Consider the following 203230-nt stretch of genomic DNA (forward strand, 5'->3'; position numbering starts at 1 on the left):
ACGACGGGCTGCCCCGCGCCGACGCGGTCCCCCTCGGCGGCGAGCAGGCGGAAGCCCTCACCCTTGAGTTGCACGGTGTCGATGCCGAGATGCACCAGCACGCCCCTGCCGTCGTCCCCCACCACGACGTACGCGTGCGGGTGGAGCTTGACGATCGTGCCGCTGATCGGGGCCACGGCCTCGGCGGGCTCCCGTACGGGGTCGATCGCGGTCCCCGGACCGACCATCGCCTGGGAGAACACCGGATCAGGCACGGCGGCCAGGCCGATGGCCGCCCCCGCGACCGGAGCGAGAACAGTCGTCAATGAAGCGCCCTTCCCTGGGACCCGGCAGGCGTCACGCAACGGTCCGCCGGAGCCCGGCGGACCCGCGGTGACCTCCGGGTCAACCGATGATGTCCTCGATGTCGCTGGCGATGGTGTCGGCCTCCGGGCCCACCACGACCTGGACGACGTTGCCCGCCGCCATCACTCCGTGGGCGCCCGCCGCCTTGAGCGCGGCCTGGTCCACCTTGGAGGCGTCGTGCACCTCGGTGCGCAGCCGGGTGATGCACGGCTCCACCTCGATGATGTTGTCGGCGCCACCGAGCCCGGCGATGATCGCCTCGGCGTCTGCAGCCATGGGGGATCCTCCTGTTGTTCAGTCGGTCTGCGTGACCTTCTTCAGACCGCGGGGGGAATCGGGGTCGATTCCGAGCCTGCGCGCGAGCGCTTCGGTGAGCAACTGCCCCGGGACGATGAGTCCCAACGGCGCCACCCACTCGGGCAGGTCCGGACCGTTCAGTGCGGCGGTCGAGGCGGCGGCGAGCCCTTCGCCGCCGCCGACGCCGAAGGCGGCGGCGCCCGCGCCGGTGACCCGCTCGGCCAGCGCGACCGTGCCCGCCAATGTCGGGCCCTGCCCCGCCGCCACCAGGATCGCCGGGGTCTCGGCGTCCACGACCGCGATCGGGCCGTGCAGCAGGTCGGCGTACGACAGGCCCATGGCGTGCAGGTAGCAGGCCTCCTTGAGCTTGAGCGCCAGTTCCAGCGCGGTCGAGAACGCCAGCCCGCGGCCGGAGACGACGACGCCGGGCTTGTCGGCCAGGCCCTCGACCACGGCGTCCAGGTCACCGGGGTCGGAGATCAGCTTCTCCACCGCGTCCGGCACCCTGCGCAGGTCGTCGGGGTCCACGTCGGCGCCGAGGCCGATCGCGAGCACGGCCAGCGCGGCGAGCTGGGTCGTGTAGGTCTTCGTGGCCGGCACGGCCTTCTCCTCGCCGGCGAGCGTGCACAGCGCGAGGTCGGCGGCCCTGGCCAGCGGCGACTCCTCGCCGCCGTTGGTGATCGCGACGGTCTTCGCGCCGCAGTCCTTCGCCCACTGGAGGGTCTCGACGATCTCCTCCGTACGGCCGGACTGGGACAGGCCCACGGCCAGCACCCCGTCGAGGTCGAGCTTGCGGCGGTAGGTGGTGGCCACCGAGGGCGCGCCCATCGCGGCCATCCGGCCCGCGCGCGACTCGATCAGGTAGCGGCCGTAGACCGCCGCGTTGTCCGAGGTGCCCCGGGCGACGAACAACAGGTGGCGAGTGTCGCGCGCGACCGCCTCCACGTCGCCCGTCCGCGGGAGGAGGGCGTCCAGTGTCGCCCTGATCGCCGCGGGCTGCTCGGCGATCTCGCCACGCATCCTGGTCGTCATCGATGATCACCCCTTGCTTGGCGAGATTTGTCCGTTATCGATCCGTCGTCGGCCCATACATTGACACACATTTCCCGGCTGTGGTCTAGTCCGGACTAGACCAGTAAGGACCTTAACTTACCCAAACCATCCAGAGTGAGAGAGGAGGGATCAGTGGCCCAGATCGATCCGGACAGCCCGGTGCCCAAGTATTTCCAGCTACGGGAGATCCTGCTCGACCTCATCGAGAGCAACGAGCTGCCGATCGGCGCCGCCATCCCCTCCGAACGTGACCTGAGCCAGCGTTACGACCTGTCCCGTATGACGGTACGGCAGGCCGTCGACCACCTCGTCTCCGAGGGCCGGTTGCACCGGGTGCCGGGCAAGGGCACCTTCGTCGCCCGGCCGAAGATCGAGCTGGCGCTTCAACTCACCTCCTTCACCGACGACATGCGGGCGCGCGGCGTGGAGCCCGGCTCCCGCGACCTGGACCGGCGGGTGGTCCGGGCCAGTGCCCACCTCGCACGGCAGCTCGGCATCCAGCCGGGAGACGCCGTTCACTTCATCGAGCGGCTGCGCACGGCGGACGGGGAACCGCTGAGCATCGAACGCGCCCACATCCCGGTCGCGCTCGCGCCCGATCTCGACACCTACGACCTGACCGGACGATCCCTGTACTCCCTGCTCGAGTCGCGCTACGGGCTCGTCATGGACGCAGGGGAGCTGACCATCGACGGCGGCCTCGCCGATCCGAGCGACGCCGACCTGCTCAAACTGCCCCGGGGCGGAGCCGTGCTGCTGCTGCAGCGCCGGTCCTTCGCCGGCGGGGTGTGCGCCGAACTCGGCGTCTCCACCTACCGCGCCGACCGCTACCAGCTCCGGACACTCCTCGGAGCCCCGGCCAGACGCCTCTAGTCCCCCCATCCTGGAGGAACACCCGATGAGTTCCACCTCCGCCGACGCGGGCCTGCCGGCCGCGCCATCGAACCAGAACGCGGTGATGACCGCGCTGTCCCGCATCGGCCGCTCCCTGATGCTCCCGATCGCGGCACTGCCCGCCGCGGCCCTCCTTCTTCGCATCGGCCAGGACGACCTCCTCGGCCGTACGGACAACGCGACGCTCGACAAGATCGCGCATGTCGTCGGCGGCGCGGGCGGCGCCCTGTTCGACGCGCTGCCGCTGCTGTTCGCGGTGGGTGTCGCGATCGGCTTCGCCCGGCGGGCCGACGGCTCGACCGCATTGGCGGCCGTGGTCGGCTACCTCGTCTGGGACCGGGTCACCCACCTGATGTTCTTCGACGCCGCCGCTGACGCGGCGGTGCACCAGAAGGTGGCGCAATCCGTCCTGGGGGCGGACGGCAAGCCGGCCGAGGTGCTCAACCTGGCGTCGGCCAACCCGACGGGGGTGCTCGGCGGCATCCTCATGGGCCTCGTCGCGGCCGTCCTCTGGCAGCGGTACTACCGGACGAAGCTGCCCGCCTACCTGGCCTTCTTCGGCGGCCGCCGCTTCGTGCCGATCCTCACCGCGCTGGCCGGACTGGTCCTCGGTGTGATCTTCGGCCTGATCTGGCCGCCCATCGGGCAGGGCCTGAGCAGCTTCGGCGACTGGCTCGCCACTCACTCGACGCTCGGTGCGGGCATCTACGGGATCGTGAACCGGGGCCTCATCCCGTTCGGCCTGCACCACTTCGTCAACTCGATCGTCTGGTTCACCGTGCCGGAGTGCACCGTCGGCGCGACCCAGGCCGCGGGCGACCTGAACTGCTACTTCGCCGGGCAGGACGGCGCCGGCGCCTTCATGGCGGGCTTCTTCCCGGTCATGATGTTCGGCCTGCCGGCCGCCGCGATCGCCATGTGGCGGGCCGCGCCGCCGCACCGCCGCGCCGCCGTCGGCAGCATCATGATCTCCACGGCTCTGATCTCGTTCGTCACCGGCATCACCGAGCCGATCGAGTTCGCGTTCATCTTCGTGGCCCCGATCCTGTTCGCCGTGCACGCGCTGCTCACCGGCGTCTCGATGGCCGTGGTCGCGGCCCTCGACGGACGGCTCGGCTTCGGGTTCTCCGCGGGCGCGATCGACGCGGCCCTGAACGCGACGAAGGACAACACGCACAACTTCTGGCTGATCATGCTGATCGGCGTGATCTACTTCGTCCTCTACTACGTGATCTTCAGCTTCCTCATCAAGAAGCTGAACATCATGACGCCCGGCCGGGAACCGGAGCCCGACGTGGACTCCGGGGAGAGCGCCGAGACGGCGCGCTCCCGCGCCTGACGCGTCACGTCCCCTCTCAGGGAGCAGGGGCGCCCGGTGATCCCGGGCGCCCCTTGTCGTGTTTCCCCGCGTTGCGGATGCCGTTAATAGCCGATCGGCCCAGGCGTGAATTGCAGGAGGTTCACGCCAACCCGAGGAAATTTTCCGGACGAAGGACGGCACAAAGGCCCGGCAATCGGCAAAGTTGGCGTCCCTCGTATCAGAAGGGATGACCGAAACCTCTATTAGACGTCAGCGGTTCACGGCGTACGAGAGCGGAGTCCCGATGCCCAAGCCCGTCCCCCTGCCACGGCTCGCGTCCGTCCCACCTGCAGATCCTCCGTACGACGAGGGCGACGGCGGCGGCCACATCACGCGTCCCGGCACGTACGGCGCGCTCGCCCTGGCCCCCGTCCCCCGCCGTACGGGCCCGCCCACGGACGAACGCCGCCTGCGAGGGCTCGGCCAGGCGCTCGCGGAAGTCCTGGCCGGCCGCAGGCCGCCGGAGACCGTCGCCGGACGGCTCACCGAGCGGGCCTACCGCGAGCTGGTCAGGGCCGGGAAGATGATCGACGCGGAGCGGCCGCCGCTGACCGGCCTTCCCCACACGCAGCGCCCCCGCGACGGCGTGATCGAGATGTGCCTGCTGGTCCACTGCGGGCCGCGCAGCCACGTGCTCGCCGTACGGCTGGAGCGGCAGGGCGTGCAGTGGCTCGTCACCGAGTTCGAGACCGCGTGACCCGGGTCCCATCACGGCCCCCAGACGCGAAGGACCCCGCCGGGCAGGCCCGGCGGGGTCCGTTCTCAGGTCAGGTCACGCCTGATTGTTGCGCGGGTCTCCGTGGCAGCGCTTGTACTTCTTGCCCGAGCCGCAGGGGCAGGGCGCGTTGCGCTCGGTGTCGCCGTAGGCAGCGCGCTGCTCGGGGGTCGACCGCACCCGGTTGACCTCCACGTCGCCGCTCTCGCCCGGCGCGCTGTAGACCATCTCGGTCGGCCGCGACGGCTGCCGCAGCGCCCGGGCGATGATCGAGCCGGTCTCGGAGAGCGCCGTGTCGTCCTCGGCGTTCTCCTCGACGATCGGGTTGGCCTGCACCTCGACCTCGAGGTTGAACAGGTAGCCGACCGACTCCTCCTTGATGCCGTCGAGCATCGCGGTGAACATCTCGTAGCCCTCGCGCTGATACTCGATCAGCGGGTCCTTCTGGGCATAGGCGCGCATGCCGATGCCCTCCTGGAGGTAGTCCATCTCGTAGAGGTGCTCGCGCCACTTGCGGTCGAGCACGGAGAGGATGACCCGGCGCTCCAGCTCACGCATCGCCTCGGCGCCGAGCTGCTCCTCGCGGCGGGCGTAGGCCGCGAGCGCGTCCTCCTTGACCTTCTCGGCGATGATCTCCGCCGTCAGCTCCTCCTTGTCGCCGCCGAGCTGCTCGATCAGCTCGTCGACGGTGAAGGAGATCGGGTAGAGCTGGCCGAACGCCTTCCACAGCTTCTCGAGGTCCCACTCCTCGGCGAAGCCCTCGGCCGTGGCGCCCTTGACGTAGTCGTCGATGACGTCGGTGACGAAGCCGCGGACCTGCTCGTGCAGGTCGGCGCCCTCCAGCACCCGCCGCCGCTCGGCGTAGATGACCGTACGCTGACGGTTCATCACCTCGTCGTACTTGAGGACGTTCTTGCGGATCTCGAAGTTCTGCTGCTCGACCTGGTGCTGCGCGGAGGCGATGGCCTTGGACACCATGCCCGACTCGATCGGCACGTCGTCCGGGATGTTGAGCCGCGTCATGATCATCTCGACCCTGGCGGAGTTGAAGAGCCGCATGAGGTCGTCTTCGAGCGAGAGGTAGAAGCGCGACTCGCCGGGGTCGCCCTGACGGCCGGACCGGCCGCGGAGCTGGTTGTCGATGCGCCGCGACTCGTGCCGCTCGGTGCCCAGCACGTAGAGGCCGCCGAGCTCGGTGACCTCCTCGTGCTCGGCCTTGACGGCCTCCTTCGCCTTCTCCAGCGCCTCGGGCCAGGCCTTCTCGTACTCCTCCGGAGTCTCGGACGGCGACAGGCCGCGCTGCTGAAGCTCCAGGTCGGCGCGGAACTCGGGGTTGCCGCCGAGCATGATGTCGGTGCCTCGACCGGCCATGTTGGTCGCCACGGTGACGGCGCCCTTGCGGCCCGCCTCGGCGATGATCGCCGCCTCACGGGCGTGGTTCTTCGCGTTCAGCACCTCATGGGCGACGCCCTGGCGCTTGAGCATCCGCGACAGCTTCTCGGACTTCTCGACGCTGGTGGTGCCGACGAGGACCGGCTGGCCCTTCTCGTAGCACGCCTTGATGTCCTCGACGCACGCCTGGAACTTGGCGTCCTCGCTCTTGTAGACGACGTCGGGCTGGTCCTTGCGGACCATCGGCCGGTTCGTCGGGATCGGGACGACGCCCAGCTTGTACGTCTGGTGGAACTCGTTGGCCTCGGTGGCGGCCGTACCGGTCATGCCGGCCAGCTTGTCGTAGAGGCGGAAGTAGTTCTGGAGGGTGATCGTGGCGAGAGTCTGGTTCTCGTCCTTGATCTTCACGCCTTCCTTGGCCTCGATGGCCTGGTGCATGCCCTCGTTGTAGCGACGGCCGTGCAGGACGCGCCCGGTGAACTCGTCGACGATCAGGACCTCGCCGTCGACGACGATGTAGTCCTTGTCCTTCTTGAACAGTTCCTTGGCCTTGAGCGCGTTGTTGAGGAACTGCACGAGGTGCGTGTGCTCGGGCTTGTAGAGGTTGTCGATGCCGAGCCAGTCCTCGACCTTCTCCACACCGGCCTCGAGGATGCCGACGGTGCGCTTCTTCTCGTCGACGACGTAGTCGCCGGTGCTCTCCTCGCCGTCCTTGCCCTCGGTGCCGCGCCGCAGCCGCGGCACGATCCTGGCGAACTCCTGGTACCACTTGCCCGACTGCTCGCCCGGGCCGGAGATGATGAGCGGGGTCCTGGCCTCGTCGATCAGGATCGAGTCGACCTCGTCCACGATCGCGAAGTTGTGGCCGCGCTGGACGCACTCCTCCTTCGACCACGCCATGTTGTCGCGGAGGTAGTCGAAGCCGAACTCGTTGTTCGTGCCGTACGTGATGTCGGCCTCGTACTGCTTGCGGCGCTCCTCCGGCGTCATGTTCGCCAGGATGACGCCGACCTCCAGGCCCAGGAAGCGGTGGACGCGGCCCATGGTCTCGGCGTCGCGCTTGGCCAGGTAGTCGTTGACCGTGACGACGTGGACGCCCTTGCCGGAGATGGCGTTGAGGTACGCGGGAAGCGTACAGGTGAGCGTCTTGCCCTCACCGGTGCGCATCTCGGAGATGTTGCCCATGTGCAGGTTGGCGCCGCCCATGAGCTGCACGTCGAAGTGGCGCTGCCCGAGGACCCGGCGGGCGGCCTCGCGTACGGTCGCGAACGCCTCCGGCAGCAGGTCGTCGAGGGACTCGCCTTCGGCGTGCCGCTGCTTGTACTCGGCGGTCAGCGCGCGGAGCTCGGCGTCGGACAGGCTCGTGAAGTCCTCTTCGATGGAGTTGACCTGCTCGGCGATGCGCTTGAGCTTCCGCAGCGTCTTGCCTTCGCCGGCGCGAAGGATCTTGTCGAGAATGACTGGCACTTTTAGTAAAGCTCCTCGCAGGTCAACCCCGGCCGATCACCGGAGTGTGAGGACGATACATACTTCCCCGCTAGCCATCGTAGGCGGTTCCAGTACCAGACACACCCACCCGCTATCGACGGAGTGCCGCGGCACAATCGCATAACTCATGGGTCAAATCCGCGCCCAGGGTTCCCCCGATGTACCGACCGCCTCCGCCATCAGGTAGAAAACGGGGTATGGCACAGAGCGGACACCAGGGCAGCCACGCGGGTAGCGCCAAATCTTGGCTCGCCGTCTCCATCATCCTCATCGGCTTCACCGTCGGGGGCGTGGCGCTGACCCTCGGCCCGAGTTGGCTCTTCGTCTGGATCGGCGTGGGCATCTGCGCGGTCGGCGGGCTCCTCGCGCTCGCGTTCGACATCTTCTCGGACGTGATCGTGGACGCCCCCCGGGAGGTCTCGGTCCAGGAGCACCACTCCCCGTTCGAGCACCGGTCCATCACCTCCTGAGGCCGGGCCTCGATCACGACCCAACCACCGTAGAGGTTTTGTCGGTCACGGCGTCTAGCATCTGTGGCTGTGACCGACCTGACCGCCGATCCGACCGCCGATACAGCCGCCGATCTGACCGCTGACGAGGCCCGCAGGATCATCCTCCGGGCCCAGGGCTTCCTCGGCGCCGCGCCCCGCGGCGGCGGCGTCTCCGGCATGCTGCGGCGCGTCGGCGCCGTCCAGCTCGACACCATCTCCGTCCTCGCCCGCTCCCACGAGCTCGTCGCGTACGCGCGCCTCGGCGCGGTCGGCCGCGCCGCGGTCGAGCGGGCCTACTGGGACGATCCCGCCCGGGCCTTCGAGTACTGGTGCCACGCCGCCTGCGTCCTGCCCATCGAGCAGTGGCCGCTGTACGCCTTCCGCCGCCGTGCCTACCGCGAGCGGCGCTTCCGCTGGCACGAGGTGCCGCCCGTGGTCGACAAGGTGCTCGAGCAGGTGCGCATGGACGGCCCGCTGACCAGCGCCGACATCGGCGGGTCCAAGAACGGTGGCCCATGGTGGGACTGGTCGGACACCAAGATCGCCATTGAGTGGCTGCTCGACATCGGCGAGGTCGTCTGCACCCGCCGCGTCGGCTGGCGGCGCGTCTACGAACTGGCCGAGCGGGCGGTGCCGGCGGACCTGCTCGCCCAGGACCTGTCCGACGCCGAGTGCGTTGCCCGCCTGACCGGAATCGCCGGGCGCGCGCTCGGCGTGGCCACCCGGGCCGACCTCGCCGACTTCATCCGCGTCAGGGCCGGGCACGGCGCCATGCTCGACGAGGCGCTGCTGAGCGGCGCGGCCGGCCTCGTGCCCGTGCGCGTGGCGGGCTGGCCCGCACGGCGCGGCGCGGACGCGGGCGGGCCGAACGCCTGGGCCGACCCCGCGGCGCTGGAGAGCGAGCCGCGCGGGCGGCACCGCACCACGCTGCTGTCGCCGTTCGACTCGCTCGTCTGGGAGCGAGCGCGGGCGGAGCGCGTGTTCGGCCTCAACCACCGCCTGGAGGCCTACGTCCCGAAGGCCAAGCGGGTGCACGGCTACTTCGCGATGCCGGTGCTGGCGGGCGGGCGGATCATCGGCCGGGTCGACCCGGCCCGCGAGGGCGCCACGCTGGTCGCGCGGCAGGTCGGCGTCGAGCCGGGCGCCGGCCGTACGAGGGCCGTGGAGGGGATCAGCGACGCGCTGTGGGAGGCGGCGAGCTGGGTCGGCTGCACCGACGTGCGGGTGGAGCGGGTCACCGCGCCGGACCTGGAGGCCACGTTGCGCGCCGCGCTGGCCCGTGGCCCTCGCCGTCCGATCAAATGATCACGTGATCAGGTGATCTCCAGCAGCCGCTCGCGCACTGCGTAGACCACGGCCTCCATGCGCGAGTGGAGCTGGAGCTTCTCCAGGATGTTGCGCACGTGGTTCTTGACCGTGTTCTCGGAGATGAACAGCTCCTTGGCGATCTCGCGGTTGTTCATGCCCTTCGCGACGAGGCGCAGGACCTCCATCTCGCGCTCGGTCAGCCGGGGGACGGGGAGCTGCGGGGGCCGCTCGGCCTCCTTGCGGCTCATGTTCGCGAACTCGCTGATCAACTTGGCCGCCATGGCGGGGTTGATGAGCGACTGGCCCTCGTGGACGCCGCGCACGGCGTCGGGCACCTCGTCGATCTGGACGTCCTTGAGCAGGTATCCGGTGGCACCCGCCTTGATCGCCTCGAAGAGGTCCTCCTCCTCGTCGCTGACCGTCAGCATCACGATCCGGGTGCTCGGCACCGATTCCTTGATCTTCCGGGTCGCCCCGATGCCGTCCAGCCGCGGCATCCGGACGTCCATCAGGACCACGTCCGGCATCAGCCGGTCCGCGAGTTCGACCGCCTCCTGGCCGTCGTTCGCCTCACCTATCACCTCGATGTCCGCCTCCGCGGCCAGCGCGAGCTCCAGGCTGCGGCGGATCAGCGCGTGATCGTCGACGATCAGCACACGGATCGGCTCGCTTCGACCGGCCGCTCGTGGGGCCTCGTCGGGTCGGGTCACGGAACCTCCTTGCGGGGGCCAAGGACGCTGGACCGCCATCATTACACGGCTGTCAGGGTAGTTAGGGATCTTGCCGCGCCTGTCCGTCCGTCTCCGCCCGGTTTCTGCCCGGATGTGCGGAGCCCCGGCCCAGGTGTCCGGGCCGGGGCGCCTCGCGGAGGCTAGCTCTCGACGAGCCTGAGGACTCCGTAGTCGTAACCGCGCCGGCGGTAGACGACGCTCGGCTGGCCGCCCTCCTTGTCGCGGAAGAGGTAGAAGTCGTGCCCCACCAGCTCCATCTCCAGGAGCGCCTGGTCGATCGTCATGGGATCGGCCTTGTGGAACTTCTCGCGTACGATCAGCGGTCCTTCGCCGTCCATCTCGATGGGCACGATGGGTTCGGAGGTCGCGCCGCGCTCCGCGGCGATCTCCTCCGAAATCTCCGCGACCGGCCCCGGCTCCGGTTCTGTCCGGAGAGTCTGGATCTCCCCCCCGACCTCCGCCACCGCGGTGTACGAGGCGACCGAGCGGGGCTGGTTCTTCCCATGATGGATCTTGCGGCGGTCGGCGAGGCGCCTCAGCCGCTCCTCCAGCTTGCCGATGGCGATGTCCAGCGCGGAGAACCGGTCGTCCGCGCAGGCCTCCGCGCGGATTGCGGGGCCCCGTGAGTGGATCGTCAGCTCCACCCGTTCACGTTGCCCGCTCTGCCGGTGGTTCGGCTCCTTTGAGACCTCTACGTCGATTTGGATCAGCTTGTTGTTGAGCTTCTGGATCCTGGCCAGCTTGGACGTCACTTGATCGCGGAAGCGGTCACCCACAGTGGTGTGCCGTCCCTTGACGATGATTTCCACGCAAAGCCCCCCTTCGCACATCGACGGTGGTGCACGCGATCCTTGGACACCCGTCCGGCCGACCTGGTCTTCGTCCCCACATCCGCCTGCTGAGAGATTCGCAGCTCAATCGCCACTACTACCCTTCTCCTCTGGTCGGGGGACATCTGGACCCCCGGGAGGGCAGGACTTACCCCTAAGCCGCACCGTGATCGGTCGACCAAGAGTCGCCTTACGTGGGCCGTTTCGCCTGCGGCTGGCATCGGCTAACCAGGCCTGATCCCACGAGGGAGTCGGCCCGGCGCAACCACGGACCCGGACGGGTGCCATGTCTGAACGCTAGTCGCTGCCGCTGCGAATGTCAGCCAGGAGATCAGCTAAACGATCACTTTGCGTGATACGGGTTGCCGTCTCGCTGATGGAAAATTCGCGGTCATGTTCTGGGAATCCCCGCCGACGCGGCGTCCACACCTGGTTTCAGCAGGAAAGTCGTCGTGAAGCGGCCGGAAGCCGATCCACCGCTATGCACCCCGAGCTTGCGGGAGTCTTTACTTTCCGTGACTTTCTCCGGTCCGGCGTCTCCGGCGTGTCGCGGCGACCGTCACCGCCACCGCGGGCTCCGTTCCCGCCGCGCGCAGCGCCCTGGCCGCCTCCGCCAACGTCGTCCCGGTCGTCACGACGTCGTCCACCAGGACCACGGCGACGGCCCCTGTACGGCGTCCGGAGCGCCGCAGCCGCGCCGCCGCGCCCGGCAGGACCTCGAAGGCCCCGGACAGGTTGACGGCCCGCTCCGCCGATCCCAGCCCCGCCTGGTCGGCCACGCGCCTGCCCTGGCGGAGCAGGGGCACCGACTCGGCGGGGCGGCCCCTCCCGCACAGGTCGCGGGCGGCCGCCGCGGCGAGGGCCCGCACGGGGTCGTGCCCACGGCGGCGGGAGGCGGCCCTGGCGCTCGGCACGGGCACCAGCCACAACTCGCGGTCCGCTCCCGCGCCCGCCGCCCAGGTGGCCACGCAGGCGCTCAGCGACGCGGCCAGGGCCGGCACCAGGGCCGTACGGCCGCGTTCCTTGTGGGCGAGGATCATCCGGCGGGCCGCTCCGTCGTAGGCGGTGGCCGACCAGCAGTCGGGCAGGCCGGCGGGCGGCGGGTCCGGCGGCCTGGGACCCGGTTCCCGCAGCAACCCGGCCGTGCAGGACGGGCAGGCCATCGCGCCCGGCGCGCCGCATCCGGCGCATCGGGGCGGGAGGATCAGGTCGAGCAGGGCCGCCGGCACGTCGCCAGCATGCCGCCCGCCACCGACAATCCCGCCACCGACAATCCCGCTCGGGCGAGCACGCCCGGGGCGGCTCAGCCGAGCGGGTAGACGGGGTTGGTGGCACCGTCATGGGCGCGCGGCGTCCAGACGTGCTTGTCCATGCTGTAGGTGAGCACCTGGCCGTCGTCGGCCGCGGCGAGGATATGGTCGGGGGCCGCGGCGACCGACTTGACCTTCGAGTCGAGCTTGATGGGCCCGTCGGCAGGGACGACGCCCTCCATCACCGACCACTTGACCAGTTCCTGGCCGCTCCTGCCCTCGGACAGCACGAGCAGGTCGGCGGCGTCCAGCCACGCGATGTCCTTGATCTTCTGCGCGTCCCTCGGCTCGATGAGCGTGCGCACGGACTCGATCCGGGTCTGCTCGCCGTTGCGGACGATCGTGCCGATCTTCACGGAGGTGCCGAGGCCGTCGTCGACGATCACCGCGACGCGGGCGCCGTCCCGGGAGACCCGCAACCTGACGATCCGCCCGTACGACAGGTCGTCGTTGGTCTCCACAGGGCGGGCCCTGCCGTTGTCCGCCACCCAGATCCGGCTCTCGTGGGTGCTGACCCGCTCCGCCGCCCAGAGGGTCCCGTAACGATCCCAGGAGGGCGGGCTCATGTCCCCGCCCGCGATCCACCGCTGCCACTGGCTGCCCGGGGTCATCGTGGCGGCGTAGACGCCGTCGCCGTTGACCAGGGCCGCCACGAGGGGCGGGAACTCGCCCGGGTTGGAGACGGCCGGCTGGGAGAACTTCCCCGCCTGCTCCCCGGCCGCGCCGGCCACCGGCGTGCCGTCGCCCTTCTCCCTGAACTGCAGCAGCCTGCCGCCCTGCATGTAGTACGCCTGTACGGAGCCGGTGAGCACGTTCGGGTCGTAGCGTGCGTAGTCGGCCGGCCGGAAGCGCATCCCGGAACCGCCGTTCACGCGGATCTCGACGGTCCGGCCGGTGACCAGTTCGCCGAGCGTCCAGACGAGCTGGGCCTTCAGCGCGTCGAGGCGCTCGGCGGGCACGGAATCAAGCTCCGCGGAGAAGTCGAGCACGACCGTGTCGCCCTCGACCGTGATGCGGTTCAGCCGGGTTCCCGGCGGGAACGCGCTGCTGACCGCGTTCCTGACCGACGAGGTCGGCCCGGCGAGCAGGCGGCGGACCAGCGTCTCCGGCACGCCCCTGCCTGGTTCGACGGGCGCCCACACACGGTCGGCCACGAGGCCGGCCGCCCCGCCGGCCGGCGGGTAGTACAGGTCCACCTTCCGGTACGCGCGCCACAGATCGTCGTACGACAGCAGGCGCGCGTCGGGCGGCACGTCGATCCGCCACTCGCCGTCCTGCTTGGTCAGCGAGAACGGCTCGACGAAGTTGCCCGCGGCCGGGGTGGACCTGCCCTCCTCGTCGATCGTGGCGACCGCCGTGCCCTTCATCGTCACGGTCGTCCGCGTGATCTCCCTGAGGTCCTGCGTGTTGTCCGACTCGATCTTGCCCTCGAAGATCCGGGTCTGCCGCCACGGGTTCCAGACCTTGGCCGCGCCGGGGGTGAGGTACTGCCTGGCGATGCTCAGCTGCCGGTCGTCGAAGGCCGCCATGGCCGCCTGGAAACCCCTGACGATGTCCTCGGGCGGAGCGCCCTTCTTCGGCCCGGTCGCGATGAGCCGCACGTACGGCTGGCTCAGCGTGTCCTTGCCGTGGTCCTCCTGGGCCGCCCTCGGGCTGCCGCTCGTGGGCACGGTGGCGCACCCCGCCCCACCGGTGACCAGGACGATCGCCGCGCCCGCGACGACGGTGAGACGGCGGGCGCCGATGCGCTCACTCAGCATCGAAGGCCCCCGCCTCCGCGTTCTCCCGCACCCTCGGCGCAGCCTCGGGCGCGGGGCCGATGGCCGGGGTCAGGACCGGCGTGGCGTGACCGCGCCACGTGCGCCGCATCTCGACCTCCGGCGGCACGAGCGGGAGCGGCGACCCGCGCAGCGGTGCGCCCGCGACGCGCGGCAGCGACAGGCGGAACTGGCTGCCCTCCCCGGGAACGCCCCACGCCTGGAGCCACCCTCCGTGCAGCATGGCGTCCTCCCGCGAGATCGCGAGGCCGAGGCCGGTGCCGCCGATGGTCCTGGCGCGGGAGGGGTCGCCCCGCCAGAAGCGGTCGAACACCATCGTCTCCTCGCCCTGCTTCAGGCCGACCCCGTGGTCGCGTACGGCCACGGCCACGGCGTCGCGGTCGGCGCCGAGCGTCACGACGATGTCCTTGCCCTCGCCGTGCTCGATAGCGTTGAAGAGCAGGTTGCGCAGGATGCGCTCGACCCTGCGGCTGTCCACCTCGGCCATGCACGGCTCGTTGGGCAGGCGCAGCTCGAACCGGGTGGCCTGCCGCTCGGCGAGCGTCTCGGAGTCGCCGACCGCGCGCATGACCACGTCACGCATGTCGACGGGCTCCAGGTCGAGGGTGGCCGCCCCCGCGTCGTACCGGCTGATCTCCAGCAGGTCGGCGAGCATCGACTCGAAGCGTTCGAGCTGGTTCTGCATCAGCTCGGCGGCCCGTGCGGAGGCTGGGTCGAAGTCGTCGCGGCCCTCGTACAGCAGGTCGGCGGCCATGCGGACGGTCGTCAGCGGCGTGCGCAGCTCGTGGGAGACGTCGGAGACGAACTGCCGCTGCACCTGCGAGAGCTCCTCCAACTGGTGGATCTTCAGCGCGAGGTTGGACGCCATCTCGTTGAACGAGGTCGCCAGCCGGGCGAGGTCGTCCTCGCCGCGCACCTTGAGCCGCTCCTCCAGGCGGCCCGCGGCGAGCCGCTCCGCGGCCTGGCGGGCGAGCCGTACGGGCGTCACCACCTGCCGGGTGACCAGCGAGGCGACGCCGGCGAGCAGCAGCACGAGCGCGGCTCCCGCGCCGAAGACCATCTGCTGCACCGCGAGGAGCGTCTTCTCCTCGTCGCCGAGCGGGAAGACGTGGTAGATCTCGTACGCGCCGTTCACGCGGGCGCCGACCACCATGCCGCTCTCGGGCTGCTTGGCGCCGATGTAGCGGATGGTCGCGAACGCCTTCCAGAGCGACTGCTCCTCGCTGCTCTGGACCTTCGCGCGCAGGGAGGCCGGGATGCTCGACCAGTCGACCTGGCCGGACGCCCGGCCCTCGCCGACCGAGACCTCGTTGAAGATGACGACGTCGTAGCGCCCGCCGGAGCGGTCGGTCAGGGCCTTGGCCGCCGCGTCGACGGGGTTGACCGTCTGCCCCTGGGCCGTGGCGTCCTGGGCGATGTCGGTCACGTCCGCGGGCTGCGTGAGGTAGCCGCTGGCGGTCGCGACGTTCGCCCGGGACTCCTCGACCGCGGCCACCTCGCTGGAGGTCAGCACCGAGGCGCTGATCGACTGGTAGAGGAAGACGCCGAGCACGGCCACGACCGCCATCGACAGCACGAGCGTGCTGGTGACGACTCGCAGTTGGAGCGAGCGCCGCCAGACACGCCGCAACCGGCCTCCGTAGCGGCGCGCGCGTCTGCGGACCCCGCGGGCGATCTGGCCCGGGGTCCTGCGACGGCTCTTCCGCGCGGAGACCGGCATGGCGACGACGGCCGGGGCCTAGGCCGGGCCGGCCTTGTAGCCCACGCCACGGACCGTGACGACGATCTCCGGGTGCTCCGGGTCCTTCTCGATCTTCGCGCGCAGGCGCTGGACGTGCACGTTCACCAGCCGGGTGTCCGCGGCGTGCCGGTAGCCCCAGACCTGCTCAAGCAGCACCTCGCGGGTGAAGACCTGCCGGGGCTTGCGGGCCAGCGCGACCAGCAGGTCGAACTCGAGCGGCGTGAGGTTGATGGTCTCCTCGCCGCGCTTGACCGAGTGGCCGGCCACGTCGATGGTGATGTCGCCGATCTGCAGGATCTCGGGCGTCGGCTCGTCGGTGCGGCGCAGGCGGGCGCGCACGCGGGCGACGAGCTCCTTGGGCTTGAACGGCTTGACGATGTAGTCGTCCGCGCCGGATTCCAGGCCGAGCACGACGTCGATGGTGTCGCTCTTGGCCGTGAGCATCACGATCGGCACGCCGGACTCCGCGCGGATTCTGCGGCAGACGTCGATGCCGTCGGCGCCGGGGAGCATCAGGTCGAGCAGGACGAGGTCCGGCCGGGTGTCCCTGAAGGCGTCGAGCGCCTTGTCGCCATCTGATACGAACGACGGTTCAAAACCCTCCCCGCGCAAAACGATGCCGAGCATCTCGGCGAGAGCGGCGTCGTCGTCGACGACCAGCACGCGTCCTTTCATGGCCCCTCATTCGTACGCGGATGGGAGATTTGGGCGTTTGTCACAGGTTTCCCCCGCAGGCTACCGGTGGCCGCCGCTTGGGTGTTACACGACCATGACAGAGGATGGAGTTTAGGCGCAGCAAACGTGGCGCGCGATTATCTGACCAGATGCGGTCACACCGGCGGGAATCCCGTGGTGCGGTCACGTTCCAAGTGTGCTCCCGCACCCCCCGTCTCGGCCATCCCCCAAGAGCCTGGCGTACGATCGCGCGGCCGGCCCGTACATCATGCCAGGATTGGGACATGACAGACGGCCCCGGCTCAACCCCCGACGTGCCCTCCGGCTGGGCGGCCGAGCAGCCCCCCGCGTACGGCGGGTCCACCGGGTCCTGGGCCTCCCCCGGCTCGCCGGGGGGCTTCGCCGCTCCTCCTCCCCCGGCCCCTGGTCAGCCGCCGCAGGGCGGGTACCCGCCCGCCCCCCATGCGCCCGTTCCCGGCGGGCCGTACGCGTACCGGCCGCCGGACGCGCCGCGCCCCGGGATCATCCCGCTGCGGCCGCTGGCGCTCGGCGACATCCTCGACGGCACGATCAAGATGATCCGGTCGAACCCCAAGGCCACACTCGTGCTGTCGGCGATCGTCGCGGCGATCACCACGATTCCGGCCGCCATCGGGCAGGCCATCTCCCTGGACTCGCTCAGCGAGATCGCGAACGACCCGTACGCCGCCGACGCGGCCGCGCCGCTCGCCGGAAGCGCCGCGCAGCTCATCGGCGCGATCCTCGGCTACGTCATGACGTTCGTGGGCACGACGATCCTCACCGGTGTCCTCACCCGGGTGCTCGGCCGCGCGGTGTTCGGCGGGCGCATCACGGTGGGCGAGGCGTGGCGGCTGGCGCGCTCGCGCGTGCCCGCGTTGTTCGGGCTGGTGCTGCTGCAGGCGCTCATCCTCCTGCTGCCGCTGCTCGCGCTCGTCGCGGTGTTCGTGATCCTGGCCGCGGCCGGCGCGTTCGACGGCACGTTCAGCTCCGCCGCCGGGGTCGGCGTCTTCGTCGGCCTGCTGTTCTTCCTGGCCTACATCCCTTACCTGTTGTTCTTCTACACGCGGCTGTCGCTGGCGGCCCCCGCGGTCGTGCTGGAGGGCCGCGGGGCCGTCGACGCCATCAGCCGCTCGTGGCGGCTGGTCAAGGGAGACAGCTGGCGGGTGCTCGGCATCCTGCTGCTCACCTCCCTGCTCGCGGCCGTCGTCAGCGGCGTGCTGTCGGTGCCGTTCACGTTCGGCGGCACGCTCATCGGGATGCTGAGCGGTGGCACAGCCGTCTCGACCGTTCTCGCGGCGCTCCTCCTGGCGGCCGGCCAGGTCATCGCCGCCATGATCGTTTATCCCTTCCAGGCGGGCGTCTTCGGGCTGCTGTACGCCGACCGGCGGATGCGGGCGGAGGCGTTCGACCTCGTGCTGCAGACGGCGGCGGCGCGGAACCAGTCGCAGGGCTGGGTCCACGCGGGGATCGACGACCTGTGGCACCCGGGCTACGGCGCCGGGCCCGGCTCAGCGCCCTACCACGGAGCCCCGCCGCACGGGCCCTATGGGCCGTACGGCCCGCAGGGGTGACGGGGGTGCGGGCCGCCGCCGCGCTGCTCGCCTCACCCGTCGGCTCACCCGTCGGCGCCGGCCGTGACGAGGCCGCGCGGGAGGCGGCGCGCGAACTGTCCGGGACGGGCTACCAGCACGAACCGCTGTTCGACCGGCTGCTGCGGGAGATGTCGCAGTTCCTCGGCGACCTGCTGAGCGGCGGCGGCACGAGCGAGGGCGGCCTGGCGTCGCTCGTCGTCATCGCCGTTCTCCTCGCCGTCCTGGCCGTGCTGCTCCTGTGGGCCCTGCGCCGCTTCTCCGGCGGCAGGCGCGCCGAAAGCGGAGCGGTGTTCGGGCAGCGCGAGCGGACGGCCGCCGAGCATCGCGCCGAGGCCGAGCGCCTGGCCGCCGAGGGCGGCTGGGCCGGGGCCGTCCAGGAACGGCTGCGCGCCATCGCCCGCGAACTGGAGGAACGCGCCGTCGTCAGCCCGATGCCGGGCAGGACCGCCGACGAACTGGCCGAGGTCGCCGGGCAGGCGTTGCCGTCCCACGCGGCCGGCCTGCGCGCGGCGGCACGCCTGTTCGACGACGTGACCTACGGCGGGGCGAGCGGCACCCGGGAGGGCTACCTGACCCTCACCGCGCTCGACGAACGCCTGCGGTCGGCCCGCGCGGGCACGGCCGCATGACCGCGATGACGTCGGCCCGCGCACGGCAGGCGGCCTGGGTGGCGCTGCCCGTGGTGCTCGTGCTGCTCGCGGCGGCGCTGCCCATGCTGCTGTCGGGGGGACCTTCCGGCGGCCGTGCCCTCGACCCCGGCGACACCACGCTGCGCGGCACCGCCGCCCTCGCCCGGCTGCTGGAGGCGCGCGGGATCGAGGTGGTGCGGGTGGAGACCCCCGGCGCCGCCGTGGCCGCCGCGGGCCCGGGGACCCTCCTGCTGGTGACGGAGGCGAGCTTCCTGAACCGCGACGGCGCGCACCGCATCGCCGAGGCGCCGGGCGACCGGCTCCTCGCGGGCTTCGTGCCGCATCTCGACGTGCTCGCGCCCGGCGTGCACGGGCAACCCCGGGCCCGCACCCGGTCACGGGCCCCCGAGTGCGCGCTGCGGGAGGCGGTGCTGGCCGGGAACGCCTTCACCGGCGGCATGTCACTCACCGGCCCGCGGGGAGCCACCGGCTGCTACCCGGCCGGCGGCGGGCACACCCTGGTCCGCTACACCGCGGACGGGCACACGGTGACCGTGCTGGGCGACGCCTCGTTCCTGACCAACCTCCGCCTCGCGGAGGACGGCAACGCCGCGCTCGCGCTGAACCTGGCCGGCGCGCGGACGAAGCTCGTCTGGCTCGCCGCGCCCGACGACCCCGCCGAGGCGGGCGGCGGTTCCGACGAGCAGGCCCGATCACTCGGCGACCTCATCCCCGCCGGTGTGAAGTGGGCTGCCGTCCAGCTCGCCATCGCCGTGGCCGTGGCCGCTCTGTGGCGGGGACGCAGGCTCGGGCCCGTCGTGGCCGAGCGCCTGCCGGTGGCCGTACGCGCCGCGGAGACCGTCGAGGGCCGCGGACGCCTCTACCGCTCCCGCCGGGCCAGGGACCGCGCCGCGCTCGCGCTGCGGACCGCCGCCGCCGACCGGCTCGCCCCCCGCCTCGGACTCCCCCGCACGGCGACCCCCGAGGAGGTCGCCGTCGCGGCGGCCGCGCGCACCGGCCGGGACCCCGGGCCCGTGCTGACGCTGCTGTGCGGCCCGCCGCCCGGGGACGACACCGCGCTGGTGGCCCTCGCCGCGCACCTGGACACCCTCGAAAGGCAGGTACGAGACTCGTGACCATTCCCGAATCGGACGCCGCCCGCGACGCGCTCGGCGCGCTGCGGGCGGAGGTGGGCAAGGCGGTCGTCGGACAGGACCCGATCGTCACCGGCCTGGTCATCGCGCTGCTGTGCCGGGGTCACGTGCTCCTGGAGGGCGTGCCGGGCGTGGCCAAGACCCTGCTCGTACGCACGCTGGCGGCCACCCTCGCGCTGGACTTCAAGCGGGTGCAGTTCACCCCCGACCTGATGCCGGGCGACATCACGGGCTCGCTGGTCTACGACGCGCGGACGGCGGAGTTCGAATTCCGCGAGGGGCCGGTCTTCACCCACCTGCTGCTCGCCGACGAGATCAACCGCACCCCGCCCAAGACCCAGGCCGCCCTGCTGGAGGCCATGGAGGAACGGCAGGTCAGCGTCGAGGGCGAGGCCCGCGCGCTGCCCGAGCCCTTCATCGTCGTGGCTACGCAGAACCCCGTCGAGTACGAGGGCACCTACCAGCTTCCCGAGGCGCAGCTCGACCGGTTCCAGCTCAAGCTGACCGTGCCGCTGCCGCCGCGCGAGCAGGAGATCGCCGTGCTGGAGCGGCACGCGCTCGGCTTCGACCCGCGCGACCTGTCGGAGGTCAAGCCCGTGGCGTCCGCGGCCGACCTCGACGCGGGACGCCGGGCGGTCGCCCAGGTCCACGTCGGGGCCGAGGTGCTCGGCTACGTCGTGGACGTCGCCCGGGCCACCCGGCAGTCACCCTCGCTGCGGCTCGGCGTCTCGCCCCGAGGGGCCACCGCCCTGCTGGCCGCCGCCCGCGCGTGGGCCTGGCTGTCGGGGCGGTCATACGTGACGCCCGACGACGTGAAGGCCCTGGCCCGGCCCGCCCTGCGGCACCGGGTGGGGCTGCGCCCGGAGGCCGAGCTGGAGGGCGCCACCCCCGACGGCATCCTCGAGGGCATCCTGGCCACCGTCCCCGTGCCCCGGTGAGGGCGGCGTGGCGCTGACCGGACGCGCGGGACTGCTCGCCGCCCTCGCCGCGATCGTCGTCCTCCTCGCCCCCGAGCCCGGCCTGGTCGTGCCGGTCGCGGCGCTCGTGCTCGCCGCGCTCGTCGCCGCCGACCTGCTGCTCGCGGGCCGCGTGCGCGGGCTGCGGTTCCACCGCGACGGCGAACAGCGGGTGCGGCTCGGGCAGTCGGCGACGATCGGCCTGACCGTGGACAACCCCGGCCCGCGCCGGGTGCGGGGCGTCCTGCGCGACGCCTGGCACCCGTCCGCCGGGGCCGCTCCCCGGCGCGCGGCCCTCGACGTGCCGCCCCGCGAGCGACGGCGCCTGGTCACGACGCTGACGCCCACCCGCAGGGGCGACCGGGAGTCCGTCGCCGTGACGGTCCGCTCGTTCGGGCCCCTCGGCCTGGCGGCGCGGCAGCGCACGTTCCACGTGCCGTGGACGGTCCGGGTGCTGCCGCCGTTCCTCAGCCGCAGGCACCTGCCCGCGCGGCTGGCCCGGCTGCGCGAGCTCGACGGACGGCATCCCGCGCTGGTGCGCGGCCAGGGCACCGAGTTCGACTCGCTGCGCGAGTACGTGGCGGGCGACGACGTTCGCTCGATCGACTGGCGGGCGAGCGCCCGGCGCAGCGACGTCGTCGTACGGACCTGGCGGCCGGAACGCGACCGCCGCGTGCTGATCGTGCTCGACACGGGCCGCACCTCGGCGGGCCGGGTCGGCGTGGCGCCTCTGCCTGGCTCCGGCCCCTCCGGATGGCCCCGGCTGGACTGGTCCATGGACGCCGCCCTGCTGCTGGCCGCCCTCGCCGCCCGGGCCGGCGACCGCGTCGACTTCCTCGCCTACGACCGGGCCGTACGGGCGCAGGTGTCGGGGGCGTCGCGCACCGAGGTGCTGTCGTCGCTGGTGAACGTGATGGCGCCGATCGAGGCGGAGCTGGTCGAGGCCGACGCGGCCGGGATGGTGGCGGCCGTGCTGTCCAGGGCCAGGCGGCGCTGCCTGGTGGTGCTGCTGACCGACCTGAACGCGGCGGCGATGCGGGAGGGCCTGCTGCCCGAGCTGCCCAGCCTGTCCTCTCGGCACATGGTCCTGGTGGCCGCGGTCGCCGATCCGCGGGTGGCCGACATGGCGGCGGGGCGCGGCACCGCCGAGGCCGTCTACGACGCCGCCGCGGCCGAGCGGCTGCGCGGCGAGCGGCGCGAGATCACCGCCGTGCTGCGCCGTCACGGCGTGGAGGTCGTGGACGCCCTGCCCGAGGACGTCGCCCCCGCGCTGGCCGACGCGTACCTCGCCCTGAAGGCCGCAGGGCGGCTCTGATCAGGCTGTCGGATCAGGCCGTCGGATCAGGCCGTCGGGGCGAGGTCGGGGGCGCGCTCGATGTCCCCCGTCTCGTTCGCGCGCTCCGCCCGGCGGCCGAAGAAGATCACGTACGCCAGGAAGAGCGCCTCAGCGAGCGCGCCGATCGAGATCCGCGCCCACGTCGGCAGGCCCGAGGGGGTGACCCCCGCCTCGATGAGCCCGGACACGAACAGCACCACGACCAGGCCCAGCGCGACGCTCATCACCGCCCTGCCCTGCTCGGCCAGCGCCTCCACGCGCCGTCGAGGACCCGGATCGATCACGGTCCAGCCCAGCCGCATCCCCGCGCCCGCCGCCAGGAACACCGCGGTCAGCTCCAGCATGCCGTGCGGCAGGATCAGCCCCCAGAACACGTCCGCCTTGTCGTACGCGTGCATGAGACCGCCTGTGACGCCCACGTTGGCGGCGTTCTGCCACAGGATCCACGGGATGGGCAGGCCGAGCAGGATCGCCGAGACCACGACCTGCATGGACAGCCAGGCGTTGTTCAGCCACACGTGACCGGCGAACGACGCCGCCGGGTTCTCCGAGTAGTAGTCGGCGAAGTCGTGCTCCACGAGCTGGCGGATCTCCTCGGGCGTGCCGACGAGGTCCCGCACCGCCGGGTCGCCCGCCACCCACACGCCCACGACGTACGCGACCGCGAGCGAGATCACGGTGGCGCCGATCCACCACCGGCGTGCCCGGTAGGCCACCACGGGGAACGACACCGTGAAGAACCGGACGACCTCCCGCCAGGCCGGACTGTGGGCGCCGGTGACCGCCGAACGCGCCCTCGCCACCAGCGACGACAGGCGGCCGACGAGGAGCGCGTCAGCGGAGCCCGACCGCACGATGGACAGGTGGGTCGCCGCCCTCTGGTAGAGGTCGACCAGCTCGTCGACCTCCGCGCCGCTCAGCGTGCGCTGCCGCCGTACGAGGTCGTCAAGCCGGTCCCAGGACGGCTTGCTCGCCGCGACGAACGCATCGATGTCCACGGATCGGACCCTATCGGCGGGAGCCGCGAGGTGCGCGGCCGTGTCTGGACTGAGCGGCCGTGTCTGGACTGAGGAGCGCGCGGGAGCGCAGCGACCAAGCGGCGACGAGGGGAGACGGGGCCTGTGGGCGCCTGAGCCGCCGTGCCGAAGGCGCGGCAAGCAAACACAGTAGGGTGCGCAGTGTGTCCGAAGTCGTGACCGGCGAGGCCGTCGTCGTCGAGGTCCGCATCGCCCAGTTCTCCAGCCGCGCGCTGGCCTTCCTCATCGACTGGGCCGTCCAGTGGGCGGTGATCATCGTGGCGTTCATGCTGGTCACGCAGGCGTCCGTGGTGACCGACGACTCGCTGGCCATGGGCCTGCTCATCCTGTCCATCGTGCTGGTCACCGTGGGCTACCCGGTCGCGTTCGAGACGATCAGCAGGGGCCGCTCGCTGGGCAAGCTCGCCCTCGGCCTGCGTGTGGTGAGCGACGACGGCGGGCCCGTGCGCTTCCGGCAGGCGTTGTTCCGCGGGCTGGCCGGATTCCTTGAGTTCTGGACCTTCTACGGCGCCCCCGCGCTCATCACCTCGCTCGTCAACCAGCGCGGCAAGCGCCTCGGGGACCTGTTCGCCGGGACGACCGTCATCGGGGAGCGGACGCCGCGCCGGGACCCGCCGCCCGAGATGCCCCCGCCGCTCGCGTCGTGGGCCGCGACGCTGGAGCTGTCCGGGCTGTCCGACGACCTGGCCCACACCGCCAGGCAGTACCTGTCCCGGTGGCAGCAGCTCAGCCCGCAGGTGCGGGAGGAGATGGGGCTGCGCGTGGCCGCTCAGGTCGGCGCGCGGGTGGCGCCGCCGCCCCCGCCCGGCGTCCCGCCGTACGCCTATCTGGCCGCCGTGCTCGCGGAGCGCAGGCGCCGCGAGGAGATCCGGCTCGCCCGGGCCCGTACCGCTCCTGCGCCGTACGGCCCGCAGGGGTACGGCGTGCAGGGGTACGGCCCGCGGGGCTATGCCGCGCAGGGGTATGGCGCGCAGGGGCACGGCGTGCCGGCGGTGGCGCCGACGCGGGAGCCGGAACCGCCGCGTGGAGATGCGCCGCCGACATCGGGCGGATTTGTTCCGCCGGTTTAGGTGTAGGCCCCGATTCGCGGGGCACCTGTGACCCTTGCAGGTCATGGGGCATACCTGCAGTGGGGTTGAGGCGGGCATTGCCGGTGCGTTAAGGGAGAGGTCGCACCGGCGATGCCCGCCTCGCGATCAGTCAGACCCGGGCTCCGTCACCTCGTCTGGTCACCCGGGTCTGTGGATTTCTCAGCGGCCGCCGGGCACACCCTTGCCGTGCTCGGCGTACTCACCCTGGTTCTGCGGGTTGAAGATGTCCATCTTCACGCTGTTGGCCTGGTTCGTACGCGGGTCGTTGATCTTGAAGACGTCGAGCCCCAGGTTGAAGTCGCTGCCGTAGATGTAGCCGTTGTAGTAGTACGCCGACCAGTAGCCGCCGTTCAGGGGCTGCGACCACGGACCGCGCTCGAAGAAGCCGATCTCATGCGGGTTCGCCGAGTCGGTGAAGTCCCAGATCGAGATGCCGCCCTGGTACCACGCCTGGACCATGATGTCGCGGCCCTTGACCGGGATCAGCGAGCCGTTGTGGGCGACGCAGTTCTCGGTGTCCGCCTGGTGACGGGCAATCTTGAAGTAGCTCTTGAAGGTGAGCTTGTTGCCGGGGGCGATGTCGTAGATCGCGTCGGCGCCACGCTTGGGGCCGATCGCCTCGTTGCAGGTGGCCCTGCCGCCGCCGCCGAGCTCGTCGGTGAAGATGACCTTGGTGCCGTCGTTGTTGAAGGTCGCCGAGTGCCAGAAGGCGAAGTTCTCGTCGTCGCGTACGACGTCGATGACCTGCGGGTTCTCCGGGTCCTTGATGTCCATCAGGATGCCGTCACCCATGCAGGCGCCAGCCGCGATGCCCTTGGACGGGTAGGCCGTGATGTCGTGGCAGCCGGTCGTCGCCGACGTGCCGTTCGGGTACGGCTGCCCGTCGCCGGGGTTGCCGCCGTCCGGGAACAGGACCGGCGCCTTCACCACGGACGCCGCGGTGGGGTTGTCGAGCGGAATCTTGACGATCGAGATCAGGTCATGCGGCCTCTGGCAGTCGGGGAAGGCATCCGACGGGCTGTAGGACGAGACGTACGCGTAGACGTTCTTGCCCTCCTTGTCCGGCACGAGCGTGTGCGTGTGGGAGCCACACGCCGTCTCGACCGACTTGACGTACCTGGGGTTCGCCTTGTCGCTGACGTCGAAGATGCGCAGGCCCTCCCACGAGCTCTTCTGCGCCGCCGACTGCGTGACGCTGGAGCAGGAGTCGTCGTTGCGGGACGAGTCGACGGACCCGATCAGCAGGTTGCCGTAGACGGACATGTCCATCTGCGAGCCGGGACAGACGACCGAGCTGACGACCTGGGGCTTCTTCGGGTTCTTGATGTTGACGATGCTGAAACCGCCGTAGTTGCCCATGAAGGCGTAGTCGCCCTGGAAGGCCAGGTCTGTGTTGATGGTGCCGGCGATCGAGGCGGGGGTCGGCACGTTCGCGACGTGCGTGACGTTCGAGCTCATCGCGATCTCGCCCGGGGCCAGCACATCGGCTGCCTGGGCGGGAGCGGCGGACAAGGCCATGACGAACGCGGCCCCTGTTACGGCAAGGGCGCGCCCGCTGCGGCGCAGAGTGAACACTCGGTGTCCTCCTATAAGGGGGAGATAAATGATCACATCGTCATATCTGACTGGAGTGTCCAACTAGGTGCCACTGTGTAAATAGAACTGCCATGTGCTGCCCTATGATCACCCGCTAAGCCCCATTAGCGTCGTGAATCCCACACGCCCAATTTCAAGAGTTCAAGAGGAGGCCCGCAGGGTGCGGTTCGCGCTGATCGCCATGGCCGGTGCCGTGCTGCTCCTGAGCGCCTGTTCCGAGGACGTGAGCGGCAGCGCGCCCGTTTCGACCGCACCCGTGATCGCGCCGGGCCGGCCCGGCGAAGAGGCCAGAACGCTGAGCCCCGCCGAGGCCGCGACGGCGGTCCCCTCTCCGAGCGTCAACGCAGCCGACGTGCGGTACGTCTACGACATGATCGCCCATCACCGGCAGGCACTGGACATGACGGCCCTGGCGCCCACCCGCGCCTCCTCGCCGAAGCTCAAGGCGCTCGCCGAGCGCATCCACTACACGCAGGAACCGGAGATCCGCGCCATGACCACATGGCTGGACCAGGAGCGCCTGCAGCGACCGGACCACCACGCCGAGCACGAGGGCATGCAGGGCATGGCCACCGCCGAGCAGATGGCCGCGCTCAAGGCCGCGTCAGGGCCGGAGTTCGACCGCCTGTTCCTCCAGTTGATGATCGCTCACCACGAGGGCGCCATCGCCATGGCGACGACGGTGCTCACCAAGGGCTCTCATCTCACCATCGAACAGTGGGCCACCGATGTGATCGCCGACCAGACAATCGAGATCCGGCGCATGCGTGAGATGCAGGCGGCTTGATCTTCCCCGGCGTGCCGCCTCGCCGGTAGACGACCGGTAACCGGATCGGAGTCGGCTGGTAGTCACCGTGCCGCTCATCATGGTCGGTGCGGAACAGCCCGGAACGGGAACAGGTCCTGGCTGTTCACCGTGGGTGTTCCTCATTCTCGAACCCCTTTGGCCTTGACAAGAATCGGCTTTAGCGGAGGGTCGCGCCTGTTTTGTGGCGATTTGCCGCACTGTGGCGCGACATGATCGCGGCTCGTTTACTTTTGCATCCCGCCTTGCGCGCCGCGCGATCCTGTAACTCCAACAAATCCCCTGGTGAGCTTGCTCAAGCTGATACTGCTGGGAGAAAATTCATACAGGAGTTCGAATCGCGTTGGGAGGTGCGATGGATCTGTCCGACCTCGATCCTGAGCGCCACCATCGTTCGAATAACGGTGATGACGGTTGGTGGGATCGGCTAATCGCTGATTCTCCTTTGTGGTCAACGGATGGTTCACTCGCCCGCGACAAGCCTGTGGACAACGCCGGGGCCGCGGCCGGCGAGGCCACCACCAGCGGGACCACCGCCAGCGGCCCTCCTGGCAGCGGGGCTACGGGCGCTGGGGCCGCCGGATCTGCCGCACCGGACGGTGCCGGTCCTGCCGGTGCGAACGCCAGTGGTGCCGATGCCGGTGCCGGTGGTCCTGAGACGGGTGCCGGCGGTTCTGCTGCGGCGGGTGCCGGTGGTGGGGGTGATCGGCGGGTTCGGTCGTCGTGGGTGCTGGTGGGGTCGTTGCGGGAGTCGGCGCAGGCCCTGGCGTTGGCGCCGGTCCCCGATACGCCCGAGATCTGTCTGGCCGAGGCTGAGGATCTGTTGTTCGCCCGGGATCGGATCACGGGTGCGCTGGCTGAGCGGGTGGGGCGGGTGCATCGGGCGGGGCAGGCCAAGCAGCATGGGCATGCCTCCACCCGGAGTTGGTTGCGCACGGCCGGGGGGATGACGGTCGGCGGTGCGGGCCGCCTGCTCACCCTGGGGATTGAGCTGGCGCGGCTGCCCACCGTGCGGGAGATGTTCGCCGCCGGACGGCTGGCGGCGGGGGTGGTGGAGGCGATCTGCGCCGCCGTTGCCGGTCTCTCGGATGAGCAGGTACGGCTGGCCGAGCCGATCCTGGTGGAGCTGGCGGGGCGGGCGGGCGCGGCGGAGGTGGCCAAGGCAGGGCGGTATCTGCGGGCGGTGCTGGACCCCGACGGCGAGGAGTGCGACGAGCGGGCCGACTACGCGCGGCGGTCGTTGCGGCTGCGCCCGGGCAAGGGGGGTGGGCTGGAGGGGGAGTTCTATCTGCCGCGTGAGGCGGCGGCCCGGTTGCGGGCGCTGCTGGACGCCTACGCCCGGCCACGGGCGCAGGGCGATGACCGGTCACTGGCAGAGCGTCAGGCGGACGCGTTCATCGCCCTGCTGGAACAGCAGATCACCACCGAGCTTCTCGTGCTGGTCAACGCCGAGTCCCTCCCCACCGACCCCGACCCCGAGTCCACCACCGGCCCTGCGGCCGACCCGGCGACGGAGACCGCCGAAGCCCCCGAGCAGGACGGGACCCCCGAAGACGGCCGGGACAGCCACGACAGCGACAGCGGCGACGGCGGCGACGGCACGCGGGACGCCGGTGTGGATGAGAGCGACCGGGACGCCCAGCACGCCCAAGGCCCCGAAGACATTGACGACACCGACGACATCGAAGGCACCTGGGCGGCCGGAGAGGCCGAGGTCGCGCCGGTCAGCCGAGACGGCGAGGACACCAGGGCTCCCGCCGAGTACGACACGACCGACGCCGACATCGCAGGTAGCAGTACGGATAGCAGTCCGGTTGGCGACGCGGTCGCTGGTGCGGACGCTGCGCCCGGCCTTCGCGACCAGGAGCACAGCAAGCCACAGCAGGACTCGCCGCGCTCGCCGCAGAAGGGTTGGCCCAAGCAGGAGGACCCGCAGGAGAGCGCGGCGCGGCGTAGGCAGGAGGGGAGATCGCGGGAGGCACGGTGGGGTGAGTGGCGCTCACCCGGTCCTCCGGGGGATACCCATGCCCACCAAACCCACGCCGGGTCCCGGCCTGCGAGGGAGGTCCCGCATGCGCACAGCGGGATCGCGTTGGGTGCTGGGCTGGGGATGGTGCCGGGGTTGTTGCTGGCCACCGGACAGGTCCTGCCCGTCACCAGCGTGCACCGGCTGGCCCGCACCTCCACCCTCATGCGCATCGTCATGGACGCCGACGGCCAGGTCCTCGACATGGGCCGCAAAGTCCGCCTCGCCACCCCCGCCCAGCGGCGGGCCATCTTCGCCCGCTACGCCACCTGCTGGATCGACGGCTGCCCCCTGCCCGCCACCATGTGCCAGATCGACCACGCCGACAACTGGAGCACCGGCGGCCTCACCGACCTCAAACTCCTCGGCCCGGCCTGCCAGTTCCACAACCGCGACCGCTACCAGCACCCCCACCGCTACACCCGCCACAAGACCGGCAAAGACCGCTGGGCCTTCACCTACCACGGCCGCACCAGACGGGCACGCGAGTGAGGGGGCGACCAGCAGAAAGGGCCGCGCCCGCCAGCAGCTTGCCAGGCCCGTGGCGCGGGCGGATCGGCGTGATGAAGCGGGACGGGCGGCGAGCTGGGTCAGGATCCGAGACGCCAGGAGTGGAGATACTCCTCCTGCTCGGCGGTGAGTGCGTCGATCGAGATGCCGATCGCGGCCAGCTTCAGGCGGGCCACCTCGGCGTCGATACCGGCCGGGACGTCGTACACGCCCGGCGTCAGCCGCGCCGACTCCCGCACCAGCCAGGCGACGGCGAGCGCCTGGGCCGAGAACGACATGTCCATCACCGCCGCCGGGTGTCCCTCGGCCGCGGTCAGGTTCACCAGGCGACCCTCGGCGAGCAGCAGCAGCCTGCGGCCGTCCTCAAGGACGTACTCGTCGGTGTTGGGCCTGATACCGAAGCGCACCTCGCGGGCCATCTCCTCCAGGGCGCGCACGTCGATCTCGACGTCGAAGTGGCCGGCGTTCGCGAGGATCGCGCCGTCCTTCATGACGGCCAGGTGCTCGGCCCGGATCACGTCGCGGTTGCCGGTGACGGTCACGAACACGTCACCGGTCTCGGCGGCCACGCTCATCGGCCGTACGTCGTAGCCGTGCAGGGCGGCGTCGAGGGCCTTGACCGGGTCTATCTCGGTGACGACGACCCGCGCGCCGAGGCCCTTGGCCCGCTCGGCGACGCCCCGGCCGCAGAAACCGAAGCCCGCCACGACGACGGTGCGGCCGGCCAGCAGGATGTTGGTGGCCCGCATGATGCCGTCGAGCGTCGACTGGCCGGTGCCGTAGCGGTTGTCGAACATCCGCGTGGTCCGGGTGTCGTTCACCGCGACCATCGGGAAGCGCAGCGCGTTCTCCGAGGCCATCTGGCGCAGCCGGATGATGCCGGTCGTGGTCTCCTCGCAGCCGCCGATCACGTCGTCGAGAAGCTCGACCCGCTCGGTGTGCAGGGTGTTGACGAGGTCGCATCCGTCGTCGAGCACGACGTTCGGCGCGATGTCGAGCGCCTCGTGGATGTGCCGGTAGTAGGTCTCCATGTCCACCCCGGCGCGGGCGTGCACGGCGATGCCGTGCGTCCTCAGCGCCTCGGCGACGTCGTCCTGCGTGGCCAGGGGGTTGGACGCGGCCAGGGCGATCTCGGCGCCGCCCTCCCGCAGGGCCCTCATGAGCACCGCCGTCTCGGCGGTCACGTGCATGCACGCGGCGACGCGCAGGCCGTCGAATGGCCGGTCCGCGCCGAAACCGGTGCCGATCGCCCGCAGGACCGGCATGGACCGGGCCGCCCACTGGATGCGCCGCTCTCCGGCCTCCGCGACGCCCGTTCCGATGCCCGCCGCGATCTCCATCGCGGCGCCCGCCGTGATGTCCGTCGTGATGTCCGGCTGGATCACGCCGTGTTCCTCCTGACGGGAGGCGCGGGCCGGGGCCCGCGCCTCCACCGTGCGACCCGCCTGTCAGTAGCGGTAGTGGTCCGGCTTGTACGGGCCCTCGACGTCGATGCCGATGTACTCCGCCTGCTTCTTGGTGAGCGTGGTCAGCTTCACCCCGAGCGCGTCGAGGTGGAGACGGGCCACCTTCTCGTCGAGGTGCTTGGGCAGCACGTAGACGCCGATCGGGTAGTCCTCGGTCTTCGTGAAGAGCTCGATCTGCGCGATGACCTGGTTGGTGAACGAGTTCGACATGACGAACGACGGGTGGCCGGTCGCGCAGCCGAGGTTCATCAGCCGGCCCTCGGCGAGCACGATGATCGAGTGCCCGTCGGGGAACACCCACTCGTCGACCTGCGGCTTGATGTTGTTCCTCTCGACACCGGGGGTGCGGGCGAGGCCGGCCATGTCGATCTCGTTGTCGAAGTGGCCGATGTTGGACACGATCGCCTGGTGCTTCATCTGCGCCATGTGCTCGGCGGTGATGATGTTGAAGTTGCCGGTGCAGGTGACGAAGATGTCCGCGATGCCGACGACCTCCTCCAGGGTGGTGACCTGGTAGCCGTCCATGGCGGCCTGGAGCGCGCAGATCGGGTCGATCTCGGTGACGATGACCCGGGCGCCCTGACCGCGCAGCGCGTCGGCGCAGCCCTTGCCCACGTCACCGTAGCCGCAGACCACGGCAACCTTGCCGCCGATCAGCACGTCGGTGGCGCGGTTGAGGCCGTCGATGACCGAGTGGCGGCAGCCGTACTTGTTGTCGAACTTCGACTTGGTCACCGAGTCGTTGACGTTGATCGCCGGGAAGAGGAGCGTGCCGGACTTGTGCATCTCGTAGAGCCGGTGCACACCGGTCGTGGTCTCCTCGGTGACGCCCTTGATCTCCTCGGCCACGCGGGTCCACCACTTGTCCCCGGAGACCGTACGGCGGAGCGTGTCGAGGATGATCGCCCACTCCTCGGGGTCGTCCTCGCTGGCGACCGGCACGGCGCCGGCCTTCTCGAACTCCACGCCCTTGTGGACGAGCAGGGTGGCGTCGCCGCCGTCGTCGAGGATCATGTTGGGACCGGAGCCGTCGGGCCAGCGGAGGGCCTGCTCGGTGCACCACCAGTACTCCTCCAGCGTCTCGCCCTTCCAGGCGAAGACCGGCACACCCTTGGGGTCGTCGGGCGTCCCATCGGGCCCCACGGCGACGGCGGCCGCGGCGTGGTCCTGGGTGGAGAAGATGTTGCAGCTCACCCAGCGGACGTCGGCGCCGAGCGCGACCAGCGTCTCGATGAGAACGGCTGTCTGGATCGTCATGTGCAGCGAGCCCATGATCTTCGCGCCCCGCAGCGGCTGAGCCGCGGCGTACTCCTTGCGGGTTGCCATGAGGCCCGGCATCTCGTGCTCCGCGAGGCGGATCTCCTTGCGGCCGAACTCGGCAAGCGAAAGGTCGGCGACCTTGAAGTCCATGCGTCTCTCCTCCATTGTCCGTCGATGCGAGTGTAGGCGTGGCTGTCGCGGGAACGCCTACGCAGAAGTGCGAATCTGACATAGAAAAGTGAGATTCCGCCTCTGACGGGTGCCGGAACGCGTCCGGAGTGTCTAGCGTGGTCCCGAGGAACGGGGACCGGAGGCACGATGCGCATCACCGAGGCTGCCAAGCGGCTCGGCATGTCCCCCCGGATGCTGCGCTACCGGGAGGCTCTCGGCCTGCTGCCGCCCGTACGGGACAAGGGCGCCCATCGGCGCTTCGGGCCCGCCGAACTGGAGGCGACGCGCCAGGCGATGGAACTGGAGCGCCGCTTCGACGTCTCACCGGCCGAACTGGCCTTCGCGCTCCGGGCGCTGTCCGAGCCCGCGGTGGCCCAGGCCGTACGCGACCTCGGCGTGCGCATCGGGCGCATCCAGGCGCCGCGCCGGGCGCTGGACTTCGAGAAGGAGAAGGCTCTGCGACTGCTGCGGCACCGGTGAGGCTCAGGCGTCGGCCACGAGGCGCAGGCCGTCGGCGCGCAGCGAGTCGGCCGTGACGTACGGCTGCTCGCTGACGATGTCGGTCATCGTCAGCGGGACGTTCAGGGACGGCACCAGCCTGAGCGCGTTGACCAGGAGGTTCGGATGCTCGGCCGTGAACTCCTGGGGCAGGCCGAGAAGCCTTGCGGTCATCTTCGTCGTGCAGATCACCACGTTGCCCTCGAAGGTGAACGCGCTGCCGGTCAGCGTCGCCTGACCCATCGTCTGGGTGGGCCGCTCCAGCACGGCCTTGTCCATGGTGAAGCGGAGCATCCTGACGGTGCCGGTCGCGGTGGGCATCTCGACCACGCCGGTGAACTTCATCCCTGTCATGGTCAGCGAGTCCGCGCGGACCGCGGCCGTCTCGGTCGCGACCGTCGCCGGTGAAGGTGCGCGTGCCGTGCCGATCCCGGCCGCCAGGACGAGGGGAAGCAGGACGAGGGGAAGCACGGCGACGGCCAGCGCCCTCGTCCCTGGGCCGTCGGCCGTGCCCTCAGCCGGAGGACTCGAAGGACTCGAAGAACTCGGTGGGCTCGGGGGCCGTCGGGTCCGGGTGGCTTCCAGTTCGGCGCCGCTGACCACCCGGCGCCCCGTGATCGTGATCTCCCCCGCCGGCGGCCGGGGTGGCTCAGGCGTCGCCGGGCCGGGCGCGGTGGTCTCCCCTGGCGTCCAGGCGACCGCGAGCGCCCCGCCGACCAGGCCGAGCAGCATGCCGATCAGGAAACCGCCCAGGTTGGCGTAGACGAACGACGCGATCGAGATCAGTACGGCGACCACGCCGAGAAAGACCCGCTTGTCGGGCTGGAGCCAGATCATCAGGCCGAGGATGACCAGCACCAGCGAGATCAGGTAGGTCGCGCCGATGGCGCCCGACCGTATCACCAGCGGCAGGGCGTGGGTCGCGAACGGAATGCTCAGCAGTTCCAGACCGGCGACGAGCACCAGCAGGCCGCCCCAGAACGGCCGCGACCGCCGCCAGGAGCCTCTCGTCTCCGCCCGCCCGGGACCCACCATCAGAAGCACTCGTGTTCGCCGGGCTCCACCGCCAGTTTCAGCCCCGGCAGTTTGAACGTCGCCGCGTTGACCGACCAGGAGACCTGCCGGAAGTCCTTGATCGTGATCGCGCTCGCCTGTTGGCCGAACATGCCCGCCGCGCCCTCGCCGCCCGGCAGTTGGTCGAGGGCGCTCGCGTCGCGGCCCGCCTCCAGGTTCGTGAACACCGCGTCGCCCTCGATCTGGGAGGCGTCGACGATCATGTTCTCGGCGGTGACCGGGTCCTTGCCCGTGCCCGCGGTGATCCGGAGGGTCACGGTGCCGACGGGCGACTTGACCAGGACCGTCTGGCACATGTTGGTCAGGGTGGCCTTCCGGATGCCCGACACTGCGACGGGGATCTTCCGGCCCTTCTTGTTCTCGACCGTGCTGCCGTACTGGACGAAGCCCTGGCCCTTCAGGGTGTCGGCGGACACCTTGAACGTGTCACCCGAGACCACGAACGACGCGCCGATCGCCCCCTCGGCGGTCGCGCCGACCAGTACGGACGCGACCGCGAGCGCGGGCAAGAAGACAAGCGCGAAGCGCTTCCAGCGCACTCGTCCCTCCCTGATGCCTCCCTGACGGGTCATCAGTCACCTCCGGAGGGGAGATCAGTCAAATGCAGTAGCAAAGTTACCGATCGGTACCACGGAGATTGAAGTGACGCAGCATCACAGTTGGGTCACGGTGTGCGATTGGACGCTGACGGATTCGACAGGAGTCAGGCGCCGGTGCGCTGTCCCGCGGCGGCGTCGGTCCGGTAGAGGTCCGGCTCCAGGTAGATCACCCTGGCCATCGGAACCGCATCACGGATGCGCCGTTCGGCCTCGTCGATACCCCGCGCCACCTCGCTCGCGGTGTCGTCGTGCTCCACGGCGATCTTGGCGGCGACCAGCAGTTCCTCCGGGCCGAGATGCAGGGTGCGCAGGTGGATGACCCGGCTGACCTCGGGGGCGGACTCCAGCGCGGAGCAGATCTTCTCCTCCACCTCGGGGGTCGCGCTCTCGCCGATCAGCAGCGACTTGGTCTCGACGGCCAGGATGACCGCGATCACCGCGAGCAGCACACCGATCATGAGGGTGCCGACGCCGTCCCAGATGCCGTCGCCGGTGATGACGGCCATCGTGACGCCGAACAGCGCGAAGACCAGGCCCAGCAGCGCGCCCAGGTCCTCCAGCAGTACGACGGGCAGTTCGGGCGCCTTGGACCTGCGGATGAAGGACACCCAGGACTCGTCGCCCTTGACGTGCCGCGACTCCTTGATCGCCGTACGGAACGAGAAGCCCTCGGCGATGATCGCGAAGATCAGTACGCCGAACGCCCACTGCGGCGACTCCACCGGGTGCGGGTCGGAGAGCTTGTGCCAGCCCTCGTACAGGGAGAACAGCGCGCCGATCGTGAACAGCACTACGGCCACGACGAAGGAGTAGAAGTAGCGCTCCCTCCCGTAGCCGAAGGGGTGCGCACGGGTCCTCCCCCTGGCGGCGCGCTTGCCGCCGAGCAGCAGCAGCGCCTGGTTGCCTGAGTCGGCCACCGAGTGCACCGACTCCGCGAGCATGGACGACGACCCGGTGAAGACGAATGCGACGAACTTCGCCACCGCGATCGCCATGTTGGCACCGAGTGCCGCGAGGATCGCCTTTGTACCGCCACCCGCACTCACGATGAACTCCTCAAATCGATCGGCCGAGGCGATCCTATTGGGAAATCCTTGCCCGGAGTTCTGCCGCGGCCGACGCCGGGTCCCTCCCGTACCCGAGGGCGAGGTAGACACTCGCGTAGTCGCAGAGACCGGCCAGGGCGGCGAGCCGGTCCAGCGGGTGCGTGCCTTCAGCCAGGATCTCGGAGACCGGAACGCCGCGTTCCTCGGCCAGCCGTACGGCGGCCACGCGGGCCGCGGCCACCTGGGGATGCTCCTCCACGTCGCGCAGCAGGAACAGGCGCAGGCGCGGGTTCTCACCCGGCGCGTCGTCGAACGGGTCGGCGAAGACGTCCCGGCCGGCAAGAGGGCCGCCGAACGTCATGATCTGGTTGTGCGCGGCCTCCGGCAGTTCTCCCCAGACAGCCGGATAGCCGGCGTCCCTGCTGAGGCGGTCGGTCAGGCGGCGCGCCGCCACCGCGGCCAGCGGCGAGGTGCCCCAGACGAGCGGGAGCGTCCCGGCCAGTTCCATCGCCAGCGTCTTGCCGGGGTTGATGAACGACTCGCTCGACGGGCGGCAGCGATGGGCGAGGTCCTCCAGCCGCCTGGCCGCCGACTCGAACTCGCTCTCCCCCGCCGAGACCAGGCCCAGCGCGGCCGCCGCCATGATCGGCGGCACCAGGAGCGACCACAGCGTGGCCTTCGGCTGCCCGGCCACGCCGGTCGCGCCGCCCACCGGCACGTACGGCCCGCCCGCGCGCGTGACCAGGAGCGACAACGGAGTGTCCGGCGCGCCGACGCCGACGAGCGCGCACCCGCGCCGTACGGCCTCGGCGGTCACGGCGACGGTCTCCTCGGTCCTGCCGGAGCGGGAGACCGCGATGACGAGGTCGGCGGCGCCGACCCAGCCGGGCAGCCGGTGGCCGCGCACGGTCACCACCGGGGCAGGGGCGCTTTGCCGGCACAGCGCCTCGAGCAGGTCGCCCGCGAGGGCGGAGACGCCCATGCCCGTCACGATGACCGCGCGGGGGCGGCCGTCCTGCCCGATCCGCGCCACGCCGTTCTCCACGGACGATCGGTACGCCGCCCGCATCTGGGCGGCCGACGACGCGACGGAACGCAGCATGCCGGAGGGGTCGCCCTCCATCAGGTACGCCTGGTCGTCGAGCCGGTCGGGCTCGAACCGGGCCCCTCCGGCACTACTCATGCCTTGCGTGCCTCGTCCACGAGGAGCACCGGGATGTCGTCGCGCACGGGGTAGACCAGCCCGCACGTCTCCGAGTCGCAGGCCAGCTCGTCCGCGTCGGGCACGACGCGGAGCGGGGACTTGCACGCCGGGCAGGCGAGAATGTCCAGCAGCCAGTCGTCGATCTTCAAACTCGTCAGCTCCTTACCACGGCGAGCACTTCGTCCCGGACGGCGGCGACCTTCTCGTCGTCGGCGGCCTCCGCGTTGAGCCGGAGCAGCGGCTCCGTGTTGGACGGACGCAGGTTGAACCACCAGTCAGGACCGCTGACGGTGAGCCCGTCCAGCTCGTCGAAGGTAACACCCTCCCGGCCCGCGAAGGTCTCCCGTACGCTCGCCAGGGCGGCGGCCTGGTCCTCGACCCTGCTGTTGATCTCCCCGGACGCGGCGTAGCGCGAGTAGCGGGACAGCACCTCCGACAGCGGCCGGTCCTGCTCGCCCAGAGCCGCGAGCACGTGCAGGGCGGCCAGCATGCCCGAGTCGGCGAACCAGAAGTCGCGGAAGTAGTAGTGGGCCGAGTGCTCCCCGCCGAACACGGCGCCGGTGCGGGCCATCTCCGCCTTGATGAACGAGTGGCCGACCCGCGTGCGGACGGGCTTGCCGCCGTGCTCGGCGACGATCTCCGGCACGCCCTTCGACGTGATCAGGTTGTGGATGATCGTGGCGCCCGGGTTCTTGGCCAGTTCGCGCACCGCGACCAGCGCCGTGATGGTGGACGGCGAGACCGACTCGCCCCGCTCGTCGATGACCCAGCACCGGTCGGCGTCGCCGTCGAAGGCGATGCCGATGTCCGCGCCGTGCGAGACGACCGCCTTCTGCAGGTCGCGCAGGTTCTCCGGCTCGATCGGGTTGGCCTCGTGGTTGGGGAAGCTGCCGTCGAGCTCGAAGTAGAGCGGGGTCAGCTCGATCGGCAGGCCCTTGAAGACCTCGGGGACCGTGTAGCCGCCCATGCCGTTGCCGGCGTCCACGACCACCTTGAGCGGCCGGATGCCCGACAGGTCGACCAGCGTCTTGAGGTGGGCGGCGTAGCCCTCCAGCACGTCGCGCTCGGTCACCGTGCCGGCGCCGGGCTCGCCGCCGAGCCCTGCCTGGAGCAGTTCGGCCGCGCGGTCGCGGATCTCCAGCAGTCCGGTGTCGGTGCCCACCGGCACGGCGCCCGCCCGGCACATCTTCATGCCGTTGTACTTGGCCGGGTTATGGCTCGCGGTGAACATGACACCAGGGAGGTTCAGGCTGCCGCTGGCGTAGTAGAGCATGTCGGTCGAGCCGAGCCCGGCGTTGACCACGTCGGCGCCACGGGAGGTCGCGCCCCTGGCGAACGCCGCGGCCAGCGGGCCGGAGGAGGGGCGCATGTCGTGCGCCATCACCACCGAGGTCGCGCCGGTCAGCTCCACGAAGGCCGCCCCGACGGCCTGTGCGACGTCCTCGTCGAGCTCGTCCGGCACCACGCCGCGCACGTCGTACGCCTTGAAGATCCTGCCGAGGTCGGCCACTGCACGCCCCTAAATGTCGTTAGTCTTCGCACCTGAGCCTATAGCGCCCCATTGCCCGCACAGCAGGCTCTCCACCATGGAACGCGCGCGAACTCGCCGCGCGGAATCCGCGCGGAGTCGCGGAGTCATCGGGCGGTCTCACCGCTCCTGTTGGGCTGCGCCGACTTGAGGACCCGCAGGTGGCCCCGGCGGCCCACCTCGACCGCCTGGCCGACGGGCTCGCCGGCGGCGGGAGCGGGGCGGGCGGCCTCCCGGACCGCGTTCGCCAGGGCTTCGAGATCGTCCCCGCTGGGGGAGGCGGACTCGGACGGAAGGCGCACGACCTCCCATCCCCTTGGCGCGGTGAGCCGTTCCGCGTGCTCCGCGCACAGGTCGTAACAGTGTGGCTCGACGTACGTCGCCAGGGGGCCGAGTACGGCGGTCGAGTCGGCGTAGACATACGTGAGTGTGAAGACGGCAGGCTGCCTGCAGGCGGTACGGGAACAGCTGCGGACGGGGCTCACGGAGGGACCGTATCCGGTCCGCGTTCACATTGCCACCACCCCGCCGCTCTTATTGAACGTGTCGCCACAATTCAGCGATCTCCGAAGTCGATATGACGTTGGTGGGCAAAGCGGACATGAGCCGCGGGATCCACCGTACCGACGGGCCGGGCCTTAAGCTGACTGCGTGAGCGATCGGAGCGGCGACAGGCCGGATCCAGCGCGGCGGGTGCGCCGCCGCGACCGGCACGGCCGCGGCATGCGCGGCCCTCTCGCGCCCTCACACGTCCCCATCGCGAAGTCGCGCGGCGAGCGGTTCGACGACCTGGTGCTCGACGCGGTCGACCGGCTGAAGCCGCGGTGGGGCACCCAGCTCGCGTCGGTCGAGTTCGCGGTGGAGGAGGTGCCGCCGGCCGCGGAACTGGTGGACGGCCCCGCCCGGCTGTCCTCGGAGCCGATCCCGCTCGGGCGTGCCGAGTCGGCCTCCGGGGACGATCCCGCCGCCGTCGTGCTGTACCGCCGGCCGCTGGAGGCGCGGGCCCGTGACCGCGACCAGCTCGGCACGCTGGTCCTTGACGTGGTGGTCGAGCAGGTGGCCAGCCTGCTGGGTCTCACCCCCGAGGCGATCGACCCCGGCTACGACGACCGGCACTGAGCCACTACGGGAGCACCACGCCCGGCGCGTCGATGGTGGGGGGCACCAGCGCCCAGATCCTGGCCATGGCGAGCGGCTGCGCGGTCACCAGCTGGCCGTCCCTGGCCGCCTCGTCGAGGACTCGCCCGCCGTACACCGGGCCAGAGCCGGGCTTCGGCCGTACGAGCACCCCGAAACCGCCCTTGCTGCCCTTGGGAGGCGTGAGCCTGAGCTCCTTGGTGCGCGCGGCGGGCAGCGTCACCTCGACCGGAGCCGGCGCCGCGCCCTTCGTGGGCAGTAGCCGCACCTCGACGGTGGCCGCCGCGAACGGCGCCGAGAGCACCAGCCAGGAGGTCTGCTTGCCCTCGGCCCTGCCGTCCGCGACGACGCTGCCGAGGTCGACGGAGGCGGCGCCGGCCGTGAAGGCGACGTCCTGCCTGGCCCCCGTACCGGTGATCTTCAGGCCCGCGACGATCGGGACGTCGGACTCCAGCACCAGCGCGGCCGGCTGCCCGCCGATGCCGGTGGACAGGTCGAGCGAGGACGCCGAGCCCGCCGGCACCTCGATCGTCTCCTTGTTCTTCAGCGCGTAGGAGCCGTCTTCGAGCACGGCCTTGATCCGCACGACCGTGTCCCGCTCCCCCGGCGTCGCGACGTACAGCTCCCGCTTCCCGGCGGTGCCCGGGATGCCGGGCACGACGACCCGGGTGGCCGGGGCGGCGGCCACGGGCAGCCAGTCGACGCCCCTGCCCTCGCCCAGCACGGCCTTGACCGCGGCGGCCACCCGGCCGCTGCGCGTGCTGACCTGCAGGGCCATGATCAGCGGGGAGGGCGCGAGGTCGCGAAGCCTGATCACGCGGTGCTCGCCGGGCTTGACGACGACGCCGGTGCCCCGCTCGCTCAGCACCGGGCCCTCCCCGGAGTAGACCATGAACGAGACGCTGGCCGGGGCGGAGTCGGGGTTGGCGAGGTAGAGGGTCATCTCCGCCGCCGCGGGCCCCGGCCCGACGAACCAGCTCTCCGCCCCCGGCTCCACGCAACGCACCCCTGCGAGCCCGCGCTGGGTGCCCGACGTCTCCCGGGCGGTCTGGGCGCTCTCCAGCCCGGCGGCCATCGAACCGGTGGCGTCGACCACGAGAGGGCCGCCCCCGGGGGCGATGTCACGCTGCCACAGCAGACCGACCCGGTCGATCACGTCGTCCTCGCCGCTCTTGCCCTCCGCGGCCTTCATGGGCGTCAGGGTGGCGCTCCCCGCGGTCTGGGCACGCTCGGGGTCCGCGGGGGTCACCACGCTCACCCGGTTCGCGGACGGCGCCGGGCACACGGCGGTCACCGACTCCACCGGCGCCCTGACCGCCTGCGGTCGGGCCTGCGCGACCGGCGTGGGCCGGCTGACGTGCGCCACGCCGTACAACGCGCCCAGTGCGACCAGCACCAGGGCGAGCAGGCCGAAGCGGTTCTCGATCAGTCTCCTCACGCGGGCACCCGATCTTCCTTCGCCCGGCGGCGGCCCCGTGGCCCTTCCTCCATTGGCACGTCGGCGTAGTCGGCCTCAGCGGGCTCCTTCGTACGGGCTCCGGGCGAGGCCAGGACCAGAATGAGCACGAGCAGCCCGCCCTGGGCCCATAGCCAGCCCCGGTGCAGCGCGCTCGCGGTCGCGGGCGGCGGGGGCACCGTCACCTGGCCGGGCACGCGCCACAGGCCCCCGGTCTCCGAGAGGCTCACCCGGACCAGCGCGGGCTGCGAGTCGAGCGCCCGCCGCAGGACCGGGTCGACCGGGCCTGGCACCGTCACGAAGCGGACTCCGAACGACGCGAGCGTCTCGACGTACGTGCTGCCCCGGCCGGATGCGAGCCCGGCGACCGCGGTCGCGAACCGGGCGCTCGGCTCCTCCGGCGGTTCGAGGTCGGACTCGCCGATCAGCGGGCCCCGGCCGCGCAGCACCGTGTAGCCGACCCTGTCGTCCCGTGGACGCAGCAGGAGCGTGCCCTCGCCCGGCTCCGACTGGAGCGCGGCGAGCACCGGCAGCGGGTCGCTCAGGTCGCCGCGCAGCGGGCCGTCCGCGCCTCTCGACACCCACAGCGCGGCGGCGGCGATCGGGCTCGCGAAGGCGACGAGGACGATCAGCATCGCGCCGAGGCGGCGCAGCCCGCCCGCGGCGCGGAACTCGGCGATCCGGTGCGCCTGATGTCCCGCGGCCATCAGCAGGCCGGTCGCCGCGAACGCCAGCGGCACCCCCGGCCACGCCTCACCGCCGATCCGGCTGACCACGATCGCCACCAGCAGCCCGAAGAGCATGACGCCCCAGCCGATCGCGACGACCATCTGGTGGCGCCGCAGCAGCAGGGCCGCCAGCGCGACCGCGATCATGCCCGCCGTCGCCCAGACGGGCGGCACGCCCGGTCCGCCGGGACTCAGCATGAGCAGCGACTCTGGGCCGAGGCCGACGCCGGCGAGACGCCCGTCGCGCAGTCCCGCTTCGTGCAGGATCCGTCCCGGCTCCCTGACGATCTCCGCCAGCCACGGGAACAGCAGGACGACCGGGGTGCCGAGGCCGATCACAAGCGACCGCCTGACGCCTCTGCGAATGCCGCCGAACGACACGGCGGCGAGCGCGCCGAGGATCGCCACGAGCACGTACACGAGCGGGACGAAGGCCGTGCCCACCGTCAGGAGCAGGCCGAAGCCCCAGGCCGCGCGCCGCGACCCGGCGATCACGCGCGTGGCGAGCGCCATGTAGACGGGCAGCAGCACGAGCACGATCGCGGTGCCCAGCCGCCCGCCCGCCACCGCGCCCGTCGCGACCGGCAGCAGGGCGTAGGTGACTGCCAGCCAGACCCGCGCGGGCGTGTACGGGATCAGCCGCTTGGTGGCGGCGTACGCCGAGATCCCGGCCAGCGGCACGCAGCCGAGCAGCACCACGCCGACGGCCAGCCACGTCTTGCCGAGCGCGACCGCCGACAGCCCCGCGAGCACGGCGACGTACGGCGGGGCCCAGGTCTGCGAGCCGAGCCCGGTGACGTGGTGGTCCTCGACGTAGAGCCGCCACAGGTCGGACGCGCCGCCGGTGACCGGCACCAGCGCGCCGCCTCCCAGGTGGCCGCCGGACAGGAGCCCGGACAGCACGCTCCGTGCCGCGGCCACCGTGATCGCCGCCAGGATCAGCCCGAGCACGACGCCGGGGCTGCCGAACACGCGCTGGACGCCGCCGGAGTCGGTCAGCAGCTCGTCGCCGTCCTCCTCGTGGCCACGGTCCGCGGCCGCGTGGTGGCGGCCCGCCGAGTCCACCGGCCCGGCTCCGGCGAGGAAGCCCTGCACCATGTCGGCCAGCCGCCGCAGCGCGGCCCCCGGCGGGGTGAGCTTGCGCCGGATCGCCGGCCAGCCTTCCTTCCTGCCCTTCCTGCGGGCTTTGCGTGCGCGCATCAGGCGCCGCGGACGGCCGATGACCGAGCCGAGCGCGGCCAGCTCGTCGAGGGCGTTGGCCGGCTGTTTGGCCAGCAGGAACAGCAGCGCGCGCAGCGTCGACGCGACGACGTTGCGCAGCACGGACCGCACGAACGCGCCGAACGGCAGGTTCGCCATCAGGACGAACAGGCCGTTGCGCCGGCCGAGCCTGCGGGGGTGCTCGTCGCTGGTGGCGATCCTGCGCCGCCGCCGCGCCGCCGCCTCGGCGTGCCAGGCCACGGCGTCGCTCACGTTGAGCACGCGGTGCCCGGCCACGCGGGCCCGCCAGCACAGGTCGAGGTCGTCGCGGAACAGCGGCAACTCGGTGTCGAGGCCGTTCAGCTCGTCCCAGACGTCCCTGCGGATCAGCATGCCCGCCGTGGAGACGGAAAGGACGTCGGCGATGCCGTCATGCTGCCCCTGGTCGTACTCCCTGGGCTCAAGGCCGGTGTCGCGCCGCCCCGACCTGCTGACGGTCACGCCCATCTCCAGGAGCACCCGCCGGTCGAGCCAGTCGCGCAGCTTGGGGCCGAGGATGGCGGCCTTGGGATCCTGCTCCGCCGCCCCCAGCAGTGCCCGCAGCGCGTTCGCGTCGGGCGCGCAGTCGTCGTGGAGCAGCCAGACCCATTCCTGGCCCGGCGCGGGCGGCAGCCGCCGCAGGACCTCGTGGACGGCCTCGCCGAACCCGGTGGACCGGGGAAGGGTCAGCACGTTGCCCGTCCCGAACGCCTCGGTCAGCAGCTTCCCGCTGCCGTCACGGCTGCCGTTGTCGACGCCGACGACACGGTCGAGAGGCCTGGTCTGGCGCAGCACCGCCGCCAGCGTCTCCTTGAGCCAGCGGGCGCCGTCGTGGGCGACGACGATCGCGGTCACCGAGTGCACGTCGAGTCCTTGGGGGGTCGTACGGCTGAGCGCCGACCACGATACGGCAACCCGGACTCACCCGATCACTTCCAGGCGAAACAGGATCTCAGCAGCAATCAGGACAGGCCCCGACACGCCTGCGGGGCCGCGCGCCAAAGCACGCGGCCCCGCATGACGTCGTCGTCAGACGGCCTGGCGCTTCATCTTGCGCCTTTCCCGCTCGGACAGACCGCCCCAGATGCCGAAACGCTCATCATGCTCAAGCGCGTATTCAAGACACTCGGCGCGTACCTCACACGAACGGCACACCTTCTTGGCTTCCCTGGTAGAACCGCCCTTTTCAGGAAAGAACGCCTCGGGATCGGTCTGCGCGCACAAAGCACGCTCCTGCCACCCCAGATCTTCACCATCGAGCGCCTGTGCCATGACCAGATCGGTCATTGCACACCTCCCTGTCGCTCGCCCGCCCACATGGAGCCCCCCATAAAAACGCCTGCCCTATACCCACCCATGGGAAGGCGTAACAACATGTCTGTAATTACACGCGCGTGGCGCGTGTGGCGTCAAGCGGCATAACGATACCCGGGGAAAGACCTGCTCGCCCCGGTTCGTATGCCCCGATCTACGGTCCTATCAGCGTTCGGAACCATACCAAGGGAGGTTGGGGTCGGTTCCGTGGCCTGCCTGATCGGGGGCGGAACCTTCCTCATACTTTGCCTGCGACCGATCCGGCGCGTAGATGGCGGTGGGATCGATCGGTTCCGCCCTGCGCAGCGGGTCGCTGAGCGGGTCGCCGTGGTAGGCGGAAGGCTCGAAGCGGACGGTCTGCTCGGCGGGACCGGCCGCCGGCGGCTGGAACGGCGCGGGCCCGGACTGCGGGTGGCCGAGCGGGTTGTCGTAGTACTCCGGCAGGTCCTGCGGACCGGTGGGGTGGTCCGGCAGCGCGATCTTCTGGTAGCTCTGCGCCTGCTGGTAGGCCTGGGCGAGCTGCTGCTCCCTCGGGTCGGCCGGGCCCGCGGCGTGGTCGCCGGCCGGCTGGGCGTACGCCTGACCGCCGTATCCGGAGAACTGCGACCCCTGCTGCCCGTACGGCTGGTCCTGCCCGTACGGCTGCTCCTGCTCGTACGAGGGCTGGTCGTAGGAGGGCTGGTCGTAACCGCCGCCCGGCGCGCCTGGGGAGGCGGCAGGGGACGGGGCGGGCGACGGGGCGGGTGACGGGGGGAGGGAAGCGGCGGGGAACTGCCCGTAGGAGCCGGAGGCCGTCTGCTGTCCCGCGTAGCCGTACTGGTCGAACACGGGACCCTGCGGCGGGGAGTAGTCGGGGCGCTGCTGGACCGCGGGCTCGGGCGGCGCGCCGTAGGCGCCTGCCTGAGGCTGCTCCTGCTGGTAGCTCTGGGCGGCGTAGTCGGAGTAGTGCGCTCCTGTCTGGACGTCCTGCAGCGACGGCCGGGGCTGCTGCGGCTGCCCCTGAGGCTGGACCTGCGACTGGCCCTGCGCCTGCCCGAAGGGCGGGGGCTGCGGGGCGGTCGGGGCGGTCGGGGCGGGGGCGTAGGCGTGCTGCGGCTCGTGCTCCTGGCCGTACCGCTCCTGGGAGTACTGGTCGGCGGGCGCCATCTGGGGATGGGCCGGAGCGGCGTGCGAAGGGACGTGCGCCGGAACGTGCTGCGGGTCGCCGGGGGCGGAGTGGCCGAACTGCTGCTGGACGGGAGCCTGCTGCATGGGGGCCTGCTGAACCGGTGCCTGCTGCATGGGGGCCTGCTGCACCGGCGGCTGCTGAACCGGCGGCTGCTGAACCGGTGCCTGCTGAACCGGGGCCTGCTGAACCGGGGCCTGCTGCATGGGGGCCTGCTGCACCGGCGGCTGCTGAACCGGCGGCTGCTGAACGGGAGCCTGCTGGCCTGGCATCGCGCCGTACCCCTGCGGCAGCGCCGGAGCGTACGACATGGGCGGGTGTGCGTCCTCGCGCCTGTCGAAGTAGCCGCCCACCGGCTCCGCGGCGGCCTGCGACGCCGCGGCCGTGCTCCACGCGAACAGCGCGCCGAAGACGGCGAGCGCGATCATCGGCAGTCCCGTGATCAGGTACTCGAACCGGTCGCGGAACGAGAGCAGGTCGCCCACGAGCACGCCCAGCACGCCGATCACACCGAAGACGACGCCGAGACCGAGCGACCCGGCCGCACCGAGCGACACCAGGCGCGCCCGGGGGGTGGGCGGGCCCGCCTTCGCCACGAGCAGGACGGCGCCGGCCGCGAGCGCGGTCGAGAGCGGGGAGACGAGGGAGTGCAGGCTCATCGCCGCCCGGACGCCGAAGGTGCTGCTCGGCGACGATCCGATCAGCAGGCGCGCGATGTTCACGAGAGTGCCGGTGATCACCACCGCGAGCATCATCCACGCGGCCGGCTCTCGGAGCCGGCCGGTATCGACCTTGCGCACGACTACCCCCATCGGTCCAAACGGCACTCGGGGAAGTTTTGCACATGCCTGACTTAAGCGTCGTCAGACCCACCAACCTCACAAGCCCAACACACCCTACAAATGCCTGTTCATGCCGTTCTGGGGGTGGGTGTCGGCGACGCCGCCCGGGGCCGATGGAAGACTGGCCGCATGCGCATCGTGTCCCTCGCCGGAGGAATCGGCGGCGCCCGGTTCCTCCGAGGTCTCAAGGCCGCGGCCCCCGGCTCCGACATCACCGTGATCGGCAACACCGGCGACGACATCACTCTCTTCGGCCTGCGTGTGTGTCCCGATCTCGACACGGTCATGTACACGCTGGGCGGCGGCATCAACGAGGAACAGGGCTGGGGACGCGCCGATGAGGCGTTCACGGTGAAGGAGGAACTCGCCGCCTACGGCATGGAGCCGCAGTGGTTCGGCCTCGGCGACCGGGACTTCGCCACCCACATCGTCCGCTCCCAGATGCTGGCGGCCGGATATCCGCTCTCGCAGGTGACCGAGGCGCTGTGCGACCGGTGGCGGCCGGGGGTGCGGCTGCTGCCGATGTCGGACGACCGCACCGAGACCCATGTGGTCGTCTCCGACGAGGCCGGCAGAAGGGCCGTCCACTTCCAGGAGTGGTGGGTGCGGCTGCGCGCGTCGGTGCCGGCCGAGCAGATCGTGCTCGTCGGCGCGGACGAGGCCCGGCCCGCGCCCGGCGTGCTCGACGCCATCGCGGCGGCCGACGTCGTGATCCTCCCGCCGTCGAACCCGGTCGTCAGCATCGGGACTATCCTCCAGATCCCGGGCATCCGGCCAGCCTTGGAGAGCAAGACCGTCGTCGGCGTCTCCCCCATCATCGGCGGCGCCCCGGTGCGCGGCATGGCCGACGCCTGCCTGACGGCGATCGGGGTGGAGACGAGCGCCCAGGCCGTGCTGGAACTGTACGGCTCCGCCCTGCTCGACGGCTGGCTCGTGGCCGAGGAGGACAAGGACGTCGCGCTCGACGGCGTGGTGGTGGAGGCCCGCCCGCTATTGATGAGCGACCCCGAGGCCACGAGGGACATCGCCGCCGCGGCCCTCGCCCTGGCCCGGTCGATCGGGTCCTGAACCGAGATGTCAGAGGAACACATGCCCAAGATCACTGTAAGCGGCGTGCCCGGCCTGCCCGAGGTGCGGCCCGGCGACGACATCGCCCTGCTCGTGGCGCGGGCCGCGCCCGACCTGGAGGACGGCGACATCCTCGTCGTCACCTCCAAGATCGTGAGCAAGGCCGAGGGCCGCGTCCGCCAAGGTGACAGCCGTACGGCCGCGATCGAGGAGGAGACCGCGCGCGTGGTCGCGCGGCGCGGGGACACGGTCATCGCGCAGACGCGGCACGGCTTCGTGATGGCCGCGGCCGGCGTCGACGCCTCCAACACCTCCCCCGGCACCGTGCTGCTGCTCCCCGAGGACCCGGACGCCTCGGCGGCCCGCATCCGCGGCGCGCTGCGCGAGCGGCTCGGCGTACGCGTCGGAGTGATCGTGTCCGACACCTTCGGCCGGCCCTGGCGGCACGGCCTGACCGACGTCGCCATCGGCGCGTCCGGCGTACGGCCGCTTGAGGACCTGCGCGGCGGCGCCGACTCCTACGGCAACGCGCTCAACGCCACCGTCACGGCGCTGGCCGACGAGATCGCGGCGGCGGGCGACCTGGCGAAGGGCAAGCTGTCCGGCGTTCCCGTGGCCGTCGTGCGCGGGCTGGGCGACCTGGTCACGGACGAGGACGGCCCCGGCGGGCGGGTGCTCGTCCGCCCCGCCGACGAGGACATGTTCCGGTTCGGCTCGGCCGACGTCGTCTTCGCCCGCCGCACGATCCGCGAGTTCTCCCCCGCCGAGGTGGACACCGCCGCCGTACGGCGGGCCGTGGCCGCCGCCGTCGCCGCGCCCGCCCCGCACCACACCACCCCATGGCGGTTCGTGCTGCTGGAGAGCCCGCAGGCGCGTACGGAACTGCTGGACGCGATGCGGGACGCCTGGATCGAGGACCTGCGCTCCGACAGCTTCTCCAAGGAGTCGATCGCCCGGCGGATCCGGCGCGGCGACGTGCTGAGGAACGCGCCCTACCTGGCGGTGCCCTGCCTGGTCATGGACGGCTCGCACACCTACAGGGACGAGCGCAGGAACGCCGCCGAGCGGGAGATGTTCGTGGTGGCCACCGGCGCCGGGGTGCAGAACTTCCTGGTCCAGCTCGCCGTGCAGGGGCTGGGCTCGGCCTGGGTGTCGTCCACGATGTTCTGCCGCGACGTGGTGCGCAAGGTGCTCGGCCTGCCGCAGAACTGGGACCCCATGGGCGCGGTGGCCATCGGGCATCCGGCCGCGCCGCCGAAGGACCGGCCGCCCAGGGATCCGGCCGACTTCTACGTCACCAGGTGACGGCCCCCGGGCGGCGCGGCGACGGCCGCGCCGCCCGTGCGGTCACTCCTGCCGCACGACCGGTGAGACCGTGAGCAGCGGCCTGCGGACCGACTGGCACACCCCGTCGCTGCGCCGGGCCGCCTCGGCCCGTTCCTCGCCCGGCCGGCCGTACTCCGTGGTGCGCTGGCGCAGCGGGCGGCCGGTCGGCGCGACCATGGCCGCGATCTCGCTGATCGTCTTGTAGGAACCGTTCTCGGAGCCGGCCATCCGGCTGATCGTCTCCTCCATGAGCGTGCCGCCGAGGTCGTTCACGCCGCCGGCGAGCACGTTCCTGCACAGGTCGTCGCCGAGCTTGACCCAGGAGCACTGGATGTTGCGGATCGCGCCGTGCAGCATGATCCGCGCCAGCGCGTGGACGGCCCGGTTCTCCCGCGCGGTCGGCCCGGGGCGGGCGATCCCCGCCAGGTAGATCGGGGCGCTGTGGTGGACGAACGGCAGCAGCACGAACTCGCTGAACCCGCCCGTCTCCTCCTGGATCGACCTGATGAGCCTGATATGGCGCACCCAGTGCTCGTGGGTGTCCACGTGCCCGTACATCATGGTCGAGGTCGTCGGGATGCCGACCCGGTGAGCCGTGGTGATGACCTCGATCCACTCCCTGGCGGGCAGCTTGCCCTTGGTCAGCACCCACCGGACGTCGTCGTCGAGGATCTCGGCGGCCGTGCCGGGCAGCGAGTCGACCCCCGCCTCCCGCGCCGCGCGCAGCCACTCCTCGACCGACAGGTTCGTACGGCTCGCGCCGTTGACGACCTCCATCGGCGAGAACGCGTGCACGTGGATCTCGGGACACCGTTCCTTCACCGCGCGGGCGATGTCGAAGTAGGCCGTGCCGGGCAGGTCGGGGTGGATGCCGCCCTGCATGCACACCTCGGTCGCCCCGGCCTCCCACGCCTCCTGGGCCCGGTCGGCGACCTCGCTCAGCGACAGGGTGTAGGCGTCGGCGTCGGTCCGCCGCTGGGCGAACGCGCAGAAGCGGCAGCCGGTGTAGCAGACGTTGGTGAAGTTGATGTTCCGGTTGACGACGTAGGTGACGTCGTCGCCCACCGCCTCGCGGCGCAGCCCGTCGGCGATCCGGCACAGCTCGTCGAGGCCGGCGTCGTCGGCGCCCGCGCCCGTCTGGTCCCCCGCGAGGCCGAGCAGCGTCAGCGCCTGCTCGTCGGTGAGCCGCGCCGGGTCCGTCTCGGCCCGTCGCAGCGCCTCCCGCACGTCCGCGCCGACGGCATGGGCCCGGGCGCCGGGCAGCCGCTCGCGCAGGGCGTCCCAGTCGCCGTACACGCTGTCGAAGTCGTCGCGGCGGTCGCTGGTCCGGCCCTCGGTGTCGACCGCGGTGTGCAGGTCGGCACGTCCGCCGGTGACGAGGCCGCCGTCGGGCTCCTGCCAGGGACGGCCGACGAGCACCGCGTCCTCCCGCGCGAGCCCGGTGGCGGGGTCGGCGAGCGCCGCGACGTGCTCACGGAGCCGGGGATCGAGCCACGGCTCCCCCGCGAGCACGTACTCGGGATAGATCGTGAGGCGCTCCCGCAGCGTGAACCCGGCGGCGGCGGTCCGCTCGGCGAGGTCGTCGATCTGCGGCCAGGGCCGCTCGGGGTTGACGTGGTCGGGGGTGAGCGGGGAGACCCCGCCCCAGTCGTCGATGCCCGCCCGCAGCATCAGCGCGTACTCCTCGCCGATCAGGTTCGGCGGCGCCTGCACGCGGGCCTTCGGGCCGAGCACGAGCCGCGTCACCGCGATCGTCGCGGCCAGTTCGCGCAGGTCGGCGTCGGGCATCCCGCGCATCGCCGTGTCGGGCTTCGCGCGGAAGTTCTGGACGATGACCTCCTGAATGCCGCCGTACTCCCTGGCGACCCGGCGGATCGCGAAGATCGACTCGGCGCGCTCCTCGATCGTCTCGCCGAGGCCGATCAGCAGGCCCGTCGTGAACGGCACGCTGGAGCGGCCCGCGTCCTCCAGCACGCGCAGCCGCACCTCCGGGTCCTTGTCGGGAGAGCCGTAGTGGGCCTCGCCCTTGTCGGTGAACAGCCGCCGCGCGGTGGTCTCCAGCATCATGCCCATCGACGGGGCGACCGGCTTGAGCCGCTGCAGGTCCTTCCAGGTCAGCACGCCGGGGTTGAGGTGCGGCAGCAGCCCCGTCTCCTCCAGCACCCGGATCGCCATCGCCCGGACGTACGACAGCGTGTCGTCGTACCCGTGGGCGTCGAGCCACTCGCGCGCCTGGTGCCACCGGTCCTCCGGACGGTCGCCGAGCGTGAACAGCGCCTCCTTGCAGCCCATCGCGGCGCCCTGGCGGGCGATCTCCAGCACCTCGTCCGGGGACAGGAAGGCGCTCGGGAGCTTGTGGGGGGCGGTGGCGAACGTGCAGTAGCCGCACCTGTCGCGGCACAGCCTGGTCAGCGGGATGAACACCTTGCGGCTGTAGGTGACGACGCCGGGCCGCCCGGCGGCCTCGAGCCCCGCGTCCCTGACGCGCGAGGCGTGCGTGAGCAGCGCCTCAAGATCCTCGCCGCGAGCGCGCAGCAGGATCGCCGCCTCGGCGAGGTCGAGCGTCTTCCCGTCCCGCGCCCGTGCGAGCGCCCGGCGGGTGCCGCTGCCGGACCTGGAGGTGTCGTTGACGTTCGGGGGTCGCATCGCCGTCATACGCCGCACCCTAGAGGACGTGGGTCCGTCCGGCGCACTCAGCCCCCGGCGACCCGTACGGACGGAGTCGTGGCCTGTGGCTGCCGGGGACTTTGCGGCCAGAGGGTATGAGGGTGAGGCGAAATCAACGGACCGGCGGAGAATTGATGGCGGTTATACGGGTTAATAAGGTCTTTTGTCCGACCCCTGGGGTCCGATCGCTGGCCGTCGGGGCCCTCGTCCTCGGGATATCCCTGTCACCCGCTCCGGCGCTGGCCGCGCCGTACGCCGGGCACGGCGAAGGGTCGGGCAAGGGCCATGTGAAACAGGTCTCCGGCGGCCGCAACACGGCGAACACACCCGAGATCGCCAGCGCCCCCTACCAGTTGTCCGCGGGCAGGCGGAACGTGAACGCCGCCGCGGGCAACAACGGGGTCGCAGCCATCGGCCTCCAGCAGGAGGCGAGCGTCAGCGTCTTCAGCAACACCCTCAACGGCAGGTGCAGGATGGGGGTCAAAGACTGCGGGATCAGCCAGGATATGGCGACGGGAGAGATCAGCAGCAGGGGCGCGGCACGGACGGCGGGGCGGGCGGCGGCACGGGCGGGGAAACGGGCTCAGAAGGCCCGGTAGTCGCGGGGGGCCATGCGCGGGCCCCGGGCCGGCGGCCTGACGCCGCTGAGCTCGATCAGCCTGACCACGCGGTGGCGGTGCCCTCGGAACGGTTCGAGCAGGTCGAGCATGCCGTCGTCGTCGGTCTTCCGCCCGGTCAGCGCATACCCGACGATGCCCGGCAGGTGGAAGTCGCCGACGCTCGGGGCGTCCGCGTCGCCGTGGGCCCGCTGGCGCACCTCCGCCGAGGTCCACACGCCGATCCCCGGCAGCGCCCGCAGCAGACGGTCCGCCTCAGTGGACGCTTCTGTGGTTCGCTCCAGCTTCGCCGCGTGCCGGGCCGCGTTGGCGATCGTCCTCGCCCGCACGGCCTCCGCGCCCGCCCGGTGCCAGTCCCACGACGGGATCGCCCGCCACACCTCCGGCGGCGGGATCACGAACATGCCTTCGGGCGCCGGGCCTGGGGCCGGCTCGCCGTACCTGCGCATGAGGAACCGCCAGGCGCGCCACGCCTCCCTGCCGACCACCTTCTGCTCCAGCACGGCGGGCACGAGCGCCTCGAAGACCCGCAGGGAGCGCCCGATCCGCAGCCCCGCGGCGCGTCCTGCCAGGCCCGCGACGAACGCGGCGGCGCGGGCGTGCCGTTCGTCGCCGGAGCGGGCGAGCCGCGCGAGCAGTTCGGCGAAGCCGGTCACGTCGTCGTCGGCGCCCAGCAGCGACGGGAGCGTCTCAAGCAGCCACTCGGCCCCCGGCCCCCACGCCTGCGCGTGGACCTCGCCGCCGCCCGCTGTCACCCGCAGCGTTCCTGGGCCTTCCGGAGTGCGCGAGGTGCGCCAGATCGCCCCGTCCGGGGTGCGCCGCCAGGCCGGATCGCCTCCCCCGCGCCGATGCGGGGACAGCGTCAGCACGACGTCGAACGGCCCGGACGGCCGCCAGCGCCGCTCCTCGCGGAGCGCCGCTCCTGGCAGCACTTGGCTCGCCTCCACCCGCCCAGTCTGCCGTACGGTCAGACGTCGCTGGAGAACCGGACCGCGCACTCGGGCAGGGCGATCCCCGGCCAGACGCGCATGCCGGAGCTGAGCTCGTTGCCAGGGCCGATCAGCGCCTCGTCGCCGACCACCACCTGCCGCAGCACGGTGCCGGAGGCGACCCGGGCGCCGGCGCCGACGACCGAGTCGACGACGGTCGCACCCGACGCGACATGGCAGCCCTCGGACAGCACGCTGCCGCGTACGCTCGCGCCGGCCTCCACCGTGGCCCCGGCGTAGACGACCGTGCCCCCGGTGACCTTCGCCTCGGACGACACGACCGCCCCCTCCAGCAGCAGGCACTCACCCACAGGGCCCGGCAGGGCGGGCGAGTCGAGCCTGCCCAGCACCAGGTCGGCCGAGCCTTGCACGAACGCCGCCGGTGTGCCCACGTCGAGCCAGTACGACGAGTCGGCGAAGCCGAGAACCAATTCGCCGGAAGCGATCAATCCGGGGAAAGTTTCACGCTCAACGGAGACGACCCGGCCCTCGGGGATCGTGTCGATGACCGAGCGCTGGAACACGTAGCAGCCGGCGTTGATCCGGTTGGTGACGGGGTTGGGCGTCTTCTCCAGGAAGGCGCTGACCCTGCCGTCGTCGTCGATCGGCACGCAGCCGAACCTCGACGGGTCGTCCACCTCCGTGAGGTGGAGGGTCACCGCGGCACCCCGCGCGACGTGCAGGTCCACCTGGGCGGCGATGTCGTGACCCGACAGGATGTCGCCGTTCAGCACGAGCACCGGCGCCTCGGACGGGCAGGTCAGGGCCCGCGCGGCGTTGCGGATCGCGCCGCCGGTGCCGAGCGGGGTGTCCTCCGTCATGTAGACGATCTCCAGGCCGAAGGCCGAGCCGTCGCCGAACGCCTCCGAGAACATCGACGCACGATAGGACGTCGCGAAGACCACCCGGCGCACCCCGTACGCTCGCGCTTTGGCCAGCTGATGTGCGAGGAAGGGCACCCCCGCCGTCGGAAGCAGCGGCTTGGGCGTGCTGAGCGTCAGCGGTCGCAGCCGCGTGCCCTGGCCGCCCACGAGAAGGATCGCCTCGAGACCGTCCGGCGACCGCACAGAACTCTCCCTCACAGCCGCGAGGGTAGCCTAGTGCCGCCCTCGGCGGGGTTCCCCGCGGAGATTGCCGCCATGCGGCGGCTGCTCCTCGACCGCCCGTTGGTAGGCGAGCATGTGGGCCTCGGCGGAATGCCGCCAGGTGAACTCGCGTGACCGGGTGACCCCGGCCGCGGCGAGCGACGCGCGCCGTTCCGGCGACTCCAGGAGCGCGCGCAGCGCCCGCGCGATGCTGTCGGCGTCGGGTTCGGTGTAGGCCACGGCGTCACCGCCCACCTCCGGCAGCGAGGCGCGGTGGGTGGTCAGCACGGGCGCTCCGCAGGCCATCGCTTCCAGCACCGGCAGCCCGAACCCCTCGCACCGCGACGGCGAGGCGACCGCGAGCGCTCCGCCTAGGAAGCCCGGCAGGTCGGCGAAGGGCAGGAAGCCGGGGCGCACGACCCTCACCCGGGGCGGCAGCGCCGCCACCGCCGCGTCGACCTCCTCCTCCCAGGCCGGCCCGCCCGCCAGCACCAGCGCGGGCGGCGACGACAGATGCGCGACCGCCCGGCCGAAGCCGGTCACCAGGTTCGGCAGGTTCTTGCGCGGCTCCAGCGCGCCCAGATAGGCGACGTACGGCCGGCCGTGCAGGCCGATGCGCCCGGCCACCCTGCGCACGTCCTCGGGGGCGGGCGGGTGGAACAGCGCGGGGTCCACCCCGTGATAGGCGACGTCGATCCGGGTGGGGTCGGCGTCCAGCACCCGGACCAGCTCGTCCCTGGTGGCCTTGGACGGCACGATCACGCGGTTGGCGTGGCGGACGGCCGTACGGGTGGCCGACCGGAAGAACGAGGCACGCGCGGGATCGTGCAGGTCGGGGTCGGTGAACGAGGTGACGTCGTGGACGGTCGCCACGGTGGGCAGGCCAGAGCCCAGCGGGATGGAGTAGTAGGGGGCGTGGACCACCTGGGCGCCCGCGTGCCTGGCCAGCACCGGCAGCCCGGTCTGCTCCCAGGCCAGCCGCTTGTCCCGGTTGGTGATTGCGGGCGGTCCGGAGAGGATCCGCGCCGAGGGGGCCAGTGCCGCGTACCGCTCGGCGTCGGCCCGCTGGCAGACCAGCGCGACGTCGGCTCCCGCCTCGTGCAGGGCCGCGACCAGTCCATCGACATACCTGATCAGGGCGCCGCGGTCGGCGGGGACCGCGGCGGCGTCGACGAGCACCCGGGGTGTCAAGTGAATCGCTCCCCTCCCTTGGGCCCGCGCCGGCCGGGAGGATCGCTCCCCGCCCGCACGGTCCCGCTGTTCCGGCGGTGGTCCGGCAGGGACCCTGGGGCCCCACGCCCACCCACGGACGCCTGCCCCGCATCCCTCCCTGTCACTCTATTTCTGGCCTCCCCTGAAACGTGAGCGATATCACATGGGGGCTCTCTCCCAGGATGCGCAATCCGTGGCCTATCCACGGAATCAGGCCCGGATGACGGGTTCCTCACGCGTATGGGTGGACCGGCGGGCGGCGAGCCCGGCGGCCCCGGCGCACACGAGATCGCCGACGGACACGACGAGCCGGGAGCACAGGGCGGCGGCGATCGCCGCCGGCCGGTCGAGCACCGGGGCGAGCGCGGCCACCATCGCGACCTCGCGCACCCCGGCGCCCGCGGGAGCCACCACGAACACGAACCCCAGGCACCAGGCGAGCGCGAACGCGCCGAAGCTCAGGACCACGGCCGACGGCCCGGCCGCCCCGAGGCCGCGCACGATCAGCGCCAGGTGCACGCCGTACGCCGCCCAGCCCGCCAGCGCCCAGCCGCACGCGACGAGCACGCCGCGCCGGGTGAGGGGCCGTTCGAGCGGCGGGCGGCGCAGTTTGCGCAGCCCGAACGCGATGACGCCGTTGACCACCGCCGGATGCAGGGCGACGGCGACCACCGGCACGAGCAGCAGCAGCCAGGCGTACCGCATGACCGACTGCCCGGCGAGCACCGGCAGCGTCACGACGGCCACCAGCAGTCCGGTGCCGAGATAGATCGGGTACGTCAGGAAGAAGGCGGCCGCGCTGCGCGAGCGGGGGATGCCGTGGTCGCGGCCCATCTCCATCTGCGCGAGCATCGGCCACACAGACCCGGGGATGTACTTGCCGAGCTGGCCCACGAAGAAAATCTTGGACGCGTCGGTGAAGGCCAGCGGAGAGCCCAGGTCGGTCAGCAGCGCCCGCCACATGAGCATCCCCGCGACCAGCGCGCCGAGCACCGCCACCAGCGAGCCGGCGAGCTCCGCCCACGACAGCCGGGCGAACCCGTCGGTCACCGCGGTCCACTGGCTCGCCACCGCCCAGACGCCGAACCCCAGCGCCACGACCAGGAACAGCGCCCGTACGACCTTGCGGCGGTTCATCGCGCCGTGGTTCGTCGCGCCGTGCCGACCGGCTCGGGCGGCTGCGGGAGCGGCGCGCCGAGGGGCCGGCGGGGCGTCTTGGTCGCGAGCCACAGGTAGGTCGGGACGACCGGCAGCAACGCCCGCAGGGCCGGGCGCGGGGTCCGTTCAAGCACGGCCTTGGCGGCGCGGCCGGCCGCGCCGGGGAACAGCTCTCCCCCGGCGAACCGCTCCGGCGCGGCCAGCACAGGGAACGTGTAGTCCCACACGTGGAAGTCCGCCAGCATCCGGCGCAGCCCCGGGCGGGTGCGGAACCGCTCGTAGTAGTGGTCGGCCCGGCCGAACGCCCGGACGTACCGGTCCGCCGCGGCGGGTGGCAGGTAGGACAGGAAGGGCAGCTTGTAGTGCGGCTCCATGACGCCGAGCCGGTTGCCCAGGCCCAGATAGAGCACGCCGTCGTCGGACAGCACCCGGTGCATGTCGGCGATCACGGCGTCGGGGTCAACCACGTGCTCGTAGATGTGGTTGAAGACCAGCACGTCGACGGAGCCGTCGGGGAAGGGCAGGCGGGAGCCGTCCGCGCAGACGAACCCGACCCGCCCGCCGAAGCGGTCCGACGCCTTGCGCAGGCCGGGGACGTCGATGTCGAGCCCCAACGTGTGGCGCGCGCCCGCGGCGGCCAGTTCGTCGGCGATGAACCCGGCAGAGCATCCGACGTCGCCGACGGTGAGCCCCGACAGCACCTCGCCGGGCTTGGCCGCGTCCCTGCCCAGGAAGTGGGCGAGCACGGCGATGATCTTCGCGGCCTTGCGCCGGCGCTTGTCCTCGTCGAGCATCGCGGCCTGGAACTCCGAGTATTCCAGCTGGGCCGCGCGTTCCCCGCTCACCCTCGCCCCCCGCTGCCTCTCGTCTTCACGGTGCCCAACAGTACCCGTGGCCGCACCGCCCACGCCTCGCGATCAGCCGACCCTGTGGACAACCCGCCGCGGCGAAGCTACCCAGCGGTAGCTTCACGTTCTACGCTGGGGCGCGTGCCGCGCCTGCCGAACCGCCTGCGCTCCAGCCCACTGTCGCGGGTGCTGCTGGCCATGGTCGCGCTCGCCTTCCTGGCGTACGGCCTGGCACGGAACTGGACCGACATCTCGGCCGCCCTGTCGCGGCTGTCGTGGTGGTCGCTCGGCGCCTCGTTCCTGGCCGTGCTCGCCGGGCTCGGGTTCATGCTGGTCGCCTGGCGCGACATCCTGGCCGGGCTGGGCTCGCCGCTGCCGCTGCGCGTTGCCGCGCGGGTGCTGTTCGTCGGCCAGCTCGGGAAGTACATCCCCGGCTCCGTCTGGGCGTTCGCCGCGATGATGGAGCTGGCCCGCGACCACGGCACGCCGCCGCGCCGGACGTTCAGCGCCACCACGCTCGGCCTGGTGACATCCCTGGGATGCGCGCTCGCACTCGCCGCGGCCACCTTGTCGCGGCAGATCGCCAGCCAGGCGTGGTGGCTGCTCGCGCTGATCCCGCTCATCCTCCTCGGCCTCCACCCGCGGGTGATGACCTGGGGGCTCAACCTCGCCCTACGCGTCGTTCGCAGGGAGCCGCTCGACCGGGTGCTCAGCGGGGCCGCGATGGCCAGGGCCGCCGCCTGGACGATGGCCGGCTGGCTGGCGTACGGCGTGCACCTGTGGGTCCTCGTCGGGGGCATGCGGCCCGCCGGCCTGTCCGTGTTCGCCGTCGCGGCTGGGGCGTACGCGCTGGCCTGGTCCACCGGGATCCTCACGGTGGTGGTGCCCGCCGGGATCGGCGTACGGGAAGGCGCGATGGTCGTGGCGCTCGCGCCGGTGCTCGACACGCCGAGCGCGCTGGCGATAGCGGTGGTGTCCCGGGTGCTGTTCACCCTGGCCGACGTCACCTGGGCCGCCCTCGCCTTCCTCCTCACCCGCCACCCCCACCCTCCCCGCGTGATCTTGGAGTTTGTCGCAGAGACCACCGATGAGCAGGGCAGATCCCCTTCGTGATCTTGCACTGAAGTACCCCATCGCCGCGCCCACCAGCCACAACGCGATTCGTGATCATGCAATTGCAAGATCACGAAGTGCGTTCGCGCTGGTCAGGGCCCATGAGTACGAAATCGTGCATGATCACGGAGGATGGAAGGCCAGGCCAAGGCCCCGCGTGCGACAAACTACAAGATCACGCGGGGGTGAGGAGGGTGTCGAGATAGGTGGTCCAGTGGGGCTCGGGGTCGACGGGGGCGACGCCCGCCCGGAGCCGCTCGGGGGTTCCCGGCTCGAAGAACCGCTTGATCGCTTCCGCCAGCGCTCCGGCCGAGCCCGGCTCCACCAGCAGGCCGTCCACCCCGTCGCGTACGTTGTCGGGCAGCGCCCCGACCCGGGTGGCGATCACCGGCACGCCGTGCTCGTGCCCCAGCCACACGTTCTGGCTGGCGGTCGCCGACCGGTAGGGCAGCACCAGGGCGTCGGCCTCCGCGAACAGTCCGGGCACGTCCTCTGCGGGCACGTACCCCGGCCGGATCTCCACCCGGCCGGCGAGGCCCAGTCGCTCCACGAGGGCGCGGGTGTCCTCCAGCCCGCCCCAGAACTCGCCCGCCACGGTAAGCCGTACGCCGGGCACCTGCGCGAGCGCCTCAAGCAGCAGGTCGAGACCCTTGTACGGCCGGACGATGCCGAAGAACAGCAGCCTGCCGTGCGCCGCGCGGCCGATCGCCTCCCGTGTGCCGCGCGAGGGCAGGTGCGGCGCGAGCGCGGCCACCCGCACCGGCGCGGCGGTGAGCGCGCGGGCGAGGTCCGCCTGCTGCTCGGAATGGGCGAGCACGCCGTCCACCCGGCGCAGCAACGCCTTCATCAGCGGCCTGTCGTACGGCTTGCTCTCGTGCGGCAGCACGTTGTGGCACAGCGCCACCACCCGCGCCCTGCGCCGCAGACCGGACAGGATGCCGAGGTACGCGGGCACCTGCACCGGGCTGAGCACGGCGAGCACGACCAGGTCGGCCCCGCGCAGCCGCCGCCCGCAGGCCACCCAGCCGTCCGGCCGCCGCCAGTCGAGGTCCCGCCGGGTGGCGGGGTACGGCTCGCCCTCGGGGCTGTCGATCGTCTGCTGCCCCGGATAGAGGAACGAGGGATACTGCGCCCGCCACGACTCGACGACCACGTCGTGGCCCCGGGCCCGCAGGCGGTGGGCCAGTTCGGTCGTGTGCTGCGCTCCGCCGCCCTTGTACGGATACGTCGGGCCGACGATCGCGATCCTCAAGCGTCACCCCGGGAACGCACGATCAGGTCGGCCAGCAGCGCCACCGCTCCGATCAGCATGCCGGACAGGAAGGTCACGACCGCGTTGCTGGTCAGGTAGAAGCCGTAGTTGACCACGTCGACCACGCCCTTGACCATGCCGATGCCGACCAGCCAGAGGGCGGGCGGCATGAGCACCTTGAGCGGGTTGAAGTACATGACCATCCGCAGCACCTGCAGGATGTAGCGGTAGGCGTCGGAGACGAAGTTGAACTTCGACTTCCCGGCCCGCTTCGCGTACTCGATCGGCAGGTAGTGGACGTCGTGCTGGTTGGACATGAACGCCAGCGTGATCGTCGTGACGCAGGAGAAGCCGGGGGGCAGCAGCCGCAGGTACGGCCTGGCCACCGACTTGCGGAAGGCGCGCAGGCCGGAGTTGAGGTCGGGGATCTTCTGCCCGGCCAGGCGCTCGGCCACCTTGCGGATGAACCACTTCGCCGGCACCCGGAGGAACTTGTGCGAGCCCTCCTCGGTGGTGCGCGCGCCGACGACCTGGTCGATCGTGGCGTCCTTCTCCAGGATCTGGACCAACTCGGGGATGCGCTCGTTCGGGTAGCTCATGTCGGCGTCGGTCCACACGACGATCTCGCCGCGGGCCTCCTGGCTGCCGATCCTGCGTACGGTGCCCGAGCCGCCGTTGCGGTGGAACGCCCTGATCCGCATGTTGGGGAAGCGCGGCGCCGCCTCCTGAAGGCGCGCGAGCGTCTCGTCGGTGGAGCAGTCGTCCACGGCCAGCAGTTCGTAGGTGTAACCACTCGCGTCCATGGCGGCGCAGATGCGCTCGACCTCGGCGATCACGTGATCCTGCTCGTTGTAACAGGGCAGGACGATCGTGACGTACGGGGTTTCTGCGGGAGTCAAGGCGCTTCCAGAGGTCTCGAGCGTGGTCACGTCCGGCTAGGGTACTCTGCCCCGGCAAATCCCGGCCTCACTTCGCGCGGGGTCCTCACACCCGCTTCCCTGCGGTGCTCGCGTCCACCGGGCCCACGAAAGCAACCCCGGCCGCGCCGCGCAGCGCCCGCCTGACCTCCGAGAGCACCGGCGGGCTCGTGAACTTCAGATAGAACATCTCGGGCAGACCGGGGACGGGAGCGCTGTCCGGCACGTTCCGGCGATGCCACACCGAGCCCTGCTGGGAGCGGGCCTGGAAGTAGACCTTGTCCAGCCCCGGGAGGTCGTCGATGCGGTCGAGGACGGCGTTCTTCTCCGCGAGAGTCGCGAACCCCCGCCCTACGCAGGGCCCTCCGGCGGAGTCGGTCCGTACGCAGAGTTGGATCATCACGTCGGCCCTGCCCGGCCAGTAGTCGTCGCGGATCACGAAGGCATCGGACACCCCCGCCGCCTTCGAGAGGCGGCGGACCAGCGCGGGCCAGTCCCCCGAACCGACCCGGACCTCGTAGGACGCCGCCATGTCCTCCAGCTCAAGCGTTTCCAGGATGTCGGGCTCATCGCGGAACATCTTCCGTTCGCGCCGCAACTTTTCCGCCTGCGAAACGAACTGGACTTTCCTGACCTCTGGCGCCGCCGCGAGCAGGGCCCTTACCCTCCGGATCTCGCGCGAAGTGGCGGCCCCGCGCTCATCACAGGCGTCGAAGCCACTGGAGCGCGCGCAGAAGAACACGGACAACTGCCCCGTCTCCGGCCATGGGCCGTCCGGCGGCGGCGAGGGTGTGAGCGCGCTCGTGCGCGGCCACGGATCGTCCGGCGGCGGCCACGGCGTGGCGGAGCCGGACGGCGACGCGACAGGCCGCACCGACGGCCCGGAGATTCCACAGCCGGAGATTCCACAGGACGCCACGAGAAGCACCGCCGTCACGACAGCGAGAACTGTCGTCGGGAGGCTCGACGAGCCCTCACGGGTGAGCATGCCGCACCACCTTCTCGACGCCCGGCAGGTCGGCCAAGGCCTGCCGCACCTGGGCGAGGTCCCACGTGCCGGCGAACCTGACGTGGAATGCCTCCGGGGTCCGGTCCGCGGGGAAGAAGTCGGGCCGTTCCCACCAGTGCCTGTGGCGCATGACCGCGGCGGCGTGCTCGGCGTCCTCGAAGTAGATCTCGTCCACGGCCGGGAGCGCGCGGAGGCGGTCGTACACGGCTTGCCGGTCCGCCGGGCCCGCCTCACAGTCCGCCCGGCACAGCAGGACCGCCACGTCGGCCTTGCCCCACCAGAAGTCGTCCCGGTAGGACTCGACGTGGAAGACGCCCGGCACGCGCTGCACCTCGCCGATGACCCGCCGCCAGTCCCCCGGCGCCAGGACACCGCCGTAGACCGCGCGGCTCACTAGGCTTTCGTCCAGCATCTCGCCGACACGCCGATCCTGCCGGGCGATGGCGAGCGCCTGGGCAGGCGTGAGGCGCCGGTACGCGCGGGTCTCCGCGTGGCTCGCGAGCACGCGCTCGATCTCACGCCGCTGGGCCGCCGTGGCCGCGCCCCACGGGCAGATATCCTCCATGGTCGGCGTTTCGTCCGACACCTGCTCGTCGTACGGCGACGGGGGCCCGCACAGGTGCACCAGGAAGGTGCCGGTGAGGGGCCACGGCCCGTCCGGCGGGGACGACGGTTGACGGGAGGCCCGGTAGGCGGACACCCCGCCGACCGCCAGCGCCACGACGAGAAGTGCCGCCGCCGCGACCACGAGAGGCCCTTTCCTCAGGCCGCGGCTCTCGCCGGGCCCGCCGGACAACTCCACCACCTCAGCGGAATTCACCCGCCGAACTTTAGGGCTGATCGATGGGCATGGTCATCCAGACGTCGATGGCGAGCGACCAGGTGCCGTTGGGCGGGTCCACCAGCGAGCGTTCGTCCTGCCGGGTGCGCAGGCTCATCACCCGGGTCGCCGGGCCGTACGCCATGAGCTGCTCGGGCTCGGCGGCGAGCAGCACGGGCAGACGGCCGGTACGGCGGACGGCCTCGACCAGGCGCCACACGTCGGCGGGCCGCGGCACGTCGGAGCCCCGGGGGTAGACCACCCGGGCGGTGGGCAGCCCGCACTGGCCGCGCAAAACCTGCGTCAGCCGGTCGCCCGTGACGCGCTCGGCGACGAGCACGGAGGCGTTCGCGGGAATCGCCCGGCACAGGCCGGCGAGGGCGGCGGCCTCTCCCCGGTTGACCGGCGTGAACGCGGTGCCGATCGAGGTGATCGCGGGCGGGACCGCCAGCAGCAGCGCCCCGGCAGCGACGGCCGCCCGCGAGCGGGCGGGGCGGGCGGCGAACCAGCGCGTGCGGGCGAGCCGCCGCGTGAGCCACCGCAGCCCCCAGACGGCGAGCAGCACCAGGCCGGGGATGACGATCGGCACCAGCCTGCGCGCGGCGAAGGGGTGGTCGGGGGTGATCGCCGGACGCCAGAGCGTCGTCACCGTCGTCCATCCGATGACCGCCAGCGGCAGCAGCCAGCCGAACTCCTCTCCCTCCGTCAGGCCGCCCCTCGTCAGGCCGCCCCTCGTCAGACGGCGCGTGAGCACGGCCGCCGCCACCGTCGCGAGCACGACGGCGGGGAGCCCGACGTACCAGAAGAGCCAGTCCAGCGAGTGCTCGTAATACAGCCGCGACTTGTCGGGCACCAGGCCGTTGGCGATCTGCGTCTTCTCGATGAAGTCGGCCGTGAGCCTGTCTTCGGGAGTGACCGCGTCACGGCGCACGGTCTGCGCCCAGGGCCGTACGGCGAAGCCCGCCATGACCAGCACGACCAGGGCCGCGGCGGCGTCCGGCAGCCACCCCGCCGCCGGGAGGCGGCGGGCGCCCGCGGCGATCCTGGGCGCGAGAGCCGCTCCCGCGACCGTGAGCACCACGACGACGGCGCAGATCGCGAGCAGCGGCACGAGCGAGCCCGACAGATACTCCAGATAGGGCCGGGCGAGGACATAGCCGCCGGTGAACCCCCACAGGCCGCCCACGAGCAGCCCGGTCAGCAGGGGCGCGCCGAGCCGTCCTTCGGGGAAGGGACGCGCGCGGGGTGTCCGCCGCAGCGCGACGAGCACCCCGGCGAAGGCGAGCACGGGCAGCACGTCGCGCAGGCCGTCGATGCGCACCAGCAGCGCCAGCCCGAACGACAGCCCGGCGAGCCCGGCGAGCGCGGCGGACGGAACGCCCGTGCCGGGCGGCGAGGCACGGAGCCGGGCACGCGCGTCGAGCAGCAGGTTCATCCCGCCGAACAGCAGGATGAGCGAGGGGATCTCGCTGAACGTGGTCCGCGACGTGTAGAGGATCGGCAGGCAGACCGCGAACACGAGCGCGGCCAGGGGCGCCCAGCGCGCGCCGGCGAGCCGCGCGGCGGTCCCGCCGACGGTCAGCACCGCGAGCGCGCCCAGCACGGGCGGCACCAGCAGCAGGCCGGGTACGCCGCCCAGCCAGTGGCCGATCGCGTGGATCATCGGCGGCCCGGCCATGAACTGCGGGACGATCCCGCCGTCCGCCGAGTAGAACCCCATGCTGTCGAAGCGCAGCGCGGGGTCGGGGCCGCCGAAGTCCCCGAGCGGGATCGGCAGCGACCCGTGCCGGGCGATCCAGACGGCGTACTGCGCGTAGGTCGACGGGTCACGCCGGACGATCAGTTGCTCACCGTGCAGGAGCCCGTTGAACACGCCCGATCCGGCCGCCACGGCGAGGGTGGCCGCCGTCGCCCACCGGTGGGGCGTGGCGGCCGGGCGCGGGCGGCGCAGGCCGTACGCGCAGAGCAGGAGGGCGGCGGCGCCCCCGAGCAGCGCCATGGGCAGCGGCCTGAACCAGCCGAGCAGCAGCAGCGGAAGCCCGGCGATCAGCCACCCGCTCAGCGCGAGCGCGGGCACGACGGAGGCGGCCGCGAGCAGGCCGCCCGCCGCCCTCCGCTGCGATGGCAGCCGTGTGCGGCCACGCGAGTGGCCTGACGTGTTCACCGGGATGCACCCGAGACTAGCGGCCCGCCCGCCCCCGGGTCGCCGTCGTCCACAGGCGCGTCGCGGGGTGACGGACCCGGTAGCGTACGCCGGGAAGCAGGCAGGGGGGCGCATGAGGGTGTCGGACAGCCGGGGCTCCGCGCCCCGGCCGGAGGGGGATGGCCACCCGGCGCCCCGCGACCCGGCGCGCCTGGTGGCGTGGGCGCGTGCGTACCTGCCCGGGTGGGCGCGCCGACACCGGTGGTTTCTCGTGGCCTTCGGGCTGGGGGCGCTGCTGCGGCTGGTGACCGTGCTCGGCTACCGGCCCGCGCTGTGGTTCCCCGACTCCTACACGTACGTGGTGACCGCCATGCGGCCGCGGCCTGACCTCGTCCGCCCGGCCGGCTACTCGCTTTTCCTGAGACTCCTTGAGCCTTTCCACAGCTTCGCCCTGGTCGTGATCGTCCAGCACGTGCTGGGGCTGCTCGTCGCGGTGATGATCTACGTGACGATCCTGCGGCGCGGCGGGCCCCGCTGGGCGGCCGTCCTGGCCTGCGTCCCTGTGCTGTCCGACGCCTACCAGATCCAGCTGGAGCACCTGCTCGTCTCCGACACGTTGTTCACCTTCCTGCTCGTTGGGGCGGTGTGCCTGGCCATGCGCCGCCCGCCGACCCCGCGCTCGGCCGCCGCGCTCGGCCTCCTGGTGGCCGTCGCCACGCTGACCAGGACGGTCGGGCTTCCGCTCGTCGCCGTCTTCGCGCTCTTCCTGCTCGCGTACGGCGTGCGCCACGCGAGCGGGGCGGTGCGCCCGGGCAGGGCGGTGGCCAGGCTCACCGTGCCCTTCCTGGTGGCCGCGCTGCTGCCGGTCGCGGGCTACGCGGGATGGTTCTACGCGACCTACCAGCGCGTCGGGCTGGTCGGCTCGAACGGCGTCTTCCTCTACGCCAGGACGATGTCGTTCGCCGACTGTTCCGTGATGAGGCCGCCGCCCGACCTGGCCGTCCTGTGCGACCCGCGGCCCCCCGCGTCCCGCCCGGCGTCCCAGGAGTACATCTGGAACCCGCAGGCCCCCCTGGTCAAGCTGCCGGGCATCACGTTCACCGAGGAGACCGACGCGCTGGCCGGGAGGTTCGCCTCGCTCGCGATCCGCAGCCAGCCGCTCGACTATCTCGGCGGCATGCTGACGGAGCTCGGCAGGTCGTTCACGCCGGGGCGGCCCGTCTACCCCGACGCGGAGACGTACGGGTACTACGAGTTCCCCTCGACCACGCCGCCGTCGCCTGGGCGGCACCCCGCCGTGGTGGGCAAGGAGTTCGCCGGGCGTTACGAGCGGGGGTCCATCACGCCGCGCGTCGTCGAGCCCTTCGCGGGCATGATGCGGGCCTACCAGGACGCCGCGTGGCTGCCGGGGACGGCGCTGCTGGTGCTCCTCCTGATCCCACCGGCCGCCTGGGTGGTCCGGGCCCGGGTCTCCTCGAAGCGTGCCGCCTCAGGCTGGGGCGTCCCCTGGGCGACGGCCTGGACGCTACTGCTCGTCCCGGCCGCCACGGCGCAGTTCGACTACCGCTACGTGCTGCCCGCGGCGCCGCTCGCCGGCCTGGCCGCCGCCCTGTCGGTAAAGGCGGCAGACCGGCGGGCATGACCCATTGACCTGGCGAAATGGACCCCGCATCATCGAATGGGGGTAAAGGCCAACTCATTCCCATACCCAAAAAGTCAGGGTTTAGTATGCTCTGCCCCTGGATCGGGGGGCGTGATACGGCGTGATCGTGGCCCGGATCCTCCCAATCGCGGCGCTCAGCGACGCCCCCGTGACTACCCTCGGAGCGCGACCTGTGATCGCCAGGCAAGGAGGACAAGTGTGCGAGCGAACCAGTAATCCTTCCGGCCTCTCGCCCGCTCGTCCGGCCGCGACACGACCAAGCCCGGCCACCGTCTCACCGGCGGGCGCGCGGTGAGCGAGCGCAGGCGCGCCTCAGGGCGCAGCGGCCCTCCGCCGCCTCCGTCCGACCAGAGGGTGTCCGACCAGAGGGTTTGGGGCGCCCCTGACGACGCCTCGTACGAGGGGGCCTTCGAGTCCCCGCGAGGGCGCCGATCGGCTCCCGCGCCCGCCGGGTACGCGGAGATGCCGGGGAGACGGGGCGGGCAGCGGCCTCCCGGCGGCTACCAGCCCGAGGCGTACGACGGGAGGGACCGCCGCGGCGGGCGGCGCGCCGGGCAGGACGTCCCGTCCGAGCCCTCCTACGACGAGGTGGAGCCGCCCCGGCGTCGTGGCCGCAGGCGCGGCGACGACGAGGAGACCGCCTACGCCCCGGCCGCCTTCGCCCCGGCCGCCACCGTCCCGAGCCGCGCGCACGGCGACGGCTCCGGCTTCCCGCCCGACGACAGGTCCACCCGCCGGCGCGGCGGGGGCGGTGGAGGCCGCCGTTCCGGCCTGGGGATCGCCGGCTGGATCAGCGTGGTGCTCACATGTGTCATGGTCATCGGCACGCTGACGGCCTACAAGGTCTACCGGAGCACCATCGGCCTGATCAACAGAGGCGCGTCCACCGACGACCTCGACAAGAACCGCCCGGTCAACGAGACCGGCGCGATCAACGTGCTGCTCGTGGGCTCGGACACCCGCGCGGGAGACAACAAGAAGTACGGCCAGCACCTGGTCAACGACGGCGAGCGCACCGACACGATCATGCTGCTGCACGTGTCGCCCAACCGTGACGCGGCGACCCTGCTCAGCTTCCCCCGCGACTCGATGGTGATGATCCCCGCCTGCTACTCCCGCGACAGGAGGCTCATCCCCGCACATCTCGGGATGATCAACTCCGCGTTCTCCGACGGCGGGATGATCTGCACCCGCCGGACCATCGAGAGCCTCACCGGGATCCACGTCCACCACTACGTGAAGGTCGACTTCACCGGCTTCAAGAACATCGTCAACGCGCTCGACGGCATCGAGATCTGCCTCCCGCAGGCCGTCAACGACAAGAAGTCGAAGCTGACGCTGCCGGCGGGCAGGCAGACCGTGCGGGGCGAGGCGGCGCTGGGCTACGTGCGGCTGCGCTACGGCCTCGGCGACGGCAGCGACATCTCCAGGATCAAGCGCCAGCAGGTCTTCATCTCGCAGGTCGTGAAGAAGGCGACCAGCACCGCCCTGCTCACCGACGTCGGCAAGCTGCAGAACTTCATCGCCGCCGCCGCGAAGTCCGTCACGATGGACGACGCGCTCAACACCGAGGAGCTCATCAAGATCGCGCAGAGCGCGCAGAAGCTCTCCGCGAAGGGCTTCAAGGCCACCACCGTGCCGTGGGAGCCTTACGTCGCCGACAAGAACCGCGTCCAGTGGAAGCAGCCTGCCGCGGGCAACCTCTTCAGGGCCATCGCGAACGACACCGAGGTGGCGCCCACCGCGTCCGCGACGCCGTCCGCGGCGGCGTCGCCGACCGGGCCGGTGATCACCAAGCCGCAGCAGGTGAAGGTGCAGGTCTTCAACGGCACCAACACCGCCGGGCGCGCCAAGGAGGTGGCCGAGGAGCTGGCCGGGCTCGGCTTCAACGTCGTCGGGATCGGCGACGCGAGGAAGCCCGACGGCACCGACCAGCCGAAGACGCTGGTCCGCTACACCGGTCAGGGCTGGAACTACTCGAAGATCCTGGTCGGCAAGCTGGTCAACCCCGTCAGCCCGGAGACCGGCAAGGTGGCGAGCGGCCCTGTCACGCCGTTCACCCCGGCCTCGCCGCCGCCGGACGCGCCGAAGGGCAAGGTGCGCGGGCCGATCATCCAGCTCGTCGTCGGCGCCGACTGGAAGGGCGTGCGCGTCCCCCTGCCGGTCGGTGACAACGCCGTGACCGCCGAGACCGACATCTGCGCGAGCTGACACCCGTCGCGAACCGGGCCGGGGCCTGCCAAGCCGTCCTACCTGCACGAAGGCGCCCCGGCCCGGCCCTTCTCCGGCGACCCGGCAGAAGGCGTACGGCCCTGTCACATCCGTCGCGTTCCACCGCGGAGGCGACATCGGTCTTCAAGAACGTTAGGGTGAACACCTGGCGAACGCGCCCTGTTCGCCCGTTCGGGCTGATGCGCCGGGGCGCCTTTCGCTAGTGTCCGAAGGACGCGGCGACGCACCTGAGGCGTGGCCGTTCCCCCGAGCCTCCAACAGATAGCTGAGCGTTTCTCTCGTGAGTGACACCCGCCATCACCCCCCGGTTCCCGGTTCCCCGGACGGCGTCGACCCCGACGCGGAAGAGGCTCCCACCGGGGTCATAGGACGGATCACCGGAGACTGGCCCGCTCCCTACGGCGGCCCGCCGCAGCGGGAGCCGAAGCACGCGGACGGCCAGGAGGCCGATCGGGGCCCGGACGGCCAGGCGGGCCCGCCGTACGACGCGCACGGGCGCCACGGAAACGACCAGAGCTCCCCCGGGAGCACGACGGGAGGCCCGGCTCCCGCCGCGTCCCCCTACGACAAGCCGTACGAGAGGCAGCCGCTGCCCACCCGCAAACCGCGCGGCGCGGGGGGCCTCGGCGCCCCGCAGAACAGCGGCCCACAGAACAGCGGCCCGCAGCCCAGCGCCTCCCCCACCGGCCCCGCGCCGACCGGCCCCTCCCCCACCAGCCCCTCCCCGACCGGCCCCGCGCCTGCCGGCCCCGCGTCGCAGGACAGGCCGTACGAGAAGCAGCCTCTGCCCGTACGGCAGCCACGCAAGCCGGGCGCCTCCCGCCTGGGCATGCCGCCCGCCTCCGCGCCGCGTCCCGAGGGCTTCGACTACTTCTCCACCGGCCGGGGCCAGGAGCAGCCGAGCGCCGCTCCGAGCACGCCGAGCGCGGTGCCCGCCTCCGACGGCCCCGCCTGGCCGCAGGCGTTCCCCGACGACGGCCGGCCGTCGCCCGGTTTCGGCGCCGACGCCCCGACGCCGCCCTTCGGCGGCCCCCCGGCGTTCCCGACGCCGGCCTTCGGCGCCGGGGCCCAGCCCTCCGGCTTCCCCGAGCCCCCGGGCTTTCCCGAGCCCCCCGGGTTCCCCCAGCAGCAGGCCCCCGCGGACAGGGCGGCCAACCCCTTCCTCGACGCTCCTCCGACAGGTGTGGGCCCGGCCATCGCACCGGACGACCCCTTCGGCGCTGCGCCGCCGTCCCCCGCGACCACCCGCGGTCCCGCACCCGCCTGGCCGGGCCACGAGGCCGACCCCGCCCAGTGGGACCCCTGGCGGCGTTCCTCGCAGGACGGCGCCGGCGGTCAGGGCGATCCCCGGCAGACCGGCCCGCTCGGCAGGCCGCTGAGCGCCCCGCTGCCCGCCTGGGCCGAGGTGCCGGTCCATCCTGACGATCCGGTCTCCCGTGAAAGGGGACGCGGCGACGGCCAGGAGGGCGAGCCCGAGCAGGAGCCCGCGCCCCGGGCCAGGAAGCCGCGCGACCCCTACCTGGACAACGTGAAGTTCATCGGCATCGCCCTGGTGCCGATCGGGCACTCGCTGGTCCCGACGCTAGCCGCCGACTCCGCCCGGGCCACGTACCTGTTCATCTACGTCTTCCACATGCCGCTGTTCGTCATCATCAGCGGTTACCTGTCCAGGAACTTCTGGAACTCCAACGCGAAGACCAACAAGCTGGTCGACACGTTCCTGGTGCCGTACGTGATCGTCGAACTGGGGTACGCGCTCCTGCGCACCGCCTTCGGGCACAAGTTCAGTCTCACGATCATGGATCCGGCCTGGCTGAACTGGTATCTGCTAGCGCTGCTGTTCTGGCGGCTGTCCACACCCGTGTGGAAGCGGATGAAGTATCCGTTCACCATCTCGATCGCCGTGTATCTGTTCGCCGGGTTCTCCCAGTTGTCCGGCGACTTCAGCATGGACCGCTTCTTCGGCCTGATGCCGTTCTTCGTCCTCGGCCTCGTGCTCAAGCCCGAGGTCTTCGACTTCCTCAAGCAGCGCTGGGTGATGGTGCTGTCGGTGTTCGTGCTGGTGGGCGCCGCGGGCGTGGCGATCTTCCTGGTCAAGAACTACTCGATCAAGCTCGGCCCGATCTACTACAAGAACAGCTACAAGGACCTCCACCTGGTCTGGTGGAAGGGCATGCTGCTGCGGACGGGCCTGCTGGTGGCGGCCCTGGCCATGTCGGCGGCCGTGATGTCGCTGATCCCCCGGCGCCAGACGTGGTTCACCGACCTCGGCACCCGCACGCTCTACTGCTACCTGCTGCACGGCGTGCCCGTGATGATCGCCAAGGAGATGGGCTGGCTCAGCTTCTCCTGGCTGTACGGCCCGCTCGGCGTGGCGGCCATCGCGTGCTCCTGCTTCGCCCTGGCGATCGTGCTGTGCCTGCCGATCACCCGCAAGGCGTTCAGGTGGCTGCTCGAACCACGGCTGGTCTGGCTGTACCGCAAGCCGCGCACGCAGGCGCCGGAGCCCGCGAGCACCGGAAGTTAAGCCGTATTTCGAGGAGCATTCACCCGGCGCATCCGGTCATTTCGGACGGCCGGGTCAGCCTCCCCCTATGAGGGTATGCGTCGGCACCACAGTCCATCACCCGGAGGACGCCCGGATCACCCACCGGCAGATCCGGGCGCTGCTCGACGCCGGGCACGAGGTGACCTTCGTCGCGCCCTTCACGCACTGCAACGTGACGCCGCGGCCGGGCATCAGGGCCGTCGACGTGCCGAGGGCGGTCGGGCTGCGCCGCGGCAAGGCGCTGCGGGCCGCCACCACGGCCCTGCGCCGGGCCGCGCGGGACGCCGACCTGCTGCTCGTGCACGACATCGAACTGCTCCTCGCGCTGCCGCGCAGCCGGCCGCCGACGGTCTGGGACGTCCACGAGGACACGATCGGCGCGCTGCGGGCCAAGTCGTACCTGCCCGGGCCGTTGCGGACCGTCCTTTCGCCCCTGGTCCGGGCGGTCGAGGGCCACGCGGAGCGGCGTCTCCACCTGATCCTCGCCGAGGAGTCCCACCGTGAGCGCTTCCCCGGCCCGCACCCCGTGGTGCCCGACCACACGTACGTTCCGTCCATGCCGCCCCCGCCGCCGGGGGACTCCCGCGTCGTCTACGTGGGGCACATCTCCCCGGCACGCGGCGCGGCCGAGATGGTGGAGATCGCCAGGCGGCTCCGGCCGCACGGCATCCGCCTTGACCTGATCGGACCGGCCGACCCTGCGGTGCGCCCCATGCTGCGCGACGCGCAGCGCGCGGGGCTGCTCGACTGGTTCGGGTACGTCCCCAACAACCACGCGCTGCGGATGGCCGAGGGCGCGCTCGCCGGCCTGTCCCTGCTGCACGACGTGCCGAACTACCGCGCGTCGACGCCCACGAAGGTCGTCGAGTACATGGCCCGCGGCATCCCCGTCGTCACGACCCCGCTGCCGAGGGCGGCGTCCCTGGTCGGGCGGGTCGACTGCGGGACGATCGTCTCCTTCGGCGACGTCGGCGCGGTGGCCGACGCGGTCGTGCGGGCCGTGCTCCGCCTGCGCGAGGACCCCGACCGGCGGGCGGCGATGGGCGCCCGTGGCTACGTCGAGGCGCTGAACCACTACAACTGGCCCGCCGTGGCCGGCGAGTTCGTCGCCCTGCTGGAGCGGTGGGCCAAGGCCCCCGGCACCGTCGCGGCCATGACGCCGGGCCGAACGGTTCCGGCCTGACCACCGCTCCGCCTCAGCCGCCCAGGACCTGACGCAGGCGGCGGCCGAGGAAGGCGCGCTCGGAGACGTTGCGGGTGCGGGCGATCGCCGCCTCGTACGCCCGGGCCGCCTCCCCCGCCCGGCCGAGCCGCCGCAGCAGGTCGGCCCGTACGGCGTGGAACAGGTGATAGCCGGTCAGGTCGAGAGCGTCCACGAGGGCGAGCGCGGCCTCCGGCCCGTCGACCTCGGCCACCGCCACCGCGCGGTTCAGCGCGACGACCGGGTTCGGGGCGAGGGCCAGCAGGTGGTCGTACAGGCTCAGGATCTGCCTCCAGTCGGTGGCGGCGGCGGTCGGCGCGTCGGCGTGGACGGCGTTGATCGCGGCCTGGATCTGGTAGGGCCCCGGCCGGCCGCGCCGCAGGCACGCCCGCACGATGTCCTGGCCCTCGGCGACGAGCGCCCGGTCCCACCTGCCGCGGTCCTGCTCAGGCAGCGGCACGAGGTCGCCGGCCGCGGTGCTGCGCGCGTCGCGCCGCGCGTGCAGGAGCAGCATGAGCGCGAGCAACCCCATCGCCTCCGGCTCGCCGGGCATCAGCGCGGCCAGCAGGCGGCCGAGCCTGATGGCCTCCGCGCACAGGTCCTCGCGGACGAGCAGGTCGCCCGCGCTCGCCGTGTGCCCCTCGTTGAAGACCAGGTAGACGACGGCGAGCACGGCCCTGAGCCGGTCCGGCAGGTCGGCCTCGCCCGGGACGCGGTACGGGATGCCCGCGTCGCGGATCTTGGCCTTGGCCCGGACCAGCCGCTGGGCCATGGTCGGCTCGGGGACCAGGAACGCCCGGGCGATCTCGGCCGTGGTGAGGCCGCCCAGCAGGCGCAGCGTGAGCGCGACCCGGGCGGCCGGGGCGAGCGCGGGATGGCAGCAGGTGAAGATCAGGCGGAGCCTGTCGTCGTGCACGGGACCCTCCTCGGCCGGCTCGCCGTCCTGCGGGGGCGGCCCGGCCGCCAGCGCGTGCCGGTCCGCCCGCAGCGACTCCCGCCGGTGGCGGTCGATCAGGCGGTTGCGGGCGGTGGTGATGATCCAGCCGGCCGGGCTTGGCGGCATCCCGTCGCGCGGCCAGCGCCGCACCGCCTCGGCGAACGCGTCCTGGACCGCCTCCTCGGCGGCGCCGATGTCGCCGAAGTGGCGGACCAGGACCGCGACCGCGCGGCCGTACTCCTCCCGGAACACCCGCTCGACGCCGGGGTCCCTACCTCCGGTCGTCATCGCCTTCCACGACGCCGGCGAAGGGGCGCACCTCCACGGGGAGCGTGGTGGCGCGGGCGAGCTTCCTGCCCCACTCCAGCGCCGCGTCGAGATCGGGCGCCCTGACGATCGTCAGCCCGCCGACGTGCTCCTTGCCCTCGGTGTACGGCCCGTCGGTGACGAGTTCCTCGCCGTCGCGCGCCCGCACGACCGTGGCCGTGGCCGGATCGTGCAGCCCTCCGGAGAAGACCCACGCGTCCGCGGCCCGCAGCTCCGCGTTGAGGGCCGCGAGGTCCCGCATGATCGGCTCGAGGACCTCCGGCGAGGGCGCCGGGCCGTCGGGCTGCTGGATGCTGAGCAGGTAGTGCCTCATCGTCTCGAAACCTCCTGTGGCGGGCCCGCCGGATGCGGGCACCTTCACCCTCCACACGAACGGCCTCCCGTGATATCGACATCCGGCGGAAAACAGGTCTGGGACAACCTTGCCGCCGTACGACTGTCGCCCGGCCGCCGGGCTTGCTGTACTGGACGACATGGCAAGCCATGTCGTCCAGGGTCGCAGGGTCGAGACGCCGGCGGAGGTGCGCGACGCCTCGGTGTGCCTCGCCGCCTACCTGGTGCGGGCCGACGCCGCCCGCGCGGTCCTCGCGTACTCCGGGATGGACGTCACCGAGGTCCTGCCGGGCAAGGCCCTGTGCTCGCTGGTGTTCGTCCGTTATCACGATTCCGATCTGGGCTCCTACAACGAGTTCGGCGTGACCTTCCTCGTACGGCCCGCCGACGCGGGACCCCCGCCGAGACGCGGGCCGCTGGGCGGGCTGAGGGACCTGCGCGGGGCGGGGACCGGCGTCTTCGTCCACTGGCTGCCGGTCGACCAGGGGTTCACCCTGGAGGCCGGGCGGAGTATCTGGGGCTTTCCCAAGGAGCTCGCCGACGTCGACCTGCGGCTCGGCTCGCCGTACAAGCGGTGCCTGCTGCGCAGGGACGGCCGGATGGTCGTCGACCTGCTGGTCAGGCCCGGTGTGCCGTCGACGCCCGCGCCGCTGCTCGGCGAGGCGCTGCCCGTGCCGGACGCGTACGCCCACCTGGACGGGGTCACCCGCCGCATCCCCTGGACGGTCCGCGCCCGTGGCGTCCGCTGGCGGCCTGGCGGCGCGCTCGTCCGTCTCGGCAACCATCCGATCGCCAAGGAGCTGAGCGAGCTCGGCCTGCCCAGGCGGGCCATGCTGACGGTCACCGCCGAGCACGTGTCGATGACGTTCGGCGAGCCAGGGGCCGCCTGACGCCCCGGCGGGAGCCGGCGGAACCGGCGGGGTCGGGCTTTGCGCGACAATTACCGATGTGCGAGTCGGATTGCTCGGGCCGTTCGAGGTCCGGAACAGCGATGGCGCCGTGGTGGAGGTTCCCGGGGTCCGGCTGCGCGCACTGCTCGCGGCGCTCGCCCTCGAACCCGGCCGGATCGTCACTCGCGCCAGGCTGGTGGACTGGATCTGGGGGCAGCGGCCGCCTGCGGACGAAGTGAACGCGCTGCAGGCGTTGGTCTCCAGACTGCGCAGAGTGCTGCCGGACGGCGTGATCCAGGCGGACTCCGGCGGCTATCGGCTGGCCGTGGCTCCCGATGCCGTGGACGCGTGCCGGTTCGAGCGGCTGGTCGGCCAGGCCCGCGCCGCCGAGCCCGCCGCGCGGGCCGATCTGCTGCGCTCGGCCCTGGCGTTGTGGCGCGGCACGGCCATGGCGGACATCGCGCTACGTGACAGTGACGCGTTCGACGCCGCCGTCGCGCGCCTGGACGAACTCCACGTCACCGCGCTCGGGGATCGGGTGGACGCGGACATCCGCCTCGGCCGCGGCTTCGAGCTGGTCTCCGAGCTGACCGAGCTGGTCGCCGCGCATCCGCTGCGTGAGGGGTTCGTGGCCGCCCTGATGCGGGCGCTCGCCGAAGCGGGGCGTACGGCCGAGGCGTTGACCCTCTACCAGCGGACGCGCGAGCGGCTCGCCGATGAGCTGGGCACCGATCCGTCGGCCGAGCTCTCCGCGCTGCACACCGCGTTGCTGCGCGGCGAGCTGGGCGAGCGGGCGGAGAACGGCAGGACGAACCTGCGCGCCGAGCTGACGAGTTTCGTCGGCAAGGACGACGACATCTCCGCGGTCGCCGGTCTCGCCACCACACACCGGCTGGTCACCTTGATAGGGGCGGGTGGCTCCGGCAAGACGCGGCTGGCCACCGAGACCGCGCGGGCGATGCTCGGCGAGCTACCGGACGGCGCGTGGCTGGTCGAGCTGGCCTCGGTTCCGGCGGGCGGTGAACCGGCGAAGGCCGCCCTCACCTCGATCGGCCTGCGTGACCAGGCGCTGCTCGGCGCCGCGCGAGGCGGGGAGCCGATGGATCAGCTCATCGCCGCGGTCCGGGAGCGCGCGATCCTGCTGATCCTGGACAACTGCGAGCACGTGATCGAGGAGGCCGCGGTCTTCGCCGATCGGCTCCTGGGCGAGTGCCGGAGGCTGCGGATCCTCGCCACGAGCAGGGAACCTCTCGGCATCACCGGAGAGGTGCTCTGGCAGGTCGAGCCGCTCGCACTGCCCCCGAAGGAAGCCGACGCCTCCGAGATCGGGTCCTCGCCCGCCGTACGGCTGCTGCGGGACCGCGCGGGCCTGGTCCGCAAGGACATCGGCTCCGACGCGCCCACCTTGTCGGCCATGGCCCGGATCTGCCGGGCGCTCGACGGGATCCCGCTGGCGATCGAACTGGCCGCGGCGCGGTTGCGCACCATGTCCGTCGATCAGCTGGCACGCCGGCTCGACGACCGGTTCCACCTCTTGAGCAGCGGAAGCCGTACGGCGCTCCCCCGGCACAAGACGCTGCGCGCGGTCGTCGACTGGAGCTGGGATCTGCTGACCGACGCCGAACGCCGCGTGCTGCGGCGGCTCTCGGTGTTCTCAGGCGGGGCGAGCCTGGAGGCGGCAGAACGGGTCTGCGGGGACGAGGCGTCCGCCGGGGAGCGGGTGCTCGACGTGCTGACCGCGTTGATCGAGAAATCGCTGCTGCTCACCGACTGCGTGGGCACGCCGCGCTACCGGATGCTCGACACCATCAGGGAGTACGCGGCGGACCGGCTCGCCGAAGCCGGGGAGACCGAGCGGGCGCGCCGGGCGCACCTCGCCTACTTCGCCGAACTGGCCGAGACGGCCGATCCGTACCTGCGCCGGGCCGAGCAGCTGGAATGGCTGGCCAGGCTCGATGCCGAGCACGACAACATCGGCGCGGCCCTGCGCGGGGCGATCGCCGAGGGCTGGGCCCAGGAGGCGATGCGGCTGGCCGGGGCCGCCGGCTGGTACTGGTTCCTCAGCGGGCACAGGGCCGAGGGCACCGAGCTGAGCATCGCGGCGGCCTCGATGGACGGCGAAGTGCCCGACGAGGTGCGGGCGATGGCCTACCTCATGGTGACGATGTTCCTGACCTCCGGGGTCGGCGGCGACCAGTATCAGGCGCGGGAGTGGATCCACGAGGCGCACCGGCTCGCCCAGCGCAGCGGGTATCGCCACCCGCTGCTCGGGTTCGTCGGGGTGCTGGAGTCGATGCTGCGCGGCCCGGAGGAGTTCCTCCCGGCGTTCGAGCCGCTCATCGCCGACGACGATCCGTGGGTGCGCGCGCAGGCCAGGCTCGCTCGCGGCCGCCTGCGGCTCACGCTCGGCGGCGACGAGACCGACGTGGACGCCGACGCCGAGATCGCCCTCGCCGAGTTCCGCACGCTGGGTGAGCGGATGGGCATCTCGCTGGCGCTGACCTTCCTGGCCGATCGGCTCGCCATGCGCGGCGAGCCGGCACGCGCGTGTGAGCACCTCGAAGAGGCGATCGTGGCGCTGACCGAGGTGGGCGGGACCGAGGACGTGGTCGGCCTGCTCGCGCGGCAGGCCCAGCTCTACTGGCTGCTCGGCGACGAGCGGTCCAGCGCTCGCGCCATGGAGGAGGCGCGGCGGTGCGCAGGCGGCATCTCCTGGCCGGACTCGCGTGCCGAACTGGCGCTCGCGCAGGCGCACCTGGCGCGCTGGCGCGGCGAGCCGGACCAGGCGCACGAGCACCTGGCGACGGTGCGCACGGTGCTGAACGACGCGGAAAGGGGCTACTCCGTCAATGCCGCGATCATGGACATGTACGGCTACCTCACCGAGGACCTCGACGAGGCCCATGCGTATCGGGCCGAGGCGCTCCGCGCGGTCATGAAGTATCGGCATCCGCCGGCGATCGCCGAGGTGCTGATCGGGATCGCGGATCTCGCGCTGCGCCGGGGAGACCACGAGCAGGCGGTGCGGCTGCTCGGGGCGAGCGACGGCGTGCGCGGCACGCCGAACCAGTCGCACCCGGACGTCTCCAGAATCGCCGCGGACGCGCGGGAGCGCCTCGGTGAACCCGCGTTCACCGAGGCGATCCGTGACGGCCGGGGGCGGGACTGGCGCGAGCTGGCCGAGATCACGCTCGCTTGTTGAACGACGCGCGCGCCCACAGGTAGCCGATCAACGCCAGTCCCGCGCACCAGGCGATCGCCGCGACGGCCGGGCCCGCCGACGGCGAGCCGGTCAGCAACCCGCGCAGGGTTTCGATGATCGGGGTGAACGGCTGATACTCGGCGAACTGCCGCGCACCTGGGCCCATCGTCTCGGCCGGCACGAACGCGCTGCTCAAGAAGGGCAGGAGCATCAGCGGGACGGCGGCGAGGCCCGCGCTCTCCGGCGTCTTCGCCGCGAGGCCGAACGCGACGGTCAGCCAGCCGATCGCCAGCACCGTCAGCATGACGACGCCGATCACGCCGAGCCATTCCGCTGGACCCGCCGACGGCCGGAATCCCATCAGGAACGCGACCCCGGTGACGAACGCGATGGCCACCAGGCTCCGCAGCATGGTGACGATCACGTGCGCGTTCAGCACCGCGGCCCTGGACACGTCCATGACGCGGAGCCGGTCGATGAATCCGGTCGTCATGTCGGAGTTCACCGAGATCGCGGTGGCGCCGACGCCGTAGCAGATGGTCGTCAGCATCAACCCCGGTGTCGCGTAGTCGGCGTAGTCGACGCCGACGCTGAACGCGTCGCCGAACACGTAGACCATCAGGAACATCAGGAAGACCGGCATGACGATGCCGTTGAACAGCGCCACCGGGTTTCGCGTCGTGTGCCGGAGGTTGCGCCGGAGCATGGTCCTGGAATCCGCGATGACGTTCATCGGGCGTCGGCCTCCTTGTTCGCGGTGCCGGTGAGGGCGAGGAAGACGTCGTCCAGGTCCGGGGTGTGCACCGACAGCTCCTCGACGTCGACGGAGTGCGCGTCCAGCTCGTCGAGCAGCGCGCGCAGCGACCTCACCCCGCCGTCGCCTGGCACCCGCAAGGTCAGCTCTTCGTCGTCCCTCGTGGACCCGGGCAGGATCCGTGCCGCGGCGTCGAGCTCGTGCCGGCCGGTGAACCGCAGCCGGACATGGCTGCCGGGCATCCGGCGCTTGAGCTCGCCGGCGGTGCCCTCCGCGACCAGCCGGCCCTGGTCGAGCACCGCGATGCGGTCGGCGAGCTGGTCGGCCTCCTCCAGATACTGGGTGGTGAGGAAGACGGTCGTGCCACCGGCGACCAGCTCCCGGATGATCTCCCACATGGTGCGGCGGCTGCGGGGGTCGAGTCCCGTCGTGGGCTCGTCCAGGAAGATGATCCGCGGCTCGCCGACCAGCGTCATGGCGAGGTCCAGCTTGCGGCGCATGCCGCCGGAGTAGGTCGCCGCGGGCTTGCTCGCCGCTTCGGCCAGATCGAACCGGTCCAGCAGCCGGGCGGCGACTCGCCTGCCCTCCGCCTTGGGCAGGTGCAGGAGATCCGCCATCAGCAGCAGGTTCTCCTCGCCGGTGAGCAGGTCGTCCACAGAAGCGAACTGCCCGGTGACCCCGATCGCCGCTCGCACCGCCTTGGTGTCCTTCGCCACGTCGTGCCCGGCGACGACCACCGTGCCGGCGTCGGGGGCCAGCAGCGTGGTCAGCACGTTGACCGTCGTGGTCTTGCCTGAGCCGTTCGGCCCGAGCAGGGCGAAGATCGTGCCGACCCTGACGTCGAGGTCGATGCCGTCGAGCACGACCTTGTCCTTGTACGCCTTCCGCAGCCCCGAGGCCGCGATCGCTGATCCGTTCATGGCATTCACGATCGCCGGCCGCTCTGATATCGGGCCGTCGCCGGCCTGACACGGCCGCTGACGCGCCGGGGAGGTCAGGAATCCCGGGTGGCAGAGGTGTCGGCGTGGCCGGCGGCGCCGATCCCCACGTCCTCGGCCTCACCTCCGTCGTGGCGGCAGGAGCAGCGTCCATCGGGTGAGGACGCTCCGATGTCCGCGGACGCCGGGAGGGCCGCCGCCAGCCGGTCCACCTTCTCGTTCAGCGCCCTGATCTCGTTCATGACCGCGATGTGCTGCTCCAGCTCCAGCTCCTGGTCCTCCTGCCACCGCTGGGCGTTGACCTCCGCCTCCATGGCGGAGACGATCACGCCGATGAGCAGGTTGAGCACGAAGAAGGCCGTGATCACGATAAAGGTGGCGAAGAAGATCCACGCCAGCGGCTCCTTGGCCATCACGTCCTCGGCGACCTGCGGCCAGTTCTCCACCGTGAGCACCGTGAACATGGTGAACAGCGAGCGCCCGAGATCTCCGAAGTACTGGGGGGCCGCTTCGCGGAAGAGCTGTTCGCCGATCACGGACGCCGTGTAGAGCGACAGCAGCAGGAGGACCACGGCCGAGGCCAGTCCGGGCAGCGCGGCGAACAGCGCGGAGACGACCCGTCGCATGCCCGGCACCACGGAGATCAGCCGCAGGACGCGCAGGAACCGGAACAGCCGCAGGATCGACAGCGACTCGGAGGCCGGCACGAGGGCCACGCTGACGATGACCAGGTCGAACCAGCTCCAGGGGTCGCGGAAGAACGCCTTGCCGTGCGCGACGATCCGCAGGGCGATCTCAACGACGAAGACGGCGAGGATGACCCGGTCGATCAGGAGGAAGGCCGTGGCGTGACGGTCGGCCAGTTCGTGCGCCGTCTCCAGCCCGAGCGTGACGCCGTTCAGCGTGATGACGGCGATGACCGCACGTTGGAAGGCCGAGGAGTCGACGAAGACGCGGAGCCGTTCACGATCGAAAACCGGCAAACCCACCCCAGGAGATCGGATCGAACAAACGCCCGAAATTGTACAGATCGGGGCTGACTTCGATCTCCACAAGGCCTGACCGGCCAGGCCCTGGCCTACACGATGGGCGGACGGCCGAGGCGGAGCATGCGCCAGGCGGTGCGCCAGGCCATCGGACGGCGCTCGCCGGCCGGCTCCCGCAGCCCTTCGACGAAGCCGCGGAACCACGCCTTGATCGCGGGCATCGAGCGCTCGCGCACGAGCGTGAGCACGACCCAGTTGAGCAGGTAGAGCAGCGCGAGTGGCCACGGCAGGTTGCGCCGGGCCAGCCACACCCGGTTGCGGGCGTTCAGCCGGTAGAAGTCCGTGTGCCGGGAGGGCAGCACCAGCGGGTGGTACATCACCGTCTGGGCGTCGTACTCGATGCGGTAGCCCTCGCCCAGCAGGCGCCAGGCGAGGTCGGTCTCCTCGTGGGCGTAGAAGAACTTCTCCGGCAACCCGCCGACCTGCAGGAACGCCGACTTGCGGATGGCGCAGGCGCCACCGAGGAACGTCGTCACCGGGGAGGACCGCTCGGGGTCGCCGGCCCGCAGCCTGGGCACGTGCCGCCGCTGCACCACGCCGGCCTCGGGGTCCATCACCCGGAAGCTGATCACCGCGAGGTCGGGCTCGTGCGTGAACCGCTCCCGCACGTGCGCGGCGACCTTGGCGTTGGCGTACCAGCCGTCGTCGTCGAGGAACAGGACGATGTCGCCAGAGCACTCCTGCACGCCGCGGTTGCGCCCTTCGGGGATGCCCGCGTTGCGCTCCAGCCGTACGGTCTTGACCCGGGCGGCCGAGCCGGGAAGCGGCCGCGCGGTCAGCTGCGGCACGTCCGCGCCGTTGCCGACGACGACCACCTCGATGTCGCCGTCCGTCTGAGTGAGCGCGGACTCCACCGCCCGGTCGAGCTCGGCGATCCTGTTGCCCATGGTGAGAATGACACAGGAGATTTTCACCGCGTCACTGCCTCGATGCGGGGCGCACTGCACACGACTTCATGATCACCGAGTCTGTATGGCCGGGCAATCCGGGATCTGCCTGGTTTACCGTGGAACAAGGGTATCGGAACTGCCATCAAAGCCCTACCCAACCGCGAATGTACGGCCGATCGGCTACGCCGCTGGTGGAAGCCCCCGCGGAAACCGAGGCTCTCATGACAGCCGCCGTGACGCGAGGATGCTGACCAGGTGCAGCAGAAGCTGGACGGCCGCGATGACGACACAGGCGACCACGAGGATCCGCGTGGCCGAGAACCAGTTGTCGAGCACCGCCGCGACCACGACGATCAGCGACAGCTCGACGGCCTGGATCACCCGGTGGAACCGCAGCGCCGCGGCGAACCTGCGGGCCAGCGCGAGCCGGGGCGAGGTGAACTGCTGCGCCGCCGCCTCGGTGGTCGCCACCAGGCCGGAGCGGGCGCGGGCGACGTCGACCAGGTCGGTCTCCGACTTGATCAGGATCGCGCCGAGCGCCGCCGCCACGCCCATGACCGTGTACCAGTCGGGCAGCGTCTCCGAGGCGCGGAAGCCCAGCCCGATCAGCAGGGCCGCCTCGGCGAAGTAGTGCCCGACCCGGTCGAGGTAGACCCCGGTGATCGAGGTGCGGCCGGTCCAGCGGGCGAGCTCCCCGTCGGAGCAGTCGAGCAGCAGGTAGACCTGGATGAGCAGGGCCGCGCCCAGCGCCGCCCACAGGCCGGGGAGTGCGAGCACGGCGCCCGCCGCCACCCCGCACACGATCATCAGGCCGGTGACCTGGTTCGGCGAGATCGGGGTCTTGGCCAGCGCCCAGGTCGCGTAGATGGACAGGCGCCGCATGTACAGCAGGCCGGCCCAGTGCTCACCGCTGCGACGGTCCATGGTGGTGTGCGGCTGGGCGACCGCGCGAAGCTCAGCGACCGACGGCGCGGACATAGTCCTCAACTCTCCCACGGACCTCGTGCTCGGACAGCCTGAGGTGCTCAAGGATGGTGTAGCGGCCGGGACGGGTGCTGGGGGCCAGCATCACCGCGGCCGTGAACTGGTCGATCGTCAGGCCGACGTCGCCGGGTGCGACGGGCAGGCCGTGCCGCCTGAGGCAGCCGGTCACCTGGTCGAGCCGGTGCGCGTCCTCGCGGAGGAAGTAGCAGAACGCCGCGCCGATGCCCGCCAGCTCACCGTGATTGGAGGTGCCGGGGAAAAGCTGATCCACGGCATGAAGGATCTCATGGTCGCCACCGCTCGCCGGACGGCTTGAGCCCGCGATGACCATCGACATCCCCGAGAGGATCAGCGCCTCGGCGAGCACGGTCAGGAACGCGTCCGACTCGATCGTGTCCTGCCGGCCGAGCACGGCCTCGGCGGCCGTGCGCGACATGGAGACCGCGAGCCCGTCGATGGGCTCGCCCCGCTCGCTGTTGCCGAGCTGCCAGTCCTCGATGGCCGACAAATTGCTGAGCACGTCGCCGATCCCGGACCGTACGAGCGCGGGCGGTGCGTCGTGGACGAAGTCGAGGTCCACCATGATCGCCAACGGCATGGGCACGCCGAACGAGCCCTTGCCGCCCTCATAGACCAGCGAGGCCACCGGCGAGCAGATGCCGTCGTGCGAGAGGTTGGTGGCGACGGCGACGTTGGGGATGCCCGCGAGCGACGCGGCGTACTTGGTGGCGTCGATCGTCTTGCCGCCGCCGACCCCGACCACCGCCTCGAAGTTGCCCTTGCGCAGGTCGGCGCCGAGCGACACGGCCGCATCCACGGTGCCGTCCGCCACCCGGAACACCTTGGCCTCACCCAGCGACGGCGCGATGACCTCCGCGATGCGGTCGCCCTGCCCCACGCCGACCGCGACCGCGACCCGGCCGGAGGTGGCCACCCTGCTGTCGGCGAGCAGGGTGCCGAGCTGCGCGATCGCGCCCCGCCGCACCTCCATCGTCAGAGGCGCGGGGAGCATCCTTGCCAGAATCGGCATGCGAACTCCTCAGCAGACCGCGGTAGTCAGTAACGGCACGCGATCTCACGGGCCTTCGCGAGGTCGTCGTGATTGTCCACCTCGACCCACTCGACCTTGCCGATCGGCGCGACGGCGATCTTCTCGCCACGGTCGACCAGCTCCTGGTAGCCGTCCTCGTAGTAGAGCTGCGGGTCGCGCTCGAAGGTGGTCTGCAGCGCGTCGGCGAGCCGCTCGGCCGCGCCCGGCCGGATCAGCGTGGCGCCGATGTACTCGCCGTAGGCGTCGGCGGGGTCCATCAGCTTGGTGATCCGCTTCAGCGCGCCCTCCTCCAGCGTGACCTTCATCTCCTCGTCCGCCAGCGACTTCACGTCGTCCACGGCGAGCAGGATGTCGGAGGTGTCCTCCGCGGCCAGCAGGGTCCGCTCCACCGACACGGGGTGGACGGTGTCTCCGTTGACCAGCAGCGCACCCTGGGAGAAGTAGTCACGGGCGCACCACAGCGAGTAGGCGTTGTTCCACTCCTCGGCCTTGTCGTTGTGGACAAGCGTGAGCTTCACCCCGTGGCGCCGCTCCAGGTCGGCCTGCCGTTCCCGTACGGCCCCGGCCTGGTAGCCGACGATCACCACGACCTCGCGGAGGTCCACGGCCGCCAGGTTGCGCAGGGCGATGTCGAGGATCGTCGTCTCACCGTCGACCGGCACCAGCGCCTTCGGCAGCGTGTCGGTGTACGGCCGCAGGCGACGTCCGGCTCCGGCGGCCAGCACCATTCCGAGCAATTTTCCGCACTCCTTGAGGTCGAGCGTCAGACAGTAACCCCAAAGGTTAGTTGGCTCGGCACCCCGTTTGGGTAATTCGCTGTTGGTCTGACGTTAATCCTGGGGTGCCGGTTCCACGGCCTCGTCGGGCGTCCGGGGGGCCGCGAGCCAGCAGGTGAGGCTCTCCCAGCCGAACAGACCCCAGAGATAGAGCGCCAGCAGCACGAAGACGGCGGTCATCACGTCGAGCAGGCCGCCGAGGGCGACGACGAGCATCCGGCCGTCCCAGCCCAGCCCGGCCGTCGCCAGCCACGGCGGCGGATACACGTGCTGGCGCAGCCGGTAGACGATGTCGTAGTGGTGGAAGGCCATCGCGCCGAGCACCGCGACGACGAGCACCGGCGGAACGGAGCGCGCGAAGCCGGCGGAGGCGATGAAGCCGTACTCGGTCACCCGCAGGATCGGGGGGGCCAGCCAGTCGAGCCGGCCGTCGTGCCGGTGGGCGCTGCCCGCTCCGGCCAGCAGCAGGGCTATCGCAGGGGCGAAGACCGCGAAGTCGTCGGCCCCGGCGATGCCGAGCGTCAGCAGCACGGCGGTCACGAAGGCCCCCGCCAGCGCGGGCGGCAGGGGCGGGAGCTGCCCGGCGACGAGCAGCCCCATCGCCTTCGACAGCGGGCCGTCGTCGCGGTAGGCGACCACGACGCTGCGCGGCACCGGGGTCATGTGCACCGCGATCGCGGCGCGGCTCCGCTCGCTCTCGTGCGGGCGACGACTCATGCCACCTCCTCGCCTTCGGCTCGGAGCGGCATGCGCCAGACGCCGTGTCCATTGATTCGCTCGCTGCGCTCGCTCATGCGAACGACCTCGCCATCCGTCCTGCGGCCGTGTAGGCCAGCGCCACCGAGCCCCAGCCCAGCAGCGCGAGGAACGTCACCCGCGCGTCGAACAGCGCGGCCGCGACGGCGATCAGGGCCATCCGCTCTCCGATCGGCAGAATGATCATCTTCTTCGCCCAGTAGGCCACGCCCCTCGCGCCGCTCAGCGCGTCGAGCCGCCGCGACAGCGCCAGCACCGACCCGGTGCCCTTGGCCGCCGCCGCCGCGGGCGCCTCGTCCCACGGCACGGCCATCGACCGCGGAGCGGCCGCGCGCAGGCCCGCCTCCCTGGCGCGGTCGGTCACCGCCCCCGCGTAGGAGAAGTCGACCATGTGGCGGACCGACTGCAGGACCATGGCGGCCACGGCCAGGGCCCAGATCTCCCACGCCTTGCCGGGCACGCTCACGTATCCGGCCGCGAGCCCCACGTACACCAGGTATTCCTTGAGCCGGTCGCAGATCGCGTCGAGCCAGCCGCCCAGTGGGGAGAAGCGGCGCGTGTACCGGGCGAGCTGGCCGTCCAGGCAGTCGAGCACGAACGACAGGTAGAGCGCGACGGCGCCGATCACGAGCCCGGCCCGGTCCCCAGCGGAGAACCAGATCGCGGCGATGGCGGCGAACCCGACCGAGATGCCGGTGACCGTGTTGGGGGTCAGGCCGAGCCGGGCGGCCGGGCGGATGAGGTGCCGCGACCACGAGCTGACGCAGTGCGTGGTGAAGAAGCCGTCGCCGCTCTTCACGGCGGCGTCGAGCCTGGCCTGCGCCTCGTCGACGTCGGCGAGCTCGCGCACCGCTCGCTCTGCGGCCCCGCGCGTGCCTGCCCGCCCGCAGTGCAGGGTGCCAAGGGCGACGGCGTGCACCTGGACGCCGGCCCGCACCAGGCCGGTGAGCAGCAGTTCGGGCACCTCGCCGTCGCCGACCCGCCCGAGATGGCGGCGCTGGGCCAGGTCGGCCAGCTCCTCGGCGATATCGGCCAGCCCGGCGAGGTGGGCCTCCCCCACCTGCAGCACCCCGCGGAAGGTGCCGTTGGCCCACTCGACCTCGTGGAAGGACGTGCCCGCCGACACGACGCGGCCCCACTCGGTCCGTACGGGCGGGCGCAGCGGGGCCGGGTCGCCGCTGGCGACGATCGCGCCGGTCGGGCGGGCTGGGTGGCCGAGCAGCAGCGACAGCGCCTCGGTGTGCGCGATCACGTCGGCCGCCAGCACGGCGACCGGGGAGGTCGAGGCGCGGGCCGTCTTGGCCACGATCCGCAGGTCCTCGGCGAGCCCGTCGCTGACGCAGATCTGACGCGCCGGGCCGCTCTCCGCGCTCCTGTCCCACCCGCCCGGCTGCGCGTCCTGGCTGCGCACCACGACCAGCACCTCGCGCACCGGCAGGGTGCGGAGCTGTTCTGAGATCCGCTCCAGGAGGCTGCCCTCCGACCGGGCGCCGTCGGACCAGGGCAGCCCGGCGGCCGGCGAGGTCGCGAGGACGACCGCCACCGTCTCTGTGTCCCGTGACGTACCGGGCTTACTCGGATCCGCCCCCATATGGAAACCCGTTTCACGTTGACCGCACGTGCTCACCTCGCAAAGTAACCGAGTGATCACTAGGTGGCAATCACCTTCTCCGGCTTCCGGCACGGGTATGGTCTCCTCCGGGGAGGACATCATGATCGCCGAATCGCGTCTGCGCAGGGTGGGGGTGGTGCTGGCCGGCGGTGTCGGCCAGCGCATCGGCCTCAACACCCCGAAACAGCTTCTGAAGATCGCCGGGAAGACGATCCTTGAGCACACCCTCGACGTGTTCGACGGCCATCCGGAGATCGACGAGGTGGTCGTCCTGATGGCCCCCGGCTTCGTCTACGAGGCGGAGGAGCTCGTCAGGAGGAACGGCTACACCAAGGTCGTCAAGGTGCTCGAAGGAGGCGCGAGCCGTACGGAGACGACCTGGCGCGCGCTGCGCGCGCTGGGCGAGCAGGAGTGCGACGTGCTGCTGCACGACGCGGTGCGGCCGCTGGTCGAGCCGCGCATCATCAGCGAGTGCGTGGCCGCCCTCGAACGCTACGAGGCGGTCGAGGTGGCGATCCCGTCGTCCGACACGATCGTGGTGGCCGCGCCGGGCCCGCGGGGCGACATCATCCGCGACATCCCCGACCGCTCCCGGCTGCGCCGCGGCCAGACTCCCCAGTGCTTCCGGCTGTCGGTGATCAGGGCGGCGTACGAGCGCGCCCTCGCCGACCCCGAGTTCCCCACGCTGCCCACCACGGACGACTGCGGCGTCGTGCTGCGCTACCTGCCCGACGTGCCGATCTACATTGTCCCCGGCAGCGAGCACAACATGAAGGTGACCCACCCCGTCGACGTCTTCATCGCCGACAAGCTCTTCCAGCTCGCCGAGCACGCGGCGCCCGCGCTGGACGAGGAGGACTACCGGGCCGGGCTGGCCGGCCGCACGCTCGTCGTCTTCGGCGGCAGCTACGGCATCGGCGCGGACGTCGTCGCGCTGGCCAGGGGCTACGGCGCGAGCGTCCACTCGTTCTCCCGCAGCCAGAACGGCGTGCGCGTCGAGGACGTCGCCGCCGTGGAGGACGCGCTCGCCCGCGTGTACGCCGAGACCGGCAGGATCGACTACGTCGTCAACACGGCGGGCGTGCTGCACATGGGCAAGTTGGGCGAGTCTGGGCAGCACACGATCGAAGAGACCATCGGGGTGAACTACCTCGGCCCGGTCAACATCGCCCGCGCCTCCGTGAAATACCTGATGGAGACGCGCGGCCACCTCCTGCTCTACACCTCCTCGTCCTACACCCGGGGCAGGGCCGACTACAGCCTCTACTCCTCCACGAAGGCCGCCGTCGTCAACCTCACCCAGGCGCTCGCCGACGAGTGGGCCTGCCAGGGTGTCCGCGTGAACTGCGTCAACCCCGAGCGCACCGCCACCCCCATGCGGCTGCGCGCGTTCGGCGACGAACCCGCCGGAACGCTTCTCTCCCCCGCCGCCGTCGCCCGCACGAGCCTCGACGTGCTGCTGTCCCGCCTCACGGGACAGGTCGTGGACGTGCGGCTCAGCCGATGACCGCAACCATCACGGAGGGACGGGCGCTCGCCCATGGGGGGAAACATCAGGGGGCGCGGTGCCCCGAACGCACTGGTCGCGCTGGTCCGGCGGCCGGCGCTGAGAAGCCTGACCGGTGGGCGCAGGGGGGCGTTCACCGCGCTCACGCTCGCGTCGTACCCGGCCCTGCTCGCGGCCGCCGTGTGGCCGCTGCCCGCGACCTTCGCGGTGCTCGTGCCGCTGTCGTACGCCGCGGAGGCCGCGCTGCCCGGCCGGGCGGCGGGGGCGCTGAGCCGGGCCCATCTCGGGGCGACGGTCCGCTTCCTGTCGCGTGAGACGGCCGTCGTCGTGCTGCTGGCGCGGCTCGACGCGGGGCCGCCGTGGTGGTTCGCGGCGTTCGCGGCCGGGCTGTTCCTCTTCCACGGCGTGCGCGCGGTGCAGACGTGGCTCTCCGAGCACGTCGACCGCAGGCACAACCAACTGCCTGCGGTGACCCGCAACATCGACCTGCCCGCGCTGCGGATCCCGCCCCCGCCCCGCGCCCTGCTCACCTGGCGGGGCGCCAAGCTGCTCTATCTCGACGCGCTCGCGGTCGTGCCCGCCGCCGCCGGGGCGACCGTGGGCCTGGGCTGGACGGGCGTGGCCGGCGCCGCCGCGGCCCTGGCGATCGAGGTCGCCTCGGTCGTCGCGCTGCTCGCGCACGCGCGGCGGGCCAGGCACCTGGGCGACCGGCGCCGGGTCCTCGCGGCCGTGGACGACTGGGTCGCCGCCTACCGGCCCGAGGTCGTCATGTACTTCTCCGGGCCGGTCACCGCGGCCTACCAGGCCACGATGTGGCTCGGCACGCTGGAGCGGATCACGCCGAGGACGCTGGTGGTGCTGCGCGAGCGGTCGCTGGCGACGGCCCTCGGGGCGACGACGCTGCCGGTGGTGTGCGTCCCCTCCTCCGTCGACCTGATGAACTTCCGCGCGCTCGACGGCGTGCGGGTCGCGCTGTTCCCCGCCAACGTCGGCAACAACATCCACATGCTCCGGGTGCCGGGCGTGCGGAGCGTGTTCATCGGCCACGGCGACAGCGACAAGGAGGCGTCCTTCAACCCGTACACGAAGGTGTACGACGAGGTCTGGGTGGCCGGGCCCGCCGGGCGGGACCGCTACCTGCGCGCCCAGGTGGGCGTGCGGGACGAGGCCGTCGAGGAGGTCGGCCGCCCCCAGCTGGCCGCCGTCCGGCGCACCAGCCCGTACGCCGAGGGGGCGGCGCCGTACCGGACCGTCCTGTACGCGCCCACGTGGGAGGGGTGGAGCGACGACCTGTTCCACAGCTCGCTCGCCGCCATGGGCCCCGCGATCGTGCGCGCCCTGCTCGGCCGGCCGGTGCGGGTGATCTACAAGCCGCACCCGCTGACCGGCCACCGCTCGCAGGCCGCCCGCACCGCGCACCGCAAGATCATGGCTCTGCTGCAGGAGAACACCGCGATGCCGCACCTCGTCGTGTCCGGCCGCGAGCCGTCCCTGTACGAGTGCTTCAACGAGGCAGACGTGCTGTTCTCCGACATCTCCAGCGTGGTGTCGGACTTCGTGGCCAGCGGCAAGCCGTACGTCGTGGCCAATGTGGCGGGCCTGCCCGAGGACCGGTTCAGGGAGCGCTATCCGGCCGCGGGAGCGGCGTACCTGCTCGGGCCCGACCTGGCGGAACTGCCGGACATCCTGCGCCGTCTCGACGCCAAGGGAGAGGACGACATGGCCGCCGCGCGGCGGGCCCTGCGCGCCTACCTGCTCGGCGCCGACCACCAGGACCCGCTGGCCCGCTTCGAGGAGGCCGTACGGCGTGCCGCCGCCCGCGCCGAGGACCGCGCCCGCTCCCTGGGCCTCGGAGCCCTCGCCCCTGTCGTCCGCGAGTGAAATACTGGCCGCGTCAACTCAGCGTATCGACACGGACACGAAGGGATACACCCATGGTCGCGACCTCACGCGACTCCCACGGTCCGGCCTTGACCCCCGTGCCCGGTCATCGGCTGCCCAGGACTCCGCGCGAACTGTTCGATGCGCTGCCCCCGCTGCCCGGTCTGCAGATGGAAGTCGTGGACGGGAGGTTCGTCGCTCGCCGCCGAGACGCTCTCGAGCACGCCTCGGCCGCGATGCGGCTGTTCGAGGCGCTCCTGCCGCTCGTGGACGACCGCGACTGGCAGGGATGGGCGGGAAACGTGGGCGTGTGCCTCGACGGAACCCACGAGCCGGTGGTGCCGGATCTCGTGCTCGCTCCGCGAAGCTGCCCCCGTTGGCAGGAGCGCGAGCTGCTGTCGTCGGGGCTGATGCTGGTGGCCGAGGTGGTGTCGAAGGGGAGCGCGGAGGACGACCGCAACAAGAAGCCGGCGATCTACGCCGATGGCGGCGTCCCAGTGATGCTCCTGGCGGACCCGCTGACGAAGCCCGCGTCTGTCACTGTCTACAGCGACCCCAAGGAGGGCCGGTATCAGGTGACGTCCACGGTGCCGTTCGGGCGGGAGATCTTCGTCCCCCACCCGATCGGCTTCACGCTGGACACCTCAGTTTTCGAAGAGGTCGTCTAGGCTCGCCCGCTCCGGCTTGGGACGGGGCTTGCTGAGCTTCGGGGGGCTGGTCAGGAAGCCGGTCCCCCACGAGATGTGCATGGTGGCGTACACCAGCGGCAGCCGTAAGAGCGCGGCGCCGGGCAGCCCGCGGCCGGTCAAGACCGAGCCCGCGAGTATCGCCGCGAGGTAGCCGCCGGGGATCAGCAGGCCGGGCCAGAAGAACGGCGAGACCACCAGGCCAAGCGCCATCGCCGCCACCGCGGCGGGCGGCGCGAGATAACGCAGGTTGATCGTGCCCTGGTGCGTGCGGGAGACGACCCGCCGCCAGCGGCCGTAGTGGAAGTACTGCTTGGCCAGGGCGCGCACGTTGGGCCGGGGACGGTAGGTGACGCGCATCCTCGGCTGGAACCACACCAGCCCGCCGGTCTCCCGGATGCGGTGGTTCATCTCCCAGTCCTGCGCGCGCAGGAAGTGCTCGTCGTAGCCGCCCACCCTGTCGAGTGCGCTGCGGCGGAAGACGCCCAGGTAGACGGTGTCGGCCGGGCCCGCCTCCCCGCCCGTGTGGAACCGCGCGTTGCCCACGCCGATCTTCGACGTCATGGCGCAGGCCACCGCCTGCTCGAACGGCGTGATCCCCTCGGCGGCCATGATGCCGCCGACGTTGTCGGCCCCGGTCTGCTCCAGCGTCTCCACCGCCGTACGGAGGTAGTCGCGGGGCAGGATGGCGTGCCCGTCCACCCGCGCGATGACGGGGTTGCGGGACGCGGCGATGGCGGCGTTCAGCGCGTTGGGGGTGCGGCCGGTGGGGTTCGGCACGACGACGACGCGGGGGTCCGCGGCCGCGATGGCGTCGGCCACCTCCTGCGTGCGGTCATGGGAGGGCCCCACGCTGATGACGACCTCGAGCGGGCCCTCGTAGTCCTGTTCGAGTACCTGCCGGACGGCGTCGCGCAGGTGCCGCTCCTCGTTGAGCACCGGCATGATCACCGAGATCGGCGGCCAGGTCCGCGCGGGATTCTGGCTCGACTGTCGCGAGTCGGGAAAGGGCTTCATGGCGGCGCTCACGCTACTGTACGGAGGGGTGGAGAAGGCAAGCGGAGGACGGGAATGCCCGGCGACGATGGGGAGGACTCCGGCGTCCGCATAGGGGGCGACGGGTACGGCGGGGTGAGGCTGGCGGCTCGACGCGTCCGCCCGCGGAGGGCGAACCTCCGATCCCTCGTCATTTCGGGCTCGCTGTCCGGAGTCGTGCTGATCGGCTCGGGCGTCGCGTGGGTGACGTCGGACTACGCCACGAGCCGGATCCAGGCGGTGGACGCGGGCACGAGCGACGCCGGCTCCCGGGGCGCGATGAACATCCTGCTCGTGGGCGTGGACCGGCGGGACGACCTGACCAGGCGCCAGCAGAACCAGCTCCACCTCGGCCGCGACGTCGGCGAGCGCACCGACACGATGATGGTGGTCCACCTGTCGGAGGACCACAGCAAGGTCACCGTCGTCAGCCTGCCGCGGGACACCTGGACGACGATTCCCGGCAAGGGCGAACACAAGATCAACTCCGCGTACCAGTTCGGCGGCGCGAAGCTGGCCGTGAAGACGGTGGAGCAGGCGACGGGGCTGCGCATCAACCACTACGTCGAGGTCAACGTGCTCGGCTTCATCGACGTGGTGGAGTCGCTGGGCGGCGTCACCGTCTGCACGCCGGTGCCCATCGACGACCCGAAGACCAAGCTGAACCTGCAGCCGGGGACGTACACGCTGGACGGCGTCAACGCGCTCGCGTACGCCCGCACGAGGGCCACCGCGCGCTCCGACCTCGACCGCATCGACCGGCAGCAGCAGGTCGTCTCCGCGCTGCTCGGCAAGGCGCTCAGCGGCGGCACGCTGGCCAACCCGATCAAGCTCAAGGGATTCCTCGACTCCACCTTCAAGACGCTCAGGGTGGACCCGGGGCTGCAGAAGGACCTGCTCGGCATGCTCGACCAGTTCAAGGCCGTCTCGACCGACGACGTGTCGTTCGCGACCGTGCCGCTGGCCGACGTGAACTACCAGGCGCCGACAGGCGAGTCCGCGGTGCTGTGGGACAAGGCCGCCGCCCGCGACCTGTTCCGGCGGATCGACGCCGACCAGCCCCTCGTCAAGCCGTCTGCGAAGGCCACGACGTCCCCCTCCGCCGGCCCCGCCTCCTCGGCCACCCCCTCGGCCACGCCGACGGCGCTCACGATCCCGCCCGGCCGGATCTCGGTCAAGGTGCTCAACGGGACGTCCGTCACCGGCCTCGGCGCGGCCACGAAGGCCCGCCTCGTCGAGGCGGGCTTCATGGTCCCCTCGACCCCCGGCAACACGCCCCGCCGCGACTTCGCCACCACCGTCGTCCGCTACCCGCCCGGCCGCGAGGACTCGGCGCGTACGGTGGCCGCCGCCATCCCGGGGTCGGAGTTGCGCGAGCAACCGGACGTGAACGGCATCGAGGTCGTGGTGGGCCAGCGGAACCACGACGTGAAGAAGGTGACCGTGGCCGCGCCGGAGGGCGCCACCGCCTCGGCCGCGCCCACGCCGCACGCCACCCCCACGGCCCGCACCGCCACGCAGAACATCTGCAAGGCCTGACCACCGGGGACAGCGCCGGCCGGCCCGGCGAGGGCGGGCGCATCGGTCACCGCCTCGGCGGGCGGCTGAAGTGAGAGGCCTCCTGAGCGGCCGTCCACCCTACGCGTAGATCTCGTCGAGACCGATGAGACGGAGGCGGCGGTCCGACGCGGCCGAGGCCCGCAACTCGGCGGTGAAGCCCGAGCCGCTGTAGCAGGCCAGGACCGTGTCACGGGTGTCGTAGCCCTTGGCGGCGAGGAGGTCGCGGGCCCGGGCCAGCCGTCCCACGTGGTGGTGGCCCACCGTCTCACCCCACTTCACCTCCCCCAGGGACAGCACCCTGCCCGTCCGGCCTCCGTCAGGAGGAGAGAAGACCGCCACGTCGATCTCTAACGGCTCCGCGATCGCGTCGTTCCAGTCGCGGAAGGGACGCTCAAGCACCTCCCGCGTATGCCCGACGAGCGCGTCCCGTGTCCGGGACTGTTCCGGACAGCCGCGCGCCTTGCGGGAGGTCGTCCCGGCGGGGATCTTCGTTGTGCTCCTCTCAGACGCTCCCGCCGAGACACCCACGGAGGTCCTTTCGTGCACCGATCACCCGGCCGCGAGCCGCCGTCCGCCTCAGGCCCGGGGAGGGCGGGATGACCCTCCGGTTCCGGCTGCTCGGCCCGGTCGAGGTCAGGAGGAACGACGCGCCGGTCCCGCTCGGCTCGCCCAAGCAGCGCGCCCTGCTGACCGCGCTGCTGCTCGAACCGAACCGGGTCGTGTCGATCGACCGGCTGGTCGCGGCCATGTGGGACGAGGAGCCGCCCCGCTCGGCCGTCGCCAACGTCCGCACCTACGTCAACCGGCTGCGGCGGGCGCTCGGGGACGGTGACCGGCTGACGGCCCGGCCACCTGGCTACCTCCTCACCGTACGGGACGGTGAACTCGATGTGGCCGGGTTCGCCGACGCGCTGCGGCAGGGCAGGCAGGAGCTGTCGGCCGGGCGGCCCGAGGCGGCGCTGCGGCACCTGTCGGCGGCGCTCACCTGCTGGCGCGGCGCGCCGGCCGAGGACGTGCCGAGGACGGCGGCGCTCGGCCCGCGCCTCGACGCCCTCGCCGAGCAGCGCTGCCTGGCCCTGGAGGCGCGGGCCGAGGCCCGTCTCCTGCTGGGAGAGCACGCCGACGCGGTGCCGGAACTGCGCGAGACGGTCGCCGCCCATCCCACCAGGGAGCGGCTGTGGGGCGCCCTCATGCTCGCGTTGTACCGCACCGGGGACTCCGCGGCGGCGCTGGCCGCCTACGGGCGGGCGCGCGCGTTCCTCGCGGCGGAACTCGGCGTCGAACCCGGCCCGGAGCTGGCCGAGCTGCACCGGCGCGTACTCAACCGCGACCCCGCGCTCGTGACCGCGGCCCTCGCCCGCGACCCGGCCCGCCCGGCGCCCGTACGCAAGACGGCGCCGGCCGCGGGTCCCGGATGCCTCGTGGGCCGGGACGCGGAGCTGAAGGAGCTCGTCGCCGCGATCACCGCCTCTCCCCTGCGGCCCGTCGCCGTGCACGGCCCCGCTGGAGTGGGGAAGTCGGCCCTGGCCCTGCATGCCGTCCGGGCGGCGGCGCCGGACTTCCCCGGCGGCGTGCTCCACGTCGACCTGCGCTCCCTTCCCAGGCCCGGCGCGTACGAGACGCTGGCGCGGTTGCTGACCCTGCTGGGAGTGCCGGGCGGCCGGATCGCTCCGGACCTCGACGACGCGGTGCTCCAGCTCAGGGCCGCCACGGACGCCGAGCGCGTGCTGGTCCTCCTCGACAACGCGACCGGCGAGGGGCAACTGCGTCCTGTCGTCGGCGCCTGCCCCGGCTGGCAGTTCGTGGTCACCAGCAGGACGGTACTCGCGGCGCTCGACGACGTCGTCCACGTGCCGCTCGATCCCCTCTCCGACGACGCGGCGTACGAACTGCTGTCCGGGCTCTGCGGCCGGGCCAGGGTCGACCCAGAACAGGTGAGGAGAATCGCCGGGCTCTGCGACAACCTGCCTCTCGCGCTGCGGATAGCGGGCAAGCGGCTGGCCGTACGGCGGGAGTGGACGCTGGCGGCGTTCGCCGACATGCTGGCCGACGACGAGCACCGGCTCGACCTGCTGACCTGCGGCGACCTTTCCGTGCGGAGCGCACTCGACCTCGACTACCAGGCCCTGCTGCGGTGCGGGGGAACGGCGGGCGGCGGCGCGCTCGCCCTGTTCCAGCGCCTCGGCGAGCGCGGCCTGGCCGACTGCCGGTCGGCGCTCGCCGCGGAACTCCTCGGATGCGACCGGCGTACGGCGTGGGCCGCGCTCGGCGGGCTGGCCGATCTCCGCCTGATGAGGCCGGTGGCCCCCGACCACTACCGGATGAACGACCTCACCCGCCTCTACGCCGCGGAAATCGCCAGGAAATCGCCACGGATCCGCCGAGACGAGCACGGACGCGGAGCGCCCCGCCCCAGCCCGAGGCGCTCCGCCCTGCCCTGCTAGGTCAGCAGGTGTACTGCCACGGGGTGCAGTAGCCGCTGGGGATGCCCGTCCCGGTGCAGCAGTAGCGGCGGACGCAGTTCCCCGAGTACTCGTACCAGCAGTTGACGGCCTCCGCGCGGGTGGCCGGGACCAGCCGGGCGACCATCCGGTCCGCCAGCCGCTGAATCGTCCGCGTCATCTGGTTCCTCCTAAGCGGGACTCTTCGACGTTCACCGACCTTAGGAACCGCTTCGACGGCCGACGTACCAGTCCGATACACGTTCTCCTATATCGCGTTCGTCGGGCTCACGCGGTCAGCCGCCGGAGCACGACGCCGGTGACCCTGCTCTCGGGAAGCGGGCCCCACTGGCGGGAGTCGGTGCTCCGCGACGGGTTGTCCCCGAGGACGAGCAGCCGCCCCGGCGGCACGCGCGCCTCCCCCAGCGCCTCGAAACCCGGGGGGACCGGGTCACCGGCCAGAGCCGCGGCCCGCTTGATCACCAGGTTGGCGCCGCCGTCGAGCACCACCCCCTCCCCCGGGCCCACACGGGCGATGACGACGACGTCCCCGCGCCGGACGCGCCGGCCGGCCCGCCCGGGGCGCAACGTCCGTACGAGGACCCGGTCGCCGGGCCGCAGGCCGGGCTCCATGCTGTGCCCGTGCACCTCGACGACGCGGAGGGTCCGCCGGACCGCCGTCACGGCGACGGCCGGGATCGCCGTCGCGAGGAGGACGAGCAGGACCGGCGTCACCGTGCCTCCGAGAGCCGGTCGCGCTCGTCCAGGTCCTCCCGCTGCCGGTATCCCTCCGCCTGCAGGGCGAACAGGTGGGCGTAGATCCCGCCACGCGCCAGCAGCGCGGCGTGCGTGCCCTGCTCGGCGACCTGCCCGCCGTCGAGGACGACGATGTGGTCCGCGTCGCGTACGGCGCCGAGCCGGTGGCTGATCAGCACGCTGGTGCGCCCGCGGCGGTGCTCCCTCAGGCCCTGGTGGATCTCGTGCTCCGCCTCGGCGTCGAGGCCCGAGCTCGGCTCGTCCAGGATCAGCAGGTCCCGCTCACCCCGCAGGTAGGCGCGAGCGAGGGCGAGCCGCTGCCACTGCCCGCCCGACAGGTGGACGCCCGTCCCTGCGCAGTCGTCCTCCGCGCTGTTCTGGGGCTCGGCGAAGACCCGCGACAGCATGGTGTCGTACCCCCTGGGCAGACCGCTCACCGTGCCGTGCGCGCCCGCCCGCCGCGCCGCCGCCTCGATCCTGCCCCGGTCGTCCAACGCGGCCAGATCGCCCAGGCCGATGTTCTCGGCCGCGGTCATGTCGTACTCCATGTAGTCCTGGAACACCGCCCCGATCCGGGAGCGCAGCTCTGCCGGGTCCATCTCCCTGAGGTCGACCCCGTCCCAGAGGATCGAGCCGCGTACGGGGTCGTACATGCGGCACAGGAGCTTGACCACGGTGCTCTTGCCCGCGCCGTTCCTGCCGACGAACGCCACCGCCGCGCCGTACGGGATGGTCAGGCTCACCCCGCGCAGGGCCCAGGGGTGGCCGGGCGAGTAGCGGAACCAGACGTCCCGCAGCTCGATCCCCCGGCGCAGCGGGCCGGCCCGCCGTGGCCGGGCAGGGACCGGCAGATCCGGCCCGGCGTCCAGGACGGCGAGATAGTGGCCGAACAGCAGCACCTGCTGGTGCGCGGTGACGAGTTCGACGACGAGACCGCTCACCGCCGCCTGGACTCCGGCGACGGCGGCGACGAACAGGGCCACGTCTCCGACGCTGCCCGTGCCGTTCGCGACGGAGACGAGTACCCACACCAGGCCGCCACCGGCGGCCAGCGCCGCCGTGGTCCCTGTGATGGCCTGGACGCCGAGCTCGCGCCGGTCGGTGCGGCTCCGTTCGGCGTTCGCGGCCCGCCGCTGGGCGTTCATGAGCCCGCGCAGGTGCGCTCCGGTGCCGAAGAGCCTCAGCTCCTTGGCCGCCCGCACGTTGACGAGGAGCTCCCCGAAGAAGAACTCACGGCGCTCGACCGGGCCGATGCCCCACAGCATCGCGGCCCGCCGCCGCGACAGCCACAGCTCCGCGGCCAGCGAAGGTGCCGCCGCGCCGACCACGAGGACGGCCATCCACGGATTGATCGTCACAAGGGAGACGAGGAACCCGGCGCCGGTCAGCACCGTCCTGGCGCCGCCCAGGGCGGCGGAGACCACCATGCCCGGCGTCGCCCCGCCGTACTGCTGCGCCATCCGGATCCGGTCCAGGAACGCGGGGTCCTCGAACCTGGCGAGACCGACGAACCGCTCGGTGGCCAGGAAGAGACGGTCCTGCGCGACGAGGCCGACCCTGCGCCCGCTCTCGTCCCTGACGTACTGGACGACCTGCGGCCCGAGCGCCGTCAGCACCCCGCACCCGGCGAGCGCCGCGCCCAGAACCGCCGTCGCGCCGGCCTCGGGCCGTCCGCCGCCGACCTCGTCGAGCACCAGCTTGGTGCACCAGGCGATCGTCACCGGCAGGGCGGCCATGAGCACGCTGAGGAACGCGAAGGCGATCGTCAGGGCCCTGCTCGCCCGCCAGGCCAGGCCGAGAGCGGTGACCACCGCCCGCGCGCCGGCCGGGACCCTCGGCCGCGCCGTCACGCGTGCACGGGGATCTTGTCGAGGTCCTCCGGCGTGGCCCCGCTGGCGAGGACCCGCCCGTCCGCGGCGACCACGGCGAAGGACGGGAAGCCCTTCACCCGCAACGCCTCCGTCAGGCCGGTGCCGTAGTCCTCGATCACCACCAGGGCGACCGGCTCCAGCGTCCGCCGCTGGCCGGCCACCTCGTCCTCCGTACCGACCAGCACGGCGAGCACGTTGCCGCGTCCGCCGGGGAAGGTGCGTGCGCGCTCGGCGAACTGCGGCAGGCGGTCGTGGCAGGCGGGGCAGTCGGGCGAGAAGACGCCGACGAGGACCGGCTCGGTCAGCGTCCCGTCGGAGACGTGGACGCCGTCGGTGCTCACCGCCGAGAAGCCGCCGATCGTCGCCCCTGGCGGGAGCACGATCGGCGGGGACGTCACCGGTCGCGCCGCCAGGATCTCCTGGTGCTCCCGCAACCGCCGGATCACCCCGACCGTCAGCACCAGGTCGACCAGGCACAGGACGCCGACGCCCAGCACGAGAGCTGTCAGGAACGGCATGAGGGACCACCTCCGTCAGGGTGTACGGGTGAACAGACCGGTGATCTCACCGCTCGCGGCCAGCAGGACCGCCGTGGCTCCGGCCGCGAGCGCGACCGCGGCGAGCCCTGCCGGTCCGATGCCCGTCGGCCCGAGACCCGTCGGCCCGAGACCCGCGAGGACCGCTCCGGCCGCCGTCGCCACGACGAGCACGGCGTTGCGGGCGAGATGAGCAGGGCCCACCGGTGCGGCGGACGCGCCGAAGCAGCGGCAGGGGACCGGCCGGCCGCGCCGCAGCGCGGCGACGATGGCCGCGGTGAAGGCCGCGAGCAGCCCGAGCGCGACGCAGAAGCCGGCGAGCACCGTGGGCCCCCAGGCCAGCAGCGGCGCCACGGCGACCTCGGCCGCGACGACGAGCGCCGCGATCGGCTGGGCCCGCCGCGCCGGCAGGCGCGCGAGTGCGCGAGTGGCCGCCGTGAACTCCTCGTACGCCGCCCGCCCGCGCAGCTTGCCCACGGCGGACATGAGGAAGACGATCCCCGTGAGCAGCCGGCAGAAGGCGTAGAGATAGGCCACGGGCGTCCTCATCCCCGGTCGGGCGGGCGGTCGCCCTCCACGCTAGGAACCACCGCGGGACACCGGGTACACGACGGCTACACAGCGCGCTGTATCCGCCGCGCGGACCGCTGTGCGTGTTTCCCACGTGCTTGTTCCCCGCGTGCTTGTTCCCGGGCCTTGCGGCCGGGCGGAGAGGTGGTCAGGCCGTCCAGTCCAGGAACGCCTCACCGGCCGAGACGCCGCCCAGCCACACGCCGACGCCGACGAACGGCACCGCCAGGCCCCAGGCGGAGCGCCTGCGCACGGCCCATATGGCCACGCCGGCCAGCCCCGCCCACACCACGAGAAGGACGACGATCGCCCAGAGCGGGGCGACCAGGCCGCTCGCCAGGTAGAACGGCAACGTGCACAGCTGACCGGCGAGTCCCAACCAGCTGACCACCCTGGACACCACCGCCGCCTCCGAACGCGTTCGCATTTCCGCTCACCGTACCGATCTGAGTCGCACCGAGGTAGAGCGATTCCGGCCGATCCCGGGATGCTCTAGAAGTCGAGTGAGGCGCGCGCACCGGAGGGCGACGATGAAGGCATTCCTGGGCTTCCTGGCCGTCGCCGGGGTCGGTGCGGTGATCGCGGTTCTCCTGCTGTTGCGGAACGCGCCGGGCGGCGGTGCGGACCGGGCACTCGTGGCCTCGGCCCCCACGACCACGGCCTCCGCCTCCCCCGTGGCAGGGAAGAACGTGCTGCTGGATGCCGAGGGCGCCGTCATCGAGGAGTTCTCCGGTGACTGCACCGGCAGCGGACATCCCTACCTCTGCCGGTATGTCGGAGAGCGGCTTCGCGCCGAGGATCCGCAGTTGCTCTCTCGTGGCGGCCTCACGATCCGGACGACGATCGACCGGCGGGTCCAGCGAGCTGCGCAGCGGGCCGTCGACGCTTACGTCCACCGCGACGACCCGCAGCTCGCCACACAGGTCGTGATCGTCCCAGGCGAAGGGGCCGTCAAGGCCATGGTCACCAGCCGTGCTCCCGCCACCGGTCCGGGCTTCTATCAGGGGACGACGGCGATGCCCTACGCCCTGGCCGCCGCGCTCGCCGCCGGTCTGCGGTACGACGACGGCTTCGCCGTCTCGGACGAATACCGCGCCCGGAGCTACTCGACGTTCAAGACCTGCGCGAACCAGGCCGTCGGGGATCCGGCCGTCAGCATCTACAACCGGAAGAAGGGCGGTGCCCGGTTCGTCACCCTGCGATCGGGCACCCTGAACGCGATCAACACCTTCTACATGCGGTTACAGCAGAAGGTGGGCCTGTGCGAGACCGTCGAAACGGCCCGGCGGCTCGGGCTCAGGAGCGTGGACGGAAAGCCGCTTCCTGAGATGGAGACGTTCGCACTGGGCCCCATCGAGGCCGACCCCGTCTCGGTGGCCAACTCCTACGCGAGCCTCGCCGCCCGCGGTCGCTTCTGCGAGCCGAGGGTGATCACGGAGATCCGCGACGGTTCAGGCGCCGTACGCGGCTTTCCTGCGCACTGTACGCAGGTCCTGGACGCGGCGGTCGCCGACGCGGTCACGGGAGTGCTGACGGACGTCCTGGCGAACAGCACGCTCGAAGGCATCGGCCGCGAGGCGGCGGGCATGCCCGGCGACGGCGACATCTTCCGCACCGCCTGGTACGCCGGTTACACGCCCGACCTGGCCTCCGTGGTCAGTCTCGGTGACCCTCGCGGCCCGAACCGGCACCCGCTGATCGACGTCACCATCGGCGGCCGCCGCTATTCGCACGTGGACGGCACGTCGGTTCCCGGTCTGATCTGGAAGAAGGCCATGACCGACGCGCTCCGGGGGACGCGGGAGACCCGCTTCACCCGGCCGGACGCCGAGCGCTTCGGCGGCTGCCACGACGCCTGCCCGCCCTGAGCGCCGCTGGACCTGGTGTCGAACTCGATGCCGCCTGACGGCTCATCACGACTTGTCGATGCGACCGGCGGGGGGCCTTCGAGACGACGGTGAGCATGCGTCGGCCCTCAGCCGCGCATGCTCTCGTCGCTCAGCGGGGTCAGCGCGGCCGAGGCCTCGTCGTGATCCATCCCGGTCGCCTGGAGCAGGTCGACGGCGATGGAGCGCAGCTGCGCGATGATGACGTTCGCCGAGAAGCCCAGGTTCTTGGGCCGCTCCCGCGCGGCGACGGCGAGCAACGCCTGCCTGGCCAGCATCGGCTCGCGCCCGGCCCCGAGTTCGAGCTGGAGCAGCAGCGCCGCCTCCGAGACCTCGCGCAGGATCTCGGCTAGCGCGACCGGCGGCGGGCTTGGCTCCCCCATAGCGGCGAGCGTACGGCGGACCAGGACCCGGGCGTTGCGTAGCGCCAGGTCCACCGGTAAGGCGGCGGTCTGGTATCTCGCCAGCCTGGCCCGGTGATGCCGGCGCAGCGGCGAGATCCTGATGATCTCCTTGCTGTTCTCCAGCGCCGCCGTGAAGTCCTCCACCGCCGACTGGGTCCGGCGTCCGCACTCCAATGCCTCGGCGGCCAGGTCCGCGTCACCCTTCTCGATCGCCTCCGCCGCCTGTTCCAGCACGGTGGAGAAGGCGTCCAGCACGCCGGACAGGTGTCTGCCCGCGATGCCGAGCGGACTTGCGGGCAGCAGCGCGACCGCGGCGATGCCGATGATGCCGCCGGTGAGCGTGTCGGCCATCCGGTCCAGCCCGCCGGCGTCCGCGCCGGGCACGAGCATGGTGACCAGCACCGCGGACGACCCCGCCTGCGACACGAACAGCTCGCCGCTGTTCAGCAGCGCCGCGACGGTCATCGCCAGCGCGATCACGAGCGCCAGTTGCCAGGGCCCGGAGCCGATCCAGGAGACGAGCAGGTCGCCGATGCCCACGCCCAGGCTGACGCCGACCACCAGTTCCGCCAGCCTGCGCAGCCGTCGCCCGAATCCCACCCCGACGCAGATCATCACGGAGACGGGCGCGAAGAGAGGGTGGGGGTGGCCGAGCAGATGAACGGCGACGACCCAGGCCAGCGCGGCGCCCACGGCGCACTGCGCGATGGAGGGGCCGATGAGACCGAACGTGCCCAGCCGCTTACTCACCTGATCACCGAGCCACGTTCGCACTCCTCTACGATGGCGAAACTTCATGACGTTGGGATCACATTTGCCCCAGATTCTTCTTGTCTGAGCCACTGGCGGCCGATGAGGGCCCAGGAGCCTTTTGACCACGCGTCACGGGCGCTGGGCGTCGAGGAGCGCGGGCAGTGCCTCCGCGGCCCGGTCCTTCCCGAGGAAGGCCACGGCGCCGGCCGTACGGGCGGCGTCCTCGGCGGTGACGTCGGTGCACACCGCGATCACCCTCGTGCCGAGGGCGGCGAGGGCGGTGGTGGTGGCCAGGCCCTCCTCCAGGGTCGGCAGGTGCAGGTCGACCAGGCAGGCGTCGGGCCGCGACCGCTCGGCGAGTGCCTCGGCCTCGGCCCCGGTCGCGCACACGGCCACGACGGAGACGTACGGCAGGGCGTCAAGGAAGATCGCCAGTGCGTGCCTGACCCGGCGGTCGGGGTCGACGACCAGCAGGTTCAACGACTGCGGCGTCTCGGCCGGTGTGATGGACAGGCGACTCTCCCCCTCCGCAGCCGGCCGCGCACGTCACAGGTTCAAGACTGCACGATCGCGGGGGCGGAGGAAATCGACCGAAGGACTGCCGCCTGCTCGGCGGTTTGTACCGGCTCTTATCGGTGGAATGACGTAGAACCCAGCGCCAATGAGGGTGATGCCCGCTCAGCCGGGCGGGACGATGCCCTCCCTGGTCGCCCACAGGGCCGCCTGGGTGCGGGAGGACAGGTCGAGTTTCGCGAGGATGTTGCTGACGTGGGTGCGTGCCGTACGTTCGCTGACCGACAGAGCCGCGGCGATCTCCCGGTTGGACCGGCCGTCGGCGACGAGGGCCAGCACTTCCCGTTCGCGTGGGGTCAAGCTCGGCACGGGCGTCGCGGGCGCCCGCATCGCGGCCGTCAACTGGCGGGCGGCGGCCGGGTCGAGGTGCACCTCGCCGCGGACCGCGGCGCGAAGGGCCCGCCCAACCTCGTCCGCCTCCGCGTCCTTGAGCAGGTAGCCGGCGGCTCCCGCCTCCAGGGCGGCACGGACCTTCCGCTCCTCGACGAAGCTTGTCATCGCGACGACCTCGACGGCGGGAAACCTGACCTTGACCTCCCGGGTCGCCTCGATGCCGTCCATGACCGGCATCATCAGGTCCATCAGGACTACGTCGGGCAGCGCGCCGGAACGGTCCAGAACCGCCAGACGGTCGATCGCCTCCTTTCCCGTCGCCGCCTCGCCGACCACCTCCATGTCTTCGAGCATGTCCAGGAAGGCCCGCATGCCCGTACGGACGACGCGGTGGTCGTCGACGAGAAACACCCTGATCGTGCGTTCCGAGGTGCTCACCGGCTGTCCGTCTCCATCTGGTTCCTGATCGGCCCGGTGACCATGACCCTGGTGCCGGCGCCGGCCGCGCTCACAATTCGCAGGTCGGCGCCCATACGTGCCGCCCGCTCCCGCATCGTTCCAAGTCCCATGTGCCCGGGAAAAGCGGCAGTGGGGTCGAAGCCGCGGCCGTCGTCCTCGACCACGATCGTCAGGTCGGACTCCGTCCGGCCGAACGTCACGGTGACCCGCTGGGCGTCGGCGTGCTTGACGGTGTTGTGCAGCGCCTCGACGACGATTCTGTAGAGGTGCTCTTCGGCCTCTTCGTCCAGATCGGGACGCTCCTCCGTCTCGTCGACGACGACGATGGGCAGGCCTTCGCGGGCCGCGATCGCGGCGGCCTGTTTGCGGACCGCGCTGATCAGCCCTTCCTCGGCCAGCGCCCCGGGACGCAGCTCGAAGATGAGGGCGCGCATCTCCGCCAGCGCTCCCTGCGTCAGCTCCCGGAGCTGCGCCACCGCTCGTCCGAGTGGACCGTTCCCTTCGATGCCCTGCTTGGCCATGGCGAGCTCGGCGGCGCGGGCGTGCAGCGTCATCGAGAACAGCGCCTGGGACACCGAGTCGTGGAGTTCCCTGGCCAGCCGCTGGCGTTCCAGGAGCGCGGCGTTCTGCCGGCCTTCGGCCAGCAAGGTGGCGTTCTCGACCGCCACGGCGATCTGGTCCGCGAACGCCTTGAGAAACCTGAGCTCCTCGTCGGCCGGCTCGTCATGCGGCAGGTAGTAGACGTGGAGCGCGCCGATCATCTGGCCCATGGTCCCGAGGGGTACGGCCACGAGGATGTCCCACTCGACATGAGGCAGGAACCGGTGGATCGGCTTGGCCGCCGGCCGTGCCAGGGTCCGCGCCGGGGCGCCGCGGATCACCTCCAGGCGCTGCTCACGAAGCGCGTGCACGGCGGGCGAGTCGACCCCGAGTTCCCAGCACGCTCGTAGACCGTCCTCGTAGCCGTCGGGCAGCCCGTGGGTGGCCAGGAACCGTACCCGGCCGGCGCCGCCCTCCATCACGTGGACCGCGGCGGCGACACCCCCGCTCGCCCGCACCACCGTCGCCACGGCGTTCCGCAACGTGGTCTCCGGCGGCTGGTCCACCACCATGTCGCTCGCGACGAGGGCCAGCGCGGCCACCCGCCGATGCAGGAGGTCCATGGCGTTGGCGGTCTCCGTGGCGTCCCGCACCACCGTGAGCGTGTGTGGTTCGCCGGAGAAGACGACGGAATCCGCGCGAACGTCCACGGGGAAGATCGTGCCGTCCTTGCGGACGTGACGGACCCGTATCGCGGCCCCGGCCTGAGGCACGGCCGAGAGGAAGTCGGTGACGGCGGTCAGGTCCGCGGGATGCGTCCACGTCTCGGGACGAGCGCCCACCAGTTCCCCGGGCGAGTACGCGTGCATCCGGTGGAAGGCGGGGTTCGCCTCGACGAGCCGGCCCTGGGGGTCGCTGATGACCAGCCCGTCGCCGGTCGCCTCGAACACGGCGCGGTACTGCGCCTGCTGCGCGCGCAACCGCCGCTCGGTGCGCGTACGTTGGATCGCGGCGGCCAGGGTGTCCGCGGCCGCCCGCAGCGCCGCCACGTCGCTGGGCAGCCACTCGCGTTCCGTCGTGCACTCGTCGAACCCGATGAATCCCCACCAGACGCCCTCGACGTGGATCGGCACGAGCGCGATCGACCTGACGTCCTGAGCCTCCAGCTCGGGGCGCTCCGCGGCGGGAAGGTCGCGGGTGTCGGCGGCCATCACGTCCCCGCGCGACAGCGCCTCGGCCCACCGGCCCCAGCCGACGTCCACATAGTCGAACCCTTTGAGCAGGGGGTTGTCGATCTGCGGGGTGATGCCTTCCGCGACCCATTCGTACCGCTGGCGACTGCACAGGCGGCCGTACGCGTCGAGATGGTTCTCGAAGATGTACACCCGGCTCACTCCGGCCGCCGTCCCGAGACGCGCCAGGACCTCGGCGATGTCCGTCTCCCACGGCGCGGCGCCGGCGAGGAACCGGTCGGCGGCGAACTGCACGGCGGCCAGGATGGCGTCCGGGCCGGGAACCAGGTCGGCATCCTCTTGGGCGGCTGCCAACTTCGTTCCTCCTGACAATCCCGGCACGGTCGAGACACCCCCGTAGGAGTGGCCCAGGGAGATGTTACTCCCTGTCACTTTTCGACATGAAACCTCCCCACTGGTGGGAATGTCGGATCGCACGGCGATCTGAGGCTTTTGACGTAGGAAGCCCATGGCGGATCGGCTGATCCGGGTGTCGTCTGTCTGCCGATCCGGTGAAGCCCGCGCCTCCGAGACCATCGACGCACGGCCGGTGGCCGCGACAGGGAATCACGGAGGTATCTGACATGACGGCTGATCTGGCGGTCCGATCCGCCCGCCAGGAGACCGCGCCCGGCGCACTGGCCTGGGCCGCGCCGAGTTGGGTGGAGCGGCGGCCGTTCACGGCGACGTCAGCGATCACGGCCGGCGTATGCGTGCTGGTCCTCGCGAGCGCCGGCGTTCTCGCCTGGTTCTTCCCGGAACTGGGCGAGACGACGCGTCGCCAGATCGCCACCCTCGTGCTCGCGGCGGCCGTCCTCGTCCTGTTGTTCCGCTGGTCGGCGTGGCGGGCCGTCGGCCTCACCCGCGTGCCGCGGCTGCGCGATCTGACCCTCATCGCGCTCCCCCTGGCGATCGCCGCCTGGCCGCTCGGCTTCGGGATCGAAGGAGGGGCACTGGCCCTGGGCACGGCACTCCTCGCCGAACTGCCCAACTCCTTCGCGGAGGAGGCCCTGATGCGAGGGGTGGTCGTCAGGGCGTTCGCACGCCGCAAGCGGTGGCTGACCGCTGTCGTCTCCGGCGTCAGTTTCGGCGTGTTGCACCTGGTCGTCCTGGTCTGGGGTGCCCCGGTGGCGGACGTCGTGCCGCTGATCGTCATCGCCGGCCTGTTCGGGATCGGTTACGCCTGCGTGCGCCTGGTCACCGGCAGCCTGTGGGCGCCGATCGCCCTGCACGCGCTGTTCAACGTGAGCCAGGAAGTCGGCCGCGGAATCGACACCCTCGGCGAGGTCCCCTCCACCCTGATCCTGCTCGCGGGCGCGGTGGTCCTCCCGGCGTACGGCCTGCTTCTCCTGCGCCGAGCGCCGCGGAACTGAGCGACGGCATCCATCGGCAGCGGGCAAGGCGGGCTTCCAATGACCATGCAAATGACGACGAGACCTGCGATCACGTGGGACCGTACGGACACCATCCCGGCAGGCGAGACCTTGGACAGCACCTTCAGCACCACCGGCGTGAGCCGTACCCGGCTCCTGTCGCGCCGGGACGACGCCCCGGCGCGGGCGGCCGACCCGTTCGCCGTCCACGTCGCGATCGGGACGGGCCTGCTCATGGCGACGTGGTTCGGCCGGGGCATCCCGCTCGTCATGGCCGGCACGATCGTGGCGCTCGTTCTGCTCCTGACCTCGATGACCGATCTCCCCAAGAAGATGGGCAGCTTCGTCTGGCGGCCGGTCAGCGCGGACCCGGGCCAGTGTCACACCGTGAGCGTGGGCGAGGGCCGGCTCGACCTCACCGATCTCCAGCTCGCACCGGGCACCCGGGTCACGTTCACCGCGTCGGTGTCGATCGGCCGGCTCAAGGTGATCGTGCCGCCCGCCGCCCGAGTCGAAGTGCACGGTTTCACGCGGCTGGGCGAGGTGGAGATCGACCACAAGGTCGAAACCGGCGCGCACCTCCGGGTCGACCGCGTGCTGGAGCCCGAGCTGATCAGCACCGGCCAGGCGCCCACGGTCGAACTGCGCGTCACCGCCGGGGTCGGAGACCTGGAGGTGCGGCGCGCGCCCTGACCCGGAGCCCCGCCCTCCGGCTTACCCGACCGGCGCCACTTGCCCCAACTTCGCCCCTAAGACCTCTAGTTGATACGGAAGACGGGAAATCCCGGAGCGATCGCCCGCACCTGTTCCTCGGACGCACTCGCGTTGATTCCCTCGAAGAACCTTCCGACCTCCCAGCCCCAGCGCTTCAGGTACGCCCGGAGAACGGCCGGCTTCTCGTCGTCTGAGAGCTCGGTGGCGGTGAACGTCTCGATGCGGCGGCCCACGCGCAGCTCACCGTTCCCGGCGACGCGCAGGTTGCGGACCCACTGAGTGATGCCTCGGGGTGCGACCAGATAGCGGGAGCCGTTCAACGTCAGCACGTTCACCGGCGTGGTGCGCCATTCGCCGCTGGACCGGCCGCGAACGTACAGAATCCGGGATCCCCAGAGGCTGATCCCGAGCCGGGTCAGCCCTGCAACCGTACGGTTGAACAGGTGATCCATGCGGGTCGGTTCGATGTAGCGGGACATGGCCAGCTCCTCGGCATATCTCTTCGAGAGCACTGCTCTCGCCTTAAGGCAAGCATGATTAGAAATGCGCTCACAGTCAAGAGCGATGCTCTCTGATTTGTGCGCTGGTCTCGGTGGAAGCATGGACCCGGATGGCTCCCCCAGACACAGATGACAAACCCCGCCTCCCCACGAGGAGAGACGGGGTTTCTGCACGTCAATGACTACTTGAGGAGCTGGCGGGCCATGACCATGCGCTGGATCTGGTTGGTGCCCTCGTAGATCTGGGTGATCTTGGCGTCGCGCATCATGCGCTCGACCGGGAACTCGCGCGTGTAGCCGTACCCGCCCAGGAGCTGGACGGCGTCGGTGGTGATCTCCATCGCGGCGTCGGAGGCGGCGCACTTGGCCGCGCTGGAGAAGAACGTGAGGTCCTTGACCGGGGTGCCGTTCATGGCCAGCTCCGACTTGGCCGCGGCGGCGTACGTGAGCTGCCGGGCGGCCTCCAGCTTCATGGCCATGTCGGCGAGCATGAACTGCAGGCCCTGGAAGTCGGCGATCGGCTTGCCGAACTGCTTGCGCTCCTTGACGTACCCGATGGCGTAGTCGAGGGCGCCCTGCGCGATGCCGAGCGCCTGCGCGGCGATCGTGACGCGGGTGTGGTCGAGCGTCGCCAGCGCGGTCTTGAACCCGGTGCCCGGCTCGCCGATCATCCGGGAGGCCGGGATGCGGACGTTCTCCAGGATGACCTGGCGGGTGGGCGAGCCCTTGATGCCGAGCTTCTTCTCCTTGGGCCCGAACGAGACGCCCTCGTCGTCCTTCTCCACCACGAACGCGGAGATGCCCCGGCCGCCGGCCGACGGGTCGGTCACGGCCATGACGGTGTAGTACTCCGACACACCGGCGTTGGTGATCCACATCTTGGTGCCGTTGAGCACGTAGTGGTCGCCGTCGCGTTCGGCCCTGGTCTTCATCGCGGCGGCGTCGGAACCCGCCTCAGGCTCGCTCAGGGCGTAGGAGAACATGGCCTCACCGCGCGCGACCGGTGTCAGGTAGCGCTGCTTGAGCTCCTCGGACGCCGACAGCAGCAGCGGAACCGTGCCCAGCTTGTTGACGGCGGGGATCAGCGAGGACGAGGCGCACGCGCGGGCGACCTCCTCGATCACGATCACGGTCGCGAGCGCGTCGGCTCCCGCCCCTCCGTACGCCTCGGGGACGTGGACGGCGTGCAGGTCGGCGGCGACGAGGTCCTTGTAGACCTCCCAGGGGAACTCCTCGTTCTCGTCGGCCGCCGCGGCACGCGGGGCGATCTTCTCGTCGGCCAGGGCCCGGACCGTCTCGCGGAGCATTTCGTGCTCCTCAGCGGGCGCGTAGAGAGGGAAGCTCATAGCGCGATACTAGGACGTCCGACCAGAAAGTTACCAGTCAGTACGACCGCCTTCTTGACAGCGCTCCTGACTGGGAGCCGGAGAAACCAGGGCTCCGGGCGTCGACCAGGCGGGCCGAGAGCCGTACCGTGGGGGCCAGGGCGCCGGTTTGCCCAGGTGGCTCTCAGGGCAGTTGCCGGGGCCGGTACCATGCCAGATCACAAAGAGTCGGTAAGAGGGGAGCATGCCGTGCCGTACCGCCTCACTGTGCTGGGGACCGGATACCTGGGTGCTACGCACGCGGCGTGCATGGCCGAATTGGGCTTCGAAGTGCTCGGTCTGGATGTGGACCAGAGCAAGGTCGAGCGGCTGCAACGCGGTGAGCTGCCGATCCACGAGCCCGGCCTGGAGGAGCTCCTCCGCCGCAACCTCGACTCCGGCAGGCTGCGCTTCACCACCTCGTACGAGGAGGCCGCGAAGTTCGGCGACGTCCACTTCATCTGCGTGGGCACCCCCCAGAAGAAGGACGGGTACGCCGCCGACGTCTCCTACCTCGACGCGGTCGTCGAGTCGCTTGCCCCCTACCTCGACCGCGAGTGCCTCGTCGTGGGCAAGTCCACCGTGCCGGTCGGCACCGCCGAGCGCCTCGCGGACAAGCTCGTACGGCTCTCGCCCGCCGGCATGCAGGTCGAGCTGGCCTGGAACCCCGAGTTCCTGCGCGAGGGCTTCGCAGTGCAGGACACGCTCCACCCCGACCGGATCGTCCTCGGGGTCGTCTCCGAGCGGGCCGAGAAGGTGCTGCGGGACGTCTACGCGCGGCTGGGCGAGGTCCCGATCGTGGTGACCGACTTCCCCACGGCCGAGCTGGTGAAGTCGGCGGCCAATGCGTTCCTGGCCACGAAGATCTCGTTCATCAACGCCATGGCCGAGGTCTGCGAGGCCGCGGGCGGCGACGTCACCCAGTTGGCGCAGGCGCTGTCGTACGACGAGCGGATCGGCGGCAGGTATCTCAACCCCGGCCTCGGCTTCGGCGGCGGCTGCCTGCCGAAGGACATCAGGGCGTTCACGGCCAGGGCCGACGAACTGGGCGCCACGAACGCGCTCGCCTTCCTCCGCGAGGTCGACGAGATCAACATGCGGCGCCGGAGCCGGACCGTCGACCTCACCCGCGACATCCTGGGCGGGCCTTTCGAGGGCCGCAGGGTGGCGGTGCTGGGCGCGGCTTTCAAGCCCAACTCCGACGACATCCGCGACTCGCCGGCGCTCGACGTGGCCGTGAAGATCGCCGAGCAGGGAGGGCACGTCACGGTCTGCGACCCGGCCGCCCTGCCCAACGCGCGTAGGGCCTATCCCCACCTGGGGTACGCCGAGTCGGCCATGGAGGCCGCCGAGGGGGCCGAGATCGTGCTGCTGCTCACCGAGTGGCCGGAGTTCGTCGGCCTCGACCCGGAGGAGCTGGGGGCGACCGTCGCGGCACGCGTCATCCTCGACGGCCGCAACGCGCTGGACACGGAGAGCTGGCGGGACGCCGGTTGGGACTACCACGCCCTCGGCCGCCCCTAACCCTTCCCCTCCGGCGTGATCTTGTAGTTTGTCGCAGCGAGGGTGGCTGACCTGCGCGAACACCTCCCGTGATCTTACAGCGAAACCGCACAGCACCACGCTGACCTGCGCCCCCTCGGTTCGTGATCTTGCGATTGCAAGATCACGAACCGTGTTTCCGCAGGTCGAGCGGAACGTCTCACAATTCGCGCAAGATCACGGAGCATATTCGCGAAGGTCAGCGACTCGCGTGCGACAAACTACAAGATCACGCGCGGGGGGCGGGGTGGAGGGTGGCGGCTTCGGCGCGGAGACGCTCGCCCTTGGCGTGCGCCTGGTCCCGCAGGGCGGCCTGGAACTCCTCCATCCGCCGCCGCAGCCCTTCGTCCGACGCCGCCAGGATTCGTACGGCGAGCAGTCCCGCGTTGCGGGCCCCGCCCACAGCGACCGTCGCCACGGGCACCCCGGCCGGCATCTGGACGATCGACAGCAGCGAGTCCATGCCGTCCAGATACTTGAGCGGCACCGGGACCCCGATCACGGGCAGCGGGGTGACCGACGCCAGCATGCCCGGCAGGTGAGCGGCGCCGCCCGCACCCGCGATGATCACCTTCAGCCCGCGCCCGGCCGCGCGGGAGCCGTACTCGATCATCTCCGTGGGCATCCGGTGCGCGGAGACCACGTCGGCTTCGAAGGACACGCCGAACTCGGCGACCGCCTCGGCGGCCAGGCGCATGACCGGCCAGTCCGAGTCGCTCCCCATGACGATCCCGACGTCAGGCATCCTCAGGTCCTCTCAGGCAGGTGACGGCGTGGTGCGCGCGGGCCCTAACCTCGTCCAGGTCGGTCCCGAGGGCGGTGACGTGCCCGATCTTGCGGCCGGGCCTGACGTCCTTGCCGTAGAAGTGGATCTTGATGCCCGGGTCGTTCGCCATCACGTGCTCATACCGGGAGTACACGTCGGGGTCGGGTCCGCCGAGCAGGTTGGCCATGACGACGACCGGCGCGGTCAGCGACGGCGATCCGAGCGGCAGGTCGAGCACGGCCCGCAGGTGCTGCTCGAACTGCGAGGTGCGGGCGCCCTCGATCGTCCAGTGGCCGCTGTTGTGGGGGCGCATGGCCAGTTCGTTGACCACGAGCCCGGACTTCGTCACGAACATCTCGACCGCGAGCAGCCCGGTCACCCCGAGGTCGCGGGCGATGGTGAGCGCGACACGCTGGGCGTCGGCCGCCTCCTCCTCGCTTATGTCGGGCGCGGGCGCGATGACCTCGACGCAGATGCCGTCCTTCTGGACCGTCTCGACCACGGGATAGCTGACGCCCTGGCCGTGCGGGGACCGGGCGACGAGCACGGCGACCTCCTGCTCGAAGGGGACGAACGCCTCGGCCAGCATCTCGACCCCGGTGGCGAGCGCCTCGCGCGCCTCGTCGGGGGTGGCGCAGACCCACACGCCCCGGCCGTCGTAGCCGCCGCGCACGGCCTTCAGCACCACCGGCCAGCCGTGCTCCCCGGCGAACGCCTCGACGCCGGAGACGTCGTCCACCCGGGCCCAGGCGGGGCAGGGCGCGCCGATCGCGGTGAGCCGCTCGCGCATGACCGCCTTGTCCTGCGCGTGGACGAGGGCGTCTGCCCCCGGGTGTACGGCGTGCCCGTCGGCGGCCAGGGCCTGGATGTGCCCGGTCGGCACGTGCTCGTGGTCGAAGGTGACGGCGTCGCACCCCTTGGCGAACTCCCGGAGGTCGTCCAGGTCGCGGTAGTCGCCGAGACGGGTGTCCACGATGACCTTGGCGGCGCTCTCGTCACGGGTGTTCGCGAGCACGCGCAGGTCGACGCCGAGCGCGATGGCGGCCTGCTGGGTCATCCTCGCGAGCTGGCCCGCGCCGACCATGCCCACCACGGGCGCGGTCACGGGCGTGTAAGGGGGAACGTTCTGGCTGTTCACGACTCGTCAGCCTACCTATTGCGCGGGTACGACCTGTCAGCCGGAGCCCTCTGTGACGTCGGCGAGCACCCGCCGCAGACCCACGGTCGTCATGGTGTCGTCCTCCGCCACCTTGGTGGCCAGCACCACGATCTCGCTGCCGGTGAAGGACTTGGGCGTGCCGCCCGTGAAGGCGCGCACCTCCGCGGCGCGATAGCGGGGATGGGCCAGTGAGGAGCGGCCGGAGCGCGGCTTCTGCGTGAAGACGACGCGCAGCGCGTGGAACACCAGCGACCCGCCGCCGGGCAGCGCGAGCGCGCGGGCCGGTCCCTCGATGCGGACGTCGGTGGACAGGTGGTCGGGGCGGGCCCTGCCGGGGGCGCGGACCAGTTCCGCGAGGAGGTCGCGCACGGGGTCGCCCGAGGCGAACCGCACCCCGCTGATCCCCGTCCCGTTCACTGCGGTGGGGTCGGTGAGGAAGGCCACGTGGCGGGTCGGCGCGAGGCTCGCCCCGACGGTCGCCTCCGGTTCGGCCGCCGCGTCGACGACCTCGCCCTCCACGTCGGGTGTCTTGCCCACGACGGGGATCGGCCCGGCGGCGAGCCGCCACGAGCCCTCCACTCGTACGAAGACGAGGTAGGCCGGTTTCGGCTTCCTGGCGAGCACGGCGAACCAGGGGTCGCCGTCGCCGTCCTGCCGCGCGGGCAGCAGGAACTCCGGGTCCGAGTACGCGGGCAGGGCGGGCGCGTCGAGGCCCTCGCGGGCGGCCGGGCAGACGCGGCTCCCGACGGTGCTCTCCACACCGGTCGTGAGGTGCTCGATCTTGGCGCAGTCCTGGTCCCGCCAGGCGCCGGCGAGGTCGCCGAGGCCGTCGAAGGCCGCCCGCGCCTCGGCCGTGGTGATCTCGGCCGCCGCCGGGGACGTCTCACCTGGGCCGGCCGGGATCTCGCGCACGCCCTCGGTCCCGCACCCCGCGAGCAGGACGAGGGCGAGACCGAGGATCGTGAATCTCCGCAACACGGTGAAGGCCACCCCTCCAGAACGCGCGCGTCCTCGAACGAAGTGATCCTGGTTGGGCGAGAGCGTAGTGCGAAGACCGCCCACTCATCCCAGATAGAGGGATTTTTCTTGAAATGTTCTTTGATGACCTGGGACGAAGCGGGCCAAGGTTGCGGTAAGACACCGATTTGTGCTTGCGACCGGTAGCCTGAGAAGACCTCGCCGCCGACCATGGCCGCCGATCAGGAAGGACCGTGCGGGACGTGCAGCTTCTACGACGTGCCTACGAGCGGTTCGCCACGCTCATCCACGAGTTGCTCAAGTTCGGTACGGTGGGCGCTCTCGCGTTCGTCATCGACTTCGGCGGCACCAACCTGCTGCGCTTCGGCGTCGGCCTGGGCCCGCTGACCTCGAAGGTCGTGGCCACCATCGCCGCCGCCACGTTCGCGTACGCGGGCAACCGCTTCTGGACCTACCGGCATCGCCAGCAGAGCGGCCTGGCCCGCGAGTACGTCCTGTTCTTCGTGCTGAACGGCATCGGCCTGCTGCCCTCGCTGATCACCATCGGCTTCGTGTCGTACGCGCTGGGCCTGCACGACACGGTGAGCTACAACATCGCGCAGGCCGTCGGCCTGGTCCTCGGCACGTTGTTCCGCCTGTGGTCGTACAAGAAGTGGGTGTTCCTGGCGGTCCCCGAACTGGCGGACGAGCCCGTCGAGGGGGCCGGCGCGCGGCCCCACCCCGAGGTGAAGGCACAGGCCGACCCCGTCACCACCCGCTGAACGCACCCCTCTGAACGTCGTCCGTCACGCTGGGCCGCTGACCACCCGCCGCCGGTCGCCTTCGCGGGTGTGACGTAAGAAGATGGCGAACGTCGCGGGCCGGCGCTTGACCAGCTCCAGCCGCCCGCCGTCGGCCGCGACCAGGGCACGCGCGAGGGTGAGCCCCAGGCCCGTGCCGCCTCCGCCGCTCACACTCCGCTCGAAGACCCGGTGGCCGAGCGCCTCCGGGATGCCCGGCCCCTCGTCGGCCACCTCGATCACCACAGACCTGCCCGTACTCGATGTGTTGATCGTCAGCACGCCGTCGCCGTGCTTGAGGGAGTTCTCCAGCAGGGTGGACAGCACCTGGCTGAGCCCGCCCGTCGTGCCGAGCGCGCGGAGGCCGCGGTCGCCCGCGAGCACCAGCGACCGGTGGGCCCGGCGGAACGCCGGCTCCCACTCGACGATCTGCTGCCCCACCACGTCGTCCACGTCGATCGGTCCCGCCTGGGCGTGCCGCTGCCTGCGGGCGGCGGCCAGCAGTTCGTCGATCACCGCCGTCAGCCGCTCGACCTGCACCACCGCGGCCTCGCCCTCCTCGCGGACCACCTCCGGCTGGTCGGCCGCCGCGACGATCTCCTCCAGGCGCATGCTCAGCCCGGTCAGCGGCGTACGCAGCTGGTGGGAGGCGTCGGTGGCGAACTCGCGTTCCCGCCCGAGCAGGTCGGAGATCCGTAACGCGCTGCGGTCGAGCACCTCGGCCACGAGATCCAGCTCCGGGATTCCGTACCGGTGCCTGCTGGGTCTGGCGTCGCCTGAGCCGAGCCGCTCCGCGATCCTGGTGAGATCTTGGAGCGGCAGGCTCAGGCGACGCGAGGTGACGGTCGCCAGGCCGATCGCGGCCCCGAGGGCCACGACGGCGAGCGCCATGATGAGCACCAGCCGCGCCTGGGTGTCCTGTTGGATCTGGGCCGCGTCGCGGCTGACGCGTACGTATCCGTTCTCCGAGCGCGCCTCCTCGGTCAGGTCACGGCCCGCCGGAGGAGGCGCGCCCACGACGATCGGCGGGTTCCCTCGGACGAACACCTGGAGGTATCGGTCCGGGTAGTTCCGCGCGAGCTGGTCGGGACTTATCTCCTGCCGCTGGCTCACGGAGTACTCGACTCCGAGCAGCAGCCGGTTCGCATCCGTCCTGAGCTCCTGGGCGACCTCGTCGTTGATCAGACGCACGACGACCACGCCCAGGGGCACGCCTAACAGCAGTACCGCGATGACCGCGACGAGCAGCATGGAGGAAAGCAGGCGCCGGCGCACGTGCTAGCCCCTCCCCCGCAACCGCCCCACGGCGGCTACTCGCGCTCGAAACGGAAGCCGACTCCGCGGACGGTCGTTATGTAGCGCGGTTTGGCCGCGTCGTCGCCTAGCTTTCGTCGCAGCCACGAGATGTGCATGTCCAGTGTCTTGGTCGACCCCCACCAGTTGGTGTCCCACACCTCGCGCATGATCTGCTCACGCGTGACGACCTTGCCGGCGTCCCGTACGAGCACGCGCAGCAGGTCGAACTCCTTGGTGGTCAGGTGCAGTTCCTTGTCTCCCATCCAGGCCCGGCGCGAGTCGGCGTCGATACGGACGCCTTGCACCACCGGGGTCTCCGATGTTCCGCGCCGGAGCAGGGCCCGCACGCGGGCGAGCAACTCCGCCAGGCGGAACGGCTTGGTCACGTAGTCGTCGGCCCCGGCATCGAGACCGACCACGGTGTCGACTTCGTCGACGCGGGCGGTGAGGATCAGGACCGGAGTCCCGTGCCCCTCCGCGCGAATCCGGCGTGCGACCTCGAGCCCGTCCATCTCTGGAAGGCCGAGGTCGAGAACAATCAGGTCGACGCCCCCCGACAAGGCCCTCTCCAGGGCCTGCGGGCCATCGGGGCTCACCTCCACCTGATAGCCCTCCCGGCGCAGGGCACGCGCCAGGGGCTCGGATATCGAGGTGTCATCCTCGGCGAGAAGTACGCAGGTCATGGTGCGATCGTAGGACCTTAAGCGATCGTTTCCCGGCTACAGCGCGCCTTTTGACTTGTCGTTGACCCATCAATTGACCTGGGCAAACACTGATAAATCCGGGATAGTCAGCACGGAAGCCACGCGATCTTCTACTGCATTTTCGACCATTATCGACATCACGCGAGAAAAACGGATGAGGGCATGAAAAACGCCCGCCGAGTCGATGACGGCGGGCGTTGTCGATCTGAATTCCCGTCAGACCTCCGGTGCGGCGGCTCAGGAAGCCGACGGCGGCTCGGCGTACCGCTGCAGATACAGCTGCTCGCCGAGGCTCTCCAGGAGGCCGAGCTCGGTCTCCAGATAGTCGATGTGGTGCTCCTCGTCGGCCAGGATGCTCTCGAAGAGCGTCGCCGAGGTGATGTCTCCCCGCTCCCGCATCAGGGCGATCCCCGGCCGCAGCCGCTTGACCACGCCCAGCTCCAGCTCCAGGTCCGCCTGGAGCTGCTCCCTGACGGTCTGGCCGATGTGCAGCGTGTTGAGCTTCTGGTAGTTCGGCAGGCCTTCCAGGAACAGGATCCGGTCGGTGAGTTCCTCCGCGTGCCGCATCTCGTCGATCGACTCCGCCCGCGTGAGGGCGGCGAGCTTCGTATATCCCCAGTTCTCCTGTAGCTTCGCGTGCAGGAAGTACTGGTTGATGGCGGTCAGCTCGGAGGTGAGCTGCTCGTTGAGCAGCGCGATGATCTCTTTGTCGCCCTGCATGTGCTTCCTCGATCTATGCGCTGGTTACCAGGTCCTCTGACCGTTTCAGGATCGCACAGATCTTCCGGACACAAGACGCGCAGTCCCCGCCCGCGCCCGTGGCGTCCCGCACCTGGCGGGCCGTCCTCGCCCCGCCGGCGATGCAGTCGTGCACCTCGCTCTCGGTGACCGCGCGGCAGACACAGACGTACATGGGCCGCCTCTCAGGGATCATTAGGAAGGTTAGGCATACCTAAGATAACCCACTCAGGTAAGGCTTGCCTATGTGACCCGGGGCACAAAAAACGGGGCGGCGCCGCTGCGCGCGGCGCCGCCCCGCCGGATGCCCGTCAGAGCACCACGACCGAACGCAGCACCTCCCCGCGATGCATCTTGCCGAAGGCCTCCTCGACCTGGTCGAGACCGATGGTCTCGGTGACGAACCCGTCCAGGTCGAGCCGTCCCTGCAGGTAGAGGTCGATCAGCATGGGGAAGTCGCGGCTGGGCAGGCAGTCGCCGTACCAGGAGGACTTCAGCGCGCCGCCACGGCCGAAGACGTCGAGCAGCGGCAGTTCCAGCGTCATCTCCGGGGTCGGCACGCCGACCAGCACGACGGTCCCGGCCAGGTCACGGGCGTAGAACGCCTGCTTGTACGTCTCGGGACGGCCCACCGCCTCGATCACGACGTCGGCGCCGAACCCGCCGGTCAGGTCGCGGATCGCCTCCACCGGGTCGGCCTCGCGGGAGTTGACGGTGTGGGTGGCGCCGAAGCCGCGCGCCCAGTCGAGCTTGCGGTCGTCCACGTCCACCGCGATGATCGTCCGGGCGCCGGCGAGGCGCGCACCCGCGATGGCCGCGTCACCCACGCCACCACAGCCGATCACCGCGACCGTGTCGCCCCGGGTGACGGCACCGGTGTTGATCGTGGCCCCCAGACCGGCCATCACGCCGCAGCCGAGCAGACCGGCGACGGCCGGCCTGGCCGCCGGGTCGACCTTCGTGCACTGCCCGGCCGCCACGAGGGTCTTCTCCAGGAAGGCCCCGATGCCGAGCGCCGGGCTGAGCACGGTGCCGTCGGCCAGCGTCATCTTCTGCGTGGCGTTGTGGGTCGCGAAGCAGTACCACGGCCGGCCGCGCAGGCAGGCGCGGCACTGCCCGCACACCGCCCGCCAGTTCAGGATCACGTAGTCGCCGGGCTCGACCTCGGTCACGCCCTCGCCCACCGCCTCGACGACTCCCGCGGCCTCGTGGCCGAGCAGGAACGGGAAGTCGTCGTTGATGCCGCCCTCCCGGTAGTGCAGGTCGGTGTGACAGACCCCGCAGGCCTGCACGTTCACGACCGCCTCGCCCGGCCCCGGGTCCGGCACGACGACCGTCTCCAGCGTCACCGCCTCTCCCTTGCCGCGCGCCACCACACCCTGGACTTCGTACGGCATGTCCCGCACCTCAACTTTCTCGGCTGGATCTCCTGAGAACATACGGCTCCACCACGCCGAGCCCGCGCGCGGGACGGCGGCGGAGCCTGACCAGATCGACGCCGGACGCGCCGGCGAGGCCCGCGGCCAACTCGGTGTCGGCGAGGATCGTGCCCGGGCGGGCGATGGCCGTCAGCCGCGCCGCCAGGTTGACCGTCGTGCCGAACACGTCGCCCATGGCCGGCAGCACCGGCCCGTACGCCAGCCCGACCCGCACGTCCGGCCCCTCGGCGTCCCGCTTGAGCTCGTCGAGCAGGTCGAGCGCGATGCGGGCCGCGGTCGGCGGGTCCGCGGCGGTGAAGAGCACCTCGTCCCCCAGCGTCTTGACCAGCCGCCCGCCGTGCGCCGCGATCACGTCGGAGGCCCGCGACTCGAACCCCTCGACCAGGTCGGCCAGGGCCAGCTCGTCCAGCTCACGCGACACGCGGGTGAAGGCGACGAGGTCGGCGAACCCGACGGCGATTTTCGGACGGGCCGCCGAGACGTCCTCCCCGGGCTCGGCCAGGGAGACCAGCCGGCCCGCGGTCGCGGCGAGCTGGGAGCGCCAGACGTGCACCAGCGTCTCTTCGAAGTCCGGCAGCAGACGGCTGACGGTGTCCATCACCTGCCGCATCGCGTCCTCGCCCGCCCGCACGCCGGGCTCGATCAGGGCGTCCACCATGATCTCGGCCTGCCACTGCGCGAGGCGGGCCGTCGTACGGCCGAGGGCGCGGGCCATGCGGATGACGGTCCGCTCGTCGAGCGTCTCCGAGTCGAGCAGGTCGCGGATGCGGTGCAGGGCCGCCAGGTCGGCCTCGGTGAACGCCACGGCGTCGTCGGCGAACGTGGCGAAGCCGAGGGCCCGCCAGATCCGCGCCGCCAGTTCCTGCGGGACGCCGGCCGCCTCGGCCACCTGCCGTCGCGTGTAGGCCGGCGGCGGCCCCAGGAACAGCCGCCGCATGTCGTCGGCGCCGGGGCGCCCGCTCTTGTCCACGTCCCCCTCCCCCGTGTCCTGCCTGTCCTTCTCGTCCGCGGCCATCGCCGGGATCCCGGCCGCCGCGCCGCGCTCAGTCCCCGTCGATGTTCCCGTCCGCGGCGTCCTCCACCAGCCGGAACAGCTCGTGCCTTACGCGCTGGATCTGGGGGATGTCCCGGTAGTCGATGTCGCCCTTCTCGGACGCCGACTCGACCCGGAGCGTGCCGCAGCCGAGGATCCGCTCGATGAGCCTCTGGTCGGAGCTCACGCTGCTGACCTTGGCCAGCGGGATGTCGTCCTCCGACTTGTTCAGCACTCCCGTGCTGATAGCGAAGCGGTGCGAGGTCAGCGTGTAGGACGTCGTCACCCAGCGCAGGTAGGGGATGATCGTCCAGAGGACCAGCGCCACGAAGGCGACCACGCCCACCGTGCCGCGGGCGTACCCCGCGTACTCGTAGTCGCCGGGGATGAGGAAGAAGGCCGCGCCGACGGCGGCGAGCACGACGAGGAGGGCGAGGAACGGCAGGATCAGCCGCTTCCAGTGCGGATGGAACGATAGAACGATCCGCTCGCCGTCGGCCAGGTATTGATCAGGGAGACCCATGGCGCAAATCGTGACACGATCGCCGGTCGATTGCATGCGTTCGGTCAGCGGGCCGCGCCGTTCTCCGTGACGGTGTGGGGGCGTACGTGGACGACGTCGCCCGCGCTGAGCGCGTGCTCGCCGTCCCGGTCGCGTACGAGCAGGTGGCCGGACGCGTCGACGCCGGTCGCCAGGCCGGTCAGCACGCGGTCGCCGGGCAGTTCGACCCTGACCTCCTGCCCCACGGTGGACGACCAGGCGAGGTAGGCGGCACGCAGGCCCGAGGCGTCCGGGTCGCCGCCCGCGGCCACCCAGTCGCGGTAGCGCGTCTCGATCTCCCGCAGGATCCCGCGCAGCAGCGGGTCGCGGTCGGTGCAGGCGGCGTTCTCGATCGCGAGGGACGTCGCCCGGTCGACGGGCAGTTCCTCCCGCCGCATCGAGACGTTGAGCCCCATGCCGACGATCACCGCGTGGTCGGCCCGCTCGGCGAGGATGCCGGCGAGCTTGCGCTCCCCCACCATCAGGTCGTTGGGCCACTTGAGCCGCACGTCGACCTCCGCGATCCGCCGTACGGCCGACGCGGCGGCGAGGCCGGTCAGCAGCGCCAGCCAGCCCTGCCGGGCGGGCGGCGCGTCCGGCCGCAGCAGCATCGAGAACGTCAGCCCGGAGCGCGGCGGAGCGCTCCACGGCCTGCCGAGCCGTCCCCTGCCCGCGACCTGCTCCTCCGCGACCAGCACGGCGCCCTCGGCCGGGTTCTCCCGCACGGTCCTGGCCAGGTCGGCGTTGGTCGAGCCGGTCCGCTCGACGACGCGTACGGACGTCCACAGCGCGCCGGGGCGCACCAACGCCCTGGTCAGCGCGGTCTCGGACAGCGGAGGACGATCCAGGTCGGCGTACGGCGAGTCGGGCACCCGATCAGGCTATCGGCCCCCGGGGCCGCCTTCGCCGCCCCATCCGCCCCTTCTGCCACCTTCGCCCTGTCCACCCCGCGCGCCCGCCGACGCGGCGAGCGAAAGGGAGCCGGGGCGGGTGGCATTCTCGACCGGGCGTTCCACCAGGTGCGGCGCGGGATGCGTCCTCCTCCCGCCACCCGGCGGACGACGCCTGAGACGGGGCGTGACAGGCTGCGTACCGGAAAGAACGGCAGCCATCCCTCGAAGGAGGCGGCACATGGAACGGGACATCGCGGCGCGGCCCACCGCTCGTCCGGGGCCCGTCACGCGATCACGCGTCCGGAGGGTGTCCGGATCGGCCGTACACGACCGGCGGGACGACCTCGCCACCGAGGAACCGCTGGAGATCCGGCTCCTGGCCGGTGGCGAGAGCCGTACGGTGGCGATCACGATGCGGACGCCGGGCGCGGACTTCGAACTCGCGGCGGGCTTCCTGAACGGCGAGGGGATCGCCAGCCCCGGCGACATCGCCGCCATCGGCTACTGCACGGACGAGGACCTGGACCCCGAGGCGCGCTACAACACGGTGACCGTACGGCTCACCACCCCGCACCTGCCCGACCTGGGCGCCCGGGCGCGCAACTTCCTGACGTCGAGCGCGTGCGGCGTCTGCGGCACGGCGAGCCTCGACGCGTTGCGCGACCGCTGCGCCGTGCCGACCGTGCGCCCGCCGGTCGGTGTGTCCGCCGCCACCCTGTACGGCCTGCCCGACCTGCTGCGGAAGGCCCAGGGGGTCTTCGGCAGGACGGGCGGGCTGCACGCCGCCGGGCTGTTCACCCCCGACGGGACACCCGTCGTCGTACGCGAGGACGTCGGGCGGCACAACGCCGTGGACAAGCTCGTCGGCTGGGCGCTGCTCAGCGGCCGTACCCCCCTCGACCTACACATTCTGCTGGTGAGCGGCCGGGTCAGCTACGAGATCATGCAGAAGGCGGCGAGCGCCGGCGTACAGATCGTCTGCGCCGTGTCCGCGCCCTCCTCGCTCGCCGTCGACCTGGCGCGGGAGTTCGGCATCACCCTCGTGGGGTTCCTGCGCGAAGAACGCTTCAACATCTACGCCTGCCCCGAACGGATCGACGTCGGGCGGCTCTGAAGGACGCGGCCGGGGCCGGTCGGGCACCCGACCGGCCCCGGTCCCGCCGTCAGCCGGTGTTCTGCAGGCCCGCCGCCACGCCGTTCACGCTCAGCAGCAGCAGCGTCGACAGGCGCTCGCGCTCCTTCTCGGAAAGGTCATCGGCCGCCCGCAGCGCCGCCAGCGCCCGCAACTGCAGGTGGCTGAGCGCGTCCACGTACGGGTCGCGCAACTGCACGGCCCGCGACAGGACCCGCCGGTTCTCCAGCAGCCGGGCGTGGCCGGTCACCTCGAGCACCAGCCGCCTCGTCAGGTCGTACTCCTCCAGGACCTGCTCGGCGAAGTCGGCCCGGCCGCCCAGGGCCAGATAGCGGGACGCGATGGACTTGTCGGTCTTGGCCAGCGACATCTCGGCGTTGTCCAGCATCGCGGCGAACAACGGCCACTCCTGGTAGGCCGCGCGCAGTTCGGCCATGCCGCCGTCGGTGACCACGGCGGCCAGACCGCTGCCCAGGCCGTACCAGCCGGGGAGGTTGACCCGCGTCTGGGCCCACGCGAACACCCAGGGGATGGCCCGCAGGTCGTCCAGCGACCGGGGCGCGCCGAGACCCCGCCGCGCGGGCCGGGAGCCGAGCCGCAGCGAGCCGATCTCCTCCAGCGGGCTCACCAGCGCGAACCACTCGGGGAAGCCCTTGGCCTCGGTCAGCGCCCGGTAGGCGCGCTCGGAGGCCGCCGCCACGGTGTCGGCCAGACGGCGGAACTTCGCCGCCGCGGCGGCCGCGCTCGACTCCACCGCCGAGGTGGACGCGAGCAGCACGGCGTTGGTGACCTGCTCGATGTGCCGCTTGGCGATCGCCGAGTGGCCGTACCTCGCGAAGATGACCTCGCCCTGCTCGGTGACCTTGAAGCGGCCCGAGACAGAACCGGGGGCCTGGGCGAGCACGGCGCGGTTGGCCGGGCCGCCGCCCCGCCCCAGCGCGCCGCCGCGGCCGTGGAAGAGCGTGAGCGTGATGTCGTTGGCCGCCGCCCAGGCCGTCAGCGCGGCCTGCGCGTCGTACAGGCGCAGGGTCGCCGCGGCGGGACCGAGCTCCTTGGCGGAGTCGGAGTAGCCGAGCATGACCTCCATGCGCCGCCCGTTCGCGGCGAGCCGCCGGCGTACCGGCTCCAGCTTGGTCATGCCTTCGAGCACCGCGCAGGAGTTGTCCAGGTCCTCGCCCGACTCGAACAGGGGGACCACATCGAGCACCGGCGCGCGGTCGCCCAGCGCGTGCCTCGCCAGCTCGTACACCGCCGCGATGTCCTCGGCGGAGCGGGTGAACGAGACGACGTAGCGGGAGCATGCCGTCACGCCGAAGCGCTCCTGGATCCAGGCGATCACCCGGATCGTGGCCAGGACCTCCTCGGTGCGCTCCGACAACGTGCCGGAGGCGATCTCCTCCAACGCCGCCGCGTGGACCGCGGAATGCTGGCGCACCTCCAGTTCGGCGAGGTGGAAACCGAACGTCTCGACCTGCCAGATCAGGTGCTGCAACTCGCCGAACGCCTGCCGTACGGCGCCCGCGCCGCGCAGCGAGTCCTGCGCGAGCCGCAGGTCGGTCAGCAGCTCCGACGGCGCGCGGTAGGCGAGGTCGAGGTCGCGGCGGCGGGTCGCGGCGATCCTGGCCGCCACGAACATCAGCCACTGGCGGTGCGGCTCCCGCGGCGACCGGGTGGCCATCTCCGACACCAGGTCGGGGTGGTCGTGCTCGGCCTGCCCGAGCACGGCCCGCAGCTCGGCGGACGGCGGGGTGAAGACCTCGGCCAGGGTGAGCGACCTGCCGATCCTGGTGGTCGCGTTCTCCAGCGCGATCAGCACGTGCTCGGCCTGGATCTGCATGGCCTCCCTGGTCACCCTGGCGGTGACGTTGGGGTTGCCGTCGCGGTCGCCGCCGATCCAGCTGCCGTAACGGATGTAGGCCTTCGCCTGCGGCTCCCGCGTACCGGTCCCCGGGCCGAGCGCCGCGTCGAGCGACCGGTAGATCTGCGGCACCGTGCGGAACAGCGTCTCGTCGAAGGCCGCCATCGCCGTACGGACCTCGTCCAGCGGGTCGAGCTTCGTGTGGCGGAGCTGGTTCGCCCGCCAGAGTATGTCGATCTCCTCAAGCAGCCGCCGGTGGGCCTCCTCCCGCTCCGCCGCGCCCCGCCCGGGGGCGTTGTAGGCGTCGAGCTGGGCGCTGATCCGCTGGATGGCGGTGACGATCGCCCGCCGCCGCGCCTCCGTGGGGTGGGCGGTCAGCACGGGCCGGAACTCCAGCCCGTCGATCAGTCCCTGCAGGCGGTCGTCCCCGCGCAGCCCCTGCACGGCCTCGGCGAGGGACTCGCGCAGCGGCACGTCGTCCTTGTCACGCTGCCGCAGGGTGCGGATCCTGTAGTGCTCCTCGGCGAGGTTGGCGAGGTGGAAGTAGCAGGTGAAGGCCCGGGCGATCTGGACGGCGCGTTCGACGGGCCACTCGGCCACCATGGCCGCGACCTCGTCGGCCGTGGTCTCCCGGCGCCGGGCCGCGATCACCGCCTTCCGGAGCCGTTCCACGTCGGCGAGGAGATCGGGACCACCGTGTTCGGCGATCACCTGACCCAGGAGTCCACCCAATAGGCGCACGTCAGCGCGGAGTTCGTCCGGCATCTCCGCTACGGCGTCGTGTCGTTCAGGAGCGATGGCGGCCATGCTTCGAAGGCTAGCGAATCGCGCTCGGTGACCCGAGAGCGGTCTCACCAATTGGACTAGACCACTGAACCGCGCAGGTCAGGCCAGCTGCGCGTCCGGGGTCCCGGCGGCCTCGGGAAGCGCCCGCAGGCGGCAGGTGAGGTATTGGGTGAGCCGGCCGTGCGCCACCACGATCGCGCCGAACGCGAAGATCAGCATGGAGATCGTCGTCAACTGGTCGTCGTCGGCCAGCAGGATGGTCTTGGCGTCACCGACCCCCGTCCTGGCCGACAGCAGCCCTGTCACCAGGACGGTCAGCCACCGGCCAGCATGCTTGATCAACGGACGCGCGGTCGCGGTGACCGCGGCGGGCAGGGCGAACACGCCGAAGGCGACGAGGATGATGGCGGTGCCCGCCGTGGAGATTTCGACCCGTCCGTCGATGGCGACTACGATCCCGCGCATCAGAAGACGGGCCAGCGCCCCGATGACCAGGCCGCTCAGCACCGCCGCGACCAGCGGCGCCCAGATCGCACGGCCCGTCAGGCCACGTTCGCGCATATCGAATCTCCCCATAAGAACGGTCCAAATGGTTATAAGGGCGGACCAGATCCCCCGCAACACCGCAAGAACTTCGCAACCCCCCCGTTACCCACCCCCCCACCGTGATCTTGCAGTTTGTCGCAGCCGCAGCGCCGACCTGCACCTAGACCCGTCGTGATCTTGCAGTTTGTCGCACACCATAGGCCCGACCTGCGCGTGCGTACTTCACGATCTTGCATTCTGCCGCCCTATCCGCGCCTGGCCAGCAACGTACGCGTCCTCGATCTTGCATTTGCAAGATCACGACACCGCTTCGCGCAGGCAGTGGCGGCAACGGGCGCATTTCTGCAAGATCACGAGATGCCTACACCCAGGCCAGCGTGAGTGCGTGCGACAAATTGCAAGATCACGTAGTGGATATGCGCAGGTCAACATGGGCGCCTGCGACTAATTACAAGATCACCGCGGGGGTTAGGGGGGGTTAGGTGGGGCGGGAGACGGCGGTGAGGAGTTCGGGGAGGCGGGCGAAGCCGATGCCGGCGGCGAGCCGGCGGCCCGCCCAGGCGGCCACCGCGCCGTACGGCACGGCGAGCACGGCCCACCAGGTGAAGCCGAGCATGACGGGCAGCGCGATCGGCAGCGCGAGCACACCGGTCACCAGCATCGTGGCGGTGGAGGAGGCGAACGCCTGCCCGCCCTGCCCGGGGGCGGCTCCGGAGAAGGCGTTCATCCGCTCGGGATAGGTGTACGGCACGAGCACGCTGGTAATGGAGCCGACCCCCATCGCCACGCCGAGCACGCCCCACGCCGTGAGCGCGGCGGCGGGCGCCCACGCGGCGTTCCCCGCCACGAGGGCGGCGGCCACCGACGCCAGCGCCAGCAGCGGCACGGCGACGACCGCCATGGCCAGGTGCCGCCCGGCCAGGTCGGTACGCAGGCCGCGCGGGGTCGCGACGGCCACGACGTTCATCCACAGCGACCTGCCGTCGATGCCGAAGAGGTTGGCCGCCTGCAGCCCCATCACCACGGCCGCCAGGCACGCCGGGCCGATCGCGGCCCATGACCCGTTACCGCCGCCGGGACCCCTGAGGGAGAACATGAAGACGGCGCTCACGAAGACCGCGCTGAGCCAGTTCACCCGGGCCCGCGGTTCGCGTCTCGCGTACTTCAGCTCCTTGGCGACGACCGCGCCGAGCATGCCGCCGGGCAGGAACCGGCTCGTCTTTGAACGGCGGACGGAGCCGCCACCCCCGGTGGAGGAGTCGGGCCGCACCAGCGCGTACCGCAGCGCCGCGATCCACAGCCGGGCGAGAACGACGACCGACGCCGCGACGACGACCAGCTCGGCGAGACCTGCGAACCCTCCGTCGGCGATCGCGTGCGCGGCCATCCCCGGCGGCGTCCAGCGCAGGAAGTCCCCCGCCGACGCCAGGACGCGCACGGGATCGCCGGACAGGCCGCGGTTCAGCAGCAGGTTCGGCACCTGGACGAGCAGCAGGCCGAGGATCGCGACCACCGCGAGCAGGTCACGTCCCCTGCGGGTGCGCAGCACGCCGGACAACGCGGTGGTCACGAGGCGGGAGGCCGTGAGGCAGAAGGCGAAGAGAAGGAGCACCGCGGGCACCCCGATCAGCACTCCGCCCGGTCCGTGGGCGAGCGCGACCACGCCTCCGCACAGCGCGGCAAGCGAGGCGAGCGGCCACGGCCCCGCGGCCGACGCCGCGAACATGCCGGTGGCGAGTTGCCGGGTGGTCAGCGGGAACAGCGCGAGCCTGGCCGGGTCGAGCGTCTCGTCCAGCCCGAAGGCCATGAGCGGCACGACGACCCAGCCGGCGGCGAACACCGCGAACGCCACCGACACCAGGTCGAGGGCGATGCCGGACGGCGCGAGCCGGGCGAGGGACAGCAGCGCGAAGCCCGCGACGGCGGCGAGGAACGCGGCGACCAGCGAGATGACGAAACCGGCCTGCCTGCCCGCGTCGCCGCGCAGTCCCCCGCGGATCAGGCTGAGCTTGAGCCGGACGAACAGCCGGGCCGTCGTCACGGGGTGCTCCCGGAGCCGAGCCACGACAGTCCCTCTTCACCGTTGCCGCGTACGCCGACGAGGTCGAGGAACGCCTCGTTGAGCGTGCGGCCCCGCCGTACGTCGTCGAGCGGGCCCTGGGCGACGACGAGACCCCTGTTCATCACCGACACCCAGTCGCACAGCCGCTCGACCAGGTCCATCACGTGGCTGGAGAACACGACGGTGGAGCCGGACGCGGTGAACCTGCGCAGCACCTCGACCAGCGTGTTGGCGGAGACGGGGTCGACCCCCTCGAACGGCTCGTCGAGGAACAGCACGCGCGGATTGTGCAGCAGCGCCGCCGCGAGGCCGATCTTCTTGCGCATGCCGGTGGAGTAGTCGACCACCAGCTTGTCCTGCGCCTCGGCCAGGTCCATGACCTTGAGCAGCTCGTCGGCGCGCCGGCCGACCTCGTCCAGGGGGATGCCGCGGAGCTGACCGCCGTACGTCAGCAGTTCGCGGCCGGACAGCCGTTCGAACAGCCGCAGGCCCTCGGGCAGCACCCCGATGTGGGCCTTGACGCTGATGGGGTCGGCCCACACGTCGTGGCCGTCGATCTCGATCCGCCCGCCGTCCGGGCGCAGCAGCCCGGTGATCATGCTCAGGGTCGTCGTCTTGCCGGCGCCGTTGGGGCCGACAAGGCCGGCGAAGCTGCCTCTCGGCACCACCAGGTCGACCCCGCCGACCGCCACCTGCTGCCCGAAGCGCTTGTACAACCCCTGTGTGCGTACGGCGTCCGCCATGGATCCCCCGTTCGTCCCCAAGCCGTCGTGGATCCGAACGAACGGGACGTCAACCCCGTTCCTGGTACGGCCCATGAGGCGTCGCGGTGGCGTGACCCGGCGCGACCACGCGACGCCGGGCTGGTTACCCTGTCCGCCATGGATTCGACGCGACCAGGAGCGGCGTCCGGGACCCGAGGGCCGCTGGGCATGCGAGGAACGGTGAGCGGGCGATGAGCGCGGAAAGCGCCCCCGGGATCGACATCCACACCACCGCGGGAAAGATCGCCGACCTGGAGCGCCGCCAGCGTGAGGCGGCCCACGCCGGCTCCCAGCGGGCGGTGGACAAGCAGCACGCCAAGGGGAAGATGACGGCCCGCGAGCGCCTGGCGGCCTTCCTCGACGAGGGCTCCTTCGTGGAGTTCGACGAGCTGGCCAGGCACCGGGCGACCGCCTTCGGCCTCGACCGCGAACGCCCGTACGGCGACGGGGTCGTGACCGGGTACGGCACGGTGGACGGCCGGCCTGTCGCGGTGTTCGCGCAGGACTTCACCGTGTTCGGCGGGTCTCTCGGCGAGGTCTTCGGCGAGAAGATCGTGAAGGTCATGGACCACGCGCTCAAGACCGGCTGCCCGGTGATCGGCATCAACGACTCGGGCGGGGCGCGCATCCAGGAGGGCGTGGTCTCCCTCGGCCTGTACGCGGAGATCTTCAAGCGCAACGTGCACGCCTCCGGAGTGATCCCGCAGATCTCGCTGATCATGGGCCCGTGCGCGGGCGGCGCCGTGTACTCCCCCGCGCTGACCGACTTCGTCCTGATGGTGCAGGAGAAGTCGCACATGTTCATCACCGGGCCGGACGTCATCAAGACCGTGACCGGCGAGGAGGTGACGTTCGAGGAACTGGGCGGCGCGCACACGCACAACTCGAAGAGCGGCGTCGCCCACTACGAGGCGTCCGACGAGCAGGACTGCCTCGACTTCGCCAGGGCGCTGCTGTCGTACCTGCCGTCCAACAACATGGACGACCCGCCGGCCTTCGACACCGAGGCGGACCTGGAGACGACCGACGCGGACCGCGAGCTCGACACGCTGATCCCCGACTCGGCCAACCAGCCGTACGACATGCACACGGTCATCGGGCACGTCCTCGACGACGGCGAGTTCCTCGAGGTCCACGCGGGCTTCGCGCCGAACATCGTGGTCGGATTCGGCCGGGTCGAGGGGCGTTCGGTGGGCGTCGTCGCGAACCAGCCGATGCGGTTCGCCGGCACGCTCGACATCGACGCCAGCGAGAAGGCCGCCCGGTTCGTCCGCACCTGCGACGCCTTCAACATCCCGGTGCTGACCTTCGTCGACGTGCCGGGCTTCCTGCCGGGCACCGGCCAGGAGTGGAACGGCATCATCAGGCGCGGCGCCAAGCTGCTCTACGCCTACGCGGAGGCGACCGTGCCGCTGGTCACGGTCATCACCCGCAAGGCGTACGGCGGGGCGTACGACGTCATGGGGTCCAAGCACCTCGGCGCGGACGTCAACCTCGCCTGGCCCACCGCCCAGATCGCCGTGATGGGCGCGCAGGGCGCGGTCAACATCCTCTACCGGCGCGAACTGGCCGCCGCGGACGACCCGGACGCCGCGCGGGCCCGTTTCGTCGGCGAGTACGAGGACACGCTGGCCAATCCGTATCTCGCGGCGGAACGCGGCTACGTCGACGCGGTCATCCGGCCCTCCGACACCCGGGTCCAGGTCGTCCGCGCGCTGCGCGCACTCCGCAACAAGCGGGCCGCGCTGCCCCCGAAGAAGCACGGGAACATCCCGCTGTGAGCGACCGGGATCCTTATCTCAGCATCGTGCGGGGGGAGGCCACCCCCGAGGAGACCGCCGCCCTGGTCGCCGCGCTGGCCGCCAGGGCGGCGGCGCCCGGCGGCCGGCCCACGCCGCCGCCGGCCGCGGCGCACTGGGGGAACCCGGCGCATCGGCTGCGTCCCGGGCTCCGGCACGGACCGGGGGCCTGGCGGCGTGCCTTCTTCCCGGGCGGCTGACGCCGTCTGGCCCGTCATCCGCGACGACCACGGTCGGATTACATCGACGGAACAGGGTGTCAACTGGCTCAAGAGTTGGGACTATCTAGAAAGCGGGGGAATATAGTCAGCCGATCATCTAGTGACGAGTCCAGGAGGACACCATGGCCATCCCGGACTTCAGCGCACATGGCATTTCGGCCAAGTATGCCGTTCTAGTGGACGTTGGTTACCTTTACGCGGCCGCCGGTGAAGTTCTCTTAGCGGCCAAGGAGCGTAAGGAGTACCGCGTCGCGGCGGATGAGCTGATCCAGGCGCTGCAGAAACACGCGGTCGATCGCATCCAGGGTGAGCTGCTGCGGGTCTACTGGTACGACGCCGCCCGTGACCGTGTGCCCACCGTGGACCAGCGTGTGATCGCCCAGTTGCCCTGGGTCAAGGTGCGATTGGGCAACCTCAACGCCCGTGGCCAGCAGAAGGGCGTGGACGCGCAGATCCGCAGTGACCTTGAGGCCCTCGCCCGGCACCACGCTGTGAGCGACACCGTTTTGATCGCCGGGGACGAGGACATGGTGCCCGCCGTGGAGGCCGCGCAGGCGTACGGCGTGCGCGTCCATCTGTGGGGGGTGGAGCCGCCTTTCGGCACCAACCAGGCCGAGCGGCTCGTCTGGGAGTCGGACACTGTGGAGATCCTGAGCGCCGACTTCCTGCGTCCTTTCTTCACCCGCGCCCCGGTGCCCGTTCCCGTCCCGCCCACGCCGTCGCCCGCCCAGGTCTTCGCGGGCCGTACGGTCAAGCCGATGCCGCCGAAGACGCCCGCCGGGCAGGTCGCCAAGCTGGGCCCTGGACGGCCTCGCGTGGAGGAGGTCGGCGAGCACGTGGCGCAGAAGTGGATACTGACCCGCGGCCGGGACAACATCCGCGACCTGCTGCCGGGCCCGCTGCTGCCCACGGTGATCGACACCGAGTTGCTCATCGAGGCCGAGAAAGAGCTCGGCCATTCGCTCCGGCCCTACCCTGAGGCCCGCGTGTGGCTGCGTGACGGCTTCTGGGCCCGGGTCTACCGGGAGTTCGATCTCGGAGTCGGCATTTCCAGCAAGTGACGTCGGTGTCGAGTCCCGCGCGGGACCGTTCCCGGCTCAGTGGCCGGTCCCGCGCGGCGCTCCCCGGGCCCGCCGTGACGGCGGCGTCCGATTTCCGCCAGCCCGTGCCGGTGGCCAGCGCATAACGTCGTGTGCGTGACCACACGACAGCTCGACTTCGACGCGTGCTATCTCGCCGTGTCCGCACGGGACTCCCGTTTCGACGGGCGCTTCTACACGGCTGTCACCACCACCGGCATCTACTGCCGCCCGATCTGCCCCGCCCGCACTCCCGCCCGGTCCAACGTGCGCTTCTACCGCCACGCCGCCGCGGCCGAGGCCGCCGGGTTCCGGCCGTGCCGCCGCTGCCGACCCGAGCTCAGCCCTGGCGACCCCGGCTGGGACGTCCGGGCCGACCTGGTCGGACGCGCGCTGCGGCTGATCGACGACGGGGTTGCGGACGACTCCGGCATCGCCGGGCTGGCCCGCAGGCTGCACGTGACCGAGCGGCACCTGCACCGCCTGTTCGCGGCCGAACTCGGCACAGGACCGCTCGCCGTCGCCCGCACCCGGCGGCTGCTGCTCGCCAAGCAACTGCTCACCGAGACCACCCTTCCGATCACCGACGTCGCGTTCGCCGCCGGGTTCGGCAGCGTGCGGCAGTTCAACGCGGCCATGCGGGAGTCGTACGGCTTCGCCCCCGGCGACCTGCGCAGGGCCGGCGGACCGATGCGGGGGGCGCACGGTCCCGCCGCCGTCACGACCGGCCTCACCCTGCGACTCGGGCACCGCGAGCCGTACGACGCGCGGGCGATGCTGCGTTTCCTCGCCGCCCGGGCGATCCCCTCGGTGGAGGCGGTCCGCCGGTCGGGGGACGACGTGACGGCCTACACGCGCGCCGTCCCCGGCGGCTCGATCACGCTGCGGCCCGCGGCCGGCCACATCCGGCTCACCGTGCGGACCACCGGGACGCACCGGCTCTCCCGGCTGGTGGCGCGCTGCCGTCGTCTGCTCGACCTCGACGCCGACCCCGGGGCGGTGCGGGAGGCACTCGGTGCGACGTCGCTCGCGCCGCTGGTGGCAGCCCGTCCCGGGCTGCGGGTGCCGGGAGCGTACGACGGGTTCGAACTGGCGGTCCGTGCGGTCGTCGGTCAGCAGATCTCGGTCGCCGGGGCCCGCACCCTGCTCGGCCGCATCGTCGCCAGGGCCGGCCTGCCCGCCGTCCCCGGCCTGTCCGGCGTTCCCGGCCTCCCCGGCGCGAACCCGGACGAGGAGGCGGCGTCCGGCGAGGTGCCGACGCTGTTCCCCACCGCCGACCTGCTCGCCACCGCCGACCTGGACGGGCTCGGGCTCACCACCCGCAGAGTCGCCACGATCAGGGCGCTGGCCGAGGCCGTCGCCTCCGGCGGGATCGACCTCGACGGCGCCCGCGACCCCGCCGACACCGTCGCGGGGCTGCTGGAGATCCCCGGCATCGGCCCGTGGACGGCCGGTTACATCGCCCTGCGCGCGCTGCGCGACCCGGACGCGTGGCCCGAGGGCGACCTCGTGCTGCGCAGGACCATGGAACGGCTCGGCGTCGTCCCCGGCGAGACCGAGCGGTGGCGGCCCTGGCGCGCGTACGCCGCGCTTCACCTGTGGAAACACGCATCCGACACCTCGGAAGGACGCGACGAATCGTGATCGTCACGCAGACCCTGCCCACGCCCGTGGGTCCCCTCGCCCTCCTCGCCCGTGACGGCGTGCTCGTCGCCGCCGGCTTCACCGCCGACCCCGGCGAGATGTTCGCCCGGCTCTCGCCGTCCCTGCGGGCGCTCCCGATGCGGGAGGGCGATCTCGGCGACGCGGCCGAGGCCGTACGGGACTACCTCGACGGGAAGGTCGACGCGCTTGACCGGGTCCCGGCCGAGCAGCCGGGCACCCCGACCAGGCAGCGGCTGTACGAGGCGCTGCGCGCCGTGCCCGCCGGCACCACCGTGTCGTACGCGCGACTCGCGGAGCGGGCCGGGCTGCCGAGGACGGCCGCGCGGGCCGCGGGGTCGGCCTGCGCGCAGAACCTGATCGCGCCGTTCGTGCCGTGCCACCGCGTGCTGCCCTCGACCGGCGGTTACGGCGGCTACTACTACGGCTCGCCGGTCAAGGAGTGGCTGCTCGCCCACGAGTCCCGCGCCTGACCCGATCGCCGGGCCGCCGGCGACGGCCGAGTCCTCCGGCGGGAGGACGGCCGATCCGTCACATGGGGGACCGCACGGCCCGCGAGGTCACGTCGATGGAGGGACGCCCGCCCGCGAACGGCCGGGTTACGCTGCCGCCGGTGCCATCGACGACGGGAGCCTCGGGTGACCATCAGGCTGGTGATCGCCGACGACCAGGCGATGATCAGGGCCGGGCTGCGGCTCGTCGCGGAGTCCGAGCCGGGCATCGAGGTCGCCGGTGAGGCGGCCGACGGCTTCGAGGCCGTGGAGGTGACCCGGCGGCTGCGGCCCGACGTGCTGCTGCTGGACATCGCGATGCCCCGGCTGGACGGAATCGGCGCGGCCAAGCTGCTTCTCGGCGATCCTCAGCCGCCCAGGATCATCATGCTGACCACCTTCAACACCGGCGACAACCTGAAGGCCGCGCTGCGGGCCCGGGTGAACGGCTTCCTGCTCAAGACCTCGCCCCCGGAGCACCTGCTGGAGGCGGTGCGCGCCGCGGCGGCGGGCGCCGCGCTGATCGACCCCACGGTGGCCCCCCAGGTGATCGACGACTTCGCGAGCCTGCCCGACCTCGCCGCGCCGGCCGAGCTCGGTTCGCTCAGCGAGCGCGAACTCCAGGTCCTGCGGATGGTCGCGCAAGGCCTGTCCAATCCCGAGATCGCCCGTGGCCTGGGCATCGGCGAGGCGACCGTCAAGACGCACGTCGCCCGCGTCCTGCACAAACTCCGCCTGCGCGACCGCATCCAGGCCGTGGTGTTCGCCTACGAGACGGGGGTCGTACGGCCGGGAGAGCGGGCCGAACCGTGCTGAGGCGATTCGCCGGCGGCTGGCGGCCCTCCCGGCTCGACGTCCTGCTCTCCCTCGCCGTGACGGTCGCCGGGCTGGTGGAGTCGTTCGGCCGGCAGGGCTCCGAACCGTGGCAGATCGGCGATCCTTACCCGTTCGCGGCGGGCGCGGTCGCCGCAGGGCTGGTGGTGCTGCTGCGGTCCCTGTTCCCCGCGACCGCGCTCCTCCTGCTGACGGCCATCGGGTGGGCCGTGCAGGTGGCCGCCGGTCACGGGTACTACGCGGCCTGGCACTTCTACTCCACCCTGATCCTCGTCCACACCGTGGCCGGCGCGGCCGAACCCCGCAGCCGGCGCGGGCTCGCGGGGCTCGGATGCGTGCTGCTCGCCTACGCGCACCTGCAGACGCTGCAGAGCAACGACGCCGCCGAGGTCCTCATCGGCGCGATCTTCGTCGGCGTCGCGTACGGCAGCGGCATCCTGCTGCGGCGGCAGATCGACCAGACCAGACGGCTGGCCGAGCAGACGGCCCGGCTGGAGGCCGAGCGTGAGGAGCGGGCGCGGTGGGCGGTCGCGCAGGAGCGGTCCCGCATCGCCCGGGAACTCCACGACGTCGTCTCCCACAACGTGAGCCTCATGACGTTGCACGCGGGCGGGGTGCGCAGGCTGCTCGGGGACGACCGCGCCCGCGAGCGCGACCTGCTGCTCGCGGTGGAGCAGGCCGGCCGCGAGGCGGTCGGGGAGCTCGGGCTGATGCTCGGCATGCTCCGCCAGACCGAGACCGAGACCGAGACAGGGGCCGGGGCGGGGGCGGGGGCCGGGGCGCCCTCCCCGCAGGCCGGGCTCGACCGGCTCGACGAGCTGATCTCGCAGGTGGCGCAGGCCGGTCCGGAGGTGCGCCTGCGTGTCACGGGCGCCCCCCGGCCCCTGCCGGCAGGGCTGAGCCTGTCCGCCTACCGGGTGATCCAGGAATCCCTGACGAACGTGCTGAAGCACGCGCACGCCACGACGGTCGACGTCGTCCTCCGGTACGCGCCCGGCGAGTTGCGCGTGACCGTCGTCAACGACGGGGTACGCGCTCACTCGGCGGGCACAGGCGGGCACGGGCTCATCGGCATGCGGGAGCGGACCGCGCTGCACGGGGGCGAACTGTCCGCCGGGCCCACTCCATCAGGGGGCTACCGCGTGCTGGCCGTCTTCCCACTCCCCTGCTGAGCGCCTCACGCCTGTTGAGCGCCTCACCCGCTGAGCGCCTCACGCCCGCTGCGTGGCTTGTGCCCCCACGACGGGCCTCGCGGGGGTGTCGCCCGCCCACTCGTCGTCGGTCATGCGCAGCATCCTGAGCCCGATCGCCCCGGCGCCGGCCAGGTAGAGCAGCCCGCCGACGATCGTGCCCACCGGGTAGACCGGCGCCCCCAGGATGCCGGCGAGCATCGCGAACGGCGCCCACCACGGCGTACGCCGGGAGTAGGCCAGCGCGAGCCCGAGCAGGAACAGGCCGAGCAGGCCGACGAAACCGGGCACCTGGAACCCGAACGTCGCCCCGGGGTCGGCGAACGCCTCGTCCCCGATCCGGGCCCCCTGCTCGGGCGGCAGGGCCCGCTCCAACCGGGAGTAGAAGAAGTCGCCGAGCATCAGCCCGGAGAAGTTGACGACTCCGAGCAGCGCCAGGCCGCCCGCGATGTGCCCGAAGAGAACTCCCTTGTGCCGGATCAGGTGGATCATGCCGATGATCCCCGGCACCAGCAGGACCCAGCTCCAGTGCAGGAGCGAGGCGCTGACCGACACCTGCTCCGGATAGCGGCCGTAGACGCCGACGGTGTCCCCGCCCTGTCGCAGCGCCGGGTCCGCGACCACCCCCGCGATGTAGACGAGCGGGGCGGCGACCAGGCAGAGCCCGGCCGCCGTCCGGCGGAAGGCACGTGCGTCAGAAAGCACCGACATGACAACTCCTCGTGTCCGTCCCGCCGCCATCGGACGGGATCGGCAGGGAGATTAGGCAGGGACATCCGCGCAGGTCGTCCTTCTCCGGGACGACCTGCGTTCCGCCGATCTCCCTACACGGAGCCGCGGGTCGTACGCCCACGAGTCCCGCCGGGGCGGGTCAGTTCTTGACGATGCTCTGGACCTCGCCGACGGGCACGTCCCTGGTGGCCGAGACCTGGATCGGGTCGTACGCGAACGGGACGGCCTGGCCGCCCTGGGTGCCGTTGCCCACGACGTTCCAGACGCTCGTCACGGTCAGCGTGTAGATCTTGCCGGGCTGGTCGACGGAGGAGCGCAGGTAGACGACGCCGCACTCGGGTTTGCCCTCGCCGTCCTTGTCCGCTCCCTTCGTGTACGGCTTGCCGGTGGCGCCGCACCCCTTGTCGTACACCTCCGCGCGGTCGGCGCCGGTGCCCGGCTTGATCTCAAGGTGGTCCGGTGTCGCCGTGACGGTGGCGGACATAACCCCCGGCAGCGTCGCGGTGACCGACCGGGGCTCCGCCTCCGCCCCGTCCAGCCACACCCAGGTCCCCAGGTTGACGTAGCTCTTGGCGTCCGGGCTCAGCTTGATCTTCGGCTCCGGCACGGTCAGCGCGGCCCTGGCGATCTGCATCAGCTGTTCCAGCGTGATGCCTCCGGCGGGAGTGGTGCCCTCGGGCACCCAGACGAGCGGTTCGAGCCCGGCGGCGCACGAGGGTCCCGCCGGGTTGCTCGCGTCGTAGGCGACGCCCCACCACTGGCCCTCCTCGCCGACCTTGTCGCCGAACTTGTTCAGGTCCACGTCGTAGTCCAGCCCCGCGTCCGCCGCCTGCTTCTTCTGCTGCGCCTGGAGGTTGCGCATGTCGTCGGCCGACGAGTTCGGCTCGTACCAGCAGGGGCGGGGCATCCGGTAGCCGTCGCTCTTGCCGCCGAGCCCGTTGCCCGAAAGGCCGATCTTGGAGTTGGTCAGCTTGACCCCGGCGGTGTTGCCCTGCTGGAACGCCTCGCCGTGCGGATCGGCGGCGGCGGGCCCGCCCACCGCGAGCATGCCGCACGCCAGCAGGGACGTCACCGCGATCGCCGTTCTGCCGCTCATCGCACGCACTCCTTCGCGAGCTCGTCCGGATATTCCGCGTGGCGGTAGAGCCGGATCCGCCAGACGCCGTCGTCGCCGCGCCCCAGGCCGGCGGTCTGCAGATAGACCGCGCGCGGGCGTTTCAGCCAGGCCGGCTGGCGGGCCACCGGGACGCCCTGCTCGTCGGTCAGCCGCAGGCCGGTCAGATCGACGCAGCCGTACACCTCCGCTCCGCGTCCCATCGTCGAGGGCACGCGCAGCGCGTAGAGCCTGGCCACCCCCCGGGCCGACCGCCTGTCGTCGAGGAAGTCGCGCACCCAGGCGAGGGCGTCCCGGTAGGCGGACGACTCGGCGTCGATGCCCTTCACGTACGAGCGGTCGCCGCCTGAGGTGCCCACGGCCCGCCACTGGGCCGTGAAGTCGCGGGCGAACGCCTTGATCGCGGCCGACCGCACCGGGTCGGGCTCGGCCGGCCACTCGATCTCGACGGTCAGCCCGGGCGCCGCCGTGATGGCCTCCGTCCCCGGCTGTCCCGCGGGCGTCCCGGCCGCCGTCGCCGCGGCCGGCTCGACACCGCCGCCGGGGGTGAAGCCGCGCTCGGCGTCCGACGGCGCGCACGCCGAGACGAGCAGCAGGCACGCCGTGACGACCGGCGCGGCCACCGCCGTGGCGAGTCCTGGACGCGGCAAGGGGGCCCTCCGCAGTACGCGATCCCCCGCCGCTGCCACCCTAGGCGGCGGCGCGGGAGACGAACCAGCGCTATGCGCCGATCGGCATGGCTCGGAGGGCGACGTCCCTGGCGTCCCTGGCAATTGGGGCTCCGATCAGGCGAGGCGTGAGGTTCGGAGGTCCGGGGAGACGGTGCGGCGCCAGTCGGGCAGCAACTCGTCGATGAGCGCCTCAGTCTCCGGCGCCATCCCGCCGCCGTACGGGTGCGAGGCCGCACGGCGCAGCAGGCCGTCGACGACCGCCCGCAGCCGGACGGGCTCCCCCGTGGCGTGCGCCGCCCTGAGCAGGTCGCGCCACAACCCCTCGTCGTCCGCCGCGAGCAGCAGCCCGGCCCTGGCCGCCGCCACCGCGCCGTGCGGGTCGTGGCGGGCCAGCCGGATCTCGCACAGCGCGTGGGCGGCGTCCGCCACCCAGGCCGTCACGTCGTACTCCAGGGGGTCGGCGGCCAGCCAGGCGTACCGGTCGGGCGGCCTGCCGTTCAGCAACGGGCCGCGCACCAGCTTCAGCGCGCGCTCCAGCAGGCCGGCCTCCACGTCGCCGGCGCCGAGCGTGGCCGCGCCCGGCGCGGCACCCCCGGTGGTCTCTGTGGTGGTTTCGGCCCATTCGCCGGCCTGCCGTACGAGGTCACGGAAGAGCCGCCAGTCCGTACGGATCTCCGGCCCGAGCCGCACCCGCCCGGACCGGTCGAGGAACAGGTGGGGACGGCCCTCGGAGTCGCGCCCGAGCCACTCGGCGACCCGCGCGATCGTGGCGTCACGCACGGCGAGTTGCACGCCGCGCGGCCACAGCACGCCGGCCAGCACCGCCGGGTGGACCCCCTCCGGGTGGGTGGCGAGGTAGACGACGAGTTCATGGGCGAGGGCCGCCCGGCCCTCTTCGAGCGGGTTCACCGGGCTGATCTCGATCGGGCCGAGGATCCGCACCTCGATGGAGGGCGGCTCCTCGCTCAACCGCTCGGTGAGCGGGGCGAGCGGCTCGCCCTCCTGCTGACCGGTCGTGTGGAACAGGGCGACCACGGCGTCGTAGTGCCGCCGCGGCAGCAGGTGCGCCTCGATGTCCAGGCCCAGGGCGTCGACCCGGGCCCTGCCGTCGTCGGTGACCTCCCACGTCCAGGTGGCGTGCGGCACCTCTCCCGCGATCACGAAGCCGCCTGCGGTGCGCCTGCCCTTGCCGAGCAGCGCGAGGCGGCGCGCCTCGTCCTCGTCGGGCCGGATGGCCGACAGGAGATAGTGCGGGGTGTAGGCGGAGTCGGCCACCCGGCTGTGCACGCGGCCGGTCAGCACGTCGCCGTCGAACCGGGCGTGCTCCTCGAACTCCGGCAGCACCTCGGCCAGGCTGCCCGCAGTCCTGATCCGCTCGGGCGCGATGAGGGTCAGCTCCTCGCCGAAGCCGACGAGGGTCACGCGCATCTGGTCGGACCACCGGTTGGTCGCCAGTTCGACGGCGAGCGCCGACAGCGCGGCGACGGTGTGCGTACCGGTGATCGCGATCACCCCGTGCGCGGCCTCCAGGTCGACCAGGACCCGCCCGTTCTGGCCGGTGCCGAGCGAGACCAGCCCGGGATAGGGCGCGGGCACCCCGGCCAGCACGTGCTCGTCGATGCGGCGTCCCTCGTGGGCCGGAAGACGCCACACCTGCCCGTCGTCGCAGGACTCCCACGGCTCGGGAGCGTCCCGGTCCGCCGGGTGGATCCACAGGTCGAGCCCGCGGTTGGACAGGTGGACGGCGTAGATCGTCGGAGGGCGCCGGCCGGCGTCGGCCAGCAGGCGGCCGAGCAGGCGCAGGCCGATGTCGAGCATCCGGCTGCCCGGGGCGTCGGCGCCCAGCCGGATCGCCACCTCGGCCTCGGCCGCGTCCCCGCGCGGCCGGGCGATGCGCCATCCGAAGGCACGGCGCCACAGTTGCTCGCGCCTCCTGCGGCCGATCAGGGCCAGCAACCCGGCCGCCGCCAGCGACGACGCCGCCAGGTAGTCGGCGAGGACCGGCCCGCCCTGCCGCTCCCCGGGCTCCTCTCCGGCAGCCGTGGGCCGCCCGTGGGCCGCGGGGGGCGTCTCCGGCACCCCGGCGGGCTGGGCGGTGGTCGTGCCGACCGGCCGCGGCGTCGCCGTGTCCCCGGCCCTGCCGGTGTGCTCCGACGGGGTGTCCTGGGGCATCGCGGGCGGCGGCAGCACGATCCCCGGCTTGCTCGGCTCGGGGGTCGCCCCGCCCCGCTCGTGGCTCGTGTCCCCCTGCCGTCCGGCCTCGCCCGGCCGGGCGGTGGAGTCGTCCCGGCCCTGGTCGGGCCGGGTGGTGTCGGCCTCGCCCTCCGCCGTACGCCCCGTGTTCGAACCGGGGGGTGAACCGGTGTGCGAGCCGGTGGTGGGACGCGGGTCCGGCGTCCCACGCCGGTCTTCTGTGGCGCGCCGGTCTTCTGTGGCGCGCCGGTCGCTCGTGACGTCGCCGCCGGACGCCGCTCCCCCGGCGTACCGGGTGTCGCCGTCGAGTTCGGCGGGCGCGCGGCGGTGGTCCTTCAGGATCTCCGGCCGGTCGTCGTCGACGGGCACGACGTGGACGTTCCTGGCGTCGTCCGGCATGTCGAGCACCCAGCCGGGACGGATGAGGTCGGCCATGTGCAGCCGGCTGCCGTCGGGCTGTTCCTTGTGCTGGTTGAGCCGGTAGATCTCCGGATAGCGACGCCCGTCACCCAGGCACTTCTCCGCGATCTCCCACAGGCTCTCGTGGTGGCGTCCATGCGGAGGCTGGACCACGTAGACCTTCTTGACCTCCCTGGCCTGCAGGGCAGGGCGCTCCGCCTCGGTTTGCGGCACCGGCGCCGACAGCGCCGCGACCTGCGCCTTGATCGGGGCCGGGACGCCCGCGCGGGCGATGGGCAGCGCCACGGCGGTCGCGGTGAACAGCAGCAGCACGGCGGAGACCAGGCGGTTCGCGAGTGCCTGGGTGCCACCCGACAGCGGCACCCTGGCCGGCATGCCGACCCGCCGCAGCCCGGCGTAGACCTCGACGACCACGCACAGGAACAGCTGCAGCCAGGCCAGCCACACCAGAAGGATCATGATCGCGATGATCGTGTCCGGACCGACCTGGCTGGTGAAGACGTCCGCGTTCAGCAGGTCGCCGCTGATCGGCGGACCTGCCAGCCGGAGCAGCGCGTACGGCACACCGCCGACCAGGCCCACCAGCGCGACCAGGGCCCCGAGGCCGGCGAGGAGGTCCCCAGCCGTACGCCGGGCCCGCAGCCGTACGGGCCGCTGGTCGTGCCAGTGGTCCGGCGCCCGCTGCGGGCCGAGCACGGACGGCAGGCCCTCCGCGCGAGGGCGAGGGCCCCGGCCCGGCGTGCCGCCCGCCATGGCCCCGATGCCGGAATCCCGCTGCGCCGCGCCGGACTGGGTCGGGCCGGACTGGGTCGCGCCGGGCTGGATCGCGCCGGGCTGGGGCGCACCAGGCTTGGGCGCGCCGCGTCGCGCTTCGCGCCCCTGGCCCCGCTGCGGCTCACGCCCCGTCCCCCGCGTGGTCTCGCGGAGGAACTCCTCCCGCCGCCCCCCAGGCGGCCTCGTCCCTGTCATGCCTCTCCAGGATCAGGAGCGGCCGTGGCCTCCGCTTCCATGTCCGAGCCGGCGAAACCCAGCGCGGCGAGGAAGAAGGCGTTCCAGTGGACCGACACCGCCACGGTGACGTCAGCCTGGCCGCCGCCCACGGTGCACTCGGTCATGCGTACGCCGTCGGTCTCCTGACTGGCCGTGATCTCCTCCGCAGGGCCGCACACCGCGCTCTCGTCGGCGAGCAACCGCACCTGACCGGTGTCCCGCAGGGTCTCGACGTCGATCTGGTCGGCGGCGGCGCGGGCGGCCTGCTCGGCGATGTCCGCCGCCTTCAGCCGGGCGTTCATGGCGGCCCCGCCGTCGACCAGCAGCCCGGCCAGCAGGAACACCACCCCCGAGAAGAGAACCACGAACACCGACATGGAGCCCCGCTCTCCGGGCCTCGGGCGTGACTCGTTCCTGGCGCGGGTGCGGCGCGTACGCGGCGGCGGGGTCACTGCACCCTCCGAAACCGTTCGAGCGGCACGACCGAGGCGCCCGACATCTCCTTGCTCCCGCCGAAGCCGAGGAAGTCGAGGTCGAGCTCACAGCTCACGGTCGCCCGCACGAAGCCACCCGTCTTCCATTCGCTGCCGGACATGCTGACCTGCGGCGAGCAGTCGCCGGAGAGGGCGGCCTCGGCGGCCTCCTTCGCGGCCGACTCGGCCTCCGACTCGGTGCGCTGCACCGAGGCCGCCCTCGCGGCGTCCCGCGCGGCTCCGTTGACCTCCCCCTGGGCCTCCACGATCCGGCCCGCGCCGACGAGGAACATCAGGAACAACAGGAAGAGCGGGGCCAGCATGACCGTCTCCGCCGTCATCGACCCGCGTTCCCCGGCGCGCGTACCCCGGCCGGCCCGTACGGCGTGGCGCACGCCGCGCGGTCCCGGCACGGCGTGCTCGCCCGGCGGGGCCGATTCCGGTGAGGTCCGGGTCATTCGCAGCCGTCCGAGCCGTCGTCGGGACGGAAGCACTCGATGGGCCCGCCGAAGCGCGAGGTGATCGTAAAGGTCATCTGGGGCAGCAGCGGCACCACCTGGACGGCGCTGCCGGTGATCTCCACGCCGCGCTGGTCGCCCTGCTCCCACGCCGTGGCCTGGGCGTCCTTCAGCAACTGCGGCCCGATCGCCTGCACGATCTGCCGTGCCTTGCTCTCGGCCGCGTCCTGCCAGCCGTCCGAGCCGCCCGCGCGGGCGATGCGGGCGCCCTCACGGGCCGCGGCGTCGGCCACCTGGCGGCCGTGGAACCAGAGCGTGACCTGGACGACCAGCAGCACGACGGCGAGCACGACCGGCATGAGCATGGCGAGTTCGATCACCGTGGCGCCCCGCTCGCCCCTCCGGCGTCCCGTGGCCTGCCCGCTTCGCTCGCTCTCCACATCCCGCGCGGGGGCCACGTCTCGTCCGCTCGTCTCGGCCCGCCGGGGGCAGGATCCGTACGGCATGCGGGCCGTGCCCGCGGTGACCACGCCCCGCGGACCGTGCACGGTGGCCGCGGCCCGTACGGCGGGCGCCCCGCCATCCACGCGACGCGCGGGGGCCGCGGCGCGCGCGTTCGTCACTCCCGGCATGGTCGCCAGACCCGGGTCGCCGTGCCCCTCGGGGTCACTCCGCGCCCCCGCCGCCACCGCCCCCGCCGCCACCGCCGCTGAAGCTGTTCTGGATGTCGGACTGCTTCTGCTCGACCAGTTGCCTGATCAGCGTGGCCAGGCCGAGAGCGACTCCGGCGATGATCGCGGTAATGATCACCCATTCGACCGCCGAGGCGCCCCTGGACGGGGCGTTCCTGGCGCGGTCCAGCCGCACGTGGAGCACGGCGATCAGATAGTGGAACCAGAGCATCAGGCCCCCAACATCTTCATGGCTGCGGGAAAACTAAGGAAGATCACGAAACCCGCGCACAGCAGGAGCTGGGCGACGAGCATCGACTGGGACCGCTCGCCCGCCTTGCCTTCGACCTCCGCGAGTTCGCGGCGGCGCAGGGTGGCGGCGCGGGCGGTGAGAGACGCGCGGACCTTGGCGCCGTCGTCGGCGACGAGCCCGAGCGCTGCCGACAGGTCCCGCAGTTCGTCGACGTTGATCTCGTCGCCGAGCTGGCCGAGGGCCTGCCAGGGGGTGATACCGACGATCCTGGCGTTGGCCAGCGCCTCGCGGATGCGCTCCATCGCCCAGTTGGAACCGGGGGCCGGCCCGGCGCCGTTGCCGGCGGCCCCGTTGACGGCGCTGCCGTTCAGCGCGCCGGGGGTGGTGACGGGGCTGCCCACGGCGACCGCCATCATCAGTGCCTCCGGCACTCCCCTGCCGCCCGCGAGGTTCATCGACACGAGGTCGAGGAAGGCGCCCACCGCGTGCCGGAAGTCCCGGCGGCGTACGGCGGCGTCCCGCCGGATCTGCACGTCAGGCAGCAGGAAGAAGATCACACAGACGACGAGGGCCGACCAGAGCGGCACCTGCACCGAGACGCCCCACCCCATCAGCGCGAGCCAGCCGACGAGGAGCGGGAACGCCAGCAGGCCGGAGACGCCGAGCAGCAGCTTGGTCGCGAGGAACCCCTCGAAGGACTTGCCGAGAAGCGCCAGGTCGGCCTTGACCGATCGCGCCTCCCATCCGCGGGCCGCGTAGAACCTGGCGAGCCGCAGGCCCAGCATGCGGCGGAACTCGCTGACGTCCTCCTCGGGCGCGATCAGCGGCGCCCGGGGCACGCCCTCGCCGTCGCGGGCCTGGTCGAGCGCGGCGAGCCGGGCGGTCAGGCCGGGGCGGGGCGGGAACAGCGCCCGCAGCAGCAGGAAGAGCCCGAGGCCGAGTACGGCTCCGCAGAGCACGGTCAGGATCACGGCGCCCCCCACCGATCCGCAAGATCACGTACGACATCGCGCCTGGTGGACGGCGGATGCGCGAATTTCTGCATGATCACGAAGGGCGGAGCCGCAGGCCGGGGGCCGTCGCTGCGACAAACTGCAAGATCACGGCTGGTCATGGAGCAGGTCACCGCCCCTCGCTGCGACTTTTTGCAAGATCACACCCTTGTCTGGGGGGCGGTGGTAGGGGGCGAGGATGCGGGCCGGCTTGTCGAAGCGGGCGAGCCGCCGCATCCAGGCGAAGCTCACGCCGAACAGGCCCGCCACCACGACCAGCACGGCCTGGCCGAGCACGGAGTTGTACTCCTCCACGTACGAGCGGTTGAAGACGACCAGCGCGGCGGCGAACGCGAGGGCGGTGCCGACCACGATCTGCACGCTCTTGCGGGTGGACCTGCGCTCGGCCTCCACCCGCCGCCGCATGTCCAGCTCCTCGCGGGCCGACACCGCAAGGGCCGACAGCACGTCGCGCAGGCCGGGCCCGCGCAGCCGCGAGTTGAGGATCAGCGCCGCCACCACGAGGTCGGCCGAGGTGTCGTCCAGTTCGTCGGCGAACATCCGCAGCGCGTCGGCGAGCGGCATCCGCGTGTGCAGCCGGTCGACCAGGGCCCGCAGGTGCGGCTGGAGACTGGGGGCCGCGGCCCTGATCGACGAGGGGATGGCCTGTTCGAGCCCGGCCGCGCCCGCGATGGTGTCGCGCAGCGACTCCGTCCACGCCGCCAGGCCCTCCAGCCGCCGCATGGCGGCCCGCTCCTCCGCCGCGCCGCCGGTGAAGCCGCGCCAGGCCAGGACGAGCAGCACGGCTCCCGCCGCGATGACCGGCCAGCCGGTCACCACCAGCACCACGACGCCGGTGACCGCCGCGATCGCCGAACGCGTGGACAGGGCGCGCAGCAGGCGCATCCGCTCGGCCCTGCCGTCCGGACCGGCGGGGCGAGGGCGCAGGCCGTAGATCGCCAGGGCGAGCAGGAAGATCCCGCCGCCCGCCGCGGCGCCGGCCAGCAGCACCAGGGGGTCGATGAGGCCGGGAGGCAGCAGCCCGTTCATCGCCACGCCCCCCGCGCCGGGTCGTACCCGTGGGCGGCCAGTTCGTCCGCGCAGGAGATCGGGGCGTGCGGCACCAGGTAGTCGCCCGCCATCGCGAACACCTCGGAGGACAGCACCCGCCCGTCGCAGCCCGTGACCTCCCGGACGCTGGACACGTAGCGGCGCAGGGTGCCTCCCCTGTGGTAGTCGTTGCGCTTCTCGATGAAGACCACGAAGTCGATGGCCCCGGCGATGAGCATGTGGGTGGCCTCGATCGGCAGCCGCTCCTCGGCCTGCAGCGCGTACGTCGCGATGCGGTTGAACACCTCCATGCTGGAGTTGGCGTGGATCGTCGACAGCGAGCCGTCGTTGCCCTGGGTCATCGCGTTCAGCATCGTGACGATCTCGTCGCCCAGCACCTCGCCGACGATCACGCGGGAGGGGTTCATGCGCAGCGACCGCCGCACCAGCTCGGCCATCGTGATCTCGCCCTGTCCCTCGGAGTTGGGCAGGCGGTGCTCGAAGGCCACCACGTTGGGGTGCAGCTCGGGGAACTGGTCGAGCCCCAGCTCGAGCGCGCGCTCCACGGTGATCAGCCGCTCGTGCGGCGGGATCTCGTTGGCCAGCGCCCGCAGCAACGTGGTCTTTCCCGCGTTCGTCGATCCCGCGATCATGATGTTCTTCCGCGCGGCCACGGCGGCCGTGAGGAAGCGGCCCAGCTCGGGGGTGAACGTGCCGTTCCCGACGAGGTCGCTGAGGAACACCTTGCCGAGGCGGGCGCGGCGGATCGACAGCGCGGGCCGCACGGTGACGTCCATGACGGCCGAGAGGCGGGAGCCGTCGGGCAGGCGCAGGTCGAGCTGCGGGTTGGCGGTGTCGAAGGGCCGCGACGACAGGCCCGAGTAGGCCGCGAGGATCTGGATCAGCTCGACGAGCTCCTCGTCGCTCTCCGCGACGGGGTCGTGCAGGAGCTCCTGGCCGTCGGCGTAGCCGACGAAGACCCGGTCGCAGCCGTTGATGTCGATGTTCTCGACTTCGGGGTCGTCCAGCAGCGGCTGCAGGCGGCCGACGCCGAACAGCGCGGCGTGGATGCCCGCCGCCAGCGCCTCCTCCTCCTCGGCCGTGGGCGGGGTGCGGCCGACGCCGATCTCGCTCCGCGCGTGCTCCTCGAGCACCTGCGCGATCAGGGCCCGGGCGAACTGCCGCTCGTCCTCCCCCGACATCAGCGGCACGCCGCTCGCCTGGTCGAGCCGCCGCTGGTGCGCCAGCCGGTCGCCGACCTCCTGCCGGAACCGCTTCACCAGGCCGTGGTCGATCGGCCGCCGCTGGGAGTTCACGAGCGCACCTCCGGCTCCCTGTTCGCCGTCCTGATGACGGGCGGCGACGCCGCGTCGCCGCCCGCGGCCGGCTGCGCGGCCAGGCGCGTGGCGAGCTCCCTGGCCGTGCGGATCAGGAGGCTGCGGTCGAGCCGCCCGCCCCACTGCCCGCGCAGCAGTTCCGCGCCCTTCGGGTCGTACGCGAGGCCGCCGACGAAGGCGACGTCCCAGCCCGAGACGATGCGCCGGATCTCCTCCAGCGACGACCGGTACGACCGGGGGTCGGCGATCACCACGACCCCGACCCTGCGCCCGATGAGCGACAGCCGTTCGCGCAGGTGGGCGACGTGGTCGAGGCTGGCCCTGGTGAACAGCACCACCTGGTCGGCCTCGGCCACCAGGTCGCCGATCTGCGGGTGCAGCCCGAGCCTGCCGCAGTCGGCGAGCACGTCGGCGTGCGGCAGCGCGGCGAACGCCCGGCCGAGCGGGCCCCACAGCCAGGTGAGGCCGGCCGCCTGCTCGCCGTTGGTGAGGCCGGCCAGCACGTCGAGGCCGCCGACGAGCCGCTGCGTGTGCTCGTAGACCAGGTCCGCGTGGAGCCCGCGCCGCGCGACCGCGCCGAGGCTGAGCAGGCCGCGCCCGGGGTTGAGCACGCTGCCGTCGTCGCCCGGCAGCCGGTAGGCGAGGTCGCCTCCTGAGGGGTCGCACTCGGCCAGCAGCACCGGGCGGGGCCACACGGCGCCGAGAGCGGTCGCCGCGGTGGTCACGCCGGGCGCCCCCTTGTCGGCGGCGAGCACGATCAGCGCCACGTCACTTGACCCCCGGGAGCGTGATGAGGGCGATCTCCCCGCTGGACGCGTACTGCGCGACGGCGGGCGCGATCGAGGTGTCGACGACGACCGTGACCAGCCCGCCGCCCGAGCGCCCCGAGCCGACGCCGTCGACGCGGGCGGCGGTCGCCAGCACCTTCTGCTGGGCGGTGCCGGCGCCCCGGCCCGTCGCGGGCACGTAGATCACCTGGACGACGTCGCCGCTCCTCAGGTCGGCCGGCATCTGCCCCGCCTTGAGCGACAGGCCGACCTTGGCCCGGCCCGGCCCGACCAGGTCGGTGGTCGTGGCCGTCATGCTCTGGGTGAGCAGCGTGCCGGGCAGCAGCGTCACCGCGGCGTACGTCGTGGCCACCTGGTCCTTGAACCGCCAGGGAACGTAGTCGACTCCGGTGTCGGCGATCTGCACCTCCTGGAGGGCGGTCTGCGGGATGAGCTGCCCCGCCCCCACCTGCTGGGTGATCCGGACGGCGGAGACGCGGTCGCCGCTGCGCATGACCAGCAGCGTGGTGGCCAGCGCGCCGCCCAGGATGAGGAGGACCGCGAGCGCGGCGAGCGCGGGCTTGCGCTCCCTCGGCGGGACGGGCAGCCTCCGTGAGGCCGGGCCCGACAGTCCTGGCCGCGTGGATGCCCTGCCGTCCTGCGACGTCTTCTCGCTGATCCTCATGGGTGGGGGACTCCCAGGGATGAGTGCGCCCTGATGTTTCGGGCCGCTCGAATCTGTTTACGGTCTTGCCATTTGTCGCTAATTCACTCCATTATGGCCAGCTTGCGCCGCCATAAGTGCCGGGAAGCGGCGACCCATGCTTATCCGTTAGGAATACGCCTGTCAACGGGAGTGGATCTATCGCCAAATCGACACAAGGCTTTACTGAAACGATATTTCATGATAGTACGGATGCACTTCTTTCCCAGTTGTCACACCATTCACACCGTTCGCGCTATTGCGGACGGCACACGAGCGAATCCGTACGCGGAAGGACCCTCCCGGCGGCGACGTCGAAGTGTGGCATGACAGACACCTTTCCCTATTCCGGAAAACGCCCAGATGAGCGCGGGTGGCGCGGCTACCGTGTCCTCGCGGGCCACCGGCCGCGCCCGGAGATCTTCACGGGAACGCGCCGGAATGAAACCCTTTCCGCGAGGCCGCCGCACAACCGCCTTCTGGGAGTTCGCGCATGCGGATAACGCTCACCGTGGTCGGCGACGAGGGCCGCCGCGACGTGCTGGTCGAGGGCGACGAGAGCACCACGGCCGCCGCGCTCGCCGGCTCGCTCGCCGGTCTGCTCGACGGCGCGGCCGCCCGGCCCGCCAACGTCGTACGGCTCCCGCACGCCCGCGCGCCGTACGACCTGGACCGGGACCGGCAGGCCCCGCCGCCCGGCGGGACGAAGCTGTGGGTGGACGGCCGCCCGATCGACCCGGACGCGCCCGTGTTCGGCCTGCTCAGGGATGGCGACCTGGTGGCCGTGGACGGCCAGGCCGCCGCGGCCACGGTCACCGAGGAGCCCGGCGGGCAGGCCGAGTTGCGCGTGGTGGGCGGGCCGGGGGCCGGCGCCGTCCACCGGATCGGGTTCGGCGCGCACACGATCGGCGCCGACCCCGCGTGCGCCATCTCCGTGCCCGACCCGAGGATGCCGTCGGTCGCGCTGGTGGTGCGGCTGGCCCCCGGCACGGCGAGCGTGGAGCCCGCGGCCTCCGGCGGCGATCCGGTCGCCCGGCTGGAGGGCGAGCCGCTCACGGAGGCGACTTCGTGGCCGGCCTGGGGCATGCTCGCCTGCGGCGGCTCCGTCTTCGCCCTGGGACCGGTCCTGCCGCCCGACGCCCACCTCGACGCGCTGCAGGACGGCGGGCTCGCCTACAACCGCCCGCCCCGGCTGCAGCGGCCGGAGCGGCAGCGGCGGTTCACGGTCCCCGCCGAGCCCAAGCGGGGCGAGGGCATGCGGCTGCAGGTGCTGGCCGCGCTGCTGCCCGCCGTCCTCGGCGTGGTCATGGCCGCCGTCACGGGCCTGTGGTACTACCTGCTGATCGCGTTCATGACCCCGCTCATCATGATCGGCCAGTGGGTGAGCGACCGCAGGCACGGCAGGAAGAAGCACCGCCGCGCGGTCAAGGCGTACCGCGAGCGGCTGGCCGCCTTCGAGGAGGAGGTGGCCCGCGCGGTGCGGCAGGACGAGGAGGCCAGGCGCGGCGGCGCGCCCGACCCGGCCGAGGTGCTGCTCACCGCGACCGGCCCGCGCCGCCGCCTCTGGGAGCGCCGCGTGCACGACCAGGACGCGCTGCGGCTGCGCCTGGGGCTGGCCGACCTGCCTGCGGACCTGGAGTTCGAACCAGAGGCGGGCGCGTCCCAGGACGTCCCCCGCAGGGAGCCGCCCACCTGCCACGACGTCCCGGTCGCGCTGGTCATGCGGCGTCTCGGCGTGGCCGGGCTCACCGGCCCGAGAGACGTGGCGCTCGGCTGCGCCCGCTGGCTGGTCGGCCAGGCCGCGGCCCTGCACAGCCCGCGCGACCTCGCGATCGTGGTGCTGTCGGCCAACGCCGACGGCGCCGGGCAGTGGGGCTGGGTCCGCTGGCTGCCGCACTGCGCGCCGGACGCCGCCCGCGGAGCCGCCCTGTCGTCCGACTGCGCCGCGCTCGTCGGCGCCGACCCCGAGGCCGCCGCCCGAAGGGTCGCCGAACTCGCCGCCCTCGTGACCGACCGGCTCGACGCGGAGAACGGCTCGGGGCCCTACCCGGGAGCGCCGCGCGGCGCCCGCCTGTCCGGCGGCCCGGCCGGCTGGGACGACCTGGGCCGCGCGGGCGGCAACCGGCCCGCCGAGCCGGCCTTCGCGACCTACGACGAGCGGCCGTTCGACGTGCTCGTCGTGCTCGACGGGGCGCAGGTGCTGCGCGGCCTGCCCGGCATGCCGCAGGTGCTGCGGCAGGGCCCCCGCGCCGGGGTCTACACGATCGCGATCGACGACGACGAGCGGCTGCTGCCCGAGGAGTGCGCGACGGTCGTGTCCTGCGACCGCGACGGCGGTGTGCGCCTCCACGGCGGCGGGCTCGACCCGATCACCGGCATCCGCGCCGACCAGGTCTCGCCGCCCTGGGCCGAGCGCCTGGCCCGCGCGCTGGCCCCGCTGCGCGACGTGAGCCGCGACGACCCCGCCTCCGCGCTGCCCGACGCGGTCCGCCTGCTCGACCTGCTCGGCACGCCGCTCGACCCCGCCGCGCTCGCCGAACGGCAGGGCCGTACGACCAGGGCACTGATCGGGGTGGGCCCCGAGGGGCCGTTCGAGGTGGACCTGAGCGGAGACGGGCCGCACGCCCTCGTCGCGGGCACGACCGGCGCGGGCAAGTCGGAGCTGCTGCAGACGCTGATCTGCTCGCTCGCCGTGGTCAACCGGCCGGACGAGATGACGTTCGTGCTCATCGACTACAAGGGCGGCGCGGCCTTCAAGGAGTGCGTACGGCTCCCGCACACGGTCGGCATGGTCAGCGACCTCGACGGCCACCTGACCCAGCGGGCCCTGTCGTCGCTCGCCGCCGAGATCCGGCGCAGGGAACGCCTGCTGCTCGACGCGGGGGCCAAGGACATCGAGGACTACCAGCGGGCCCGCGGCGCCACCTGGGTGCTCGGCGCGGGCGGCGTGCTGCGGGCGCGCGGCGCCGGCATCTTCGCCGCGCCGGTGCCTGAGACGGCCGGGGACAGGGAGCTGCCGCCGCTGCCCAGGCTCGTGCTGATCATCGACGAGTTCGCCGCCCTGGTCACGGAGCTGCCCGACTTCGTCGAGGGGCTGGTCGACATCGCGCGCAGGGGCCGCTCGCTCGGCATCCACCTGATCCTCGCCACCCAGCGGCCCGGCGGCGTGGTGACCGCCGACATCCAGGCCAACACCTCGCTGAGGATCGCGCTGCGGGTCACCGACGCCAACGAGTCCACCGACGTCATCGACGTGCCGGACGCCGCGCACATCTCCAGGACGACGCCGGGCCGCTGCTACGTGCGGGCGGGCTCGGGCGCGCCGATCGCGGTGCAGACGGCGAGGATCGGCGGGCGCACCCCTCAGCCGCGAGGCGCAGCGGGGGCCGCCGACCCCGGGGAGTCCGTGCGCGTGCTCGACCTGCCCTGGCAGGCGCTCGGCCACCCGCTGCCCGCCCCGCCCGCCCAGGCGGCGAGCGGCACCGACCTGGCCCTGCTCGTGGACGCGCTGCGGGAGGCGGGGCGCGACCTGCCACGTCAGCCGAGCCCGTGGCTGCCGCCGCTGCCCGCCCAGGTCGTCCTCGGCACCGGGACCGCGGCCGGCGGCGCTCCTGACGTCCCCGGCGAGGGGGTGCTCGCGGGCCCCGCGCCGTACCGGCCGGGGTTGGACGAGGTGCCGCCGCTGCCGTTCGGCGTGACCGACCTGCCGTGGGAGCAGGGCCGCCGCCCGCTCACGCTGGACATGCGGCACGGCGGCCACCTGCTGATCGCGGGCGGCGCGCGCAGCGGCAGGTCAAGCACGCTGCGGACGATCGCCGGCTCGATCGCGGCCGGGGCCTCCCCTGAGGACGTGCACGTCCACGCCGTCGACTGCGGGTCGGGCGCGCTGCTGCCGCTCGTCGCGCTGCCGCACTGCGGCGCGGTGGTCACCCGCGACCAGATCGACCGGGTGGAGCGCCTGCTGACCCGCCTGCGCGCGGAGGTCGGGCGCCGCCAGCACCTGCTGGCCGAGGCCGGGTACGCCTCGCTGGCCGAGGCCCGCGCCGCCGCCAGGTCCCGGGCCGCCCGCGACCGCGTGGGCGTGGGGGCGCTGCCCTGGATGGTGCTCCTCGTGGACCGCTGGGAGGGGTACGTCGCCGCGTTCGAGAACTACGACTACGGGCGGCTGGTCGACGCGCTGCTGCAACTGCTGCGGGAGGGACCGGCCGTGGGCCTGCGCGCCGTCGTCACCGCCGACAGGTCAGGCCTGCTCGGGCAGATCTCCACGGTCTTCGAGGACCGGCTCGTGCTGCGGCTCGCCGATCCCGCCGACTACGGGCTCGCCGGGCTGCCGATGCGTGACCTGCCGAGCGTCATGCCCCCGGGCAGGGCCCTCGCGGCCGGCGAGCACGGCCTGGCGGAGAGCCAGCTCGCGCTGCTGTGCGACGACCCCTCAGGCCCAGCGCAGGTGGCCGTGCTGCAGGAGCTCGCCCGTACGGCCGCCGCGCGGTTCGGGGGGTCGGACGCTCCCGGCACGTGGGCGTGGCCGTCGGAGCCGCCGCTGCGGGTGGACGCGCTGCCGATGCGGATCACGGCGCGGCAGGCGCTCGACCTGGCTCCCGCGCATCGGGCGCCTTCGGACCTGTGGGCGCTGCTCGGCGCGGGCGGCGACGCCCTCACCCCCATGGGCGTGGACCTGCAGGGCCAGGGCCCGGCCGCCGTGATCGCCGGGCCGCCGCGGTCGGGCAGGTCGTCCGCGCTGCTCACGGCGGCGCTCTCGCTGCTCGACCGGGGCACGCCCGTGCTCGTCGTGACCCCGCGCCGCAGCCCGCTGCGCGACCTCGCGGGGGCGCCGGGGGTGCTCGCCGTGCTGGACGGCAACGCCAGAAGCGTGACCGGGGGCGGCGCGGACGACTTCGGCGGCCTGCCGGGCGCGCTCGACCCGCTCGCGCTGGTCGCCGGGCACGAGCGCTACGTGGTGGCCGTGGACGACGCGGAGCTCATCTCGCCCGACTCCGCTCTCGGCCTGGCCCTCGACGAGATCCTGCGCACCGGGCGGGACGGCGAGCACGGCCTGCTCGTCGCCGGGGCCACCGGCGACATGGCGACGGCCTATCGGGGGTTCGTGGCCGAGGCGCGCAAGGGCAGGACCGGCCTGCTGCTCAACGTGCAGAGCCCCGCCGACGGGGACCTGTTCGCCGTACGGCTGCCGCGCGGCGCCGTCGGCGGGCCTCCGGGGCGCGGCCTGCTCGTCGTGTCGGGCACCGCGACGCCGATCCAGGCGGCGGTGCCGGACTGACCATCCCGGCGGCTGTCCCCACGACTGTCCCCACGACCGTTCCCGCCGCCGTCCCCGCGTACGAGAAGGCCGCCGGCGCCATGACGTTCATGGCGGCCGGCGGCCAGGGGGCGTGGCGGTCAGCGGGTGGCGGACTCGATGTTGCCCCGGTAGGTCGTGATGACGCGGGAGGCCTCGTTGAGCTCCTCCGTCATGCGCTGGAACGCCGCCCGGTAGCTCTGCCAGGCGTCGTGGAAGCGCTGCGCGCCGGGGCCGGTCCAGGCGGTGCCGACCTTGGCCGCCTCACGGTCGAGGTTGGCCATCACGGCGCGAACCTGGTCCGCCTGCTGGCTGAACTGCGCGGCCATGCTCTGCATCTCCGCGGGGTCGCCGCCGAGCAAGCTGTTACTCATCCAGTCACTCCTTCTTCGACAAAGGGGCCGCCCTCACCGTAAATCCTTTGTCAATCCTGTGAACCCCTTATGCCGAGCGGATATATCGGCGGCCGGGATAACACGGCTTTTCCGCCACTCCATTCTCCCTTTTTCCTTACGCCCGGAAAGGCGGAAGAGCTCGTGGCGAGGCTCCCCGGCGGGACGAAGATCGGCGGAGGGCCACTAGGTTGGGGCAGGAGCGACGAAAGGGATGACCCATGCGTGAAGTGGTGGTGACAGGCGGCGCGACCGGGATCGGGTACGCGGTGGCCCAGGAGTTCGCCGAGGCGGGCGACCGCGTGACTATCACCGGCCGCCGCGAACACCTGCTGAAGGAGGCCGCGGCCCGGCTCGGCGCCGCGTACGCCGCCTTCGACGCGTCCGACCCGGCGGCGGTCACGGCGGCGCTGCCGCATCTCCCCGAGACGGTCCACGTCCTGGTCAACAACGCGGGCGGCAACACCGACCGCGGCCGTGAACCGGCGATGGACCTCACCGCGGTGGCGCGGGCGTGGCGGGACAACCTGGAGGCGAACCTGCTGTCCGCCGTACTGGTGACGACCGCGCTGCTCCCCCGGCTCGGGCCGGACGCCCGCGTGGTCAACCTCGGCTCGATCGCCGCCCGGGGCACCGGCTCTGGCTCGTACGGCGCCGCGAAGGCGGCCCTGGAGTCCTGGACGGCGGACCTGGCCGCGGAGATCGGGCCCCGGGGGGCCACGGCGAACGTCGTGTCGCCGGGTCTCGTGCTCGACACCGAGTTCTTCGGCGACGGGCTGGACGAGGAAGGCATCCGCCGCCGGGTCGTGGCGACCCGCAACGGGCGGCCTGGCCGGCCCCTCGACGTGGCGGCGACGGTGCGGTTCCTCGCCTCGCCGGAGGCCGGGCACGTCACCGGACAGGTCGTGCACGTCAACGGCGGCGCCTACCTCGGTCGTTGAGCGGACGCCACCGGGCCGGGGCGGTCCGGCCCATGGACCACGAGGACGCGTAGATCACAAAGACGCCGCCGGATCAATATGCTGGCTCCGGTGCCCTCTGACAGGGGAGAGGTGGCGTGCAGACCCGGAAGGACCTCTACCAGGCGTACCGGCTGATGCAGCAGCGCCTCGGCCAGGCCCTGCTGCAGGGCGAACCGGACGTGGCGGAGTCGCCCATGCGGCGGCACAACGTGGCCACGTTCTGCGGTGTCCTGCTGTCGGTGCTCCTGCTCGCCGCCTTCGGCATCTGGGGCCTGATCAAGCCGGGCGGCGCCACCAAGCTCACCGAGCCGGGTCAGCTCCTCGTAGAGCAGGACACCGGCGCGACCTACGTCTACAGCGCGCAGGAGCGGGCGCTGCTGCCCGTGGCGAACTACGTCTCCGCCCGGCTGCTGCTCGACGCCGCCGACGTGACCGTGCGCGACGTCTCCGCCGCCTCGCTGGCCGAGTTGCCGCGCGGGCCGCTCGTCGGCATCCCCGGCGCGCCCGACTCGTTGCCGGCCAAGGACAAGCTGGTGCACGGCCCGTGGTCGGTGTGCGTGGTGGACGGCCCCGACGCCACCGGCGCGCCCCGGCCGTACGTCACGCTGGTGGGAGGCTTCGACGTCGGAGGCAGACCCCTCGGCGGCGGCGCCATGGTCGTGGACGACGGCCGGCAGAAGTGGGTCGTGTGGGGCGACCGGCGGATGCGGGCGGCCGCCAGCGCGGTGAGCGCGCTGAACGCCCAGCCGCGGAAGGTGCCCCCGGCCTGGCTCAACGCCATCCCCGAAGGCCCGGACTTCAGCGGCCCCAAGGTGCCGAACCTGGGCAGGAAGGTCAGCCGGCCCGACGGGAGGTCCGCCGCGGCGGTCGGGCAGGTCTTCACCGTGCCGGGCATCGGAGGCGCCCCGGCGCGCTGGTACGTCCTGCTGTCCGACGGCCTCGCGCCGATCACCCTCACCCAGGCCACGCTCATGCTGGCCGACCCGGGCATCAAGGCGGCGTACGGCAGGCGTCCCCCGCAGGCCGTCACGATCGACGCGGCGACGGCCAACGCCTCCGTGTCCGCGCAGAACGTGACGGGCGGCGGCCTGCCGGAGACGATGCCCTCCGTGGTCTCCCCCGGCCCCGCCTCGCCCCTGTGCGCGGTCTACTCAGGCGCCCGCACCGGCTCGACCCGGGCGACGCTGACCGTCGGCGCCTCGATCGCGATCCCCACGCCGAGAACCCCCGGCGGCGAGGAGAGCTTCGACCAGGTGCTGCTCCCGCCCGGTTCTGCGGCGATAGCCGGGCTGCTGCCGGGCGAGGGGCAGGTGGCCTCGATCACGAACTACTACCTGATCACCGACCAGGGCCGCAGGTTCGCCGTCGCCTCGGCCGACCTCCTGCCGAAGCTCGGCTACGGCCTCTCCGACGCCACGCCGGTGCCCGCGCATCTGCTGCACCTCATCCCCGAGGGCCCGGCGCTCGATCCCGCCGCCGCCCGCGTGCCCGTGCCGATCGGCAGGTAGGTCAGCCGGCGAACCGGCGGAACTCGTCCAGGTTCCGCTGGTAGAACGCGATGTCCTCGGCCAGCCGGTCGCGCTGGAAGCTCTCCGGCTCCGCCGCGCGGACGGCCAGGCCCGCCTCGGTCCTGAACGCCTCGGCGGGCACCTCCGGCTCGCCCGGCGGGATGAACTTGAGCACCTCTCTGAGTGCGTCCCTGGCCGTCTCCCAGCCGTTCACCACCCGCAGGTGGAGGCTCTCGTCCCCCGGCTCCTCGGCGTACTCGAGGTCGTCGGCGAGCGCCCGCCGCGCGTACCCCGCGCCGGCGAGCCGCCACTGGCCGGGGTCGAGCAGCTCGGACAGGCCGACGCCGAACGGCTCCCCCTCGTCCCTGGCCTCCGCCTCGCTCGCGTACGGCACGAGCACCTCGACGGAGCCGGACCGCAGCGTCCACCCCTCGGGTCCCTCGGCCGGCGGCACTTCCGTGGTGTCCTCCGTGGTGTTCGCGGCGGTCAGCGCGAGATACAGGCGGGCCTCCGCGAGCGTCCGCGCGTGCGGGATCGGCACTTCGTGCTCCGTTCCTGTCACCTCAGGCTCCGGCCAGCTCGCGGTAGGTGTCGCGGACGACGAGCAGCCGGTCGAGGCGGAACCGTCCCGGCTCCGCGGCCCGGACGGCCCGCCCGCGCTCGGACCAGAACGCCTCCTCCGGCACCTCGTCCTGCCCGGGCGGGATGAATTTGATCACTTCCTCGACCGCCGCCCGCGCGATGGACAGCGCCGGCCGCTCACCGCCCTCGGGGACGTTGCCCGCCGTCAGATCGGCCACCCACAGCCACTCCCCCGGGTCCAGCAGTTCGGACGGCTCCGCGCCGCCGAACGTCGGGAAGCCCGTGGGCGTCACCTCGCGCTCGGGAAGGCCGAACAGGTGCTCCCGCTCGGCGCCGCACACCGCGCACCGCCCCTCGTAGCAGGTGACCAGCCGCCCGTCCGCGCTCACCAGGCCGCTGTCCCAGTCGGTGTCGGCCGAGCCGCATGCGCAGGGGTGCAGGTCGAGGTAGAGATGCGCCTCGTCCCTGCTCCTCGCGATCGAGTACGGCGTCACGTGCCCCTCCGCTGTCATCGTCCGGTCTCCTCCGGCGCGAGAACCTCGTCGTCCTCGTCCTCGTCCTCAGGCGGCTCCCCGCCCGACGGGTTGCTGAGCCTGCGCATCCTCTCCCACACGCCGACGACCGGCGCGGGGGGCGGCGCGGTCATCCACGGCGGCGGAGGCGCCGCCTGACCCCGCGCGCCGAGCTCCCAGGCGACCGCCTCGATCTCGTGCCGCAACCGCGCCCGCTCCTCGTCCGAGGACGCCTCCAGCCACAGTTGGGACAGGTGGGCGTGCTCGTTGCGGCGGGCGTCGGCGCAAGCGTCGTAACCGGGATTCAGGGCGTTCAGGAAGGCGCGCATCCTGCCCCGCTCCATCTCGGCGCGCTTCTGCAGCGTGTCGCTGATCTCGTGCAGCAGCACCCGGGCCACCAGGTCGGGGGCCAGCCTCGGCGCGAGCCTGGACACGTGCGGGTCCGTGCCCGTGTGGACATCCGTACGGCCCGGACGCCCGCCGCCGGGGTCCTCGGGCAGCACGGCGAAGCGCTGCGTGCCGAACCGGGCGGTCTCGACGAAGACGACCCTGCCGTCCGGCGTCACGCTCAGGGAGTGGACGCCCCTGCCGAAGACGGCCGGGCGCAGGCTCGCGACGGCCGCGGGGATCTCGTCGTTGGCGAGGTCGGGCAGGTGCGGGGCCCGGCCGTCGGCCACGAACGCGCTCCTGTCGATGGCCTTGGCAGTGACGCTGCCGCCCGGAGGCCCGGTGATGAGGGGGTTGCCGCCCCAGGTGCCGTCCGCCGCCGTCTCCGGCACCGGCCAGCCGGGGTCGGCCGGTGCGGGCCTGGACACGCCGAGCGCGCCGAGCCGTTCCGCGATCAGGTCGGCGAACCCGTCGGGCCGCTCGGCGTACAGGCCGCGCAGGTCGAAGCCGTGCCGTACGGCCAGGTCCACCAGGTCGGCCGGCGCCCTGCCGAGCGCCTCGGCGAAGGGGTCGCCGGTCAGTTCGCCCCTGGGCGTGGCGTGGTAGCGCTCGACTTCGCCGTCGGGCCGCCTGAGGTGGAGGTGGACGTCGGCCCCGAGGTCGCGGGCGAGCAGCCTCGCCTCGTTCACCAGCGTCATGGGATGCGCGGCGCCCAGGTCGGCGACGATGCCGACCGGCTGCGACCCCGTCCGTTCCCTGAGCGCCTCGGCCATCGCCCTCGTCGGCGCCGCCGGGTCGTACGACGGGCGCTGGGAGGCCATCCCGAGCACGGCGTCGTGGGAGAAGAACATCCCGGGCGCCGCGTGCCGCGGCCGCCCGAAGTCCCACGTCGGGCGGGCGGGAGCGGCGTCGCGGCGGGCCAGCATCTCCTCCAGCGCGTGCTGGAACATGACCAGGTGGGCCGTGCCGGTCGCGCCGCGGGCGATCTCGGCCGTCCGCAGCAGCGTCTCCGCGCCGTTGGGCGCCACCTCGCGCACCTCGAACCGGAGGTCGAAGTCGACCCGCAGCCGCACCAGGGCCGCCGTGCCCTTCTGGAACACGCTGGTCTCGTCGCGGTTGCCGCCGCCGCCCGAGCTCGACTGCGTGGTCTGGTCGCCCACGCCGATGTCGCCGCCGGCGCCCGCGGCGGCCCCGCCGCTGTAAGAGCGGCCGAGCGGCAGCATGTGTCCCCGGTCGGTGGACGCGCTCGCCATGTTCTGTTCGCGGTCCACCTGGCCGAGTTCCGTGTCGTTCAGGTTCACGGCCACCGGGTCGGGCTCGGAGAGGACGGCGCGCACCCGGACGTCCACCACCTGCCCGGGGCTGCCCGGCATCGGCAGCCGGACGAGCCGGTGCCCGGCGGGGCCGGTCATCCACTCCAGCCGGGTCGCCGCCCCGTTGCCCGTCAGGGTCTTGGCCAGTTCCGCGTAGTGCTCCATCGCCGCGGCCCCGCCGAGGAGGTCCGGCCTGGAGAGCCGGCCGAACACCGCCTGCAGCAGCCCGTCGGCCCTGAGCCCCACGGTCGTGAAGACGTCCGGCGGCGTGACCCGCCGTATGTCGGGCCGGGCCGGCGGCGGCGCGGGAACCGTGCCCGCCTTCGCCACCATGCCGTCGGGCAGCACCCGCACCATGGCGCCCCCCAGCGTGACCTGGCTGGTCCTGGGGACGCCGGTGGTCCTGGCGACGGCGCCGCGCAGGCGGCCGGACGACCGCTCGACCTCGATCCTGATGGTCACCGGATGCTCGATGAGCTGCCCGCCGCGGAACGCGGCATGACGCTGGATGCGGGTCCGCTGGGTGCCGACGGTGGCCGTGCCGGTGTGCGAGCGGTCGGTGGCGACCGCGAAGCCGCCGCTGCCGTCCGGAAGTCCCGCTCCGGCGTTCGCGCCGCCGCCGAACGTCTTACCGGAGGACTCGGCGGCCTCCTGCTGGAGATAGGTGTAGTCCTGCAGGATCTGGCCGAAGTCGTGGACGCCGCCGCCGTACGTCGCCTGGTCGCCGTGGAGCTCCGCCGTGATCCTCAGCGTCACGTCCTCGGTGAGCTGCGGGCCGATCCTGAGCGAGTACGTCTTGACGAATCCGGCCGGCCCGGTCATGTCGTCGATCTTGCCCCACCAGCGTTTGCCCGCCAGGTCGCCGAACAGGCTGCGCAGCAGGACCGGGTCGCGTTTCAGCGCGCCCGGCGCCACCCTGCCGATCTGGCCGAGCACCTCGTCGATCAGCCGGGTCCGGGTGCCGTCCTGGGTCGTGAGCACGGCCGACTTCAGGGTGCTCTCGCCGAGGGAGTCGACGTACAGGTCGGGGACGTCCACCCGGACCGCGAGGTCCGGGAGCCTGTCCTGCAGCTGCCTGAGCCCGGCGGCGCGGCCCATGGGGAAGTCAGCGGCCAGTCGTTCCGCGAGCACGGCGCGAGGATGCTGCTTCTCCAGGTCGGGCCGGGGATGACCGGCCCTGCGCGCCAGCGCCCTGTCGGCCAGGTATCTGCGGACCATCGGGACTGCCGTACGCGGGTCGAGCTCCAGGTTGCCGTCGAGCAGCCGCGTCACCGCGTCGGCCACCTGGCCGAGCGGGAGCTTGATCTCGCCGCTGCCGTACAGGGTGAGGGCGTCGCGCTCGGGCAGGGAGTAGACGACCGTCCTGCCGGGCACGTCGGCGCGGGCCTGGCGGCTTCCCTGTTCGTCGCCGGAGACCGTGATGTCGGCCTCCATGGCGAACACGTAGTGCTTGCCGGTGTCGATGGCCAGGCGTTCCCTGCCCCAGATCGCCGTGTCGGTGATCGCGGACGCCCTGCTCCCCGCCCCCGACAGGCTGCCCCCCTGCGTGCCTCCGAACGGGCCTGGCAGGTCCTCGGCCACGCCGGTCGAGGCGTCCACGGACCGCCCGCGCCGCGTCTCCATCCGCGTGGAGTGCGCGCCCATCGTGAAGTTGATGTCGCCGATCACCAGATCGGCCGCGGTGAGGAACGTCGACTCGCCCGGCTGGGCTGTGATCCACGCCGACGCCCGGTGCGTGCGCAGGCCGCGCTGGCGCACGGCCGCGGCCGTGCCGTACGCCGTGCCGCGCGTGGCGGTGTCGGCGACCAGCCATTCCGGGTGGGAGATGAGGGCGCGCATGTTGAACGCCTCGGCGAGGTGGTGGTAGGACATCGTGCCCGGCCGCATCGCCTTCGGCAGCACCGAGCCGAGGGCGTCGAGCACGCCGCTCCCGTCCACGTGCAGCAGGGTGGCGAGGCTCAGCGCCTCTCTCGACGTCGGGTGGGCGGGCGAGGGCTCCGCCCGCCGCTCGGGCAGCAGGTCGGCGGGCAGCAGCACCCGCATCCACATGCCGTCGGACTCGGCCAGCGTCCTGGGCTTCCCGCCGCCCTCGACGAGTTCCACGGTGAGCGTGTGCGGGACCTCGAAGACCGCCGCGGGAGAGGTGCCCTCGATCAGGGTGACGTGGTTGACCGTGTCGTTGAGGGTCGTGCCCGCCGTGCGCCCCCTGTTGGCGTGCAACCCCGAGCCGCCGCCGGTCAGGCCGTTCTCACCCGGTTTCGCCTCCAGGCCGAGGCCCACGCCGAGGTCGCGGGACCGGCCGGCCGACCGGCTGACCGACCGGCCGGAGGTCTCCGACGAGATGTCTAGGTCGGCCACGACGTCGGCGGCGCTGGTGCCAAGGAACTCCTCCCCGCCCGACTGCCGCAACCGGATCCGCAGCGTGTGATGCCTGCTGGGCCGGCCGATGCCCTGGCTCACCAGGTCGATCACGATGCCGTCCTGCCTGGCCTGGTCGTACCCGGTCTGCAGCCGGGCAGGGGAGAACTGCGCGGCCACCTCGATCATGTTGGCGATCTGGCTCGCCCGGGCCAGCGGGTCGCGGGACAGGCCGCCGTTCTCGTCCGGCAGCAGACCCTGCTCGCGCAGCGCCGCCACGACCTTCGCACGCACCTCGTCCAAGGTGCGGACGCTGTCCTGCCGGTCGCTCGCCTGGACGAGGCCCGGCCCCGCTCCCGACTCGCGTGCCCAGCCGGGCAGCTCGGGCAGCCGGCCCTTCGGCGCGCCGGGCTTCGGGTCGTCCCTGAGCCTGCCGTCCTTCCGCAGGGCCGACCGGTCGACGGGAAGGCCGTACCGGTAGGCCTGCGACTCCGGCATGCGGAACAGGCCGGCGCCGGTGCCGAGAACGGGGGCGAGCGGAGCGTCCTCGCTGTTCAGATGCACGGTGACCATGTGTTCGAGCTCCAGCGCGTACGCCTGGGTGTGGCCCGCCCAGCGCTGCACGCTCGGCCGGATGGCGGTCCCGCCCGCGCTCATCGACCGCGACCGCGACCAGGAACGGCCGATCCCCAAGGTGAGCCGCGGAGTGGCGGCCGAATAACCGTCGAGCCCGAAGTCGCCGAGCAGTCCCTGGTCGCCGATGGGGAGCTTCCCGCCCGCGGTGCCCGCGACCCCCCTGGACCGGCCGGCGGAGCGGGAACCCGACGCGCCGGAGAAGCCGACGCGCAGCCGTTCCAGGCGGTGCTTGACGCTCGGGGCGCCGACCGGCCGTGCCGTCTCCGGCACGACCGTGGTCTCGATCCGCACGTAGCCGATCACCCGCCCGTTCGCCGTGATCGGGCGGTGCAGCCCGCCGGGATCGTTGATCGCCTCGCCGAGACGGGCCGGCAGCTCCTTCGTCAGGATCGTGAAGATCTGGTCGCGCGTCATGCCGCCGATCGCGGCCCTGCCGGCCCTCCGCGCGGTGCGCTCGGCGAGGTCCTGCAGCCCGGTCAGGCCGGTGACCGAGTGCTCGGGGAACGGCGTGCGCTGCCACTGGCTCTTCGGCAGCCGGGTGACCTCGGCCGGCTCCCGCTGCGCGTGCGTGTGCGGCAGGTACAGCCGCAGGCTCCGCGCGTCGCCGCTCGTCCCGCCGTCCACCCGCGCCCGATCGGTGCCGGTCGCGGTGCGCAACTCCACCTCCGCCGAGGCGAGCCCGTCGAACACCAGCGCCTCGCCCGCGTTGTCCTGCACCGCGCCTGCCAGCGCGAACTCGGCCGCCCCGCCGTTGATCGACTCGCTCCTGCCCACCGTGAAGCCGCCGTTGAACACGCCGAACCTCATCAGCGCGGCGAGCCAGTGGCGGTTCTGCCACGGAGCGGTCAACGCGTTGAGGTCGAGCCTCGGCGCCAGCCTGAGCGAGCGGTTGGCGGTGGCGGACGCCGAGCGGCCGCCCTGCGGCAACTGGCCGAGCATCGACTGCGAGTGGCGCACCGGCTCGCCGAAGACCTCGACCAGGTCCGTGACCTTCAGCCGCAGCCGCAGCTCACCCCGCGTGCCGCGGCCCACCCGCAGCAGCATGCCATCCGGCGACACCAGCCACCTGAAGTTCGAGCGCAACACGTGCGACAGCTCGTCCGGCGCGTAGCGCTGGTCGACTCCCGCCCGTTCGAGCATGTCGTTGACGACCCGCGTGAGCCGTTCGAGGTGGGGCAGCCGGCCCGCCGGCGTGGCCTCCGGCAGGACCTCGGACGACGGCACGGCGTCCGCGACCGCCTTCGTGTACGCGGTGTGGGCCGCCTCCGCGTCCCTGGCCAGCTGGGCGACCTGCGCGGGCAGCGGGCCTGGCCGGCCCGGCGGGAGAGCGTTGAGCGCGTTCTCCAGCTTCTCGTACGCCTCGCTCGCCTCGGCGGCCCGCGTCGCCGCCCGCTCGTAGGCCTCCTTGCTCAGGCCCGCGCGCTCGGCCGTGCTCCGGTGCACGTCGGCGTCCGCCAGGATCTTGCGGCGGCGCTCCGCGGCGGCGAGATCCTTCTCACGCGCCGTCTTGGCGGCGGCGCTCTTGGCCTTGTGCGCGTCGGTCAGGGCCTGCCTCAGGCTCTTGTCCTTCTCACTGGCGGCCGTTCTCAGCTCGCCGGCCGCGTTCGCCAGCGTCTCGCGCTGGGTGCGGACCGGCACGAGCAGATCCGCCACCGGATCCGGCGCGCTCTGGGCCGTCGTGCTCTGTGTCGTCGTGTTGGTGGTCGTGGTGTTCGGGGTCGCCGGGCCTGGCGCGACCGCGGAGACGGCGGTCCGCGGCAGGACGGCCGTCCATGGGGGCGTGGGGGCGACGTGCCCCAGTCGCTCGATCTCGCGCCCCAACTGCTCGATCTCGTGCCTGATCGCGGGCCGTTCCGCCTCCGGGGCGGCCTGCCAGTCCCGATCCAGCAGGGCGTGCTCCCGGTAGCGGGCCGTCAGGCAGGCCGCGGGGTCCGGCTTCGCCGTACGGCGCAGGAAGGAGCGGATCGACCCCTGCCGGGGGCCGGAAAGCCGCTGGAAGACGTCGCTGATCTCGTGCAGCCAGACCCGGCGCAGGACGTCGTTCGCCAGGCGCGGCGCCAGCCGTACGACGTGAGGGCGGCGGGCCGTGCCCTCCCGCACCCTGGTCCTGGCGGGCCGGCCGCCGCGCACCCGTCCGATCTCGAACCGGAAATGCTGGGAGCCGAACTGGCCCGTGTCGGCGACGACCATCCGCTCGCCTGCCAGGCTGAGCTCCGTCACGTCGGGACCGAGCACGGACGCGTGCAACGACAGGAAGCCCCGCACCGCCTCTTCCGGCGACAGGTCGGCCAGGTGCGGCGGCCTGCCGTCGGCCACGAACAGGCTCCTGTCGATCCGCTGGGCCGTCACCGTGCCATGCCCGCGGGTCGTACGAGGTCCCGGCCGGGTGGCTGGTCGTGGGGTGGATCCCGGGGCGGACGGCGTCGTGGACGTCGGAGGACCTCCCGCCGCCGGGTTGGCCGCCCCTGACGTCGGCGCGACCGTCCCCGCGGCGAGGCTCTCGGCGCGGCGGACGATCTCGGCGGCGGTCTCGGTGGAACGGCCGACGCGAAGAGCGTGGTCTGGCCCGTGCGGCCGGACCGCCACCTCCTCCACCAGCCCGGTCCCCGCGGCGCTCAGCCGGTCGGGCCGCCAGCCGCGCGGGTTGTCCTCCAGCACCTCGCCCGCCACCTCCATGGCGGCGGCGCGGGCGTCCGGCGTCGTGTCGGCGAGCCGGGCGAGCGCGTCGAAGGCTCCCTCCGCCGGGAGGCCCAGGCTCTCCTCCGCGATCCTGGCCCCCAGAAGGGCAGCCGCCTCCGCGTGGAGCCGGTGCGCGTCCACGCCCTCGGCGGCACGCGCCGCGAGCCGATCGGCGATCTCCGCCATGTCGTCGCCCGAGAGCTCGACCGGCCTTCCGTCAGGACCGGTCAGCCTGGCGCCCCGGCCGTCGGGCAGGACGACCGCGTCGGGCGCGATCGCGCCCAGCGCGCCGGAGACCGCCGTACGCGCCGACGCCTGCGGCGACGCGGCGGACGAGATGGCGGACGACGCGGCCGGGGCCGGCCCGGCAGCGGACGGCGTGGCGGCGGACGCGCTGGACGCGTTCGCGGAACCGGCCGCACTCGACGCGCCCTGCGCACTCGACGCCGCCTGCGCACCGGGCGCAGTCACCGGCGCCGGAGCGGCGGCCGCCGGGCCCGGCGCCGCGGCGTTGGCCGTGCCGGAGACCGGCGCGGCACCGGTGCCCCCGTTAGCGACGCCACCCGCATTCCCCCCGCCAGACGCGTTCCCGGCACTGGCCGCGCCGGCGACGTTCCCCGTGTTCGCGGAACCGGCCGCGCTGGTGGCGTTGCCCGCACTCGCGGCACTGGACGTGCCGGGGCCGGCGGTGCTCGTACCGGACGTTCCGGAGGCGCCGGACGCGTTCGCGGCCCCGGACGTGCCGGTCGCGGTTGCGGCACCGGCCGCGCCTGCGGCGTTGCTCGTGTTCGCGACGCCGGAAGTACCGGACGCGCCGGGGTTGGCGGTGCTTCCACCGGACTGCGCGGGGGACGACGTGGTGGCGGCCGACGCCGGGGCGGAACCGCTGGACGCGGCGGCCGGGCCTGTGGAGAGCGGGCCTGTGGAGGGCGGCGCCACGACGGACGCGGTGCTCGTGCCGCCCGAGACCGTGGGCCCGCCGTTGCCCGTGCCGCCCGAGACCGTGGGCCCGCCGTTGCCCGCGGCCGGGCCGCCGCCCGCTGGCTGTCCCGCTGTGGGATCGGAGAACGCGCGGATCAGGTCGGTGCGCACGCTCGTGTCGTACGCCTCCGCCAGGGCCGTACGCGGGCTGGCGACCGCCTGGAGGACGTCGGGGTTGAACGGGCTGATCGTGTTCGTGCGGCCCGCGCCGCCGAGCGCGGCCCCCAGCAGCGAGTCCGCGCCCGGCATCTCCCACTGGCCGTACACGAGCCCGTTGCCGAGGACGCTGCCGGCCGGGGAGGCGATGACGTTGGTCAGGCCCGTCGTCAGCGCCCTGCCGGGGAATCGCTTGAACGCGTTGCCGACGCCTGGCGCGTCGGTGTTCAGCCTCCTGAGCAGGGGCGTCCTGTTGACCAGGTTGCTCACGGGCCGCGCGGCCCGCAGGCCCACGGCCGCGCCGCCCGCCGCGCCCACGGCGACGGCGCCCGTCTGCCTCCAGTCCCAGCCGTCGCGGGTGCCCATGTTCCGCTGCTGACGCTGGGCGATGCCGTCGCCCGCGACCTCCTCGCCGATCTCCTCGACGAGCTCCCTGCCGAGGGGGTTGGCGAGAACGCGGCTGAGCAGGCCCGCCTTGGCCGAGGCCAGCGCGGTCCCCCGCGCGAGCCCCCGGGTGGACGCGGAGCGTCCGGCGAGGACGGCGAGCCGTTCGAGGATCCTCATCGTCTCGGCCCGGGCGCGGGCGGCGATGGGCCCGATGAACCTGGTGGAGGCGCCGGCCGAGTAGAAGGCGGCGACGAGCGCGATGAACATCGAGGTCAGCGCGATCAGGAAGACCACGTTGATCGACAGCTTCGAATGCTGCGTGCCACGGGCGAAGTTGTCCGCCTGCACGGCGTACGCGAAGTGGTTGTCCGCCACGCCGAGCAGCCCGGACCGCTCGGAGTAGTGCTCGCCGAGCCGGTCGAGGAAAGCCGTCATCGACGGGCCCTGCATCCCGTTGAGCACGGCGACGGCCGCCGTTCCCATCGGGTCGATCGACTGCAGCAGGCTGACGGTCGCGGCCCGGTGCGCCCTGGCCAGCTCCCACAGCCGGCTCTCGCTCGCCTCGGGCCATGTCTGGCCCGCCGTGAGCAGGGCGATGAGGTCGTCGGCCCACGCGGGCAGCGACTCGCCCCAGATGGGCGTGACGTCGGCGACCGAGCCGCCGCCGTCGGCGAACGCGGGCAGCTCGTCGCCCACGGACGGGTTGGCCTGGGTGTTCGTCGTGTTCGGGTTCACACCCGACGGAGCGGAGTGGCTCATCTGTCAGACCCTTCGGAGGATCTCGTGCACCTCCCTGGCCCGTTCGGCGTCCATGCCGCGGGCGTTCTCCGCGCTGCGCCGTACGGTCGGACCCAGCTCGACCACCTTGCCGACGAGCTCCGTGCCACGGTCCATCAGCTTCTCCGGCCCGTCGCCCTCGGTGTAGGCGGTGCGGAAGGCGGCACCGGCCGTGTCGTGTCCCCACGGCTCGGCGGCGTTGAGCCGCCGGATCTCCCGCAGGCCGGCGAGATAGGCGCTTTCCGTGCCCGACGAGGCGGCGTGCCACTGGGACAGGCCCTTCGCGAGCTGCTGCGGGCGGATGTCGACATAGTTCACTTCGAAAAGGTCGCTCATCTCTCCCCCGGTGGCGGCTTCGGCAACCGCATCGACATCTGTTCCAGCACGGCGTCGAGGTCCCCCTCGATGTGCGCCCTCATCTGGTCGGCTGGGACGATCGGCGCGAAGATCTCGACGACGCGCTCCTGCGCCTTCGCCACGGCGGCGTGGATTGTCCGTGTGATCGTGTCGGCCAGTCCGCGCGCGTCCTGCCGCCGGTAGACACGCGGGTCGAGATCCAGCCTGATCAACTCGCCGTTCGCGCCGACCGTGGCCGCCACCAGCCCGTCACGCGACTTCTCCGTCACCTGCACCGCGCGCGCCTTCTCGTGCAGCGCGGGCGCCTCCTCCTGCATGCGCGTGAACGCGGCCAGCAGCTCCTCGGCGTACGCCCGCATCCCTGCGGTGTCAGGCGTCTGTCCCCCGGTCGTGTTCACCACCCCGTTCGACCGCGTTCACACCGATGATGATCTCTGTCCAATATTCGGGATTATCACACCGTGATCGCGCATCCGGCTAGTGAGATACGGCAGGCCGCGGCGAAAGCCCCAGATCGAGGAGTTCGGCGTGCTCGCGCGGCTCGCCGGTCTCGGCACGCGCCACCCACCGCCGGTGGACGCCCCGCTCGATCCGTTCCATGCCCAGCGCCCGCGCGACCGGCAGCAGCCCGCCGACGTACTCCAGCAGCGGCTCTCCCGCCCGCTCCTCGCGTACGAGACAGGGGGCGCCGCGCCACTCGCACCTGCGGGTGACGTGGAAGACGGCCTCGCACTCTGCGGCGGGAACGGGCCGTACGAAACGGCCGGGGGCACGCTCCTCGAACCCGTCGGCGGGCTCGTCGCGCAGCAGCCGGATCAGCAGCCCGTCGTGCCCGGGATCGGGGTTGGCCGGGTATTCGGCGCCCCGCCAGCGCGCACGATAGGCGCTCAGGGCGTCGGCGGCGGGCCCTCCCCGCCCCCAGCGGCCGAGGTCGCCGTCGTAGACCGCTCGCACGATCTCGGTCCCCGCCGTGGTCAGCTCGACGATCTCCGAGCCGTGCGGCAGCCGTACGGCGTCCACCTTGTACTCGCGGACCGGGTGGTCGGGGTTGGGGGCGAGGCCCATGCCGGTGAACGGCGGCTCCTCGACGACCCAGCCGGCCATCGCCGCCATGCCCGCCTCGTCGGTCCCGCCGTACGGCGTGCGGTAGAGGTTGAGCCCGACCGTGCGCCAGCGCAGCAGGAACACCGAGCCGTCACCGGTGAGCAGCCCCTCGTCGGCCCCGCGGCCCAGCACGTCGAGGAGCACGGCGGGCGTCGCCACGTGCGCCACGTCGAGCGCGTGGTGGCAGTAGCCGGAGACGCGCGGCTCCCCCTCGCCGAGGTGGGCGCGCAGGTCTCCCTGCGCCAGCGGCTTCTGCACGACAGGCAGCGCCTGCTCGGGCTCCGCCGCGTGGTCCTGCGCGAGCGTGGGGACCGCCAGCCTGGCGACGGTCCCCGGTTCGAGCAGGAAGCGCACCGGCAGGCCGGCGTTGACGGCGAGGCCCCAGCGCGGGTCGGGCCAGCCGGCGGCCAGTTCCGCCAGCGAGGTGACCCGGCCGTGTGACAGGCCCGTGGCCGCCGTCATTGCCTCGAAGGAGGTGTAGGCGGGCAGCCACACCCGGTCCGGCGCGGTGATCTTCACCCAGGCGGGGTCGCCGTGGGGCGGCAGGGGCAGCGCCAGCTCGGTGTCCCTGAGCATGGTCAGGCAGACCGCGAGGTCGCCCGCGTCGTACGCCGCCCCGAGCCGCCGCTCGAACGCGCTCGCCGCCCACCCCATCAGATGCCGATCGGAGGCAGGAAGGACGGCGTCTTCGGCATGTCGTTCATGTCGGGAAGGGGTTCTGTGAGACCTCCGGTGGCCGGGTCGAAGGCCACCTTGGCCTTGGTGAAGTCGGGCGCCTGCATGGTGACGGCCTGCATGCCGGGGAACTTCCGCTGGGCGCCGCCGGCCATGTAGGCGACGCCCGTGAAGATGGCGGCGACCTTCCAGTTCAGCTTCGCCAGGATCGCGAACACGCGCTGCGCCGTCCTCGACAGGGAGGCCATGATGGCGATGACGGTGGGCTGGACCGTGGCCAGCGCGGCCGGGTGCCCCTTGGCGACGGCGCTGACGTTCGCCAGCGTGAGCGCGGTCCCGCCCATCGCCAGCGAGATGAGACTCGCCGCCGTGAAGAGCTGCGCGGCGGAGTCGAGGCTGGCGCCGACGCCCTTCATGCCCCGGTCGAGTCCGTCGAGCTCCTTGTCCAGCTCGGCGAACTTCTGCTTGATGGTGGTCATCATCCGGCCCTTGAGGTGCCCGTTCGACTCCAGCGCGGCGAGCTGTCCCCTGAGGTCCTCACGCAGCCGCCCGATGTCGGCGGGGGCCTGACCACCCTCGCCTCCCTCGTTGCGCCACTCGCGCGCGCCCCGCGACATGGCGTCGGGGTCGGCGATCATCGTGGCCAGCAGCCCCGCGAGCGGCAGCGCGCTCGGCTCCAGGTACGAGGCCGTGGCGGCGAGGCCCGCCCCGGCGATGAAGTTGTTGCGCGCGTCCCAGATCTCGACGTTCCCGATGCTCACCATGGCTTAGACGTCCTCCTGCGCCCCGAGGACGGGAGGCGCCACGTCCACGTCGCCGAACCAGGTGCTCTCGGGCTCCGGCTCCGCGGCGCCCCGCGGGTTCTCACTCTTCTGGTCGCCCGCCCCCGGTCCCATCATCGGGGCGTACGGCATGCCGGCTATCCCGCCGGCGCCTGCGCCCCCGGTCCCCGTGCCCCCGCCCGTGGCGTACGCCCCAGGACCGTAGCCCGCCGCGCCGTAGCCGCCGGTGACGGACCGCGTCCCCGTGGGGTACTCGCCCGGCCCGTAGCCCGCGGTGCCGATGCCGGGCGTCGCCGGGGCTGTCAGCGTGGAGGGCATGGTGGGCAGGTTCGGGTTGTGCGCCGACAGAGAGGTGTCGCCCGGGGCGTTCAGCTTGGGCGTCTCCAGGGCGTTCGCCCCGTTTCCCCCCAGGCCGTCGAGGCTCGTACGGCCGAGGGCGTCCTTGTCCAGGCCGTTGCCGCCGAGACCGCCGCCGTCAGGGCCACCGGCGCCGGGCAGGCCGCCGTTCTCGCCGGAGCCGGGCAGGCCGCCCGTACCGGGCAGGTCCGGCTGCTCCAGACCTGAGCCGGGCTTGGCGCCGAGCGCGTCCTCCGGCAGCGTGAAGTCGCCGCCGAGGCCGGATCCGCCCTTGGGCAGACCGCCGCCGAGCCCCCCGAGCCCTCCCAGGCCCTTGGGGCCGATCCCGCCCCCCTTCAGACCGTTCGCGCCGTCCCCTGTGCCGCCCGAGCTCTGCTTCTCGGCTTCCTTCGCGTTCTTGATCGCCTGGTCGAGTGCCGCCTTGCAGGACTCCAGGACGTCCTTGCCCTTCACCACGGCGTCGGCCGTCTGGTCGCGCACCTGGCTGTGCACGCCGTTCAGCGCGCCGCCCATCAAGCTGAAGGTCAGCGGCGGAAGGTGGATCTTCTTGATCCGGCCGCCCGTGTCCGCCAGATACTGCCCCTGGCCGGCCACCTTGTCGCCGAACTTCCCGACCTCGCCGTAGTGCATCTCGAACTCGGGGTCCATCAGGCGCGGGTCCACCGCGCCGCCCGTTCCCCCCGGGATCGCGAGGCCGGCGAAAGGGTTCGCCGAGCTTCCGCTCGTTTCGGTCACAGCACCCTCCGGCCATTTGATTGCATTTTCATCTATGTGCCACCCGAGTCATCCCAAAGCGCACAAAACGTACAAAAGCCCTAACCTCTCGCCTGACAAAACCACAAGAGCCGTGACAGAATCTTAATCTCGGACAGCCCCAACAATGCGTCCACAGATCCATTACTGTGACATTTGGGTCATCACCCGACCCGCCTGGTCGGGGGCAATCGACAGGATCAGTGGAGGTGGCCATGTCCCACTCTGGTGCGGGCCAGGCTCAAGTCAGCCGGCAGGACCTGGACGAGGCGATCACCTGGATCGGCGACGCGGCCGAGAACATCCGCGGCATCCAGCGTTACCTGGACAGCGCGGGCGAGAACCTCAGGGTTCACTGGCAGGGCGAGTCGCACCACGCGTTCAACAAGGTGCACCTGCTATGGCACGAGCGCATGGACGTCATCCTGGGCAGCCTGCAAACCCTCGCGGAGAGCATCAGGGCGAACAACAAGAACTACGCCGAGTTCAACGCGCAGGCGACCGCCGAGATCAACAAGATCGAGGCGCTCATCAACCAGGCCCCGCCCGCCTCGTACAGCCGCTGAGCCCGAGACAACCACCAGGAACGGACGGAGAGCGCGATCGTGGACTTCGACGTCACAAAGGTCAACTTCAGCGGTCTCGACTCTGGCGAGACCGAGTTCCAGAACGCCTTCAACCGGTTGGTCACCGAGTTGGAGAACCTGGAGAACAAGCTCAACACCAAGACCGCCATCTGGCAGGGCGGCGCCAAGGACGCCTACGACCAGACCCGGCGGATCTGGCAGCAGGAGGCCAAGGGCCTGGCCGACATCGTCTCCGTGCTGGCGAAGAACATCAACATCACCAACATGAACATGCAGGACGTGGAGCGGATCAACGCGGCCATGTTCGACGGGAAGTGACCGGAGTCCAGCGGTACGGCCGGACGGCGCCGGCGCTCCTTTCGCCGGTCCCGTCACGGCGTCAACGGAGGGTGACGCATGGCTCGCGACGGTGGCGTGGAGGTAAGCCGGAAGGCGCTCAGGAACGCGCGCAAGGACTTCGAGGAGGTGCTCGAAGTGCTGGCGCCGGGCGCGTCCAAGCGCACGACGCCACCGGTGGCCTTCCACGAGGGCGGCGCGGTGAAGCGCCTGGTCATGCGGCGTGAGGCGATCGGCGGCTTCTGGGAGGCCGCCTCGGGGTTCCACTCCAGCGTGACCAGCGCGGAGGTCGCGGTCACCGCCGTCTACGCGGAGATCGCCACCACCCTCGGCATCGCCGCAGAACGCCTCGAACTGGCGATCAGGAACCTCGACGCCGGAGAGCACGCGGGCGCGCGGCACGTCGGCGTGACGGACGTCTAGTCGTACGCGGAGTGGTTGAGGAGGCGCCGTGGCGGAGCGGAGGATGCCGATCAGGGCGGCGATCGACGCGTCCGATCCGGGCGTCGTCATGCTGGAGACGCTGCGCGACTCGCTGCAGAAGACCGACCCCGAGCTGATCAGAGCGGCGTCGGGCGAGTTCAGGAGCGTGCACGACAAGCTCAAGTCGGTGGTCGAGGTGCTCGACAGGCACCTCGACTCCCTCGACAAGCACTGGACCACGGGTGAGGACGCCAAGCAGGTCAAGGAGCAACTCCGCCGGCTCAGGGCCTCCACGGTCGCGGTGATGACCGCGATCGTGGACACCTCCGCTTCCGGGGGGCAGGCGGGGTCGCCCTCGGCGCGCGGCGTGGTGCCCGCACTGGACGTCTACGCCAGCTCACTCAACCAGTTCCGGGGCGAGAACGTCCCCGAGCCCACGAAGAGCGACATCGACTGGTACGACGCGGCCGTCGAGGCGGGGGCGGTCGGCGCGGCCGGCGGCGCCATCGTCGGGTCTCCCTTCGCGGGCGTCGGCGCCATCCCCGGCGCGGTCATCGGCGGCGTGGGCGGGTTCATCGTCGGCGGCCTGGCCGGCGCCATCGGCTCGGCCTTCGGCGACGGCCCCTTCTTCAACCTCTTCGGCGAGTCGAAGGAGGAGGCGGACATGAAGGCGGCCGAGGAGCACCTCAAGAAGCTCGCGCAGGCGACGCAGACCGCCAACGCGCTCTTCCCCGAGTCGCTCGACACCGACGTGCCGAAGTTCGACATGCCGCCACCGACGTTCAACCCGCTGACCGGCCCGGGGACGACCCTTCCGAGCGGCATGGTCCCCACGGACGTGAAGGGCTGGCAGAGCCCGGCCTCGCTCGGCGACCTCGGCGCCGGCCAGAACGGCCTCGGCGACGGCGGCATCCCCGGCTGGGACGGCGCCGGCGACCCGTACGGCCCCGGCGGCGGGATCGGCACGGGACCTGGCGGCGCCGGTCCCGGCAGCGGACTCGACGGCGGCCTGAACGGCGGAGTCAACGGGGGCGCCGGCGCCCCAGGGCTGAACGGCTCCATGCCGAACGGCGCGAACGGCACGCGACTGGACGACGCCGGGCTCGGCGGCACCAGCCTCTCCGGCCACACCCCGCAGGCCGGCCTCCCCGGCGACCTGACCGGCGCGACCGGGCCGGGTCCCGGCACCGGGTACGGCGGCGGCGCGTACGGCACGGGCGGCGGCGCGGGCGGCGTCGCGGGCCCGGGCGGTGGAGCCGGGGGCGTGGGCGTCAACGGGGCGGCGTCACGGGCCGTCGCGAACGGCGGGATGATCCCGATGGCTCCGCACGGGGCGAGTGGGGGCGGCGAGCGCCAGGAGCATGAGCGCGGCACCTGGCTGCTGGAGGACGAGGACTTCTTCGTCAGCGACCAGCAGACCACCTCCCCCCGCATCGACAAGGTCTGAGCAGAGGAGGGGGACGACAGTGAGCTACGCGCCCGACAACGGATCGCCGCCGCCGAAGCTGGCGCTGCCGGAGAACTGGCCGGGCCTCGGCGGGGGCACGGAAGAGGTGTACATCGACCACACGCGGGTCCGGCAGATCCTCAAGGGGCTCCGGGACGAGCTCGGCACCCTGCGCGGACGCGCTCCCGCGAACATGAGCGCCACCTGGAGCGGCCCGGGGACCGCGGGCGAGGTGCAGGGACTGACCAACGTCGGTCCCACGGAGGCCGGCCCGTGGGAGGCGGCGAAATACTTCGGCCTGAACGCCGAGCAGGCCCACGAGGTGCTCGGCGGCAAGTACCAACTGCTGATCGACCGCATCGAGGCGATGGTGATCGCGGTGGAGCAGGCCGTCGTCAACTACGAAAAGGGCCACACGAGCAGCAGCGCGTGAGCTGCCGAGGGCAAGGGGAAAGATCGCGATGGGGGCCGAAGCCGGCTGGGAGCCGATCAAGATATACGTGAGCCTCGACGGGCTCGACCCGGGCAACCTCACCCGGGAGCAGATCAAGCAGAAGCTCGACGCCGCGAGCCCCGACGCCATGCGCCGAGCCGGCCGGGCGTTCACCGACGCCGCCGGCCTGGTGGGCGGGAAGGGCGGCGAGACCGGCATCCAGGCGGCCCTGAGCAGGACCGCCAGGGAACTGGCCTCCGCCTGGCGCGGCCCCGCGGCCGAGCAGGTGCAGACCGCCCTCCGCGCTTTCTACGCCACGGCGGGCGCGCTGGGCGACGCCATGACCGACAGCGGGGAGGCGATGGCCCGGTACGCCGACGTGGTCAGCGCCGCGAAGACGAACTTCCCCGCCGCCCCGGGCGGCTCTGACGACGGCGCGGGCGGCGGCCGGAGCGGGAGCCCCTCCCCCACGCCCTCCCCTTACCCACCTCCATCGTCCTCGTCCTCCGCCTCGTCCCGGAGCCTCCCCACGCCTTCCCCGTCTCCCGGCCCCGCGCCCTACCCCAACGAGCACGAACCGGCGAGGGAACACTTCCGCAGGCTCAACCAGCGGATCCAGGAGGCCAACAACGTCTTCGCGGAAGGGCTCGCCTTCCAACTGCCCGCCGTACAGCCGCTGAGCATCGACCTGGTGGACGCTCCCCGCGTCACCGTGGGCGGGACGGGCGCGCCCACCACGACCTCCGACGGCGTATGGCGCGGCGGCTCGTACGGTGACGGCACGGCCGGCTCGGGCTCGGGCGGGTCCGGTGGCTCGGGATCCGGCGGCGACGGCTCGGGCGGCACCGGTGGTGGCTCCAGTGGCGGCTCCGGCGGCGCGGGCGGTTCTGGCGGCGGTTCGGGCTCAGAAGGCGACCAGGGCGACGGCGGTGCGGGCGGCGGCGCCGGTGACCCGGGAACGGGCCTTCCGCCGGGGGCGGGACAGCAGCCCGGCGCGGGACAGCCGGGCGGGTCGGGCGACGGGTCGGGCACGGCTCCCGCCGTGATCGGCGGCGGTTCGACGGATCTGGCGACCACCCATCCCCTGCCCGGCGCCACGACCCCCACGGGCACCGCCCCCAACCCGCTGACCGGCCACCCTGACCCGCGGATGCCCATGCCGACGGTCGGCCCCACCGGCACGCTGCCACCGGGCGGCGTGATCGGCGTGTACGGCGGGGCGCGCTCCGGCTACGGGGTCGGCGGTGCCGCCGGGGACGCCGGGGGCCTCCTGGGCGGCTACCGGGCCGGCCAGGGCGGGCCGGGCTCGTCCTTCCTGCCCTACGCGCCAGGAGCGGCCGGCGCCGGGACGAACGGGCAGGACGAACGCGAGCGGGAGATCTACGACCCCGAGCCGGATCCCTGGCGGGTGACGAGCACGACCAGCCCCGACCGCATCGGCTGACGCGCCGTCCACCGGCGTTCACCGGGCCAGGGCCCGCCGGTCAGAGGTCCAGCCTGCGGCTGATCCGGTCGAGCTCGCCCAGCACGTCCTCCGCGGTCCTGTCGAAGGCGGCCTCCGCCTCCTTCACCTGGGCGAGCACGGCCTCGGGATCGTTCAGGAACCTCGTCTGGTCGCCTTCCTGCCCGAGCGCCTCGGCCATGGCCTGGTTCATCTGCCGGTACAGGTCGTCGGAGGCGGCGCGCACCGTCTCCTTGATCCGCTCGGCCAGCTCGCCCGAGCTCAGCCGCATCGCCTTGGGGTGAAGCTCCAGCTCGCTCAGCCCCTGGCTGGTGCACTCCACCTCGACCAGGCCGCTCTCGTCCGAGGCACGGCCGACGAGCGAGGCGAGGGTCACCTGGAGCCGTTCGACGGCCGCGATCCTGGCGTCGGCCCGCCGGGTGAACTGCTCCACGTCGAAATCGTCGAATCCGCTGCCTGCCATCTAAGCCCCCTATTTCCGAAGTTTCCGGAACACCGGCACGCTAACGCATCAAAGGTGGGCTTAACGGCATTTGCGCACTAGCCGTTACATGTCAGTGAACAGGGCCCGAATTTCCGCTTTCCACCTGCGGAAACGTCACTCCCGCGGATAGCCGGACTCCGGAGCCCGGTGATAGGGAAGATCACGTGTCGTACGGCGCAATCCCCTCCGGCGGGCCATTCGAGACGCCCGGAGCCCCCGCCCCCTCCGCCGCTCCGACGGCGACCCCTTCGGCGAGCCCCGTCGTGAGCCCCGTGGTGACCCCTGTGGTGAGCCCATGCCCGCACACGCCCGCGTGCCCGGCCGGTCCATGCCTGCCGGACTCGATTCGGGCGCGGGGAGCGCCCTCCGGGACCCCGGCGGCGACGCCGTCGCCCGACGGCGGCTCCTCCGGCCTGACCGGCTACGAGGTCGCCGTCGGCTTCATCAGGAAGTTCGCCGCGACGATGGGCGACTCCGCGGAGGGCGTCCTGCGGGTGAAGGACGCCACTCCCCGGTTCCAGGGTTGGAACCTCGCTCCGCTCGCCGGGGTCCCCATCGTCGGGCTCGCCTTCGTCCACCGGTTCAACACCGTCTCCGACACCTGGTCGGGCGCGGCCGGCATCCTCGGCGACGCCCTGCGCGGGGACGGCGAGACGTTGGTCAGGGCCGCCGGCAACTACGTGGCCGCGGACAAGGCCAGCCGGACGGCCGTACAGCAGACGCATCGCTGAGAGGATCCGCATGTCGACCACGCCTGGCGAGCCGAACCTGCTCGTTCCCGGCCGGCCCGCCCCGGGTTCCGGGACGCTGTACGTCACGGACGCGGGCGGCAACCTCCAGCGGACCGTACACGTGCCGCAGGCCGGCGGAGCCGCCGCTTCCACCGCCACCCGCACCGATCCCGGCTTCTTCCGCAACCTGGTCAAAGGGCTGCACCCGCTACGGCAGCAGACGCGCATGGCGATGGCGATGTCAGGGCTGGGGGGCGCGGCCCTCGCCCTGGACGTGGCGGCCACGCTGAACCTCGGCAATCCGTTCCTCTTCTACGACCGGCGTGAGCTGTGGAAGGAGATGGGAGGCCGGCTGGAGAGCGGCAGGTCCGACATCTGGTTCTCCTACTTCCAGGACGTCGGCCCGAACTGGAAGGGCCAGGCGGCCGACCTGCTCGCGCGGCGCGTCCGCTTCAACACCACGATCCTGTTCGACAGTCTCCAGCGCGTCACCGGTGAGATGAGCGGCGCGATGCAGAACCAGTTCAAGGAGGTCCTGGAGTACGACCTGTCGGTGTTCGGCCTCTACGCGGCCTCTGCGCCGATCCTCCGCACGCTGGCGGCGATGAGCGGCCACCCGGCCGGACGGGTCGCGCTGATATCGCAGGTGGGCGTCTTCGCCAGCGCGCTGGGCAACCTCGTCAAGCAGTTCGCCGACGTCTACATGGCCTGCGAGGGCGACCTCAACAAGGTCGAGCAGAAGCTCAACGACGTGCGGGCCGCATTCTTCGAGCAGGGCGACCCCGCGCGGGGCCACCGCGAGCTCACACTGACCCCCGCCGTGGCCGATCCCGCGCACATCCGGGACTACTGGCAGCCGGCGGGCGAGGAGGAGGGCCGATGAGGAACACGGCCGCCTTCAACGAGGGCGGGGAAGGCGACGTCGCCGGGCTGGTGCGTGAGGTCCAGGGCCGCGTCGACGCGCTCGCCGGCCTGCTGCGCGGGCTGGGCGAGGAGGTGGCCGAGGGGACCGACGCCACGGGCGCCGTGGCGGCCCGGGTCTCGGGAACGGGCGACCTGCTCGGGCTGAGGATCGACCCGCGGGCGATGCGCGATCTCGACCACGAGGCGATGTCCGCGGCGATCCTGGCCGCGATCGGCGCGGCGCGGGCCGCGACGGGCGAAATGCTGGCCCGGGCCATGGCGGACTTCGCGGAGGAGCCGCCGCCGGGCGACCCGCTCGCCCCGTACGTCCGGGCCCTGCTGCGGGAGGAGTGATCGTGGACGAGATGCGTGATCTCCGGGCCCGCATGGAACGGCTGTCGGCGGCGGCCGCGTGGATGGACGAACTCGCGGCCGAATGGAGCACGCGGGAGCACGTGGGCCGGGCCGACGAGGGCCGGATCACGGCGACCGTCGACGCGGTCGGCACGCTCCGCGCCCTCGACATCCACCCGCTCAGCATGCGCGGGCTCGACAGCCGCGCGCTGGCCGAGGCCGTTCTGAAGGCCGTACGGCGGGCCGAGGCGGCGGCGCGGGAAGCGCAGGAGGCGATGCTGCGCGGCGGGCTCGACGCGGCCGGAGTGCCGCACCTGACCGGCCTTCTCGACGACGCGCGCCGCGCCTTCGGCCAGCGGACGTCCTCATCGGACACCGACCGGCGTCCGCCGCCGTAGCCCTCGCCCCGCCGTACGACGTCGACGCCCCCGATGCTCATTTCCTTGAATAGTCATATTCTTGACTATCCAAGGAACAGAGGGAGCGGTTCGATGGCCCTACGGCACGCCGTCCTGGCGGCGCTGCTCGACGGAGAGCTCAGCGGTTACCAGCTCGCCAAGGCGTTCGACCTCGGCGTGGCGAACTTCTGGCACGCCCTGCCCCAGCAGCTCTACGCCGAGCTGGCGAAGCTGGAGCGGGAAGGACTCGTCGCGGGGCGGCAGGTCGTCCAGGAGACCCGGCCCACCAAGCGGCTCTTCCACGTCACCGACGCCGGGCTCGCCGAGCTGGAGCGATTCGCGTCGGCCGCGTCGAAGCCGTCGTTCGTCCGCGACGACCTGCTCGTCAAGGTGCAGGCCGCCGACCACGTCGACGCCGCGTCGCTGATCACGCAGGTCGAGGAGCGGGCCGCCGTGGCCGAGGCCAAGATCGACCTGTTCCGGCGCATTCTGCGGAAGATGCGCGGCGGGCTGAACGAAGAGGAGTTCCTCCGTACGGGCCGGCGCGTCGGGCCGTACCTCACCTGCCTGCGGGGTCTCGCGTTCGAGGAGGGCAACCGCGACTGGTGCCTGCGCACCGCGGCGATCCTGCGGGAGAGGAGCGCCGCCACGCCACGGGAGGGGGCCGCGCCGGCCCTCGCGAGCCCGGAGGTGGCCCGTGCCTGACGGTGAGCGCCTGCGTTACGTCGCACTCGGCGACAGCCAGACAGAAGGGCTCGGCGACGGCGACCCCGCCCACCCGCGCGGCTGGGCCGACCGGCTCGCCGAGCGGCTCACGGCCGTGGACCCGGAGGTCACGTACGCCAACCTCGCGGTGCGCGGGCGGCTCGCCGGGGAGGTGCGGGCCGAGCAACTCGCGCCTGCCCTGGCCCTGCGCCCCCATCTGGTCACCGTCGTCGCGGGCGTCAACGACCTGATGAGGCCGCGTTTCGACGCCGCGGAGGTGGCCGGGCACCTGGAGGCCATGTTCGCCGATCTCACGGCCTCCGGCGCCCGCGTCGCGACCCTCACGTTCCCGGACGTCGGGAAGATCGCGCCGATCGCCCGGCCGCTCCGGGCGCGGGTGTTCGAGCTCAACGACCGGATCCGGGAGGCGGGGGCGCGGCACGGGGTGGTGGTCGCGGAGACGGCGCCCCACGCCGTCTGCACCGATCCCCGGTTGTGGAGCGCCGACCGGCTCCACGCGAGTCCGCTCGGCCACGAGCGCATCGCCGCGGCCATGGCCCACGCCCTCGGCCTGCCCGGCAGCGACGACGGCTGGACGCTCCCCCTGCATCCCGTGGTGGATCCCGCCGGGTGGGGGCGGGCTCTGGGCGCCGAGTTGCGCTGGGCGGGCACGTTCCTCGGCCCGTGGCTGGTGCGGCGCCTCCTCGGCAGGTCGTCCGGCGACGGCCGTACGGCCAAGCGTCCCGCCCTGCTGCCCGTGCGGCCGGCCGCGTGACCTCTCCCGGGTCGCCGGAGGCCGGCGACCCGGGCCGGGACGGTCAGCCCGACAGGCCGCGCATCCAGGCGTACAGGTCGAGCACGCCCAGCGTGAGCGGGACCAGCGCGACGACCAGCAGCGCGTCGAGGATGTCCGCCGCCCGTCCCCAGAAGGGCGACGGGTTGCCGGTGGGCAGCCAGAGGCCGAGGCCGAGCACGAGCATGGCCGTCCACAGCACCCCGATCGTCACGGCCACCTCGGTGACCGCGTCGGCGCCCGCCCCCAGCCCGAGCGTCAGCACGACGGCCCCTGCCACGGCCGCGAGTATCATCCACAGCCGCTGGGCGACCCCCGCGAAGACCCGGGCCCGCATCGCGAGCGCCAGCGCCAGGACCACCGCCGTCGTACGCGCGACCCAGCCGCCCTGCTGGACGAGCAGCAACTCGGCCGCCGCACCGGCGAGCGCGATCGCGATGACCATGCCGGTGGCGTACCTGTGGGCCTGCGCGGTCCGCTGGAGCACCAGGGGGCCGTCGATCCGCTGGTTGTCGCTGCGCAGTTCCTCGGCGCTGGTGGGCAGCGGCGGCAGCGGCACCCTGGCCATCCGGAACGACAGCGTGGGGATCAGCGGGCTCAGCGCCAGCAGGACCGTCGCGACCACCGCGGCCGCCCCGGCGCCCGGTCCTCCGAACACCATGACGCACGCGGCGCCCGCCGCCCCGGCGACGGACGCGACCGCGACGCCCAGGAAGCCGGCCACGCCGTCCGCGATCAGCACGCCGCCGACCGTCGCCACCAGTGCCGTGTACGCGAGCCCGGCCAGCAGGTTCGGCGCGCCGAGCACCAGTACGGCCCCGGCGGCCCCCGGGGTGAACAACCCGGCGAGGAAGGCGTGCGGCAGGGCCGCGTAGCCGATCAGGGCGCCCGCGGTGGGCTGGCCGACGGCCCTGGACACCACGGTCCCGGCGGCGAGCAGCAGCACCGCGACGGCTCCGGCGACTCCGGCGGTCAGCCGCGGCGGGGCCGCCGCCAGCGCGAGCACGACGGCGCCCAGCGCGAGGAGCCCCGCCGCGACACCCATGCCGAGCAGCCGCGTGTGCCGCGGTTCCCACCTGCCGCCGCCCTCCTTGGTGCCGGTGGCGACGACGTCGGCCACGTCGTCGTACACGGCGGGCGGCAGCACCGCGTCGCGCGGGCGCAGGTAGAGGATCTCCCCGTCCAGGACGCCCAGCGCGCCCAGGCTCTGGCCGAGGTCGAGCGGCGGGCCGCCGAGACGCTGGAGCACCCAGCCGGGGGCGGCGGCCGCGTCACCGCCCACCTCGCCTACGGCCCGCAGCAGTCCTGGCAGGACGTGCGGCAGCGGGATGTCGGCGGGCAGCGCGAGGTCCGCCTTCTTGCGCGGAGCGACCACGGTGACGTGACACAGGGGCGGCAGCGGCGCGGCCGCCTGCGGCAACGCGCCCTGCTGAGCGTGACCCTGCTGGACGTGGCCCTGCTGGATCTGGCCGTGCTGAACCTGAATGGGGGCCGGCGATGACACAGCGGGAATCCTCTCCCCGAAGATCTCTCTGACAGCCCGAAAATATCGGCAAACCTGGTAGAAAAGTCAGTCAGATGAGCATTGTTGTCGTCTCGCGCCCCGAGCGCCGCCCGGGCCCCAAACCGCCCCGCGGTGAGATTCTCCTGGAATCCCCACCGGAGATTCCCGAGGTCCAGCCGCAGGGCCTCATGGGGGTGCTCACGTATGTGCCGATGATGGCCGGTGGTGCCGCGATGGCGCTGATGTTCACGGCGGGCGGCACCGGCAGCCCGCTGATGTACGTGGCGAGCGGGTTGTTCGCCGTCTCCATGCTCGGCATGAGCGTGGGCCAGATCGGGCGCAACGCCGGTGAGCGCAGGAACCGCCTCAACGGGCTGCGCCGCGACTACTTCCGCTACCTGTCGCAGATCCGCAGGAAGGTCCGCAAGGCGGCCGTGCAGCAGCGGGAGGCGCTGGAGTGGAGCGGCCCGCCGCCCGAGTCGCTGTGGTGGATCGCGATGGGCCCACGCCTGTGGGAGCGCAGGCCGCGCGACGACGACTTCGCGACCGTACGGCTCGGCACCGGCGTGCAGAAGCTCGCCATCCAGCTCGTCCCGCCGGACACCAAGCCGGTGGAGGACCTCGACGCGCTGTCGGCGGGCGCGCTGCGCAGGTTCGTCCGGGCCCACGCCACGGTGTCGGGGCTGCCCGTGGCGGTCGCCCTGCACTCCTTCGCCCGCATCCACCTCACCGGCGACCCCGCCGCGCTGCGCGAGCTGGTGCGGGCCGTGATCGCGCAGCTCGTCGTCTTCCACTCCCCCGACGACATGCGGATCATGATCTGCGCGAGCAAGGAGTGGATGCCCCACTGGGAGTGGGTCAAGTGGCTGCCGCACGCCCTGCACCCCGAGCAGGCCGACGCCGCGGGCCAGGTCAGGCTCATGGCGGAGAACCTCGGCCACCTCGACGCGCTCGTCGGGGAGGAGCTGAGGGAGCGGGCCAGGTTCCGGCCGGGCGCCTCCGCCGAGGCCCTGCCGTACCACGTGGTGATCGTGGACGGCGGGCACGTGCCGCACGACAGCCAGCTCGGCTCCGACGCCATCCAGGGCGTGACCGTGATCGACCTGTCCGGCGTGACAGGACCGGTCCCCGAGGCGATCACGCTCCGGCTTGACGTGCAGCCCGACGGCTTCCACATGATCAAGATCGACCACGCGGGGCGGCGGTCGGGCAACCGGCTCGGCGACCCCGACCGCCTGGGCTATCCGCAGGCGGAGGGGCTGGCCCGCCAGCTCGCGCCGCTGCGCGCCTCCGCGGGGGCCCAGGGCGAGACGCAGGACGTGCTCGGCGTGAACACCTCGCTGACCGACCTGCTCGGCGTGGGCGACCCCGTCCACCTCGACCCCGCGGTGATCTGGCAGCCCCGCGCGGGCCGCAACCGGCTGCGCGTGCCGATCGGCCTGGGCGCGGACGGGCGGGTCGTCGAGCTCGACATCAAGGAGTCCGCGCAGGGCGGCATGGGGCCGCACGGCCTGGTCATCGGGGCGACCGGCTCGGGCAAGAGCGAGCTGCTGCGCACCCTGGTGCTCGGCCTGGCCATCACGCACTCCTCGGAGATCCTCAACTTCGTGCTGGTGGACTTCAAGGGCGGCGCGACGTTCCTCGGGCTCGACTCCCTGTCCCACGTGTCGGCGGTCATCACCAACCTGGAGGACGAACTGCCGCTCGTCGACCGCATGCACGACGCGCTGCACGGCGAGATGGTGCGCCGCCAGGAACTGCTGCGCGCCGCGGGCAACTACGCCTCGCTGCGCGACTACGAACGGGCGAGGGAGCAGGGCGCGGACCTCAAGCCGATGCCGACCCTCTTCGTCGTGATCGACGAGTTCAGCGAGCTGCTCACCGCCAAGCCGGAGTTCGTCGACCTGTTCGTGATGATCGGACGGCTCGGCCGCTCCCTCGGCGTGCACCTCCTGCTGGCCTCCCAGCGCCTGGAGGAGGGCCGGCTGCGCGGCCTCGACACCCACCTGTCGTACCGCATCGGCCTGCGCACGTTCTCCGCGATGGAGAGCCGGGTCGTCCTCGGCGTCGCCGACGCCTACGAGCTGCCGCCCGCGCCGGGCAACGGCTATCTGAAGTACGACACCACGGGCATGACCCGTTTCAAGGCCGCCTACGTGTCCGGCCCCCACCACGCCGACCCTGGACGGTCCGCCCCCGGCGAGGCCGGGCGGCCCGTACGCGAGGTGGTCGAGTACGGCCCCGCCTTCGCGCCCGTGGAGGTGACCGAGCCGTCCAGGGAGCTGGCGCCCGCCGAGGAGCAGCCCAACGGGCCGAGGCACAGCCTGCTCGACGTGGTCGTCGGCCGGCTCACCGGCCACGGCCCGCCCGCGCACCGGATCTGGCTGCCCCCGCTGGCCGAGTCGCCGACGCTGGCCCACCTGCTGCCGCCGCTGTCCGTCACCCCCGAGCACGGCCTGACCACGGCGGGCTGGGGCGGCCGGGGGATGCTCCACGCGGTCGTCGGCATCGTCGACCGGCCGTTCGAGCAGCGCCGCGACCCCTACTGGCTGGACCTGTCGGGAAGCGCGGGGCATGTCGGCGTCGCGGGCGGCACGCAGAGCGGCAAGAGCACGGCGCTGCGGACCCTGGTCACGAGCATGGCCCTGATGCACACGCCGCGCGAGGTGCAGTTCTACTGCCTGGACTTCGGCGGCGGCTCCCTGGCCTCGCTGGAGGCGCTGCCGCACGTGGGCGGCGTGGCGAGCCGTCTCGACGCCGACCGCGTCCGCCGTACGGTCGCCGAGATCTCGTCGATCCTGGAGCGGCGCGAGGCGGACTTCGCCGAGCACGGCATCGAGTCGATCGCGGCCTACCGGCGGATGCGGGCCGAGTCCGGCCGCGACGGCGACGGCTGGGGCGACGTGTTCCTGGTCGTGGACGGCTGGCTGACGCTCAGGCAGGAGTTCGAGTCGCTCGAACCCGTCGTCACCGACATCGCCGCGCGCGGCCTCGGGTACGGCATCCACGTGGTCGCCGCCACCAACAAGTGGTCGGAGTTCCGGGCGAGCATCCGCGACCTGTTCGGCACCAGGGTCGAGCTCAAGCTCGGCGACGCCTACGAGTCCGAGGTCAACAGGAAGGCGTCGCTGGCGGTCCCCGAGGGCATGCCGGGACGCGGGCTCACCAAGGAGGGGCTGCACTTCCTGTCCGCGCTGCCGAGGATCGACGGAGTGCAGAGCTCCGAGGACCTCGCCGCGGGCGTCCGCGGGCTGGTGCACGCCGTCAGGGACGCCTGGCAGGGGCCGCCCGCGCCGGCGATCCGGCTGCTGCCGCCGGTGCTGCCCGCCGCCTCGCTGCCCGGTCCGGGAGAGACGGGGCAGAAGATCCCCATCGGCATCGACGAGGCGACGCTCTCGCCCGTGCTGCTCGACTTCGACGCAGACCCGCATTTCGTCGTGCTGGGCGACACCGAGAGCGGCAAGTCGAACCTGCTGCGGCTCGTCGCGGAAGGGCTGGTGGCCAGGCGGGAGCCGCACGAGGCGATGATGATCGTCGTCGACTACCGCAGGTCGCTGCTCGACTCGGCCGCGACCGCCCACCGCATCGGCTACGCCGCGTCGAGCACAGCCGCCCAGGAGCTGATCGGCAACGTGCGCGGGGCCCTGCTCAAGCGCCTGCCGCCGGCCGACCTCACCCCCGAGCAGCTACGGACGAGGAGCTGGTGGCAGGGCTCGGACGTCTACGTCGTCGTGGACGACTACGACCTGGTCGCGACGTCGTCCAACCCGCTGCTGCCCCTGGTGGATCTGTTGCCGCAGGCGCGGGACATCGGGCTGCACCTGGTGTTGTCGCGGCAGATGGGCGGCGCGGGACGGGCCATGTACGACCCGGTCATCCAGAAGCTGAAGGACATGGCGAGCCCCGCCGTCATCCTGTCCGGCAACAAGGACGAGGGCTACCTGTTCGGCAACGTCCGGGCGCACCCGCTGCCGCCCGGCCGGGGCTACCACGTCGACAGGAGGTTCGGCGCGCGGCTCGCCCAGACCGCGTTCCTGCCTCCCGCCGACGGCGAGTGACGGGCGGAAAGGAGCGGTACGTGGCCGGTTTCGACATCCACTTCCAGGCGCTGGAAAGCTGCCGTACGGCGGTGAGCAAGGCCAGCGGCCAGTACGAGACCCTGCACGGGGGGCTTCCCGAGACCCCCGCCACCCGGGCCGCCGCCTTCGGAAGCGTGGACGGCGCCGCGGTGCTGGCGGGGGCGATCGACACCGCCTTCGCCGCGCTGACCGCGGAGGTGGCCGACGCGAGAACCAAGCTGAAGGGCGTGGAACGAGCGCTGGAGAGCGTGCAGGACAACGTCCGCACGGCCAACACGGCCACGTCCACCTCGATGCGGGCATGAGTAGCGTCGGGGATCTGCCGGGAGGCGCCGAGCTGTCCGCCATGGCGGAGAAGGTGAACGGCGACCCCGGCGAGATCCGCGACATCGCCCGGAAGTGGCGCGGCGCGGCCCGCGACGCGCAGGACTACGCGGGCGGCGTGGGCCGGGCCGTGCGCACCGTCGACGCCGCGTGGCAGGGCCGGTCCGCCGACGCCTTCGTGGGATACATGAACAGGTACGGCAAGGCGGCGGACGGCCTGCACGACGCGCTGACCGCGTGCGCGGGCGCGCTGGAGAAGGTCGCCACGGCGCTGGAGAGCGCCAAGTCGAAGATCGACGGCATCTGCGCGGGCGTGGTCGCCGACGCGGCGGCCTACCGCACCCGCAACAAGGACGCCACGGATGAGGAGCTGACCAAAGGGCTGCGCGCCATCGTCTCCAGGGGCGTCGAGGACGCCCGGCCGCATCTGGAGCAGGTGACCACGGCGGTCGGCGACGCCACGAAGACGCTGGGCAGGCAACTGGGCGGCGACTACCGCGACGGCGGGCTCACCTTCGCCAAAATCCCGGACCCGGGCAACCAGGACTTCGTACCCCGCCAGGGCCACACCGTGGACTGGCGGCGCGACCCCGGCTACACCGTCACCCAGGCCGGCAAGGGAAACCCCGTGCCCACGTCGTACGGCACGACGAACCTGAGCGGCGCGGGCGGATCGGGCGGCTCGGGCGGCTACGGCCCCAGCGGGCCGCCTCCGCCCGGCGGCGGGCCGGCGCCCACGGGCCAGGTGAAGGAGTGGATCGAGCAGGCGATCGCGATCCTCAGGGCCCGGGGTTACCATGCCGAGAAGATGAACCGGGACGACATCTGGCTGATCATCCGGCACGAGTCCGGCGGCAACCCGCACGCGATCAACAACTGGGACTCGAACGCCGCCGCGGGCATCCCGTCCAAGGGCCTGATGCAGACCATCGACCCGACGTTCGACCGCTGGTCCCTGCCTGGCCACAAGGACATCTGGAATCCCGTGGACAACATCGTCGCGGGCGTCCGGTACGCCATCGAGCGCTACGGCTCGGTCTCGGCCGTTCCCGGTGTGGTGGGCATGAAGACCGGCACCGGCTACCGGGGCTACTGACTTCATCCCGGGCCGCCAAGGGCCGCCCGGAGCCCGCGCGGGGGCTTGCCCGGGGAGCGTGCGGGGCATGCCCCAGGACCGGTACGGCTTGCCGGGAACGCCGGGCAGACGGAAGGCCGGGCGGTTCGCCCGCCCGGCCTTCGGGTGAATCGGTCAGCCGCGGTGTCAGCCGCAGTTGCCCCAGTCGGCGCTCGCGGCGGAACCGCCGACGCGGCCGTGGTACCTGACGCACTTGCCCTTGGCCGGCAGCTTCACCGGACCGGCGTAGTACTCGTACTCACCTCTGTCGGTCTGGCTCGCGCCACCTTGAACCTCCAGCGTCGCGGAGACGGGCGTCGCCTTGCCGACGTCGACCGTCTTCATGGTGACGACGCAGTTCTCCCCCGTGCTCGCGTTGTAGAGCTGGTAGACGGCGCCGCCCGCCATGGTGCTGGCGCGCTGCACCTGGAAGCCCGTCCCGCAGACCTGCTCGGGGGTGTAGGGGTTCCTGACCGGAGCGGCGCTGCGCGTCGGCCTCGGCGCCTGGGTCGGCGGCTTCACCGTGGCCGTCGGCTTCGCGGTCGCCGTCGGCTTGGGCGGGGTCACCGTCCTCGTGACCGTCGGCCGTACGGTCGGCGGCACGGTGGGCGGCGTGGTGGGCGGCGCGGTGGGACGCGTGGTCGCCGGTGGCGTCGGCGCGAACGTCGGGCTCGGCGAAGGATCGGCCGCCGTCGGCGACGGCGTCCCGTACCATCTCGGCCGCCTGGGCACGCTCGGCTCGTCCGGGCTCGGCACCGGCTCCTGCGTCTCGGTGGGCGCCGGGCTCGGCGACGCCGTCGCGGGAGGCTGCGGAGTCGGCTCGGTCGGCACCGGGCTGGGCACCGGGCTGGGCGTCGCGATGACCGTGGCGGTGGTCGTCACCCGGACCGTCGGCTGCGGCTGGCCGGGCGGCTGCGGCGGCGGGACCACCGGCTGGGTCGGCACCGGAACGATCGGCCCGGGGGTCGGGACCGAGGTGAGCTCCGGCGTCACCGGACCGTCCGTCGGCCACTCGCTCGGCAGCACCAGGGGCTGCACCGGGGCGTCCGGGTCGTCGGAGGTCAGCGCCCACGGCACCGTCACCTGCGGCGCCGGCGTCGGGTTCTGCCCGCCGCCTCCGGCCCCGCCGCCCGTGGTCCCGCCACCGGCGTCGGTGAGGTCCGCGGCCGCCTTGCCGCCGGAGCCGCCGTTCTGCCCGGTGGTGCGCTCGGCCGCCGCAGGCGACAACTGGACCTCGGCGTAGCGGCCCGCGCCCCACAGGCCCGCTCCGGAGAGCAGGACGACGGCGCCGACCGCCGCCGCGAGACCGACGGGGAACTGCCTGCGCTTGGCCGGCTCGACCTGGCCCTGCGTGGTCGGCGGCCCCCAGGTCTGCTGCGGGGGCTGCTCCGGCAGGGCGGGCGGCTGCCAGGAGGCGGCCGGCGCCTGCGGGGGCTGCTGAGAAACGGGAGGCGGGCCCCACGTCTGCTGCGAGCCCGGCGGCACAGGGACCCCTCCGAGCGGCGCCTGTGACGGCTGCGGCGGTGCCGGCTGCGCCGCCTGGACGGGCAGCGGAGGCTGTGACGGGTGCGGGTTCGGCGCCTGCGGGGGCATCGGCGGCTGTGACCACTGCGCCGGCTGGACGGGCTGCGGTCCCTGTGCGGGCTGCGGCGCCTGCGGGGGCAGGACAACGCCCGAGGTCGGTTGCGCCCCCGCGTCGCCGCCGAGCAGTCGCAGCATCGCGGCGTAGGCGGTCGGGCGCTGCCCCGGCTCCTTGGCCAGCGCGGGCAGCACGACCTGGCGCAGCCGCTCCTCCAGGCCGCCGAGATCGGGCTGCGCGTTCAGCACCGCCTGCGGATCCTGCGGGAACGGCGGCCGTCCGGTCGCCGCGAAGACCACCGTGGCGGCCCAGGCGAACATGTCCGCGTACGCGTCGTACCGCCCGCCCCTGATCTGTTCGGGAGCGCGGTAGGCAGGCTCGCCCAGCGGCGGGCCGACGGCGACGTCGGTCAGCTTGACCCCGTCGTCGGCGACGATGACGTTGTGCGGGGTGAGCGCGCCGTGCGCGAGGTCGGCGAGGTGCACGGCGGTCAACGCGGTGAGCAGGCCCACCGCGACCCGTTCGAGCGCCTCGCCGGAGAGGGGACCCCCGGCCGCGACGGCGGCGGCCAGACTGCGCCCCTCGACGTGTTCTCTTACGACGTAGGGCCGATCACCGTGCAGGCCCGCCGCGATCGTGCGGGCCACATATGAGCTGGACACACGGGTGGCCACGGTGAGCCGGTCGAGGACGCTCTGCCCCGAACCCGGATCTGCGGCCAACAGCTTGATCACCCGCACAGGGGCGTCGTCGCCGGACTCCTTGCCGACATAGACGTCGCCGCGGGGCCCCTCGTCCAGCCGTCCCAGGATGGCGTATTCGCCGATCTGCTCGGGATCACCCGGCCGTAAAGGGTGCATCTCAGTCCTTTCTGAAAAAGTGACCTGATAAGGATCATTCAACCAAGAGCACCCGACACAAAGCAGCAGTTTTCGCCAGCCCAAAACATTGAACGGTCAACTAACTAAAAATCGACATGTCAGCTCTCGCGGCCGGGGCGCCATCCCCTGCGCCTGCCCATCGGGACGAACACCCGCGCGGCCACGACCAGACCCACGGCGCACAGAGCCCCCAACGCGATCGCGATCGCCAGGTCGATCGCCCCCTGGTCGACCTGAGCCGCCTTGCTCACCGCGTCCGCCGGCAGCGGAGCCGGCGCGGGCGGCGCGATGACGGGAGCGTCGACGGCCTCCAGCGGCAGGATCGCGGTGACGGCGAGCAACGGGTTCACCATCCCGGCGCCCGTGCCCGCCCCCACGCCGCCGTCCGCCGTGGCGGTGATGCGCCACCGCACCCGTTCCTGGTTCAGCTCCGGATGACGGGCACGCACCAGCGCCGCCACCCCCGCGACGTACGGCGCGGCGAAGCTGGTGCCTTCGAGCCCGCTCATGTACGCCCGTCCCGGCCAGGTGGAGGTGATGTCCTGGCCAGGCCCGAGCACGGCCACGGGCGTGGCCGTGTTGGAGAAGTCGGCGCGCCTGCCGTCCCGGGTGGCCGACCCGACGGCGAGCACCCCCGGGTACGCGGCGGGGTAGGCGGGCTCCGGCGTGCCGTCCTCCGCGGTCGTGTTGCCTGCCGCCGCCACGATCACCGCGTCCTTGCCCACCGCGTACGCCACGGCCTGCCGGAGCTTCGGGTCGTCCTGGGCCTGGATCGACACGTTGATCACGTCGGCGCCCTGGTCGGCCGCGGCCACGATGGCTCTCGCCAGCGTGTCCACCTCGCCGCTCTCGTCGTTCGTCTGCTTCAGCGAGATCAGCCGCACGCCCGGTGCGACGCCGTGGAAGGGAACGCCCTTCAGATACCGGGCGGCGATGATCCCGGCGCCCGCCGTGCCGTGCCCGACGCAGTCGCGGTGCCCGGTGCCGGTGAAGTCCACCGACTTGGCGACGTGGATCTGCGGGTGCTTCAGGTCCACGCCGCTGTCTATGATCGCGACGGTGACCCCCTCGCCCGTGGTGAGCGGCCACACGCGCTTCGGGTCGAGTCTCCGCTGCCCCCACGGCTCGGCCACCTGCATGCCGCCCTTGCGCGGCGCGCACCGCACCGGCGCGGCGTGCGCCTGGGCGGGAAGCGCGGGCGGTGCCACGAGAAGCAGCGCCAGCACGGTCGCCAGAATGCCGGGTCCCCGCATGAGTGATCAGCCTAACCTGTCGGACTTGACAGGCAATGCCGGTTCGAAACCGGCATTAGGGTCACGAAGCCCGGGATCGGCGGAAACAGCACCGGCAGCCGGTCCGATTCAGCACGGGGGCGGGCGCCGTCCGGCCAGCACGGATGCTTAAAATCCAGAAGGCTCGCAACCAGGGGCCCGAGGGAAGGACGGACACCGTGCAGAAGGTCCTCATCGCCAATCGAGGTGAGATCGCCGTACGGATCGCCCGGGCGTGCAGAGACGCGGGGCTGACCAGCGTCGCGGTCTACGCCGACCAGGACCTGGACGCGCTGCACGTGCGGGTGGCCGACGAGGCCTACGCCCTGGGCGGGCAGAGCCCGGCCGAGACCTACCTGCACATCGACAAGATCCTCGACCTCGCCGCGCGGACCGGCGCCGACGCCGTCCACCCCGGGTACGGGTTCCTGGCCGAGAACGCCGGCTTCGCCCAGGCCGTCATCGACGCCGGCCTGACCTGGATCGGCCCGCCGCCCGCGGCCATCACCGCCCTGGGCGACAAGGTCGCCGCCCGCCACATCGCCCAGCGGGTGGGCGCCCCCCTGGTCGCCGGCACCCCCGACCCCGTCTCCGGGGTGGAGGAGGTGACCGCCTTCGCGCAGGAGCACGGCCTGCCCATCGCGATCAAAGCCGCCTTCGGCGGCGGCGGCCGCGGCCTGAAAGTCGCCCGCACCCTGGAAGAGATCCCCGGCCTGTACGAGTCCGCCGTCCGCGAGGCCGTCACCGCCTTCGGCCGCGGCGAATGCTTCGTCGAACGCTACCTGGACCGCCCCCGCCACGTGGAGACCCAGTGCCTGGCCGACGCCCACGGCACCGTCGTGGTCGTCTCCACCCGCGACTGCTCCCTGCAACGCCGCCACCAAAAACTCGTCGAAGAGGCCCCCGCCCCGTTCCTGACCGACGACCAGATGCACCTGCTGTACTCCTCCTCCAAGGCGATCCTGCGCGAGGCCGGCTACATCGGCGCCGGCACCTGCGAGTTCCTGGTCGGCCAGGACGGCACGATCTCCTTCCTGGAGGTCAACACCCGCCTGCAGGTCGAACACCCCGTCAGCGAAGAGGTCACCGGCATCGACCTGGTCCGCGAGATGTTCCGCATCGCCGAAGGCCAGCCCCTCGGCTACGACGACCCCCCGGTGCGCGGCCACTCCATCGAGTTCCGCATCAACGCCGAGGACGCCGGCCGCGGCTTCCTGCCCGCCCCCGGCACGATCACCACCATGCGCGTGCCGTCCGGGCCCGGCGTCCGCCTGGACGGCGGATACGAGACCGGGATGAGCGTCCCCCAAGCGTTCGACTCCCTGGTGGCCAAACTCATCGTCACCGGCGCCACCCGCACCCAGGCCCTGCAGCGGGCCCGCCGCGCCCTGGCCGAATACGACATCACCGGCATGCCGACCGTGCTGCCCTTCCACCGCGCCGTGGTCGACGACCCCGCCTTCACCGGCGACCCGTTCACCGTCCACACCCGCTGGATCGAAACCGAGTTCACCACCACCATCCCCCCGCATGAGGGCGAGACAGGCACCGCCGAGCAGGCCGAACGCGAACGCATCACCGTCGAGGTCGGCGGCAAACGCCTGGAGGTCGTCCTGCCCGCCGGCCTCGGCGCACCCGGCTCAGGCGCGCCCCAGACGGCGAAGAAGGCCACACCCAGGCGGCCGGGCGGCAGCGGCACCAAGGCCGCCGCCAGCGGCGACTCCCTGGTCAGCCCGATGCAGGGCACGATCGTGAAGGTCGTCGCCGCCGACGGCGACACCGTCGAGCCCGGCGACACCATCGTCGTCCTGGAAGCGATGAAGATGGAACAACCGCTCACCGCGCACAAGGCGGGAACCGTCACCGGCCTGGCCGCCTCCGTCGGTCAGACGGTCACGGCCGGGGCCGCCCTGTGTGAGATCAAGGACGCCTGAGCGCGGCGTCCGGCCGCCGGACCGCCGTTCCATCCCGTCTCGGCCCCGTCTCGGCTCTGTGACCTGCGCGACGACCGCTCACCGGGCGGAAGTCGCATGCCCTCGTCACTCATGCGGAACGATAGGTTCTTGTGGAGGAACCATCGCGCCCTGCCATTCGTCCAGTAGGGCGAAGGAGGCTTGAAGCCGTGACCATGAAGACACCGCTCGGCCGGGTGGGAGCCGCCCTGGCGGCGCTGCTCGCCGGGCTCATCACCCTGCTCGCACTCGCCCCGGCCGCGATGGCGGCGGCTCCCCCGGACCCGGCCACGGTCCTGTCGTCCTGGAAGAACGCCCAAGATCCGCTGTTCGTGATGAGCGGATCACCGCTCTCGTCCAGCCAGCAGGACGAGATCCGCCAGGCGCTGAAGGACTCGAAGTCAAAGATCTACGTGGTGGCGATGCCGGACGGCAGCGTGACCACGAGTCAGGTGAGCACCTACATCCCGCAACTCCTGAGCGAACTCGACAAGGCAGGCCGGTCGAGCGCGACCGTCGCGCTGCTCGACGGCAACAGCCTGTTCGCCGGGTCGACCGAGCTTCCCAAGAACGCGGCGGGAACGCTGACCCGGCTGGCCACCAGCTCCAACACCGACGTGGTCACCGGAATGCAGGACTTCGTCAACCGGGTGAACCTGGTGCGCGAGGGCGACGTCAAGGCCGCCCGCGCCAAGGGCAGCACGGTCGGTGGCGGCGGCGGCTCGGGTGTGCTCGTCGGCATTCTGGGCATCGCCGTGGTCGGAGGTGCCGGTCTGTGGGTCGTCGGACGCCGCAACAAGCGCAAGCGCGAGGAGCGCGAGGCCGCGGAGCTCGCCGCCGTCAAGCAGACGGTCGAGGAGGACGTCACCAAGTTCGGTGAGGAGATCACCGCGCTCGACCTGGACGTCAAGATGCTGCCGCAGAGCGAGACCAACAGCGACTGGCAGCGGGCCCTCGACTCCTACGAGCGGGCCAAGACCGAACTCGACGCGATCAAGCGCCCGGACGACCTGCGTACGGTGACCTCGACGCTGGAGGACGGCCGCTACGCGCTGGCCTGCGTCAAGGCGCGCGTGAACAACCAGCCGCTGCCCGAGCGGCTGCCCCCGTGCTTCTTCAACCCGCAGCACGGCCCCTCGGTACGCAACGTCCACTGGGCGCCTCCCGGCGGCGCGGTGCGCGACGTCCCCGCCTGCGCGGCGGACGCCGAGGCGATCGAGCGCGGATTCGACCCGCAGATGCGCGAGGTCATGGTGAACGGCCACCGCAGGCCCTACTGGGACGCCGGTCCCGCCTACCAGCCCTACGCGTACGGCTACTACGGCGGCTTCGGCGGCGGTGACCTGCTCACCGGCATGATGGTCGGCACGATGCTCGGCAGCGCGTTCGGCGGCTTCGGCGGAGGCGGCTACGGCGCCGGGTACGCCGCGGGCATGGAGGCCGGCGGCGGAGACGACTGGGGTGGCGGCGGAGGCGACTTCGGCGGAGGCGGCGACTGGGGTGGCGGCGACTTCGGCGGAGGAGACTTCGGCGGCGGCGACTGGTAACCCCAGCCACCGGTAACACCCGGGCGCTTCGCGTCCAAGGCTGCATCCCAGGACGCATCCCAAGGGGGCGGACCCACCAGGGCCCGCCCCCTCGTGTTGTGATCTTGTAGTTTGTCGCACAGATGCCGCACGACCTGCGCCGATCCGCTTCGTGATCATGCAGAAATAACGACCCTCCCCCTCCGACCTGCGCACATGCCGTACGTGACCTTGCAATGACGGGGTAAGCGGATTGCAAGTGCCCGTACAGGGCGCGTGGGAGACTCGGGGCGTTCCCTCAGGAGGCCCCCCGTGCGTCGCTTCGCCCCCCTCTTCGTCGCCGCCCTGGCGCTCACGTCGCTCGCCCTTCCCATGACCCCCGTTCACGCCGCGTCGGCTCCCTGCAAGCCGGGCAGCGGCGTCAAACTGCGCGGCAAGGACCTCACGAGCGTCACGCTGCCCCTCGACCTGCGGTGCGCCGACCTCACCGGCGCGAAGCTGGACGAGGTGGACCTCACGGGCAAGGACCTCACCGGGGCCGTACTGCGCAAGGCCTCGCTGAAGGAGGCCGACCTCGGCCAGGCGCATCTCGACTACGCCGACCTGCGCGGCGCCGACTTCACCGACGCCGACCTCGCCCAGGCGCGGGTCAAGCAGGCGGACCTGCGCGGGGCGATCCTCACCGACGTGGACGCCGTGCAGGCCGAGTTCCCCCACTCCGACCTGACCGGCGCGGTCCTCACCCGGGCCGTGCTCACCCAGGCCAACCTCACCGACGCCAAACTCGTGGACGCCGACCTCAAGGACGCCACGCTCGGGCAGATCAAGGGCCGTAAGGCCGACTTCACCCGGGCCAAGCTGGAGGAGGCCAAACTCAGCCAGGCCCATCTGGAGCACGCCGTGCTCAGGGACGCCGACCTGTCGGAGGCGGAGCTCACCCAGGCGGAACTCGACGGCGCTGACTTCCACGGGGCGAACGTCGACAAGGCCTCGTTCATCCAGGCCGACGACGCGGACCTCACCGGCGCCAGGGGGACGCCCACCGACCTTCCCGACGACGCCGTGGCGCCCGGCACGATCGCCGAAGAGAGCACGTCCGGGGAGGTCGCGACCGTGGACGAGACGACCACGGGGACCGTGGAAATGCCGGGGAACGGCACCCTCAAGAAGGGCCTGTCACCCGCGCTCGTCCTCGTCATCCTGTCCGGGCTCGGCCTGAGCCTGACGCTGATCCTGTGGGGCGTCTCGCACCGGCGCAGGGAGCGGTTCGTGGCCGAGATGGCGGTGGCCAGGCACGCCGCCGAGGAGGACGTGACCCGCTTCGGCGAGGAGATCGACACCCTCGACTTCGAGATGAAGATCAACCAGGTCAGCGGCCCGACCAACGAATGGCGCGCGGCGCTCGACGCGTACGAGGCGGCCAAGCAGGCGCTGCACGTCGCCCAGACGCCGTACGACCTTCAGGCGGCGGCCGTGGCCGTGGCGCGGGGACGGCAGGCGCTGCACGCCGTCAGGTCACGGCTGTCCGGCGTGGGCGACGGCCGCTGACCGCCCCCCGTCAACGGGCAGAAGCCGTCACCGGCCGGCCTGCGTCCGCCGGTCAGCGGCGGCCCTGCCCGAAGGCGGCGTCGCGGGCGATCGAGAGAGCGGTGGAGACGGCGCCTCTCAGGACGGGATTGTCGGGGATGCCACTCACGCGTACGTCCACGGGGACCGGCGAGACCTCCGCCAGGCGCTCGGTGACCAAGGCCGCCAGCGAGTCGCCGCCCGTGAGGCTGGTGGCGCCCCCGAGGACGACGAGGCCCGGATCGAGCACGGCGACGAGCGTGAACGCGGCCGTCGCGACCCTGTCGGCCAGCTCGGGCAGGCCGACCCCGCCTACGGCCCGCGCCCTCAGAAGGTCGCACACCCTGATGTCCAGCCGGCCGAGGAAGCCGATCTCGCCGGCGCCGCCGGAGGCGCCCCGGCGGAGCCTGCCGTCCAGCACGACGGCCGCGCCGACGCCGTCGTCGAGCCACAGCAGCGCGAAATCGTCCCGCCCGGCGGCCGCCCCGGTGGCGTGCTCGGCGACGGCGGCCAGATTGACCTCGTTCTCCACGGTGACCGGCGCGTCGACCAGAGTACGCAGGGCCGGGAGGAGCCCGGGCCGCCAGGCGGGCTCGACGTTGCCCGCCGACAGGTCTCCGGTCTGCGGGTCGACCATGCCGGGCGCGCCGATCACGACCGCGTGCAGGGGACGTGCGCCGGCCGCCTCGGTGAGCGCCTCCGCGACCAGCGTGGGAAGGTTCTCGCCGATCGGCCGCGTCGCGGAGCCCACGGTGACGCCGGTGATGTCCGCGACCGTCACGTTGACCACGTCACGCCGCACGTCCACACCGCCCACGAAGGCCCGGTCGGCGACGATGCCGTAGAGCCGGGCATTGGGGCCGCGCCGGTCGCCGCCGCTCTCCCCCGTGACCCGGATCAGTCCGTTGACCTGGAGGCGTTCGATCAGGTCCGACACGGTCGGTCGGGACAGGCCGGTGAGCGCGCGCAGTTGCGGCGCGGTCAGCGGGCCACGTTCCAGCAGCAGATCGAGTGCGAGCCGGTCGTTGATGGCCCGCGCGAGCTGGGGCGTCGCGGTCTTCACGGAAAAACCTCTTTTTATCAGGAACCCTACCTGTTAATTTAGCCGTATGCGAGACAGACATCAACGGGCCATCGCCCTCGTCTTCGCCGTTCACGGAGCGGTGGCGGGCACCCTCGCCACCCGCATGCCGTGGCTCCAGGACCACTTCGGCCTGGGCACGGCCGCCCTCGGGCTGGTCCTGCTCTGCCCGCCGATCGGCTCGTTCCTCACGATGCCGGTGACCGCCCGGCTGGCCTACCGGTTCGGGCCCAGGGCGACGACCCGGACCCTCCTCGCCCTGTGGTGCGCCTCCCTGGCCCTCCCCGTGCTGTCCCCGGGCCCTCTGTGGCTGATCCCCGTGTTCCTCACGTCCGGCGCCGCCGCCGGCATGTGCGACCTGGCCATGAACGCCCAGGGCGTGCTCGTCGAACGGCGGCTGGGCCGCTCGGTCATGTCCGGCCTGCACGGCATGTGGAGCGTGGGCAACCTCTGCGGTGCGGGCGTCGGGGCCGCGGCGGCGCAGGCGGGCCTCGACGCCCGCGCGCATCTGGTCCTCGTGGCCGTGTCGCTGATCGCCGCGGGCGCCGCGGGAAGCCGTGCCCTCCTCGACGACGGGCCGGCCCCGGACGAGAAGCCGCCGCCGCGATTCACGGTGCCGCCGAGGGCCGTCCTGCTGATCGGCCTGATCGGCTTCTTCGCCACCTTCGCGGAGCGGGCCAGCGGCCAGTGGGCGGCGATCTACCTCACGAACGTCGCGGGGGCGGGAGCGGGCGTCGCCGCGGCCGGCTACGCCGTGTTCACCGCGTGCATGGTCGCGATGAGGCTCGCCGGGGACTTCGTGGTGCGCAGGCTCGGGCCGGTCGCGACCGTGCGCGCCGGGGCCGTCACCGCCGTACTCGGCGGCGTGATCGTGGTCGCCTTCCGCACTCCCGCGCCGGTGATCGCCGGGTTCGCGTTGTTCGGCGCCGGCGTCGCCGTCGTCGTGCCTTTGGTGTTCGCGGCGGCGGGCCGGGTCGCCCGGACCCCCGCCGAGGGCGTCGCGGGGGTCGCGACGATCACCTGGATGTCGGGGCTCGTGGCGCCTCCCGTCACCGGCTGGCTGGCCGGCGCGTTCGCCTTCCCGTTCGCGTTCGCCCTGGTGACGTGCATGGTCGCGGCGATGATCTGGCCGGCGCGGGCCCTGCGGCCGCGTCCGGCGGCCGCCGCCCGCGTCCCCGTCTGCGCGGCCTGCGTGGACTGACGGGGGTCAGATGCCCGCGGTCAGCGGGGACATGAGGCGGCGGGCGGCCTCGGTGATCGAGCCGGACAACGACGGGTAGACGGCGAAGGTGTGGGCGATCTGGTCCACGGTCAGGCGGTGCTGGACGGCCAGCGACACGGCCAGGATCAGCTCCGACGCCCGCGGGGCGACCACGACGCCGCCGAGCACGATGCCGGTGTTCGGACGGCAGAACAGCTTCACGAAACCGTCGTTGAAGCCCTGCATCTTGGCCCGGGCGTTGGTGGCCAGCGGCAGCTTGACGACGTTCGCCTCGATCTCGCCCGTCTCGATCTGCCGCTGCGACACGCCCACGGCCGCGATCTCCGGGTCGGTGAAGATGTTGGCGGCGACCGTGGCCAGCCGGATCGGCTGTACGGCCTCGCCGAGCGCGTGCCATACCGCGATCCTGCCCTGCATGGCGGCGACGGAGGCGAGCATCAGGACGCCGGTGCAGTCTCCCGCGGCGTACACGCCGGGCGCGGAGGTCCGCGACACCTTGTCGACCTCGATGAAGCCGTTGCGGTCGAGCCGCACGCCGTTGTCCTCAAGCCCGAGCCCGGACGTGTTGGGGACCATGCCGACGGTCATGAGGCAGTGGCTGCCCTCGGCGGTGCGGCCGTCCTCCAGCGTCACGACGACGCCGTGCTCGGTGCGCTTGACGGAGGCGGCGCGCGAGCGGCCCATGACGTTCATGCCACGCCGCCGGTAGACCTCCTCCAGCACCTCGGCCGCGTCGGCGTCCTCGTTCGGCATCATCCGGTCCCGCGAGGAGACCAGCGTGACCTGCGACCCGAGCGACCGGTAGGCGCCTGCGAACTCGGCGCCGGTGACGCCGGAGCCGACCACGATCAGGTGCTCGGGCAACTCCTCCAGGTCGTACAGCTGCCGCCAGCTGAGGATGCGCTCGCCGTCTGGCTCGGCCCCTGGCAGCACGCGGGGGTGGGCGCCGGTCGCCACGATGACCACGTCGGCCCGGATCGTACGGTCGCCCGCGCGCACCACCTGGGGATCGACCAGTCGGCCCCGGGCGCGGATGACCTCCACGCCCTCGGCCCCAAGGCGGGCCGCGATGTCGTTCGACTGCGCCAGCGCGAGTTCCTTGACGCGCTTGTTCACGTCGATCATGTCCACGGCCACACCGCCGGCGTCGCCGTCCGGCCCGCCGTCGAAGTGGACCCCGAGGGACGACGCGTCGAGCAGCGCCTGCTTGCGGACGGAGGAGGCGATCAGGGTCTTGGACGGCACGCAGTCGGTGAGCACGCACGCCCCGCCGGGGCCTTCCTCCTCCACGACGGTGACCTGAGCACCAAGTTGCGCGGCGACCAGGGCCGCCTCGTATCCGCCGGGGCCACCACCGATGATCACGATCCTCGTCACATGCTCCATTGTCCCGCATCCTGACTGCGCATTCCCGGCGAGGTTCGCGTAACCGGCCGACTACGCGGATTTCTCTCGCCGCACCCGGTGCACGCGTACCCGTCCAACTTTCGGGATCTTGGTTTAGGCTTGTGTGCCGTGCCTGTTTACGCGGCCTACGGCAGCAACATGGACCCCAAGCAGATGGCGGAGTGGGCGCCCCACTCGCCCATGCGAGGAACGGGCTGGCTCCCGGGCTGGCGGCTCACCTTCGGCGGCGAGGACGTCAGCTGGGAGGGCGCTCTCGCCACGATAGTCGAGGACGGCGACGAGCAGGTATTCGTCGTGCTCTACGACGTGCCGGAGTGGGACGAGGCGTCCCTCGACCGCTGGATGGGCACCGATCTCGGCCTCTACCGCAAGGTCCGGCTCCGCGTCGCGACACTGGAAGGCGACGTGCTCGCCTGGTCGTACGTGCTGGACTCCTACGAGGGCGGGCTGCCGTCGGCGCGGTACGTCGGCATCCTGGCCGACGCCGCGGAGAAGGCGGGCGCGCCCGACGACTACGTGACATGGCTGCGCACCCGGCCCTGCAAGAACCTCGGCGACTGACACCTACCGGCACTTATCCGCCGGGTTCATGCGCTTCTGTACCCTCAGCAAAGTGACCCCATATGACCTGGCGGCCGAGGCCGCGACCACGCTGAGGAACCTCACCGGCATCTCTTCCTTCGACGTCGCCCTCGTGATGGGCTCGGGCTGGGTCCCGGCCGCGGACGCGATCGGTGAGACGGTCGTCGAACTCGCGGTGACGAAACTGCCCGGATTCTCCCCTCCCGCGGTCGCCGGTCACGCGGGCACCGTACGCGCGGTGCGCACCTCCTCCGGGCTCAACGCCCTGATCTTCCTCGGGCGTACGCACCTCTACGAGGGCCGCGGGGTGGAGCCGGTGGTCCACGGGGTGCGTACGGCCGTCTCGGCCGGGGTAGGCACCGTCGTGCTGACCAACGCGGCGGGCGGGCTGCGCCCGGAGACCCAGAAGGTGGGCGACCCGGTCCTGATCAGCGACCACCTCAACCTCACCGGCGACAACCCGATCACCGGCGCGACGTTCATCGACCTCACCGAGGTGTACTCGAAGCGCCTGCGCGACCTCGCCCGCGCGGTCGACCCCACCCTTGCCGAGGGGGTCTACGCCGCCCTGCGCGGCCCGACGTACGAGACCCCCGCGGAGATCCGCATGCTGCGCGCGATGGGCGGCGACCTCGTGGGCATGTCCACCGTGCTTGAGGCGATCGCCGCCAGGGAGGCCGGGGCCGAGGTGCTCGGGATCTCCCTGGTCACCAACCCCGGCGCGGGCCTGGTGGGCGAGCCGCTCAACCACGAGGAGGTCCTGGAGGTCGGCCGGGCCACGGCCGCCCGCATGGGCGTCCTGCTCGCCCAGGTCGTCGACAAGCTGTAGGGAGCATCCATGAGCGACCTCGTACGGCTGGCGCGCGAGTGGCACGAGCAGGATCCCGACCCCGAGACGCGGGCCGAGCTCGACGCGGTCCTGGCGCGGGACGATCTCGCCGCGCTGGAGGACCGCTTCGGCGCCAAGCTGGAGTTCGGCACGGCGGGCCTGCGCGGCGCGCTCGGCGCCGGGCCCAACCGGATGAACCGGGTCACGGTCATGCGCGCGGCGGCGGGGCTGGCCCGCGTGCTCGGACCCGGACGCCACGTCGTGATCGGTTACGACGCGCGGCACAAGTCCGACGTGTTCGCCGCGGACACGGCCCGCGTGCTCACCGGGGCGGGCCTGCGCGCCTCGCTCATGGCCGGCAAATGGCCCACCCCCGTGCTCGCCTTCGCCGTACGCCACCTGGGCGCGGACGCCGGCGTCATGGTCACCGCCTCGCACAACCCTCCCCAGGACAACGGCTACAAGGTCTACTGGGGCGACGGCGCGCAGATCGTGCCGCCGATCGACGAGGAGATCTCCGCCGCCATCGACGTGGTGGGCCGGGTGGACGCGCTGCCGCTGGGCGAGGAATGGGAGACCCTCGACCACGACCGCATCGTCGTGCCGTACCTGCGGGCCCTCACCTCGCTTCCCATCGGCGACGCCCGCGACATCGCGGTCGCGTACACGCCGCTGCACGGCGTCGGCGGCGCGACGGTGTCCGAGGCGTTCCGCGCGGCGGGCTTCGAGGTGCCTGTCATGGTGAGCCGGCAGGCGATGCCCGACCCCGACTTCCCCACCGTGGCGTTCCCCAACCCCGAGGAGCCGGGCGCCATGGATCTCGCGCTCGAACTCGCCGCCGCGACCCGCGCCGACCTCGTGCTCGCCAACGACCCGGACGCGGACCGGTGCGCGGCCGGCGTACCGCTGCCGGGCGGCGGCCACCGCATGCTGACCGGTGACGAGGTCGGCGGCCTGCTGGCCGAGCACGTCCTGCGGCACACCTCCGGAGACGACCGGCTGGTCGCCACCTCGATCGTGTCGTCCTCGCTGCTCGCGAAGATCGCCGCCGACCACGGCGTACGGCATGCCGAGACGCTGACCGGGTTTAAGTGGATCATGAAGTCGGGTCCCGGGCTGGTCTTCGGCTACGAGGAGGCGCTGGGCTACAGCGTCGGGTCCGAGGCCGGCCTGCCGGTCCACGACAAGGACGGCGTGGGAGCCGCCCTCGTCGTCGCCGGCATGGCCGCCGCCGCCAAGCGGGACGGCAGGTCGCTGCTCGACCTGCTGGACGACCAGGCCCGCAGGTACGGCCTGCACGCGACCGCCCAGCTGTCGGTCCGGGTGGAGGACCTGTCGTTGATCACGCAGGCCATGGAGCGCCTGCGTACGGGGCCTCCGGTCCAGTTGGCCGGCCGGGTCGTGGAGTCCGCCGATGACCTGTCCGAGGGGGTGGCGGGGCTGCCGCCGACCGACGGGCTGCGCTACCGCCTGTCCGGCGGCGCCCGGGTCATCGTCCGGCCCAGCGGCACAGAGCCCAAGCTCAAGTGCTATCTGGAGGTCGTCGTACCGGTCGAGGACGATGACGTCCCGGCCGCCCGGACCAGAGCCGCCCAAGACCTGGAGGCCCTGAAAAAGGACCTCTCTGTCGCCCTCAACCTCTAACCCCCCACCGTGATCTTGCAGTTTGTCGCATGGGATATCGGCGACCAGCCGAGACACGCGTCGTGATCTTGCAATAAGTCGCACACACCCCCGACGACCAGCAGATGAAGCCTTCGTGATCATGCAGCGATTCGTCCGGCACCCCCCGTGCCTGGCGCTACACCATCCGTGATCTTGTAATTGCAAGATCACGGAGGATGTCTCCGCAGGTCAGAGTCGGTACGACCCTAGAACTGCAAGATCACGGATGCTATCGGCGCAGGTCAGCGGGCATGCGTGCGACAAACTACAAGATCACGGGGGTGGGGGTGGGGATC

At 72.2% G+C, this 203230-nt stretch carries 172 protein-coding genes (1 of these 172 running past the window's edge); 68 read left to right on the top strand and 104 right to left on the bottom strand.

All coding sequences use genetic code 11. From position 1 onward, the window contains the following. The 3 genes from HHX31_RS23410 to HHX31_RS23420 all read right to left on the bottom strand — a co-directional run. A protein-coding gene (locus tag HHX31_RS23410; protein ID WP_169950494.1) for a PTS glucose transporter subunit IIA crosses the window boundary here: on the bottom strand, positions 1–305 show its 5' portion. 142 nt of this gene lie to the left of the window's left edge; the window shows 305 of its 447 coding nt (coding positions 1–305); its start codon is at positions 303–305; its stop codon lies off the left edge, out of view. A gap of 79 nt (positions 306–384) precedes the next feature. Then, a complete protein-coding gene (locus tag HHX31_RS23415) occupies positions 385–621 on the bottom strand; it encodes a glucose PTS transporter subunit EIIB (RefSeq protein ID WP_030509331.1) in 237 nt (78 codons plus the stop codon). Between the two features lie 18 nt (positions 622–639). Then, positions 640–1674 carry an SIS domain-containing protein gene (locus tag HHX31_RS23420; RefSeq protein WP_169950495.1) on the bottom strand — a complete coding sequence of 345 codons (1035 nt, stop codon included), beginning with the start codon at positions 1672–1674 and terminating at the stop codon, positions 640–642. A 153-nt stretch (positions 1675–1827) separates the two neighbouring features. Between HHX31_RS23420 and HHX31_RS23425 the strand changes: the two genes are divergently transcribed. The 3 genes from HHX31_RS23425 (at position 1828) to HHX31_RS23435 (ending at position 4646) form a co-directional block, all read left to right on the top strand. After that, positions 1828–2568: a GntR family transcriptional regulator gene (locus HHX31_RS23425; protein ID WP_169950496.1), complete on the top strand. Its 741-nt coding sequence runs from the start codon at positions 1828–1830 to the stop codon at positions 2566–2568. A gap of 25 nt (positions 2569–2593) precedes the next feature. Next, positions 2594–3928 (top strand): PTS transporter subunit EIIC, encoded by a 1335-nt coding sequence (locus HHX31_RS23430; protein ID WP_169950497.1) that lies wholly within the window; start codon positions 2594–2596, stop codon positions 3926–3928. 265 nt (positions 3929–4193) lie between these two features. Then, on the top strand, positions 4194–4646 hold the full coding sequence (locus HHX31_RS23435; protein ID WP_169950498.1) for an Rv3235 family protein: 453 nt from the start codon (positions 4194–4196) through the stop codon (positions 4644–4646). A gap of 75 nt (positions 4647–4721) precedes the next feature. Here the strand turns inward: HHX31_RS23435 and secA are convergent, their stop codons facing one another. Continuing rightward, on the bottom strand, positions 4722–7523 hold the full coding sequence (gene secA, locus HHX31_RS23440; protein ID WP_169950499.1) for a preprotein translocase subunit SecA: 2802 nt from the start codon (positions 7521–7523) through the stop codon (positions 4722–4724). 218 nt (positions 7524–7741) lie between these two features. Here secA and HHX31_RS23445 point away from each other — a divergent pair, with 218 nt between their 5' ends. Then, positions 7742–8014, top strand: coding sequence for an HGxxPAAW family protein (locus tag HHX31_RS23445; protein WP_169950500.1), 273 nt, complete (start codon positions 7742–7744; stop codon positions 8012–8014). Between the two features lie 69 nt (positions 8015–8083). Further along, a complete protein-coding gene (locus HHX31_RS23450) occupies positions 8084–9340 on the top strand; it encodes a DNA glycosylase AlkZ-like family protein (protein ID WP_311932183.1) in 1257 nt (418 codons plus the stop codon). 8 nt (positions 9341–9348) lie between these two features. Here the strand turns inward: HHX31_RS23450 and HHX31_RS23455 are convergent, their stop codons facing one another. From HHX31_RS23455 to mtrA, 6 genes are all read right to left on the bottom strand, one after another. Continuing rightward, positions 9349–10053, bottom strand: coding sequence for a response regulator transcription factor (locus HHX31_RS23455; RefSeq protein WP_169950501.1), 705 nt, complete (start codon positions 10051–10053; stop codon positions 9349–9351). A gap of 161 nt (positions 10054–10214) precedes the next feature. Beyond that, on the bottom strand, positions 10215–10883 hold the full coding sequence (hpf, locus tag HHX31_RS23460; RefSeq protein WP_169950502.1) for a ribosome hibernation-promoting factor, HPF/YfiA family: 669 nt from the start codon (positions 10881–10883) through the stop codon (positions 10215–10217). 527 nt (positions 10884–11410) lie between these two features. Continuing rightward, complete coding sequence (locus tag HHX31_RS23465) at positions 11411–12133, bottom strand: phosphoribosyltransferase family protein (protein ID WP_169950503.1); 723 nt, start codon at positions 12131–12133, stop codon at positions 11411–11413. Between the two features lie 74 nt (positions 12134–12207). After that, positions 12208–13974 carry an LpqB family beta-propeller domain-containing protein gene (locus HHX31_RS23470; protein ID WP_169950504.1) on the bottom strand — a complete coding sequence of 589 codons (1767 nt, stop codon included), beginning with the start codon at positions 13972–13974 and terminating at the stop codon, positions 12208–12210. Next, a complete protein-coding gene (mtrB, locus tag HHX31_RS23475) occupies positions 13964–15712 on the bottom strand; it encodes an MtrAB system histidine kinase MtrB (protein WP_169950505.1) in 1749 nt (582 codons plus the stop codon). Before mtrB ends, HHX31_RS23470 begins: the two co-directional genes overlap by 11 nt. Before the next feature lie 18 nt (positions 15713–15730). After that, positions 15731–16408, bottom strand: coding sequence for an MtrAB system response regulator MtrA (gene mtrA / locus HHX31_RS23480; RefSeq protein WP_030509347.1), 678 nt, complete (start codon positions 16406–16408; stop codon positions 15731–15733). A 284-nt stretch (positions 16409–16692) separates the two neighbouring features. Here mtrA and HHX31_RS23485 point away from each other — a divergent pair, with 284 nt between their 5' ends. From HHX31_RS23485 to HHX31_RS23505, 5 genes are read left to right on the top strand one after another with little or no spacing between them, the layout of a single operon-like run. After that, positions 16693–18000, top strand: coding sequence for a glycerophosphoryl diester phosphodiesterase membrane domain-containing protein (locus HHX31_RS23485; protein ID WP_169950506.1), 1308 nt, complete (start codon positions 16693–16695; stop codon positions 17998–18000). Beyond that, positions 17997–18650: a DUF4129 domain-containing protein gene (locus HHX31_RS23490; RefSeq protein ID WP_311932184.1), complete on the top strand. Its 654-nt coding sequence runs from the start codon at positions 17997–17999 to the stop codon at positions 18648–18650. The genes HHX31_RS23485 and HHX31_RS23490 overlap by 4 nt, the downstream gene beginning before the upstream one ends. Continuing rightward, complete coding sequence (locus tag HHX31_RS23495) at positions 18647–19786, top strand: DUF4350 domain-containing protein (protein WP_169950507.1); 1140 nt, start codon at positions 18647–18649, stop codon at positions 19784–19786. The genes HHX31_RS23490 and HHX31_RS23495 overlap by 4 nt, the downstream gene beginning before the upstream one ends. After that, positions 19783–20742, top strand: coding sequence for a MoxR family ATPase (locus HHX31_RS23500; protein ID WP_311932185.1), 960 nt, complete (start codon positions 19783–19785; stop codon positions 20740–20742). Before HHX31_RS23495 ends, HHX31_RS23500 begins: the two co-directional genes overlap by 4 nt. Before the next feature lie 7 nt (positions 20743–20749). Beyond that, entirely contained in the window at positions 20750–22075 is a 1326-nt protein-coding gene (locus HHX31_RS23505) for a DUF58 domain-containing protein (RefSeq protein ID WP_169950509.1), read from the top strand. A gap of 26 nt (positions 22076–22101) precedes the next feature. Here HHX31_RS23505 and HHX31_RS23510 read toward each other — a convergent pair whose 3' ends face one another. Further along, positions 22102–23094, bottom strand: coding sequence for a stage II sporulation protein M (locus HHX31_RS23510; RefSeq protein ID WP_169950510.1), 993 nt, complete (start codon positions 23092–23094; stop codon positions 22102–22104). A gap of 182 nt (positions 23095–23276) precedes the next feature. Between HHX31_RS23510 and HHX31_RS23515 the strand changes: the two genes are divergently transcribed. Further along, on the top strand, positions 23277–24203 hold the full coding sequence (locus HHX31_RS23515) for an RDD family protein (protein ID WP_169950511.1): 927 nt from the start codon (positions 23277–23279) through the stop codon (positions 24201–24203). A gap of 180 nt (positions 24204–24383) precedes the next feature. Here HHX31_RS23515 and HHX31_RS23520 read toward each other — a convergent pair whose 3' ends face one another. Next, complete coding sequence (locus HHX31_RS23520) at positions 24384–25799, bottom strand: hypothetical protein (protein ID WP_311932186.1); 1416 nt, start codon at positions 25797–25799, stop codon at positions 24384–24386. 181 nt (positions 25800–25980) lie between these two features. Here HHX31_RS23520 and HHX31_RS23525 point away from each other — a divergent pair, with 181 nt between their 5' ends. Both HHX31_RS23525 and HHX31_RS23530 read left to right on the top strand, forming a co-directional pair. After that, entirely contained in the window at positions 25981–26607 is a 627-nt protein-coding gene (locus HHX31_RS23525; protein ID WP_311932187.1) for a DUF305 domain-containing protein, read from the top strand. 373 nt (positions 26608–26980) lie between these two features. Further along, entirely contained in the window at positions 26981–29143 is a 2163-nt protein-coding gene (locus HHX31_RS23530; protein ID WP_283244603.1) for an HNH endonuclease signature motif containing protein, read from the top strand. A gap of 98 nt (positions 29144–29241) precedes the next feature. Here HHX31_RS23530 and HHX31_RS23535 read toward each other — a convergent pair whose 3' ends face one another. Both HHX31_RS23535 and ahcY read right to left on the bottom strand, forming a co-directional pair. Next, positions 29242–30501 carry an adenosylhomocysteinase gene (locus tag HHX31_RS23535; RefSeq protein ID WP_169950648.1) on the bottom strand — a complete coding sequence of 420 codons (1260 nt, stop codon included), beginning with the start codon at positions 30499–30501 and terminating at the stop codon, positions 29242–29244. A 108-nt stretch (positions 30502–30609) separates the two neighbouring features. Next, complete coding sequence (ahcY, locus tag HHX31_RS23540) at positions 30610–32037, bottom strand: adenosylhomocysteinase (RefSeq protein ID WP_249346346.1); 1428 nt, start codon at positions 32035–32037, stop codon at positions 30610–30612. A 168-nt stretch (positions 32038–32205) separates the two neighbouring features. Between ahcY and HHX31_RS23545 the strand changes: the two genes are divergently transcribed. Next, complete coding sequence (locus HHX31_RS23545) at positions 32206–32538, top strand: MerR family DNA-binding transcriptional regulator (protein ID WP_169950514.1); 333 nt, start codon at positions 32206–32208, stop codon at positions 32536–32538. Positions 32539–32541: 3 nt separating this feature from the next. Here the strand turns inward: HHX31_RS23545 and HHX31_RS23550 are convergent, their stop codons facing one another. The 7 genes from HHX31_RS23550 to HHX31_RS23580 all read right to left on the bottom strand — a co-directional run bounded on the left by HHX31_RS23550 (position 32542) and on the right by HHX31_RS23580 (position 38492). After that, positions 32542–33591 carry a DUF6114 domain-containing protein gene (locus HHX31_RS23550; protein WP_249346422.1) on the bottom strand — a complete coding sequence of 350 codons (1050 nt, stop codon included), beginning with the start codon at positions 33589–33591 and terminating at the stop codon, positions 32542–32544. Further along, complete coding sequence (locus HHX31_RS23555; protein ID WP_169950516.1) at positions 33591–34202, bottom strand: DUF6230 family protein; 612 nt, start codon at positions 34200–34202, stop codon at positions 33591–33593. Before HHX31_RS23555 ends, HHX31_RS23550 begins: the two co-directional genes overlap by 1 nt. A gap of 131 nt (positions 34203–34333) precedes the next feature. Then, complete coding sequence (locus tag HHX31_RS23560) at positions 34334–35275, bottom strand: cation diffusion facilitator family transporter (protein ID WP_169950517.1); 942 nt, start codon at positions 35273–35275, stop codon at positions 34334–34336. A 34-nt stretch (positions 35276–35309) separates the two neighbouring features. Next, positions 35310–36458: an SIS domain-containing protein gene (locus tag HHX31_RS23565; RefSeq protein WP_169950518.1), complete on the bottom strand. Its 1149-nt coding sequence runs from the start codon at positions 36456–36458 to the stop codon at positions 35310–35312. Beyond that, complete coding sequence (locus HHX31_RS23570; protein WP_169950519.1) at positions 36455–36628, bottom strand: Trm112 family protein; 174 nt, start codon at positions 36626–36628, stop codon at positions 36455–36457. Before HHX31_RS23570 ends, HHX31_RS23565 begins: the two co-directional genes overlap by 4 nt. Before the next feature lie 5 nt (positions 36629–36633). Beyond that, entirely contained in the window at positions 36634–37989 is a 1356-nt protein-coding gene (locus HHX31_RS23575; protein ID WP_169950520.1) for a phosphomannomutase/phosphoglucomutase, read from the bottom strand. 125 nt (positions 37990–38114) lie between these two features. After that, on the bottom strand, positions 38115–38492 hold the full coding sequence (locus HHX31_RS23580) for a DUF3499 domain-containing protein (protein ID WP_169950521.1): 378 nt from the start codon (positions 38490–38492) through the stop codon (positions 38115–38117). A gap of 166 nt (positions 38493–38658) precedes the next feature. Between HHX31_RS23580 and HHX31_RS23585 the strand changes: the two genes are divergently transcribed. Beyond that, the gene (locus HHX31_RS23585; RefSeq protein ID WP_311932188.1) at positions 38659–39126 is read left to right on the top strand and encodes a metallopeptidase family protein; all 468 of its coding nucleotides are present in this window, start codon (positions 38659–38661) and stop codon (positions 39124–39126) included. Positions 39127–39130: 4 nt separating this feature from the next. On the opposite strand, the gene HHX31_RS23590 is transcribed toward HHX31_RS23585, so the two are convergent. The 4 genes from HHX31_RS23590 to HHX31_RS33775 form a co-directional block, all read right to left on the bottom strand. Beyond that, positions 39131–40582 carry a DUF5719 family protein gene (locus HHX31_RS23590; protein WP_169950522.1) on the bottom strand — a complete coding sequence of 484 codons (1452 nt, stop codon included), beginning with the start codon at positions 40580–40582 and terminating at the stop codon, positions 39131–39133. After that, the gene (locus HHX31_RS23595) at positions 40579–43431 is read right to left on the bottom strand and encodes a glycosyltransferase family 2 protein (RefSeq protein ID WP_169950523.1); all 2853 of its coding nucleotides are present in this window, start codon (positions 43429–43431) and stop codon (positions 40579–40581) included. Before HHX31_RS23595 ends, HHX31_RS23590 begins: the two co-directional genes overlap by 4 nt. Positions 43432–43596: 165 nt before the next feature. Further along, positions 43597–43854, bottom strand: a complete 258-nt coding sequence (locus HHX31_RS23600) for a WhiB family transcriptional regulator (protein ID WP_169950524.1) — start codon at positions 43852–43854, stop codon at positions 43597–43599. A gap of 192 nt (positions 43855–44046) precedes the next feature. Further along, on the bottom strand, positions 44047–45846 hold the full coding sequence (locus tag HHX31_RS33775; RefSeq protein ID WP_211590228.1) for a hypothetical protein: 1800 nt from the start codon (positions 45844–45846) through the stop codon (positions 44047–44049). Between the two features lie 171 nt (positions 45847–46017). Here HHX31_RS33775 and cofD point away from each other — a divergent pair, with 171 nt between their 5' ends. Both cofD and HHX31_RS23615 read left to right on the top strand, forming a co-directional pair. Beyond that, on the top strand, positions 46018–46956 hold the full coding sequence (gene cofD / locus HHX31_RS23610) for a 2-phospho-L-lactate transferase (protein WP_169950525.1): 939 nt from the start codon (positions 46018–46020) through the stop codon (positions 46954–46956). A 21-nt stretch (positions 46957–46977) separates the two neighbouring features. Further along, positions 46978–48261 (top strand): coenzyme F420-0:L-glutamate ligase, encoded by a 1284-nt coding sequence (locus HHX31_RS23615; RefSeq protein WP_169950526.1) that lies wholly within the window; start codon positions 46978–46980, stop codon positions 48259–48261. Positions 48262–48303: 42 nt separating this feature from the next. Here HHX31_RS23615 and HHX31_RS23620 read toward each other — a convergent pair whose 3' ends face one another. After that, entirely contained in the window at positions 48304–50928 is a 2625-nt protein-coding gene (locus HHX31_RS23620) for a bifunctional FO biosynthesis protein CofGH (protein WP_169950650.1), read from the bottom strand. A gap of 155 nt (positions 50929–51083) precedes the next feature. Between HHX31_RS23620 and HHX31_RS23625 the strand changes: the two genes are divergently transcribed. Beyond that, positions 51084–51548, top strand: a complete 465-nt coding sequence (locus HHX31_RS23625; RefSeq protein ID WP_169950527.1) for a hypothetical protein — start codon at positions 51084–51086, stop codon at positions 51546–51548. Here the strand turns inward: HHX31_RS23625 and HHX31_RS23630 are convergent. The 5 genes from HHX31_RS23630 to HHX31_RS23650 all read right to left on the bottom strand — a co-directional run bounded on the left by HHX31_RS23630 (position 51533) and on the right by HHX31_RS23650 (position 56855). Then, a complete protein-coding gene (locus HHX31_RS23630; RefSeq protein WP_311932190.1) occupies positions 51533–52513 on the bottom strand; it encodes a DNA-3-methyladenine glycosylase 2 family protein in 981 nt (326 codons plus the stop codon). The two genes, HHX31_RS23625 and HHX31_RS23630, sit on opposite strands and share 16 nt — an antisense overlap. Positions 52514–52533: 20 nt before the next feature. Continuing rightward, positions 52534–53637, bottom strand: a complete 1104-nt coding sequence (locus HHX31_RS23635; RefSeq protein WP_311932191.1) for an NDP-sugar synthase — start codon at positions 53635–53637, stop codon at positions 52534–52536. A gap of 15 nt (positions 53638–53652) precedes the next feature. After that, positions 53653–54831 (bottom strand): glycosyltransferase family 1 protein, encoded by a 1179-nt coding sequence (locus tag HHX31_RS23640; protein ID WP_169950528.1) that lies wholly within the window; start codon positions 54829–54831, stop codon positions 53653–53655. Positions 54832–55062: 231 nt separating this feature from the next. Beyond that, positions 55063–55989, bottom strand: a complete 927-nt coding sequence (locus HHX31_RS23645) for a lysylphosphatidylglycerol synthase transmembrane domain-containing protein (protein ID WP_169950529.1) — start codon at positions 55987–55989, stop codon at positions 55063–55065. Then, positions 55986–56855, bottom strand: coding sequence for a class I SAM-dependent methyltransferase (locus tag HHX31_RS23650; protein WP_311932193.1), 870 nt, complete (start codon positions 56853–56855; stop codon positions 55986–55988). Before HHX31_RS23650 ends, HHX31_RS23645 begins: the two co-directional genes overlap by 4 nt. 144 nt (positions 56856–56999) lie before the next feature. On the opposite strand from HHX31_RS23650, the gene HHX31_RS23655 reads away from it, so the two are divergent. Next, positions 57000–57971 carry a lysylphosphatidylglycerol synthase domain-containing protein gene (locus tag HHX31_RS23655; protein WP_311932194.1) on the top strand — a complete coding sequence of 324 codons (972 nt, stop codon included), beginning with the start codon at positions 57000–57002 and terminating at the stop codon, positions 57969–57971. Positions 57972–58146: 175 nt separating this feature from the next. Here HHX31_RS23655 and HHX31_RS23660 read toward each other — a convergent pair whose 3' ends face one another. The 5 genes from HHX31_RS23660 to HHX31_RS23680 are packed head-to-tail and all read right to left on the bottom strand — an operon-like array spanning position 58147 to position 64133. Further along, positions 58147–59223 carry a glycosyltransferase family 4 protein gene (locus HHX31_RS23660; RefSeq protein WP_169950530.1) on the bottom strand — a complete coding sequence of 359 codons (1077 nt, stop codon included), beginning with the start codon at positions 59221–59223 and terminating at the stop codon, positions 58147–58149. Further along, entirely contained in the window at positions 59220–60152 is a 933-nt protein-coding gene (locus tag HHX31_RS23665) for a glycosyltransferase family 2 protein (RefSeq protein WP_311932196.1), read from the bottom strand. Before HHX31_RS23665 ends, HHX31_RS23660 begins: the two co-directional genes overlap by 4 nt. Positions 60153–60207: 55 nt before the next feature. Further along, positions 60208–61128, bottom strand: coding sequence for a permease-like cell division protein FtsX (locus HHX31_RS23670; RefSeq protein WP_169950531.1), 921 nt, complete (start codon positions 61126–61128; stop codon positions 60208–60210). Beyond that, entirely contained in the window at positions 61115–61969 is an 855-nt protein-coding gene (locus tag HHX31_RS35785; RefSeq protein WP_169950532.1) for a permease-like cell division protein FtsX, read from the bottom strand. Before HHX31_RS35785 ends, HHX31_RS23670 begins: the two co-directional genes overlap by 14 nt. Before the next feature lie 10 nt (positions 61970–61979). Then, positions 61980–64133, bottom strand: a complete 2154-nt coding sequence (locus HHX31_RS23680; RefSeq protein WP_311932197.1) for a hypothetical protein — start codon at positions 64131–64133, stop codon at positions 61980–61982. Between the two features lie 112 nt (positions 64134–64245). Here HHX31_RS23680 and HHX31_RS23685 point away from each other — a divergent pair, with 112 nt between their 5' ends. The 4 genes from HHX31_RS23685 to HHX31_RS23700 all read left to right on the top strand — a co-directional run bounded on the left by HHX31_RS23685 (position 64246) and on the right by HHX31_RS23700 (position 71738). Further along, the gene (locus HHX31_RS23685; RefSeq protein ID WP_249346349.1) at positions 64246–65754 is read left to right on the top strand and encodes a hypothetical protein; all 1509 of its coding nucleotides are present in this window, start codon (positions 64246–64248) and stop codon (positions 65752–65754) included. Positions 65755–66237: 483 nt separating this feature from the next. Next, positions 66238–67986, top strand: coding sequence for an LCP family protein (locus HHX31_RS23690; RefSeq protein ID WP_169950533.1), 1749 nt, complete (start codon positions 66238–66240; stop codon positions 67984–67986). A 301-nt stretch (positions 67987–68287) separates the two neighbouring features. Continuing rightward, entirely contained in the window at positions 68288–70534 is a 2247-nt protein-coding gene (locus tag HHX31_RS23695) for an acyltransferase family protein (RefSeq protein ID WP_169950534.1), read from the top strand. Positions 70535–70601: 67 nt separating this feature from the next. Next, entirely contained in the window at positions 70602–71738 is a 1137-nt protein-coding gene (locus HHX31_RS23700; protein WP_169950535.1) for a glycosyltransferase, read from the top strand. A gap of 13 nt (positions 71739–71751) precedes the next feature. Here HHX31_RS23700 and HHX31_RS23705 read toward each other — a convergent pair whose 3' ends face one another. Continuing rightward, positions 71752–72981 (bottom strand): RNA polymerase sigma factor, encoded by a 1230-nt coding sequence (locus HHX31_RS23705; RefSeq protein ID WP_169950536.1) that lies wholly within the window; start codon positions 72979–72981, stop codon positions 71752–71754. Beyond that, on the bottom strand, positions 72965–73333 hold the full coding sequence (locus HHX31_RS23710) for a YciI family protein (RefSeq protein WP_169950537.1): 369 nt from the start codon (positions 73331–73333) through the stop codon (positions 72965–72967). The genes HHX31_RS23705 and HHX31_RS23710 overlap by 17 nt, the downstream gene beginning before the upstream one ends. A gap of 160 nt (positions 73334–73493) precedes the next feature. On the opposite strand from HHX31_RS23710, the gene HHX31_RS23715 reads away from it, so the two are divergent. Beyond that, complete coding sequence (locus tag HHX31_RS23715; protein WP_169950538.1) at positions 73494–74243, top strand: acetoacetate decarboxylase family protein; 750 nt, start codon at positions 73494–73496, stop codon at positions 74241–74243. A 58-nt stretch (positions 74244–74301) separates the two neighbouring features. Continuing rightward, positions 74302–77445, top strand: coding sequence for a BTAD domain-containing putative transcriptional regulator (locus HHX31_RS23720; protein WP_169950539.1), 3144 nt, complete (start codon positions 74302–74304; stop codon positions 77443–77445). Here the strand turns inward: HHX31_RS23720 and HHX31_RS23725 are convergent. From HHX31_RS23725 to HHX31_RS23765, 9 genes are all read right to left on the bottom strand, one after another. Beyond that, a complete protein-coding gene (locus HHX31_RS23725; protein WP_211590229.1) occupies positions 77429–78178 on the bottom strand; it encodes an ABC transporter permease in 750 nt (249 codons plus the stop codon). The genes HHX31_RS23720 and HHX31_RS23725 overlap by 17 nt on opposite strands. Beyond that, positions 78175–79119, bottom strand: a complete 945-nt coding sequence (locus HHX31_RS23730) for an ATP-binding cassette domain-containing protein (RefSeq protein ID WP_169950540.1) — start codon at positions 79117–79119, stop codon at positions 78175–78177. The genes HHX31_RS23725 and HHX31_RS23730 overlap by 4 nt, the downstream gene beginning before the upstream one ends. A gap of 74 nt (positions 79120–79193) precedes the next feature. Beyond that, positions 79194–80126, bottom strand: a complete 933-nt coding sequence (locus tag HHX31_RS23735) for an ion transporter (RefSeq protein WP_311932198.1) — start codon at positions 80124–80126, stop codon at positions 79194–79196. Between the two features lie 89 nt (positions 80127–80215). Beyond that, positions 80216–81097, bottom strand: a complete 882-nt coding sequence (locus HHX31_RS23740; RefSeq protein WP_169950542.1) for a glycosyltransferase — start codon at positions 81095–81097, stop codon at positions 80216–80218. Positions 81098–81292: 195 nt separating this feature from the next. Next, a complete protein-coding gene (locus HHX31_RS23745; RefSeq protein ID WP_169950543.1) occupies positions 81293–82051 on the bottom strand; it encodes a CDP-alcohol phosphatidyltransferase family protein in 759 nt (252 codons plus the stop codon). After that, on the bottom strand, positions 82029–83069 hold the full coding sequence (locus tag HHX31_RS23750; RefSeq protein WP_169950659.1) for an iron-containing alcohol dehydrogenase family protein: 1041 nt from the start codon (positions 83067–83069) through the stop codon (positions 82029–82031). The genes HHX31_RS23745 and HHX31_RS23750 overlap by 23 nt, the downstream gene beginning before the upstream one ends. 44 nt (positions 83070–83113) lie before the next feature. Further along, positions 83114–83845, bottom strand: a complete 732-nt coding sequence (locus HHX31_RS23755) for a sugar phosphate nucleotidyltransferase (RefSeq protein WP_169950544.1) — start codon at positions 83843–83845, stop codon at positions 83114–83116. Positions 83846–83938: 93 nt separating this feature from the next. Continuing rightward, positions 83939–84601: a DUF5941 domain-containing protein gene (locus HHX31_RS23760; RefSeq protein WP_169950545.1), complete on the bottom strand. Its 663-nt coding sequence runs from the start codon at positions 84599–84601 to the stop codon at positions 83939–83941. A 73-nt stretch (positions 84602–84674) separates the two neighbouring features. Further along, a complete protein-coding gene (locus HHX31_RS23765; RefSeq protein WP_311932199.1) occupies positions 84675–86183 on the bottom strand; it encodes a CDP-alcohol phosphatidyltransferase family protein in 1509 nt (502 codons plus the stop codon). A 169-nt stretch (positions 86184–86352) separates the two neighbouring features. Here HHX31_RS23765 and HHX31_RS23770 point away from each other — a divergent pair, with 169 nt between their 5' ends. Genes HHX31_RS23770 through HHX31_RS23780 form a run of 3 tightly spaced genes read left to right on the top strand, consistent with a single transcriptional unit; the run spans position 86353 to position 90308 of the window. Next, the gene (locus HHX31_RS23770) at positions 86353–87759 is read left to right on the top strand and encodes a bifunctional cytidylyltransferase/SDR family oxidoreductase (protein WP_169950547.1); all 1407 of its coding nucleotides are present in this window, start codon (positions 86353–86355) and stop codon (positions 87757–87759) included. A 33-nt stretch (positions 87760–87792) separates the two neighbouring features. Then, positions 87793–89640: a CDP-glycerol glycerophosphotransferase family protein gene (locus HHX31_RS23775; protein WP_169950548.1), complete on the top strand. Its 1848-nt coding sequence runs from the start codon at positions 87793–87795 to the stop codon at positions 89638–89640. Between the two features lie 53 nt (positions 89641–89693). Further along, positions 89694–90308, top strand: coding sequence for a Uma2 family endonuclease (locus tag HHX31_RS23780; RefSeq protein ID WP_169950549.1), 615 nt, complete (start codon positions 89694–89696; stop codon positions 90306–90308). Here HHX31_RS23780 and HHX31_RS23785 read toward each other — a convergent pair. Beyond that, positions 90285–91343 (bottom strand): glycosyltransferase family 2 protein, encoded by a 1059-nt coding sequence (locus HHX31_RS23785; RefSeq protein ID WP_169950550.1) that lies wholly within the window; start codon positions 91341–91343, stop codon positions 90285–90287. The two genes, HHX31_RS23780 and HHX31_RS23785, sit on opposite strands and share 24 nt — an antisense overlap. A 54-nt stretch (positions 91344–91397) precedes the next feature. On the opposite strand from HHX31_RS23785, the gene HHX31_RS23790 reads away from it, so the two are divergent. Next, positions 91398–92900 (top strand): LCP family protein, encoded by a 1503-nt coding sequence (locus HHX31_RS23790; RefSeq protein ID WP_169950551.1) that lies wholly within the window; start codon positions 91398–91400, stop codon positions 92898–92900. A gap of 99 nt (positions 92901–92999) precedes the next feature. Here the strand turns inward: HHX31_RS23790 and HHX31_RS23795 are convergent, their stop codons facing one another. Further along, positions 93000–93320, bottom strand: coding sequence for a hypothetical protein (locus HHX31_RS23795; protein ID WP_169950552.1), 321 nt, complete (start codon positions 93318–93320; stop codon positions 93000–93002). Between the two features lie 197 nt (positions 93321–93517). Here HHX31_RS23795 and HHX31_RS23800 point away from each other — a divergent pair, with 197 nt between their 5' ends. Next, positions 93518–95365 carry a BTAD domain-containing putative transcriptional regulator gene (locus HHX31_RS23800; protein WP_169950553.1) on the top strand — a complete coding sequence of 616 codons (1848 nt, stop codon included), beginning with the start codon at positions 93518–93520 and terminating at the stop codon, positions 95363–95365. Between the two features lies 1 nt (position 95366). On the opposite strand, the gene HHX31_RS23805 is transcribed toward HHX31_RS23800, so the two are convergent. From HHX31_RS23805 to HHX31_RS23830, 6 genes are all read right to left on the bottom strand, one after another. Continuing rightward, positions 95367–95543 (bottom strand): hypothetical protein, encoded by a 177-nt coding sequence (locus tag HHX31_RS23805; protein ID WP_169950554.1) that lies wholly within the window; start codon positions 95541–95543, stop codon positions 95367–95369. A 107-nt stretch (positions 95544–95650) separates the two neighbouring features. Continuing rightward, positions 95651–96097 (bottom strand): S26 family signal peptidase, encoded by a 447-nt coding sequence (locus tag HHX31_RS23810; protein ID WP_169950555.1) that lies wholly within the window; start codon positions 96095–96097, stop codon positions 95651–95653. After that, complete coding sequence (locus HHX31_RS23815) at positions 96094–97968, bottom strand: ABC transporter ATP-binding protein (RefSeq protein WP_311932200.1); 1875 nt, start codon at positions 97966–97968, stop codon at positions 96094–96096. The genes HHX31_RS23810 and HHX31_RS23815 overlap by 4 nt, the downstream gene beginning before the upstream one ends. Beyond that, positions 97965–98507 carry a hypothetical protein gene (locus HHX31_RS23820; protein ID WP_169950556.1) on the bottom strand — a complete coding sequence of 181 codons (543 nt, stop codon included), beginning with the start codon at positions 98505–98507 and terminating at the stop codon, positions 97965–97967. The genes HHX31_RS23815 and HHX31_RS23820 overlap by 4 nt, the downstream gene beginning before the upstream one ends. 15 nt (positions 98508–98522) lie before the next feature. Next, complete coding sequence (locus HHX31_RS23825; protein WP_169950557.1) at positions 98523–99062, bottom strand: MauE/DoxX family redox-associated membrane protein; 540 nt, start codon at positions 99060–99062, stop codon at positions 98523–98525. 181 nt (positions 99063–99243) lie between these two features. Continuing rightward, positions 99244–99522, bottom strand: coding sequence for a hypothetical protein (locus HHX31_RS23830; RefSeq protein WP_169950558.1), 279 nt, complete (start codon positions 99520–99522; stop codon positions 99244–99246). A 103-nt stretch (positions 99523–99625) separates the two neighbouring features. On the opposite strand from HHX31_RS23830, the gene HHX31_RS23835 reads away from it, so the two are divergent. Further along, complete coding sequence (locus tag HHX31_RS23835) at positions 99626–100963, top strand: hypothetical protein (protein WP_169950559.1); 1338 nt, start codon at positions 99626–99628, stop codon at positions 100961–100963. A 107-nt stretch (positions 100964–101070) separates the two neighbouring features. On the opposite strand, the gene HHX31_RS23840 is transcribed toward HHX31_RS23835, so the two are convergent. From HHX31_RS23840 to HHX31_RS23855, 4 genes are all read right to left on the bottom strand, one after another. After that, positions 101071–102135 carry an FUSC family protein gene (locus HHX31_RS23840; RefSeq protein WP_311932201.1) on the bottom strand — a complete coding sequence of 355 codons (1065 nt, stop codon included), beginning with the start codon at positions 102133–102135 and terminating at the stop codon, positions 101071–101073. A gap of 132 nt (positions 102136–102267) precedes the next feature. Then, positions 102268–102618, bottom strand: a complete 351-nt coding sequence (locus HHX31_RS23845; protein ID WP_169950561.1) for a response regulator — start codon at positions 102616–102618, stop codon at positions 102268–102270. 198 nt (positions 102619–102816) lie between these two features. Next, a complete protein-coding gene (locus HHX31_RS35790) occupies positions 102817–103482 on the bottom strand; it encodes a response regulator transcription factor (protein WP_311932202.1) in 666 nt (221 codons plus the stop codon). Continuing rightward, entirely contained in the window at positions 103479–105590 is a 2112-nt protein-coding gene (locus HHX31_RS23855) for a GAF domain-containing protein (protein WP_169950562.1), read from the bottom strand. Before HHX31_RS23855 ends, HHX31_RS35790 begins: the two co-directional genes overlap by 4 nt. A gap of 269 nt (positions 105591–105859) precedes the next feature. Here HHX31_RS23855 and HHX31_RS23860 point away from each other — a divergent pair, with 269 nt between their 5' ends. Both HHX31_RS23860 and HHX31_RS23865 read left to right on the top strand, forming a co-directional pair. After that, the gene (locus tag HHX31_RS23860) at positions 105860–106648 is read left to right on the top strand and encodes a CPBP family intramembrane glutamic endopeptidase (protein WP_169950563.1); all 789 of its coding nucleotides are present in this window, start codon (positions 105860–105862) and stop codon (positions 106646–106648) included. A gap of 51 nt (positions 106649–106699) precedes the next feature. Next, positions 106700–107341 (top strand): LiaF domain-containing protein, encoded by a 642-nt coding sequence (locus HHX31_RS23865; RefSeq protein WP_169950564.1) that lies wholly within the window; start codon positions 106700–106702, stop codon positions 107339–107341. 65 nt (positions 107342–107406) lie between these two features. On the opposite strand, the gene HHX31_RS23870 is transcribed toward HHX31_RS23865, so the two are convergent. Both HHX31_RS23870 and HHX31_RS23875 read right to left on the bottom strand, forming a co-directional pair. After that, positions 107407–107841, bottom strand: coding sequence for a nitroreductase/quinone reductase family protein (locus tag HHX31_RS23870; protein ID WP_169950565.1), 435 nt, complete (start codon positions 107839–107841; stop codon positions 107407–107409). Positions 107842–108044: 203 nt separating this feature from the next. Continuing rightward, a complete protein-coding gene (locus tag HHX31_RS23875; RefSeq protein WP_169950566.1) occupies positions 108045–109208 on the bottom strand; it encodes an acyl-CoA dehydrogenase family protein in 1164 nt (387 codons plus the stop codon). Between the two features lie 228 nt (positions 109209–109436). On the opposite strand from HHX31_RS23875, the gene HHX31_RS23880 reads away from it, so the two are divergent. Beyond that, positions 109437–110750, top strand: coding sequence for a UDP-glucose/GDP-mannose dehydrogenase family protein (locus tag HHX31_RS23880; protein WP_169950567.1), 1314 nt, complete (start codon positions 109437–109439; stop codon positions 110748–110750). 247 nt (positions 110751–110997) lie between these two features. Here HHX31_RS23880 and purE read toward each other — a convergent pair whose 3' ends face one another. The 3 genes from purE to HHX31_RS23895 form a co-directional block, all read right to left on the bottom strand. Beyond that, positions 110998–111513, bottom strand: a complete 516-nt coding sequence (gene purE, locus HHX31_RS23885) for a 5-(carboxyamino)imidazole ribonucleotide mutase (RefSeq protein ID WP_169950568.1) — start codon at positions 111511–111513, stop codon at positions 110998–111000. Then, entirely contained in the window at positions 111506–112618 is a 1113-nt protein-coding gene (locus HHX31_RS23890; protein ID WP_211590254.1) for a 5-(carboxyamino)imidazole ribonucleotide synthase, read from the bottom strand. The genes purE and HHX31_RS23890 overlap by 8 nt, the downstream gene beginning before the upstream one ends. A gap of 90 nt (positions 112619–112708) precedes the next feature. Next, positions 112709–113671, bottom strand: coding sequence for a hypothetical protein (locus HHX31_RS23895; RefSeq protein ID WP_169950570.1), 963 nt, complete (start codon positions 113669–113671; stop codon positions 112709–112711). Positions 113672–113913: 242 nt separating this feature from the next. Between HHX31_RS23895 and HHX31_RS23900 the strand changes: the two genes are divergently transcribed. After that, complete coding sequence (locus tag HHX31_RS23900; protein ID WP_169950571.1) at positions 113914–114432, top strand: GtrA family protein; 519 nt, start codon at positions 113914–113916, stop codon at positions 114430–114432. A gap of 24 nt (positions 114433–114456) precedes the next feature. On the opposite strand, the gene HHX31_RS23905 is transcribed toward HHX31_RS23900, so the two are convergent. From HHX31_RS23905 to HHX31_RS23940, 8 genes are all read right to left on the bottom strand, one after another. Next, positions 114457–115725: a HAMP domain-containing histidine kinase gene (locus HHX31_RS23905; protein WP_169950572.1), complete on the bottom strand. Its 1269-nt coding sequence runs from the start codon at positions 115723–115725 to the stop codon at positions 114457–114459. A gap of 35 nt (positions 115726–115760) precedes the next feature. Further along, positions 115761–116429, bottom strand: coding sequence for a response regulator transcription factor (locus tag HHX31_RS23910; protein WP_030451323.1), 669 nt, complete (start codon positions 116427–116429; stop codon positions 115761–115763). 258 nt (positions 116430–116687) lie between these two features. Then, a complete protein-coding gene (bfr, locus tag HHX31_RS23915; RefSeq protein WP_169950573.1) occupies positions 116688–117170 on the bottom strand; it encodes a bacterioferritin in 483 nt (160 codons plus the stop codon). A 13-nt stretch (positions 117171–117183) separates the two neighbouring features. Further along, positions 117184–117384 (bottom strand): (2Fe-2S)-binding protein, encoded by a 201-nt coding sequence (locus HHX31_RS23920; RefSeq protein WP_311932204.1) that lies wholly within the window; start codon positions 117382–117384, stop codon positions 117184–117186. 115 nt (positions 117385–117499) lie between these two features. Then, on the bottom strand, positions 117500–118585 hold the full coding sequence (locus tag HHX31_RS23925; protein WP_169950575.1) for an S-(hydroxymethyl)mycothiol dehydrogenase: 1086 nt from the start codon (positions 118583–118585) through the stop codon (positions 117500–117502). Positions 118586–118595: 10 nt separating this feature from the next. Then, entirely contained in the window at positions 118596–119642 is a 1047-nt protein-coding gene (locus HHX31_RS23930) for an adenylate/guanylate cyclase domain-containing protein (RefSeq protein ID WP_169950576.1), read from the bottom strand. A gap of 28 nt (positions 119643–119670) precedes the next feature. Beyond that, complete coding sequence (locus HHX31_RS23935) at positions 119671–120183, bottom strand: PH domain-containing protein (protein WP_169950577.1); 513 nt, start codon at positions 120181–120183, stop codon at positions 119671–119673. A gap of 44 nt (positions 120184–120227) precedes the next feature. Continuing rightward, a complete protein-coding gene (locus HHX31_RS23940; RefSeq protein WP_169950578.1) occupies positions 120228–121073 on the bottom strand; it encodes a biotin--[acetyl-CoA-carboxylase] ligase in 846 nt (281 codons plus the stop codon). Between the two features lie 259 nt (positions 121074–121332). Here HHX31_RS23940 and fdhD point away from each other — a divergent pair, with 259 nt between their 5' ends. Then, positions 121333–122208: a formate dehydrogenase accessory sulfurtransferase FdhD gene (fdhD, locus tag HHX31_RS23945; protein WP_169950579.1), complete on the top strand. Its 876-nt coding sequence runs from the start codon at positions 121333–121335 to the stop codon at positions 122206–122208. Positions 122209–122257: 49 nt separating this feature from the next. Here the strand turns inward: fdhD and HHX31_RS23950 are convergent, their stop codons facing one another. From HHX31_RS23950 to HHX31_RS23965, 4 genes are all read right to left on the bottom strand, one after another. After that, on the bottom strand, positions 122258–124891 hold the full coding sequence (locus HHX31_RS23950) for a phosphoenolpyruvate carboxylase (protein WP_169950580.1): 2634 nt from the start codon (positions 124889–124891) through the stop codon (positions 122258–122260). 78 nt (positions 124892–124969) lie between these two features. Further along, a complete protein-coding gene (locus HHX31_RS23955; RefSeq protein WP_169950581.1) occupies positions 124970–125431 on the bottom strand; it encodes a hypothetical protein in 462 nt (153 codons plus the stop codon). A gap of 463 nt (positions 125432–125894) precedes the next feature. Further along, positions 125895–127457 (bottom strand): hypothetical protein, encoded by a 1563-nt coding sequence (locus HHX31_RS23960; RefSeq protein WP_169950582.1) that lies wholly within the window; start codon positions 127455–127457, stop codon positions 125895–125897. After that, complete coding sequence (locus tag HHX31_RS23965) at positions 127454–128221, bottom strand: ABC transporter ATP-binding protein (protein WP_169950583.1); 768 nt, start codon at positions 128219–128221, stop codon at positions 127454–127456. The genes HHX31_RS23960 and HHX31_RS23965 overlap by 4 nt, the downstream gene beginning before the upstream one ends. Before the next feature lie 212 nt (positions 128222–128433). Between HHX31_RS23965 and HHX31_RS23970 the strand changes: the two genes are divergently transcribed. The 7 genes from HHX31_RS23970 (at position 128434) to HHX31_RS24000 (ending at position 135500) form a co-directional block, all read left to right on the top strand. Continuing rightward, positions 128434–130023 carry an acyl-CoA carboxylase subunit beta gene (locus HHX31_RS23970; RefSeq protein WP_169950584.1) on the top strand — a complete coding sequence of 530 codons (1590 nt, stop codon included), beginning with the start codon at positions 128434–128436 and terminating at the stop codon, positions 130021–130023. Then, positions 130020–130241, top strand: coding sequence for an acyl-CoA carboxylase subunit epsilon (locus tag HHX31_RS23975; RefSeq protein WP_169950585.1), 222 nt, complete (start codon positions 130020–130022; stop codon positions 130239–130241). Before HHX31_RS23970 ends, HHX31_RS23975 begins: the two co-directional genes overlap by 4 nt. 197 nt (positions 130242–130438) lie before the next feature. Next, positions 130439–131323 carry an NYN domain-containing protein gene (locus HHX31_RS23980; protein WP_311932205.1) on the top strand — a complete coding sequence of 295 codons (885 nt, stop codon included), beginning with the start codon at positions 130439–130441 and terminating at the stop codon, positions 131321–131323. Positions 131324–131458: 135 nt separating this feature from the next. Next, a complete protein-coding gene (locus HHX31_RS23985) occupies positions 131459–132985 on the top strand; it encodes an Ada metal-binding domain-containing protein (RefSeq protein WP_169950587.1) in 1527 nt (508 codons plus the stop codon). Next, positions 132982–133476, top strand: coding sequence for a methylated-DNA--[protein]-cysteine S-methyltransferase (locus HHX31_RS23990; protein ID WP_169950588.1), 495 nt, complete (start codon positions 132982–132984; stop codon positions 133474–133476). Before HHX31_RS23985 ends, HHX31_RS23990 begins: the two co-directional genes overlap by 4 nt. 165 nt (positions 133477–133641) lie before the next feature. Continuing rightward, positions 133642–134310, top strand: a complete 669-nt coding sequence (locus tag HHX31_RS23995; RefSeq protein WP_169950589.1) for a response regulator transcription factor — start codon at positions 133642–133644, stop codon at positions 134308–134310. Beyond that, positions 134304–135500 carry a histidine kinase gene (locus HHX31_RS24000; RefSeq protein WP_169950590.1) on the top strand — a complete coding sequence of 399 codons (1197 nt, stop codon included), beginning with the start codon at positions 134304–134306 and terminating at the stop codon, positions 135498–135500. Before HHX31_RS23995 ends, HHX31_RS24000 begins: the two co-directional genes overlap by 7 nt. A gap of 39 nt (positions 135501–135539) precedes the next feature. Here HHX31_RS24000 and HHX31_RS24005 read toward each other — a convergent pair whose 3' ends face one another. The 13 genes from HHX31_RS24005 to HHX31_RS24065 form a co-directional block, all read right to left on the bottom strand. Further along, entirely contained in the window at positions 135540–136229 is a 690-nt protein-coding gene (locus tag HHX31_RS24005; protein ID WP_169950591.1) for a hypothetical protein, read from the bottom strand. Positions 136230–136389: 160 nt separating this feature from the next. Further along, positions 136390–137346 (bottom strand): hypothetical protein, encoded by a 957-nt coding sequence (locus HHX31_RS24010; RefSeq protein WP_169950592.1) that lies wholly within the window; start codon positions 137344–137346, stop codon positions 136390–136392. Further along, positions 137343–138014: a hypothetical protein gene (locus HHX31_RS24015; RefSeq protein ID WP_169950593.1), complete on the bottom strand. Its 672-nt coding sequence runs from the start codon at positions 138012–138014 to the stop codon at positions 137343–137345. The genes HHX31_RS24010 and HHX31_RS24015 overlap by 4 nt, the downstream gene beginning before the upstream one ends. Before the next feature lie 135 nt (positions 138015–138149). After that, a complete protein-coding gene (locus tag HHX31_RS24020; protein WP_249346352.1) occupies positions 138150–141617 on the bottom strand; it encodes a hypothetical protein in 3468 nt (1155 codons plus the stop codon). After that, positions 141614–142015, bottom strand: coding sequence for a pilus assembly protein TadG-related protein (locus HHX31_RS24025; RefSeq protein WP_169950594.1), 402 nt, complete (start codon positions 142013–142015; stop codon positions 141614–141616). Before HHX31_RS24025 ends, HHX31_RS24020 begins: the two co-directional genes overlap by 4 nt. A gap of 71 nt (positions 142016–142086) precedes the next feature. Then, complete coding sequence (locus HHX31_RS24030; RefSeq protein WP_169950595.1) at positions 142087–142569, bottom strand: TadE/TadG family type IV pilus assembly protein; 483 nt, start codon at positions 142567–142569, stop codon at positions 142087–142089. Then, complete coding sequence (locus HHX31_RS24035) at positions 142566–143192, bottom strand: TadE/TadG family type IV pilus assembly protein (protein WP_311932206.1); 627 nt, start codon at positions 143190–143192, stop codon at positions 142566–142568. Before HHX31_RS24035 ends, HHX31_RS24030 begins: the two co-directional genes overlap by 4 nt. A gap of 43 nt (positions 143193–143235) precedes the next feature. Further along, positions 143236–143472 (bottom strand): hypothetical protein, encoded by a 237-nt coding sequence (locus tag HHX31_RS24040; protein WP_169950596.1) that lies wholly within the window; start codon positions 143470–143472, stop codon positions 143236–143238. Then, the gene (locus tag HHX31_RS24045) at positions 143472–144464 is read right to left on the bottom strand and encodes a type II secretion system protein (RefSeq protein WP_169950597.1); all 993 of its coding nucleotides are present in this window, start codon (positions 144462–144464) and stop codon (positions 143472–143474) included. Before HHX31_RS24045 ends, HHX31_RS24040 begins: the two co-directional genes overlap by 1 nt. Positions 144465–144593: 129 nt before the next feature. Then, positions 144594–145535 (bottom strand): type II secretion system F family protein, encoded by a 942-nt coding sequence (locus HHX31_RS24050; protein ID WP_169950598.1) that lies wholly within the window; start codon positions 145533–145535, stop codon positions 144594–144596. After that, positions 145532–146851 carry an ATPase, T2SS/T4P/T4SS family gene (locus tag HHX31_RS24055; RefSeq protein ID WP_311932207.1) on the bottom strand — a complete coding sequence of 440 codons (1320 nt, stop codon included), beginning with the start codon at positions 146849–146851 and terminating at the stop codon, positions 145532–145534. The genes HHX31_RS24050 and HHX31_RS24055 overlap by 4 nt, the downstream gene beginning before the upstream one ends. Next, the gene (locus HHX31_RS24060) at positions 146848–147639 is read right to left on the bottom strand and encodes a hypothetical protein (RefSeq protein WP_311932208.1); all 792 of its coding nucleotides are present in this window, start codon (positions 147637–147639) and stop codon (positions 146848–146850) included. The genes HHX31_RS24055 and HHX31_RS24060 overlap by 4 nt, the downstream gene beginning before the upstream one ends. Position 147640: 1 nt before the next feature. Continuing rightward, a complete protein-coding gene (locus tag HHX31_RS24065; RefSeq protein ID WP_169950599.1) occupies positions 147641–148324 on the bottom strand; it encodes a hypothetical protein in 684 nt (227 codons plus the stop codon). A gap of 511 nt (positions 148325–148835) precedes the next feature. Here HHX31_RS24065 and HHX31_RS24070 point away from each other — a divergent pair. After that, the gene (locus HHX31_RS24070) at positions 148836–153620 is read left to right on the top strand and encodes an FtsK/SpoIIIE domain-containing protein (RefSeq protein ID WP_169950600.1); all 4785 of its coding nucleotides are present in this window, start codon (positions 148836–148838) and stop codon (positions 153618–153620) included. Between the two features lie 119 nt (positions 153621–153739). Here the strand turns inward: HHX31_RS24070 and HHX31_RS24075 are convergent, their stop codons facing one another. Further along, a complete protein-coding gene (locus tag HHX31_RS24075) occupies positions 153740–154012 on the bottom strand; it encodes a WXG100 family type VII secretion target (protein ID WP_169950601.1) in 273 nt (90 codons plus the stop codon). Between the two features lie 239 nt (positions 154013–154251). Between HHX31_RS24075 and HHX31_RS24080 the strand changes: the two genes are divergently transcribed. Both HHX31_RS24080 and eccB read left to right on the top strand, forming a co-directional pair. Further along, entirely contained in the window at positions 154252–154971 is a 720-nt protein-coding gene (locus HHX31_RS24080) for an SDR family NAD(P)-dependent oxidoreductase (RefSeq protein WP_169950602.1), read from the top strand. A 116-nt stretch (positions 154972–155087) separates the two neighbouring features. Next, the gene (gene eccB / locus HHX31_RS24085; protein ID WP_169950603.1) at positions 155088–156500 is read left to right on the top strand and encodes a type VII secretion protein EccB; all 1413 of its coding nucleotides are present in this window, start codon (positions 155088–155090) and stop codon (positions 156498–156500) included. 1 nt (position 156501) lies between these two features. Here the strand turns inward: eccB and HHX31_RS24090 are convergent, their stop codons facing one another. From HHX31_RS24090 to HHX31_RS24130, 8 genes are all read right to left on the bottom strand, one after another. After that, a complete protein-coding gene (locus HHX31_RS24090; RefSeq protein WP_169950604.1) occupies positions 156502–157041 on the bottom strand; it encodes a hypothetical protein in 540 nt (179 codons plus the stop codon). 22 nt (positions 157042–157063) lie between these two features. Next, positions 157064–157594, bottom strand: coding sequence for a hypothetical protein (locus HHX31_RS24095; protein ID WP_169950605.1), 531 nt, complete (start codon positions 157592–157594; stop codon positions 157064–157066). Then, the gene (locus HHX31_RS24100; protein ID WP_169950606.1) at positions 157591–167250 is read right to left on the bottom strand and encodes a hypothetical protein; all 9660 of its coding nucleotides are present in this window, start codon (positions 167248–167250) and stop codon (positions 157591–157593) included. Before HHX31_RS24100 ends, HHX31_RS24095 begins: the two co-directional genes overlap by 4 nt. Positions 167251–167253: 3 nt before the next feature. Beyond that, complete coding sequence (locus HHX31_RS24105) at positions 167254–167604, bottom strand: hypothetical protein (protein WP_169950607.1); 351 nt, start codon at positions 167602–167604, stop codon at positions 167254–167256. Continuing rightward, a complete protein-coding gene (locus HHX31_RS24110; RefSeq protein ID WP_311932209.1) occupies positions 167601–168023 on the bottom strand; it encodes a YbaB/EbfC family nucleoid-associated protein in 423 nt (140 codons plus the stop codon). The genes HHX31_RS24105 and HHX31_RS24110 overlap by 4 nt, the downstream gene beginning before the upstream one ends. Before the next feature lie 79 nt (positions 168024–168102). Beyond that, positions 168103–169383, bottom strand: a complete 1281-nt coding sequence (locus tag HHX31_RS34610; protein WP_249346355.1) for an SseB family protein — start codon at positions 169381–169383, stop codon at positions 168103–168105. Beyond that, positions 169383–170168 (bottom strand): hypothetical protein, encoded by a 786-nt coding sequence (locus HHX31_RS24125; RefSeq protein ID WP_169950608.1) that lies wholly within the window; start codon positions 170166–170168, stop codon positions 169383–169385. The genes HHX31_RS34610 and HHX31_RS24125 overlap by 1 nt, the downstream gene beginning before the upstream one ends. A 3-nt stretch (positions 170169–170171) precedes the next feature. Beyond that, positions 170172–171278 (bottom strand): hypothetical protein, encoded by a 1107-nt coding sequence (locus tag HHX31_RS24130; protein WP_169950609.1) that lies wholly within the window; start codon positions 171276–171278, stop codon positions 170172–170174. A gap of 233 nt (positions 171279–171511) precedes the next feature. On the opposite strand from HHX31_RS24130, the gene HHX31_RS24135 reads away from it, so the two are divergent. From HHX31_RS24135 to HHX31_RS35290, 6 genes are all read left to right on the top strand, one after another. Continuing rightward, on the top strand, positions 171512–171862 hold the full coding sequence (locus tag HHX31_RS24135) for a WXG100 family type VII secretion target (RefSeq protein ID WP_169950610.1): 351 nt from the start codon (positions 171512–171514) through the stop codon (positions 171860–171862). Positions 171863–171901: 39 nt separating this feature from the next. Continuing rightward, positions 171902–172201 (top strand): WXG100 family type VII secretion target, encoded by a 300-nt coding sequence (locus tag HHX31_RS24140; RefSeq protein WP_169950611.1) that lies wholly within the window; start codon positions 171902–171904, stop codon positions 172199–172201. 78 nt (positions 172202–172279) lie between these two features. Further along, positions 172280–172642, top strand: coding sequence for a hypothetical protein (locus HHX31_RS24145; protein ID WP_169950612.1), 363 nt, complete (start codon positions 172280–172282; stop codon positions 172640–172642). Positions 172643–172670: 28 nt separating this feature from the next. Further along, positions 172671–174089: a WXG100 family type VII secretion target gene (locus HHX31_RS35285; RefSeq protein WP_169950613.1), complete on the top strand. Its 1419-nt coding sequence runs from the start codon at positions 172671–172673 to the stop codon at positions 174087–174089. Between the two features lie 19 nt (positions 174090–174108). Further along, entirely contained in the window at positions 174109–174522 is a 414-nt protein-coding gene (locus HHX31_RS24155; protein WP_169950614.1) for a hypothetical protein, read from the top strand. Positions 174523–174550: 28 nt separating this feature from the next. Further along, on the top strand, positions 174551–175966 hold the full coding sequence (locus HHX31_RS35290; protein ID WP_169950615.1) for a WXG100 family type VII secretion target: 1416 nt from the start codon (positions 174551–174553) through the stop codon (positions 175964–175966). Between the two features lie 40 nt (positions 175967–176006). On the opposite strand, the gene HHX31_RS24165 is transcribed toward HHX31_RS35290, so the two are convergent. Next, positions 176007–176447: a YbaB/EbfC family nucleoid-associated protein gene (locus HHX31_RS24165; protein ID WP_169950616.1), complete on the bottom strand. Its 441-nt coding sequence runs from the start codon at positions 176445–176447 to the stop codon at positions 176007–176009. Positions 176448–176731: 284 nt separating this feature from the next. Between HHX31_RS24165 and HHX31_RS24170 the strand changes: the two genes are divergently transcribed. The 6 genes from HHX31_RS24170 to HHX31_RS24195 all read left to right on the top strand — a co-directional run bounded on the left by HHX31_RS24170 (position 176732) and on the right by HHX31_RS24195 (position 180334). Further along, on the top strand, positions 176732–177199 hold the full coding sequence (locus HHX31_RS24170; RefSeq protein ID WP_169950617.1) for a hypothetical protein: 468 nt from the start codon (positions 176732–176734) through the stop codon (positions 177197–177199). A 10-nt stretch (positions 177200–177209) separates the two neighbouring features. Further along, a complete protein-coding gene (locus HHX31_RS24175) occupies positions 177210–178082 on the top strand; it encodes a hypothetical protein (RefSeq protein ID WP_169950618.1) in 873 nt (290 codons plus the stop codon). Next, positions 178079–178456, top strand: a complete 378-nt coding sequence (locus tag HHX31_RS24180; RefSeq protein ID WP_169950619.1) for a YbaB/EbfC family nucleoid-associated protein — start codon at positions 178079–178081, stop codon at positions 178454–178456. The genes HHX31_RS24175 and HHX31_RS24180 overlap by 4 nt, the downstream gene beginning before the upstream one ends. An 11-nt stretch (positions 178457–178467) precedes the next feature. Further along, positions 178468–178854, top strand: a complete 387-nt coding sequence (locus HHX31_RS24185; RefSeq protein WP_249346465.1) for a YbaB/EbfC family nucleoid-associated protein — start codon at positions 178468–178470, stop codon at positions 178852–178854. A 93-nt stretch (positions 178855–178947) separates the two neighbouring features. Beyond that, entirely contained in the window at positions 178948–179559 is a 612-nt protein-coding gene (locus HHX31_RS24190) for a PadR family transcriptional regulator (RefSeq protein ID WP_169950621.1), read from the top strand. Continuing rightward, the gene (locus HHX31_RS24195; protein WP_169950622.1) at positions 179552–180334 is read left to right on the top strand and encodes an SGNH/GDSL hydrolase family protein; all 783 of its coding nucleotides are present in this window, start codon (positions 179552–179554) and stop codon (positions 180332–180334) included. The genes HHX31_RS24190 and HHX31_RS24195 overlap by 8 nt, the downstream gene beginning before the upstream one ends. 43 nt (positions 180335–180377) lie before the next feature. Here HHX31_RS24195 and eccD read toward each other — a convergent pair whose 3' ends face one another. After that, positions 180378–181856 (bottom strand): type VII secretion integral membrane protein EccD, encoded by a 1479-nt coding sequence (gene eccD / locus HHX31_RS24200; RefSeq protein ID WP_311932210.1) that lies wholly within the window; start codon positions 181854–181856, stop codon positions 180378–180380. 74 nt (positions 181857–181930) lie between these two features. On the opposite strand from eccD, the gene eccCa reads away from it, so the two are divergent. Genes eccCa through HHX31_RS24215 form a run of 3 tightly spaced genes read left to right on the top strand, consistent with a single transcriptional unit; the run spans position 181931 to position 187355 of the window. Further along, a complete protein-coding gene (gene eccCa, locus HHX31_RS24205) occupies positions 181931–185914 on the top strand; it encodes a type VII secretion protein EccCa (RefSeq protein ID WP_169950623.1) in 3984 nt (1327 codons plus the stop codon). A 20-nt stretch (positions 185915–185934) separates the two neighbouring features. Further along, complete coding sequence (locus HHX31_RS24210; protein ID WP_169950624.1) at positions 185935–186240, top strand: hypothetical protein; 306 nt, start codon at positions 185935–185937, stop codon at positions 186238–186240. Further along, complete coding sequence (locus HHX31_RS24215) at positions 186237–187355, top strand: WXG100 family type VII secretion target (protein ID WP_169950625.1); 1119 nt, start codon at positions 186237–186239, stop codon at positions 187353–187355. The genes HHX31_RS24210 and HHX31_RS24215 overlap by 4 nt, the downstream gene beginning before the upstream one ends. Before the next feature lie 165 nt (positions 187356–187520). Here the strand turns inward: HHX31_RS24215 and HHX31_RS24220 are convergent, their stop codons facing one another. Continuing rightward, positions 187521–189812, bottom strand: coding sequence for a serine/threonine-protein kinase (locus HHX31_RS24220; protein WP_169950626.1), 2292 nt, complete (start codon positions 189810–189812; stop codon positions 187521–187523). 119 nt (positions 189813–189931) lie between these two features. Next, a complete protein-coding gene (locus tag HHX31_RS24225; protein WP_169950627.1) occupies positions 189932–191086 on the bottom strand; it encodes a S8 family serine peptidase in 1155 nt (384 codons plus the stop codon). 197 nt (positions 191087–191283) lie between these two features. Here HHX31_RS24225 and HHX31_RS24230 point away from each other — a divergent pair, with 197 nt between their 5' ends. The 3 genes from HHX31_RS24230 to HHX31_RS24240 all read left to right on the top strand — a co-directional run bounded on the left by HHX31_RS24230 (position 191284) and on the right by HHX31_RS24240 (position 196130). After that, positions 191284–193038, top strand: a complete 1755-nt coding sequence (locus HHX31_RS24230; protein WP_169950628.1) for a biotin carboxylase N-terminal domain-containing protein — start codon at positions 191284–191286, stop codon at positions 193036–193038. Between the two features lie 194 nt (positions 193039–193232). Continuing rightward, positions 193233–194603 (top strand): hypothetical protein, encoded by a 1371-nt coding sequence (locus HHX31_RS24235; protein ID WP_211590266.1) that lies wholly within the window; start codon positions 193233–193235, stop codon positions 194601–194603. A gap of 291 nt (positions 194604–194894) precedes the next feature. Further along, the gene (locus tag HHX31_RS24240; protein ID WP_169950630.1) at positions 194895–196130 is read left to right on the top strand and encodes a pentapeptide repeat-containing protein; all 1236 of its coding nucleotides are present in this window, start codon (positions 194895–194897) and stop codon (positions 196128–196130) included. Positions 196131–196182: 52 nt separating this feature from the next. Here HHX31_RS24240 and HHX31_RS24245 read toward each other — a convergent pair whose 3' ends face one another. Then, positions 196183–197211: an ROK family transcriptional regulator gene (locus HHX31_RS24245; protein ID WP_169950631.1), complete on the bottom strand. Its 1029-nt coding sequence runs from the start codon at positions 197209–197211 to the stop codon at positions 196183–196185. Between the two features lie 46 nt (positions 197212–197257). On the opposite strand from HHX31_RS24245, the gene HHX31_RS24250 reads away from it, so the two are divergent. Then, the gene (locus HHX31_RS24250; protein WP_169950632.1) at positions 197258–198430 is read left to right on the top strand and encodes an MFS transporter; all 1173 of its coding nucleotides are present in this window, start codon (positions 197258–197260) and stop codon (positions 198428–198430) included. A 6-nt stretch (positions 198431–198436) separates the two neighbouring features. Here HHX31_RS24250 and HHX31_RS24255 read toward each other — a convergent pair whose 3' ends face one another. After that, positions 198437–199828: an NAD(P)H-quinone dehydrogenase gene (locus HHX31_RS24255; RefSeq protein WP_169950633.1), complete on the bottom strand. Its 1392-nt coding sequence runs from the start codon at positions 199826–199828 to the stop codon at positions 198437–198439. A 138-nt stretch (positions 199829–199966) separates the two neighbouring features. Between HHX31_RS24255 and HHX31_RS24260 the strand changes: the two genes are divergently transcribed. Genes HHX31_RS24260 through HHX31_RS24270 form a run of 3 tightly spaced genes read left to right on the top strand, consistent with a single transcriptional unit; the run spans position 199967 to position 202913 of the window. Continuing rightward, positions 199967–200419, top strand: a complete 453-nt coding sequence (locus tag HHX31_RS24260; RefSeq protein ID WP_169950634.1) for a gamma-glutamylcyclotransferase — start codon at positions 199967–199969, stop codon at positions 200417–200419. 52 nt (positions 200420–200471) lie between these two features. Then, positions 200472–201269: a purine-nucleoside phosphorylase gene (locus HHX31_RS24265; RefSeq protein ID WP_396711570.1), complete on the top strand. Its 798-nt coding sequence runs from the start codon at positions 200472–200474 to the stop codon at positions 201267–201269. A 9-nt stretch (positions 201270–201278) separates the two neighbouring features. Next, positions 201279–202913: a phospho-sugar mutase gene (locus HHX31_RS24270; protein ID WP_169950636.1), complete on the top strand. Its 1635-nt coding sequence runs from the start codon at positions 201279–201281 to the stop codon at positions 202911–202913. Positions 202914–203230: the final 317 nt, after the last annotated feature.

It is taken from the genome of Microbispora sp. H11081 (assembly GCF_012999535.1).
In the GTDB taxonomy this organism is placed as follows: Bacteria; Actinomycetota; Actinomycetes; order Streptosporangiales; family Streptosporangiaceae; genus Microbispora.

What these genes read in the sequence shown, in the direction of transcription:
- fdhD (WP_169950579.1), top strand. Translation starts at nt 121,333, where the DNA reads ATGGAACGGGACATCGCGGCGCGGCCCACCGCTCGTCCGGGGCCCGTC.
- HHX31_RS24165 (WP_169950616.1), bottom strand. Translation starts at nt 176,447, where the DNA reads ATGGCAGGCAGCGGATTCGACGATTTCGACGTGGAGCAGTTCACCCGG.
- HHX31_RS23780 (WP_169950549.1), top strand. Translation starts at nt 89,694, where the DNA reads ATGGTCGCGACCTCACGCGACTCCCACGGTCCGGCCTTGACCCCCGTG.
- HHX31_RS23685 (WP_249346349.1), top strand. Translation starts at nt 64,246, where the DNA reads ATGAGGGTGTCGGACAGCCGGGGCTCCGCGCCCCGGCCGGAGGGGGAT.
- HHX31_RS23435 (WP_169950498.1), top strand. Translation starts at nt 4,194, where the DNA reads ATGCCCAAGCCCGTCCCCCTGCCACGGCTCGCGTCCGTCCCACCTGCA.
- HHX31_RS23600 (WP_169950524.1), bottom strand. Translation starts at nt 43,854, where the DNA reads ATGACCGATCTGGTCATGGCACAGGCGCTCGATGGTGAAGATCTGGGG.
- HHX31_RS24145 (WP_169950612.1), top strand. Translation starts at nt 172,280, where the DNA reads ATGGCTCGCGACGGTGGCGTGGAGGTAAGCCGGAAGGCGCTCAGGAAC.
- HHX31_RS24215 (WP_169950625.1), top strand. Translation starts at nt 186,237, where the DNA reads ATGAGTAGCGTCGGGGATCTGCCGGGAGGCGCCGAGCTGTCCGCCATG.
- HHX31_RS24030 (WP_169950595.1), bottom strand. Translation starts at nt 142,569, where the DNA reads ATGACCCGGACCTCACCGGAATCGGCCCCGCCGGGCGAGCACGCCGTG.
- HHX31_RS23800 (WP_169950553.1), top strand. Translation starts at nt 93,518, where the DNA reads ATGACCCTCCGGTTCCGGCTGCTCGGCCCGGTCGAGGTCAGGAGGAAC.
- eccCa (WP_169950623.1), top strand. Translation starts at nt 181,931, where the DNA reads ATGAGCATTGTTGTCGTCTCGCGCCCCGAGCGCCGCCCGGGCCCCAAA.
- HHX31_RS23835 (WP_169950559.1), top strand. Translation starts at nt 99,626, where the DNA reads ATGAAGGCATTCCTGGGCTTCCTGGCCGTCGCCGGGGTCGGTGCGGTG.
- HHX31_RS24185 (WP_249346465.1), top strand. Translation starts at nt 178,468, where the DNA reads ATGCGTGATCTCCGGGCCCGCATGGAACGGCTGTCGGCGGCGGCCGCG.
- HHX31_RS23430 (WP_169950497.1), top strand. Translation starts at nt 2,594, where the DNA reads ATGAGTTCCACCTCCGCCGACGCGGGCCTGCCGGCCGCGCCATCGAAC.
- HHX31_RS23690 (WP_169950533.1), top strand. Translation starts at nt 66,238, where the DNA reads ATGCCGGGGAGACGGGGCGGGCAGCGGCCTCCCGGCGGCTACCAGCCC.
- HHX31_RS24125 (WP_169950608.1), bottom strand. Translation starts at nt 170,168, where the DNA reads ATGGTGAGCATCGGGAACGTCGAGATCTGGGACGCGCGCAACAACTTC.
- HHX31_RS35290 (WP_169950615.1), top strand. Translation starts at nt 174,551, where the DNA reads ATGGGGGCCGAAGCCGGCTGGGAGCCGATCAAGATATACGTGAGCCTC.
- HHX31_RS24025 (WP_169950594.1), bottom strand. Translation starts at nt 142,015, where the DNA reads ATGTCGGTGTTCGTGGTTCTCTTCTCGGGGGTGGTGTTCCTGCTGGCC.
- HHX31_RS23920 (WP_311932204.1), bottom strand. Translation starts at nt 117,384, where the DNA reads ATGATCCCTGAGAGGCGGCCCATGTACGTCTGTGTCTGCCGCGCGGTC.
- HHX31_RS23750 (WP_169950659.1), bottom strand. Translation starts at nt 83,069, where the DNA reads ATGCTCCCCGCGCCTCTGACGATGGAGGTGCGGCGGGGCGCGATCGCG.
- mtrB (WP_169950505.1), bottom strand. Translation starts at nt 15,712, where the DNA reads ATGCCGGTCTCCGCGCGGAAGAGCCGTCGCAGGACCCCGGGCCAGATC.
- HHX31_RS23870 (WP_169950565.1), bottom strand. Translation starts at nt 107,841, where the DNA reads ATGTCCCGCTACATCGAACCGACCCGCATGGATCACCTGTTCAACCGT.
- HHX31_RS23910 (WP_030451323.1), bottom strand. Translation starts at nt 116,429, where the DNA reads ATGACCTGCGTACTTCTCGCCGAGGATGACACCTCGATATCCGAGCCC.
- HHX31_RS23670 (WP_169950531.1), bottom strand. Translation starts at nt 61,128, where the DNA reads ATGCTCACCCGTGAGGGCTCGTCGAGCCTCCCGACGACAGTTCTCGCT.
- HHX31_RS23555 (WP_169950516.1), bottom strand. Translation starts at nt 34,202, where the DNA reads ATGACCCGTCAGGGAGGCATCAGGGAGGGACGAGTGCGCTGGAAGCGC.
- HHX31_RS23875 (WP_169950566.1), bottom strand. Translation starts at nt 109,208, where the DNA reads ATGAGCTTCCCTCTCTACGCGCCCGCTGAGGAGCACGAAATGCTCCGC.
- HHX31_RS23930 (WP_169950576.1), bottom strand. Translation starts at nt 119,642, where the DNA reads ATGGCCGCGGACGAGAAGGACAGGCAGGACACGGGGGAGGGGGACGTG.
- HHX31_RS23730 (WP_169950540.1), bottom strand. Translation starts at nt 79,119, where the DNA reads ATGAACGGATCAGCGATCGCGGCCTCGGGGCTGCGGAAGGCGTACAAG.
- HHX31_RS23950 (WP_169950580.1), bottom strand. Translation starts at nt 124,891, where the DNA reads ATGGCCGCCATCGCTCCTGAACGACACGACGCCGTAGCGGAGATGCCG.
- HHX31_RS24065 (WP_169950599.1), bottom strand. Translation starts at nt 148,324, where the DNA reads ATGAGGATCAGCGAGAAGACGTCGCAGGACGGCAGGGCATCCACGCGG.
- HHX31_RS23705 (WP_169950536.1), bottom strand. Translation starts at nt 72,981, where the DNA reads ATGACGACCGGAGGTAGGGACCCCGGCGTCGAGCGGGTGTTCCGGGAG.
- HHX31_RS24080 (WP_169950602.1), top strand. Translation starts at nt 154,252, where the DNA reads ATGCGTGAAGTGGTGGTGACAGGCGGCGCGACCGGGATCGGGTACGCG.
- HHX31_RS23745 (WP_169950543.1), bottom strand. Translation starts at nt 82,051, where the DNA reads ATGTCCGCGCCGTCGGTCGCTGAGCTTCGCGCGGTCGCCCAGCCGCAC.
- HHX31_RS23970 (WP_169950584.1), top strand. Translation starts at nt 128,434, where the DNA reads ATGAGCGCGGAAAGCGCCCCCGGGATCGACATCCACACCACCGCGGGA.
- purE (WP_169950568.1), bottom strand. Translation starts at nt 111,513, where the DNA reads ATGCCTGACGTCGGGATCGTCATGGGGAGCGACTCGGACTGGCCGGTC.
- HHX31_RS24075 (WP_169950601.1), bottom strand. Translation starts at nt 154,012, where the DNA reads ATGAGTAACAGCTTGCTCGGCGGCGACCCCGCGGAGATGCAGAGCATG.
- HHX31_RS23550 (WP_249346422.1), bottom strand. Translation starts at nt 33,591, where the DNA reads ATGGTGGGTCCCGGGCGGGCGGAGACGAGAGGCTCCTGGCGGCGGTCG.
- HHX31_RS24190 (WP_169950621.1), top strand. Translation starts at nt 178,948, where the DNA reads ATGGCCCTACGGCACGCCGTCCTGGCGGCGCTGCTCGACGGAGAGCTC.
- HHX31_RS24180 (WP_169950619.1), top strand. Translation starts at nt 178,079, where the DNA reads ATGAGGAACACGGCCGCCTTCAACGAGGGCGGGGAAGGCGACGTCGCC.
- HHX31_RS23805 (WP_169950554.1), bottom strand. Translation starts at nt 95,543, where the DNA reads ATGACGCGGACGATTCAGCGGCTGGCGGACCGGATGGTCGCCCGGCTG.
- HHX31_RS23470 (WP_169950504.1), bottom strand. Translation starts at nt 13,974, where the DNA reads ATGCTGAGTGAGCGCATCGGCGCCCGCCGTCTCACCGTCGTCGCGGGC.
- bfr (WP_169950573.1), bottom strand. Translation starts at nt 117,170, where the DNA reads ATGCAGGGCGACAAAGAGATCATCGCGCTGCTCAACGAGCAGCTCACC.
- HHX31_RS23935 (WP_169950577.1), bottom strand. Translation starts at nt 120,183, where the DNA reads ATGGGTCTCCCTGATCAATACCTGGCCGACGGCGAGCGGATCGTTCTA.
- HHX31_RS23770 (WP_169950547.1), top strand. Translation starts at nt 86,353, where the DNA reads ATGATCGCCGAATCGCGTCTGCGCAGGGTGGGGGTGGTGCTGGCCGGC.
- HHX31_RS23785 (WP_169950550.1), bottom strand. Translation starts at nt 91,343, where the DNA reads ATGAAGCCCTTTCCCGACTCGCGACAGTCGAGCCAGAATCCCGCGCGG.
- HHX31_RS23865 (WP_169950564.1), top strand. Translation starts at nt 106,700, where the DNA reads ATGACGACGAGACCTGCGATCACGTGGGACCGTACGGACACCATCCCG.
- mtrA (WP_030509347.1), bottom strand. Translation starts at nt 16,408, where the DNA reads ATGAAAGGACGCGTGCTGGTCGTCGACGACGACGCCGCTCTCGCCGAG.
- HHX31_RS24100 (WP_169950606.1), bottom strand. Translation starts at nt 167,250, where the DNA reads ATGAGCCACTCCGCTCCGTCGGGTGTGAACCCGAACACGACGAACACC.
- HHX31_RS23615 (WP_169950526.1), top strand. Translation starts at nt 46,978, where the DNA reads ATGCCCAAGATCACTGTAAGCGGCGTGCCCGGCCTGCCCGAGGTGCGG.
- HHX31_RS23725 (WP_211590229.1), bottom strand. Translation starts at nt 78,178, where the DNA reads ATGAACGTCATCGCGGATTCCAGGACCATGCTCCGGCGCAACCTCCGG.
- HHX31_RS23495 (WP_169950507.1), top strand. Translation starts at nt 18,647, where the DNA reads ATGACCGCGATGACGTCGGCCCGCGCACGGCAGGCGGCCTGGGTGGCG.
- HHX31_RS24225 (WP_169950627.1), bottom strand. Translation starts at nt 191,086, where the DNA reads ATGCGGGGACCCGGCATTCTGGCGACCGTGCTGGCGCTGCTTCTCGTG.
- HHX31_RS24050 (WP_169950598.1), bottom strand. Translation starts at nt 145,535, where the DNA reads ATGAACGGGCTGCTGCCTCCCGGCCTCATCGACCCCCTGGTGCTGCTG.
- HHX31_RS23415 (WP_030509331.1), bottom strand. Translation starts at nt 621, where the DNA reads ATGGCTGCAGACGCCGAGGCGATCATCGCCGGGCTCGGTGGCGCCGAC.
- cofD (WP_169950525.1), top strand. Translation starts at nt 46,018, where the DNA reads ATGCGCATCGTGTCCCTCGCCGGAGGAATCGGCGGCGCCCGGTTCCTC.
- HHX31_RS24105 (WP_169950607.1), bottom strand. Translation starts at nt 167,604, where the DNA reads ATGAGCGACCTTTTCGAAGTGAACTATGTCGACATCCGCCCGCAGCAG.
- HHX31_RS24020 (WP_249346352.1), bottom strand. Translation starts at nt 141,617, where the DNA reads ATGACAGGGACGAGGCCGCCTGGGGGGCGGCGGGAGGAGTTCCTCCGC.
- HHX31_RS23775 (WP_169950548.1), top strand. Translation starts at nt 87,793, where the DNA reads ATGGGGGGAAACATCAGGGGGCGCGGTGCCCCGAACGCACTGGTCGCG.
- HHX31_RS23830 (WP_169950558.1), bottom strand. Translation starts at nt 99,522, where the DNA reads ATGCGAACGCGTTCGGAGGCGGCGGTGGTGTCCAGGGTGGTCAGCTGG.
- HHX31_RS23700 (WP_169950535.1), top strand. Translation starts at nt 70,602, where the DNA reads ATGAGGGTATGCGTCGGCACCACAGTCCATCACCCGGAGGACGCCCGG.
- HHX31_RS24040 (WP_169950596.1), bottom strand. Translation starts at nt 143,472, where the DNA reads ATGCTCTGGTTCCACTATCTGATCGCCGTGCTCCACGTGCGGCTGGAC.
- HHX31_RS24250 (WP_169950632.1), top strand. Translation starts at nt 197,258, where the DNA reads ATGCGAGACAGACATCAACGGGCCATCGCCCTCGTCTTCGCCGTTCAC.
- HHX31_RS24270 (WP_169950636.1), top strand. Translation starts at nt 201,279, where the DNA reads ATGAGCGACCTCGTACGGCTGGCGCGCGAGTGGCACGAGCAGGATCCC.
- HHX31_RS23625 (WP_169950527.1), top strand. Translation starts at nt 51,084, where the DNA reads ATGGCGGTTATACGGGTTAATAAGGTCTTTTGTCCGACCCCTGGGGTC.
- HHX31_RS23955 (WP_169950581.1), bottom strand. Translation starts at nt 125,431, where the DNA reads ATGCGCGAACGTGGCCTGACGGGCCGTGCGATCTGGGCGCCGCTGGTC.
- HHX31_RS23545 (WP_169950514.1), top strand. Translation starts at nt 32,206, where the DNA reads ATGCGCATCACCGAGGCTGCCAAGCGGCTCGGCATGTCCCCCCGGATG.
- HHX31_RS24010 (WP_169950592.1), bottom strand. Translation starts at nt 137,346, where the DNA reads ATGAGCGGCAGAACGGCGATCGCGGTGACGTCCCTGCTGGCGTGCGGC.
- HHX31_RS23530 (WP_283244603.1), top strand. Translation starts at nt 26,981, where the DNA reads ATGGATCTGTCCGACCTCGATCCTGAGCGCCACCATCGTTCGAATAAC.
- HHX31_RS23445 (WP_169950500.1), top strand. Translation starts at nt 7,742, where the DNA reads ATGGCACAGAGCGGACACCAGGGCAGCCACGCGGGTAGCGCCAAATCT.
- HHX31_RS23420 (WP_169950495.1), bottom strand. Translation starts at nt 1,674, where the DNA reads ATGACGACCAGGATGCGTGGCGAGATCGCCGAGCAGCCCGCGGCGATC.
- HHX31_RS23485 (WP_169950506.1), top strand. Translation starts at nt 16,693, where the DNA reads ATGACAGACGGCCCCGGCTCAACCCCCGACGTGCCCTCCGGCTGGGCG.
- HHX31_RS23710 (WP_169950537.1), bottom strand. Translation starts at nt 73,333, where the DNA reads ATGAGGCACTACCTGCTCAGCATCCAGCAGCCCGACGGCCCGGCGCCC.
- HHX31_RS23925 (WP_169950575.1), bottom strand. Translation starts at nt 118,585, where the DNA reads ATGCCGTACGAAGTCCAGGGTGTGGTGGCGCGCGGCAAGGGAGAGGCG.
- HHX31_RS24135 (WP_169950610.1), top strand. Translation starts at nt 171,512, where the DNA reads ATGTCCCACTCTGGTGCGGGCCAGGCTCAAGTCAGCCGGCAGGACCTG.
- HHX31_RS24095 (WP_169950605.1), bottom strand. Translation starts at nt 157,594, where the DNA reads ATGACAGCGGAGGGGCACGTGACGCCGTACTCGATCGCGAGGAGCAGG.
- HHX31_RS24220 (WP_169950626.1), bottom strand. Translation starts at nt 189,812, where the DNA reads ATGCACCCTTTACGGCCGGGTGATCCCGAGCAGATCGGCGAATACGCC.
- HHX31_RS23565 (WP_169950518.1), bottom strand. Translation starts at nt 36,458, where the DNA reads ATGAGTAGTGCCGGAGGGGCCCGGTTCGAGCCCGACCGGCTCGACGAC.
- HHX31_RS24005 (WP_169950591.1), bottom strand. Translation starts at nt 136,229, where the DNA reads ATGTCGGTGCTTTCTGACGCACGTGCCTTCCGCCGGACGGCGGCCGGG.
- HHX31_RS24235 (WP_211590266.1), top strand. Translation starts at nt 193,233, where the DNA reads ATGAAGACACCGCTCGGCCGGGTGGGAGCCGCCCTGGCGGCGCTGCTC.
- HHX31_RS23760 (WP_169950545.1), bottom strand. Translation starts at nt 84,601, where the DNA reads ATGAGTCGTCGCCCGCACGAGAGCGAGCGGAGCCGCGCCGCGATCGCG.
- HHX31_RS23715 (WP_169950538.1), top strand. Translation starts at nt 73,494, where the DNA reads ATGGCAAGCCATGTCGTCCAGGGTCGCAGGGTCGAGACGCCGGCGGAG.
- HHX31_RS23790 (WP_169950551.1), top strand. Translation starts at nt 91,398, where the DNA reads ATGCCCGGCGACGATGGGGAGGACTCCGGCGTCCGCATAGGGGGCGAC.
- HHX31_RS23620 (WP_169950650.1), bottom strand. Translation starts at nt 50,928, where the DNA reads ATGCGACCCCCGAACGTCAACGACACCTCCAGGTCCGGCAGCGGCACC.
- HHX31_RS23645 (WP_169950529.1), bottom strand. Translation starts at nt 55,989, where the DNA reads ATGAACCGCCGCAAGGTCGTACGGGCGCTGTTCCTGGTCGTGGCGCTG.
- HHX31_RS24175 (WP_169950618.1), top strand. Translation starts at nt 177,210, where the DNA reads ATGTCGACCACGCCTGGCGAGCCGAACCTGCTCGTTCCCGGCCGGCCC.
- HHX31_RS23965 (WP_169950583.1), bottom strand. Translation starts at nt 128,221, where the DNA reads ATGGCGGACGCCGTACGCACACAGGGGTTGTACAAGCGCTTCGGGCAG.
- HHX31_RS34610 (WP_249346355.1), bottom strand. Translation starts at nt 169,383, where the DNA reads ATGGGGTGGGCGGCGAGCGCGTTCGAGCGGCGGCTCGGGGCGGCGTAC.
- HHX31_RS23860 (WP_169950563.1), top strand. Translation starts at nt 105,860, where the DNA reads ATGACGGCTGATCTGGCGGTCCGATCCGCCCGCCAGGAGACCGCGCCC.
- ahcY (WP_249346346.1), bottom strand. Translation starts at nt 32,037, where the DNA reads ATGGACTTCAAGGTCGCCGACCTTTCGCTTGCCGAGTTCGGCCGCAAG.
- HHX31_RS23820 (WP_169950556.1), bottom strand. Translation starts at nt 98,507, where the DNA reads ATGCCGTTCCTGACAGCTCTCGTGCTGGGCGTCGGCGTCCTGTGCCTG.
- HHX31_RS23535 (WP_169950648.1), bottom strand. Translation starts at nt 30,501, where the DNA reads ATGGAGATCGCGGCGGGCATCGGAACGGGCGTCGCGGAGGCCGGAGAG.
- HHX31_RS23890 (WP_211590254.1), bottom strand. Translation starts at nt 112,618, where the DNA reads ATGGTCGGCGCGGGCCAGCTCGCGAGGATGACCCAGCAGGCCGCCATC.
- HHX31_RS24070 (WP_169950600.1), top strand. Translation starts at nt 148,836, where the DNA reads ATGCGGATAACGCTCACCGTGGTCGGCGACGAGGGCCGCCGCGACGTG.